The sequence below is a fragment of the Thermophilibacter provencensis genome (assembly GCF_900128445.1).
Classification (GTDB): Bacteria; Actinomycetota; Coriobacteriia; order Coriobacteriales; family Atopobiaceae; genus Thermophilibacter; species Thermophilibacter provencensis.
The window spans coordinates 1,933,201-2,158,045 of record NZ_LT671417.1; the positions used below are offsets into that span (position 1 = coordinate 1,933,201).

Consider the following 224,845-nt stretch of genomic DNA (forward strand, 5'->3'; position numbering starts at 1 on the left):
TGGTATTATACCGCCCCCCACGACGACCCCCCCCCTTCTAGGCGTCAGCGACAGAGGGGTATAAGAGACAGCAGCGCCCCGGTGGCGCCCGCCTCGCCCGCGGCGGGCGACGACCCCTCCCCCGTCGACGAGCTCGTCAGCCTGCTGAGCGAGATCGAGCCCTCGGACGCCGACCTCGACGCGGAGGAGGACGACGCTCTCGAGGCGCCGGAAGAGGGGGACGAGGCGTGCGCCGAGCCCGCGCGCAGGAGGCCGCGGGTGCTCGTAATCAACGGCCCCAACATCAACATGCTCGGCATCCGCGAGCCGGACATCTACGGGCACGACACCTACCAGGCCCTTCTCGGCATCTGCCAGGCGAGCGCGCGCGACGCCGGCTTTGCGGACTGCACCTGCTTCCAGTCCAATCACGAGGGGGACCTCATCGACGCCATCCAGGACGCCTACGGGAGCTACGTCGGCATCGTCATCAACCCCGGCGCCTACACGCACACCTCCATCGCCCTTCTCGACGCCGCCAAGGCGGTGGGGCTGCCCATGGTCGAGGTGCACATCTCCAAGCTCGACGAGCGCGAGGACTTCCGCCAGGTCTCCTACATCCGCGCGGCGTGCTTCGAGACGGTCACGGGGCTCGGACTGGACGGCTATCGCAAGGCGCTGTTCGACCTCGCGGAGCACCTTGGGATCGAGGGGGACGGCCCCGCGTCATAGCCAGCAGACCGCCCGCCGGAGGAGGCCACCATGGGACACGCTCGCGCAAGGCTCGTTCTTCCCGTCATCTACCTGTGCGCCTGGGCAGCGTCCATCCTGGCCATTTGGATGGCGGACACCGTCGGGCTCATGGGCGCCATCATCCTGTGGCTCTATCTCGTCATGCCATCCGTGACGCTCGGCACCTCGGTTGCCGCGGCGCTGCTCAACCCCTATGGGAGGGCCACGTGGCTCTGGGCGCCCGCCTGCGGGGCGGGCCTCATGCTCGTCCCCTACCTCACGACGACGCTCGCCAACACGCTCGCCACCGGCAACGTCCACTCCCCTGACCCCGGCGTCCTCCTCGTCGGGACGGCGATCTCGCTCGTTGGCCTCCTCGTCGGGCGCGCCGCGAGGGCCGTCCGCCGGAGAGGCGGAGGGGAGCGTGCGTGAGGGCGGGAAAGGGGCTTGCCCTCACGCTCTCCTACCTCGTGACGTGGGCGCTCGCCGCCGCCGTGCTGCTCGCCGCCCGCGAGGGCGCGGACGGTCCCTAGCGGCTGCGGCAGCTCCAGACGGCGCCCTCCGTGGCGATGAAGTCGACCGGGATGTCGTGGCCATCCGTCGGGAGCGGGTTGGAGGAGAGCATCGCCGTGCGCGCGAGCCCGATCTTGTCGCCGGGGTAGAATGCGAGGAAGCGGTCATAGTAGCCGCCGCCGTACCCCACGCGGTGTCCGGCGCCGTCGAAGACGAGGCCCGGGACCAGGCACACCGAGCCGACCATCTCGGGCGTGGTCACGACCGGCGCGCCCGCGGCGGGCTCCAGGATGCGCATCGTGCGGGGAACGAGCTCGTCGAGGGAGCCGATCTCGTGGAAGGTCATGTCGTGGGCCTCGAGGTCGACCCTCGGAACGGCGACGCGCCGCCCCCGCGAGAGCAGCGCCTCGATGAGGGGGCGCGTCCCCACCTCCGCATCGCGCGAGACGTACGTCAGCACGAGAGGGGCCTCGGAGAAGAGCGGGAACGCCTCGAGGGCGCCCCGTATGGAGGCGTCGCTCTCGAGGCGCGATCGAGCCGGGATGGTGCGACGGGCGACGAGGTAGTTGCTCCTGAGCGAGCTCTTGTCGGCGTCCGTCCCGTATGAGCTCGCCATGGCCTCTCCCCTCTCGCGTCGCAGTGTGTCCATTCTAACAGTGAATCCCACACGCGCCGGTCTCGCGCCGGGCAATTCGGCCCGTTTTGCCGTACCATAGATGGTCGTGTGAACGCGAACGCGCGAGGGCGCGACGAAGGGGGAAGACATGCCCAACGAGGGAAGCTACGAGGCGGCAAAGCGCCGGAGCGACGAGGTCCACGCCGACCTTCTCGTCCATCCCGAGAACTACACGATGCTCACGGGCGACCGCCCGACGGGCCGGCTGCACCTCGGCCACTACTTCGGCACGCTCGTCGACCGCGTCAGGCTTCAGGACATGGGCGTGCGCACCAACATCATCATCGCCGACTACCAGGTCATCACCGACCGCGACACCACCGAGCACATCCGCGACAACGTCTACAACATGGTCATCGACTACCTGGCCTGCGGCATCGACCCGGCGAGGACCATGATCTTCACGCACTCGTCGGTGCCGGAGCTCAACCAGCTCATGCTCCCCTTCCTCTCCCTCGTGACCGAGGCCGAGATGGAGCGCAACCCCACCGTGAAGGCCGAGCAGGAGGCCTCCGGCCACGCGCTCACGGGGCTTCTGCTCACCTATCCCGTCCACCAGGCCTGCGACATCCTCTTCTGCAAGGGCAACATCGTGCCCGTGGGACGCGACCAGCTCCCCCACATCGAGATCACCTCGAAGATCGCCCGCCGCTTCAACGAGCGCTACGGCAAGGTCTTCCCCGACGTGACGGGCCTTCTCACCTCCACGCCGCTCCTGCCCGGCCTCGACGGCCGCAAGATGAGCAAGTCCTACGGCAACGCGATCTCCATCTCCATGACCGCCGAGGAGACCGCCAGGCTCATCAAGAAGTCCAAGAGCGACTCCGAGCGCATGATCACCTTCGACCCCGAGGGGCGCCCCGAGATCTCCGGCCTGCTCACCACGGCCGGCATCTGCACCGGCCGCGACCCGAGGGAGATCGCAGAGGAGATCGGCATGGGCGGCGCGGGCCAGCTCAAGCGCGTGGTGACCGAGGCCGTCAACGGCTACTTCGCCCCCATCCGCGAGCGCAGGGCAGAGATCGAGAAGGACATGGGCTACGTGGCGGACGTCCTCCACGAGGGCAACCGCCGCGCCCGCGAGATCGCCGCCGCGACCCTCGACGAGGTCCGCGAGGTCATGGGCATGGTGTACTAGCGCGACGCTCTCCTAACAAAGGTGACAGGGCAAACTGTCATGAAAGGGGCGGGCCGAATAGCCCGCCCCTAATTACATGACAGTTTGCCCTGTCACCTTTGTCAGGCGCCCGAGCTACTGCAGCGTGGCCAGCATGACGGCCTTGATCGAGTGCAGGCGGTTCTCGGCCTCCTCGAAGACGCGAGAGCGCGCCCCCTCGAAGACCTCGTCGGTGACCTCGAGCTCGGCCAGGCCGAACTTCTGGTAGACCTCCTCGCCGATGGTGGTCTTGCGGTCGTGGAAGCTCGGCAGGCAGTGCATGAAGATCGCGTCGTCTGCGGCCCTGGACATGAGCTCGTCGTTCACCTGGTACGGCGAGAGCAGGCGTATGCGCTCGCCCCAGAGGTCGGCCGACTCCCCCATGGAGACCCAGATGTCGGTGTAGATGACGCTCGCGCCGCGCGCGCCCTCGTCAACGTCGGCGGTGAGGGTGATCGTGGAGCCGGTCCCCGCCGCAACCTCGCGGCACGCCTCGACAAGCTCGGCAGCGGGCATCTGCTCGGCGGGGCCGCACGCGCAGAAGTCGATCCCCAGCTTGGCGCACACCACCATGAGGGAGTTGCCCACGTTGTTGCCCGCGTCGCCCATGAAGGTCACCTTGCGGCCGGCCATGCCGCCCCGCCCGAACTCCTCCTCCATCGTGAGCACGTCGGCGAGCATCTGCGTGGGGTGGAACTCCGTGGTGAGCCCGTTCCAGACGGGCACGCCCGCGTACGCGGCGAGCTCCTCCACGCGCTCCTGCCCGAAGCCGCGGTACTCGATGCCGTCGAACATGCGGCCGAGCACGCGCGCGGTGTCGGCGATGGACTCCTTCTTCCCGATCTGGCTCGCGGAGGGGTCGAGGTAGACGGCGTGCATGCCGAGGTCCGCCGCGCCCACCTCGAAGGCGCAGCGCGTGCGCGTGGAGGTCTTCTCGAAGACGAGGGCGACGTTTCTGCCCTCGAGGTAGCGGTGCGGCTCATGGGCGCGCTTCTTCGCCTTGAGGTCGGCGGAGAGGTCGAGCAGGTAACGAATCTCGTCAGGGGTGAAGTCGAGGAGCTTGAGGAAGCTCCGCCCAGAGAGGCTCACGGACATGTTCTTCTCCTTCCGGGCGCGGCCCGTCGCGGGTTTGCTGAGAAGTGCATTGTATTCCCTGCCGCTCGCCGGCGGGCGCGGTAGAGCGTGCCGCTTTGCACAACCTTAACGGTCGCAGGGGCGGCGCGGCGGCGCGCAAGCGGTACTATGTGAGAATAGCCGTGAGGTAGGCTCACACCACAACGCCGTTGAAAGGTTCGCGATGAGCAAGGACAAGACGAAAGACGCCGCAGACCAGGATGCCAAGAAGGGCACCAAGACGGCACACCGCGAGAAGGAGCTCGAGAAGGCCGCCGAGAAGTACGCCGGGAAGGCCGCCGGCAGGGACAAGGACGGCAAGCGCGACTTCTCCTACACCCAGAACCGCGAGATCAGCTGGCTGCGCTTCGACGACCGCATCCTCGACGAGGCCTATGACCCCGACGTCCCCGTCTTCGAGCGCCTCAAGTTCTGCGAGATCGTCGAGTCCAACCTCGACGAGTGGTTCATGATCCGCGTGGGCGGCCTCTCCGACCTCGCCTCGCTTAAGAACCAGCCGCGCGACAACAAGTCCAACCAGACCCCGGCCGAGCAGCTCGACAGCATCTTCGAGGCCCTGCCCGCCCTCGTGGAGCGTCACGAGCGCGGCCTCGCGGAGGTCGAGTCGCTCCTCGCCGAGAAGGGCCTCGTGCGCGTCTCCCCCTCCGAGTACACCGACGAGGACCGCTCCGCCGTGCGTCGCCACTTCGAGCGCCGCCTCGCGCCGATCATCTCCCCGCTCATCGTCGACCCGCGCCACCCCTTCCCCAACCTGCGCAACGGCCGCCTCTTCGTCGCCTGCTCGCTCGACGGCGCCGACGAGACGGGCCTTCTCGGCATCATCGAGGTGCCGCGCACCGAGGCGCGCGTCGTCGCGCTGCCCTCCGGGCCCAAGACCTGGCGCTACACCCTGCTCGAGGACGTCCTCGAGACCTCGCTCGACCAGTGCTTCGGCGACTACGTCCCCAAGCGCTCCGCGGTGCTGCGCGTCACGCGCAACGCCGACATCGACCCCGACGGCGAGGGCGTTGAGGAGGAGGAGGACTACCGCCAGCACATGAAGAAGGTCCTCAAGCTCCGCCAGCGCCTCCAGCCCGTCCGCCTGGAGATTCGCGGCAAGCTCGGCAAGAAGCTCGAGGACCTCGTCGCAGGCGAGCTCTCCCTCGAGCCGCGCCGGATCTTCCACCTGGAGCGCCCCATCGACCTCGGCTACGTCTACGGGCTCGAGTCCCACATCCCCGACCACGTGCACACCGCCTGCGTCTACCGCTCCTTCGAGCCGCAGATATCCCCCATGGTCGACCTCTCTCGCCCGATGCGCGGGCAGGTGGAGGACCACGACGTCCTGCTGACGTATCCCTACGAGTCCATGACGCCGCTCCTGCGCCTCGTGCGCGAGGCCTCCTCCGACGACGCGTGCATCTCCATCAAGATCACGCTCTATCGCGTGGCCAAGAGCTCGCACCTCTGCGAGAGCCTCATCAGCGCCGCCGAGGCGGGCAAGGACGTCACCGTCCTCATGGAGCTGCGCGCCCGCTTCGACGAGGCCAACAACATCGCCTGGGCGGAGCGCCTCGAGGACGCCGGCTGCACGGTCATCTACGGCTCCGAGGGCTTCAAGTGCCACTCCAAGATCTGCCAGATCACCTACCACGACCGTGACGGCATCCGCCGCATCACGTGCCTCGGCACCGGCAACTTCAACGAGAAGACCGCGACGCTCTACTCCGACTTCATGCTGCTCACCGCCGACGAGGGCATCGGGGCGGACGGCAACACGTTCTTCCGCAACCTCTCCCTCGGCAACCTCCGCGGCACCTATCGCCAGCTCGGCGTCGCGCCGGTCGGCCTGAAGCCTCTCGTCATGCGCGGGCTCGACCGCGAGATCGCCCGCGCCCGCGAGGGCGCCCCGGCGCGCGTCTTCTTCAAGATGAACTCGCTCACGGACCGCGACGTCATCGACAAGATCTCCGAGGCCTGCGAGGCGGGCGTCAAGGTCGTCATGATCGTGCGCGGCATCTGCTGCATCAAGGCGGGCGTCCCCGGCAAGACGGACGGCCTCGTGGTGCGCCAGATCGCCGGGCGCTTCCTCGAGCACGCGCGCATCTACGCCTTCGGCGAGTACTCGGACACGATCTACCTCTCGAGCGCCGACATGATGACGAGAAACACCGAGCGCCGCGTTGAGATCGCCTATCCCGTGCGCGACCCCGCCTGCTCCGAGATCGTCCGCCACTTTATCGAGCTCCAGCTCGCGGACAACGTCAAGGCGCGCCAGCTCACGGCCGACGGGACCTGGGCGCGCGTCGAGTCCAGCCCCGACGACCCGCGCGTCGTCAGCCAGGAGGTCCTCCTCAGGGAGGCCTACGAGCGCGCCAGGGCGGCCGTCGAGGAGCGCGCGGCCGCCGCGAAGGCCGACCGCTTCGAGCCCGAGCCCGAGGCCGCTCCGGCGCTCACGCCCGTCGAGGACGCCGCGCCCGACGAGGGGCCGGTCGAGCGGCCCGCCGCCGAGGCGACCCCCGTCGCGCAGCCCGCTCCCGCGCCGGAGCCCACCGCCGCCCGGCGGCAGGCGGCGGGCGCGACGGCGCCGGGGCACGGTGCCCGGCGCTCGGAGGGGCGCCGAAGCCCGTGCCTCACACGGCACCACCGCCGAGGAGGGTGCAGGGGGCCGGGCCGGAGGGCGGGGGGGGGCGCCCGACGCGCCCCCTGCGCCCCGCCCCGGCGCGGCGCAGGGGGCGCGTCGGGCGTGCCCTGTCGCTCTTCGGCCAGGCCTTCGGCACCCTCTTTGGCGGAGGTGACGAGTGAGCGAGGAGCTTGAGCTCGCCTGCGAGCGCATGACCTATGGCCCGGACGCCGTCGCCCACGACGGCGACGGCCGGGCCGTCTTCGTCTCCGGGGCCGTCGCGGGCGACCGGGTCCGCGCCGTCGTGGACCGCGAGGAGGACCGCTGGGCCCATGCCCGCGCCACCGAGGTCCTGGAGGCCTCCCCCGACCGCGTCAGGCCCGCGTGCCCGTATGCGAGCGCCTGCGGCGGCTGCCCGTGGGCGGCCCTCTCGCGCGACGCGCAGGTCGCCGCCAAGCGCGCCGGCGTCGTCGACGCGCTCTCGCGCGTGGGGCGCATGGGCGACGGGCGCGCCGAGGCGCTCGTTGCGCCGCTCGAGTCCGCAGGCGATCCCTGGGGGTATCGCAACAAGGTCGAGCTCGCCGTCTCCCGCGATCGCGGCCGCGTCGCGCTCGGCATGCACGCCGCGGGCGGCGAGGGAATCGTGCGCGTCAAGGGCTGCATGCTGCTCGACAAGGCGCATGCCGGCGCCGTCAAGTCCGTCGCCGGGGCGCTCTCCTACCTCTCCAACAGCCACGGCCTCGACCTCGAGCGCGTGGGCATCCGCGTCTCGCGGCGCACGCGCGACGTCGAGGTCGCCCTCTGGGACCGTCCGGGGGCCTTCCCTCGCGCCCAGGCGGCAAAGGTGCTCGAGGACGCCCTCAGGCCCACCTCGGTGGTGCGCGTCATGCAGAAGGGCCCCGCCAAGGCGCGCCGCATCGCGGGCGTTGAGTGCCTCTCCGGCGCGGGCTCCTGGGGGGAGCTCGTCGGCGACGAGCGCATGCGCGTCTCCGCCCCGTCATTCTTCCAAGTGAACACGCGCGGTGCCGAGCGGCTCGTCGAGCTCGTCATGGCCGCCCTCGACCCGAGGGATGACGAGGAGGCCATGGACCTCTACTGCGGCGCCGGCACCTTCACGCTGCCGCTCGCAAGGAGGGCGGGGTTCGTCAGCGCAGTGGAGTCATACGGGCCGGCGGTGCGCGACCTTCGTCGCAACCTCGAGACCGCGGGCCTCGACAACGTGGACCCCATCGGCGGCGACGCCGGCCGCGAGTTCCCGGACACGGACGCCGACGTGATCGTCGTCGACCCGCCCCGCGCGGGCCTCTCCGCGGACGTGGTGCGCCGCCTCTCCGAGCAGCCGGCGCGAGCCATAGCCTACGTCTCCTGCGACCCCGCGACGCTCGCGCGCGACCTCGCCCGCTTCGAGCAGGCCGGGACCTTCGCACCCGTTCGCGTGACGCCGGTTGACCTCTTCCCGCAGACCTACCATGTGGAGACCGTAACCCTGCTCGAGCGCGCGTAGGGAACCCTGGGCTGGCGACATGGCGAGGGGCGGCTTAACACCACCTCTCTGGTAGGAATAAAGCGCAGCTCATGACCGTTGGCCGTCATTTCTGCCAACAGACGACAAACAGTTGCGCGCGCGGCGCGAAACGTGTAAAAACAGAGTGAACCTGGGCGAGGGGCCCAGGCCCAGGCTAGAGAGAGGAATCAACATGAAGGCTACGGTCAACGAGGATTGCATCGGCTGCGGGCTCTGCGAGGGCACCTGCCCCGACGTCTTCTCCATCTCCGACGACGGCGTCGCCGTCGCCATCGAGGAGGACGTCCCCGAGGACGCCGAGGACGCCGCCCAGGAGGCTGCTGACAACTGCCCCGTCTCCGCCATCGTCGTGGAGTAGGCAGCTGCGCCAGGCACTGCCCGCGGGGGCCTTCGGGCCCCCGCTTTTTGTTTGACGCCCCATCCATCCCGCCATCCGCTCAGGCCCTCTCGCGTTTGCTCGTGCAAACGCGGAGGAGAACATGGCGTCCCCCGGAGCCCAACCGGGGAAATGCGCCCGAGCGCGCGGAGTTTGCTCGTGCAAACGCGAGGGCGGCCCTACAATGGGACGCGTAACGTGACACGGACAGGAGGTCGTGCGTGATACTCGCCTCGCAATCGCCCCGCCGCCGCGAGCTGCTGCAGGACGCGGGCTTTGAGCTCACCATCATCCCGGCGCAAATCGATGAGTCTCGCATTCCGGGCGAGACCCCCGTCGAGCTGGTGGGCAGGCTTGCCGCGGAGAAGGCCGAGGCGGTTCGGGCGAGCTTGGGCGCAGGCGTCCGAGACGACCTGCTCGTCGCCGCCGACACCATTGTGTGGATGGGAGACGAGGCGCTGGGGAAGCCCTCTGACGCCTCTGACGCGACGGCTATGCTGCACGAGCTCTCCGGCCGCACGCACCACGTCTCCACGGGCGTCTGCGCGATGAGGCTCGCCCCGGGCGGAGAGCGCATCGCCGAGACCCGCTTCGTCGAGACCACGGACGTCACGTTCTGGGAGCTCACCGAGGCTGAGGTCGCGGCCTATGTCGCCACGGGGGAGCCACTCGACAAGGCGGGTGCCTACGGCATCCAGGGGGCGGGACGAATGCTCGTGAGAAGGGTCGACGGTGACTACCCCAACGTCGTCGGCCTGCCCGTCGCACGCCTGGTGCGCGAGCTCGGCAGACTCATATCAGGCGACGCGGACACCGTCGCGGAATCCATCAGGATGGGAGGGGCCCATGCCTAGCAGCGCACAGATCGCGAGCGTCACGCAAATCCCAGGCGTCTTCGCCGCCCACGCAACCAACGGGGCGGCGGGAACCGGGTGCACCGTCATCATCTGCCCGAGCGGCGCCACGGGGGGCGTCGACGTGCGCGGCGGGGCGCCCGCGACGCGCGAGACGGACCTCCTGCGCCCCGAGGAGACCGTCGACGTGCTTCATTCCGTCGTGCTCTCCGGGGGAAGCGCGTTCGGGCTCGCGGCGGCATGCGGCGTCGCAGACGAGCTCGAGCGCCGCGGAATCGGGCTCGACGTGGGCGTGGCGCGCGTTCCCATCGTGTCAGGGGCCTGCCTGTTCGACCTCGCCTGCGGGGACCCGAGCGTGCGGCCCACGGCAGATGACGGGCGCGCCGCGTGCGCCCGCGCGCTCGACGACCTTGACGCGCCGCTCGCGCGCGGCAACGTCGGGGCGGGAACGGGATGCACCGTCGGAAAGCTCGCCGGACCCGAGCGCGCCATGAAGGGAGGCCTCGGGGAGGACGTCGAGCGCGCTGGCGAGCTTGTCTGCGGCGCGGTCTCCGCCGTCAACGCGTGCGGCGACGTGCGAGACCCCGACACGGGTGAGGCGATCGCCGGGATGCGCGACGCGACGGGCGGGCTCGCGAGGACCCTCGACGTCCTTCTCGGCGGCTCGGCGAGCATGCCACTCGAGCGGACCAACACCACCATCTCCTGCGTGGTCACCAACGCCCGCCTCACCAAGGCACAGGCCACCAAGGTGGCCCAGATGGCGGCAGACGCCTACGCCCACGCCATCTCCCCCACCCACACCACCAACGACGGCGACACCGTCTTCGTCATGGCCACGGGGGCGGTGGAGGCTCCCGTGGACGTGGTGGGCTCGCTCGCCACGCGCGCGCTCGGACGCGCCATCGCCGACGGGGCGCGCCAGGCGGCGACGGCATACGGCTATCCCGCCGCATCCGACCTGTAGCTGGGCGCCCCTCCCCGCCTGCTGCGCGCACTTCTGCATCTGAGTGCCGACCGGCGCGCAGTTCCGCATCTGCGTACACGCACGATCTCTGACAGGCCCGTCGCTGTACGCAGATGCGCAGCTGAGTGCCGATTGCCGCCTCGCGGCGTACACGCTTCCGGATTTGCGCATCGGTCCATACGCAGTTCCGGAAGTGAGTGCCGTCCGATACTCACATCTGCAACTGCGTACCGGCCGCGGAGCTCGGACGCACTCAGTTCCGCTTCTGAGCGCCAATCACAGACCGAGACGCGTTCATATCCGCATCGGAGCATCGTTCGCAGGCCCCGGCGTACTCAGATGCGGAACTGCATACGTACTTGGACGCAAATCCGGAACTGAGCACCGGCCGCGAGCCACGACACACTCACATGAGGAACTGAGCACGGGCCGGCACGCAGCACTGGAACTGAGTACGGCCCCAAAGTCTGACGGCACGCACATCCGAAACTACGTGCCGGTCGCGGGCCCCGGCGTACTCAGAAGCGGAGCTGAGCACCAGACTGTACGCACATCCGGAACTGTGTGCACTGCCCAGGCGCCGCCGGTAGACGGGCCGGGAAGCAGCGCCGGCGCGCTTCGGGAGGGCGACGCCGACCCAGCAGCCCCCGGCGCCGCGAGCGGGACACGCAAGGAGCGCCCCGTCCTTCTCGCCAGCGGACCCGCACGGGCGCGGCAAAGCTGCCGAGAAGGACGGGGCGCTCCCCCACCAGACAAAACGCTAGTTGAACTTAACCAGCTTCTGGGCGGCCTTGTATCCGGCGAGCGTGAGCGAGCGTCCCACGGTGCCGGGGAGGTTCGTCGCCATGCCCACGATGCCGTGGCGCGCGCGGCGGTACATGCGCTTGTCGTAGGCCCTGAGCTCGTCCCAGAGCGACTGAAGCTCGTCCATGGCGTCCTCGCGGTCGCTCTTCTTGGAGAAGACGGAGCAGATGGCCATGATGATCGTGAAGTAGTTCATCATGTAGCTGCGGAGCTTTGCCGAGGAGATGTCGTCGTAGACATGATAGGCATGCATCATGATGCGGGCGACGCGCCAGTAGTGGTCCACGCGGCTCGTGAGGACCTTGTCGTTCACGGACTGGTCCTCGCGTCCGATGAAGTAGCGGTAGACGTCGGCGTCGAGGTAGTAGATGCTGCGGCACTTGGGGAACGGCACGTAGGCGTAGATGTTGTCCACGTAGAAGGTGTGCGGCGGCATCTGGAGGCTGGCCTCGCGCAGGGTGTCCACGCGATAGGTGAGCGCGTGCATGAGCAGGTACTGCCACATCATGAAGTGGCCCATGTCGTTCCAGGTGAAGACCTTCCCGCGCGGCAGCACGTGATGGTAGTCGACGACGTTCTGCGTGTCGTCCTCGACATGCTCGTAGACGTAGTTGGTGATCACGAGGTCGACGTGGTCGCCGAGGCTGATGAAGCGGCGGAGCTGCTTGAGCAGGGCCATGACGGCCTCGCCGTCCACCCAGTCGTCGGAGTCGATGTTCTTGAAGTAGACGCCGTCGGCGTTGGCGACGGCCTTCATCACGGCGACGCCGTGGCCGCCGTTCTCCTGGTGCACCGCCTTGATGAGGGAGGGGTGGCGCGCCGCCCACTCGTCCGCCTTCGCGGGGGTCTCGTCCTTGGTCGAGCCGTCATCGACGATGACGATCTGGACGTCCTCGGCATACCCCGTGCCCTCGAGGATCGACTCGATGCAGTGGTCCATGTACGCGGCCGAGTTGTAGCAGGGGATGCCAAAGGTGATGGTCTTGTTCATCGGGGCCCTTCGGGTCATGGGAGGCGGGCCCTTCCGGCCCGCCGCAGGTACCTCACGGGAGCGGGCCCCGAGGGGCCCGCGGTCCGCGCTAGCTGTGCTGGGATACCAGCTCGTCGGAGAGCTCGAGCGCCGACGCGACGACGCCGTCCATGTCGTAGTAGCGGTACTCGGCGAGCCTGCCCACGCAGTGGAAGTTCACCACGCCGGCGACGCGCTCGCGATAGCGGCGATAGAGCTCGCGGTTGGCGTCCTCGAGGATGGCGTAGTAGGGGGTCTCCCCCGAGCCGGGCGTGTACGCCTTGGAGTACTCCTTCATGATGGTGGTCTTGCCGGGCAGGACCTGGCCGGTCATGTTCTTGAACTCCGTGATGCGGGTGAAGTCCTCGCTCGTGGTGTAGTTGACGGTGCCGACGGGCTGGAACTGGTCCTGGTCGAGCGTCTCGAAGACCATGTCGAGCGTGCGGTACGGCAGCGCTCCGAGGTCGAGGTCAAAGAGCTCGTCGAGCGGGCCGGTGTAGATGACCTCGCCGCCATAGGGCTTGTCGCACACGGAGACGCTCATGTCGGACACCTTGAGGATGTCGCGGGCGTCGACGCCGAGGAAGACCGAGATGAGGTCATGCTCGAGCATGTGCTCGAAGAGCGCGGTGTAGCCCTCCGCCGGCATGCCCTGGAAGGGGGCGCCCGGGAAGTAGCGGTCGTCGTCGCCCACGAAGACGGGGACGCGCCCGGTGATGGACGGGTCGATCTGGTCGGGCGTCTGGCCCCACTGCTTCATCGTGTAGTAGAGGAAGACGTTCTCGAAGACGTAGTCAGCGACCTCGACGAGCTCGGGGTCGTTCTTCTCGCGAAGCTCCATGATGGGGACCTTCTTGTTCTCGCCGAAGGTCGCAACGAGCTTCTGGTAGAGCCGCTCGCCCTTCTCCTCGCCGAAGGCGAGCTTGAGGGAGCGGTGGTTGAAGGGCACCGGCATGAGCGTGCCGTGGATGTTGGCGAGCACCTTGTGCTGGTAGTCGGTCCACTCGGTGAAGCGCGAGAGGAACTGGTTCACGCGCTCGCTCATGGTGTGGTAGATGTGCGGGCCGTACTTGTGCACGAGGACGCCCGCCTCGTCGTAGTAGTCGTACGCGTTGCCGGCGATGTGGTCGCGACGCTCGAGGATGGCGACCTTGAAGCCGCAGGACTCCGCAAGGCGGCGCGCACACACGGCGCCGGCGTATCCCGCGCCGACGACGATGGCGTCATAGCTGTCCGGATTGAAACCAGCGGGCAGACCGTTTTCGATACCCATACACGTCCTCTCAGCCGTCAGATACTCGCGTGCCGCCGCTGCGGCGGGGCGAGCGCGCTCCGCTCACCCAATCGTGCGATAGATTCTAGCACCTCGTCCCTATAATGGTCTCGTGCCCGCCCCCTCCCCGCCGATTCTCACACATTCGAGGGGCGAGCGCGCTAGAATGTGAGCGTTTCGCGGCTATCGAAGGGAAGAACATGAGCGACTTTCTCGCACGGATGAAGACCGCCGCCAAGGCGGACAAGAAGACCATCGTCCTGCCCGAGGGCGAGGACCCGCGCACCCTCGAGGCGGCCCGCAAGGTCGTCGAGGAGGGCCTCGCCGACCTCGTCATCCTTGGCGACCCCGCGACGATCGACGTCGAGGGCGTGACCGTCATCGACCCGAAGAGCCCCACCGCCCCCAAGCACGAGGCCTACGCCCAGAAGTTCGCCGAGCTGCGCGCCAAGAAGGGCGTGACCATCGAGCAGGCCCGCGCGCAGATGATGGACGCCACCTACTACGGCACCATGATGGTCAAGATGGGCGACGCCGACGGCCTGGTCTCCGGCGCCTGCCACTCCACCGCCAACACGCTGCGCCCGGCCCTGCAGATCCTGAAGACGGCCCCGGGCACCAAGCTCGTCTCCGCCTTCATGGTCATGTGCACCAAGACCCCCGAGTTCGGCGCCGACGGCACGCTCGTCTTCGCCGACTGCGGCCTCAACATCGACCCGACCTCCGACGAGCTCTCCGAGATCGCCATCGCCTCCGCGAACTCCTTCAAGACCTTCATGGGCGACGTCGAGCCCAAGGTGGCCATGCTCTCCTACTCCACGATGGGGTCGGCCGGCGGCGACACCGCCAAGAAGGTGCAGGAGGCCACGGCCTTCGCCAAGGAGAAGGCGCCCGAGCTCGCCGTTGACGGCGACCTGCAGCTCGACGCCGCCATCGTGCCCTCCGTGGCGCAGCTCAAGGCCCCCGAGAGCACCGTGGCCGGCCACGCCAACGTGCTCGTCTTCCCCAACCTCGAGACCGGCAACATCGGCTACAAGCTCGTGCAGCGCTTCGGCCAGGCGGACGCCTACGGCCCCATCCTGCAGGGCATCGCCAAGCCGGTAAACGACCTGTCCCGCGGCTGCTCCGCCGATGACATCGTGGGCGTCGTCGCCATCACCGCCGTCCAGGCGCAGATGGCCGAGTAGCGCTCGGGACGCACGGCGAGAAGAACAGGCGAGAAGAACGCGGGGCCCGGCGGCTGATGCCTCCGGGCCCCTTTCATGCCAACGCCTGTCTCAGCACGACGAAAAAGGCGCCGCCCACCCCGGACGGGACGGGCGGCGCCATCTCGGTCCCGAGCAGGACCGTCGCGCATCGAAGGGGTGCTACTTCCCCATGATGGGCTTGGGGCCGGCGGCGCGGACCTCGGGCGCCATCGTGGTGAGGCGCTTCTCGGCGTTGTCGACGAACATCTGGGCGAGCTTCTCGGCCATCTCGTCGTAGGCCGCGCGGTCCTCCCAGGTGTTTCGGGCGTTGAGGAGCTCCGAGGGCACGCCCGGGCAGGTGGTGGGCACGTCGAGGTTGAAGCGCTCGTCATGGACGAACTCGCAGTCGTCGATGATGCCGGACTGGGCGGCCTCGACCATCTTGCGGGTGTAGGCGAGCTTCATGCGCGAGCCGGTGCCGTAGGGGCCGCCGGTCCAGCCGGTGTTGATGAGGTAGACGCGCACGCCGCCCTTGTCGATCTTCTCGCCGAGCATCTGGGCGTAGACGTTGGGGTCAAGCGGCATGAACGGCTCGCCGAAGAGCGAGGAGAACGTGGGCTGGGGCTCCTTGATGCCGCGCTCGGTGCCGGCGACCTTGGAGGTGAAGCCGGTCATGAAGTGGTACATGGCCGCGTTGCGGTCGAGCTTGGCGATCGGGGGCAGCACGCCGAAGGCGTCGGCGGTGAGGAAGATCACGACGTCGGGGGTACGCTTGGCGCGGCCCTTCTTGACGGCGCCGGGGACGAACTCGACCGGGTAGGCCACGCGGCCGTTCTCGGTGAGGGAGGTGTCGAAGTAGTCGGCCTCGCGGGTGTCGGGGTCGATGACCACGTTCTCGCACATGGAGCCGAAGCGGATGGCGTTCCAGATCTGCGGCTCGGTCTCGGGCGTGATGTCGATGGTCTTGGCGTAGCAGCCGCCCTCGATGTTGAACACCTTGTCCTCGGCCCAGCCGTGCTCGTCGTCGCCGATGAGCAGGCGGTCGTCGGCCGCGGAGAGCGTGGTCTTACCGGTGCCGGAGAGGCCGAAGAAGACCGTGGTGCCGTGGGAGCGCGGGTTCATGTTGCAGGAGCAGTGCATGGTGAGCACGTTGTCCTCGACAGGCAGCAGGTAGTTCATGACCGAGAAGATCGACTTCTTGATCTCGCCGGAGTACTGGGTGCCCACGACGAGGATCATGCGCTCCTGGAAGTTGATGAGGACCGCGGCCTCGGAGTGGGTGCCGTAGACCTCGGGGTCGAGCTTGAGCGTGGGGGCGGCCATCACGACGAAGTCTGCCTCGCCGAAGTCGCGCAGCTCGCTCTGCGTGGGACGCACGAGCATCTGGTGCACGAAGAGGGCCTGGCTCGCGAGCTCGCAGATGGCGCAGATCTTGCGGGAGTAGCGGCGGTCGGCGCCGGCGAGGCCGTGCACCACGAAGAGGCGGCGCTCGGAGAGGTGGCCGATGACCTCGGCCTTGATCTTGTTGTAGTTCTCGACGGAGAAGGGCACGTTGACGCTGCCCCACGCGATCTTGTCGTGCACGTCGGGCGTGTCGACGATGAAGCGGTCCTTGGGCGAGCGGCCCGTGTACTGGCCGGTGATGACGGAGAGCGAGCCGGTTCCCGTGAGCTCGCCCTCGCCGCGCTCGACCGCGGTCTCGATGAGGACGGCGGGAGACGCGTCAATGACGGTCTTCTCCTCCGTGTGCGCGATGCCGTATCGCAGAAGCTCCTCGATGATCATGCGTACCTCCTTGGAAAAAAGCGGTCCCCCGACCGCCCCCTTTGACGCAACGTCGCGGCCATCCGCCCGGAACGCGGATGGATTCAGCAGGTGCTATTATGCCACATCGCCCCGCTAGCGGCGCCAACCGCCCCATTCGGCAAGATTCGCGCAACAATTCAGTCAGGAATGGATAAGGTTTTGAGAGATAGGGAACGAAGGGAGAAGAACATGGGCGCCATCACCACCATCTCTGACGGCCACGTCACCGCGAGCGTCGACGCGACAGGGGCCCAGCTCATGAGCCTGCGCACGGACGCGGGAGAGTACCTCTGGCAGGGCGACGAGCGGTTCTGGCCGCGCCGCGCCCCCGTGCTCTTCCCCATCGTCGGCTGCCTGCGCGACAACCGCGCGACGAGCGCCCAGGGCGAGGTCCGCCTCCAGCGCCACGGCATCGCGCGACTCTACGACCACGCCGTCGTCGCCCAGACCCCGTCGAGCGTGACCTACGAGCTCGCCTCCACCGACGAGACGCGCGCGGCCTATCCCTTCGACTTCCGCCTCAACATGACCTATGCCGTCGAGGACGGGACGCTCTCCCAGACCTTCGCGGTCACCAACACCGGAGACGCGCCCCTGCCCTTCACGCTGGGAGGCCACCCCGCCTTCAACGTCCCAGCCCCCGGATGCGAGGGCGAGTCCTTCTCCGACTACGAGCTCGTGTTCCACGAGGCATGGACCGCCGAGGTCCCCACGATCGACGCCGCCGGCCTGCACGACTTCTCCAAGACGCACGAGCTCTTCCGCGACTCCGATCGCCTGCGCCTCTCCCACGACCTCATCGCGAGGCTCCTGACCCTGGTCTTCGTCGAGGTCCCCGGGCGTGGCGTGAGGCTCGTCGGCCCCTCCGGGCACGGCGTTGAGGTCTCCTTCGACGGCTTCGACTACCTCGGCGTGTGGACCTCCTCCGCCGAGGCGCCGTTCGTCGCCATCGAGCCCTGGGTCGGCTGCGCGACGGCCTACGATGAGTCCGACGTCTTCGAGGAGAAGCGCGGCACCATCACGCTCGAGCCCGGGCAGTCGTGCGAGAAGACCTTCTCCATGAGGCCATTCTAGTGACGGGAGCCATTCGACGGGCGACCGAGGGGGACCTCGACGCGGTGATGGGCATCTACGACGCCGCGCGCGCCTTCATGCGCTCGACGGGAAACCTGACTCAGTGGGTCGGGGGCTACCCCTCCCGCGCGCACGCCGAGCGCGACCTCGCGGGCGGCTGGCTCTGGGTGCTCGACGAGGGCAGGGGGGCCGTCGCCTGCATGAGCGTGCTCCCCGGGCCCGACCGCACCTACGCCGCGATTGACGGCGAGCCCTGGCTAAACGACGAGCCCTACCGGGTCATGCATCGGCTCGCCTGCGCCGAGCAGGGGCGAGGCCTCGGCTCGCACATGCTCTCGTGGCTCTGCGCGCGCCACGACAACGTCCGCGCGGACACCCACGAGGACAACGTCCCCATGCAGCGCGCCCTCGAGCGGTGCGGCTTCGTGCGGCGCGGCACCATAATCTGCGACGACGGCACCCCGCGAATCGCCTACCATTTCGTCGCCTAAAAGGGGCCAGACCCCTTTTTAGCAACCATGCAAATCACCTGCCGCGTCGCCTAAAAGGGGCCTGTCCCCTTTTAGGCGACGCGGCAGGCCTCCACGAACGAGCGCCAGAGCGAGAAGTCCGTCGACAGGGACCGCCAGGTGTACTCGGGATGCCACTGCACGCCCACGCAGAAGCGCCTGCCCGGGACCTCGATTCCCTCGGGGACGCCGTCGGTCGCGCGCGCCACGAGCCTGACGCCCTCGCCCAGCCGCTCGACGCAGCAGTGGTGGGCGGAGTTGACCTGCGCGTGCGTGACGCCGCCGAGGGCGCGCGACAGCAGCGAGCCCTCCTCAACGTCGACGGGGTGGCAGACGCCGTTCAGGATACCGGCATGGCGCCACTGGGCCATGCCGTCGGGCGCCCCGAGGCTCGGCACGTCCATGCAGAGCGTCCCGCCGAGCGCGACGTTCAGGAGCTGCGTGCCCCGGCAGGTCGTGAGCAGCGGCAGGTCCGCCGCGAGGGCGCGCCGGACGAGCGGGAACTCGAACGCGTCACGCTGCTCGCAGAGCAGGGCCGGGTCGTAGTCCATGTCGCTCCCCCACCGCCGCGGGCTGACGTCGGGGCCGCCGGGCACGGCGACGCCGTCGGCGATCTCGAGATACGAGTCGATGACCGCCTCGTCGTCCGTGAGCGACATGACGAGCGGGAGGCCCCCGGCGGCGAGGATGGCGTCGACGAAGCAGTCGGCGATGGCCTCCTGGGGGGCGATGCGCTCCGACCCCGCGACGGACTCGGGGACCCACCGGGGCGCCACGAGCACGACCGGTCTTCTCGCCATGCTAGTGCCCCCTGATCGAGTCGAGGAAGTCGCGGGCGCGCTGGGTCGTGGGATGGTCGAAGAACTCGTCGGGCGAGCCCTCCTCGACGATCTGGCCGTCCGCCATGAAGACCACGCGGTCGGCGACGCGACGGGCGAAGCTCATCTCGTGCGTCACCACGACCATCGTCATGCCGCCGCGCGCGAGCTCGACCATGACGTCGAGGACCTCGTTGATCATCTCGGGGTCGAGCGCGCTCGTGGGCTCGTCGAACATCATCGCCTTGGGGCGCATCGCGAGCGAGCGCGCGATGGCCGCGCGCTGCTGCTGGCCGCCCGAGAGCTGCGCGGGGACCTTGTGGGCTTGCTCGCCGACGCCCACGCGCTCGAGGAGCTCCATCGCGTGCTTCTCGGCCTCCTCCTTGCCCTGCCCCAGGACCTCGCGCGGGCCGAGCGTCACGTTGTCGAGGATCGTCATGTGGGCGAAGAGGTTGAACTGCTGGAAGACCATGCCGAGCTCCGCGCGCATGCGCGCGAGCTCGCGCCCCTCCTGCGGGAGCGGCTCGCCCTCGATGAGGATCTCGCCGGAGTCGATCGTCTCGAGCCGGTTGATGGTGCGGCACAGGGTCGACTTGCCGGAGCCGGAGGGCCCGATCACGACGAGCACCTCGCCCCGGGCCACGGTCAGGCTCACGTCGCGCAGGACATGGAGGTCGCCGTAGTGCTTGTCCACATGGCGAAGCTCTATCACCGGCACGTTCTTCTCGGCAGCGCTGTCTTGGCTCATGATGCTTGTCCGTTCCTAGCGAATGATCTTGACGCCCGTGCGGCGGGCAACGTACACGGATGCCTTGTTGATGGCGAAGTTGATGAGGACGTAGATGACGGCGACGACCAGGTACATGGAGAGCAGCGCGTCGTAGTTGGTGATGAGCACGCGCGCGTTCTGCATGAGGTCGGGGTAGCTCACCACGTAGGCCACCGTCGTGTCCTTGACCACGACGACGAGCTGGGCGATGAGCGAGGGAATGACATAGCGGACCGCCTGGGGAAGCACGATTCTCCGCATGGTCTTGGCCGGGCTGAGCCCGATCGAGAGGGCGGCCTCGACCTGGCCCTTGGAAACGGCGTTCACGCCCGCGCGAAAGACCTCGGCGAGCACGCCCGAGGCGGCGAGCGCCACCGGGAGCGTGAGCATCCAGAAGGAGGGCATCTGAATGCCGTACTGCGGGACCACGAGGAAGAAGAAGTAGATCAGAAGCAGGCTCGGCACGCCGCGGAAGAAGTCCGTGACCACGCGGCAGAGGGCCGCGAGCGGGGCGATGCCGCTGGTGCGTCCGAGCATGAGCGCGAGGCCCAGCACGAGCGCGATTGCGCCCGCCGTGAGCGCGACCTCGACGGTGCCCACGAAGCCCTGAAGCAGGAAGCGCCACGTTGGCCACTCGAGCAGGAACGACCAGTAGCGCGGCGCGAGCTGCCCCGTCACGTAGAACTGGCGGACCACGAGCGCGGCGAGCAGGGCGAGAAGGACGGCGGAGACCGCGGTGCCGATCGCGATGCGGCGCCTGGCGCGCGGGCCGGGCGCCTCGTAGAGCGCGGCGCGCACGCTCGGAGCGGTCTTGGTGCGCGTGCTCATCGGAGTATCCTCACCCTCTTGTCGATGCGGTTGCCCACGAACGAGATCGCGAACGCCGTGAGCACGTAGCCGAGCGCCGAGATCAGGAAGGCGAGGATGCCGCCCGTCGCGCGCGTGTTGACGTAGGAGACCACGCCGGTGAGCTCCTGGGGGGAGAGCGGCACCTGGGAGCCGAGCGCGGTCGTGAGCATGACGGCAATGAGGAGGTTCGTCATGGGCAGCACCGTGGTCCGCAGCGCCTGCGGGATCACGATGTGACGCAGGATCTGCATGAACGTGAGCCCGACGGAGCGCGCGGCCTCGATCTGGCCGACGCCGATCGTGTTGATGCCGCTCATGAAGTTCTCCGAGCCGAAGGCCGACCCGAGCAGCACCACGGTCACGATGACGCAGGTCCGCCAGTCGAGGACCACGCGCAGCTGAGGCAGGGCGTAGGCGATGAGGATGAGCAGCGCCACGCCGGGGATATTGCGGAACACCTGGACGTAGAGCTCGCCGAGCCCGCGCAGCGGCGCGACGGGGCTCACCCGCGCGACCGTCACGAGCACGGCGAGCGCCATGACGAAGACGAACGAGACCGCCGTCATCGACCACGTCGCGAGCAGCCCGTCCAGATAGTTCTGGCCGTATGTCCCAAGAAGCTCAGCGAGTCCCATCACACCTCCCCGAAGACACGAAGGGACGCTCCCCTCGCAACGCTACGCACCGATGGCGGGCGGCTCCGGGGCCGACTCAATCCCGGCGCGGTCGCCGATGCAGATCTGCCAGAGCTGCTCCCACACCCCGTCATCCTCGACCTGCCTGAGCCAGGCGTTTACGAACTCGACGCCGTCGGAGTCGAGCGGAAGGCCGATTCCGTACGGGTCGACGGGGCCGAAGGGGTCGCCGGCGAGACGGTAGCGGCCGGGGTTGCGCGTCATCGAGCCCATCTGCATCGCCGTGTCGATCACGTAGGCGTCGACGCGACCCTGGGAGAGCGCCGTGCGGGCCTCCTCGTCGGTCTTGAACTCCTGGACGTTGGCCTCGGGCGCGTACTCCTCCAGGATGCTCGGGCCCGTGGAGCCGGACTGGGCCGCGACGTTCTTGCCCGCGAGGTCCTCGACGGAGTTGATGTCGTCGTTGTCCGCCATCACGAGGATGGACTGCTGGGTGCTGTAGTAGGGGCCTGCGAAGGAGATGATCTCCTTGCGGGCGTCGGTGATGGAGTAGGTGGCAAAGACGACGTCGACCTGGTCGTTCTGGAGGACCGACTCGCGGGTGTCGGAGGTGACCTGGGTGATCTCCTGCTTGGACTCGTCACCGAGGATGTAGCGCGTGAGCAGCTGGGACAGGCCGGCGTCGAAGCCGCGCGTCTTGCCGTCCTGCTCGTTCAGGGACGAGAAGAGCAGCGACGTCTGGACGCCGCCGACGCGCAGGGTGCCGGCGTCGCGGACCTTCGTCGCCCACTCGGAGGCGGCGATGTCCTCGTCGGTGGCGACGGCGCCCTCAGCGAGCAGCGCGTCGTACGCCTCGGCGTCGAGCTTCGCCTCCTCCGCCTGCTCGTCGGCGGAGCCGCCGGACGGGGCGGGGGCCTCCCCCGAGTCGCAGGCAGCGAGACCAAGGGTGGCAAGCGCCGCGGCGCCGAGGCCGAGTGCCTGGCGGCGGCTCATCATCAGGTGATTGAGGGCCATGGTGTATTCCTTTCGGGACGTAGGCCGTTCATAATTTCAAATTGTACCCTTCGGACTAGGATTTCAGACACCACGCCACGCCCTGAAATGCAACGCTAACCTGTTTCCGCGACGGGCGTGCGCTGGGGCATGCTCGGCAGCCACGAGACCGCCAGCGGGAGACAAGCCCGCAGCGCCTGAGCATGCCGTGGAGCACGGTCCCGCCGAGCATGCCGTGACGCACGGAATTGGGCCTGTCGCTTCCGCTTTCGTGCGCAGGGGCATGCTCGGCGGTCATCCCAACGCCGCCAGGCTCCGCCGCCTAAGCCCCGCCGCCCAGACAGAAGAAGGGCCCGACCAAGCGGCCGGGCCCTTCGTGACGCGTTCTGGGGCACGCCGTGCGCGACTAGCCCAGCAGCTCCTCGACGTCGAGGGCGATCATGTACTCCTCGTTGGTGGGAACCACCATGACGGTGATAGCGGAGTCGGGCGTGGAGATCACGCGAGGCTCGTCGGAGCGAATCGCGTTCTTCTCGTCGTCGATCTTGACGCCCATCCAGGCGAGGCGGTTCGCCACGCCGGCGCGCATCTCGGGCGCGTTCTCGCCGATGCCGGCGGTGAAGGCCATGGTGTCGACGCCCTCCATGGAGGCAGCCATCTCGGCGAAGAGCTGGGCGGTGCGGTAGTAGAACATGTCGAGCGCCATCTGGCAGTTCGCGTCGCCCTTGGCCGCGCCGTCCTCGATGTCGCGGGAGTCGGAGGAGACGCCGGAGACGGCAAGGAGGCCGGACTGCTTGTTCATCATGGTGTCGATCTCGTCGATCGAGTAACCGCCGACGCGGTTGAGGTAGAAGACCGTTGCGGGGTCGACGGTGCCGGTGCGGGTGCCCATGATGAGGCCGTCGAGCGGGGTGAGGCCCATGGTGGTGTCCATGCACTGGCCGTCCTCGATGGCGCAGAGGGACGCTCCGGAGCCGAGGTGGCAGCTCACGAGCTTGTGGGTCTTGTCGCCCATGAGCTCGTGGACGGTGCGCCAGATGAAGCGGTGGCTCGTGCCGTGGGCGCCGTACTTGCGCACGTGGTACTTGTCCACCACGTCACGCGGCAGGGCGTAGCGCCAGGCGCGCTCGGGCATGTGATAGTGGAACGCGGTGTCCGGGACGATGACGTTGCCGAGCTCGGGGAACATGTCACGGCAGATCTCGATGACGTCGGCCTCCGCGTAGTTGTGAAGCGGGGCGAGCGGGGCGACCTCGCGGACCTGGGCGAGCGTCTCGTCAGTCACGACGGCGGACTCGGGGAAGTACCACCCTCCCTGGACCACGCGATGGCCGATGCCGCCGATGGGCTTGTCCACGGTCTTGAGGATGTCGAAGACGTACTTGATGGCCGTCTTGTGGTCGGGAAGCGCGACCTCGAGCTTCTGCTTCTCGCCGCCCATCTCCTCGTGGCCGACGAACGAGCCGTCGATGCCGATGCGCTCGCAGTTGCCCTTCGCGTATACCTCGCGCGTGTCGACGTCAAGAAGCTGGTACTTGAGCGACGAGCTGCCGGCGTTGATGACAAGGACGTTCATGACTCTCCTCTCGCGGGGACTCCCCCACCCTCTTGCTGACGAGTAACACCCCCATGATACGCCCCTGCGGCGACGCGCAGGGCGCTCCGCGGAACAAAATCACGCGGGAATCAGGCCCTCGCCGAGGGGCTTGCCGCCGAGGACGTGCATGTGAAGGTGCATCACGGTCTGGCCGGCCGCGGATCCCGTGTTCATGATGCAGCGGAAGCCCGACTCGGCGATGCCGGTCCTCTCGGCGACCGCCTTGACGGCCCGCTCCATCGAGGCGAGCGTCTCCGCGGGGACGTCGTCGACGAAGTTCTCGTGATGCGCCTTGGGGACAACGAGCACGTGGACGGGGGCCTGCGGGTTGAGGTCCCTGAACGCGACGACGCGCTCGTCCTCGTAGAGGAACTCGCTCGGGATCTCCCCGTTGGCAATCTTGCAGAAGATGCAGTCGGACATGGTGCCTCCCATCGGTTCGCGTGAGCTACTCGTTAATATACGCCGTGCTCGGAGCCGACGAGGTGTCGGTCACCGGGGCGTTCTCGTCGGTGGCGTCGAGAAGGACGCGCACCTTCTGCTCCGCGCCTGAGAGCCGCTCGCGCAGGCTCCTCAGGAGCTCCACGCCGCGGCCGTAGCGCTCGAGCGACTCCTCGAGCTCGAGGTCGCCGGACTCGAGCGCGCGCACGATCTGCTCGAGCTCGACGGAGGCCTCCTTGAACGTCATCTCGTCGATGGGGCGATAGGTTGCATCAGCCATGATCTCACACCTTTCCGGGAGGATAGCCAGCTAGTCGTTTACTGCGGTGACCGTCGCATCGAAGGAGCCCGTGCCGAGAAGAACGCGCACGTCGTCGCCGCACGAGAGCGCGGCGGCGTCCTTCACCACGTGCCCCGCGCCGTCGCGCGCGATGGCGTAGCCGCGGGCGAGGACGGAGAGCGGCGAGAGCGCGTCGAGCGAGGCGGCGAGCCGCGCGAGCGTCGACTCCGCAGGGCGGAGCAGGCGCGGGGCGAGCTCGAGAAGGCGCGCCGCGGCGCGCTCGGTCGCCTCGCGGTCGCGCGCGAGGGCGCGCGGGATGGCGTCGTGGAGCCGCTGCTCGGTCTGCATGAGGTCCGCCTCCCGGTCGCGCACCGGGGAGAGCGGGTCGGTGAGGCAGCGCCGAGCGCCCAGCGCCTCCACCGCCATGCGCCGGCGGGAGAGCCCGGCGTCCATCGAGCCCGACATGAGGCGCGCGAGCGCGTCCACGCGCTGCGCGCGGAACTCGAGCGCGGCCGACATCGCCCGGCCGAGGCGCACCTGGCGCTGGAGCATCTGGCGCTCGACCTCGTCGATGGCCGGGGCGACGGACTCGGCGGCGGCCGTCGGCGTCGAGGCGCGACGGTCGGCCACCATGTCGGCGATCGTGGTGTCCGGCTCGTGCCCGATGCCCGTCACCACGGGGACCGGGCATGCCGCGACGGCACGCGCGACCGACTCGTCGTTGAAGCACATGAGGTCCTCGAACGAGCCGCCCCCGCGCACGAGCAGGATGGCGTCGGGGCGGGCGGAGGCAGCCGTCGCGAGCGCGCGGACGATGGTCGCCGGCGCCTCGGAGCCCTGGACCGAGCACCCCACGACGTCGATCTCCACGAGGGGGTTGCGTCGCGCGAGCGTACGCTTGACGTCCTCGATGACGCTCCCCGAGAGGGACGTGACCACGCAGACGCGCGAGCAGAACACCGGGACATGGCGCTTGCGCTCCTGGGCCATGAGCCCCTCGCGCTCGAGGCGACGCGCGAGCTCGGCCACCTGCTGGCGGAGCAGCCCCTCGCCCGCCGCCTCGACCCTGCTCGCGACGAAGGAGAGCTTGCCGGAGGCCTTGTAGACGTCGAACTTGCCCGTGAGCTGGACGGTAAGCCCGTCGCGCAGCTGAAAGCCCATCTTTGCCGCGGTGCCGCGCCACACGATGACGCTCATGGCGGCGCCGTCGTCCTTCACCTCGAAGTAGCAGTGCCCCGAGCGGGCGTTGGGGCCCCGAAAGCCCGAGACCTCCCCCGAGACGACGAGGGTCGGCCAGGCGGAGACGGCGCCCTTGGCCAGGGCGACGGCGTCAGACACCGAGATGGGCGCCGAGGAGGCGCGCGCCTCGTCCGACATCACTCCTCCCCCCTTCCGCCGTAGCGGCCGAGAAGGTAGAGCAGCTGCATGATGGAGGTGAGCGCCGCGGCCACGTACGTGAGCGCGGCGGCCGTGAGGACCTTGCGCGCGCCCTCCTCGTCGAGCCCGCCGCCGTTCTGCGAGAGATAGGCGACCGCGCGACGCGAGGCGTCGATCTCCACGGGCAGCGTGACGAGCTGGAACACGACGGAGACGGCGAAGAGCAAGATGGCGAGCTGCACGAGGTTGAGGGCGTTGAGCATCACCCCGAGCACGAGGACGATGACCCATCCCTGCTGGGCGATGTTGACCGCCGGAACGAGGGCGGAGCGCAGGCGATAGAGCCCGAAGCCCTGGGCGGCCTGGATGGCGTGGCCCGCCTCGTGGCACGCCACGGCGACCGAGGCCACCGAGGCGCCGCGGTAGTTGTCGTCGGAGAGGTGCAGCCGGTTGTCGCGCGGGTCGTAGTGGTCGGTCAGCGAGCCCGCGACGCGCGTGATCCCCACCTCGCCGGCGCCGCCGTCGGCGAGCATGCGGCGCGCGACGTCCGCCCCCGTCCCAAGGATGTTGGCGGGCACCTTCGACCACTTGGCATAGGTGCTCCTGATGTAGGCCTGCGCGATGCCGCCGATGACGAGCGCGACGAGCGCGACGAGGTAGTAGCCCAAATCGATGCCGTAGAAGCCATAGTACAGGGGCATGTGCGGTCTCCAATCGCTCGACTGAGGACCATTCTACCCGGCCGGGCGGACATTAATGCCTCGCGGGGGCGCCCTTCTCGCCCGCGCTAGAGCAGCTCGATGCGCCCCTCCTTGACGGTGAGGCCGACCTCCCCCGCGAGCAGGCGGTCGAGCGTGCGCCCCGCGAGCTCCCCGCGCCAGGAGCGCGAGAGGCGCGAGCGCTCGCGGTCCGAGACGAAGTCGAGAAGGTCGTCACGGGTGGCGATGAGCTGCGTGGCGACGCCGCTGCGCTCGGAGACGAGCCGCAGGACGGCGTACATGAGGTCGATGACGCTCTCCGTCTCGGCGGACGGGCGGGCGTGGCGCGTGACCTTGGGGCACTCGTCCGCCGGGCACGCGAGCCCCCTCCCGACGGCCGCGACGAGCCTCGCCCCCTCGCGCTCGCCGAGCTGGTCGGTCCCCCGGATGCGCCTCAGGCGATCGAGCGAGGTCGGCGTGCGCTTGCAGACCTCGACGGCCACCTCGTCGGAGATGACCCACTTGCGGGGGACGTCCCGCCGCGCGGCCACCTCCTCGCGCCACGCGCACACCTCGCGGGCGACGGCGAGCTGCCGGCGCGTCAGCGAGCCCGAGCGGCGAAGGCGCAGGAAGGCCTCGCGCGGGTCCCGCCGGACGCGGGCCGGGTCCGCGAGCTCGGCCATCTCCGGCTCGACCCACGAGAGGCGGTCGAGCTCGATGAGGCGCGACATCATCGTCTCGTAGATTCCCGGGAGATAGCGCACGTCGTCCTCGGCGTACGCGAGCTGCTCGGGGTCGAGCGGGCGGCGCGACCAGTCAGTGAGCGACTCGGCCTTGGGCAGGTGAACGCCGCAGTAGGCGTCCACGAGCGAGCCGTAGCTCACCTGCTGCCGCATGCCAAGGAACGCGGCGGCGACCTGCGTGTCGAAGATGGGGGCGCACGCGCAGCCAAGGCCGTCGAGAAGGACCTCGATGTCCTGGCTGCAGGCGTGGAAGACCTTGGTGACCGACGGGTCCTCCAGGAGCGCCTTCAGCGGCGCAAGGTCGTCGATGAGGATGGGGTCGACGGCGGCTATCTCGTCGCCCGCGGCGACCTGGACGAGGCAGAGCCTGGGGTAGTAGGTCTTCTCGCGCAGGAACTCGGTGTCAACGGCAAGGACCTTGGATGATGAGGCGCGCTCGCAGAAGCCAGCAAGCTCGGAAGGGGTCGATACGTACACGGCGCTCGATTCTGTGTCATGCGAGGTTTGGGTACCATAGGAAGTGCCGGTCGCCCCCCGCGGGCGGCGGCGCGTTCCATGATACCCAATAGCCCCCGCGTCCCGGGGAGGAGACCGATGCGCACCCTCATCATCCACAACCCGAAGTCCGGCTTCGGGTCGGACGCCGTCTTCCAGTTCGAGCGAGCGCTCGTGCGGGCGGGCGACGAATGCGTCCTCAGGGTCCTCGAGGAGGACTTCGAGGCGAGCGTGACCTGCCGCGACGCCGAGCGCTTCGACGTGGTCGTCGCCTCGGGCGGCGACGGCACCGTCGCGGCCCTCCTCCACGCCCTCGCCGGGACGGACGTCCCGGTCTGCGTCTTCCCCTCGGGGACCGCCAACCTGCTCGCCGCCAACATCGGCAACGCCCCCGAGCCCTCGGCGCTCGCCCGTGCATGCCGCAAGGGGAAGACGGCCGCCGTCGACCTCGGGGAGATCTCCTGGGAGGGCGAGCGCGGCGCGCGCGGGACGCGCGGCTTCGCCCTCATGTCGGGAACGGGCTTCGACGCGCAGCTCATGCAGGCCGCCCTCCCCAACAAGGCGATCATGGGGCAGGCGGCCTACTTCGCGGCCGCGCTCTCCAACCCCCGCCCGACGGTCGAGCGCTTCCGCATCACCGTGGACGGCGAAGTGCACGAGCGCGAGGGGATCACCTGCCTCGTTGCCAACAACGCCATGATCCAGGGGGACATCGAGCTCATCCCCGACTGCCGGATGGACGACGGCCTGCTCGACGTGATCGTGGCGGAGACCTCCGACGCCGCCCAGCTCCTGAAGCCCCTCGCCTTCGGCCTCATGGACCGCACCGGGAAGGTGATGGGCCGCCCGCACCTCGAGAGCTTCCGCGGGAAGGAGATTCGCGTCGAGGTCGACCGACCCGTCGCGCTCGAGGTCGACGGCGACGTGATTCCGGGCCTCGTGACCTCCTACGACGCGCGCGTGCTCCCCGGCACGGCGCGCATCGTCGTCGACGCGATGGGCCCCTACGCGAGCGGGGACGACGGCCCGAGCCGCTTCGGCGGCTCCGACGTCATCGCCTACCCCGACGCGTAGCGCCGTCGAGGGGCCGCCCCTAGCCCAGGCCGAGCGCGGCGAGCGGCGCGTAGGCGACCATGCCGGTGACCGCACACCAGATGAGCGAGCCCGTTCTTCTCGCCACGAGCGCGACGACGGCCGCCGCGAGAAGCGGCGCCGCCCGAAGCGGGGCGGTCGGGTCGAAGAGGTCGTTTGCCACGAGCGCCGCGAACGCGGCGGGCGGGATGAGCGCGAGCGCCTCCGCGGCGCGCGGCGCGAGCGGCCGCCCCTTCAGCGCGAGGAGCGGGAGGCAGCGGCAGGCGAGCATCACGACGAGCACGCACCCGTAGAAGACGAGAAAGTCCGAGCCGCTCACCGCGCGTCCCTCCCCCGCGCGAAGGCGTCGGCGACGAGCCCGGCCGCGACGCCCGCAATCGCCCCGAAGAAGACGGAGAGCGACCCCGCCCCGAGCAGCTTGAGCGCCACGACGGCCGCCGCCGCGACGAGGGCCGCGGCGGCCGTGCGCGCGACCCAGCGCTGACCCGCGAGCAGGCAGACGAAGATGGACGTCATGGCGAACGACATGACGGCGGTGGGGATGGCGAGCGCCGGCCCCACGGCGGCGCCGAGCGCGTTCGCGGCGGCCCAGGACAGCATGCTCATCAGGTTGACGAGCGTCGCCCGAGCCGGCGTCCACGCGTCGTCGGATACGAAGCGGTCGAGGTTGACGCCGAAGCTCTCGTCGGTCACGGTGGCGGCGAAGAGCGCGGCGAGGGGCCGCGGGGCGGACGAGACGTGCGGGGCGAGCGCGGCGGCATAGAGGGTCTGCCGGGCGCTCAGCAGCGAGACGCTCGCCACCATCGCGGCGACGGGGGTCCCCGCCAGAGCGAGCGACGACATCATGAACTGCCCGGCACCCGAGTAGAAGGTCGCAGAGACCACGAAGGCCCAGAGGGGCGAGACGCCGACCTCAGCCTCCATGACGCCGCAGGGGATGCCGATGGTGAGGTAGCCCAGCATGACGGGGAGCGCCACGCTCGCGGCGGCGCGCAGGTCGGAGCGGTCCATCCGTGACGCCCTCAGCGGAGGTCCGCCGGGAAGCGCACGCCGGCCTGACGGCGGACCTCGTCCATCACGGCGAGCGACTCGAGCGTCACGCGCTCGAAGCGCTCCCGCGCCGCGAGCGCCGCCGCGTCGCCGCGAGCCGCGGCCACGAAGTCGGCGAGCTCGCAGACCATGTCGTTCTCGGGCACCTCGACCTCGACGGGGGCCATCTCGGCCTGCTCGACGCGGAAGACCTGGCCCGAGGCGGCGCACTCGTGGAGCCACAGGCGCTCGGGCCCGGAGGTGGGCTCCCAGACGAGCGTGCCGCGCTCGCCCTCGACCTGGGAGGGCAGCATGCCGTCGCTCGCCTTCCCGTACGAGAGGCTCACGACCTTGTCCGCGTACCCGAGGATGACCTCCCCCGCGAGGTCGATCGTCGAGCAGGGGTCCCCCTCGGGGCAGCCTGGGACCGGGGCCGTGACGGAGAGCGCGCGCACCTCGTCGGGCCGCCCGAAGAGCGCGATCGCGGGCTCGACGCAGTAGACGCCGATGTCCATGAGGGCACCCGCCGAGAGCGCGGGGTCGAAGATGTTGACGCGCTCGCCGGCGAGCAGGCGCGGCATGCGCGAGGAGACCTTCGAGAAGCGCAGGGACGCGAGCCGCACGGGGCCGAGCCCCTCGGAGACGATGCGCTCGATGACGCCGAAGCTGGGGGTGTGGAGGTTGCGCGTCGCCTCGAGCGCCACCACGCCGGCGGCGCGGGCGGCGTCGAAGACCTCGCGGGCCTCGCGCTCGTTCGACGCGAGCGACTTCTCGACGAGCACGTGCTTGCCCCCGGCGATGAGCCTGAGCGCCTGTCCCGCGTGCAGCGCGTTGGGGCTCGCGACATAGACGGCGTCGACCTCGGCGCTTTCCGCGAGCGCGTCGAGGTCGTCGAAGAAGAGCCGCGCGCCGCGCGGCCCGCCGAAGGAGCGCGCCCGCTCGAGGTCGCGCGAGTAGGAGCCGACGAGCGCGGCGCCGTCATACGCGGCGAGCGCGTCGCAGAAGCGCGCGCATATGCCGCTCGTCCCTATCGTCGCAATGCGGAGGTCACCCACGTCGCTCCCCTTCCGTCGCGCGTCCCGCGGTACGCAGTCGATTGTACACTCCGACCACGCGCCCGGGTTTCTCGCGCCCCGCGCCCCCGAGGACTGCTAAGGTCTTGTCTCGGACACAAGACAAGGAGGGCAAGGATGTACTCGTTCGAGGGTCGCGTCCGCTACAGCGAGTGCGACGACACGGGGCGCCTCTCGCTCGTCTCGCTCATGAACTACTTCCAGGACTGCTCGACCTTCCAGTCCGAGAGCCTGGGGCTCGGGATCACGCGCCTCGCCGAGGAGCACCTCGCGTGGGTACTCGCCCTCTGGAGGATCGAGATCGACGAGCTCCCGCCCTTCGGCGCCCCGGTCGAGGTCTCGACATGGTGCTACGAGATGACGCGCGCCCACGCCAGGAGAAACTTCGAGCTGCGCTCCCCGGACGGCCGCTCGTTCGCGCGGGCCGACTCGCAGTGGCTCGTGTTCGACGTCGATCGCGGGCGAGCGACGCACGTCCCCGCCGACCAGCTCGTCTACGTCTCGCCCGAGCCCCCGCTCGAGATGGGGCCGCTCGACCGGCATCTCCGCGCCGAGGGCAAGGGCACGCCCTGCGCGCCGATCGTCGTGGGCGCGCGCAGCATCGACACCAACCATCACGTCAACAACGCCCAGTACGTGCTCTTTGCCGAGGACGCCCTCGTCGGGCTCGGCAGGCGCGTCCGCCCGAGGGCGCTCTCGGTGCTCTATCGCGCGCAGGCGCACCTCGGGGACGTCGTCACCCCCGTCGCCCACGAGCGCGCCGACGGCTGGGACGTTGACCTCACCGACGAGGCGGGCGCGAGCTACGCGCTCGTCAGGTTCCAGGAACGCTAGGAGGACCGATGGACGACAAGAACGTTGTGCGCGTCGCGGCAGGCATCATCCACCGAGACGGCCGAATTCTCGCCGCGCACCGCGCGGACGGGACGCTGCCCGGGGGCTGGGAGCTTCCCGGCGGCAAGATCGAGCAGGGCGAGAGCGCGGTCGAGGCGCTCAAGCGCGAGGTCGAGGAGGAGCTCGGGTGCTCGGTGCGCGCGGCGTGGCCCTACGACACCGTGGAGTACGACTACCCGGACTTCCACCTCTCGATGGACTGCCTCGTCTGCACGCTCGAGGAGGGATCGGAGCCGGTCGTTGCCGACGCGTCCCACGACGAGCTGCGCTGGCTCGCGCGCGGCGAGCTGCTCGACGTTGAGTGGCTCCCCGCCGACGTGGCGCTCGCGGGCTCGCTCACGTACTACTGGGACGAGGCCCTCTCGGACCAGATGCTCTGACGCCAGGCCGAGGTTGCCCGCGGGGCTGCTATGATGGGGCGATACGACGAGAGGAGCGCCGTGAACGAACACACCGACGAGACGGGGCTCGTGCCCGAGTCGCCCGTCATCGAGAGCGCGAGCGGGACCACGGACCCCCGCAACTCCGAGTCCGGGCCGACCGCCTACGTCGTGTTCGGCGTGGTCGTCGGCCTGCTCGTCCTTCTCGCCATGAGCATCTCGAGCTGCACCGCGGCGCTGGGCTCCATCGCGAGCAGCTCGTACCTGTGGGAGGACGAGGGGTACGACGACGCCTGGGACGAGGGCTTCGGGACCGAGTGGCCCTGGGCCGAGGAGGACTACGGCATGACCCTCGAGAGCCCCTACGACGCCTAGCGGACGTGGCCAGCAGGACTCAGACCCGCGAGACGGGACGGAAGGGAGCGCCATGAGCAAGGCAGACGAGATCTTCGTCTCCATGTGCTCGGACATCATCGAGCACGGCACCACCACCACCGAGGGCCAGAGGGTCCGTCCGCGCTGGGAGGACGGCTCGCCTGCCTACACGATCAAGCGGTTCGGCGTGTGCAACCGCTACGACCTGCGCGAGGAGTTCCCCGCGCTCACCCTGCGGCGCACGGCGCTCAAGTCCGCGATGGACGAGGTGCTCTGGATCTACCAGCGCAAGTCCAACAACATCCACGACCTCAAGCCCCACATCTGGGACGAGTGGGCGGACGAGACCGGCTCGATCGGCAAGGCGTACGGGTACCAGGTGGGCGTGAAGTCCCACTACCCCGACGGCGACTTCGACCAGATGGACCGCGTCCTCAAGGACCTGCGCGAGAACCCCTACTCGCGCCGCATCATGACGAACCTCTACACCTTCGCCGACCTCTCCGAGATGAACCTCTACCCCTGCGCCTACAACGCGATCTACAACGTGACGCAGGAGCCGGGCGAAGAGCGGCCCACGCTGAACATGGTGCTCGTCCAGCGCAGCCAGGACGTGCTCGCGGCCAACAACTGGAACGTCTGCCAGTACGCGATCCTGCTCATGATGGTGGCCCAGGTCTCGAACATGAATGCGGGCGAGCTCGTCCACATGATCGCCGATGCCCACATCTACGACCGCCACGTGGACGTCGTGCGCGAGCTCATCTCTCGGCCAACGTACCCCGCCCCCACCGTGCGCCTCAACCCTGACGTCACGGACTTCTACGACTTCACGACCGACGACCTGATCGTCGAGAACTACGAGCACGGCCCGCAGGTAAAGAACATCCCGATCGCGGTCTGACCGTCCGGCGGGAGGGGAGAAGGACAATGCCCCGGCGCTCAGACAGCTTGCCGCAGAGGGCGCGGCAAGAACTCGCGGCGGGACAATGTCCTTCTCCCCTCCCGCCTGCGTTTCTCCGAGCTGATGGCCCGGCATGTCGTCCCGCGCGCAGTTCTGCAGCCGGACGTCCTACGCCCGGCGAAGCTGTCTGAGCACGGGGCGACATGCCGGGCCAACCCCTCACAGAAAGGTTTGAAAGATGAGCTGCAAGCTGAGTGCGATCGTGGCGGTATGCGACGACTGGGGCATTGGGCTCGATGGTGGGATGGTCGTGGAGAACCGCGAGGACATGAGGCACTTCGTGGCCTGCACGACGGGACACCCCGTCATCATGGGCCGGCGCACGCTCGAGAGCTTCCCCGGGGGGCGTCCGCTCAAGAACCGACGCAACGTGGTGCTCACGCGCGACGCGTCCTTCTCGACTGCGGGCGTTGAGGTCGTGCACTCAGTCGATGAGGCACTTGATGCCGTCGCCGACGAGGGCGAGGCGTGGGTCATCGGCGGCGGGCAGGTGTACGGGCTGCTCCTCCCCCATTGCTCTGAGGCCGTCGTGACGCGAAATCACTGCGTCCGGCCCAGCGACACGTTCTTCCCCGACCTCGACGCGCGCCCCGACTGGGAGCTCGCCGAGGTGCGCGACGGAGGCGTCACGCCCGACGGCGTCCCGTTCGACTTCGCGACCTACCGCAGGCTCTGATTGTCGGTGTTTTTTGCCCGACCTGCTCCGTAGCGCTCGTTTCGGGGGTTAAGGAGCCCCAGCTAGAGAGCGGGGCGCTTATGCGGCTACTCGCCCGCCTCTTCAAAAATCACCGACAATCGTCAGGACTGCTGCGCTACGAGCCCGGAGAGGACGTCCGAGCCGCCGTAGAGGGCGGAGAAGAACGCGGCGTCGCCAGCGACCTGCGGGATCCAGGCCCCCTCGTTGTCTCTCACGCAGCTCACCTGTACCGTGGTCGTGACGGGGCTCTCGTTGGCGTCGAGGTGCGCGTAGACGCTGTCGACGAGGTGCGAGAAGAGCGCCGCGCGGCCGCCCTGCGCATAGGCCGCCTCGGCGTCGGCGGTCTGCGAGAAGGCGGAAAAGTCTGACCCCGCCGACGAGACGGCAGACGAGAGACTCGCGTTGGTGAGCGTGACGCCGACCGTCGCCGTCCCCGCCGCGGAATCCGCCTGGGCCTCCCCTACCTCATACGTCAGGTTCTTGAGGCAGTGGCGACGCCACTCATCCGCATCGACGCCAAAGCGACCGAGGGCCTCCATCGTGGCGGCGTCACCGTAGTCGGCAGCCGGCCAGGCGGCGTCCTCGGGCTCCTCGCCCTCCTCGTTCGGGACCGGCACGACGTAGGACGCCATGAGCTCGGCGACCGCGTCCTGCGCCCGCTCCGCGTCCGACCTGAAGGCGCCGAGCGACGCGGCGACGCAGACCCCGGCCACCACAAGAGCGACGAGGGCGATGCCGGCCAGGACGAGTCGCTTGTTCCGCATGGGGCTCCTTCCGCGTAACTATCCGCATATCAGCTTAGCCCATGCCAGCGGGGCGCGTCGAGGCGGACGGCCGATTTGTGACGGCAACCGAAAAACCCAGACGTCATCCCCAGCCACAGAGAAGGGCCCGCCAGCCGGAGCTGACGGGCCCGAAGCGGTGCGTGTGACGAGCCGCTAGTCGATGTCGAGCGCGGCGTCGACCTGGCTGCGGAGGAACTCCTCGGCGTCCTTGCGGCCGCGGGAGAGCTCGGCGGCGGCCATGACGGGCACCCAGTAGTGCACCTTCTGCTTGGCGACGTCGGCCTTCTTGGAGAACACGTCGAGGTACTTCTCGGCGTGACCGGCGTGATACATCTTGAAGAGGATGTAGGTCATCGCCGCGTCGGCCTCGGGCAGGCCGCGGGTGACGTGGGTCCAGTCGCAGGCGTAGAGCGTGCCGTCCTCGGTCACGATGACGTTGGAGGGGTTGAAGTCGCAGTGGCAGATGGCACGGCCGGAGCCCATGCGGTCGGCACGCATCTGGAGGTCGTAGCGCACGGACGGGTCGAGCTCCTTGACCTTGCCCACCATGCCGGCGATCTTGGTCTTCTGGTCCTTGAGGAGCTCGGGTGCGGGCGTGTTCTGGATCTCGATCTGGAAGTCCACGAACTGCTCGAGGAGCCTGTCGTACTCGTCGGTGCCCTCGGCCGCGTCCATGAGGGAGCGCATGGTCACGCCCTCCACGTACTCGGTGGCCAGGGCCCAGGAGCCGTCGGCGACCTGGGAGACCTCGAGGATCTTGGGCACGCGCACGCCGGCCTCGATGACGCGGGCGATGTTCAGCGCCTCGTTGAAGATGTCGGAGGCCGGCTTCTCGGCCTTGAACACCTTGATGATGCGGTCGCCGTCAAGGTAGACGGCCTTGTTGTGGCGCTCGACGATGACCTGCTTGCTGTCAGAAAGTTCCATTGCTGCCTCCTTCAGGGCAACGAGAAGAACCGGCTGGGACTAGTCCTCGTAGGAGCTGGGCTCGCGACCGTAGAAGGCGTCGAGGTAGAGCTCCTTGATCTCGGACACGAGCGGGTAGCGCGGGTTGGCGCCGGTGCACTGGTCGTTGAAGGCGTTCTCGGACATCTCGTCGAGCGTGGCGAGGAAGTCCTCCTCGGTCACGCCGAAGCCGGCGATGGTCGTCGGGACGCCGACGTGGGCCTTGAGCTCCTCGATGCGGGCGATGAAGTTCTCGAAGACCTCCTTGTCGTCCTTGCCCTGGATGCCGCAGAAGCGACCGGCCTCGGCGTAGCGCGCGAGGGTCTTGGGGTGGTCGTACTGCGGGAAGGTGCCCATCTTCACCGGGCGCTCGGCGGCGTTGTAGCGCATGACGCGGGTGAGGATGACGGCGTTGGCCAGGCCGTGGGCGATGTGGTGGTAGGCGCCGAGCTTGTGGGCCATGGAGTGGTTCACGCCGAGGAAGGCGTTGGCGAAGGCCATGCCGGCGAGGCAGGACGCGTTGGCCATGTGGTCGCGGGCCTCGACGTCGGTGCCGTCGTCATAGGCGCGCTCGAGGTAGTTGAGCACGAGCTTCATGGCGCGCAGGGCGAGGCCGTCGGTGTAGTCGGACGCCATGATGGAGACGTAGGCCTCGAGGGCGTGCGTGAGGACGTCGACGCCGGAGGCGGCGGTCAGGCCCTTGGGCTGGGTCATCATGTTGTCGGTGTCGACGATGGCCATGTTGGGCAGGAGCTGGTAGTCGGCGATCGGCCACTTGGTGCCGGTGTTGGCGTCGGTGATGATCGAGAACGGCGTCACCTCGGAGCCGGTGCCGGAGGAGGTGGGGATGGCCACGAAGAAGGCCTTCTCGCCCATCTCGGGGAAGGTGTAGATGCGCTTGCGGATGTCCATGAAGTCCATGGCCATGTCCTCGAACTTGGCCTCGGGGTGCTCGTACATCATCCACATGATCTTGCCGGCGTCCATCGCGGAGCCGCCGCCGATGGCGATGATGCAGTCGGGCTCGAAGGCCTTGACCTGCTCGAGGCCGCGCTCGCAGTCCTGGAGCTTCGGGTCAGGGGAGATGGACCAGAAGCTGGAGTAGACGATGCCCTGCTCGTCCAGGGACTCCTCGATCTTCTTGGTGAAGCCGCTCTTGTAGAGGAAGGAGTCGGTGACGATGAAGGCGCGCTTCTTGCCGTAGACCTCGGAGAGCTCGCGCAGGGCCACGGGCATGCAGCCCTTCTTGAAGAAGACCTTCTCGGGGACACGGAACCACAGCATGTTCTCACGCCTCTCTGCGACGGACTTGATGTTGAGCAGGTGCTGGGGGCCGACGTTGCCGGAGACGGAGTTGCCGCCCCAGGAGCCGCAGCCGAGCGTCAGAGACGGGGCCATCTTGAAGTTGTAGATGTCGCCGATGCCGCCCTGGGCAGCCGGGGTGTTGATGAGGATGCGGCAGGTCTTCATGCGCTTGGCGTGCTCTGCCATCTTCTCGGTCTCGCGCGTGTCGATGAACAGCGAGCTCGTGTGGCCGTAGCCGCCGTCGGCGATGAGGCGCTCGGCCTTGGAGAGGGCGTCCTCCCAGTCGGAGGCGCGGTACATGCCGAGGATGGTGGTCAGCTTCTCGTGGGCCCACGGCTCGGAGGGCTCGACGGACTCGACCTCGCCGATGAGGACCTTGGTGCTCTCGGGCACGGTCACGCCGGCGGCCGCGGCGATCTTGGGGGCGGGCTGGCCGACCATCTTGGCGTTGACGCCGCCGTTGACGATGACGGTGTTGCCGACCTTGGCGATCTCGTCGCCCTGGAGGAAGTAGCAGCCGCGCTTCTGGAACTCGGCCTTCACGGCGTCGTAGATGCCGTCGAGGACGATCACGTTCTGCTCGGTGGCGCAGATCATGCCGTTGTCGAAGGTCTTGGAGTGGATGATCGAGTTCACGGAGAGCTCGACGTCGGCGGTGTCGTCGATGATGGCGGGGTTGTTGCCGGGGCCGACGCCGAGGGCGGGCTTGCCGGAGGAGTAGGCGGCGTTGACCATGCCCGGGCCACCGGTGGCGAGGATGATGTCGGCGGAGCGCATGAGCTCGCTCGTCATGTCGAGGGACGGCACGTCGATCCAGTCGATGATGCCCTTGGGGCAGCCGGCGGCCTCGGCGGCGTCGCGCACGATGCGGGCGGCCTCGGCGGTGCACGCCTTGGCGCGCGGGTGCGGCGAGATGAGGATGGCGTTGCGCGTCTTCAGGCAGATGAGCGTCTTGAAGATGGCCGTGGAGGTGGGGTTGGTCGTCGGGATGACGGCCGCCACGAGGCCGATGGGCTCGGCGATCTGCTTGTAGCCGAAGGCCTTGTCGTCGGAGATGACGTCGCAGGTCTTCATGTCCTTGTACTTGTTGTAGATGTACTCGGAGGCGTAGTGGTTCTTGATGACCTTGTCCTCCATGATGCCGTAGCCGGTCTCCTCGACCGCCATCTTGGCCAGCGGGATGCGGGCCTTGTTTGCCGCCATGGCGGCGGCGTAGAAGATCTTGTCCACCTGCTCCTGGGTGAACTTCGCGAACTCGGCCTGCGCGGCACGCATCTCCTTGATGCGGGCTTGCAGCGCCTCGACGCTGTCAATCGTGGTCGTAACGTTGTCTGCCATGCGTTCCTCCTATTCCATCGGACCGCGCGGGCTTCCAGTAACCCGCGCGGTCGTACAGAAGACAAGATACCGCTGCTAGAGATCTAGGCCACTCAGAATATCCTGAAGAGTATATCACGGGCGCGACGAGACCTTACGTCACACGCCGGCCCCGCCGCGCCCCCCCTCCCTCGCTGCCGCTACCTGCGCCCGGAGAGGACGTCCACGACCCAGTCGACGTCGTCGGTGGTCTTCATCCTCTCGAGCACGGACTCGTCCTCGAGGATGCGGCAGATGTTGGCGAGCACCTCGAGGTGCTCCTCGCCCTTGCCGGCGATGCCAAAGACGAGGTAGGCCTTCTCCCCGTCGAAGTCGACGCCGTCGGGGTACTGCTGCAGCACCACGCCGGTCTTCTCGACGGCCTCCTTGGCGTCGTTGGTGCCGTGCGGGATGGCGATCCCCATGCCGATGTACACGCTCGTGAGGCGGTCGCGCTCAACCATGGCGTCGACGTAGGGCTCGCTCACGCAGCCGCGCTGGACGAGCAGGGCGCCGGAGTCCCGTATGCACTGCTCGCGTCCCACCGAGGGGACGCCGAGACGCACGTCGGCGCGCTCGATGGCAAGGCTCGGGCGCTCCTCCTCGGCGGGCGCGGGCGCCGGCGCCGGGGTCGTCTCGATGAGCTCGGCGGCGTGGCTGAGCTGCGTGAGCGAGGCGTAGAGCGCGTCGAGCGCGGGGTCGTCGAGGAAGTTGTCGATCGTCACGATCTGGGCCTGCGGCGCGCTCTTGCGGGCGCGCTCGGAGAGGACGCGCTGGCAGACGACGATGCTGGCGTCAGCGGGCACGGTGTCGACGCTCGAGTGCTCGACCGTGAGGTCGGGGCGCTCGGCCTTGACGCGGTTGCGGAAGCGCGTCGCGCCCATGGCGGAGGAGCCCATGCCGGCGTCGCAGGCGAAGACGATCTTGCCTCCCTGCGTGTCGGAGATGACGGCGGCCTCCGCGGAGCCCTTCATGTCGCGCATCTGCTGGCTCGCCTGGTCGAGGTCGGCGGTCGCCATGGTGCGGACGAGCGGCGTCGCGATGGCGAAGGAGACGCCGGCCGCGATGGCCACGCCGATGATGTTGGTGAGCATGAGGTCCGAGGGGGTCATCGAGAGGAACGCGATGATCGACCCCGGGGACGCCGCGGAGGTGAGGCCCGCGCCGGTGAAGCTGAACCACGCGATGGCGCACATGTTGCCCACGATGGGGGCGATGATGACCTTGGGGTTCATGAGCACGTACGGGAAGTAGATCTCGTGGATGCCGCCGAAGAAGTGGATGATCACCGCGCCCGGGGCGGACTGGCGGGTCTTTGCGTCCTTGCAGAAGAGGCAGTACGCGAGTAGGACTCCCAGGCCGGGGCCGGGGTTGGCCTCGAGCATGTACATGATCGAACGGCCGGTCTCCTCGGCCTGCGCGATGCCGATGGGCGTGAAGATGCCGTGGTTGATCGCGTTGTTGAGGAAGAGCACCTTGGCGGGCTCGATGAAGATCGCGAGCAGAGGCATGAGCCCGTACTGCATGAGGATCTGCACGCCGCCCATGAGGACCGCCAGAATCGCGGTCATGATGGGGCCGATGGCGATGTAGCCGAGCATGGACAGGAACATGCCGATGAGGCCGACGGAGAAGTTGTCGATCAGCATCTCGAAGCCCGCCGGCGTCTTGTCCTCCATGAACCGGTCGAACATCTTGATGACCCATCCGGCGAACGGGCCCATGACCATGGCGCCCATGAGCATGGTGGTGTCGGGGGCGCCGGCGATGCAGCCGATGACCGCGATGGCGCCCGTGATGCGGCCGCGGTCACCGCCGGTGAGGTAGCCGCCCTGGGCCGCGATGAGCACGGGGATCAGATAGCTGAGCATGGGGCTGGCGATGCTTGCGAACCCCTCGTTGGGCAGCCAGCCGGTCTCGATGAACAGTGCCGTCAGAAAGCCCCAGGCGATGAACGCACCGATGTTGGGCATGACCATGCCGCTGAGGAACTTGCCGAACCGAGAGAGACCCTCGCGTACTGACATCGGTCCCTCCTTCCTTGAGGCCCGTCGCAACGGGCCGACGCGTTGAACAGGGTGGGCTTGCGCCCATGACTTTTGTTTCAACGATTCAGATTCTAGACTTTCATTTCAATAATGTACTGAGATTCACCTTAGTACCGCCTAATGGTAGGAAATGAGCGCTAAACGGCTGTTATAACGAAAATACTGCCTTTGTATTGACAACAGCATGAGGATGTCTATGCTGACAATTGACTTTTGTTTCAACAGTATCTGCAGTCGTAGCAACAAAAGAGGAGAGGAGAGCCGCATGATCTACACCGTCACGCTCAACCCCGCGCTCGACAAGACCGCGACGGTCCCGCGATTCGCCCTGGACGCGGTGAACCGCATCACCGACCTGCGCGAGGACCCGGGCGGGAAGGGAATCAACGTCTCGAAGGTCATCGCCAAGCTCGGCGGGAGGAGCCGCGCCCTCGCGCTTCTCGGCGGCTCGGTCGGAGAGAAGATCTCTTCCCTGCTCGCCGCGGGGGGCATCGACGTCTGGGCCTTCGCGGCATCGGGCGAGACCCGCACCAACCTCAAGGTCGTCGACCCCGAGCTCGACACGCACACCGACATCAACGAGCCCGGGCCCGAGGCGACGGTCGCCCAGCTCGACGCGATGCTCGGGGAGCTCACGGGGGCCGTCGAGAGGGGCGACATCGTGGTGCTCTCGGGAAGCCTGCCCAAGGGGGCGCCGGTGGGGACCTACGGCGCCTGGGCGCGGGCATGCTCCGGGGCGGGGGCGAAGGTCTTCCTCGACGCGGACGGCGCGGCCCTCTCCAAGGGCCTCGAGGCTCGCCCCTACCTCGCCAAGCCCAACGACGCCGAGCTCTCCCGAATCTGCGGGCGGGCGCTCGCGGACGAGGGCGAGATAGCCGCCGAGGCCCGCGCGCTCGTCGAGGGCGGCGTGGGGCGCGTCGTCGTCTCCATGGGCGGCGCGGGGGCGCTCATCGCCGACGGCGAGCACGTCCTTCTCGCCCGGTCGCCCAAGGTCCCGGTGGGGTCGACGGTCGGCGCCGGGGACTCCGTGGTCGCGGCGCTCGCCTACGCGGAGGAGCGCGGGATGGGCCTCGAGGACACCGCCCGCCTCGCGATGGCCACGGGCGCGGCCAACGTCATGCAGTCGGGGACCCAGGCGGCCGAGCGCGAGCTCGTCGACTCGCTCCTGGACAAGGTCTCCATCGAGGCGCTCTAGGGCGTCAGAGAACCTGACAGATAACCCTGTCACCAATGTCATGAGAGAAAGGTTGCATCATGAAGGCTAAGGCAGTGCGTCTCCACGCGGCTAACGACCTGCGCATGGACGAGTTCGAGCTCCCCCCGATCAAGGACGACGAGGTCCTCGTCAAGGTCATCTCCGACAGCATCTGCATGTCCACCTACAAGTGCGCCACCCTGGGCGTCAACCACAAGCGCGTCCACGAGGACGTGGCCGAGCACCCCGCGATCATGGGCCACGAGTTCGCCGGCGACATCGTCGAGGTGGGCGCCAAGTGGGCGGACCGCTTCAAGCCCGGCATGAAGTTCACGATCCAGCCCGCCCTCAACTACAAGGGCACCATGTGGAGCCCCGGCTACTCCTACGAGTTCTGCGGCGGCGACGCCACCTACTGCATCCTTCCCGCCGAGGTCATGGAGTGCGACTGCCTGCTCGAGTACACGGGCGAGGCGTACTACCAGGCATCCCTTGCCGAGCCGATGAGCTGCTCCATCGGCGCGTTCCATGCCGCGTACCACACGCAGATGGGCGTCTACACGCACGAGATGGGCATTCGCGAGGGCGGCAAGCTCGCCATCGTGGCCGGCGCGGGCCCCATGGGCCTCGGCGCGCTCACCTACGCCCTGCACTGCGACCGTCGCCCCGCGCTCGTGTGCGTGGCCGACATCAACCAGGACCGCCTGGACCGCGCCGCCGAGCTCTTCCCGCCCGCGGAGGTCAAGGCGGAGACGGGCATCGACCTCGTCTTCATCAACAACGGGGCGTACGACGACCAGGTCGCGGCGCTGCTCGAGGTCTCCGGCGGCACGGGCTTCGACGACGTGCTCTGCTACGCCCCGGTTGCCCCCGTCGTGACGCTCTCCGACGCCATCCTCGGCCGCGACGGCTGCCTCAACTTCTTCGCCGGACCGACCGACAAGAACTTCAAGGCCGAGATGAACTTCTATGAGGTGCACTACGGCTCTCATCACGTGATGGGCACGACGGGCGGCAACACCGACGACATGGTCGAGTCGCTCGAGCTCACCGCGGCGAACCGCGTGGACCCCTCCGTCATGGTGACCCACGTGGGCGGCCTTGACGCCGCCGCCGAGACCACGCTCGGCCTGCCCAAGATCCCGGGCGGCAAGAAGCTCATCTACACGCACATCAGCATGCCCCTGACCGCGCTCGAGGACCTGCGCGCCAAGGCCGACGAGGACGGGCGCTTCGCGGGCCTGGCCGACATCGTCGAGGCCAACCGCGGCCTGTGGTGCCCGGCCGCCGAGCGCTACCTGCTCGAGCACTGGGCCGAGGCGTAGCCCCGCCGCAGCGTCGGGCCTGCCTGACCCTGGTCGCCGGATCGCACGAATGCCCCGCCCCGCCCCTCTCGCCAGCCGGCGTCTCGCGAGAGGGGCGGGGCGCATGTCGTCGAGGCGACGCGCCCGTGCGGGGCGCGTTCGCGCTACCATCTCTTTGAGGCAGGTCAGTCCGAACGAAAGCGAGTCCAGCCATGAGCTCATCGATGAAGGAGCGGCGCGACGGGATCGTGCTCTTCGTCAACTCCAAGGGCAGCGTGACGTTCGGCCAAATTAAGAAGGCGTTTCCCGGTGTCTCCGAGATGACGCTGCGCACGGACCTCAAGGCGCTCGACGAGGCGCGCCTCATCGTGCGCACCCACGGCGGCGCGCGCTCGGTTGAGTACGTGGTGGGCACCGATGACCTCCTGCTCAACCGAAGCACGAGAAACGTCGAGGAGAAGGCCGCGATCGCGCGCAAGGCCAAGGGGCTCGTCCGGCCGGACAGCACGATCTTCCTCGACTCCGGCTCCACCACCACGGCGCTCGCCCGCGAGCTCGACGACGTGCGCACGCTCGCGTTCACCAACAGCCTCACCTGCGCGGCCGAGCTCGCCCGCCTCGAGCGCGTCCGCACCATCATGGTCGGCGGCAGCCTCAACCGCTACAGCATGAGCCTCAACGGCAGCAAGACCATCGAGGACGTGGGGTCGCTGAGCTTTGACCTGCTGTTCCTGGGCGTGACGTCCTTCCAGTCCGCGACCGGGTTCGCCTGCGGGTCCGACGACGAGGCCGCCCTCAAGCGCGCGCTCATCGCGCACGCCGAGAGGACCGTGGTGCTGATGGACTCCTCCAAGCTCGGGCAGAGGAGCACCTTCAAGATCTGCGACCTCGCGGACGTCGACTACGTCGTGTCCGACGGCAACCTCACCGAGCACTTCAAGAAGTACTGCGAGGAGGCCGAGGTCGAGGTCCTGTAGCCCGCCAGGGGCGACCTGACAAAGGTGACAGGGTCAACTGTCATGAATGTTCATGACAGTTGACCCTGTCACCTTTGTCAGGTCGCCTTTGTCAGGTCGGTCCGTTTGTAGTGTGTTTCAGGACGCAATCCGAAAGTACACTGCAAAACGACGCAAGATTTCTACCTGGGACTTTTTGGTAGAAGCGTCTGTAGTGTACATAGAGTGAAGCGCGTGAAATACACTACAAACGCATCTCCAGCTCCATGACCTGCTCGCGAGCGTCGCGGTCGTCGGCCTCCCAGAGGCGCCACTCCCCCGCCGCACGATACGCGACGTAGGGGCCGAAGCCTCCCACGAGCTCGTTCGCGGCGCGCGGGAAGTCGGGGTCTGCCTTGAGGCCGGGATAGCGCACGGCCTCCACGCGCGGGTGGCAGGCGAGGTAGTTGGCCACCACCTGCGCCGCGTCGGAGAGGACCCTCCAGCGCTCCCGCCCCATCCGGGAGGAGAGCGCCTGGAGGGTCGCAAGATCGAGGCTCTTCTCGCCCACCGCGCTGCGCCTAGCGGCGGTCGGCGATCTCCGCCGTGACGTCGGCGATGAACTCGTCAAGCTCGCGCGAGACGGTCTCGTTGGAGCGGTCGCGGACGGAGATGGTGCCGGCCTCGACCTCCTTCTCGCCGATGATGAGCATGTAGGGCGGGCGGTCAATGTTGCGCGCCTCGCGGATCTTGTAGCCGATCTTCTCGTCGCGCTCGTCGAGGACGGCGCGGATGCCGGCAGCCTCGAGCCTCTCGGTCACGGAGCGCGCGTAGTCGCGGCTCTTCTCGGAGACGGGCAGGACCTTCACCTGGCACGGTGCGAGCCACGTGGGGAACTTGCCGGCGAAGTGCTCGATCAGGATGCCGATGAAGCGCTCGATGGAACCGAAGCAGACGCGGTGCAGCATGATCGGGCGCTTCTTCGAGCCGTCGGCGTCCGTGTACTCGAGGTCGAAGTTGATCGGCATCTGGAAGTCCAGCTGGACCGTTCCGCACTGCCAGGTGCGGCCGAGCGAGTCCTCCAGGTGGAAGTCGATCTTGGGGCCATAGAAGGCGCCGTCGCCCTCGTTGACCACGTAGTCCTTGCCGAGCTTCTCAAGCGCGTGGCGCAGCGCGGCCTCGGCGCGCTCCCAGTCCTCGTCGGAGCCCATGGAGTCCTCGGGACGCGTTGAGAGCTCGAGGTGGTAGGTGAAGCCGAACTTCTCGTACACCGAGTCGATGAGGTTCACCACGCCCACGATCTCGTCCGTGAGCTGGTCCGGGCGCACGAAGAGGTGCGCATCGTCCTGGCTGAAGCAGCGGACGCGGAAGAGGCCGTGGAGGGCGCCGCGCATCTCGTGGCGGTGCACGAGGCCGATCTCACCGGCGCGAATGGGCAGCTCGCGGTAGCTGTGCGGCCTGGAGGCGTAGACGAGCACGCCGCCCGGGCAGTTCATCGGCTTGATGCAGTACTCCTCGTCGTCGATGATCGTGGAGTACATGTTGTCCTTGTAGTGGTCCCAGTGGCCGGAGGTCTTCCAGAGCTCCTTGTTCATGATCATGGGCGTGGAGATCTCCACGTAGCCGGCGGCGCGGTGGATCTCGCGCCAGTAGCTGAGGAGCTCGTTCTTGAGGATCATGCCGTTGGGAAGGAAGAACGGGAAGCCGGGGGCCTCGTCGCGCATCATGAAGATGTCCATCTCGCGGCCAATCTTGCGGTGGTCGCGCTTCTTGGCCTCCTCGAGCAGGCGCAGGTGCTCGTCGAGCTCGTCCTTCGTGGCGAAGGCGGTGCCGTTGACGCGGATGAGCATCTTGTTGTCCTTGTCGCCCTTCCAGTAGGCGCCCGAGACGCCCGTGAGCTTGAAGGCCTTGAGCGCCTTGGTGTAGGTGAGGTGCGGGCCCACGCACATGTCGATGTACTCGCCCTGCTGGTAGAAGGTGATTCGCGCGTCCTCGGGCAGGTCGCCGATGTGCTCGACCTTGTACTTCTCGCCACGCTCCTCCATGAGGGCGATCGCCTCGGCGCGCGGAAGCTCGAAGACGGTGAACTTGAGGTTCTCCTTCACGATCTTCCTCATCTCGGCCTCGATGGCCGGGAAGTCCTCCTCGGAGATCTTCTGACCCTCGGGGAGGTCGATGTCGTAGTAGAAGCCATTGTCGGTAGCGGGGCCGTAGGCGAAGTCGGCCTCGGGGTACAGGCGCTTGATGGCCTGGGCCATGATGTGGGCGGCGCTGTGGCGGACGACGTGGGTGACCTCGTCAGCGGGGCACTCGTCGATGTGGCCGTCGTTGTACAGGACCTTCATGGGAAACCTCTCTCTGGATGGTCTGCGAACATGAAAATCGCCCGCACGCCGCCGTCCTGGCAGCGTCGAGCGATATGTGGCGCCTGTCCGGGGCCTGCCGGCCCGGGGAAGGGACAGACGCCTAGATAGTCTGCGTTCGAGCGCTATGTGCAAAGATGCACTGCATCTGGTACACGCCTTTCGTCATTGCCTGACCATAGGTTTACCACAAGTGCGCCGCGTCTATGCACGGGGAAACAGATTCGCAGCATCTGCGCGTGAGCGGCGGGCGCCGGCCCCTCGCCCGAAAGCCGCGGGCCGAGCATGCCCCCATGCACGGAACCAGCCACGTCCCGCCCGGCTTCGTGCGCGGGGGCATGCTCGATGAGCCCGAGTGCGCAGGCTCTTCTCGTCAGGGCGTCCCCTGGGCATGCCTTTGCGCACGGTTTTGCCGAGCATGCCCCCATGCACGGAACCAGCGGCGCATCGGGCAAAACCGTGCGCAGGGGCATACCCGGCGCAGCCGCAAGAAGGCCACGCCAGACGAAAAAGGCCCCGCCGGGGCGGGGCCATGCGTGCCGAGAAGAGCCAGCGCGCCGTTACTGGATGCGCGTGCGGCAGTACGGGCACACCTTCCAGTCGGCGTTGAGCGGGCGGTGGCAGGTGGGGCAGACGTTCCTGACCTGCGTGTTGCAGATCGGGCAGACCACGAAGTCGCGGTCGATGGGGGCGCCGCACTTGGGGCAGATGCCGTAGTGGGAGAGCTGGTGCTCGCGCAGGGCGATGTCGAGGTCCTGCTCCTCGCGGTCGATGAGGTACGAGCTCGGGCGCAGGATGACGTAGGCGAGCAGGCCCACGATGGGGATGACGGAGATGATCGCCCACATCCACCAGGGCTCCGCGCCGCGGCGCTGGGCGTCGCGGATCACGTAGACGATCGAGAGGATGTAGAGCATGACGACGCACACGACCATAAGGTAGAGGACCATGCGGACCTCGGGCGTGATGAGCTGGTCGAAAAGTTCTTGCATGACGGGGACTCCTTCTGCCATCGGAAAACGTCACGGCGCGACGCCACAGACAGCTGAATTGTAACAAAAGCTATCCGAGAAGGGCCGCAAGCTCGCCTGCGAGCGTGATGGAACCACATCCAACGTAGGATTCTCCACACAATGCCGACGTTGCGGCCTCAACCGTGGGATACGTCCCGACCACTTCCGCGCCGGCGCCGGCGAAGAGGGCGGCGAGCTCGGCCGCGGGGAGGGCGCGCGGGCTCGCGGTCTGCGTGACGGCGACGCGCGGGAACGCGCGGGCGAGAAGGGCCACGATGCCCTCCACGTCCTTGTCGGCCAGGACGGCCGCCAGAAGCGTCGGCCGCCCCTCCCGGACGGGCGCCACGGCATCGACGGCGGTCAGGAACGCCGCCACCGACTGCGGGTTGTGGCACGCGTCGATGAGGACGGGCGGCTCCGGTCGCAGGAGCTGGAAGCGGCCGGGCGTGGGGCACTGGACGACGGAGGTGAAGAGCGCCTCGGAGTCGAGCGCGCGGCCGAGGTAGCCCTCCGCGAGCGCCACGGCGCAGGCCACGTTGGCGGCCTGGTAGGCGGGCTTGAGGCAGGCGAGCTCCTCGTAGGTGGCGCGCGGCGTGGCCACCGTGAGCTCGAGGGGCGCCCCGATGCGCGCGGGGCGCCGCACGATCCGGTAGCTCGCGCGCGGGAGGTCGTCGCGCCGGCGCGGGACGCCGGGGTGCATCTCCCCCGCCGCGTCCTCGAGGCGCTCGGGACGCAGCAGCACAGGCGTCACGCCGGCCGCGCGCGCCTGGGCGAGAAACACGTCCTCGACGCTGTCGGGGGTGGCGGTCCCCACCCCGAGCACGCAGGCGCGGCCGGGCTTGATGATGGCGGCCTTCTCGCCGGCGATCTTCTCGAGCGTGTCCCCGAGGACGCGCATGTGGTCGAGCCCGATGCCGGTCACCGCGACGGCGCGGATGGACTTGGCGGCCGAGGTCGCGTCCCAGCGGCCGCCCATGCCGCACTCGAGCACGGCCACGTCGACCCCCGCCTCGGCGAATACGACCATGGCGGCCACCGTGAGGGTGTCGAACTCGGTCACGTCATAGGGGCGAAGGCCCTGGGCGACGCGGCGCTCGTTCACGCGGCAGCCCGCCTCGCGCGCGGCGGAGATGCCGTGCGCGAAGGCCTCCTCGGAGACGGGCGAGCCGCCGACCTCCATGCGCTCGGTGTAGCTCACGAGCTCCGGCGACGTGTAGAGCGCCGTGGAGAGGCCCTCCCCCGCCAGGACGGCGGCCGTGAAGCGGCTCGTGGACGTCTTTCCGTTGGTGCCGGCGACCTGCACGCACTCGAACGCGAGGTCGGGGTCGCCGAGCTCGGCGAGCATGTCCTCAACGGTCTCGAGCAGGGGCTCTATCCCGAAGCGCAGCGCCCCGTGCAGGACGTCGAGCGCCTCGTCGTACGTGATCTCGGGAACCTCGAACGGCAGCTTGTACATGCCATCTCCTGTCACTCGGCCGGGGGCGGGCAGGCGCGCCCCGGCGCCCGGGAAGCTTGCCGCACGGGACGCGGCAAGAGCTCGCGGCGGGGCGTACCTGCCCGCCCGCCGCGAGGCCATCGAGCGAGAACGACGCGCGGCGGGCGAGCGACCGAGCGCTCGCCGAGGGCCGCTACAGCCCGAGGAGGCGAAGGGCCTCCTGACGGGTCTTGAGGTCGCGCAGGCACCCGCGCACCGCCGAGGTGGTGGTGAGGGCGCCCGCCGCGCGGACCCCGCGCATGGTCATGCAGGTGTGCTCCGCCTCCAGCACCACGAGGACGCCGAGCGGGTCGAGCTCGCGCACCATGGCGTCGGCGATCTGCCCGGTGAGCCGCTCCTGCACCTGGAGGCGGCGCGCGTATCCCGAGACGCAGCGCGCGATCTTGGAGAGGCCCGTGATGCGGCCGTCGCGCGGGATGTAGCAGACGTGCGCGCGACCGGTGAAGGGCAGGATGTGATGCTCGCAGAGCGAGGAGAACGGGATGTCCTTGACGATCACCATCTCCTGGTTTCCCGGTTCGTGGAACTGGCGGCGCAGGTGCGCCCCCGGGTCCTCCTGCGTGCCGCCGAGGATCTCCTCGCAGGCGCGCGCCACGCGGTCGGGCGTCCCGACCAGCCCCTCGCGGTCGGGGTCCTCGCCGATGGCGAGCAGGAGCTCGCGGACGGCCGCCTCAACGCGGGGCTTGTCGATGGGGCCGTAGCCCTGGGCGTTCACGTTCTTCTCGCCCGACGTGCTCTTGTCGCTCACGCGCGATCCCTTCCCCTGCCGTACACGAACCAGTAGGATGCGCCCACCAGCACGACGCCGCCCACGAGATTGCCGAGCGTGGCCGCGCTCAGGTTGTGCAGGACGCCCGCAAGGTCGACCGAGCCCGATGCGACGCCCGTCGCCTGCAGCATCATCGCATAGGGCAGGAAGAACATGTTGGCCACGCAGTGCTCGAAGCCCGCCGCCATGAACCCCATGACCGGCAGCAGGGCCGAGAAGAACTTGTCGGTGACCGAGCTGGCGGAGTGGCCGACCCAGACGGCGAGGCAGACGAGCATGTTGCAGAGGACGCCGCGCGCGAAGGCGGTCCCCCAGCCAAGCGCGACCTTGCCCTCCGCCACGGCGATGGCCGCCTCCCCGAGGGCGCCCCCGTTGGCGGACGCGACGCCCGCGGCGAGCATGGCGGCGGACGCCAGGAGGGCGCCCGCGAGGTTGCCCGCGAGCACCACCAGCCAGCTCGAGAGGAGCTTGCCCCACGAGAAGCGCCCGGAGAGCGGGCCCATGACCATGAGGCAGTTCCCGGTGAAGAGCTCCGCGCCCGCCGCGAGGACGAGGAAGAGCCCGAGCGTGAAGGCGAAGCCGCCGAGCAACTGCGTGGCGGCGAAGGGCAGCGTGGCGTCCGACTTCACCACGAGCATGAACGTGGCGCCGAGCGAGATGAACGCCCCCGACATGACGGCGAGCACGAGGGCGCTCGCGAGGTCGGTCCCGGCCTTGGTCTCGGCGACGCGCTCGTTCTTGAGCTCCATCGACGCGGGGGTCATCGCCCCGCTGTAGGACGAGGAGGGCTTCTCGGTTAGCTTCATCGGCAGGTCCTCTCTGCGGCCTCGACGACGTGCCGGGCCAGAATGGCGGTTGTTACGGCACCCACGCCGCCGGGCACGGGCGTGATGGCGGAGACGATGGGCTCGACGGCGTCGAAGTCGACGTCGCCGACGAGGCGGCCCGCGGCGGCGTCCCAGTTGGTGCCGACGTCGACGACGACCTGGCCCGGCCGGACGCAATCCGGGCCGATGGCGGCGGGCGACCCCGCCGCGGCAACGATCACGTCAGCCGCGCGGCAGGCGGCCGCGAGGTCGCGCGTGTGCGTGTGGCAGGTGGTCACCGTGGCGTTTCTCGCCAGCAGGAGGGCGGAGACGGGACGCCCGATCACGAGGGAGCGGCCGACGACGGTCACGTTGGCCCCGTCGAGCGGCACGCCGTAGTGGTCCAGAATCGCGAGCGCGGACTCCGCGGTGCACGGGGCGAAGCCGCCTCCGCGCCCGGAGAGCGTGGCGAGAAGCCCCGCGGGGCCGGCGCAGTCCACGTCCTTCTCGGCGGGGATGCTCGCCGCCGCGGCGGCCGCGTCGTCGAGGGGCGCCGGCAGCGGCCGCAGGAGCAGGATGCCGTGGACGTCGCCCCGGGCGCCGAGCGCGTCGAGCGCGCCCTCGAGCGACGCCTGGTCGACGCCGTCGGCCCCGAGGACGACCCTCTGGAACGCGATGCCGACGGCAAGGCAGCGCCTCTCCGCCGCCCGCTCGTAGGCGAGGTCGTCCTCGCGCTCGCCCACGCGCACGACGGCCAGCCGGGGCTCGACCCCCCGCGCGCGCAGGGCGTCGACGCGGGGGGCGAGGGCCTCCGCGATGGCGCGGGCGACGGGGGCGCCCCTGAGCAGCTCCGCCATCAGCGCGACCCCCTGCGGATGCCCGCAAGGACGCGCTCGGCGAGCCGGTCGGCGCGCGGCACGTACTCCTCGACGAGCTCGTCGCAGGCGGACTCGATGGCCGCCGCCTGCGCGCGGTCCGCGAGCGAGGCGGTGTTCACGTAGACGTTGACGCTCGCCGCACCGAGCGCCGCGCGCACGAGCAACGCTCCGCAGGCCACGTCGGACGCGAGCAGGCGCGAGCAGCGCTCCCCCATGCGCTCGAGGAGGGAGACCGCGCGGCAGCACTCCCCCACCATGGCGAGCGGCGCCATCGCAGCCGCCTCCGTCGCGCGCTCGAGCGCCTCCGCGCGACCGGGGTCATCGCGCGGGATGGCATAGGCCGCGGCGAGGGGCGCGAACCCCTCCGCGTCCTCCTCCACGAGCTCGAGCAGGCGGTAGCGCACGTCCTCGGCCTCGTCCACGAGGGCGCGGACCTCGTCCTCGACTGACGCGTACCGGGGCTTCCCCACGGTGAAGGAGCCCGCCATCGAGCAGAGCGCCGCCCCGAGCGCCCCGACGAGCGCGGCCGCGCCGCCGCCGCCGGGAACGCTCTCGCGCGCCGCGAGCCGGTCGGAGAACTCCTCGCAGCTCAGCTCCGTATACCTCTCGTCCAAGGCGCCCCTTCCTCAAAACCTGACAGACGACACGTCACCTTTGTCACGAACGCCGTCAGAACAGGCCGACGATCTTGCCGTCGGGCGTGACGTCGATCTTCTCGGCGGCCGGGACCTTGGGCAGGCCGGGCATGGTCATGATGTCGCCCGTGAGCGCCACGATGAAGCCCGCGCCGGCGGACACGCGGAGGTTTCGCACCGTGATGCGGAACCCCTCGGGCGCGCCGAGCTTGGTCTGGTCGTCGGTGAAGGAGTACTGGGTCTTGGCCATGCATATGGGCAGGCCGCCATAGCCGAGCTCCTCGAGCTGGGCGAGCTGGCGCCTGGCCGGTCCGGTGAAGTCGACGCCGTCGGCGTGGTAGACCTTGGTCGCGATGGCCTCGACCTTCTCGGCGATGCCGCCCTCTAGCTCGTAGGCGTAGTGGAAGTCGGACGGCTCGTCGCAGAGGCGGACGACCTCGTTGGCGAGCGCCACGCCGCCCTCGCCGCCCTTGGCCCAGACCTCGGAGAGCGCGACGTTGACGCCGAGCTCGTTGCAGCGGCGCTCGACGAGGGCGAGCTCCGCCTCGGTGTCCGTGGGGAAGGCGTTGACTGCCACGACGACGGGCAGGCCCCAGACGTCCTTGATGTTGGAGACGTGGCGCAGCAGGTTGGGCAGGCCGGCCTCGAGCGCCTCGAGGTTCTCCACGGTGAGCTCGGCCTTGGGGACGCCCCCGTTGTACTTGAGCGCGCGCACGGTGGCCACGAGCACCACCGCGGAGGGCGCGAGCCCGGTGGCGCGGCACTTGATGTCGAGGAACTTCTCGGCGCCGAGGTCCGCACCGAAGCCGGCCTCGGTCACCACGTAGTCGGCGAGCTTGAGGGCGGTCGTCGTGGCCTCCACCGAGTTGCAGCCGTGCGCGATGTTGGCGAAGGGGCCGCCGTGGACGAACGCGGGGTTGCCCTCGAGCGTCTGCACGAGGTTGGGCTTGATGGCGTCCTTGAGCAGCGCCGTCATGGCGCCCTCGGCGTGGATGTCGGAGACGGTGACGGGCTTGCGGTCATAGGTGTAGGCGATCACCATGCGCCCGAGGCGCGCCTTGAGGTCGGAGAGGTCCGTGGCGAGGCAGAAGACCGCCATGACCTCGGAGGCCACCGTGATGTCGAAGCCGTCCTGCCGCGGCATGCCGTCCGCGATGCCGCCAAGGCCGTCTACGACGTTTCTGAGCTGGCGGTCGTTCATGTCGACGCAGCGCTTCCAGACGATGCGGCGCGGGTCGATGCCGAGGGCGTTGCCCTGCTTGATGTGGTTGTCGAGCATGGCGGCGCAGAGGTTGTTGGCCGCGCCGATGGCGTGGAAGTCGCCCGTGAAGTGCAGGTTGATGTCCTCCATGGGGACGACCTGCGCGTAGCCGCCGCCCGCCGCGCCGCCCTTGATGCCGAAGACCGGGCCGAGCGAGGGCTCGCGCAGGCAGAGCATCGTCTGGTGCCCCAGGCGGTTCATCGCGTCGGCGAGGCCCACGGACGTGGTGGTCTTGCCCTCGCCCGCCGGGGTGGGGTTGATGGCCGTCACGAGGACGAGCCTGCCCTTGGAGGGGCGGTCCGCCAGCGAGTGGATGTCGACCTTGGCCTTGGTGCGCCCATAGGGCTCGAGCATGTCCTCCGTAAGGCCCGCGCGCGCGGCGACCTCCGCGATGGGCAGCATCCGGGCCTCCTGCGCGATCTCGATGTCCGACTTGTAGTCCGCCATATCCGCTCCCCTCCGTACGAGCCATAGGAACACCTACTATACCGCAGCGGGCGGGCGGCGCCGGGCCCGAGGCCCGCCCGCATCGCGCCGGCGCGCCCGCGTCCGCACGCGACGCGTGAGAGTGACGGGTTTTGGACGGACGCGCGCCCCAAGCGCCCCCCATCCGTCCAAAACCCGTCACCGAGCCCGTGCCGTCGCCCGCCAGACGACGGCCCGCCGAGCGGCCGCGGCGCGCTACACTGGGGCAACAACCGAAAGCGGAGGTGCATCATGATCGAGAGACGCCCCTTTGGGACCACCCCCGGCGGCGCGGAGGCGGCGCGCTTCGTCCTCGAGGCCGGGCGCGTGCGCGCGTCCGTGTCCGACTTCGGCGCCACGCTGCTCGCCCTCGAGCTGCCCGACCGTGACGGCGCCGTGGCGGACGTCCTTCTCGGCTTCGACTCGGTCGAGGGCTACGCCGGGGAGAACCCCGCGTTCTTCGGCGGGACCGTGGGCCCCGTCGCGAACCGCACCGACCGCGCCGAGGTCCCGCTGTCGGGCGCCACCTACCGCCTTCCCGGAAACGACGGGCCCGACGGGCGGAACAACAACCACACGAGCTCGGAGCGCGGCCTCCACAAGCGGCTCTGGGACGCGGAGGCCGACGAGGCGGCGAACGCCGTCCGCCTGACCTGCCGCCTCGCCGACGGCGAGCTCGGCCTGCCGGGCAACCGCACCTTCCGCGCCACCTACGCGCTCGGCGAGAAGGACGGTGCCGTCGAGCTGCGCGTGTCGTACCGGTGCGAGACCGATGCCCCCACGTACGTGAACATGACCAACCACTCCTACTTCAACCTCGCGGGGAACGGGTCGGGAGACGTCCTCGACCAGGTGGTCCAGGTGGACGCCGAGCGCTTCCTCCCGGTCCGCGAGGACTCGGTGCCCACCGGCGAGGTCGCGGACGTGGCGGGGACGCCGTTCGACTTCCGCCGGCCCAAGGCGCTCGGCGCCGACATCGACGCGGACGACGAGCAGCTCCGGCGCGGCCGAGGCTACGACCACTGCCTCTGCGTGCGAGGCTACGTCCCGGGGGGCCTTCCCCGCCGCGCCCTCCTCGCCTGCGACCCCGCGAGCGGCCGCGTGCTCGAGGTGCTTCTCACCACGCCGGCCGCGCACCTCTACACCGGCAACTGGCTGGGCGACAAGGGGGCCAAGGGCGGCTTTGACTACGCGCCGCGGTCCGGGTTCGCCTTTGAGCCCGAGTTCTACCCCGACGCAATCCACCACCCCGAGTGGCCGCAGCCCGTCTGCGATCCCGAAAGCCCCTGGGAGTCCGAGATCGTCTACCGCTTCTCGGCGACCTGACAAAGGTGACAGGGTCATCTGTCAGGTCGTGCGGGGCGCGGTCATAACCTGGCCCGCCGCCTCGCCGAGCGCCGCCTAGTCGTAGCGCTCGTCGAAGACGCGACGGGTCTTCTTCTCGCTCCTGGGCAGCACCCCGAGCTCGACGACCTTCACGAGCGGCGTGAAGCCGATGCGGCGCTTGACCTCGTGCGCGACGGCGTCCGCAGTGTCGAGGAAGTCCTGGGTGCCGTCCGTCTCCACGTAGATGCGCATGGTGTCGCGGCCCTCGAGGTGCGAGAGGCGGATCTGGTACTCGCTCGAGAGGGCCGGGAACGTCTGGAGGATCTCCTCGATCTGGCGCGGGAAGACGTTGACGCCGTGAATCTTGACCATGTCGTCCGAGCGGCCCTGGAGCGCGTCGATGCGCGGGAAGGGGCATCCGCAGGGGCAGTCGCCGGGGATGATGCGGCTGAGGTCGTGCGTTCGGAAGCGGATGAGGGGCGCGCCCTCCTTGACGAGGGTGGTGATGACGATCTCGCCCCACTCCCCGTCAGGCAGCGGCTCGCCCGTCGCGGGGTCGACGATCTCAAGGTAGATGAAGTCGTCCCAGTAGTGCATGCCGTCCTCGGCGTCGCAGGAGATGCCGATGCCCGGGCCGTAGACCTCCGTGAGGCCGTAGATGTCGTAGACGTCGATGCCAAGCCCCGCCTTCACGCGCTCGCGCATCCTCTCGCCCCAGCGCTCGGAGCCGATGACGCCCTTGGCGAGGGCGATCTGGTCGCGCATGCCGCGCTTCTCGACCTCTTCGGCAAGAAGCAGCGCGTAGCTCGACGTGGCGCCGATGACCGTCGTCTGGAGGTCCACCATGAACTGCAGCTGCTTCTCGGTGTTGCCGGGGCCCATGGGGACGACCATGGCGCCGAGCTTCTCCGCGCCCGCCTGGAATCCGATGCCCGCGGTCCAGAGGCCGTAGCCGGGCGTGATCTGGATGCGGTCGTCCGCCGTGATGCCGGCGAGCTCGTAGCAGCGGCGGAACTGCTCCGCCCAGTCCTCGACGTCCTTGGCGGTGTAGGGGATGATGACCGGCGTGCCCGTGGTGCCGGAGCTCGAGTGGATGCGCACGATCTCGCGCTCGTCCACGGCCGAGACGCCGAGCGGGTAGCAGTTGCGCAGGTCCTCCTTCTCGGAGAAGGGCAGCGCGAGGAAGTCCTCCTCGGTGAGGACCTCGGTGACGCCCGCCTCCTCGAGACGCCGGCCAAAGTAGTTGCCCGACGCCACGAGGCGCTGGACCTGGTCGTTCACGAGCTTGAGCTGGGATTCGCTGATCTTCATGCTGGGCTCCTTCGTGCAAAGGGGACAGTCACTTTTGCACGCATGCCCGTGCAAAAGTGACTGTCCCCTTTGCACGGCGCAGGGCGCGCAGGTCGAGGTCGATGAAGCGGGGGCTCACGACGGCCCGCACCGCGTCCGCGAGGTCCTCCACGGTGACGGGGCCGAGCGCCCCCGCGCGGGCGGCGGCGCCGAGAAGGACCACGTTCAGCGCCTTCGCCGTGCCGAGCTCCGCCTCTGCAGCTACGGCGTCCACGACCACGAGGTTCTTCTCCCCCACGCGATCGCGCAGGTAGGACATGATGGTCGCGAGGTCGTAGGCCGGGCCCCCGGTTGCCGCGGAGACGGGAACCACCGGGGCGTCGCTTGTCACGAGCGTGCCGCCCGCGCGGAGGAACGGCAGCTGCCGCGCCGCCTCGGCCGGCTCGAAGGCCACGATCGCGTCCGCGCGCCCGCGGCCGACGAGCGGGGATGCGGCGCCCTCGCCCAGCCTCACGTGGCTGAAGACCGATCCCCCGCGCTGCGCCATGCCGATGGTCTCGGCTGTCTTGACGCTGAGGCCGCGGCCCATCGCGGCGCGGGCGAGCAGCTTGGATGCCAGGACGGCGCCCTGGCCGCCCACGCCGCACAGGACGATGCTGGTGCTCACGGGCGCTCACCTCCCTTGATCGCGTGCGTGGGGCAGACCTGCTCGCAGAGGGTGCAGCCCGTGCACTGGGCGGGGTCTATTCTCACCTTGCCGGTCGCGGCGTCGGGCACGAGCGCCGGGCAGCCGAGCTCGCGCACGCAGCGCCGGCAGCCCACGCACCTCTCGACGTCCACCGCGCTCACGGCCTCCGGGCGCGCGAGCACCACGCACGGGGAGCGGAAGACGATCGCCTTGACGCCCGGCTCGTCCGCCACGCGGCGGACGGTCTCGACGGACGCCTCGAGGTCGAGCGGGTCCACGGTCTCAACCACCGTGAGCCCAATCGCGCGCAGGACGCGCTCGATCGAGACCTTCTCCACGACCTGCCCCATCATCGTGCGACCGGTGCCCGGGTGCGGCTGGTGGCCGGTCATGGCGGTGGTCGAGTTGTCCAGCACGACGAGCGTCATGTCCGCCTGGTTGTAGAAGGCGTTGACCGCGCCCGTGATGCCCGAGGCGAAAAACGTCGAGTCCCCCACGAAGGCGAAGGCCTTGGTGCCCGGCTCCACGCGCGTCACGCCCTGCGCTATGTTGATGCCCGCCCCCATGCACAGGCACGTGTCAACCATGTCGAGCGGCGCGGCGTTGCCGAGCGTGTAGCACCCGATGTCACCGCAGAAGATCACCTTGCGCCCGCGCATGGCACGCTTGACGGCGTAGAAGCTCGCCCGGTGCGGGCAGCCCGCGCAGAGGACCGGCGGGCGGACCGGCAGCGTGGGGACGGCCTCGTCGGCCCCGGGGGACGCGGCGGAGGGGCGGCCGAGAAACGCGTCGAGCGCGCGGCCGACGCTCTCCACGGTGTTCTCGCCCGAGGGCTGCGCGTCGCCCGTCAGCTTGCCGCGGATCCTGACGCCGAGCCCGCGGCGGCCGCAGGTGGCGATAAGGGCGCGCTCGATCACGGGGTCGAGCTCCTCCACGCAGAGGACCTCGTCGAGCCCCTCCAGGAAGCGCACCGCCAGGTCCTCGGGGAAGGGGTACGGCGTCGCCACGCGGAGCACGCGCACGCCGTCCCTCTCGCCCAGGTTCTCCGCCACGTAGGTGGCGCTGATGCCGTGCGTGGCCACGCCGAGGCGCGGCGAGGCGACGGGCGGCTCGGAGATGACGTTGCGAGCGTAGCCGGAGAGCCGGCGCGAGAGCTCGGCGTCACGCGCCTCTATGGCGGCGTGGGCGCGCACCGAGAGCGCCGGGAAGATGACCCAGCGCGACGGGTCGCGCACGAAGCCCTCGGGCTCGTGGCGCTCCCACTCCCCCGGGTCCGCCACCTCGACGTCCTCGTACCCGTGGTCCACGCGCGTGGTGGGGCGAACGATCACCGGGCAGCCCAGCTCCTCGGAGAGCGCGAAGGCATCCGCCATCATCTCGTAGGCCTCGCTCGGGCTGGAGGGGTCGAGGACCGGCAGCTTGGCGTAGGCGGCGAAGGTCCTCGTGTCCTGCTCGGTCTGGGAGGATATGGGGCCCGGGTCATCGGCCACGAGCACCACCATGCCGCCCTTGACGCCGATGTAGGAGAGGCTCATGAGCGGGTCGGACGCCACGTTGAGGCCCACCTGCTTCATGGTCACGAGCGCCCGCGCCCCGGCGTAGGCCGCCCCGGCGGCAACCTCGAGCGCCGCCTTCTCGTTGACGGACCACTCCACGTACACGCCCTCCGGCCGGCGGCGGGCCACGGCCTCCAGGACCTCCGTGGACGGGGTGCCCGGGTACCCCGCCACCACGTTCACGCCGGCGGCGAGCGCGCCCACGGCCATCGCCTCGTTGCCCATCAGGAACTCTCTGTGCATGGCACCTCCTTCGTCTCGCAGCACTCTATCAAAGTAAAGCGCCTCCCGGCGGAGCCGTCGCAAACCGGAAACCTGCACCTTGGGGACGCGTTATTTCTCACAGAGATTTTGGGACAGGTCTGTTGCGGCGAGGGCCAGACCTGTCCCAAAATCTCTGGGAGAAAAAACGCGTCCTCAAGGTGCAGGAGGCAACGTGGTGGAGACGGCGACGGACAGGCTGAGGCTCATCCTCGGAGACGAGGGGCTCGCGCGGCTCGCGGAGGCGCGCGTGGCCGTGATCGGCCTCGGCGGCGTGGGATCCTCCTGCGCGGAGGCGCTCGCGCGCGGCGGCGTGGGGCGCCTCGTGCTCCTGGACCGCGACGTGGTGGCCCCGAGCAACATCAACCGCCAGGCGCTCGCCTTCCAGAGCACGATAGGCCGCCCCAAGGCCGAGGTCATGGGCCAGATGGTGCTCGACATCAACCCCGCAGCCACCGTTGAGGCGCACGTGGCCTTCCTGGACAAGGACGCGCTCCCCGAGCAGATGGACGCCCTCGGACGCCTCGACTACGTGGTCGACGCCATCGACACCGTGGCGCAGAAGCTCCGCCTGGCGCAGTGGTGCCAGGAGCGCGGCGTGCCCGAGCTCTCCGCGATGGGCGGGGCCAACAAGCTCGACCCGTGCCGCCTGCGCTTCGCGCGCATCGAGGACACCGTCAACTGCCCGCTCGCGCGCGTCATGCGGAAAGAGTGCCGCCGCCGCGGCATCCGGGGCCTGCGCGTGCTCTTCTCTGACGAGAAGCCCGTTCGCATGGAGCGCATCTCCGACGAGCGCTGGCGCGAGGAGGGGTCGCTCCTGGGCACGATGAGCTACCTGCCGCCCATCATGGGCCAGATGATCGCGAGCCGCGTGATCCGCGACCTTCTGGGCTGGGCGTAGCGCGGCGCGCGAGGTCGCCCGCGCCCGCGGGCCCTACTCGGCCGGATAGACCGTCCGGCCGAACTCGTATGCCTCCTCGAGGTGTGCGGTCTTATCGATCTGGGGGCCGCCGTCGGTGTCACCGCAGCCGCCGGCGAGTAGCATGCCCCTGTCGCGGTAGCCGATGTAGTTGACGACGCACTGGCGATAGTAGCCAACGGCCAGCTCAAACGTCCAGAAGAAGTCGTCCGCGGCGGTCATGAGCAGGGCGCAGTCGCGCACGTCGTACTTCTCGTATCGGCCGTGCGGCGGGTTGGGGTCGGGCTGTGCCAGGCAGTAGAAGCGCTCGATGAACGCCTTCATGCGCGCCGGGAGGGTCCAGTAGTAGAGCGGCGACGCAAGCACCAGCAGGTCCGCGGCGAGCACCTTGGGCGCGATGTCGTTGAAGGCGTCCCTCTGCACGCACGGCTTGCCGTAGCGGCACGCGTTGCAGCCCAGGCAGCCGCGGACCTCGTTCTTGACGAGCGAGACCACCTCGACCGCATGGCCCGCGTCGCGCGCGCCTGCGCAGAAGCGCTCCACGAGCTGGGAGGTGTTGCCGCGCGGGCGGCCGCCTCCCTGAATGACCAGGATGTTCTTCATATCCGACGCCTCTCCCGCAATCTGCCGCACGTTCTTCTCGCCCCATGATACACAGCGCCATGCGGGCGGGATGCAGACGCTCTGGGATGCAGACGCTCTGGCGAGAAGGACCGTCCGCGAGCCGCCCTCGCACCGGATGTGGGCAGCTCGCGGTCGCTTTCCCGCCCGAGTTCATCCGGAACCCGCACCTATGTCAGGATGACGTGACGGCCAGAAGAGAGGAGCCCCCATGTCCGACGCCACAATCCGCCTCGTGACCGACCGTACGCCCGAGCTCGTGTCGCAGCTCGCCCGGGTGTGGGAGCGCGCCGTGCGCTCCACGCACGCGTTTCTCACCGAGGAGGGCATCGCAGAGATCAGGCCCTTCGTCCCGCAGGCGATCCAGGGCGTGGGCGCGCTCGCCGTTGCCGAGAGGGACGGCGCTCCCATAGGCTTCATGGGCGTGGAGGACGGGCGCCTGGAAATGCTCTTCCTCGACCCGGACGCGCGCGGGCAGGGGCTCGGCCGCGCGCTTCTCTCCCACGGCATCGAGCGCCTGGGCGTCACCGAGCTCACCGTCAACGAGCAGAACCCCCAGGCCGTGGGCTTCTACGAACACATGGGCTTCTCGACCTGCCACCGGACGGAGACCGACGAGGAGGGCTGCCCCTACCCGCTGCTCTACATGCGACTCGGGAGGTAGGACAGAGGGCGCAAGGCGACGCCGATGGCGGACGGCGAGCGCAACCCCTCCCTGACGACGAGCTCCAGCACGTCCGGCCGGGCGTAGTGCCCCACCGCGTCGTGCTCCATCTTGCACGCGGCCGGCAGGCTCATGTCCAGATCGGCGTAGGCGATCGTCTCCTCGTCCCAGACGGGCTCCGTCACGTAGTGCCCATAGGGGTCGATCACGCAGCTGCCCCCGCGGCACACCGTCTCTGGCAGCCGGGAGATCGCGTCCTCCTCGTGGAGGCCCGAGGGGTAGGAGGAGCGCCGGACGATCATGTCCGCGTTGATCACGTAGCACTTTCCCTCGATCGCGATGTGCTGGACGGTTGCCTGCCACTCGGGGTTGTCGTTGGTGTTGGGCGCCAGATAGATGGTGACGCCTCTCTGATAGAGCGCGACCCGGGCGAGGGGCATGTAGCTCTCCCAGCAGATCAGACCGCCCATGGGGCCCCACGGCGTCTCCGAGATGGGAAAGTAGCCGCGGTTGGCGTCTCCCCAGACGGTCCGCTCGGAGCCGGTGGGCTTCAGCTTGCGGTGGACCTTGTGGGAGCCGTCCGGCTCGAAGACCACGTTGCTGTTGTAGAGCGTCCCGCTGACCGCGTCGCGCTCGGAGAACCCCAGGCTGATGTAGGCGCCGGTCCTTTTCGCCCGCTCGGCGAGCGCGTCGAACTCCGGCCCTCCCTCGATGACGGAGGCGTCGTAGTAGCGCTTCCAGTCCCTCCTCCCGTCCTCCGTCCGCTTGCCCATGCTGAAGCCGAAGCTCATCCCAATTGGGTAGCCGGGGATGAAGAGCTCGGGGAAGACGATGAGGTCCGGGCGCCGGGGCGCCGCCTCGTCGATGAGCCGCAGCGCCTTGGCGAGCGAGGCCTTCTTGTCGAACATGACCGGCTCCGCCTGCACCAGGGCGACCTTGCACGCTTCCTTGACGTCCTTCATGGGGAATCCCTTCGACGTGGCTTCACCGCATTGTATGCCACCACGTCCTCGGGCGCAGAAGGGCCAGAAATCGGCGAGAAGAACCTCCGCCTGCCCGCTTGACACGACACAAAGAGCGCTCATAATGGGGGCAGAAAATCCAAGCGGATTTTTCCGGATGCCGCCATCATCTTTTCGCCGCTCACCTGCCTCGGGCAGATGGGCGGTTTTTCTATATTGGCGGGTCCGGCGGGAGAAGGGACATGGCATGGCAAGCGACCTCATCGACCTCATCAAGACGCGCAGGAGCGTGCGCAGCTACAAGGCGGACCCCGTCCCCCAGGAGCTGCTCGATACCGTACTTGAGGCGGGCACCTACGCGCCCACGGGCGGCGGGCACCAGTCTCCGGTGATCGTTGCGGTGACGAGCCCCGAGACCCGCGAGCGCCTGCGCGCACTCAACGCCGCCGTCATGGGCAAGGACACCGACCCGTACTACGGCGCGCCGGCCATCGTGGTGGTGCTCGCCGACGGCGAGCGCGGCACCTTCGTGGAGGACGGCTCCTGCGTGCTCGAGAACCTCATGCTCGCGGCGCACGCCGTGGGCCTCTCTAGCTGCTGGATCCACCGCGAGCGCGAGATCTTCGACGGCGCTGAGGGCAAGGCGCTCCTCAGGGAGTGGGGCCTGCCCGAGACGCTGCGCGGCGTGGGAGCCATCGCGCTGGGCTACGCCGACGGCCCCGAGCCCGCCGCCGCCCCGCGCAAGGACGGCTACGTGCTGCGCGTGTAGCTCAAACGATTCACACGTTCCGGAAAGGGGCGCTTTGCCGGCAGCATCGATGCTCCCAGCAAAGCGTCCCCTGTCCGCCTGCGTCGCTAAAGACGAGTCCTCACGCTGCTCACGCCGTGGAGCATCTTCACAAACGCCGGATCGTCGTGGTTCACGATCTCGCTGTGGTCAAGGGTGAGCTCGGCAATCTGCGCCATGTCATCTGCGGTAAGCTCGAAGTCCCACACGTCGATGTTCTGCTCCATGCGGTCGCGGTGCACGGACTTGGGGATGACCACCACGCCGCGCTGGATGTTCCACCGCAGGGCCACCTGCGCCGCAGTCTTGCCGTACTTCTCGCCGATCGCGATGAGGACAGGGTGCGTGAAGATGCCGTGGTTGCCCTCGGCGAAGGGGCCCCACGCCTCGGGCACCACGCCGTACTCGCGCATCGTGGCAAGCGCCGCCTCCTGCGAGAAGAACGGGTGCAGCTCCACCTGGTTCACGGCAGGCGTCACCTCGACGGTCTCGCAGAAGTCCGCCAGGCGCGCCGGGTAGAAGTTGCACACGCCGATGGCGCGGACGGTGCCGGCACGATACGCCTCCTCCATGGCGCGCCAGGCTCCCACATAGTCGCCGAGCGGCTGGTGGATGAGATAGAGGTCCAGGTAGTCAAGACCGAGCTTGTCGAGCGAGATCTGGAGCGCCGCCTTGGCGCCCTCGTAGCTTGCGTCCTGCACCCAGAGCTTGGTGGTGACAAAGAGCTCCTCGCGCGCCACGCCGCTCTCGCGGATGGCGGCGCCCACCGCCTCCTCATTCATGTAGGCGGCCGCCGTGTCGATGAGGCGATAGCCGCAGTCGATGGCGTCGAGCACCGCCCGCTTGCATACCGCAGGGTTGGGTACCTGGAACACCCCGAAGCCCTCGCACGGCATCTCGATACCGTTGTTGAGCGTCACGGTCTGAACGTTTGCCATGGTAGATTCCCTTCTCGCCTAATCGCACCGTCCTTTGACCCCACCATCATGCTGCGAAAAGCGAATGCCGCGCCCTACGCATTCGAGCAGTTAGCATGCATAACGTGCATACTGAGAAGGACACACCAGAACACGGGAGACGCCCATGACCATCGAGCAGCTCGAGCACATAGCCTGCGTCGCGCGAACGGGATCCATCTCCCGCGCCGCTGCGGAGCTCCATATGTCCCAGCCGGCGCTCAGCCGCTCCGTACGACGGCTCGAGGAGGAGCTCGGTTGCGACCTGTTGCGCCGCACCGCGAACAGCTCGGCACTCACCGAGGCAGGCCGCATCGCGGCGGACTACGCCGACGACCTGCTCCGCACCTATCGCCGCATGCGCGACGAGCTGTCCTCGCTCGAGAAGCGCCGCCGCACGCTGCGCGTTGGCACCTGCGCGCCCGCGCCGCTCTGGCGCGTCACGCAGCTCGTGGTGGAGACCTTGCCCGGCACCATCGTCGCCTCGGAGTCGCTCGACGCGCAGCATTTGGAACGCACCCTCATGGAGGGCACGCTCGACGCCGCCATCATGCTGCGACCGCTCGCGCTTCCCGGCTTCATCTCGCAGCCCATCATGACCGAGAGCCTCTCGGTGCTCCTGCCGCGCACGCACCCCCTTGCAACGAAGCGGGCGCTGCGGTTCAGGGACATAGACGGTGAGGCGTTCCTTGTATACGCCAACATCGGCTTCTGGCGCGACGTCGTCGAGCGCGAGCTGCCGCACGCCACGTTCCTCTGGCAGGACGACCGCTCGATGTTCGAGATGCTGCTCCCGACGAGCGACGCGCTCGCGTTCAGCACGGATGCCTCGGGGCCGTATACGGCGCACGAGTCCGACGGACTCGACAACCGCGTCACGGTCCCGCTCGTCGACGCCGGCGCCCGCGCCACGTTCTACCTCGTGTACCGCACGAACGAGCATGGCCGAGGGCCGGAGTTCATCGAACGCATGCTGCCGCGACTTTCTCACTGAGCCGCACGGCGCCGGCCGCTCGGGGCAGGCGCCGGATTATGCCCTCGAAATAACGTACATTTCAGCTAGGCGTTCTTCTCGCCAACTGCGAATACAATTATCGTAACCTTTCAAATGTATGTTATTTTGCCGGCGCCCCATACATGTACGCGAAGATATCGCACCGAAGCGACGCATCCTGGACTGCATATGACGTGCCGAGGGCGTACGCCCGACCAAAGCCTCGCAGCCAAAAGAACGGCGCGCACCTTACCGATTTCTCCAGCTCTTCTCGACGTCCTGCCAGTTGGCGTTGCGCAAACTTATAGCCTGCAGGTAAACGGCTATGTCAAGGACTCTTGACACGCGACTCTTGTCGCCCGGCAAACTTTGACCGGACCTATTGATGGTACGATGCGGCGCGACATGTCATGGTCTGAGCCGTAGGGGTCGCATCGAAATGGGACGAGAGGAGCGACGGGCATGGAGGCTGGCTCGCGCATACGCAAGCTGCGCCAAGAGGCGAGCATGTCGCCGGACGACCTTGCGGCGCGCGTGTACGTGAGCCGCCAGATAATCAGCTCCTGGGAGAACAACAAGACCTGCCCGGACGTCCAGAGCCTGCTTCCGCTCTCCGAGATCTTCGATGCGACCGTGGACTCCCTCATTAAAGGAGATGTGGATGCCATGACCACGACCGCTGACAACGACATCAAGACCATGAAGCTCCTGAGCTACACGATACTCGGATTCCCGCTGCATTGGGTGCGCGCTCGGATTCGTTGGGGCCTGACGCCACAACCTGCAACGAGTGGCGTTTCCTAAACGGCCATCTACCTGCGGAGATGCAGATATCCGCAGGTAGATGGCCTATTTTCGGTGCTTAGAAAAACGAGGTTGTTGCAGGGCGACAGGGCGAGAAGGACCGTCCTACCGGCACTCGGTCAGGATCTGGAACACCTCGTCGCGGCTCAGCTGCTTGGCGCAGCCGGGCGTGAGAACGCACGTGTCCGCCACGGCGCGCAGCGTCTCGTCGGAGGCGTCTCCGCCGAGCTCGGCAAACGTGGTGGGCAGTCCCATCTCCGCCGTGAACGCGGCGAGCGCGTCGATGCCCGCCATGGCCGCGGCAAGGTCGTCCTTCTCGGCCACGTTCCAGACTTCGCGCGCCCAGCGGGCAAACTGCGCGGGCGCCTCGGGCGCCAGGTGGCGGTAGAGCGCCGGGTGGATCACCGCGAGGCCCATGCCGTGGTTGGTGTGGGTGTAGGCACCGTACTGGTGCTGGATCATGTGCGCCTGGAAGTCCGTGACCTTGCCCACCTTGAGCACGCCGTTCTCGGCCATCGCGGAGTCGTAGACAAGCTCGCTGCGCGCCGCGAGGTCTTGGTCGTCCTCGGCCACGGCACGCATGCTGCGGATGACGTTCCTCTGGATGGCAAGGTTGATGTCGTCGGTGACGTTGGCCTCGCGCGGGGTGCCGAAGTAGCTCTCCATGCAGTGCGAGAGCGTGTCGTAGGCTCCGCTCATGAACTGCATGTGCGGCACGGTGAGCGTGAGCGCCGGGTCGAGGGCTGCCCAACGGGGCAGCGCACCCGCGAAGGGACCCTTCACGTGCGTCTCCTCGTTGGTGATGACGGCGCCGTCGTTCTGCTCGGCGCCGGTGCCGGAAAGCGTCACGATGCAGGCCATGGGGATGAACTCGGTGGGCATACGGCCGTCTGCGTGCTCGTACTTCTCGATGTCCTCATCGAGGCACGCCTGGGCGGAGACCACCTTGCAGCAGTCAAAGACCGAGCCGCCGCCCACCGCCAGGATGAAGTCAACCTGCTCGGCGCGGGCGAGCGCGGCGCCCTCCTGGCACTTCTCGTAGGTGGGATTGGACATGATGCCGCCAAAGTCCACGATGCGCTTGCCGGCCACACGAAGCTTCTCGACCACGTGGTCGTACACGCCGGTCCGCTTGACCGAGCCGCCGCCGTAGGCGAGAAGGACGGTCTCTCCCATAACGTCGAGCTCGACGTCGAGCGCCCGGTCAACGGCACCCTCGCCGAAGTAGTTCCTCACGGGGTAGTCATAGGTGAATGCGTTCATGCTGCTTCCTTTCTGGGATCTACTGCCAACTTGGGCTTGATGTTCCGGGTACGTACACCCCGTCTCCGGGTACGCACACTGTTGCGTAATTCATGCGGTACCACGCAATCGAATATCCCCAGGTAGGCTGCCTTGCGATAAGAACATCAAACATAGAAATATGTACGTACCCGCGCGGGAAGTGTACGTACCCGGACCATGGCGCATGGCGCCCGCGCAAGACGCCCCCTCCGCAGGCGACGGCGCTACGCGCTGCGGGAGAGGCCGGCTATCATCTCGACGATGGCCGGGTCATGATGGTCGAAGAACGTGCTGCGGCCGGTGTCGAGCATGCGGATCTGGTCCATCTCGGCGTCGCTGAGCGTGAAGTCGAAGACGTCGAAGTTCTGCTCCATGCGCTCGCGGCGCACGCTCTTGGGGATGCAGACGATGCCGCGCTGCAGCTGCCAGCGCAGAACCACCTGCGCCACGCTCTTGCCGTGCGCCGCGCCGATCTGCGCCAGCACGGGGTTGTGGAAGAGGTCGTTGTGTCCCTCGGCGAAGGGCGCCCAGCCCTCCATGGCCACGCTGCGGCTCTCAAGGTAGGCCTGGTCTGCCGTGCGCTGGAAGAAGACGTTGCACTCGATCTGGTCCACGGCGGGCGCCACGTTGGTGAAGGCCATGAGGTTGGCCAGGTGGTCAGGGTAGAAGTTGGCCACGCCGATGGCGCGCACCACGCCCTGCTCGTAGAGCTCCTCCATCGCGCGCCACGCGCCGAAGATGTCACCGAAGGGCTGGTGGAAGAGGTAGAGGTCGATGTAGTCGAGCCCCAGGCGCGTGAGCGAGGCGTCAAACCCGCACTTGGCGCCCTCGTAGCTCATGTCGGACACCCAGAGCTTGGATGTGACGAACGCCTCGTCGCGCGCCACGCCGCTCGCCCTGAGTGCCGCGCCCACCGCCTCCTCGTTGCCGTAGCTCGCGGCGGTGTCGATGAGCCGGTAGCCCACCGAGAGCGCGTCCTCCACCGCACGCTGGCACTCGGCCGCATCCGGGATCTGGTACACGCCAAAGCCGAGCTGCGGCATCTCCACGCCGTTGTTCAGGGTGATGTGGTCCATTGTCTCCCCTTTCTCGGAGATCTGTCGACCAAACCCTACGGCGCCCCGGGCACTCCCAGAAGTCTCCGTTGGTGTGCGGGTTATAACCACGGGGTAGCAAACCCATTGGTTATAAGGCGCGCGCCAACCGGAGGTTCCCCTCCGCCCGCTCGCTCGGTACGCTCAACCCGGAAGAGGGTGGCAGCGATGCGCGAACAGGGCACGACAGGGGTCGAGAAGAACGCCGGCATGGGCGGGATGCTTGTCGCCATCATCATGGGCGCGCTCATGCCGGGGTGCGACACCACGATCGTGGCCATAGGCATCCCCGCGCTCATGGACGCCTTTGGGATCGACACGGTGGCCGTCCAGTGGGTCTCTACAGGCTACCTACTCGCGCTTGCCATTGGGATTCCGGTGGCGGGCTGGCTCGAGCGCGCCCGCGACGGGCGCTTTGCGTGGCTGCTGGGGCTCTAGGCCTTTCTCGCCGGCTCGGTGTGCTGCATCGCCTCGCCCACGTTGCCCGTCCTCGTGGCGTCGCGCGTGGTCCAGGGCTTTGCGGCGGGCATGCTCATCATGCTCATGACCACGCTGCCCGTCGAGATGGCGCACGCCCGCGGCCTGATCAACGTGAGCTCCATCATGTCCACCATCATTGCTGCCGCTCTCCTGCGGCCCCATCTTCGGGCCCGTCATCGGTGGCGTCATCCTCAACTTCCTGAGCTGGCACTGGTTCTTCATCATCAACGTCCCCATCGTGGTCGCGGCCCTCTTTCTGGGCGAGAAGCACGTGGAGGGCGTACCTCGGCCCGCGGCGCAGGCCCGCCCCTTCGACCCGGTGGGCTTTGTCCTCGTGGCTGCGGGCATCCCCCTTCTGATCTTTGGGTTCACGGAGGCGAGCCAGGGAGGCGACCTTGCCCGGACGACGGTCACCCTGCCTCTGCTGGGCGGGGTGACCGCGCTCGCGCTCTTCGTGGCATGGCCGCCCCGCCCGCGACCCGCGCCGCTCGTTCGTGGACGTGACGCTCATGCGCCACCGCTCGGTTCCCACGGCGTCCGCCGCCATATTCATGGCGGGCGTGACGCTCTACTCGGCCCAGTTCCTGCTGTCGCTCTACTATCAGGAGCTCCTGGGCACGGACGCGCTCGGCGCCGCCCTCATGCTGCTTCCCCAGGGCGTGGGGGCGCTGCTCTCCCGCTCGCTCGCAGGGCGTCTGACGGACCGCTACGGCGGGCGGGTTGTCGCGGCGGGAGAGTTTGCCGCCACGGCGCTCACCACGGCACCGTTCCTGCTGCTTGACCCACACGCCCCGAGCCTGCTCACGGGGACCCTCCTCTTTGTGCGCGGGCTTGCCGTGGGCATGCTCATCGTGCCCATCACCACGGGCTCCTATGTGAGCGTGCCGGACGACGCCATCCCGGACACCGCTGTCATCGTGCGCATGTTCCAACAGGTGGGCGGCTCGTTCGGCACGGCCGCCGTGGCCGCTATGCTCGCGACGGCGGGCAGCCTTCCCGTGGCGTTTGCCGTCGTGGTGCTTGCCTCTGCGCTCGGCGCCGCGGCGGCGCTCACGATGACGCACAAGCGGGCGAGAAGGACGTCATAAGTCTGGGATGACCTCTACTCGGAGGACGAGAAGGACACCGACCCCACGCTCGCCGACACGGGCCTCTTCCGCTTTGCTGCCAAGGGGGCGCCGCAGGGCGAGCGTGCGCCCTTCGCCGTGGTCTCAGCGGGCGGCGGCTTTGCCTACGTGGCGGCGATGCATGACTCGTTCCCGCACTGCCTGCACCTGGCACGCGCGGGGCTCAACGGCTTCGCGGTCATCTACCGGCCCGACGCCCAGCTCGCCTGCGAGGACCTTGCCCGCGCCGTCTCCTTCATCTTCGCGCATGCCGAGGAGCTGGAGGTGGATACGGCAGGCTACTCGCTCTGGGGAGGGTCCGCCGGCGCCCGTATGGCCGCCTACGTGGGCGGCTACGGGCCCGCGGCGTTCGGCGGGGACGAGGTGCCCCAGCCCGCGGCAGTGGTCATGCAGTACACGGGGCACCGGGATCTCTCGGGCGCCGACCCCGCCACCTACGCCTGCGTGGGAGACCGCGACGGCATCGCCAACTGGCGCACCATGCAGGCGCGCATAGACGAGTTCACGGCGAGCGGCGTGCCCACCGAGTTCCACGTGTACGAGGGGCTCGGCCACGGCTTCGGGCTCGGACTCGACACCGTGGCGGAGGGCTGAATCGACGACGCCATCGACTTCTGGTTGGAGCAACGATGAACATGACGAGACGGACGTTCTTCTCGGCAGCGGCACTGGGAATCTCGACATTGGCCGCAGCCTGCTCGCGCGGCACGGACAAGCATCCCGCCGAAGAGAGCACGGGCGACGGGGTACGCGAGCTCGTAGCCCTGCCCGTCGACGAGGAGGGCCTCGCCCAGCTGGCGACGGGCCACGTGAGCCCCGACCCCTCCACGGTGACAGGCACGATACTCACGGCGGAGGTGAAACCCCGCACCCCGCAGCGCCTGTTCCTCTGGGGGGAGGGGCGCATGCCGGCGGTCACGGAGCCATCCGCGAGCGGCTACGACCCGGCGGGCTTCCGCCCCGCCGTTACCTCGGTTCCCGTTCCGGAGGGCACCCCGGTGAAGGGCGCCGTCCTGCTCTGCGCGGGTGGCGCGTTCCTGGTGCGTGCGGACAATGCGGACTGCTACCCCACGGCCGAGGAGCTCGCCCGCCGAGGCTATCAGTGCTTCGTGGTGGACTACCGCGTGCGGCCCTATACCCAGGCCGAGGACGCCGCAATGGCGTCGCTCGCGCCCGAGGAGCAGGCGCTGCTCGTAGGGCTGCACGAGCGCTTCACCGAGCGACTGTCGGAGCTGATGGAGCGGGAGCCGCGGGCTACCGTAGCGAGGAGAGATGACCCATGGAACTCTACGAGGCAGTCTACCAGCGGCGGACGGTGCGCGAGTTTCTAGACAAGGCCGTCGACTTCGAGGTCCTGCGCCGCATCCTCGAGGCCGGCAACGCCGCCCCCACCTGGAACCACGACCGCAACTGGAGCTACATCGTCCTGCGTACGCCCGAGGAGAAGGAGTTCGCCTTCCCCGAGGCCAAGAAGATTGCGGAGAAGTTCGACGCCGAGGCCTACCTCAACAGGCCGAAGCCCTACCCCACCACGCTCGGGCAGTACATGTACGCCCACGCCATGCCCCGGCAGTACTCGATGCTCGCCACCGCGCCTTACATGGTGATCCCGGTCTTCAAGTGCAAGCAGCTGAACGGCGAGTGGGTCTCCAGGCTCAACCCCTTCGCCACCATCTGGTGCGTCATCGAGAACATCTTCCTCGCGGCAACGGCCGAGGGACTCGCCCGCTCCATGCGCATCCCCTTGAGCGAGGAGCACGACGCCGTGAAGAAGCGCCTCAAGGTGCCGCCGACGTACATGATTCCGGCGTTCATCGGCATCGGCTACGCCGACCCGGCCGAGCACCAGCTCGAGCAGGCCAAGGCGGACCTGGACAAGCAGCTTCACTTCGGCCGCTGGAGGTAGGACGCAAGGGGTGATCCGTCGGCTTCAAGCAACCACTGCCATGCGGGTATTTGGACGATGTACTTGCCATCTCGTTCGAGCATCTCCGACGTCCTATTGCCGACGATAAGCACGCCCGTATCTTGCCTGCTCTGGTCAAGTGCTTCCCAGAGCGCATCTTCTGGTCATACGTGTTAGCAGAGTAAAACCGCCAATATTTGAATAAGTGGCAGTATTGCCCTGACAGCAGTCATGGATATAATCTCGCCGAACTTTTATGGCGATTGAGAAAAGTTCGGTGATTCCAGCCCTGTCGCTTTCATTCGTGACCAAGTTCATCGTTCGCTCAGCACGTCTTACGGGCTTTGAGCGCGTGCATGGCAATCGCCCCCAACAGGGCAGAGAGAGCAGCCACGACACCGTGCTGCGCAAGATAAATCGGAAGCGGTGCTTCGGCGGGCAGCACGAAGGGAGCTCGAAGCGTTATGTAGTCCCAAAGGTGAAGAGACGCAAATTCACAAACGCCAGCGAGAGCGATAACCGCCCAGATGACAAGCCCGACGATGCGCACGGGAGAGCGCTTGCCTGCACGAGAAGCGCCGCTTGCCCTAAGGAACGGCGCCGCATGCATCCCCGCATGGAACGGGAAGACCAGAAGCGCAAGGTACGAGGAGCTCAGATGCGCCGCACGAGCCGCAGTATCAAAGGGCTGCAGCGCGGGGAACAGCCCTGAGAGGACGAGGCCGCTCAAAGCGAGCGACGGCATGAGGAGCAGCGATGCGCAGGCCATGACGGCAAAGGCGGCGCGCGCTGCGGTCATGCGTCCGCGCCCGAGTGAGCGCAACCACGCTCCGTTGATGGCGAGATGAGCACCGGCAACGATGACCAGAGCAGCGCCCAGCACCGCATGCAGGTCTTCCGGCATCAGCTGGTAGCCCATCTGGGCGAGAAGGAGACAGGCGAGGGCAACGTCGAGGACGCGACGTACGCACCGCCGGCGCTGCGCCCTCTCAGTTAGGAGAAAAACCATCGCATGATCTCCTCGTCGTGGGCGAAGAGGTAGCCGCCGGCACCGTGCTGACCGACGTCCTCGGAGAAGCCGTGCTCCGCGAAGTAGCTCGTCGGCTTGACATCGAGCACTACGAGCTCGTCGATTCGGTCCTCGGAGAGCCCCCGCGCGCGGTACGCGTCGCAGATGCGGGCGTACGCCTCGCGGGCGGGCTCGGGCCCGTAGTAGTCGTCCTTCTCGCCAATGGCCATGTAGACGGGGACCTCTGCCTGCACGAGCGCCTCGATGTTGCCGTCCCAGCACGAGATGGTGTGGAGCGCCCGGCGGTAGAGCTCCGGGCGCGTGCCCAGCACGATCGAGATGGTCTCCCCGCCGCCCGAGCAGCCGGAGAGGTAGACCCGCTCGGGGTCCACGCTGTAGGCGCCGAGGAGCCACTCGGTGAGCTCGATCACGTCCGCCGCGGACCGCTCGCCCCAGTCGTCGAGCTGCAGCGAGGCCACGATCATGTCCGGCACGTAGCCGTTGGCCACGAAGGGATAGTCCTCCTGCAAGTTGGCGCCCACGCCCTGGAAGTAGAGCCCTTCCCAGCCAGGGCAGGCCACGTAGAGGGCGTAGGGCGCGGACCCGTCGTAGGCGTCCGGCACGTGGAGCGAGAAGTGCAGCGTGCGCCCGGACGGCGTCTGCAGGGCGTCGTCAACGACGAAGCCGCGGTCTGTCTGCGACCCCTCCGTGAGGACGTAGCCGTCAAGCTCACGGACATCCGCGGCCTCCCCGGGGCCTGAATCGCCACCTCTCGACGCCACCGAATCCTCCACTGCAGAGCATCCGGTAAGAGCAAGGGGCGCAGAGGTGGCGAGTGCAAGGAAAGTCCTTCTCGTGACATTCACGCCCCAACCTCCACGAGCCGGTAACCGCGGCTGCCCAGCCCGATCTTCTCGGCGTGCTCGAGCACGTGCTCGCCGCCCAGGCTCTCGATGCGCCCGATGAGGTCGGCCGAGTCGTCGTCCGAGCTGTAGACGAGGTCGACACAGGCCTGATCGAGTGCCACCGGGTCGGCGCTCGCCAGAATCCCGATGTCGGCCATCTTGGCGGGCGCGGGGCTGGAGTCGCAGTCGCAGTCCACGCTCAGGTGGTTCATCGCGTTCACGAAGAGGATGTTGCCGCCCACGGCGTCCACCACGGACTTGGCCGCCTCCGCCATGCACTCCTGGAAGGCCGCCGTCTCGCCGCCCCAGGGGCTGTCGTGGCTCCGGCCGTCCGTGTGGATGAGGCACTTGCCCTCGCGCGATGCCATGCCGATGGAGATGTTCTTGAGCGCCCCGCCAAAGCCCGCCATCGCGTGCCCCTTGAAGTGCGAGAGGACGAGAAACCCGTCGTACTCGGGAAAGTGCGCGCCCACGAGGTTCTCCGTGAGGTGCTCGCCTCCCTCGACGGGGATGGAGGCGGAGCCGTCCTCGTCCATGATCTGGACGTCGGCGATGCCGGTGTAGCCGTGCTCGGCCGCCACCTCCAGGTGGTGCGCGGTCTCTCCGCGCTCGCCGCCATAGGCCGTGTTGCACTCCACGATGGTCCCGTCCACGGCGCGCACGAGGCCGGAGATGAGCTCCGGGTCGAGCGGGTTGCTCCCGGGCTCGCCCGTGGAGAGCTTCACGCCCGTGCGCGCGCCCGAGAACGAGGTCCCCAGCGCGTCGAAGACGGCCTGCATCGCCTCGGGGCTCACGTCCCGGACGAGGTAGACCGCGGGCTCCGTGCCGCCGGGCTCCGCGGCGCGGCCCTCGTGGGCGGCGTCGTCGACCTCGCCCTGCGGCATGGCGCCGTTTGAGCAGGCGGCAAGCCCCGTCGCGGCGAGCGCCGCCATGCTCACGAACGCCCGGCGCGTAAGGTGGTTCTCTCGTGCCATCAAAGGCCTCCTCGTCGCTGCTTCCTATAGGCCAAGGCCAGACGCCCAGTCGCGGACCTCGGACTCGTCCGCGCCGGACGAGAAGCGCTGGCCCTCCTGCCACTCCCCCGTGCCCGCCGCCTGGGCCAGGAGCTCGCCGGAGCGGCCGAGGCCCGAGGACGCGGAGGTGCAGAACGGGATCGCCGTCTTGCCCTCCCAGTCGTTTCCGGTGACGAAGCCGCCCACCGGCCACGCCGCGATACCCCACCAGATGGGGTAGCCCACGAACACAGTGTCGTAGTCCTCCCAGCCCTCGGGCGTGACCCGCTCGAGCGGCACGTCGCGCAGGCTCTCGTCGTCGTGCTCGCGGCTCACGCGGCTGTCGGGGTTGTTCCAGTTGAGGTCGTCGTCCGTGTAGGGCTCCGTCGGCGCGATCTCAAAGAGGTCTGCGCCGAGCTCGTCGGCGATGGTCTGTGCCACGGACTCGGTGTGGCCCTGCGCGGAGTAGTAGGCAACGAGGACGCTGCCGCCCGCAGCGCCGCCTGCCGGTGCGTCCTCGACGGCGGCCGGCTCATCGGCGGCCTCGGCGTCATCCTGCCAACCGCCGTCACAAGCGGTGAGCAGCGCGGCGAGCGGTACTGCGGCCACGGCCGCCCTCAGGAAGTTGCGACGCGTCATGATGCTCATGAGAATCCCCTCTCTGTCCCTAGTCCTGGGCGTCAAAGTTGGGGCGCGTCGCCAGATAGCCCAGGAGCTGCGCCTTGTTGGCCTTGTAGTACTGCTTGGTGCCGTCAAGCCGGGCAATCTCGGCCATCTCCCCGTCGGTGAGGGCAAAGTCGAAGATGTCCGCGTTGTCCGCGATGTGCGCGGGGTTCTTGGAGCCCGGGATCACCGAGGTGCCCATCTGCGTGTGCCAGCGCAGGATGACCTGCGCGGCGGACTTGCCGTACTTCTCGGCCAGGCGCTGGAAGACGCCCTCCTGCTGCAGACCGGCGTCGCCGTGGCCGAGCGGGTACCATGCCTCGATCACGGTGCCGTAGGGCTCGAGGTACGCGCGCAGGTCGCGCTGCTGGTGGTAGGGGTGGCACTCCACGGTCACCAGCTGCGGCGCCACCTCCGCGCGCTCGATGACCTCGGCGATCTTGTCCTGGGGGAAGTTTGAGAGGCCGAGCGCGCGGACCTTGCCGGCGCGGTAGGCGCGCTCCATCGTCTCCCAGGCGGCAAGGTAGTCCCCGACGGGCTGGTGGAGGATGAGCATGTCAACGTAGTCGAGCCCCAGGCGCGCCAAGGTGGAGTCCACGGCGGCGTCCCCCGCCTTGTAGACGCTCGGCCACAGCTTGGTGGACACGAAGATCTTCTCGCGCGCGATGCCGCTCTTGGCGATGGCGCGGCCCACGGCCCGCTCGTTCATGTAGGCGTTGGCGGTGTCGATGTGCTCGTAGCCCGCGGCCAGCGCCGCCGTCGCCGCTGCCTCGGCCTCCGCCGGACTCATGAGGAAGGTCCCCAGGCCCATCACGGGCATCCGCACGTCGTTGCTGAGCTTCAGGTACTCCATGTTTGCTCCCTTCGTTTGGCTCTTCTCGACACTGACTCTACGGGGCCGGGCGCCGCACGAGAAGTTCACGTTGGAATGGGGGATATAACCCCTGGGTATATACTGACGAGAAGAACCCGAGGGACGGGAGCGCCCATGTACAACCCGCAGCTCGACACCTTCATCCGCGTGGCCGAGGCCGGCAGCTTCTCCAAGGCGGCGCAGGACGCCTTCATCACGCCCACCGCCGTGATCAAGCAGATGAACCTCTTGGAGTCGCGCCTGGGGCTCACGCTGTTCCGCCGCTCCCACCAGGGCCTCTCGCTCACCAAGGCCGGCGAGAGCCTGCTCAAGGACGCGCGCCACATCGTGCGGTACTCGCAGGAGTCCGTCGCCCGCGCCCGCATGGCGGAGCGCGCCGAGAAGCGCGTAATCCGCGTGGGCGTCTCGCTCATGACGCCGTCGACGCCGCTCGCGAGGCTATGGCCCCGCGTGAAGGAGCGCTGTCCCGGGATGAGCCTGCAGGTCGTGACCTTTGAGAACGGGCCCGAGGCCGCACGCGGCCTCGCCGACCTAGGGCGGGACATGGACGTCGTGGTGGGCGTCTTCGACGACAACTTCCTCGCCGAGCACGGCTGCGCCGGGCTCGAGCTCTCCCGCGAGCCACTGTGGTGCGCGGTGCCCGTGGGAGGCGAGCTGGGCGCGCTCGACATGGTGACGCTGGACGCGCTGCGCGGCCACGACCTCCTGCTCATCCGGCGCGGCTGGAACGCGGACATCGACGCCCTGCGCGACCGCATCCACGCCGACTGCCCGGACGTCCGCGTTGAGGACTTCCCGCAGTACCGCGCCGAGGTCTTCAACCGGGCGGCAAACGAGGACCTGGCCCTGGCCACGCTGCCCGTCTGGCGCGACGTGCACCCGCTGCTGCGCACGGTCCCCACCGACTGGGGCGTCACCGTGAGCTACGGCGTGCTGCACGCGCCCGAGCCGGCTCCGCACGTCGCGGAGTTCCTGGACGCGGTGCGGGCGGTGGCATAGCCGGCACGCATCGGACGCGCAAGACGACGCCACCGAAAATTAATCCGCCCTGAATTAATTGCGATTCACATAATCCCAGTTGGTAGAGAAGCCATCGTGCCAGAGGGCGGATTAATAATCCCGATCCGCCCGAGCCGTTCTCATCTGCGCGGCATGTGCTCCGCGCCCCAGACGCAGAGGCCGTCGAGCACCACCATGAGCGAGTCCCCCAACGACGTGAGCGAGTACTCCACGCGCGGGGGGATCTGCGGGTACTCGCGGCGCGCCACGAGCCCGTCGCGCTCGAGCTCCTTGAGGTTGGCCGAGAGCGTCTTGTCGGCAATGCCACCCAGGTAGCGCCGCATCTCGTTGAAGCGCACCGGCTCGTACTCCATGAGGCAGTAGGGGATCGCCATCTTGTGCTTGCCCTGGATGAGCGAAAGCGTGTAGCTGTAGGCGGTGTCCTGAAACCGCGCTTCGGTGATGTCGCCCGCGGCCGCCGCGTTCTTCTCGCCCATGCGCGCTCCGACCGGTCAAAAGGGACAGGCACTTTTGACCACTTTATCACGTCACACATCATCAGAAATCAGATATAAACCCCTCTGCTATATCCGATTTCGGATGATTTGGAGGGATAGGCCGTGACGTCAACGGATGAGCTTCACGTCGCCTACAACTGCACCAGCAAGGAGCTCGAGCAGCTCTATCACGCCTACGCGCGACGCGCGGGCGTCTCTGATGCCGCTCTGTGGCTCCTGTACGTGATTCGCCTCGGCGGGAGCAGCCTCACCCAGGCGGCCATCTGCGCGGACTGGCACTATCCCCCGCAGACCATCAACTCTGCGCTCAAGCGACTCGAGGCACAGGGGCTCGTCGCGCTTGCGCCCGCAGCCGGCAGCAGGCGCGACAAGACCGCGCGGCTTACTCCCGAGGGCTGCTGCATCGCGGAAAGCATTATCGACCCCCTTATCGATGCAGAGCGTTCCGCCCTTGCCGACCTGTCGCCCGAAGACCGCTCAGCACTCATCTCGCTCAGCCGTCGTTACCTCGACCTCCTGGGCGAGCGCCTTGGCGCGCTCGAGGGGGGCGCTCTTCGCCGGGGCGCCCCTCATCATGTCGCTCATGGGCGCCACGGGCGAGCTCGCGGAGCTCGCCGTAAGCTACCTGCGCGTCTATGCGCTCTGGTCCCCTCTCACGACGCTCTTCTATGCCATGGACAACTACATGCGCATCTCGGGCTACCTCAAGGCCAACATGGCGCTCTGCGTGCTCATGTCCGTGCTCGCGCTCGTGTTCGAGGTGCTCTTCCTCGGCGTGCTGGGCTGGGGCATCTGGGCGGCCGGGCTCGCCTGCAGCCTTGCCATCCTGTTCTGCCTCGTCCCGGAGCTCGTCCCCTTCGTCGCGCGACGCGCCACCCTCGCCTTCTGCCGGCCGCGCTTCTCGCTCGCGCTGGTGCGCCGCATCTTCGCCCGCGGCAGCCCCACCTTCCTCAACAACGTGACGCAGCGCATAGCCTCAATCGTCATCAACGCCGTCCTCGTGCGCCTGGGCGGCGAGGCCGCGGTCTCCGCCTACGGCGTGCTCATGTTCGTGGACGGCTTCGTGCAGCCGCTCTTCTACGGAACCTGCGATGCGCTGCAGCCCGCCGTGAGCTAAAACTGGGGCGCCCGTCGCTACAGCCGCGTCCGCGCCCTCGAGAAGCGCTGCTTCCTCGCCGCGGCGGCCATCGGCGCCACGGCCGTGACGGTGGTCGCGCTCTTCCCGGGCGCGCTCATCGCCCTCTTCATGCCCGACGCCGCAGGCAAGGTGCTCGCCCTCTCGCGCGGCGCGCTCGGCCTCTTCACCATCACGTACCTCTTCCGCTGGCTCTCCTTCGCCACGCAGAGCTACATGAACGCCATCGCCAAGCCGCTGCCGGCATCGGTCATCTCCGTGAGCGCGGCGCTCGTCTTCCTGCTCGTGCTCCTCGTGGTCCTGAGCCCACTTGGGCTCAAGGGCATCTGGCTCAACTTCCCCGGCACGGCCGCGCTCTGCGCGCTGCTCTCGGCAGGCGTGCTCAAGGCAGCGAGCGCCGAGACGCTCCGACCGGACGGAACGAGGGAGGGCCTTGGGGCGAGCAAGGCCCGCTGATGCCGAACCCCCCAGAGAAAGCCAGCAACGAGACGCGCGCCAGCTCCCTGGGCGTCACCGGCACGCTGACGCGCTCTCGATGGCGTTTGAGGAGAACAGCGCGGGGTTTACCGCAGGGCGCGGGCGAGAAGGACCACGAGCAGCGCGGCGCACGCGAGCGCGGGAGCCGTGCCCAGAAGCGACGCCAGCCCCACGACAACGAGCGTAAGCACGGAGAACGCAAAACCGGTCACGAGCACCGATCCCAGCCGCACGGGCGCCGCAGGATCGTCGAGCCCACACGACAGGGCAAGAAGGACGTCGAGCGCGCAGCAAAGAAGGACCACGGCTGCCGGGTCAGCCCCCACCGCGGCCGCCGCGACCCCGCTGACAGCCCCGCTCGCCGCGAGCGTCACCACGAGCGCGGGCAGCGCGTCGAGCACCAGCAGCTCAAGACGGCCAAACGGCAGCAGGGAGCGCACGAGGCGATTTCGACAGTCCTCCCGGAAGACATGCCCGAGCTCGAGAGGCTCGCGCAGGGAGAGACACGCACAGACGAGCCAGCAGAGCGTCACGCCCGCGCCGGGTCGCAGCGTCATGACGAGCGCACCCATGGGCACCAGGAGACCGCCCACCGAGAACAGCCCCAGGAGCGCCGAGGGGCGCCGCGCGAGCGACGCGAGCGCGTGGGAGACAGGTGCCAGGCGTCCTGGCCGGAAGCGCCAGGTCCTTCTCGGCCGGCGGTGCCTCTGCGCGCGGCGACGCCGGCACGCCTCCTTGTAGGCGTTGGAATCCGCGAGCGCGAGGAAGCGCATCGAACGACGCGCGGCGTAGAGCTCGTTGTCATCGATGACGAAGGCCATATCGGCGTAGCAGGACTTGTTGCCGGCCATGCCCAGAAGCAGCAGGTCAACAAGAAGGACAACGACCACGGAGTAGACGCCGAGGGACAGTGCCCGGGGCAGCAGCGCGGCGAGCGGCGCGGCTGCGAGCAGAAGCGCCAGGCCCGAGGCCGCCACGATCACGTAAGCCACGACGGTGGCCGCACGGCGACGGCGCGGCTCGGCAACCGAGCGGGGCAGCGCGGTGTCGAGCGCAAAGAGCCGCGCGGCCAGCATGAGGGCGGCACACATGGCGGCCCAGAGACCCAGGTGGGCGGAGGCAATCTCGCCGAGCAGGGCCCCGCCGAACGCGGAGACCAGCGCGATGACCGGCAGGTCGCGCAGGAGCCGCACGACGAAGAGCTCCTCGGGGCGCACGACGCGCGCGAGCCAGGTGATGTCCGGAGCGGCCAGGCGCAGCGGGGTCTCGCGCAGGTCGGAGACGCCCCACGCCACGAGGCCAGCCGTGGGCGCGAGCACGAGCACGAGGTGCGCCATCTGCGAGGAGACCGTAACGCCCAGGCCCTCGCGCAGCTGCCCCGCCAGGTCAAGGACCTGCGCGAACGAGAGCGCGAGCGACACGGCAACGAAAATCAGCAGGTAGAGCTGGTAGGCGCGGTCGAGAAGGTCGCGCTCCTCGTCTATGTCCGTCCCGGCGGCAAAGAGCAGGAAGCGAGCGTTCGCACGCACGTGGCGCCGCTCCAGGCGGACGAGCGTGCGCAGGCCGCCGCTGCGGGCACCGCCGCCCACCTCAGGACTCCCTCGTGAGCGCACCGTCACGCAGCGCGAACGAGACGTCCGGCACGAGCCCCGGCACGTCGTGATGGCAGCTCAGGAGCACCGCCGTGCCCATGTGCGCCGCGGCGGCAAGCTCCTGGGAGAGCGCGAGCGAGGCCTCGCGGTCGAGCGGGCCGTGCGGCTCGTCGAGCAGCAGCACCCGCGGGCGCAGCATGAGGGCGAGCACCAGGGCAAGCTTCTCGCGCATGCCGCGGGAGTATGCTGAGGGCGGCAGGCGCTCCTGGCCGGAGAGGCCAAAGCGCTCGATCAGGCGTTCCGCGCGCGGGCGGGCGTCATCGGCACGGTTGGCGGCGAGCACGAGCTCAACGTGCTCGATGGCCGTAAGGTCGTCGTAGAAGGCAGGGACGTCGGGCACGAAGGAGAGCGTCCCGGGCGTAAGGCGCGTGCGCCCCGTGAAGGGCTCGCCGGCCACCAGAATCTCCCCCGCGTCCGGCTCGAGCCAGCCCGCCAGGCAGCGGAAGAGCGTGGACTTGCCCGCCCCGTTGGGCCCGGCCAGAAACGCCACCTGCCCGGCCGCCAGCGAGAAGGACACGCCCTCCCACACCGGCACGTCACCGTACCCAAAGCAGAGGTCCCGCACCTGAAGCGCCGCGTCCTCCACGTGAGCCCCCTCTCGTCAGATGCGGAGATGATACTCCCTCGCCACCCGACGTCAAGCCGGCGCGCCCCCAGCGTCATCCCCTCGGTCCGAGCGAGAGCCGGCATGCGTCGACCCCAGGCTCTTCTCCCCCAGCGACTTCTGCGCGCGGCGCAGTGAGCTGGGGAGAAGAGCCTGGGGTCGCCCCGGCGCACGAGGGCCTACGCGAAGTCCGCGATCTGGGCCTTGAGCTGCTCGATCGTGGCCGTGAGCTCGGCGGCCTGCGCGCGCTTCTTCTCGATGACCGCGGGCGCCGCCTTGGCGACGAAGCCCTCGTTGGCGAGGGTCCGCTCCACGCCCGCGAGGTCCTTCTCGGCCTTGGCGAGCTCCTTGGCGAGGCGCGCGGACTCGGCGGCCAGGTCCACGAGGTCGCCCACGTGGACGAAGATCTCCAGCCCGCCGTCGGCCACGGAGACGCAGCCCGCGGGCTTCTCGGCGCCGTCCCCGGCCGCGAACGCGCCCACGTGGCCCACGGAGCGCACGAAGCCCTCCTGGCCGGCGAGCACCGCGGCCTCGTCGGCGCCGCAGCGCACGGTGACGTCGAGCTCGGCGCGGGGCGACAGGCGGTAGCGGGCGCGCGTGGAGCGCACGCAGGAGATGACGCGCTTGGCGAGCTCGAAGTCCTTCTCGGCGCGCTCGTTCACGAACTCGGCGAAGCGCTCGGGCTCAGGCCAGGCGGCAACCATGAGGAACTCGGCGGAGTGGTCGTCGAGGCCGCTCGCGGGGAGGGCGTCCCACACGCTCTCGGTCACGAACGGCATGACCGGGTGGAGCAGCCTCATGCAGGTGTCCAGCACGAAGACGAGGTTGCGCTGGACCTGGAGGCGCTCCTCGGGCGCGCCGTCGAGCAGGCGGCTCTTGCAGAGCTCGATGTACCAGTCGCAGACGTCGCCCCAGAAGAAGCTCTGGATCTCGCGCGCGTAGTCGCCGAAGGCGTAGGTCTCCAGCTGCTCGGTGGCATGCGCGACGGCGCGCGCGAGGCGACTGAGCATCCAGGCGTCCTCGGGCGTGACGGCCGCCGGCGCACCCGGAGCGTAGCCCTCGAGGTTCATCTGCACGAAGCGGCTCGCGTTCCAGATCTTGGTCACGAAGCCGCGGGCCTGCTCGGTGCGCGGGCTGTCGATGAGCTTGTGCGTCTTCTTGTCGATGTTGGCGTCGAACTTGACGTCCTGGTTGTTGGTGATGAGCGTGAGGAGGTTGTAGCGCATGGCGTCGGCGCCGTACTTCTCCATGAGCTCCATCGGGTCCACGCCGTTGCCCTTGGACTTGGACATGCGGCTGCCGTCCTTGGCCAGGATCGTGGCGTAGATGTAGACGTCGTGGAAGGGCACCTCGTCGGTGAAGTAGAGCGAGCTCATGATCATGCGCGCCACCCAGAGGGCGATGATGTCGCGCGCGGTCACGAGGACCTTGGTGGGGTGGTGGCCCTCCATCTCTTCCGGGTGGTCCGGCCAGCCCTGCGTGGCGAAGGTCCACAGCTGGCTCGAGAACCAGGTGTCGAGCACGTCCTCGTCCTGGCGCACGTGGCGGCCACCGCACTTGGGGCAGACGTCGGCGTCCTCCATGAGGGCGTCCTCCCAGCCGCAGTCCTCGCAGTAGAAGACCGGGATGCGGTGGCCCCACCAGAGCTGGCGGCTGATGCACCAGTCCTTGAGGTTGTCCATCCAGGTGAGGTAGGTCTGGGTCCAGCGCTCGGGGTGGAACTTGACCTCGCCGTCGCGCACGACCTGCGTGGCACGCTCCTTGAGCTTGTCCACGGCGACGAACCACTGCTCGGAGAGCCAGGGCTCGAGCGCGGTGTTGCAGCGGTAGCAGTGCATGACGGAGTGGTCGAGCTCCTCGACCTTCTCGAGGAGGCCGTGCTCCTCGAACCACGACACCACGGCCTCGCGGCACTGGTCGCGGCTCATCCCGGAGAACTCGCCGTAGCCGTCCACCACGACGGCGTGCTCGTCGAAGATGTTGATCTGCTCGAGGTCGTGGGCCTGGCCCATCGCGTAGTCGTTGGGGTCGTGCGCGGGCGTGACCTTGACGAAGCCCGTGCCAAAGCCGGCGTCGACGTGCCAGTCGGAGAAGATCGGGATCTCTCGGTCCACGATGGGCAGGCGCACCATCTTGCCCACGAGCTTGGCCTTCTCGGGGTCCTGCGGGGAGACGGCCACGCCCGTGTCGCCGAGCATGGTCTCGGGACGCGTGGTGGCCACCGTGATGTGGTCGATGCCGTCGACGGGCTCCACAAGCGGGTACTGGAGGTACCACAGGTGGCCCTTCTCGTCCTGGTACTCCGCCTCGTCGTCCGAGATGGCGGTGCAGCAGGAGGGGCACCAGTTGACGATGCGCTTGCCGCGGTAGATCAGGCCGTCGTGGTACCAGTCGCAGAAGACCTTGCGCACGGCGCGGGAGAACTCGGGGCTCATCGTGAACTTCTCGTCGGAGAAGTCGATCGAGCAGCCCATGCGCTTGATCTGGGAGACGATCGTGCCGCCGTACTCGCGCGTCCAGTCCCAGCAGGCATCGAGGAACTTCTCGCGCCCGATCTCAAGGCGCGAGACGCCCTCGCTCTTGAGCTTCTTGTCCACCTTGGTCTGCGTGGCGATGCCCGCGTGGTCGGTGCCCAGGATCCAGCGCGTGGAGCGGCCGCGCATGCGAGCGTAGCGCACGTAGGCGTCCTGGATGGAGTCGTCCATCGCGTGGCCCATGTGCAGGATGCCCGTCACGTTGGGCGGCGGGATGACGACGGTGCAGTCCCCCACTCCCTTGGAGCGCTGGTAGCAGCCGGCGCTCATCCAGCGCTCGATGAGCTCGGGTTCGGCGGTCTGGGGGTCGTAATTCTTGGGCATCTCTTCCACGGGGCATCCTCTCCCGGTCGCGTGCGTATCAGTCCAACAGGATAGCACGCGGGGGTTTGGGAGGGCGGTGGCGACCGCCCTGCGCTGCGGCGACGCCCGGAGGCCCGGCATCGTCGGCCGCCCGCGCCCCGCCTCGTTGCCCGCGCCCCGTCACGCCCGGCGCTTGCACGAGCAAGCGCGGGAGGTATCATCGCGGGGAGGAGGCTCGCATGTGGATTGACGCGCACTGCCATCTGGGATGGTTTTCCGACCCCGCCGCCGTGGCGCGCGAGGCGGCGGAGAAGGGCCTCGGCCTTCTTGCCGTCACGGTGACGCCCGACGAGTTCCGCGCCCTCCGCGCCGCGTTCGGGGGCGAGAAGAACGTGGCGCTCGCGGCCGGGCTCCACCCGTGGTGGGTGCACGACGCCTCGGACGCCGACGCGCTCTGCGAGCTGCTGCCCGGGGTCCGCTGGGTCGGCGAGGTGGGGCTCGACGCCGCACCGCGCCGTGCGGCGACCTGGGAGGCGCAGCTCGACGCCTTCGAGCGCATCTGCCGCGCCTGCGCTGAGACGAGCCCACCCGAGGCCCCCAAGGTCCTCTCGGTGCACGCGGTCCGCTCCGCCGGGGCGGCCCTGGACGTTCTCGAGAGAACGGGCGCTGCTGAGAGCTGCCGCTGCGTGCTGCACTGGTTCTCCGGCTCATCGGATGAGCTCTGGCGCGCGGTTCGTCTGGGCTGCCTCTTCTCGCTCGGCGAACGCGCGCTCGCGACGCGGCGCGGGCGCGAGTACGCGCGGGTCCTGCCCGAGGAGTGCCTGCTGACGGAGACGGACCTCCCGCCCTTCGAGGGCTCGGCCGGGGGCGCCGCCGACATCGTGGCCTCGCTCGGGCTCTCCGTCGACGCCATGTCCTCGGCTCGCGGTATGGACCCTCGCGAGCTGAGCGCCCTTATCGCCGCCAATGGCGCCGCCCTGGGCGCGTCGCGCGAGTCCTGACAAACGACCCCGTCCCCCATGCCAGGTCATGGTAGAGTTGACGGAGCGAATTAGCCGACCTGACGGGAAGGCCCATGAGACCACTCCGCAAGACGACGCGCGTGAGAAACCCGCACGTCAAGAACCCCATTTCCTCGACCATGCTTGCGAGCACGTCGGGGGACCTCGACCTGCCGCTGACCGACGTCGTCATCGTCTTCGCCTGCAGCGAGAACTTTGTCCCCTACCTCTCCGTCGCGGCACAGTCGATCATCGAGAACGCGAGCCCGGAGCGCCGCTACGACATCGTGGTGCTCACGCGAAACATCTCCCCGGCCAGCATGATCACCCTCACGCGCCAGGCGACCTCGGAGAACGTGGGCATCGGCTTCCTTGACGTCGACGCCGCGCTTGGCGACATCAAGCTTCCCCATCACGGACACTTCAGGCCCGAGACCTACTTCCGCCTGCTCGCCCCGCAGCTTCTCCCCAACGTGGACAAGGCCATCTATCTGGACTCAGACCTCATCGTCGACGACGACGTCGCCAGGCTCTTCGACGTCGACGTCACCGGCTACCCGCTCGCCGCGACGCGCGACGCGGACACGATCGGCCAGATCGAGGGCTACGACCCATCCGTCGGCCCCTATCTCAAGAACGAGCTCGGGATGGACGACCCGCACGACTACTTCCAGGCGGGCGTCATCCTCATGAACCTCGCCGAGCTGCGCCGCACCGTCTCCCCCGAGCGCTTCCTCGCCCTCTCGACCGAGCGCATGTGGCGCTGGCTCGACCAGGACGTCCTCAACAAGGTGGTGAACGGCAACTACGTGCGCGTGCACATGCGCTGGAACTACCTCATGGACTGGCAGCACCTGCGCCGCACCCACATCGTGGCGAACGCACCCGCCGACGTGCGCGCCGAGTACGAGGAGGCCGCGTCGGACCCCTCGATCGTCCACTTCGCGGGACCCGACAACCGCCCCTGGCTCTACCCGGACGCGGACGGCGCCGACCTCTTCTGGCGCTACGCGATGCACTCCCCCTACCTTGACGAGATACGCGGGCAGCTTGAGGAGTCACGCGCCTCGGCGGCGGGACTTGCCAAGCGCCTGCAGGTCATCGTGCTCTACAAGGGCATCATGCCGGCCTTCGACAAGGCCTGCCCCGCCGGGACCAAGCGACGCGGCGCCGTCATCAAGACGTACATGCGCCTCGGCGGCGCCAACCTGTAGCCTGAAAGTTGGGGACAGTCCCCAATTTGCACATATTATTTATATCAATATTATGTGTTAATTGGGGACTGTCCCCGATTAGCAGAACGGGCCCGGAGCGTGGTCTCGCTCCGGGCCCGTCGCATGCTACGCGATGCGGTGCTTGCCGTGCGCGGTGGTCACGATCCTCGGTGACTCCCCGCCGCCGACGGACTCCTTGGTGACGATAACCTTGGTGATGTCGAGGTCGCTCGGCAGGTCGAACATCGTGTCCTGGAGCGTCGCCTCGCAGATGGCGCGCAGGCCGCGGGCGCCCGTGCCGCGGGCGATGGCCTGGCGGGCGATCTCCTCAAGCGCGTCGTCCTCAAAGACCAGCTCGACGCCCTCGAGCTCGAACATGCGGCGATACTGCTTGACGAGGGCGTTTCTCGGCTGCGTGAGGATGCTCACGAGGTCGGACTCGGTGAGCTCGCGCGTGGCGGTGATCACGGGGATGCGGCCGAGGAACTCGGGGATCATGCCGAACTTGTGCAGGTCCTGCGGCATGACCTGCTCCATGAGGTAGTCCTCGTCCTTCTCGGCGTTGCGGCCGACCTCGGCGGCGAAGCCGATGCCCTTCTTGCCGATGCGGTCGGCGACGATCTTGTCCAGGCCGACGAAGGCGCCGCCGCAGATGAAGAGGATGTTCGTGGTGTCGATGCGGATGAGCTCCTGCTGGGGATGCTTGCGGCCGCCCTGCGGGGGCACGCTCGCCTCGGTTCCCTCGAGGATCTTGAGGAGCGCCTGCTGCACGCCCTCGCCGGAGACGTCGCGCGTGATGGAGAGGTTCTCCGCCTTGCGGGCGATCTTGTCGATCTCGTCCACGTAGACGATGCCCACCTGCGCGCGCTCGACGTCGCCGTCGGCGGCGGTGATGAGCTTGAGCAGGATGTTCTCCACGTCCTCGCCCACGTAGCCGGCCTCGGTGAGGGTGGTGGCGTCAGCGATGGCGAAGGGCACCTCGAGGAAGCGAGCGAGCGTCTGCGCGAGGAGCGTCTTGCCGGTGCCGGTGGGACCCAGAAGCAAGATGTTGCTCTTGGCGATCTCGACCTCCTCCTCGCCCTCGGAGACCTCGTCGTTTCCGGAGAGGATGCGGCGATAGTGGTTGTAGACCGCAACGCTCATGGCGCGCTTGGCCTGCTCCTGGCCCATGACGTACTGGGAGAGCTCGTCGTAGATCTCGTGCGGCGTGGGGAGGTTCTTGATCGGCGCCTCCTCGGGCGCCTCCTCGACGGCCTCGGCGGCATCGACGTCCGCCTCGTCGATCATGTCGGTGCAGGCGTGCACGCACTCGTCGCAGATGAAGACGCCGCCCGGGCCGGCGATGAGCTTGCTCACCTGGCTGCGGCTCTTGCCGCAGAACGAGCAGTGCATCTCGTTGGAGAAGCCGGGGCCTCCCTGATCAAAGCTAGGCATCAAGCTACTCCTGGGTCTGGTCGGCGCGGGACGAGATGACCTTGTCAACGAGACCGTAGGCGCACGCCTCGGAGGCGCGCATGTAGTTGTCGCGCTCCGTGTCGGCGTTGACCTTCTCGATGGGCTGGCCCGTCGCCTCCGAGAGGATCTCGTTCAGGCGCTGGCGGATCCAGCGGGTCTCGTCGGCGACGATCTGGATGTCGGTCTGCTGGCCGGAGACGCCCGAGCTCGGCTGGTGGATGAGGACCATCGAGTTGGGGAGCGCCAGGCGCTTGCCCTTGGCGCCGCAGGCGAGGATGGCGGCGCCCATGGAGGCGGCCATGCCCACGCAGATGGTGGAGACGTCGGGCTTGATGAAGTTCATCGTGTCGATGATGCCGAGGCCGGCATAGACGTCGCCGCCCGGGGAGTCGATGTAGAGCGCGATGTCCTTGTCGGGGTCCTGGCTCTCGAGGTGCAGGAGCTGGGCGATGACGAGGTTCGCCGAGTCGCGCGTGACCTCCTCGCCGAGAAACACGATGCGGTCGTTGAGCAGGCGCGAGTAGATGTCGTAGCTGCGCTCGCCGCGCGGGGTCTGCTCGACCACGTACGGGATGAGCGGGATGTTGGTCGGCTGGTGCATGTGGTCTCCGTTTCTTGTAGAAGGCCCCGGACGAGGCCTGCTCGCCCGGGGCGCTTCGATGCCTGATGAGCGGGGTTTACTCGGCGTCGGCAGCCTCGTCGTCCTTCTCGCCCTCCGAGGCGCGCTCGGCGACCTCATCCACGACGTTCACCTTGGCGTTCTCGACGAGCCAGTCGAGGGCCTTGGTGCGGCGGATGGAGTCGCGGATGGCCGGCAGGCGACCCTCCTCGCGCCACTGCTTGACGGAGGCGTCGACGTCCTCCACGCCCGCGCGCTCGAACTCGGCGCGGACGTCGTCCTCGGTGGCCTCGAGGCCGAGCTTGGCGGCAACGGCGTCGAGGGCGAGCGACTGGCGGGCGCGCTCCTCGGCCTGGACGCGCAGGTCGGCGATGAAGTCGTCGGACTTCAGGCCGCGGGCGCGCAGGAACATGTCGAGGGAGACGTTCTGGCGCTGGAGCTGGGCGAGGAACTCAGAGGCGAGCTCGTTGAAGATCTCGTTCTGATAGGCCTCGGGCACGGTCTCGAGCTTGAGCACCTTGCCCATGGCCTCGACGACGCGGTCCTCCTTGAGGTTGGGGATCGTGGTCTTCTTGTCGCCCTCGATCTCCTCCTTGACGGCGGCGCGGAACGCGGCGACGTCGTCGAAGCCGAACTTCTTGGCGACCTCGTCGTCGAGCTCGGGGGTGACGGCCTTCTTGATGCCGTTGAGCGTCACCTTGACGGAGAAGGTGTGGGAGTGCTCCTCTCCCTCGTGGACGTGGGTGTGCGTCCACTCGATGGCCTTCTCCTCGCCCTTCTTCATCCCGACGATGCCCTCCTGGAGCTGCTCGGGGACCTGCTGCCCGTCGAGCGCGAGCAGGCGGTTCTTGCCCGCGAGGTGCCCCGCGCCCTCGACGTTCTCGACGTCGACGGAGACGACGTCGCCCGGCTCGGCGGCGCGGTCCTCCTCGACGTCCTCGTAGGTCACCTGATAGGTGAGGAGCTGGTTGATCTGCCAGTCGATCTCGGCCTCGGTGGCCTCCTCGGGCGGGAGGTTGATCTCGGGGGCGTCATAGCTCTCGAGCTCGCAGGTCGGGCGCACGCCGATGGTAGCGGAGACGACGTAGTCGGTGCCCTGGGCGGCGAGCTCGGGGTCGGCGCCCTCCGGGCCAAAGCTCACGCGGCCGACAGGGGTGACGTCGAGCTCCTCGAGCATCATGGGCTCGACGGCGTTCAGCAGGTCGTTGGTGGCCTGGGCGAGCACGGACTCGCGGCCGATGATGCCGTCGATCACCGGGCGCGGGGCGTGGCCGCGGCGGAAGCCCTGGAAGTTGTACTTCTTGGCGATGTCCTTGTAGGTCTTGGCGATGGCCTTGTCGACATCGGCGGCCGGGACGGTGACCGTGGCGGCCACCTTGTCGTCGATCGGCTTCTCAGCGGTGACGGTGATCTTCAACGTTCCTCCAGTGTCTCGTGCGGGCGGGCTTGCCCCGCCGTGCGTGCCGTTTGTGCTGGTGCGGGCGAAAGGACTCGAACCTTCACGGGGTCTCCCCCACTGGAACCTAAATCCAGCGTGTCTACCAGTTCCACCACGCCCGCAGCTTGCACAGCCTTATGAATATACCAAACTTCTAGAGGATACCCACGTCTTGGCAGATATTTCACGGCCGGGCGGAAGCCGGCGGCGGGTCCGCCCCAGCGGCTGGCCCGGCCGGGCAAGAACAGTTCGACGAATGTCGAACCGTATGATATCCGTCGAACAATGGGGGGTATACTCCGCCGTAAGAGGTCAGCGGACGAGGGGAGGCGAGATGGTCGGCGACGGGTTCAAGGCGCTCTCTGACCCCACGCGCCGCCGCATCCTCGAGCTCCTCGGCGAGCGGGACATGACGGCGGGAGAGATCGGCGAGCACTTCCCCCAGAACAAGGCGACGCTCTCGCACCACCTCGAGGTCCTGCGCGAGGCGGGCCTCGTGGAGGCGGAGCGCCGGGGCAGGAACGTCCTCTACCGGCTGGACACCACCGTCCTGCAGGGCCTCATCTCATGGTTCCTCGGGCTCACGGAAACGGAGGCTTCGGATGAGGGTTGAGCTTGGGCGCGGGGAGCGCGCCTTCTGGATAGTCCTCTTCGCGGCGGTGGTCGCCCACTTGGCGGCGTACGCGCTGCTGGCCTACCCCGCCATGCCCCAGACGGTGCCCACGCACTGGAGCGCCGACGGTGCGGTCGACGGCTGGGGCGACAAGGCGGGGACGCTCATCATGGCAGCCATGCCGCTCGTCCTCGCGCTCGTCATGCTCGCCGTGCCGCGCCTCGACCCCAAGGGGCGCAACTTCGAGCGCTTCCGTGGCGTCTACCCGGGCATGAGCGCCGCGCTCACTCTGTTCATGGTCGCCGTCGCGTGGATGACGCCGCTCACCGCCTTCGGCCTCGTGCCCGAAGGCGGATCGTTCGTCTCCGCTGCCATACTCTTCGCGCTCGGCGCCTCTATGATCGCGCTCGGCAACTACTTGCCGCGCGTCAAGCCCAACTACACCTTCGGCATCCGCACGCCCTGGACGCTCGCGAGCGAGGACAACTGGCGCCGCACGCACCGCTTCGCCGGACCCGTCTTCATGGTCGCAGGCGCGGCTATGCTCGTTGCCGCGCTGCTCTCGGCCGTGGCGCCCGAGGCGTCCTTCTGGGTCGGCATGGCGGCGGTCCTGGTCGCAACCCTCGTCGTGGCCGTCTACAGCTTCCTCGTCTGGCAGCGCGAGGGCCGCTAGGGAGAGCGTCGGAGGGGAGGCTGCGATGGGCGAGAAGAACGTGCGGCCGGAGCGGATGTTCCCCGGCAGGACCGACCCGTGGTTCATCGCCGTCATGGCAATCGTCGCGGGAGGCCTCTCCGTCAGGTGCGTCGCGTGCTTCGCGGGCTCGGGCCCCTCGTCCCCGTGGGGCTGGCTCGCGCTCCTGCCCGTCCCGGCCTTCGTGGCTCTGGCCGCCCTGCCTATCCGCAGCAACCGCGTCGAGCTCTACGGCGACCGCCTCGTCGTCGTGTACGCCGGGACGCGCTCGTCGATACCCTACGCCCGCGTGCGGGGCGTCAGCCGCACCAGGACGCTCTGGGCGGGCACGGCCAACTCGCTCGACCGCGTCTACATAGAGGCGCCCCAAGACGGCGACGCCATCGTCTCGGTGACCGACAACGACGCCCTCGTGGCCGAGCTCGAGCGCAGGTGTGGCCTTGGGCCCGGAGCCTGACGCACCGAAAGGAGGAGAAGAGGATGGACGTCCCGCATTGGCCCTACTGGAAGAAGAACTCCCTCGGCGGCACGCAGGTCTGGTACGCAGACTGGGGCGACTGCCCCTTCGACATGCCCGACATGGGCGAGAAGGACGAGGAGGCCGTACGCGAGCTCAAGAGGCTAGCCGAGAGGTACGACGCTGGCGAGAAGGACACGAATCGCGATTCGCGCGCCTAGGAGACGACCGATCCGTTGTAGCGCCTGATGGCGAGGAGAATGACCAGCGCCGGGAGCGCTATCCCCACGACCCCGATGATCGCCTGGGCCCCACTGGCCGCGTCGCCCGCGAAGGCGGCGAGGTAGGCCGAGGCGGCGAACGAGGAGCCGGCCACCAGGAGCGCCGGCCCGCACACGAGGGAGAGCCTTCGCTCGGCCTCCGGCGTGAGGTTGCGCCGGTGGACGGCCTTGAGCGGGGAGCACGTTCTTCTCGCGATCATCTTGGCCCCCGCGAGGAGGGTCATGACGCTCGCCAGCGCGAGCACGACGGCGGAGATCACCTCTGCTCCCTCCCCTTCCCGCTCGCGTCACCCGTCCTGGACGGCACCTCGCCGGCGAGCCGCCTCAGGTCGGCCACGGCCCTGCCGACGTCCTCGTCGAGCGTGTCGAAGCAGCCCTCGCCCTCAGGGATGTTCGTGAACCACACCTCGGATCCCCCGTACGAGTGCTCCCGCAGGCACGGGCGGTGCGGGTCGCTCCTGCTGTAGCCCATCTTCCCTCCATATCGCACGAGCATCCCCGGGCGCAATCGCCCACGCTCGGCCAGATTATGCCAGATAGACCTTGCACCAGTGACGCGGCTAGGGCGCGGCGGGGGCCTCCGGGGCCGCAGGGGCCTCGGGCGCGGCGACGCCGGAGGTGTCGACCTCACCCAGCTCGGCGAGCTGCCCGACGAGGGGGAGCCCCGTCGGGTCGTCCACCTCGACGCCTCCGAGGATGACGGTGTCGTCGCGCAGATCGAGCTGCGTGGTAAATACTGCGGGGTTCAAGCCTGAGGCGATAAATCCGATGCCCGCGAGGACGACGCCCGCGGCCACGAGCCCTCCCGCCACGGCAAGGTAGATCTTCTTCGCGCTGGTCATGATGCTCGCTCCTTCCTATGCCGCGAGGTGCGCGGCCACGTCGTTCTTCTCGCCCCTGCCCTTCCAGAAGGGTGAGACGGCCTTTTTCGCCCACAGCGCCGAGAGGCGCGCGATCTGCTTGGAGACCTCCCAGGCGCCCGCGCCCATGAGGAGCGCCACGCCGAGGAGGCCGAGGCCCATGCCCGCAGAGGCCAGGATGTACGGGATGTGCCCGATGGTGATGCCGCCCACGGCGAACAGGAGCTCCACGACGCCCATGCCGCCGAAGGCCGCAGCAACGATCCACACGCAGAACGCGAGTACCCAGATGCAGATGTAGATCGTGACGGCCACGGCGGCGAAGGCGATGAGCAGCGGCACCCACACCGGAGAGCCCACGATGGCGAGCACCCACAGGAGCGCGGTGCTGCGGCGGCGCGTCCGGGCGATCGCGCGCGGCACGGCGGGCAGGTCGTCGAGCGTGGCCTCCGCCACCTCGCCGGGCGAGCCCATGGCGGCCACGGCCTCCTCCTCGCTCATGCCGTCCTCCATGCGGTCGGCGATGGCCTCCGCGTAGAACGCCTTGGTCTCCTCAACCTGGTCTGCCGGCAGGCAGGCCAAGAGCTCGCCCAGCCGGTCCAGGAACTCATCGCGCGTCATGGTGCGCCCCCTCAACGTATGCGTAGATCTCCTGCACGGACGGCCACTCGGCCAGGAACTCCTCGATGCGCGCCCGCCCGGCGTCCGTGATGCGGTAGTAGCGGCGCAGCCGCCCGTTGTGCTCGGCGGAGCGCGCCGTGATGCACCCCGCCCTCTCCAGGCGCTTGAGCAGCGGGTAGAGCGTCGACTCCGTGAGCCCCATGCTCGTCGGAACGTCCTTCACGATCTGGTAGCCGTAGGACTCCTCGCCCGAGACGGCCGCGAGCACGCAGGCCTCCAGGAAGCCGCGCTTCATCTGGGCCTCCATCCGCACACCTCCTCTCGTCCTATACTGTGTAATACACACTATACGACGCATGGTATCTGACGTCAATGGGTGTTCTGCCATTCGGCCCGCTTTTCAGATGTGCGTGTACTTCAATGTCCCGATACAGGGCCCTTCTCGGCGATCGCGCGGCTGGTCCTCGGCCGAAGCGCTGGGGCGGCGCCCCCCTTCTCCGGGTACGTACGAGGTTGCTGACTTGATGTGCTTCTCGCCGAGGCATCTACCTGGGCGAATAATATTGCATGGTACCGCACTAGTTCTGCAACTTCGTACGTACCCGGAGAAGGGACAACGAGAAGGGCGAGCCGCACGGACGGCCCGCCCCTCCTGCAGCACGCTGTTATCGCAGCCCTACGCGGCGTTCACGGGGATCTCCACGTCGCCCACGGTCACGCTCACGATGTCGCCCGCGGCCACGATGCGGTCGTAGGTGGCCTTCTTGTTGACGGCGCTCGTGCCGTCGTCTCGCTCCTGCGCGTACGTGTTGGCGTTGGTCGCGTCGAACGTCATGCCGTCCGCGAAGGTCACGGTGACGGGCAGGCCGATGACCGCGTCCTGCCGGGCCAGCGCCTCGTCGCTCAGCTGGCCCGAGGGGCCGAGGTCGCCCATCTGCCGCCCGATCGTGTAGTCAACCGTGACGCCGACCGAGGACACCGCCACGGCGTCGATTGTGACGCCCGCGCCCTGCCAGGTGGTCTTCTGGCCGGCCGGGAGGTCGACGGTGGTGTCGACGTAGTTCATCTCGAACTTGAGGTCCCAGTCGCCGGTCACCAGGGTCGCGTATCCACCCTCGGCATCGTAGGCCCTGATCCCGCTCATCGAGAAGCGCATGGTGCGCCCGACGATGCCCGCGCCGTTCCAGGTGGTGAATCCCATGGTCTCGGCGTACTGGATGGTGTCGTCACCCGGGTCGGCGTCGTAGAACCAGGCGCCGCCGCCCCCGGCCATGACGCCGTCGATATGGCGGTCGGTGTCGGCCACGAGCGGCAGCGTGCCGTCCTCACCGGGCTCGATCCCCTCGAGTACGGAGGGGTCATCGAACCGGACGTCGTACACGACGGTGTAGTTCGACCGGTCGCCGGCAACGGCCGCGGCCGTCACGGTGACGCCGTTCGAGGTCGCGCTCGCGCCGATCGGCCGGCCCACCTCATTCAGGAGCTCGGTCTCAGCCGGGGCGCCGCCGAAGACGTCGGAGAGCACGTCGGCCGGGTTGGGCAGCACGCCCGCCGCCACGGCGACGGTGCCTCCCCCGCCCAGCACCAGCGCGAGGGTGAGCCCGGCGGCGACGCTCAGCCAGCGGCGCGACCGACGCGCCGGACGTGCCGCCGGCATGCTCAGCACCTCGGCGGAGCGGGCCTGCCGCTCGCTGGCGACGGCGCGCAGGCCGTCGACCATGCGGGCCTTGGCCTCGTCGGAAAAGCGGAGCTCGTCGAGGGACGAGGTGTAGGAATCAAGCGGGGAACTCATCGTAGTCTCCCTTCAGGGTCTCCCTGAGCTGCGCCCTGGCGCGGCTCAGGCGCTGGTGGACGGCGTTCTCGCTCACGCCCGCCAGCTCGGCGATGGCGCGGGCCCCATAGCCCGCGTAGTAGTGCAGGAACACGGCCTCGCGCTGCGGCAGCGGGAGCGCCATGACGGCATCGAGCACACACCCGTCGCGCCGTCGGAGCGCGCCCTCGCCGGGCGCGTCGCCGGAGGCGGGCTCCGGCACGTCGTCGAGGCTCACCTCCGCGTGCGCGGCGCGGTTCCGCAGCAGGTTCTTGCAGGCGTTTGCCGCCACGCGCACCACCCAGGCGCGCTCGTGGTCGAGACTGCGGAACGGCTCCTCGCGGCACACCAGCTTGATGAGGGTGTCCTGGCAGACGTCCTCGGCGTCGGCCGTCGAGCGCAGGTAGGTGTAGCACACGCGCAGCACGAGGTCCGCGTAGGCGCGCACGAGCCGCTCGGGGTCTCGGTCCGGCACAGCGGGCACAGTGGTCACGGCCCACCTCCTCTTCTCGTCGTCGGATATGGCCGGCGGGGCGCAACCGGTGTTGCCCCGTCACCTATACCACACGAGGGCCAGCAGAACCTGACGGCTTTTCTCGCGAAGCCCGACACGTCCGGCACTCCGTGCCGACAGCCCGGCGGCCATCCGCCCGCACATAAGCCGCCCCCTCCGGCACTGATGAGTGCCGGCGCGTCGGACACGTCAAGCCGGCACTTCTCGGCAGATGTCGAGAAGAACCCGGCACTTCTCGTCGCCTCACGTCAATTCTGCCGGCACTCCCTGCAGGCACGTATAGGTGCCGCCTACCAGTTGCAGTACCTCTGGTACACCTCTTCGAGCCTCTGGACCACAGGCGTCCCGAAGGCCTCGTGATACGGCGTCCCTCCGACCGTGAAGTAGGAAAATCCGGCGACGACAGACACCTCAATCGTGCCCCTCGTCGTGGTCTCGACGATAAAGACGGGCTCGGTGCCGGACATGTCCTGCAGCCGCCCGTCAAGGCGCGTGCCCGTCAGGTCAGAGATCAGGCCGACGACGTGCTCGCGGTCTTCGTTGCCAAGCATGACGTCGGTGAGGCCGTGGTTATCCGTGAGGCGCACGGACGCCACCTCGTCGACGCGGAGGTCCTTGAGCGGACGGCGGACCGGAGACGCGACGTACCAGACAAGGCACATGAGCGCGGCCAGCCCGCAGAGCGCGGCAACGACCACCCGGCGACGGCTCTTCGTCAGCTCCATGACGGTCACCCCCAAGGCCCCTCTCGGCGGCCCAAGCCGACCGCCCCGAGAAGATTATCGCACACGCCGCGCCGCCCGGCTGGCGACGCACGGGCCCGGGGCCGCATCCGCCGGACGCGCCGCCCTTCTCGTCAGCGCCGCCCTTCTCGTCAGCGCCGCCCTCCGCCCTCGTTCAACTGGTTGTAGTATTTATTACATTCAAAATCATGTAGCAACAGGCCCCCAAGGGGCGATTCTGCCCATTTGGCCCCGATTGCTACATGGTTTTCCATGTAATAAAAATTGATGCGAGGGCGCCGCCCCTCCGCAATGCTTTGCGCTAGCGGCAAGCGCTACAACGGAAGGCTGACCTCGGCGGCAAAGATGCCTGGCTCGTTGGCGAGGTTGAGGAAGCCCTCGTACTTGTCCACCACCGCGGCCACGCGCTTCATGCCCAGACCGTGGTTGCCGCGCTTCTCGGTGATGTAGTTGCGCGCGTTGAAGCTGGGGTCCTCCACGGCGGAGTTCTGAATGGACGCGTAGAGCTGGCTGCCGCGCGCGGCCACGTAGACGCGCAGCCACCGGCCGTCCGCAGGCAGCGCCGCGCAGGCCTCGATCGCGTTGTCGAGCAGGTTGCCCAGGATCACGCAGAGGTCCACGTCGTCCACCGTGAGCGCATCGGGCACGCGCGCCTTGCAGGTCACGGCCACGCCGTCGCGCTCGGCGAGGCTGAGCTTGGAGTTCAGGATGGCGTCCACCATGAGGTTGCCGGACTTGACGTAGGTGTCCACGCGGTCGAGGTCGCGCTCGAGCTCGTCGAGGTAGGCGGAGAGCTCCGCGAGCTGCGCGGCGGCGAGCTCGGCCTTCATGACCTGCAGGTGGTTGTGGTAGTCGTGGCGCCAGCCGCGCATGTCCAGGTAGATGGCGCGGATCTCGTCGTACTGGCGGGAGAGGACCTCCTGCTGGAAGCGCTCCGTCGAGGTCTCGAAGCCGCGGCGCAGGCGCTCGAAGCCGCCCATGAGCAGCAGGTAGACGAGGAGCTCCACCGCGAGCGCGCCCGCGGCGACCGTGGGCTCCCCCAGGGCGACGGCCGCCGAGCAGAGCGCGAGCACGCAGGCAAGAAGGACCGTCTCGCGGCGGCCCCCGCTCCCCCGCCGGCGCATGGCGAGCGCGAACATCAGGCAGAGCGGCGCGCCGACAAGCGCCGCCGTCACGCCCAGGGGCGCCGCTCCCCCGCCGAGCGCCGCGGCGCAGGCGAGAAGGGCGCAGGACAGCGCGCCCGGCGCCGCCACGGGCGCCCACATGAGCGCCAGGGGCTCCTCGTCGAAGAAGGCGTCCAGGAGCGTGAGCGCGAGGGTCGCCACGGCCCACGCCGCGGCGACGCCCCAGCCCGCGCCGGCGGCGAGCGGGTCGGCCCACGCGCCCGTGAGCGCCCAGGACGCGAGCGCCGCGCCGAACCACCCGCAGGCGAGCGCCGCCGCGCAGACGAGAAGCGCGGTCGCCCACGCGCCGCGGGAGGCGCGCAGGCGCCCGAGCGAGCGCACGTACGCCGCGTACGCGACGAGCAGCGCCGCCTGTGCCGCCAGCGCGATCATGCGAGCGTCCCCCGGCACCACGCGAGCCACGCGCGGTTGAGCCCCTCCCAGCGGCCGCGCGCGATGGGGACCACGTCCCCCGTGTCCATCTCCACGTCGCGCCGCGTGATGCGCCGCACGTGCGGGAGGCTCACGAGGTAGGAGCGATGCACCTTCACGAAGAGCCCGGAGGCCCGGGCGAGCTCGGCCTCTAGCTGCGCGATGCCGCGCGTGGAGACGAGCCTCGTGCCGTCCGCGAGCGTGACCAGCGTGTCATGGCCGCGCGCCTCCAGAAGGCAGATGCGCGTGAGGGGCACGCGGCTCGTCTCGCCAGCGCCCTCCACCACGAGCACGGGCTCCTCCCTGCCCGCGCGATCCAGTGCCCGGTCGAGCGCCGCGTCGAGCTTCTCGGCGCGCACGGGCTTGAGGAGGTAGGAGACCGCGTCCACGTCATAGCCGTCGAGCACGTGGTCGATGACGCCCGTCACAAAGACGATCTGCGCGCGCTCGCCGCGGGAGCGCAGCTCGCGCGCGAGGGCCATGCCGTCGAGGCCGGGCATCTCGATGTCAAGGAGCGCGACGTCGCAGGGTGCGTCGTCGAGCGAGAAGAGCAGCTGCTCGGCGGAGGCGAAGGTCACGACCTCGGCCTCGACACCCCGGCGGCGCGCCCAGTCGCGGGCGAGCGATCCATAGAGCTCCCGAGCCGCCTCCTCGTCATCGACCACCGCAATCCTCAGCATGACCCTCCTCCCGTCTCCCTCTACCGTAGCAGAGGCTGAGACGGAGGTGATGCTGACAGGGGTGCCGGGGGAGTTTGTCATGAAATCGTTCATGACAAACTCCCCCGGCACCTTTGTCAGCATGACAAACTCCCCCGGCACCTTTGTCATGTCACGCGTAGTAGCTCGCCTGGGCCTCCCAGAGCCGGGCGTAGAGGCCGCCCGCCGCGAGCAGCTCCTCGTGGCTGCCCTGCTCCACGATGCGCCCGCCGTCGAAGACCGCGATCTTGTCGCAGAAGCGGCAGCTGCTCATCCGGTGCGAGATGTAGACCGCCGTGCGTCCCGTGACCATGCGGTCGAAGCGCTTGTAGACCTCGGCCTCCGAGATGGGGTCGAGCGCCGCCGTGGGCTCGTCCAAGATCACGAGCGGCGCGTCCTTGTAGAGGGCGCGCGCCAGCGCGAGCTTCTGCGCCTCGCCGCCGGAGACCATGACGCCGTCTCCGAGGTCCTTGTAGAGCCGGGTCTCCAGCCCCTCCGGCCATGACCTCACGAGACCGTCTGCGCCCGCCTGGGCGAGCGCCCGCCACATCCGGGCGTCGTCGCGCGCGTAGCCCGCCGCCAGGTTCTCCCACACGGGGAGCGCGAAGAGCTTGAAGTCCTGGAAGACCACGCCGAAGAGGTCGCGGTACTCGTCCTCGTCGTACTTGCGGATGTCCACGCCGTTCAGGGTGATCCGCCCCTCCGTGGGGTCGTAGAGCCGGCAGAGCAGCTTGATGAACGTGGTCTTGCCCGCGCCGTTGGGGCCCACCACGGCGAGCTTGCCGAGCGTGTCCAGCCTGAAGCTCACGTCGCGCAGCACCCATTCGCTCGTGCCGGGATAGCGAAAGCTCACGTGCTCGAAGGCGATCTCGAACTGCCCGTCGTCGCGCTTCTCCACCGGGATGGAGCCTGCAGGGCGCGGGTCTTCCATGTCCATGAAGTCGAGGAACTCCTGAAGGTAGCCGCAGCACTGGCGCAGGTCGCCGTTGTTGGAGACGAGCTGGGAGTAGGCAGCCCCAAACTGCGCGAGCGCGCCGGCGTACTGGGTGAACGCGCCCACCGTGATGGCGCCCGCCAGCACCTTCACCGCCACGAGGGCGTAGGAGGCCACCGTGAAGGCGGCGTTGACGGCGCTCGTGCCCACGTCAATGCGACGCTCGCCCGATATCCAGCGATCGAAGTAGCTCATCGAGGCGCGCTGGTTCTTCTCGATGTTTCTCATGAGCATGTCGCCCATGTCGTAAATGCGTGACACCTTGGGAACGCGCCGGTCAAAGAGCACGAGGTTGAGGAGGTAGATGAGGCGGTTCTCGACGGAGGAGTGCGTGCTCGTGACCCAGGCCATGAGCCGGGTTCGGGCGCGGCCCACGAGCGTGTTCCCGCCCACCGCAGCAAGGAGCACGAGCACCAGCAGCCCCGCCGAGACTGCGGGAGAGGCCACGACGCCGAGCCAGCCCGCGGCCACCGGCCGCGAGAAGGCGAGCGCCACCACGAGCGAGACGCAGGTGAGCATGTTAGCCGCGGCGGAGAGGAGGTCGCGGTAGTAGCGCGGCACGGTGCCGATGTTGCCGTGCATCTGCGCGGTGCGCTCGATGTAGGCCAGGCGCTCGGCGAGCTTGGGGTCCTCGGCGGTCTCGTAGGAGAGCGAGAGCGCCTTCTCGCGCAGCATCGCGCTGAAGCGCCAGGCGCAGCGCATGCCGCCGACGGTCGCGCGACGCTTGCAGAACGCGCAGACGCAGGCGCTCGCGCACGAGGTCACCGCCACGCCCGCCGCAAAGACCACCGCGCGGCGCGCCTCGAGCGCCACGAGCGCGTCCACGAGCCCCGCTGTGAGCGCGAGGCCCACGTAGACGCCCGCCACCTGCGCGAGCGCGTAGACGAGGTTCACCGGCAGGAGCGTCGGGTCAATCTTTCGCACCACGCCGAGCAGGCGCAGGCCCGTCCGGTGGAACGCCAGCGAGGAGCGCAGGCTACTCAGCATCGTCATCGCCTCCCTCGTGACCCAATTGGGGACAGGACACTTTTGGCCCATCGGGCCCATGGGCCAAAAGTGTCCTGTCCCCAATTGGGTCATCCTCGTAGTAGCGGGCCTGCGTCTCGAACATGCGGGCGTAGCCGCCGCCCGCGGCCATGAGCTCGTCGTGGGTGCCCTGCTCGGTCACGCGGCCGCCCTCCAGAAAGAGAATCCGCTCGCAGAAGCGCGTGGACGAGAGCCTATGCGAGATGAAGACGCTTGTCCTGCCGTGCGTGAGCTCGTCGTAGCGCTCGTACATCTGGCGCTCCGCAAGCGGGTCCAGGGCGGCCGTGGGCTCGTCGAGAAGGACCACCGGCGCGCCCTTGTAGAGCGCGCGGGCGAGCATCAGCCGCTGGGTCTCGCCGCCGGAGAGCGAGACGCCCTCGGGGTCCACGTCCTGCCCGAGGTAGGTGTCCGCGCCGTGCGGCAGGGACGCCACTTTCTCGGCGAGGTCCGCCTGCGCGAGGCACGCGGCGAGGCGCGCGGCGTCCACGTCCTTCTCGCCCGCCGCGCAGGTCACGTTGTCCGCCACGTTGAACGAGAACGGGAAGCAGTCCTGGAAGACCACCGAGAACTCGCGCCACAGGCTCGTGGGGTCTATGCTTGCCATGTCGACTCCGTCGAGGTAGACGGTGCCGGACGTGGGCCGGTAGAGCCCGCAGAGGAGCTTCACGAGCGTGGTCTTGCCCGCGCCGTTGACGCCCACGAGGGCGATCTTCTCGCCGGGGCGGATGGTGAGCGTGAGGTCGCAGAGCGCGTCCGCGCGCCCGTCGTAGGAGAAGGACACGTGGTCGAGGCAGATCTCGTGCGCGTGCCCGGGGTTGGGCGCCGGCGCAGTGCCGCGCGCCGTGGGCCGGCAGTCCTCGTGCACGTCGCGGTACGTGCTCACGTGGCGCAGCTGGATCGTGAGCTCCGAGAGGCTGTCAAAGGCGGTCTGCATCCACGTGCCAAAGCCCGAGACCATGCCCGCGAGCAGCAGAAACGCCGGCAGGTCGATGGCACCCGCAAAGAGGAGCGCAATGAGCGCGGCATACGAGACGCCGTCGCGCACGAGCGCGCAGGCCGCCGCCACGTACTCCGCGCGCTCGAAGGCACCGTACTCCACGTTTCTGAGCACGACGTTCTTCTCGATGACCTGCGCGAAGGCGCGGCGGAACCACGCGGCCATGCGGTAGAGGCGGATGTCCTTGCCGTTTGCGGGATCGAGCGCCTGGCGCCTGAGGTACTCGAAGGCCTCGCTCGCGGCGAACTCGTCGTCCATGACCGCATAGCCCTTCTCGTTGGCCCGGCGGTTGGCGGCAATGGACGCCGCGGTGAGAAGGACGAGCGGCACGAGCAGCCACGTCACGCGCACGCCGATGGTCACCGCGTAGGCGACCATGCCGAGGGCGCCCGTAAGCGCCGCGAAGAGGCGCCGCAGCGCCTCCTCGACACCCATGGAGTTGTCGTTGAAGAACGCGCGCGTGGCGAGGTCCAGCTTCTTGTGCGCCTCGTCGCCCTCTATGTAGCGGTAGTCCGCGGCGAGGGCATCCCGACAGAGGTCAAACCCGCCCCAGACGCGCGTGAGCATGTAGTTCCAGTTGGACTTGGCGCCCGCCCACGTCTTGAGCACCACGAGCGCCTGGAGCAGAGCCGCCGCGCCCGCCACGAGCGCGAGCGCCGCGAGCGGCTCCGCGCCGGACGTGAGCGCGGCCACCACCACGCTGGGCAGCGCCGCCGCGAGGAAGGGCTGCGCCACGCCCACGACGACGTCGAGCACGCTCACGGCGAGCGCGCGCGGCCCGCAGATGCGCGCCATCCAGCGCAGGAGGAGGGCCACGTTGTCCCCCAGCCCGTAGCGGCGCTGCGCCACCCCGGCGGCTTCCGATTCCCTCATGTCGATCACATCCTTTCGACTCCAGTATGTGATACGACGCGCGCGGCGGGCGCGGGGCAACGCCGCACGAGTTGCGCGATTTTCCGCGCGAGCTGCACGGGGGCGGCTTTTTCGGCGCAGCGCTACTCGAAGAAGCCCTTCTCGCTCATCGAGGACCAGGTGAGATACATCTCACGGTAGTTCTCCTTGATGAACCTCTGTATGATGCGAAGCTCGCGATCGGTGAGGGAGCCGCGATTCTGCAAAACCGAGTCACCATTGCTCCTGACAAAAAACTTCGCCGAGCCGCCTTCCGTGAGTCTTGAGTCGCTCGCATGCACGTGCATGCACTCAACGATGCAATGGGCAGTGAAGTAGAGATAATACCCGCACACCTTAAAGTTGAAGTACATAGGCATGGGAGGCCTCAAGCGCGTCGGCGTTGCGGCGGAGATAGTCGCTCACGATATGCAGCTCGATGTCATCCATGCTCGTCTCGAGCATCTCGCCCTCCGACGAGAAGACCGCGGCACACGCGGGTGAATTGAGGTTCAGAACCCTCACGACATCGCCAGCAATTGTGAAGGCGTAGCCGTTCACGATCATGTCGGCGAAATCGGCTATCTCTTTGAGCTGAGTCTCGCTCATGCAACCAGCACCTCCCTGATGGGACCCAGAAAGGCCTGGGGATCGTAGTACAGGTCCTGAAGAATGGGAACGAGGTCGATGTATTCCTCGACTGGGGCTGCTGCGCCATCGTATTCTGCGGTCACCACGAGATACCCCTTGTCCCACTCTTTGACCTCGATATACCTGAGAAGGGCGCGTGATGTGCGGAACCGAATGGTTCGGTCGCCAAACGTGAAGCTCGTGTACCGACCGTCACAGGCCAGCGTCGCACGATACTTCCCCTCGTCTTCCATGGCCCCTCCATCCGCCCGCATCTCCTTGATGGGAAAGTATACCCACCGCCCAGCCTCGGACGACAGGCCCGCAAGGAAAGCAATAGCAAGGGCCGCGGCAATCACGCCCCACACCCAGACATACTCCACGACACACCCCCGATGACGCCTCGACAGGGTAGCCCCGCCTCTGACTCCTGGTACCCAATCGAATGGTCCGTCACCCTTGTCAGGTTTGCGGCCCGTCGCACACCCCGACATTTTTGAGGATATTTCCCTCATTTTGTCGGGGTATGCGTGGCCGCCCGCTCTACAGGTCGCGCCGCAGCATGACGAACTCGTCGCTGCGCCACTCCTCGGCAAAGCCGTGCCGCAGGAAGAGACCTATGGCGGGGTTGTCCAGGGCGACGTTGTCGCGCAGGGTGGCGACGCCGCGCCCGCGGGCCGCGTCGCAGAGAAGCTCGAGGCCCGCGCCGCCGTACCCGCGCCCGCGATAGCGCGCGTGCACGATCACGTCCGCGATGAAGCTCTCGTACTCAGGGTCCCAGCGGTAGGCGACCTCGCCCACGAACTCGCCGGTGTCCGCGTCACGCAGGTAGCGGTAGGAGCGTCGCCCCTCCCCCTCGCGCTCGACCCAGGCCGCGTGCCAGCGGCCCCAGAGCTCCTCGGGGAAGTCCACGGTCCCTCCCCAGGCGCGGTTGTAGGACATGGTGGCCTCGTCGGCCAGAAGATCGCGCTTGAACCAGAGGTCGCGCACGGCGGGACGATAGAGCTCAAGGTTCATGAGTGCGCCTCCTTCTTGAGTTCGGTTCGTGAAAACGCCAGGTTAATCGCGCCGAGAAGAACCATCGAGGTCGCAAGCAGCGCCACCATGGCAAGCCGCATGTCCAGCCATCCCGAGAGCCAGCCGAAGAGCGGCTGCGACGCGGCGGAGAGCAGCGACACAGCGAGCGAGGCGAACGAGAGCGCCGTCACGCGGAAGCGCGCGTCCAGCGCGACGTTGAGCACCTTCGTCCGGACCGGGTTCGCGAGGCGAAACGACGCGAGCCCGGCCATGTAGAGCGCAACGGCCGCCCGCGGGTCGGTGCAGAGCGAGAACGCCAGGAAGAGCGCCACCGTGACGAGCGGCCCCAGCCGCGCCACGCGAGCGTCCCCCAGGCGCCGCGCGAGCCGCGCGCTCCCCAGCCCCACCAGGCTCGTGACCGCAAACTGCGCCGCCACGACCGTGCCCACCACGGGCAGGGGAATCCCGAAGTAGCCGTTGAGATAGTTGTTGTAGAAGTCGTCCACGGGCACCATCGACCACGCGACGGCACCCTCCACCAGCACGTAGTAGAGCACGGGCCGGCAGCCGGCCACGTAGCGCGCGGCCTCGAGCGGACCGACCGGGGCCGCCGGCGAGCCGTCCCTCTCGCCCGCGCGCTCGTCACGCATGAGGAGCACACAGACGAGCGCGCCTGCGAGCGATGCGAGGGAGAGCCCAAACACGAGCTCGTAGCTCACGTCCGCGAGCAGCCCCGCCGCGAGCGCGGAGAGCCCGTAGCAGCAGTAGAAGACGCTGCCCGAGACCGCGCTCACGCGGGTGAACTCGTCCTCGCGGCCGCGGGCGATGAGGTAGTCGGCCACGAGGGCCGTGGCACAGCCCGTGGTGAGCGTGTACGCCGCGGCGAGAAGGACCATCACGCCGAGCATCGCCGGGAGGCCCCGCACCGCGAGCATGAGTGCGTAGCCCGCCATCTCGAGCGCGACGGCGGCAACGAGGCTCGCGCGGCTGCCGAAGCGGTCGGCGACATATCCCGTGGGCACCTCGAGCAGGGTCTTGCCCAGCTGCAGCGCGCCGAACAGCACGCCGATGCCCGCGAGCGAGAAGCCCACGTGCTCGAGGTAGAGGCCCATGACTGTGGAGACCATGGACAGGTTTGAGAACGCCACGAAGGCGTAGTAGAGCGGTATCACGTTGGGTGTTGCCTTTCACGAAGGGTCGACCGTGCAAAGGGGACCGTCACCTTTGCACGCCTGCGGTCGGATCCCTCGGGGAGGCTGCGTCGACACGGCAGGACCCGCCCGTCCGCGCGGGCGTCATCGGGTCACGCTGGGAACGAGCCTCCCTAGCGGAGGGTCTCCTCGTTCGTCTGCCTCATCGCTGCCCCCTTCTGTTCGACGGAAAGGCCATGGCTAGGATAACACAAGCAAGCCGACGTTCTTCTCGCCCTGCCGCGCGCCTCCCCTCACATATTTTCAGTATTTATTACATGGAGAAGCACGTAACAACTGACTTCCAAAGGGCCGTTCTGTCCATTTATCCCCCGTCGGCATAAAGTTTCTGTTGGTTTGAGCTGGGGGCGGGCCTCCCTTACCCTTCGAGTTGCTTCGGATTCGGAGGAAGAGGAGGCCCGCAAGTGAATCTTAGCATCGTGCCCGGGGCGGCGGCCGCCCTGGAGGCGGCGCTTTCGGAGCTGATGGCGTCGTCGCCCGCCGGCTTCGCGCGGCTCGAGGAGGCCGCGAGGCGGATGGCGCCGGCGAGCTGCGCGGAGGCGCTCTCCCGCGCCCTGGAGGCCCGCGACCGCGAGCTGCTCGCGTCCAGGCCGTCGGGGTCGAGGGTCCGCTCGAGGCGCCCGCGGACGCTCGCGACGACGATGGGCGACGTCACGTTCCGAAGGACGCTGCTGCTGGACGCCGCGGGGAACACGCTCTGCCCGCTGGACGAGGGCTGGGGCTGCCCCTCGGCGACCGAGTCAGCCCGGCGGCCCGGGAGTTCCTCGTGACCTGCGGCGCCGACGTCCCCTTCGCGCGCACGGCGCGGCTGCTCGAGATGGCGGGCGGCGCGGCGGTGTCGGCCACGACGGTGATGAACTCGCCGCGCCGCGCCGGCGAGGCCGTCGCCGAGATGGAGCGCTCGGCCGCGAGGGACCTCTACCGCGACGGCGCGCCGCCCGAGGCCGACTCCGTCGCCGAGGAGGTGCTCGTGGAGGCCGACGGCACCTACGTGCGCATGCGGGACGGGTCCACCGCCGAGGTGAAGGCCGTGGTCGCCTACGCGGGCAAGGAGCGGGAGGGCGGGAGGGCCCGCCGGGTGTCCCCGGTGCGCCTCGGCTGCGTCGGCGAGGCGCCCGGGGACTTCTGGGGGCAGGCCGTGGCGCAGGCCGGCCGGGCTGCGTCGGCGAGGCGCCCGGGGACTTCTGGGGGCAGGCCGTGGCGCAGGCCGGCCGCCGCTTCGACCTGGCGCGCGTGAGGAGGGTCCACCTCGGCACCGACGGCGAGGCCCAGTACGTCAACGGCATCTCCAGGCTGCGCTTCCCGGACGCAGCCGGGCACATCGACCCGTTCCACGTCGCCCGCGCGGTCGCCTCGTGCGCGGTCGACAGGGCGTCTGGCGGGGCGGCGCTCGCCGACGCGGTCCGCTCGCTCGGCCCGGAGGCCTGCGCCGACCTCATCGACGACATGCTCGAGGACGGGACGGCGCGCGAGGGCGCCGAGGCCGTGGCCGCCTGCCTGCGCCGCCACGCGGCCGAGATCGGGGGCGGGCCCTCGATGGGCACGATGGAGGCGGAGCAGCAGCACATGTACAAGGCGCGCATGGGGTCGTTCCCGTGCGCGTGGTCCGCGGCGGGCGCCGACGCGATGGCGAGGGTCAGGAGCTGGGTCTACTCCGGGTTCGCGCTGCCGAAGCGCGCTCGCGAGGGGTCGCGCTCGCGACGCCGCGCGGCCCGCAGGGACGAGAGGCTCGCGGGCTTCGTGGCGCCCAGGCCGGGGACCAGGCTAAAATCCGAGGGGAAGGGATGGGAGTACCCCGTCTCCGCCTCCCTTGCCGGGATGGGCTCCGACGTGCGCTTCAGGTCCAGCTGAGAGGGCGCCTGCCAACAACAGCTTTACGCCGACCGAGTGCGGGCAGACAAAAGCCCTTCTCGCCCGCCACGTGCTACAATCCCCCCAGCAACCGGCTGATGCAAAGGAGGCCGCAATGAGGCAGACGAACGAGGAGACCCGCTAGGGAGACCCGTTTTCCGAGGTAGTGCCGCCGCCCGCATGACGGACGGGTTTTTGTCATGCGCCTCGAAGCTGCCGCATCACGCCCGCGTAGCCGCCGAACGCCTCTCCCCCGCGAGTCCACGCAGACCCGCACGCCTCTAGGGAAAGGCACCCTCTCTTGCATGTCGACATCCGCCGCCAGACGCGGCTCTACTACGCCTACGTGGCGCTCTCCAACCTGTCCATGATCTCCGTGGTCATGAATCTCTACCTCGCCCACCTGGGCTTCTCGCTCTATCAGATAGGCATCCTGCTGGGAGTCCTGCAGGTGGGAAACACCGTCCTCGAGATCCCGACCGGCTTTGTGGCCGACCGCTTCGGCAACCGGGCGAGCCTGATCTTTGCCCTCGCGCTGCAGATGGCGGCCTACGCGCTCATGCCGCTTGCGGGGGCGCTGCCCGCCATGGCGGCCGTGATGGTGCTGCTCGCGCTCGCCAACACGCTCACCACGGGGTGCGCCTCGGCCATCGTCACCAACGCGCTTCTCGCCGAGGGGCGCTCCGACCAGCTCACCGACCTCTCCGCGCGCTCCGGCGTCATCTTCTACCTCTGCTACGGCGTGGCCGCGCTGGCCTCGGGCTGGCTCAGCGAGCAGAGCTACGAGCTCGTGATCGCCCTCAGCGTGGGCTTCCTCGAGGGGGCGCTCGCGGCCGTGGCGCTCATGCGAGAAGTACGGGCCGGGGGCGAGAAGGACGGCGGAGACCGACCGATTCGCGTCCGCGAGGCCGCGCGCTACGTGGTCTCCAACCGGCCGGCGCTCTACTATGCGCTCGTGGAGGGCGCCGTGGCGTGGTCGATGGTCCCGGCGGACGACTTCTACAACAACTACCTGCACGACTTCCTGGGCATCCCGCTACCGCTCGTGGGCGTGGTCGTGGCCGCGCAGTTTGTGGCGGCGAGCCTCGCCGGGCTTGCGAGCTCGCGGCTTGCGCGCCATGTGCCCGAGGGGCTCGTCGCGCGCGTGGGGCCGGCGGCCACGGTGGCGGTCTTCCTGTGCTTTGCCCTCGTCCCGGACCCGCGCGCGGCCATCGCGCTCTACCTGCTGGGACTTGCGACGTTTCGGCTCACCAACCCGGTGCGCTCCAAGCTGCTGAGCCTCGGGGTCGACGCGCGCTTCCGCGTGACCGTGGCCTCGTTCAGCTCCATCGCGATCTCGCTTCTGTCCGCGGTCTCGCAGCCGATCTTCGGCTGGCTCTCGGGAGCGCTCGACATGCGCGCCGCGATGGTGGTCCTCATGGCGATCACGCTGGCTCTTCTCGCCGCGATCAACCTCGCGTTTCCGGACGCGACGTCCGCGGACGCGGTCGAAGGGGGCAACTGACATGCGCGCTGATCCGCAGCACATCAGCTGGGACCAGACCTCAACATACATACCGCAAGAGAAGGGCGTGAACATGCTTCAGATACGAGAAATGCGGGGGCACGATATTCCCGAGAAGGCCGTCGTCCATGCGCAGACGTGGCGGGAAACCTATGCGGGAATGCTCCCCGACGAGCTTAACGCGCACATTACGCCGCAGTTCGCCGAGCGCCTCGCACATGAGCAGGCCGATTGGCTCACGACGCTCGTGGCGCTCTGGGACGGCCACATCGTAGGATACGCAAGCTTCTCCGCGGCACGAGAGCAGCTTGGGCGGACCGACGCGACAGAGCTCTGCAACCTCTATGTGCTTCGCTCGCATCAGGGGCTCGGCGTAGGCAGGGCACTTGTCGATGCGGTCCGGGAGCGCATTGGCGAGAGCGACCTCGTGCTCACCGTGTTTGCAAGAAACGAGCAAGCGCAGGGGTTCTACCAGCACGTTGGTTTCAGGCTGACGGGACGGATGTTCCACGATGACGAGGCGGGCGACGAGCTCGAGATGCTGCTCGCTCAGTCGCCCGCGCGACCCTAGGCGAGCCGACGCGCGCGGGCGAGTCCAATCTCGGGACGCACTTGAGGCAGGCGCTCGAGAAGTGCGGTCCTTACGCACCCCTCGCGCCCGCACTTCTCGCCAAAGCACGAGCGGGCGCCCGCACTCCCGGCCCCGCACGCCCGCAATCGCCCGCACTCGATGCCCGCACTCGCGAGTGCGGGCCAGCGGGCGCCGCGGCGGCCTACCCAGCGGGCACAAGGCGCACGTAGGCCACGCACCCCAGGCGCTCTGCGCGCGAGAAGCCGAGCGACTCGTAGAACGCGCAGGTCCCGGGAGCGTCGTCGGCGAGAAGCTCCGTCTGGTAGACGCCGCCGAAGCGCTCGAGCACCGCGCGCACGAGGGCCCCTCCGATGCCGCGGCGGTGAAGCTCGGGCGCCACGACCACGTCCTGGAGAAAGACGATCGAGGCCCCGTCGCCCACGACGCGCGCGAACCCCACGAGCCTCTCGCCCGCAAAGGCGCCCCACACCGCGAGCGAGCCGGCAAGCGCGGCGCGGACCATCTCCGGGCGGCTCGTGTAGTTGACCCAGCCGACGGCCTGGTAGAGGTCGAGGATCTCGGCGATGCGCGCCTCGCGCTCGGCGGTCCCGAGCTCGCGAACCTCATACGTCATGACAGCCCCCTCCGCGCCGCGGCACTACAATGGCAGCATAGCGGAGAAGGGAGTCGCCATGTGGCACGCTGACAGCCGCCCCCTGCCGGAGGACCGGCACGTGTGCGTCATCTACCTCTCGCGCGCGGGCAAGGCGCTCGACGACGAGGGTCACCTCATGGAGGCGGAGCCCTCCCCCGCCTCGGAGGCCGCGAAGGCGCTCGAGCGGCTGCTCTGCGAGCGGCTCTTCTCGCATCGCGCTGACGCACCGCACGGGCAGAGCCTCGTTATGGTCAACGAGGTGGTCGAGAAGGACGGCGCGCTCGTCATCCAGCCCCACCTGCCGAGCATCCTCGAGCGCTACGAGACCATCGTCGTCTGCGCGCCCGTCCGGGACGGGCATCTCGCCCAGCCGGTCGAGGACGCGCTCGCGCAGCGCGGCCCCCACGACTTCACCGGCCACGCCGTCCGGCCCGTCTGCACGCTCGCAGACAGCATGGGAACGGCTGCGGACATGGCACGCGACCTGCGGCGCGTTTGCCCGGGAGCCACCGTGGGCGAGCCGCTGGCCCTTCTCGGCGAGAAGGGCGCGGACCTCGAGCCCCAGCTCGCGGCGCACCTCGACGACTGGCTCCGCTGACGCCGTCGCTCGCCGCGCGCCGTCGTACCGTGCAAAAGTGCCTGTCCCTTTTGCACGCTAGTTGCTGACCGTGAAGAGGGAGTAGAAGTATCCGCGGGCCGCCATGAGCTCGTCGAAGGTCCCGCGCTCCACCACGCGCCCATCGCGCAGGGCAACGACCTCGTCGTAGCGCTCGAGCAGCGGCGCCTCCAGACGGTGCGTCACCACCACGCGCGTGAGCCCCTCGAGCCCCAAGATCTCCTCGCCCACCGCGCGAGCCGTCTGGTTGTCGAGCGCCGCCGTGGCCTCGTCAACCAGCAGCACCGGCGTGCGCCGCAGGAGAGCCCGCGCGATCGAGACGCGCTGCCGCTCGCCGCCGGAGAGCGCGGAGCCGTTCTCGCCGCAGCGGAAGCCCTCGCCCTTCTCGGCCACCAGAGCCGCCAGGCCGGCACGGCGCACGGCGTCGTCCACCGCCTCGTCGGGGAAGTCGCGAAACATCGTCACGTTGGCGCGGATCGTGCCGTCGAAGAGGAAGACGCTCTGGTCGATGAGGCTCACCAGGTCGTAGAGGCTGCCGGCCTCCACGTCGCGCAGCTCGTGGCCGTCCAGCGTAATAGAGCCCTCGTAGCCGTCGTAGCCGCCCATGAGGAGGTTGAGCAGCGTGGACTTGCCGGAACCGGAGGCGCCCACCACCGCGTAGCTGCGCCCGGCCGCAAGCTCGAGCGAGACGTCGCGCAGCACCGGCGCGCCCGGCTCGTAGCCAAAGCTCACGCCCGAGACCTCGATGCCGCGCTCGAGCCGCGGATCGATCCTCTCGCCGGCGCGCTCCGCGTTCTCGCGCGTGGCCGCGGCGAGCTTCTCCACCAGGCCCGCGGCGGCCCGTCGGCTCGCCCAGTACTGCGGCACGATGCTAATCGGCTGCATGAGGTAGTTGCACAGGTTCACAAAGATGAGCACCGTGCCGGCCGTGATCTGCCCGTCGATGGCGAGCCACGCCCCAATGAAGAACACGCCAAACTGAAGCAGCACCGAGCACAGGTCGCCGGAAACCGCGGTGATCAGGCAGTCCCACCAGTAGCGGGCGCGCTTTGCCTCCTCGGCCGCCCCGCTCGCCGCGTCGAAGAGGCCGCGCGCCTGCGCCTCGGCCTTGAAGCTCTTGATGACGGAGAAGCCGGCCAAGAGGTCGCGCAGCTCGGAGACGAAGGCCTCGTTGCGGTCGGACACGGCGCGCTCGCGGACGGCGAGCTCGCGGCCCATGAGCACGGAGGCCGCAAGCGGCAGCAGCGAGAGCGCCACAGCGGCCAGCGTCAGCGGCACGCTGTAGAAGAGCATCATCGCGAGCGTGCCCACGAAGAGCAGCGCGTGATAGACGAGCAGGAACGACCGCTTGAGGTAGCCCTCCTCGACTGAGGCCACGTCGTTGGTGAGCAGGCTGAGGTAGCTGCCCGTGTTCTCGCGCGAGAAGGCGCGGATGCTCTTCTCGGAGAGGCGCCTGAACGCCAGCGACTTGTAGCTCACCAGCGCGCGGAACACGAAGTCCGACTTGGCGCGGTACATCCCCACGCTAATCGCAAACGACGCCACCATGAAGACGGCGCAGAGGGCGAGAAGAGCCTGGAGCCGCCCGAGGTCGCCGGCGGCGATGACGTCGATGATCTCCCCGAGCAGCCAGGAGCCGATGAGGGCCGACGGGATGTCGAGCACCGTGAGCGCGAGCGCCGCCGCGAAGCGGGCACGGTTGTGGTCGAAGAAGGCACGGAAGTACTCCCGCGCGGCAGGCGTGATAGATGTCATGTCTCTCCCCTGTTCAAACGAAACCAGTATGTCAGGAGAGACCTAGAGCATGACGACCTTTCGCCGGGAACAGGACGACTCCATCATAGGGCGCGGGCGCCGCGCGGACCCACAGCTTTCGGCGAGCGGCGCCGACCGACCGCGCCGTGCAAAAGTGACTGTCCCCTTTGCACGCTACAGCGGCAGGCTGACCTCAGCGGCAAAGACGCCCGGCTCGTTGGCGAGGTTCAGGAAGCCCTCGTACTTCTCGACCACCGCGGCCACGCGCTTCATGCCCAGGCCGTGGTTGCCGCGCTTCTCGCTGATGTAGTTGCGCTGGTTGAAGCTCGGGTCCTCCACGGCTGAGTTCTGGATGGACGCGTAGAGCTGGCTGCCGCGCGCGGCCACGTAGACGCGCAGCCACCGGCCGTCCGCGGGCAGCGCCGCGGAGGCGGGCGGCCCCGCGGCCGTGAGCGTCCCGAGCGCGGCCATGACGCAGGCGAGAAGGGCCACGTCGCGGCGAGAGAGCGTGCCGCGGCGCCGCATGGCGAGCACGAACGCGAGCGCGAGCGGCGCCACTGTGAGCGCGGCGACGACCCGCCCGGGCGCGCCCCCCGAACGCGACGCACGCCAGGCCCACGAGGGCCGCCTTGCTGCGCAGGCACGTCCCGTCCGCCAGGTGCACGAGCGCGTCGTGGCCCGAGCCCTCCGCGTAGCAGACGCGCGAGACTGCGACGCGGCTCGTCTCGCCCGCGGACTCCACCACGAGCACGGGCTCGGCGCGCCCCAGGCGCTCCCACGCGCGGTCGAGCGCCGAGAAGAGCCTGTCGGCGCGCACCGGCTTGAGCAGGTAGGAGACCGCGTCCACGTCATAGCCGTCGAAGACGTGGTCGATGATGCCGGTCACGAAGACGACCTGCGTGCGCTCGCCGCGCTCGCGCAGGAGCCGAGCGAGCTCCATGCCGCTCGCGCCGGGCATCTCTATGTCGAGCAGCGCAACGTCCGGGGCGCCGTCGTCGAGCGAGAAGAACAGCGCGTCGGCGGAGGCGAACGTGTCCACGCGCGCCTCGACGCCGCGCCCGCGCGCCCAGTCGCGCGCGAGGCCCGCGATGAGGTCCGCGGCGGCCCGCTCGTCGTCGCACACGGCTATCTGCAGCACGCCCTTCTCGCCCCCTCTCTCCGACCTAGCCATGATTGCGCTCGAAGCGTCGGGGGACGCGACGGGGGGTCGCGCAATCCCCGCGTAAGAGAACGCACAGACTTACGTAAGCCGCCGGCACGGCGAGGTCAGCGAGACGTAATGAAGCGTCAGCATTTCGAAAGCGCGGGTCGAACGGGCGACACGGCGCGGCAAGCGTCCCATAGACTCACGCCGTGAGCAAGCCGTGCGACTGGCGCGCGGCTGACCGTTTCCCATGGCACGACCCGAAGGGAGCACCTGTGAAGAAGAGCACCACCCACCTCGTCGGCATGCGCGCGCTCTCGCGCCGCAACTTCCTCGGTATGGTCGGCATGGCCAGCCTCGCCTGCGCCGCAGGCCTCGGCCTCACCGGCTGCGATGACGGCGGCTCGGCACAGCCGTCCGTGGACTACAACTCGATGAGCCTCGAGGACCTCGTCGCCCAGGCGCAGGAGGAGGGCGAGATCGCCTCCGTCGGCATGCCGGACACCTGGGCCAACTGGGTCGAGACCTGGGAGGACATCGAGGCCGAGTACGGCATCACGCACGCCGACCAGGACATGTCCTCCTCCGAGGAGCTGGCGATGTTCCGCGAGGAGGGCGTCGACGGCACCAAGGACATCGGCGACGTGGGCCAGTCCTGGGGCCCCACTGCCGAGGAGCAGGAGCTCACGCTCAAGTACAAGACGAGCTACTGGGACGAGATCCCTGACTGGGCCAAGGACGACGACGGCGACTGGGTCGTGGGCTACTACGGCACCATCTCCCTCATGTCCAACGACTCCACCGTGCCCAGCGCTCCGACGAGCTTCCAGGACCTCCTCGACGGCGACTACAACGTCTGCGTGGGCGACGTCACGGCGGCGGCCGTGGCGCAGTACGCGGTGCTCGCCGCGGCCTACGCGCTCGGCGGCGGCATCGACGACATGCAGCCCGGCTACGACTTCCTGAAGCAGCTCGCCGAGCAGGGCCGCCTCGACGTCTCCGACGCCTCGCTCGCGCGCATCGAGTCCGGCGAGATCGACGTCTGCATCAACTGGGACTACAACTCCCTCAACTACCGCGACCAGATCCTCGAGAACAACCCCAACGCGCAGTTCTCGGTCAGCATCCCGTCGGACGCCTCCGTCCAGTCCGGCTACTGCACGATCATCAACAAGAACGCGCCGCACCCGGCGGCCGCCTGCCTCGCCCGCGAGTTCATCCTCTCCGACGAGGGCCAGATCAACCTCGCGCGCGGCTACGCCACCCCGATCCGCGACGTTGAGCTGCCCGAGGACGTGGCGACACTGCGCCTGCCCGACGAGCAGTACGGCGACCACGTCCAGACCGTCGACGAGTCCGTCTGGAGCGGCGTGTGCCAGGACATGATCACCTGGTACCAGGAGAACATCATCCCGATCCTCGGCTAGTCACAAGAAGGAGGCAGGGCCGGGTGCCGCGCGCGCCCGGCCCGCGCGTATGGAAAACACCGTCACCATCGGCGAGAAGGACGCGGGCGCCCGGGGTGCGACCGCCGCGTCGGGCTCCGGGACCGGGACCCGCGCGCAGGGCCGCGCAGGGTCCCGCAGGCGCCTCGGCTGGGTCGCCATCGTCCCGTTCTTCGCCATCGTCGCGCTCTTCGAGATCATGCCGCTCCTGCAGCTGGCGCTCAACAGCGTCATCGGGCGCGACTCCGAGACGCTCGGCCTCGAGAACTACGTCCGCGTCTTCACCACCCCGCTCTACCAGCAGTCCATCTGGAACAGCGTCTGGATCAGCCTGCTTTCCGCCGTGGTCGGCATCGTCGTGGCGTTTCTCGCCGCGCGCTTCGCCCACGAGGCGAGCCCTCGCGTGCGCAACGCCTTCACGATGATCCTCAACATGATGTCGAACTTCTCCGGCGTGCCCCTGGCCTTCGCCTTCATGATCCTCATGGGCAACGCCGGCGTGCTCACGCTCATCGGCCAGCGCTTCGGCATCCCGCTTCTCGCCAACTTCGACCTCTACGGGGCCGACGGCCTCGTGATCATGTACATCTACTTCCAGATCCCGCTGGCCACGCTGCTGCTCATCCCCGCCTTCGCGGGCATCCGCAAGTCCTGGCGCGAGGCCGCCACGATCCTGCAGGCGTCGGCCTTCGACTACTGGTTCAGGATCGTCATCCCCAACCTCATGCCGTCGATTCTCGGCACCCTCTCGGTGCTCTTCTCCAACGCGCTCGCGGCCTACGCCACCGCCTACGCGCTCGTGATGAACAACTATGCGCTTCTCGCCCTGCAGATCACCTCGCGCTTCAAGGGCGACGTCCAGACCGACGCGGCCACCGGCGGCGCGCTGGCCGTGGTGCTCATCGCGCTCATGGTCGTGTGCACGCTCGTGAACAACTACTTCACGCGCCGCGCCGCCAAGGGAAGGGAGCTCGTCTAATGGCCGAGAAGAACCTGCGCGCCACGCACGCGCCCGCCCAGAAGACCTCGCTCGCCGGCAAGATCTTCCTCGGCGTCGTTGCCGCCTACCTGCTCGTCCCCTTCCTGGCGACGCTCGTGTACTCGCTGTTCGTGGAGTGGACCGACATCCTTCCGTCCGGCTTCACCCTGCGCAACTACCAGGAGCTCTTCACCAACACCGTGTTCTGGGCCTCCATCGGGCGCACGCTCGTCCTGTGCCTGGTGAGCGTCGCCATCACGATCGTGCTCATCCTGCTCGCGATGTACGTCGTCGTGGCCGTCAACCGCAAGGTCGCGCCGGTGATGCAGTTCCTCTGCATGATCCCGTACGCCCTGCAGGGCGTGATCCTCTCGATCGGCATCATCTCGCTCTACACCGGGACGGGCACGATCCTCTCCAACCGCATGTTCATGCTCTTCGGCGCCTACACGATCCTGGTGCTCCCCTACATCTACCAGGGCATCCGCAACGCGCTCAACTCCATCGACGCGGGCATGCTCATCCAGGCGGCCGAGATGCTCGGGTGCGGGCGCTTCCGCGCCTACGTGCAGGTCGTCCTGCCCAACATCCTCTCCGGCATCCTCGTCTCGAGCCTGCTCGCCGAGAGCATCATCTTCGGCGACTTCGTGCTCGCCAACAACATCGCCGGCACCAACTACCAGAACATCCAGGTGTTCCTCCAGGCGAACATGGACGTCTCGAGCGGTCTTTCGAGCGCCGTCGTCGTCGTCATCTTCGTGGTGGTCGCGCTCGTGACCGCGCTCGTCCTGAAGCTTCAGGGCGCCGCCCAGAACAACGCTAAGGAGCAGGCATAACATGGCTTACATCGAGTTTAGGGACGTCGTTAAGCGCTTCGGCGACAACACCGTCCTCGACCACATCAACTTCGGCATCCAGCAGGGCGACCTCGTGACGCTGCTCGGCCCCTCCGGCTGCGGCAAGTCCACGCTGCTGCGCTGCCTCTCGGGCCTCGAGAGCGTCAGCGAGGGCCAGATCGTGCTCGACGGCCGCGACGTCACCAACGTGCCCGCGTCCAAGCGCAACATCGGCATGGTCTTCCAGCAGTACAGCCTCTTCCCCAACATGACCGTCGAGCAGAACGTCGCCTTCGGCCTCAAGATGAAGAAGGTGCCGAAGGACCAGATCGAGAAGAAGGTCGCGGACGCCATCGAGATGGTCGAGCTCAAGGGCAAGGAGCGCGCCTACCCGGCCAACCTCTCCGGCGGCCAGCAGCAGCGCGCGGCCCTCGCCCGCTCCATCGTGACCGAGCCCTCGGTGCTCCTGCTCGACGAGCCCCTCTCGGCCATCGACGCCAAGCTCCGCAAGGCGCTGCAGTCCCGCATCCGCGAGATCCACAAGGAGCTCGGCCTCACCACCATCTTCGTCACGCACGACCAGGACGAGGCCATGGTCATGTCCGACGTGATCCAGCTCTTCCACTCCGGCCGCATCGAGCAGGCCGGCAGCCCCGTCGAGGTCTACACGAGCCCCGTCTCGGAGTTCGCCGCGAGCTTCATCGGGAGCTACAACCAGCTCAGTGCCGGCGAGTTCTCCCGCCTGACCGGCGTTGCCGTCCCGGCCGGCAACGTGGTCGCCGTGCGCCCCGAGACCATCGGCATCTCCCTCGAGAGGCCTGAGGCTGCCGAGGGCGCCTACGTGGTGCGCGGAACCGTCATCGACAGCACCCCGCGCGGCAACGTCTTGCGCTACACCGTCAACGTGGGCGAGACCACGCTGCGCGTCGACGTCCTCTTCCGCAGCTTCCACATGTTCGACGACCTCGACACCGTCTGGCTCACCCTCCCCGAGCACGACTGCCTCTGCATCCCCGCCGAGAGCGCCGCGTAACGGGGGCGCCGGCGAGAGGGACGTCAGCCCGCCCGCCGGCGTGCAAAGGGGACGGGCACTTTTGCACGGCCGGAGGCAGCGTGCAAAAGTGCCTGTCCCCTTTGCACGCCTCCCCTTCGCCCCACCGACAGCAAGGAGCGCACCATGCCCTTCTCAGACCAGGTCTTCCTCGCCCCCGGCGGCAGCCGCTACAAGGGTAACCTGCACAGCCACACCACCAACTCCGACGGCCGCCTCACCCCCGCGGAGTCCGTCGCGGCCTTCCGCGCGCACGGCTACGACTTCCTGTGCCTCTCCGAGCACGACCTCTACACCGACTACTCGGACGCCTTCGACGACGAGGGCTTCGTCATCCTCCCCGGCCTCGAGGCCTCGGCCTACCTGTACGCAGATGAGTCCGAGTCCGTGCGCCTGCGCTGCCATCACATGCACGGCATCCTCGGGACCGACGAGATGGTCGGCGCGGCGCCGCGGCTCTTCTCGCACATGGAGCGCCTCGAGCCGATCCGCTGCCACGGGAGCTGGGACGGCGAGGCCGTGGCCGGCGAGCTGGCGCGGAGCCTTGCCGAGCGCGGCTGCGTCGTGACGTACAACCACCCCATCTGGAGCCGCGTGGAACCAGACGAGTTCTGCGGGGCTGAGGGGTACTTCGCGCTCGAGATCTTCAACTACGACACGGTGAACGAGTCCGGGACCGGCTATGACGTCACCTACTGGGACCTCATGCTGCGCCGCGGGCGTCGCGTGCTCGGCTTTGCCTCCGACGACAACCATAACGAGGGCCTGTTCGACGACGCCTTCGGCGGCTGGGTCGTCGTGCGAGCTCCCGAGCTCTCGAGGGACGCTATCGTCCGCGCGCTTCTCGCAGGCGACTACTACTCCTCGAGCGGCCCCGAGCTCCTCTCCTGGGGAGTCGAGGCCGGGCGGGTGTGGGTCGAGTGCTCGCCGTGCGAGCGCGTGAACCTCGTGGCGGGAGGCCCCGTCAACGCGGGCGGCACCGTCATCGCGCAGGCCGGCACCGAGGGCCTCACGCACGCGGAGTTCGAGCTGCGCGGCGGCGAGACCTACCTTCGCGTCGAGTGCGTCGACGCGCGCGGGCGGACGGCCTGGTCAAACCCCGCCTTCGCGGACGAGGTATAGGCGGACGCACGTCCTTCTCGCCCGGCGGCGAGCACATGGCCCACGCGAAAGGCACGCCCCAGCCTACGGAGCGTGCCTTTTGCCTAAATCGGGGGTACGACGAGAAGGGCGGCCGCCCCGGCGCCCTACCGCAGCGGCATGGACTCCCAGGAGCCGTCCGCGCGCGGGACCTCGGCCGTGCGGTAGCCCACCTCCCAGGCGTGCGCGTAGGCGGCGCGGATCCCGTCGCATATGTCTTCCGGCCGGTGGCCGTCCGAGCCAACGGTGATGGGCACCCCCGCGCGTCGGAAGCGCTCGAGCAGGCCGCGGGCGGGGTAGTAGTCCCCCACCCCCTTGCGCCAGCCGGCCGTGGAGAGCTCCACGCGCCGCCCCGTGTCGCGCGCACAGGACGCCATCTGGTCCCAGAGGGGCACGAGGTCGATCGTGGGGGCGAAGCCCGCGTTCGCGAAGCGCATGGCGAGGTCGGGGTGCGCCATCGTGGAGAAGGGAAGCGGGCTCTCGCAGGCGCGGCACCACGTGGCGGCGTAGCGGCGCCACACCTCGTCGGGGCCGAGCTCGCGCCAGATGCGCTGGTCGGAGGGGTCGTCGATCCAGGCCCCGTCGTCCTGCTCGCCCAGCCAGTGGACACTTCCCAGGAGAACCTGTGCGTCGGCCGCCCAGCGCTCGACGTTGCCCTCGCAGCCGGGGTACCAGTCGCACTCGAACCCGTAGATCATCTCGAGGCCGGGGTGGGCGTCGCGGGCGGCCTCCCACGCGGCGCGGTGCTCGGGGAGATCGGCCTCCGCGACCTGCGCCTCCCCTGCCGGGTCCATGACGGCAGGCAGCGTGAGGTGGTCCGTCGAGACGAGCACGCGGCAGTCGGCGGCCTCCGCGGCGCGCGCGTTCTCCTCGAAGGTCCCCGCCCCGTCCGAGAAGTGCGTGTGGGTGTGGGTGTCAACGATAGATCCGGGAGCGAGCGGACGTGCCACGGGGTTCTCCTTGCTTCTGCGGGCTGCACTCACACCGATGATATCCCAGCCCCGTTCGCGTCGTGTAAGCGGCCCATAAGGCGGGCCGCCGGGCGTGAAGCCCGACGGCCCGCCGCACGGGGGTCGAAAGCGTGCGGAAGCGTGCAAAAGTGCCTGTCCCTTTTACACGCTTTTACAGGTCCTGGAGGGCGTAGACGGAGAGCGGCCCCTCGCGCAGCGCCGCGATGGCCTGGACGAGCGCCACCGCGCCGGACATGGTCGTGGCCATGTCGATGCCCCGGCTCACGGCCTCGCTCCTCATCTTGGTGCCGTCTCCGCGGGAGCTGTGGCCCTTCGGGGTGTTGATGAGGAAGGAGATCTTGCCGTCCGCCATGAGGTCGAGGACGTTGGGCGAGCCCTCGGAGATGGTCTTCACGACCTCGCACGGGATGCCGGCAGCGCGCAGCGTCTTGGCGGTGCCGCGCGTGGCCAAGAGGTCATAGCCCAGGTTGCGCAGCGACAGCGCCACGGGCGCCACGGAGCGCTTGTCGCGGTCGCAGACCGAGATGAAGACGCTGCCGGACTGTGGCACGTCGTACTCGATGGCCTCGCGGGTCTTGGCGTACGCCTTGGGGAAGGTGACGTCGAGGCCCATGACCTCGCCCGTGGACTTCATCTCGGGGCCGAGCGTGACGTCGGCGCCCGGGAAGCGGCTCCAGGGCATGACGGCCTCCTTGACCGCGTAGTAGCCGAGGTCGCGCCCCTCCGGCGGAAGGCCGAGGTCGCAGATCTTCTCGCCGCTCATGATGCGCGCGGCGCACTTGGCGAGCGGAACGCCGGTTGCCTTGGACGAGAAGGGCACGGTGCGGCTCGCGCGCGGGTTGAGCTCGATCACGAAGACCTGCTCGTCGCGGACGGCGTACTGCACGTTGAGGAGGCCCCTGATGTGGCAGGAGAGCGCCAGGCGCCTCGTGGTCTCGCGGACCTTCTCGACCAGGCGGTCGGAGAGCGAGAAGGGCGGGAAGCAGCAGGCGGAGTCGCCGGAGTGGATGCCGCACTCCTCGATGTGCTCGAGGACCGCGCCCACGTAGCACTCCTCGGTGTCGCAGAGGGCGTCCACGTCGAGCTCGATGGCGTCCTCGAGGAAGGCGTCCAGGTAGACGGGGTGGTCCGGGGAGACCTTGGTGGCCTCCTCCATGTAGCTCACGAGGTCCTCGTCATCGTAGACGATGCCCATGCCGCGGCCGCCGAGCACGTAGCTCGGGCGAACGAGCAGCGGGTAGCCCACGCGACGCGCCACGGACTTGGCCTCGTCGACGGTCTCGGCCGTGCTCGAGGGCGGGTAGGCGATCTCGAGGCGGTCGAGCAGGCTCGCGAAGCGGTCGCGGTCCTCGGCGAGGTCGATGGCCTCGGGCTGGGTGCCCATGATGGGGACGCCGGCGGCCTTGAGGCGCTTGGCGAGGTTGATCGGGGTCTGTCCGCCGAGCGTGACGATCACGCCCACCGGCTTCTCTACCTCGATGACGTTCATGACGTCCTCGAAGGTGAGCGGCTCGAAGTAGAGGCGGTCGGAGGTGTCGTAGTCCGTGGAGACGGTCTCGGGGTTGCAGTTGACCATGACGGTCTCGTAGCCCTTGGCCGCGAGCGCGTAGGCCGCGTGGACGCAGCAGTAGTCGAACTCGATGCCCTGGCCGATGCGGTTGGGGCCGGCGGAGAGGATGACCACGCGGGGCTTCTCGGCCTCGTGGAACTCGGTCACGCCGCCCTTCTCGTAGGCGAGGTAGTGGTAGCTCGTGCGGGCCGCGAACTCTCCGGCGCAGGTGTCGACGGTCTTGATGCACGGGCGCACGCCGAGGACCTCGCGCACCGCACGCACGGTGTCCTCACGCTGACCGGTGAGGTGGGCGAGCTGCGCGTCGGAGAAGCCCAGCTGCTTGGCGGCCATCATCGTGTCCGCGTCGAGGCCCGCGAGGCCCTTCTCGGCGATGACGCCCTCCGCGGTCACGATGTCCTTGATGCGGTTCAGGAACCAGCGGTCGATCTTGGTGAGGTCGAAGACGCGCTCGACGGTCCAGCCGCGGCGCAGCGCCTCGGTCACGTAGAGGATGCGGTCCGGCGTGGGCGTTGCCACGCGGTGCTCGAACTCCTCCTCGGAAACGCCGTCGAAGTCGTCGTTGCCGTCCGCGCCAAGCCCGGCGTGCCCCTGCTCGAGGGAGCGCATGGCCTTCTGCATGGCCTCCTCGAAGGTGGCGCCGATGGACATGACCTCGCCCACGGCCTTCATGCGCGTGGTGAGCGTGTCGTCGGTGCCCTTGAACTTCTCGAAGGCGAAGCGCGGGACCTTGACCACGCAGTAGTCGATGGAGGGCTCGAAGCATGCCGGCGTCTCGCGCGTGATGTCGTTCTCGATCTCGTCGAGGGTGTAGCCCACGGAGAGCAGTGCCGCCATCTTGGCGATCGGGAAGCCGGTGGCCTTGGAGGCGAGGGCCGAGGAGCGCGAGACGCGCGGGTTCATCTCGATGACGATGACGCGGCCGTCGTCAGGGTTCACGGCAAACTGCACGTTGGAGCCGCCGCAGGCGACGCCCACGCGCTCGAGGATGGCGAGCGAGTAGTCGCGCAGGCGCTGGAGCTCGAAGTCGTTCAGCGTCTGGCAGGGGGCCACGGTGATGGAGTCGCCGGTGTGGACGCCCATCGGGTCGAGGTTCTCGATGGAGCAGATGACGACGCCGTTGCCCGCGGAGTCGCGCATCACCTCCATCTCGATCTCCTTCCAGCCCTCGACGGACTGCTCGACGAGCACCTCGCTCTCGGGCGAGAGCGCGAGGCCCTGCTCGGCGATGTGCACGAGGTCGTCATGGTCGTAGGCCATGCCGCCGCCCGCGCCGCCGAGCGTGAAGGCAGGGCGCAGGACCACGGGGTAGCCGAGCTCGTCGGCGATCTTCTCGCACTCCTCGACGGTGTGCGCGATGCCGGACTTGGCGACCTCGAGGCCGATGTCGCGCATGGCGTTGGCGAAGAGCTCGCGGTCCTCGCCGGTCTCGATGGAGTCGACGTCGCAGCCGATGACCTCGACGCCGTACTTCTCGAGGACGCCGGCCTTGCCGAGGGCAACGGCGCAGTTGAGGCCCGTCTGACCGCCCATGTTGGGCAGAAGAGCGTCGGGGCGCTCCTTCTCGATGACCTTGGTCACGGACTCGACGGTGATGGGCTCGATGTAGGTGCGGTCGGCGGTCTCCGGGTCGGTCATGATGGTGGCCGGGTTGGAGTTCACGAGCACGACCTCGTAGCCCTCCGAGCGCAGGGCCTTGCAGGCCTGGGTGCCGGAGTAGTCGAACTCGCAGGCCTGGCCGATGACGATGGGGCCGGAGCCGATGATAAGGATCTTCTTGATGTCGGTGCGCTTGGGCATCTAGAAGCGCCTCCCCTCGCGGACGTCGATGGCGAGGTAGTCGTCCTCGCCGCGCATGAGCTTGGCAAACGCCGAGAAGGCGTAGGTGGAGTCGTTGGGGCCGGGCTTGGCCTCGGGGTGGTACTGCATGGAGAAGGCGGGGATGTCCAGGAACTGGATGCCCTCGGGCGTGCCGTCGTTGAGGTTGACGTGCGTGAGGCGCACGCGGCCGTACGCCTTGGTCTGGACGACGGGCGCCACGTGGGCGCGGGACCAGAAGCGCAGGTCCTCGTCGGCGGGGTGCTCGGCCACGCCGCCCGAGAGCTCGGGAACGAGCGGGCCGAAGGACGAGAAGACCGGGCCGTAGTTGTGGTTCTGCGCGGTGATCTCCACCTTGCCGGTGAGCAGGTTCATCACGGGCTCGTTGCCGCCGTGGTGGCCATACGGAAGCTTCTCAATCTGAGCGCCGGCCGCCATGGAGATGACCTGGTTGCCGAGGCAGATGCCAAAGACCGGGAGCTTGCCCAGGCAGGCACGCACGGCGTCGACCACGGGCGGCACAGAGACCGGGTCGCCAGGGCCATTGGAGAAGAACACGCCATCGGGGTTCATCTCGAGGACCTTCTCGGCGGGCGTGTCCCACGGCACGACCGTGACCTCGCAGCCGACGGCGGAGAGGCGCTTGCCGATGCCCTTCTTCTCGCCGCAGTCGTAGGCCACCACGTGCAGGCGCGGCTGGCCGTCGGAGTCCTGGCCGGGCACGACGTAGGACTCCTTCGTGGAGACGTCGGCGACGTAGTTGTGGTCGGCGATGGCGGGGGACGCCTTGACGCGCGCGACGAGGCTCTCTGGGTCGAGGTCCGTGGTGGAGATGGCCGCCCTCATGGCGCCGCCCTCGCGGATGGCGATGGTGAGGGCGCGCGTGTCCACGTCCTCGATGGCGACGACGCCGTTCTGCGCGAGGAAGTTCGGGAAGCTCTCCACGGACTGCCAGTTGCTCGGGGTGTAGCACATGTCGTGAACCACGAGGCCGGCAAGGTGGAGCGGGTCGCCCTGCATGTCCTTCTCGTTGATCCCGTAGTTGCCGATCTGGGGGTACGTGAGCGTGACGATCTGGCCCGCGTAGGACGGGTCGCTCACGATCTCCTGGTAGCCGACCATCGAGGTATTGAACACGATCTCTCCGAAGGTCTCTCCCTCGGCGCCGGCAGAGCGCCCAAAGAAGTGCATCCCGTTCTCGAGCGCGAGAAGCGCCTTAGGATGCCTGCCGTCGTCAACCAGTAGGTTCACAGCAACACCGCCCTTTCGTCGTGCGCCCAGGGGCAAACTCGCAGCTACAAAAAACGGAGCACCCGCCGCGGGGCGGAGACTCCGAATAAGGCAGCTGCGATTAGGTTGTGGACGCCTTTTCGGTCTCTCGTACCGTCTTAAAGGTCTTTGACAGTATAGCCGGAAACGCGTTCACCGTGTTGCGGCATAACGCATTCGCAAAAAACGCGGGAGGGCGGGCGGAAAGTGGGCGCAGGCCGGCTCGGGTCCCGCGGAGGCGCGTTTGTAGTGCACCTCACGGGGGAGACCCCGAGTACACTACAAACGATCCCATAGATAATCCGCTGGTAGGGTGCTTGCGTCATTTGTAGTGTATCTGCCACTGCCGCCTCAAAGCGCACTACAAAGTGGGCGAGACCGCCAAGAGCCGCCGCCGGCCCCATCCGCGGGCCCCACGCGCTGCCCGGAGGGCTTACTCGTCCAGCGCCGCGAGGGCCTCCGGGAAGGGCGTGAGGCTGCGACGCAGGATGCCGTGCATGTGGGCGATGGCCACGCCGTAGTTGGTCAGGGGGACGCCCTGGTCCGCGGCCTGGGACTGGCGGCGGCGCATTTCGCGCGCGGTGAGCGTGCAGCCCCCGCAGTGGATGACGGCCGCGTAAGGGGTGAGGTCGTCAGGGAAGTCCGCGCCGCTCGTGAACGAGAGCCCGAGCTCGGCGCCGGTGTGCGCGGCGAGCCATGCGGGCATCTTGACGGTCCCGATGTCCTCGCACTGGCGGTGGTGCGTGCAGCCCTCGCTGATGAGGACGCGGTCGCCGTCACGCAGGCGGTCGAGGGCGGCCGCGCCCGCGACGGCAAGCGCGAGGTCGGCCTTGTAGCGCAGCATGAGTATCGAGAATGACGTGAGCGGGACCGCGTCGGGCACGACGCGCGAGACGGGCCCGAACGCCTGGGAGTCCGTGACCACCAGGGCCGGGGGCGCGACGAGCGAGGCGAGCGAGCGCGCGAGCTCCGTCTCGCGGCAGACCACCGGCACGCACCCCGCATCGAGCAGGTCGCGGATCGCCATCTGCTGCGGCAGGATGAGGCGGCCCTTGGGCGCGGAGGCGTCGATCGGGCAGACGAGGACCACGACGCTCCCCGGCCGCACGAGGTCCGCGACGACGCGGCGCCCTCGGCCCTCGGGCCGGGCCAGGCGCGCGAGGCGCTCCTTGAGCTCGTCGACGCCCTCCCCCGTCAGGGCGCTCACGCCGACCGCGCGCTCCGCGAGGTCGGGGTCCTTCTCGCCGAGCGCGCGCAGGCCGGCCCGGGCGGAGGCGAGGTCGCACTTGTTCCAGGCGACGGCGTAGGGAATCCCACGCGCCCCGAACCGACGCACGAGCTCGCGGTCCGCGGGGGCGAGCCCGCGCTCCCCGTCCACCACGAGCACCGCCGCGTCGCAGCTCGCGAGCATTCGCAGCGAGCGATCCACGCGCTTTGCCCCGAGCGCGCCCTCATCGTCGACCCCCGGCGTGTCCACGATCACCACGGGACCCAGGGGCAGGAGCTCCATGGCCTTCCTGACCGGGTCCGTGGTGGTGCCGCGCACGTCTGAGACCACGGAGAGCTCCTGGCCCAAAACGGCGTTCACAACGCTCGACTTCCCCGCATTGCGCACCCCGAAGAAGGCGATGTGCGCCCGCTCGCCCGACGACGTCTCGCTAAGTCCCATGCCACCTCCGTCTGCGAATTGGGGACAGTCCCCAACTTGCACATAGGTTTGATATCAAGAACATGTGTAAATTGGAGACTGTCCCCAATTTACCGATTGACAGCTAGAAGCGAAAGTCGCGGCGGCTGGACGCGCGGATGTCGGCCACGTGCTCGGTCGCGAGCGAGCGAGCGCGCTCGTTGGGGATGCGCCCCAGCTCGCGCTCGATGAGCGGCCAGCCCACCCCCGCCGTGGCGGGCGAGGCGTAGTCCACGAGGTACTCCGCGAGGGTCATGAGCGCGTTGGGGTGGCAGCAGTTGAGGATCTGGCCGCTCTTGCACAGGCTCATGAAGCGGTCCCCCGTGCGGCCCTCGCGATAGCACGCCGTGCAGAACGAGGGGATGTGGTCGAGCTGCATGAGCCAGCGGACCACCTCGTCGAGCGAGCGCTGGTCCGAGACGTCGAACTGCTCGGAGTCGTGAGGGCGCACCTCCTCGCCATAGCCGCCCACGCTCGTGCGCGATCCCCCGGAGATCTGCGAGATGCCCAGCTCGAGCGCCCGCCCGCGCACGGCCTCGTTCTCGCGCGTGGAGACGATCATGCCCGTGTAGGGCACGGCGATGCGGATGCACGCGATGATCTTGGCGAAGGTGTCGTCGTCGATGCCGTTGTCAAACTGGTCGGGGTCGATGTCGTCGGCGCGCTTCAGGCGCGGCACCGAGATGGTGTGCGGCCCCACGCCGTGCACGGCCTCGAGGTGCTCGGCGTGGCAGAGCAGGCCCGCGAACTCGTAGCGGTACTTCTCGAGGCCAAAGAGCACGCCTAGGCCCACGTCATCGATGCCCCCGTCCATGGCGCGGTCCATGGCCTCGGTGTGGTAGTCGTAGTCATGCTTGGGCCCCGTGGGGTGAAGCTCGAGGTAGCTCTTCTTGTCGTAGGTCTCCTGAAAGAGGATGTAGGTCCCGATTCCCGCGTCCTTGAGCATGCGGTACTCCTCCACCGTAGTGGCGGCGATGTTCACGTTCACGCGGCGGATGGCACCGTTCTTGTGCTTGATCGAGTAGATCGTCTGGATGCACTCGAGGATGTACTCGATCGGATTCATCCGCGGGTCCTCGCCCGCCTCGATCGCCAGGCGCTTGTGCCCCATGTCCTGCAGGGCGATCACCTCGCGGCGAACCTCGTCCTGCGTGAGCTTCTTGCGCGCGATGTGCCTGTTCTTGGCGTGGTACGGGCAGTACGTGCAGCCGTTGACGCAGTAGTTGGAGAGATAGAGCGGGGCAAAGAGCACGATGCGGTTGCCGTAGTAGGCGAGCTTGATCTCTCGCGCCAGCTGAAAGATCTTCTCGTTGAGCTCGGGGACCTCGCAGGCGAGAAGGACGCTCGCCTCGCGGTGCGTGAGGCCCGCGCAGTGGCAGCCGTTGCCCAGGGGGCGGGGCCGGGCCTTCTCGAGCAGGGACTCGATCAACGGCACGTCGCGCGCGTGCGCCGCGGCATAGTCGAGGGTCTCGCGAATCTCCTCGTCGTTGATGAAGTCCTCGGCGTAGCGGGACCTCGGGTCATACGTCGCCATATGCTCCTCCCCTTCGCGGTCAGGCCCCGGGACTCCCTGGGCCTTCCCCCTCAGCGCTTCGCGCGGCGGGCTTGGCGAAAAGCCCGCGCGCCCTGACGCGCGGGACCCCTCCCGCGCTAGCGGCGCCTCGCGTCGCCCCGGTCGACCACCACGCGGCAGCCGACCGACTCCATGCGTCGCCTCAGCTCGGCCAGCCCCTCGGCTGCCTCGCTCCCGGCGTGCGCCTTATTATCATAGAGCTCGTACTTCTCGCGCGCGTCCATCGGCGAAAGGTTGGGCATGGCCACGTTGGCGCCGGCGAGCATGCCGCGCTCGCATCCGCGCGGGTCAAGCGTGGCGAGCGCCGTCGTCGCAGGCAGGAGCAGGCACGGGTCGATCAGCCTCAGGAGGGAGAGCAGGTAGCACGTGAGCTCGACCGAGCCCGCGGGCTCCTCGGCGAACGGCGTCGCGTGATGCGGCACGAAGGGCCCGATGCCGCACATCTCCGGCCGAAGCTCCTCGACGAGCCTGAGGTCCTCCGCGAGCGTGGCGCTCGTCTGGCCGGGCGATCCCACCATGAAGCCGCAGCCCACCTGATAGCCGATCTCCCGCAGGTCGCGCAGGCACGCGAGGCGGCGCTCGAGCGTGAGCTCCGGCGGGTGCAGGCGCGCGTAGTGGGCGGCGTCGGCCGTCTCGTGCCGCAGGAGGTAGCGGTCCGCCCCCGCGTCGCGGAGCGCCTGATAGCTCGCCCGGCTCCGCTCGCCCAGCGAGAGCGTCACGACGCAGTCGGGATGCGCGGCCTTGATGCGGGAGACCATGTCGCACACGACGGCGTCCGTGAGCGCCGGGTCCTCCCCGCCCTGCAGCACGAAGGTCCTGAAGCCCAGGTCATAGCCCGTGTCACAGCAGGAAAGGACCTCCTCGGGCGCAAGGCGGTAGCGCTCGGCGGAGCGGTTGGAGCGCCGCAGGCCGCAGTAGCGGCAGTCGTTTCTGCAGTGGCTGCTGACCTCGATGAGCCCGCGGACGAAGACCTCGTCGCCGTAGACCTCCCGACGGGCCGCCACGGCGCGCTCCGCCGCGTAGGCCGCGAGCGCGGGCGAGAAGGACCTCACAAGCTCCTCGTACTTCTCGACCGGAAGCGCGTGCTCGGCGGCCAGGCGGTCTACGAGCCCGCGGGCGTCAGCCACACGCGTCCTCCTCGGCCATGACGTTGGAGTAGAGCGTCTTAACGCTCACGCCCGGGAGCGCCCCCACCTTGCCGGCGAGCGCCGACGTCACGTCCTGCGGCGCGTCGAGCGCGACCGAGATCACGCTCACGCCCCGCCGGCGGTACGGCACGCCCATGCGGCCGAAGATGTGGTCGCGGTACTCGTGCAGAAGCTCGTTCAGCGCCTCCACGGACGTCGGGTCCTCGACGATGACCCCCATGATGGCAACGCGCGTCATCCCACTCCCTCCCACGTGCAAAAGGGACAGTCACTTTTGCACATCATACCTTCAAATCCCCGCCGGCACTCATGAGTGCCGGCACGCCGCGGGTCTCAATCCCGCACTTCTCGTCAGACACCGAGAAGGAGCGGGCACTCCTCGCCATTGCCCGCTGGCGCCGCGAGCTCTCATGATGAAATGGGGCAGTCCCCTTTCATCATGCGCGCGAGGGCGACGGCCGAGAAGAGCGTCGACCACGCCATGAGAAAGACCGCTCCGAAGAGCCACCCGTGCACGGTGTCCACAAGGGACGACTCGTCGACCACCGTGTTGCTCCAGAGCACAAACGTCAGGCAGAGCGCAATGAAGAAGTAGCTCGCGGCAACGAGGCCCAGCGTCCGCGCCGAGGGGCGGGAACCCACGGCGGCGATCACGGGCAGCACGAGCGCGGGCGCGCCAAGCGCGAGGGCGAGAAACACGGGTCCACCTTTCCACGTTGCGGGAACCGACGTCACCACTCTAGCCCATCGCTGCGGCATGGCGTCCGCCGGCAGCGGGCGTGTCCAATGCGCCGCAGCTCGCGGCTCTGGCAAAGCCCTTTGTCACGCCGCTCGCCGGCCCATCTGCGCCCTGCGCGCGGCACATGGATACACTGGCATCAGGGAGGGCAGCATGGACGAGAGCCGGACATCCGCGCAGCAGATCATCGGGGCGCGCATCCGCGAGCTCCGCAAAGCGGCGGGGATCTCCCAGGCCGAGCTGGCGCGCCGCGTCTACGTCTCACGCCAGACGGTCGGGAACTGGGAGGCCGGGCGCACCCTGGCGGACGCGCAGAGCCTCGTCCTTCTCGCCCAGGTCTTTGAGACCACGGTGGACGACCTGATCGGCGAGAAGGGATCGCGCGCCGTGAGGTCCACCGCCGAGGACCGGCACGCGCTCGCGCGGCTTCTCGCGTCGGCAGGGACCCTGCTGGCGCTCGGCCTCCTGCTCGTGATGGCGGCGTACCTGCTCACTCCGCTGCGCGGTAGCAGCCCCGGGGCGGATGCGCTGAGAATCGCCCTGCTCGTCATCGCCCTTGCGTGCGAGCTGGCGCTCGGCTTTCGTGCGCTGCCGCGCCTCCGCTCCTTCATGCGCAACCACGACCTCGAGAACGCGATAGCCGCCGCGGCATACCTCGAAGGGCGCGACCCGGCCGAGCCGCCTCCGGGCGACTTTCTCTTTCGCTGGTTCATCCCCTACTGGAAGGCGTGGCTCGTCGCCCTTGCCGCCGCCGCATTTCTCGCTGCCGCGCTCTACCTAGGCGCCCTAGCATAAAACCCAGCAGGAGCGACCCTGCATGCGGAAGGCCCCCGACTTCCTCAGCAGAATCTTCCGCGAAGCGTGGTCCTGCGTGGAAGTCGGGGGCCTCCCCCAACGCGTATCAGGTCAGGCGACTAGCACACGCCCTGGGCCATCATGGCCTCGGCGACCTTGAGGAAGCCGGCGATGTTGGCGCCCATCACGAAGTTGCCCTCGTGGCCGTACTCGCGGGCGGTGTCGTCCACGTTGTGGAACATGCCGCGCATGAGGCTCTCGAGCTTGCCGTCGACCTCCTCGAACGTCCAGGAGAGGTGCTCGGCGTTCTGGCTCATCTCAAGGCCAGAAACGAGCACGCCGCCGGCGTTGGCCGCCTTGCCGGGCATGAAGGCAACACCGTTCTCCATGAGGTAGGTGGTGGCGTCGGGCGTGGTGGGCATGTTCGCGCCCTCGCCGACGACCTTGCAGCCACCCGCCACGAGCGCCTGGGCGTCCTCGAGGGTGAGGGTGTTCTCGCGGGCGCAGGGCAGCGCGATGTCACAGGGGAGCTGCCAGACGCCACGGCCGTCGCCCTCGTGCCAGACAGCGTTGGGGCGCTCGTCGACGTACATCGCGAGGCTCACGCCAGCGTCGTGGCCGGAGCGCTTCTTGTTGTAGATGTGCTCGAGCACCTGGTAGTCGATGCCCTCGGGGTCCTCGACCCAACCCTTGGTGTCGGAGCAGGCGATGACGGTGCCGCCGAGCTGGGCGACCTTCTGAATGGCGTAGATGGCCACGTTGCCGGAGCCGTGGACGACGACCTTCTTGCCCTCGAAGGAGTCGCCGGTGCTCTTGAGGTACTCGTCGACGAAGTAGACCAGGCCGTAGCCGGTGGCCTCGGTGCGGGCGAGCGAGCCGCCGAAGGTGAGGCCCTTGCCCGTGAGGACGCCGGTCCACTCGTTCTTGAGGCGCTTGTACTGGCCGAACATGTAGGCCACCTCGCGGCCGCCCACGCCCAGGTCCCCGGCGGGGACGTCGGTGTTGGGGCCGATGTGGCGGAAGAGCTCGGTCATGAACGACTGGCAGAAGGCCATGACCTCGCGGTTGGACTTGCCCTTGGGGTCGAAGTCGGAGCCGCCCTTGCCACCGCCCATCGGCAGCGTGGTCAGGCTGTTCTTGAAGATCTGCTCGAAGCCGAGGAACTTGAGCATGCCCACGGTGACCGTGGGGTTGAAGCGCAGGCCGCCCTTGTAGGGGCCGATGGCGGAGTTGAACTCGACGCGATAGCCGCGGTTGACCTGGACCTTGCCCTCGTCGTCGACCCACGGCACGCGGAACATGATCACGCGCTCGGGCTCGACGATGCGCTCGAGAAGCGCGTTCTCCTCGTACTCGGGGTGAGCGTCGAGGGCGGGCTGCAGGGTCTCGAGGACCTCCTTGGCCGCCTGAATGAACTCGAGCTGCTCGGGATAGCGGGCCTCAAGCTCGGCAATGACTCTCTCGGAATACGTCATGGGATTCTCCCCTCTCCTGCGGCCGCGGCCGCGACGAAAGTTCCGGAAGAGAGGATACGTTGACGAAACGTGGCGGCACAAATCTGCGCGAGAAGTGTAACGGCATCGAACCTCGTGCGAAATCTCCCGTACACACGAAACACAGGCGCAATCCACACGCGCGCTTTCTGTTAATTGGGGACAGTCCCCAATTTGCAGAAAGCCCGGGCACGAGGCCCGGGCTCTTCAAGATCTGGAGCGGGTGACGGGAATCGAACCCGCGTCATCAGCTTGGAAGGCTGAGGTTCTACCATTGAACCACACCCGCGTTGCGTGGTCGGGGCGACTGGATTCGAACCAGCGACCCTCTGCTCCCAAAGCAGATGCGCTACCAAGCTGCGCCACGCCCCGGTCGCAAGTGCCCAGTATAGGCGAGCGCTCCCGTTCAGGCAATCTGCAAATTGGGGACAGTCCCCAATTTACATATCCGTCGTCCTTCTCGCCCGCTTGGCGGCGTGGGGCAGGAGGTCGCTTTCGCCGCAGTCTGGCGTACAATCGGGGCGAGAAGAACCTCGAGAAGGACGTCTTATGGCCCACTCCCCGCTCGGACGAACGCTGCTGATTGCCAACCCCGCCGCCCACAGCGGCAAGGGCGCCGCCGGCGCCGACTTTGCCCGCCACTTCCTGGGAAGCTACGCCACCGCCACGAGCGGCTACGAGGTGCGCCTCACCACGGGCCCCGGAGACGCCGTGGGGATCGCCGCGGGGGCCGTCGGCTTTGATACGGTGCTCGCGCTCGGCGGCGACGGCGTCATCCATGAGGTCGTGAACGGCCTCATGAGGCTTCCGGGGTCCGCGCGGCCGCAGCTCGGCGTGATACCCCTCGGCTCCGGAAACGACTACGCCCGAACGCTCGGAATGGCGAGAAATGACGTCGAGGGCGCCTTCGCGCAGCTCGTGCGCGGCACCGTGCGCGAACTCGAGGTCGGTCGGGTCAACGGCGTTCACTTCATGCAGACCCTCTCGTTTGGCCTCGACGCGGCGATTGCGCTGGACACGACGGACCGTCGCGCGGCCAACACCTCGCAGGAGGGCGAGGCGCTCTTCGTCACCTCAGGGCTCAAGATCCTCTCGCGGGCGAAGGGCGGCTTTCCCTGCACGGCGCGCTTTGACGGCGAGGGGCCGGTCGAGCTCAAGACGCTCATCTTCGCCGTGCAGGTGGGCCCAACTTACGGCGGCGGCTTCAGAATCTGCCCGGACGCCGATCCCGGAGACGGCCTTCTCGACGTCTGCTACAACGTCAAGAAACCGCTGCTCCCCCATCTGCTGGCACTCTTCGGGCTGGCGCGGGGCGGACGTCACGCGCGGTCGAGCGTCGTGAGCCTGCGCCATATCCGACATGCCGTTCTCGACTTTGCCGAGGAGCCGCCCTGCCAGGTCGACGGAGAGCGCATGCGCGGCGCCCACTTTGAGATCGACGTCATCCCCTCCGCCCTTCGCGTTGTCTGCTAATTGGGGACAGTCCCCAATTAACGCAGCTTTTTGATGCAGGGCCTTCTCGATCGCGTAGCGACCGAGTCCCGTAAGCCTCCCGATCTGCCTGACGGAGAGGCCCGCCTCGCCGAGCCTGCGCAGATGGCTCGCCCTTGCCTCGGGGGACATCGCCTTCAGCCCGTCGAGCCGCTCGGGCCAGATCGCGGCCGCTGCCGCCTCTATGGCCTCCTCGTCGGGGACCCTCGCCGAGGTCCGCGGATAGTACGGTGCCGCTGCGGCATCGTTAACGTACTCGCAGAAGCCGGCAACGCCTCCGAGCAGGTCGAGAACCATTCCCGTCTCGCAGATCCCCGCGTCGCCGACATACTCCGAGTAGCTGCTCCACGCATATTCCTGCGGCGCCGCCATCCTGGCGCGGGACGGATTCTGGTGAATGTACCTCATCGTCGCAAGCAGCTGCTCGTCGGAGCCGATCGCGACGCTCGTGAAGCGCGAGGAGAAGACGTGCCCGACGTGCCCCCACCGCTCGTTGAAGTGGCGGGCATACGTGGTCGACACCAGGTGCGCGAACCCGCTCAGCTCCCCCTTGGCATCGTCGACGAGCAGGTGCACGTGGTTGCTCATGAGGCACCACGCCATCACGCTCAGCGAGAACCTCTCGAGCGCCCGCCGCAGCATCTGAAGGAACGCCTCGTAGTCTCGCCCGTCCTCAAACAGCACCTGCTTGCCCGCGCCCCGCATGATGACGTGATAGAGCCCCTGCTCCGACAGCTCCCTTGGTCCCCTCGGCATGTCTCCCCCAATCGACGGCGTGCGAGGAAACATACCCGTCGTAAAAATCAAAATAAGATGCCGCCCGCCAGCGGTTCGGCGGACGGCATCAAAGGTTTGTGCAAATTGGGGACTGTCCCCAATTTGCAGACTAGCGGGCGGCGGCCTGGAGCATGGCCTTGACCTCGGCGGCGGTCTTGAGCTTCATGACCTTCTCGGTGAGGGCGTCGGCGTCGGCCTTGGTCCACTCGGAGATGATGCGACGCGTGCGCAGGATCGACGGCGCGGACACGGAGAACTCGTTCAGGCCGAAGGAGAGCAGCACCGGGATGAGCAGCGGGTCAGCCGCGGCCTCGCCGCACATACCGACCATGATGCCGGCCTTGCGGCCCTCCTCGATGATGCGCTTGAGCGAGCGCAGCACGGCGGGCTGGTAGACGTCGTAGAGATAGCCCACGCGGTCGTTGCCGCGGTCGGCGCACATGGTGTAGCCGATGAGGTCGTTGGTGCCGATGGAGAAGAAGTCGCACTCGGCGGCGAGGTCGTCGGCGATCAGCGACGCGGCGGGCGTCTCGATCATGGTGCCGACCTCGATGTCCTTGTTATAGGACACGCCGCGGGCGTCGAGCTCGGCCTTGCACTCCTCGACGAGGGCCTTCACCTGGCGAATCTCGTCAATGTTGGTGACGAGCGGGATCATGATCTTGATGTCGCCGAAGGCGGAGGCGCGCAGCAGCGCCGTGAGCTGGACCTTGTACTGGTCAGGGTTGTTGAGGCAGTAGCGCACCGCACGGTACCCCATGAAGGGGTTCTCCTCCTTCTGGAGGTTCATGTACGGGATCTCCTTGTCGCCGCCCACGTCGAGCGTGCGGATGATGACCGGCTGGTCCTTCATGCGCAGGGCGACCTTCTGGTACGCGGCGAACTGCTCGTCCTCGCTCGGGAGCTCCTTGGCGTCCATGAACAGGAACTCGGAGCGGAACAGGCCCACGCCCTCGCAGTCGTGCTCGGAGGCGACGTTGGCGTCATCGGGGTTGCCGATGTTGGCGACGAGAAGGACCTTCTCGCCGTCGCCGGTCACGGTCTCCTTGCCGCGATAGGCCTCGAGCGCGAGCTTCTCCTCGGCATACTGCTTGGCCTTGGCACGATAGTGCGTAAGGTCGTTGTCGTCCGGGTTCACGATAACGCGGCCGCGCGAGCCGTCGACGATGACCATGTCGCCGCTCTTGATGTTCTTGGTGACGTCGGCGACGGAGAGGACGGCCGGGATCTCCAGCGCGCGGGCGATGATGGCGGAGTGGGACGTGCGGCCGCCGGTCTCGGTGACGATGGCGGCGACGTTGTCCTTGTCGATGTCCGCGGTCATGGACGGCGTGAGCTCGTGCACCACGACGACGGAGTTCTCGGGCAGCGTGGAGAGGTCGACGACCTCCTTGCCCAGAAGGTCGGCGAGAAGCCCGGTCTTGACGTCGGCCACGTCGGCCGCACGCTCGCGGAACAGCTCGTCCTCCATGTTGGCGAACATGTTGTAGTACATGTCATAGGCCTCGGAGACGGCCTGCTCGGCACACATGCCGCTCTCGATGGACGCGTTGACCATGTCCTTGATGCCGTCGTCCTCCGCGAACTCGATGTGGGCGCCCATGATGGCGGCGGCCTCCTCGCCAACCGTCACCTTCATGCGCTCGATCTGGGCGTTGGTCTGCTCGATGAACTTGACGACGGCGGCGGCATAGCGCTGCTTCTCGTCGCCGGCATCCTCGGGCTTGTGCGGCGTGAAGCTCAGGTCGGGCTCCACGGCGACGCGCGCGACGCCGATGCCGATGCCATCCGATGCGTTGACTCCCTCGTACATCTCTTCCCCCTACTTCCTGGCCGCTGACGCGGCCACTTCCCAGTATGGCCACGTCCCTCGTGGGACGGGAACACCAAGGAGCGGGCCGGATGGCCCGCGAGAGGCTACTTCTCGGCCTTCTCGGCCGCCTCGCGCTCGGCCTCGCGGGCCTTGTTGGCCTCCATGTCGCGCGCGATGGAGCCGGGAATGGCGCGGCCCATCTTCTTGTAGAGCGCGCCGACGACGCGGTCGATCGTCGAGCGCTTTGCGATGCCCTTGCTGGCCGCGGTCGCGGTGCCGCAGGCGGAGGCGAAGATGAGCGCGGTCTCGTAGTCCACGCCGCGCGTGACCTGGGCGAGGAAGCCGCCGACCATGGAGTCGCCGGCGCCGGTGGCGTTGACCAGGCGAATCTTGGCGGTGGGGACAACGTGCTCGGCGCCGTTCTCGTCAAGCAGCAGCGAGCCGTGGCCGCCGCAGGAGATGATGACGTTGCGCGCGCCCGCATCCTGGAGCTTGTGGGCGTACGGCATGCACTCGTCGGGCTCCTCGATCTCAGCGCCGAAGATGCGGCCGACCTCATGGTTGTTGGGCTTGATGAGGAACGGGTGCGCCTCGAGGGACTCCATCAGGAGCTGGCCGGGGGCGTCCACGACGAACTGGATGCCTCGCCCGCCGAGGCGGCGCATGATCTGCATGTACATGTCCTCGGGCAGGGAGTTGGGGATCGAGCCCGTGAGGACGAGCGTGTCATCGGAGCCGACGATGTCCATGCGCTCGAGCAGCTCGTTGACCTTCTTCTCGGGGATCTTGGGGCCCATGCCGTTGACCATCGTCATGACGATGCCGTTGAGCTTGACGTTGATGCGGGTGTAGCCGCGGTCGAGGATGACGAAGTTGCTCGCGACGCCCTTCTCCTGCAGGCACCTGAGGAGGTAGTCGCCGGTGAAGCCGGCGGCGATGCCCATCGCGATGCTGGGGACGTCGAGCTCGTTGAGCAGGGTCGAGATGTTGATGCCGTTGCCGCCGCAGTGCAGCTCCTCGTTCGAGGACCTGTTGGTAAAGCCCATGTCCAGCGTCAGCGGGTGCATGACGTAGTCAAGGGCGGGGTTCAACGTCATTGTGTAAATCAACGCGCGCTCCTTCCAACGGGCAGACTCACGGACTCAAGTATGCCGCATAACGCCCCCGCAACAAACCGTAAATCGCCTATACGGCGTAAGGATTTCCGCCAAAGGGCCGTCCCGGCCCCCGCGGGCGCGCCGGGGGCGGGGAACCATCTCATATATCAGTAGCTGCTGCAGTCGTGCCGCCCGAGACAAGGGCTGGCGAGAAGAACGGGCCGGGCACCGCAGGGGTGGCCCGGCCCGAGGCTCTCGTGGTGCGCCCTGAGGGATTCGAACCCCCGACCTTCGGATTAGAAGTCCGCGGCTCTATCCAACTGAGCTAAGGGCGCGTTTCGCGACATGCCGCGTGGTCATTCTATAGCAACCCGTAGGCCCGCGCCGCGAGAATGCCGGTCACGGTCTTGGCGTCGTCGATGAGGCCGCGGCGAATGGCCTCCACGGCGTCCTCGACGCCCACCCACAGGACGTTCAGAAACTCCCCCTCGTCAGGCGCCGCCTCCCCCTGCGTGAGGCCGTGGGCGAAGTACACCGAGGTGTGCTCGTTCGTAAAGCCGGGGGCGCCGTAGGACTCGGCGAGGAGCTCCAGGCGGTCGGCCACGAGCCCCGTCTCCTCGGTGAGCTCGCGGGCGGCACAGACGTCTCGCGGCTCGTCCGGGTCCACCTTGCCGGCAGGGATCTCGAGCGTCATCCGCCCCAGCGCCACGCGATACTGGCGCACCAGGCACACGCGCCCGTCGCGCACCGCCACCACGCCGGCGCCGCCGTGGTGGCGCACCACCTCGCGCCAGTCGAGGGAGCCGTCGGAGAGCCCCACCCGCAGGTGCTCCACGGAGAAGATGCGTCCCTCCCACTCGACGTTCTTCTCGACCACCCGTTCGATCAGGGTCTCATCCGGCTCGAGCGCGGCCTCGATGGCGTCAAGTCCCTCTGACATGCCCCCTCACTCCCCCGCGGCGGAGAATCGCCCCGTCGCGTAGTCGATGTCGTAGCCGGCAACGGCGTTGTAGACCTCGACCTCGAGGTCGAGCTCGCCGTCCGAGCTGCGCACGTCCACGATGACGCTCCGCGGCAGGAGCTCGTCGCCCTCGTAGACGGGGGTCGCGGAGTAGTAGACGGTCCCGCCGTTGTGGCGCAGCCAGTCGCGCGCGAGGCCCTCGGCGTAGGCCATGCCGCCGTTCTGGCCCGTGTTGTCGCCGACGTTCTGCGTGCGCGTGCCCGTGACCAGATTGTAGTCCGCGTCGTCCCCTCCGAGGGACTTGGCGAGCAGGTGGCTGCGGTTGAAGATCGCGCCGTGGTAGGTGGAGCCGTCGGGGTTCACGATGTCCACCTCGCGGTTGTGCCCCCACCCGGCGGGGTGGATGTCGTGGATGTCCTCGCGCTCGCGGTCCGCGCCCTCGCGCGACATCTCGGGCGTGACGAGCGCGACCACGCGACCCGTGCGCCCGAGCGAGTCGAGCCCCTCGTAGCGAGCCTCACCCGGGTCCAGGTCAACGTCGACGACGGCCGTCCCGACCACGCGGTAGTAGTCCGGGCTCTCGCCGGGGTCCCACTCGGTGTAGCCGGCCTGCCGCTCGGAGATGCGCGGAGGCTCCTGCGCCGCCCGCAGCCCGGGGGCGCCGGGGAGCGCGCCCGCAGCGCCGAGCGCCAGCAGCGCAACGAAGACAATCGCAACGATGAGCGCGGGCCTGCTCTGGGGGCGCCGCGCGCCGAACGTCCTTCTCGCCATGTGCCCCTCCCTTCCCGCATCGCAGGATACCATGCGGCCCGGACGGAATCGGCGGCCCGCCGCGGCTTGCGCCGCGATTGAGGGGGAGGCTCGCGAGCGTGCCCCGGCGCACGGAATCCCCGTCCGGAGCCACCGTTCCGTGCGCGGGGGCATGCTCGGGCGGACCCGCCTCAGCCCCGCCCGAGACACGGCAAAACGGCCGGGCACCCGAAGGCGCCCGGCCGAATCTATCGTGGTGGATCGTCAGGGGTTCGAACCCTGGACCTTGGGATTAAGAGTCCCCTGCTCTACCAGCTGAGCTAACGATCCAAAAAGTGGTGGATCGTCAGGGGTTCGAACCCTGGACCTTGGGATTAAGAGTCCCCTGCTCTACCAGCTGAGCTAACGATCCGTATTCGATTAAATGGGGTGGGCGAAGGGTCTCGAACCCTCGACCTACGGAGCCACAGTCCGTCGCTCTGCCAACTGAGCTACACCCACCATTTTTGGCCACCTCTTCAAGCAGCTCGATTATTATGCAAAACCCCGCCGTCCGATGCAAGGACTTTTTTGGGGAGTCCACATCTTCACATCACAAGGGCGAGAAGGACGACCGCAAGCAGGGCGAGAAGCACGAGCGCACACCCGCAGCCTCCGCAGCCTCCCCTCTCGGCGCCACCTCGCACGAGCGGGTCCACTCCGTAGTGCGTGAGCGCGCGCTCCGGCGTGGACCAGCGGCCGTCCCGATTGAAGTCGAAGGGGTTTCCCGCCATGCCTAGTCGATAATCCCCTCCCACGTGAGCAGCGTCTCGTTGCGGAGGAACCGGCGGAACGGGCTGAGGTCGCCCTCGAGGTGGAAGACGTCGAGCCCCGCGTGATACGCCCCGTGGTCCTGCGCGCGGATCACGATGGGAGGCATCCCCATGGCGAGGAGCACCCCGTTCATGAGCAGCCGGGCGGTGCGGCCGTTGCCGTCCGCGAAGGGGTGGATCTCGGAGAGGCGGGCGTGAAGGTAGGCGGCGATGGTGAGATGGCGCCCTCCCGCCTCGAGCTCCGTGTTGACGTCGTCCGCGAGGACGCCCACCGCGTGCGGGACCTCGACCGCGGGGATGCCGACGCGCGCCGGGCCGCCGACGTAGTTGTCCAGCTTGAAGGCGCCCGGGCGCTCGCCCGCGAGCAGGAGCTTCTCCTTGTACGTCCCCATGGTCACGAGCCCCTGGGCCTCCTGGATGAGCTCCTCGGAGAGGCAGGGGTCCTCGGCGAGCTTGATGCGGGCGAGGTCCCAGGAGACCTTGAGGTTGCGCGCCTCGACGAGCACCTGGACGTCGCCGGTGTAGCCCTCGACGGCGTCGCCCTTGACGATCTGGCTCACGGTGGCAAACGTGAGCTCCTCGTTCTCTATCTTCTCGGAGTTGTAGACGTAGTCGACGACAAAGTCGGCGAGCAGCTTCTCCCGGCGCTCCTCCGGAAGCGCCACCCACGTGGCGACCAGCGCGTCGTAGCGATCCTTCAGCAGGTTAGCCATGGTGCACCTCCCATCGGACTGGTTGGTAGCATTCTACCGGCCGCCCTGGGCGAGAAGGGCGCTCGACTCTGCCAGAGGCCGCGCCCCCTCGGCGGAGGGCGCCGTGCAAAGGGGACAGGCACTTTTGCACGCCAGAGAAGCGTGCAAAAGTGCCTGTCCCCTTATCCGGAGGCAACTTAACGATGCCACACACCAGTTTTAAGAAAGGACATCAATCCCAGCCGTCCTCCTCTTGGAGCGACTCTAGAACAATCCCGTAGCCCCTCTTGTACGAGTGGGTAACAATGGGGACGTACTGGACGTTGAGCCCGCTTAGGGCAATCGCCTTGGCACCCTCCCTCATTTCGTGCTTCTTTTCCTCGCAGTCCTCGTCTTTGCTTATCTCGGCGACATCGAAATATGTAACCTTATTAGGTCTCGCTGTAATGTCGACATTAGAAAAGAAGGCTGCCCTGAACGTTAGGAGCCACCAGAGGTCCAGCTCCGAGAAGGAAAGCCCCAGCCCAAGTATCGCAATATCAGAGTTGAAGAACAGAATCGGCCACTGCATTTCTGAAACTGCTACCGTCCCATTTAGTATTCGGGCGATGCGAGGACTGTCTAATTCGCATTCGTCCTTCGATCCCTTCACTAATAGGGACCTCATATGCTGGACATAGCCCATGTAATGCTCATAACCTATGCAAATCGAGGACGCAAGATTGCACACCCCATGGCAATGGAAGAAGTTCCTGCCCCCAACGACGCCCGTGGACTCAAACAGATATTTCTGCTGGGAGTTCCACCTCCGGGCATCGTTAGGGTCCCAGCGCCCAGAAGCCTCCTCAAGAACAAAGTCGTAATTTGTGGTAATAATATTGTCAGTTTTAGTTTTATACACTGCGTGATGTAGAGGCCCAAAGTCGTATGGCGTCTCATCGAACAGACCCTTGATCTTGTTTTTTAGTTTCAGATACGAATCTTTGCCGCGACGAGAAGAGCGCTCGTTCTCCCTGGCCCCAATCATTTCAAACTGAATTGGCTGCGGAATGGCATCATTCTTGTCGTTTGTCTGAATCCGCAAGTCATCGGGGCATATTTCCTGGAGCAAGGCATCCCAGCTGCGACCTCCAGCCGCCAGGTTGAGGCCGTTACCAATCAGCAGGGTCTTTTCCATTACTCTCTCACCAACTCCAGCAGCTTCTCGTAGCTATCGACAACATCGTACTCAACGTTGGCGCCGCCCATGCTGGCAAACAGCTTCCTCGCACACGCGATCTTCGCCTGCTCGATGGGACGCAGGTCCAACGTGCTCATCGATCCCTTCGTCTCCGCGACAAAGAACACGTGCTTCACGCTCCCTTGCTTGAAGGCAATCGCCCAGTCGGGGGCGTAGTTGCCGACCGGCGTCGGTATCTGGAATGAGCGCGGGAGTTTGGCGTAGACGACCACCTCGTCAGCCGCGTCCAGGTCCTCGGCAAACCGTCGCTCCACGGACTTCACCGCCGTCCCGTCCGGGAACACGTAGTCCTGCACGTTCTTCTTGGAACGGTAGGCACGCGCCATGCTCTCCGGCATGGTCTCCGTGAAGATAGCTGCGTCGTAGCGCTCCTCGAGCCGGTTGTAGCTGATGTGTTCTACGATCATCGTCGCCTTTTCGTCGACGATGGCATCCCCCACCTTGGCGATGAACTCCTCGGGGTTCTCCTTGAAGAGCGCGAACTTCACAGGGCTCATCTCGGAGAGAATCCTCGCCGCGCTGCGACGGGTGATCTTCGCCCGCCTTGCGACCTCGCCCACCAGGTCATATTTGACGTGGATGGGAGACACGTCAGAAAGGTTGTGCGTCTCGGTATGACTCACCTCGAAGTGGCTCTTCGAGTCAAGCTGCTCGGTGCTCCCCTCCTCGGCCTGCCCTCCCGTGACGATGCGATACGTCACCTTGGAGACCATCAGGTTGCGGTCGATATTGTCCACCGCCTTGCGCCGCAGCTCGTCACCGTCAAAGTGAACGGTATAGGCCTGCTTGAAGTTGATCTTGTTCCAGAGCTCCTGGAACTCCCTCTTTCCGAAGTTCTCGTTAAGGGGATTGGAGAGAACCTTCGCCTCGAGTCCGTTGCTCACCATATCATCGAGCGCCGAGCTGTCAAAGACGCTCGTCAGAACCGTCTCGATAAGCGGAAGCTTCTGCTCGATCACCGTACGCGCGGCAACGGGGAGTGTCTCGATCTCCTCGCGCCTGATGCCCTCAGTCTTGAACTTGTCGGTGACGCTGCCGTCGAGGCCAACGTACTCGAGCTTCACCAGCACGTTGTGCACGAGCTCGGCCTGCTCGCCGTCCAGCTCGAGCTTCACGCCGCCCGAGCCAACAAAGTGGAAGTCCCGGAGGAACTCCTTCGTGACCTTCTTCGGTCGCTCGCGCAGCTCGGCTCTAATGTCCTTCTGCAGGTCATTCACGAAGCTCGAGTAGCTCTCGGACGCGATAACCGTAAGCAGGTTCACCTTCTGGACCATGTCCTCGCCGAGCGCTCCAACGTCCTGACGGTCGCCCTCCTGGTTCACGCACAGGCGCATGCCGCGCCCGACCTCCTGTCGCTTGCTCGTCTCGGATCCAGACTCCTTGAGCGTGCAGATCTGGAAGACGTTGGGGTTGTCCCATCCCTCGCGAAGCGCCGAGTGGGAGAAGATGAAACGAGTGGGCTCGTCGAAGGAAAGCAGGCGCTCCTTGTTCTTGAGTATGAGGTCGTAGGCGCTCTCATCGTCGGAGTATTCCGACCCGCGCTTCGTGGCGCTATCGACCGCACGACCCTTCTTGTCTATCGAGAAGTACCCCTTGTGCACCTGGTTTGGCTCAAACTGCTTGAGATACGAGGCATAGGAGCCAGGCGCGTCGTCCCCAATGCGGGATGAGTCGAGGCGCTCTGCCACAGCGGCAGCGTACTCCTCCTCGAATACCTTGCCATAGCCGACCGTCAGCTCCTCACCGTCATCCGAGTAGACCCGATACTTCGCAACCTCATCGATGAAGAAGAGCGAGAGGCACTTGATGCCCCGCGAGAAAAGCTGCTCCTCCTTCTGAAGGTGACTCTTTATGGTCTCGCGAATCTGTACGCGACGGATGTCCTCGCCCGCGGAGTCGCCAACAACCTCGCCGCAACGCAGCTCCTCACCATTGCGGAAGCGCACGTAGCCAAGGGTGCCATCCTGATCAGCGCGAATCTCAGAGACGACGAAGTCGTTGCGATATGCCTCGAGCTCGCCCGAGGCAACGTAGATGTCGTCACCCTCGTTGAACGAGCCGATGACCTTCTTCACGCTGCCGTTGGCCATGAGCTTCTTGAACTCAATGCGCGCGACAGGAGCGGCCTTGCTCACCTTGATCTCCTGCAGGCAGAGGTAACCGTCTGTGCCGCGCATGCCGCGCACCTCGAAGCCCTTGACCTCGATCCGCTTCACGAGACGCATGTTGTAGGCATCGAGCGCGTCAAGCGCATAGACCTCGTTATGGTGCTCCGTGTGCGTGGCCGAGTAGTTGAGCGAGAAGAGCGGGTGGAACTGCTGCATCGCCTTGCGCGTGGCGCTGTTCTTCTTCCCCATTTTCTGAGGCTCATCGAGGATGAGGATGGGGTTGGTGGCTGCAAGAACGTCAATGGGGCGCCGGCTGCCAAAGTCGTCGCGTTCGGAGAACATGATGCGGGCGGTCTTGTCTCCCCCGCGCCCCTCCTTGCTCTTGGACTCGTCAAAGGCGTTGAACGCTTGCATGTTGATGACCATGACGGAGATGTCGCTTCTGCTGGCAAAAGCATCGAGCTCGTTCAGGCGCGAGCTGTTGTAGACAAACCACCAGATGCGCTTCCCGTAACGGTCGGCGAAGTGCCGCTCGGTGATGGCAAGCGACTTAGCCACGCCCTCACGAATGGCGACGCTCGGCACCACGATGATGAACTTGGACCACCCGTAGCGCTTGTTGAGCTCAAAGATGGTCTCGGTATAGACGTAGGTCTTACCGGTGCCCGTCTCCATCTCAACGTCCAGCTCGCAGGCGCCAAGCGCGTGGCTGAGCTTGCCCGAACGCTCGATGCCGTTGCGGTCCTGGACCTTCTTGATGTTGTCGAGAAGAACGTCGGAGCCCATCGTTAACGGAGCGTTCTTGTAGCCATCCGAGTCCGCATAAACCAAATCAAGGCTCACAGTTCCGCCGACCCCGCGATTCGAACCCAGGTCACGAACGAACTGCTGCCCCTCAATCTTGGGCTGACCATCAAAGACGTCAGAGACAGCCTTAGCCGCCAAAGTCTGATACTGCTGGACCTTGAACTTGAACTCCATAGCCTAGATCACCTCGACCTCGGTAATGGAGCTGTAGTTCTTGAAGATCTCGGCAAAGTTCGAGACGGCGTCGTCACCGGTGAAGGAGGCGTCACGCATGACCGCGTAGTCGGGCTCCATCTTGGCCATTGCCGTCATAACCTCGACGGAGACGTCTCTGTCGAAGCAGGCGATCAGGCGGCCTCCGTCGACCGAGAAGACCGTGCAGCCGTCAACGTCGAGCTTCTCGATGGACGCTGAGAGCTCAATTTGCTTCTTGAGCATCACCTGAATGATGAGGTCATCGGGAGTTCGGTCGAGCTTGAGGTTGTCGGCGTACCTGAGCACTGCGTCCTGGGAAAACTCACCCGGCTCCACGGAAACGTCCTCGAAGTTAGAGGAGTCGATCTTGAGCACGCGGAAGCCGATGTCCGGGACCCCCTTCGGCTCCTCGCCAAGCTTGAGCTGGCGGTTGGACTCCTCCACCTCAGCAGCAATCTTCTTGCCCGCTCGGCGGATGCGCTCTTTACCTATCTCGCAGATGTTCTTGTAGCCCGCCTTGGCCGCCTCGGACTTCTCGTCGCAGACCTCTGGCAGCTGCACCATGATGAACTTACGGTTACCGCCGTCCTCGGCGTTGAGCTGCATGACGGCGTGAGCGGTCGTAGCGGAGCCAGAGAAGAAGTCGAGGACGATAGAATCGCCAGCCAGATTAGCAAAGCGCTGTAGCATCCTCAGCAACGACGTGGGCTTTGGGCTAGAAAAGAGGTTCTTCCCCTCGAAGAGTCCTTTAACTTCCTCCACGGCGCGATGATTATCGCCACCCTCCTTATAGGAAATGATGGTCGTAGGAACCACTCCATCATCTCCAAGAGAAGTCAGATAAGTTTTTCTCGATGGAACTGCATCCCCATTTTTACCAAACCATATCTCTCCACTCTCATCTAACTCCCTTAATTTGGCAACCGAATAACGTGGGTATGTGCCAGACGGAGGGCTCCAAACATAACCATTCGAAAAGGTGTATTGAAAAACGCCCCCTGCTTTCCCGCTTCGAGCATGGAGCGGGGTTGCTTTCCACGGTCCCCTTGGATCGTTATCTGGATTCTTGTATGCGCGATTCATCTCCTCTGACCGCGGCAACTTGCCAATTACACATCTGTCAGAACTTCTGGAATAGCAGAGAATGAAGTCATGGTTGGCAGAGAAGAATTTTGCATCGTTTGCGCGCGTATACTTCTTTTGCCAAATCAAATTTGCAATGTGATTCTGCATTCCGAAACATTCATTACAAATCTTTGCTATATCTGTTTGTTCAACATCATCAATTGATATGAACAGAACTCCGTCCTCGCTCAACAGATCCCTCGCGAGCAGCAGGCGCGGGTACATCATGCTGCACCAGTCGGAGTGGAAGCGGCCGTTGGACTCGGGGTTGGCAACGAGGCGTCCGCCCTCCTCATCGTAGTCGCCGCTCTCCGCGTCGTAGTCGGCCTTCGAGCGTGCAAAGTCGTCGTCGTAGATGAAGTCGTGCCCCGTGTTGTAGGGTGGGTCGATGTAGATCATTTTGACCTTGCCGGCGTAGGTGTTGCGCAGGAGCTTGAGCGCGTCGAGGTTGTCGCCCTCGATGTAGAGGTTCTGGGTCGTGTCCCAGTTCACGCTCTCCTCAGGGCACGGGCGCAGGCACTTGTCGATCTGGCGGTAAGCCTCCTGCTTGGCCTCGCGCTTGCCCGGCCAGGTGAACTGGTAGCGCTCCCTCTGGCCCTCGGCGACGTCGCCCACGCGCTCCTTCAGCGCGTCGACGTCGATGGTGTGGCGGAGGCTCCCGTCGGGCTCGCGGACCTCGGTCACGACCTCGGGGAAGAGCGCGGCAAGCCTCTCGACGTTCTCACCGATGATGCTCTCGGTGGCGTGGGACAGCTTCTCCATCAGGACTCCCCCTCCAGACGGGACAGCTCCACCTCGATCGCGCGCTTGCGATCGAAGAGAGCGTTCCTCTTGGCAATTTGCTTTTCTGATCTGCGCTTTCTTTCCACCTGCTCGAGCTCGAGCCGCAGCGCCTCGCTCCGCCTCTTGCGCTCGAGGCGTCCGGCAAGGTCCACAGAGTTGGTGTCACCGAAAACGACCTGAGACACGATGGAATCCCAGAGCTCTCTTAAAGTCGATCCTGCCAACTCGAGCCTGGTGTCATCGGTCGACATCCACTCCGTCTCATAGAGGCGGTCTCGTCTGACAAGCAGCTTGCAGGACTCGTCCGATAGACAAACGAAGAGCAGCTTATTGGGTATCGAGCGGGCAACCAACTCGATTGCCTCGTAGGGAACATCGGCACCCCTGAGGTAGAGCGCGAGAACGTCTATCTCCGCCACGTCCTTGTCGCCAGGGATGTGGATGCTGGCCTCCTTGACGGAGGCGACCATCTCGATGCGCTCGATCTGCTGGACGAACTGCTCCTTGATGGCAGCCGTCGTCTTAAGGTGCTCGTAGAACGCCTTCTTGGGCATCACACGGTTGACGAGCACCGTGCTCGGCAGGTTAAGCACGAGGCCTCACCACCAGGAAGCAGACGAGCTCGAAGTCATCGAGGCCCGCCACGTCGTTCTCGAGGAAGCTTGTGGTGCCGCCGGAGAAGAAGCTGTCGAGGTCGGCCTCGGCCTTCTCCTCCACGATCGACTCGATGGCGCTGCGCAACAGGCCCGATGCGGCGCGCATGTCTCGCCCGTTCTTCGTAGCCTTGTTGTAGGCGCGGCAAAGTGCTGCGTCAGGCTCGGGCTTTCCCTTGCACAGGCGTCTCATGGCGTCGAGAGACTCCTTGGGATCGAGGTAGCCATGAACGACCTCGCCCTCGTCGCTCACATATACCAAGTAGAACGGGTGAATCTGGTTGCGCGTCTTGGCGTCAAGCTCCTGGTTCACGTTGCGGAGCACAAAGATGATGCCTGGCGCGTCACCCTCCACCACGGCATCGATGCCCGTGGGAACGCTGTCGATGTTCGGGTTCTCCTGGTAGTAGGAGACCAGGTCCATACGGAAGTCGTTGAGGCCAAGGTCGGTGATGGAGACGCCGCCCGAGACGTCCTCGAGGTCCACGACCTCGTGCTTCATCTGCTCGAGCTGCTGCTTGCGATATTCGAGGTCACCCTTCTCTTCCTCGTTGATGTAGTCGTCATCGCCGGTCGAAGTCATGACGACGGCGTGCATGCGGTTCTCGACGCGCGCCTTTAGGTTGATGTAGTGATCAAGGTCTTCATCCGGCCAGAAGTTGACGAGCTGAATCACGTCGTTCTTGGAACCGATGCGGTCAACACGGCCGAAGCGCTGGACGATGCGCACCGGGTTCCAATGGATGTCGTAGTTCACAAGATAGTCGCAGTCCTGGAGGTTCTGGCCCTCGGAGATGCAGTCCGTGGCGATGAGGATGTCGATGTCCTTGCCGCGCAGACGCGGGTAGACCTTGTCGCGGTCCTTGGAGACGGGTGAGAAGCAGGTGAGGATCTCGGAGAGGTCACCGCGAACCCCGTCAACGTTGGTCTTTCCGCCACCCGATCCCGTGACCTCTGCGACTCCCAGCCCCAGCTCGCGAGATGCAAACTCGGAAACATGCTCATAGAGGTAGTTCGCGGTGTCAGCGAAGGCGGTGAAGACGATGACCTTCTTGTTGCCCGGGTTAATGGGGTTCTCGACCTTCTCGGCAATGAGCCGCTCAAGACGCAGGAGCTTGTCGTCATGCTCGGCATCGATGCCGCAAATCATCTCGAGCAGGCCCTCGATGGTCTGGGCATCATCACGAACGTCCTTCTCCCAGCTCTTCCAGTCAAGGTCACGAAGGTCGAACTGCGTCTTGCCGCCCACGGAGAAGTCCATGAAGTCGGCATCCTCGTAGTCAAGGTCAAAGTCTTTGCCATAAGAGGACGCATCGATACTCTTGGAGACAGCGCCCTCGGCCTTGAACACCTCGATGGTGTTGAGGCACTGATTCATTACGGAGAAGACGCGCTCGAGTGTGAGCCTGAACGACGAGACGGAGCTCTCGAGGCGCTTGAGCAGGTTGGCTGCCATGAGCTTGCGGACACCCGTCTCGCGACCGCTTGTGGTGAGGTTGCCGTTCTTGTCCTCGTACTTGCCCCGAACCGAAGGCAGCAGATAGTGCGAAGGGATGTAGACCGCAAGCTTGAGCAGGTCAAGCGAGTTTGCAATCTCGCTGTACGTAGTGCTGTTGGGCAGCGTGGACAGTTTGGGATAGATGGAGATGGGGTCGTTGCGACGCGGGAACGGGCCGATGGCGCTCACGTCGTAGTAGCGCTGGATATGCTTGCGCGAGCGTGCAACCGTCACCTGATCGAGAACCTTGAAGAAGTCGAAGTCGAGCGAGTCGGTGAGCGCCTCGGTGCTGCGCTCCTCGGCGGGAAGCTTGGACCAGACCGTGAAGGCGCCCTGGGCGCTCTTGAACACGTCCTCGATGTTGGAAGAGAGCCCCAGCTTCTCCGACCACCCAGCCGGATCTCCCTGATAGGCAAGCCTCAGCTGGTTGCGCAGGTCCCGGAAACGGTTGTTGACGGGAGTAGCGGAGAGCATGAGCACCTTGGTAGGGACTCCACCGCGAATGACGTGGTTGATCAGACGCTGATAGCGGTTCTCGGTACCACCGGTCCCGTCGTCCTTTGCCGCGGTTGCCGTGTCCTCACCGTTGCGGAAGTTGTGAGACTCATCGATGACGACGAGGTCATATCCTCCCCAGTTGATTGTCTCCAAGTCCATGCCCGTGACGGTCTTGCCCCGCTTGCGTGAGAGGTCGGTGTGATAGAGCACGTCATAGCGGAGGCGATCGCTGACTATGGGATTGTTGACCTGGTTGTTGCGGTACATCGTCCAGTTATCCGAAAGCTTCTTGGGACAAAGGACGAGCACGTTGCGGTTGAGCGACTCGTAGTACTTGATGACAGCAAGCGCCGTGAACGTCTTGCCAAGGCCCACGCTGTCGGCGAGGATGCAGCCGTCATAGGTCTGGAGCTTGTTGATGATGGCAAGAACCGCGTCTCTTTGGAAGTCATAGAGGAGGTTCCAGATGGCGCTTTCGCGGAATCCCGTTCCCTCCTTGGGAAGGTTGTCCACCGATACGTCGTCGAGGAACTCGTGGAAGATTCGATAAAGCGCCGCATAGTAGATGAGCTCGGGCGCATTCTCCCGATACATTGCCTGAATGTTGTCCACAACTGTATCCGTGACGTCCTCCAGCCCTCCGTTTTCCCATGCCTGATTGAACATGGCGAGGAACTGTCGAGACGTCGAGGTGTCGAGACGTGACACGCCCGTCACGGTTGGATGGTCGCCCACCCCAAGCTCCCCTACCGTAAAGCGCTGGAAGGGCATATAGGTAGAGGCGTCTTCCTTTCCGCTCACAGTCAGAGCGGGCGCCACGGGTGCCTGACCGGCTGTTGCGGACCTGAAGCGAGCCTTCTCTCTAATCCAGCTCGCACATTCAGACGCAACGGCCTTCTGCGTGAGCTCGTTGCGAAGCTTGATTTCAAACTCTGTGCCGTAGAGCCCCTGCTCACGCGAAAGGCGCGGGATGTAGAACTCGCGCTGCTCCTTCTTGGCGCGTTCTTTGGCAAAGGTCGGCTCGGTATAGATGAACCGAAACTCGTCTAGCGACTCAAGCTGCTCACGAAGCTCGTTGAAGGCATACATCGAGAATACCGAGGCCGCAACGGAGACGGTATCTCCTTCTTTTATTACCTTGACGAGGTCATCTTTGAGAACGCTGGTCTTGTTGTCAAAAAAGGCGTTGTCCATTCGCTACGCCACCCCCTCGGAGCGGCATAGCGGGACATGCGGGACTAGACTGGCGCTCCTACTCGGAGAACCCCCCCCCCGAACGTTTTTCTCGACCGTAAGCAGGATCATCTGTTAGCTCCCATACCGCACAGCGTTGCCGGAACCCTGAAAACTACGTATCGGGACCGGACAGCAATTGTCAACGTTATCCATCATAACGAGAACGCGAGCGGTTGCGCACGCTCTCCTCCGCGGACGGTCCCGCCGTGCAAAGGGGACAGGCACTTTTGCACGGGCATGCGTGCAAAAGTGCCTGTCCCCTTTGCACAGCCCCTCAGTCCTCGACCTCGATCTCCCCCACGATGCGCCGGATGCGCGCCGGCAGCGTGTCGTAGCGCTGCCCGTAGAGCTCGAGCAGCCTCTCCACGCGCCTTCGGTCCACCGGCGCGCGCCGGCTCTCGCGCAGCAGCGCCTCAGCCTCGCTGGCGAGCTCCTCCTCCGCGAGGCTCCCCCACGCGGCCCAGCCGGGCATGCCAGCGCTCATCGAGCCTCCGTTCTTCTCGCCTCGCAACAGTCAACACGAGTCAATCCTATATTCCCGAGGCATTCTCGAACCCCCGTCAGCGGCAAACTCGAGAGCAAGGTTCGAGGCCGACGAGATGACCTCCTCAATGTGAGCGAGCCCCTCCCCGAGAAGCCGGACCGACCGTCCCCCCAGAGCTATTCGCCGCATTCCGCGCACACCCCGACGGAGGGACTGCGCCAGATTATACTGTGGGTCACGGTCGGAAGCGACGGCCCTCGCTGGCCCGACACGCCGTCGCCCGACGTGGAAAAGCGTGCAAAAGTGACTGTCCCTTTTGCACATGGCGGAAGGATACGCATGGACGTCAGCAACGACGAGCTCGTGGCGCTTCTCGGCGCGCTCTCCAACGCGAAGGCGCCATCCGGCTTCGAGGACGAGGCGCTCGCCGTGGCGCGCGCGTTCTGCGAGGGCTGGGCGAGCTTCGAGGAGAACACGCTGCGCGACGGCCTCATCACGCCGCGCAACTTCACCGGGGAGAAGCCCGTCCTCATGCTGGACGCCCACGGGGACGAGGTGGGCGGCATGGTCAAGGCCGTGCTCTCCAACGGCACGATGAGCTTTGTCGAGCTGGGCCGCTTCACGCCAGGGACGCTCGCCGGCCAGGGCGTGTGGGTGCGCGCGACCGACGGCTCCTGGGTGCGCGGCGTGGTGGGCGTGAAGCCGCCGCACTTCCTGAGCGAGGCCGAGCGCGCCTCGGGAAGGACCGCCCTCATCCTGGACGTTGGCGCGCGCTCGTACGAGGACGCGGTCAACGCGTTCCACATGGGCATGGGCGAGCCGATCGTGCCGGACACGACGTTTGCCTACGACGCGGCGCGCGGGGTGGCCTTTGGCAAGGCGTTCGACTGCCGCGCGGGCGTGTGCGCGATGCTGCTCGCCCTGCGCGAGCTCTCACGCCGCGACGACCTGCCCGTCGACGTGGTGGCCTCGATCTCCGCGCAGGAGGAGGTCGGCGAGCGCGGGGTGGCCGCGGCCGCGCGGCGCTTCTCGCCCGCCGCGGCGTTCCTCTTCGAGGGCTGCCCCGCGGACGACACGTTCTGCCCGCCCGACGAGGTGCAGGCCGCACTGGGCCGAGGCCCGATGTTTCGCTACTTCGACCGCTACATGATCACGCACCCGCGCTACCAGCGCTTCGTTCTTGGCGTGGCGTCCGAGGTGGGGATTGCCGCGCAGACCTCCGTACGCGAGGGCGGCGGCACCGATGGCGGGCCCGTGCACCAGCTCGACGTCCCCTGCGTGGTGGCGGGCGTGCCGTGTCGCTACGTGCACGCCGGGACGGCGATCTGCCGCGTCGACGACGTGCGCGCCGCGGCCGAGGTGGCCGTCGCCGTGGCGGATCGCCTCACGTCCGAGGTGCTGGCGGGGTTCTAGCGGGCGGTCCTTCTCGCCGCGCGTCCTTCTCGCCGCGCGTCCTTCTGCCGCGCGTCCTTCTCGCCACGCGTCCCAGCTCCCCTCCTTCCTTAGGTGAGCACAAATCTTGAACCAACACTGCTCACCTAAGGGGTCTGGGCCCCGAGAACCTGGGAAAACGTGACTCACCTAAGCAAAGAGGGGGTCGGAAGTTAGATCAATTTGCTCACCTAAGCCGAAGGGGCGACAGGGGCGACAGGGACAACAGGGGTGACAGGGGCAACGGAGGTGGCAGGGGCGAAAGGGCGCCAGGAAGCTGAAGGGGGACCGGCGAGTGACCGCGCGCCCCTACAGCACGCCGTCCAGGTCGCCGCGGTCGCGGGCCATCTCCAGCAGGCGCCCGAACACCTGGCTGCCGTGCACGCCGTCGTGCTCGAACTCGTTGGTCACCCAGGCGTGGCTCGCGCCCACGCGCGAGAGCGTGTCCAGCTGCAGGCCCGCATCCACGTAGAGGTCGTCGTAGTAGACGGCGGCCTGGAGCGGCGTCTCGTTGGCGAGAAGGACCTCCGGGTCGTAGAGCCGCCCGAACGAGGTCTCCCCCATGAGGGCGCCCATCGCGCCCGCGAAGGGGCGAAGCTCCGGCATCTCCTCGAACATCCACGGGAAGCACGCCTCTCCGGTGAGCATGAGCGGGCGGGCGTCGGGCGAGAACTCCGGGCGACCCCGCAGGGCGCGCTCCGCGGCCCACGCGACCGGCCGCTCGAGCTCGCCGTCCGCGTAGATGAGCTCCTGAAGCACCCAGTAGAGCGGGTTCGCCACGACGTTGGTCGCGGACCAGACGCCCGCGAGGAACGCCGGCGACACCTCAACGCGCGCGGGGTCCCCGCCCGCCGCGTCGAGCGCGGCCGCAGCGCTGCCATCTCCTGCGGCAAACGCGAGGTCAAGCAGGTTGTGCAGCCGCTCGTGGCCGGGCTTCATCCCCAGCCCCTGGCCGAGCGACTGGAGTCGCCTGACCGTGAGCGGGGAGCCGTCGGGCAGCGTGAGGTCACCTGCGGCGGCGCGATCGGCAAGCAGCGAGAGGCGCTCCTCGTCCTGCGGGTAGCGCTCGTAGAGGAGGCGCGTCTTGGCGGCCATGCGCGGGAAGGTGCGCGCGTAGACCTCGTCCGCGCTCGCGGGCACGTGCGGGATGCCGCCGCAGACGAAGCTCGCCCGCGCCGCGCCGGGGAAGGCCGAGAGGTACGCGAGGGTGAGAAAGCCGCCGTAGCTCTGGCCGAGCGTCACCCAGCGCGCGCCGCCGAGCTCGCGCACCCGCAGGTGCTCGAGGTCGCGCACGATCGAGTCGGCGAGAAAGCAGCGCAGGAACGCCGCCTGCGCGCGGGCGTCGCCCTCGCGCGCGACGACGGAGCCGTCAACGCGCCCGGAGCGGCCGGTGCCGCGCTGGTCGGGAAGGATCACGCGAAAGTGGCGGACGGCCTCCTCGACCCAGCCGTCGCTCGTCGGCGAGGTGGGCCGCGGGCACGCCCCGCCGGGCCCGCCCTGGAGGAACACGAGATATGGAAGGTCGCGGCCCGCGTTCTCGGGCGAGCAGAGCACGCGGTAGAAGAGGCTGGTCGAGCGGCCGGGGAAGCGACGGCCCGACCAGTCGAGCGGGACCTCGCAGGAGCGGTCCTCCACGACGAGCCCGGGCAGGTGATAGCGTGCGAGAAGCGCCATGGCGAGACCTCCCTCAGAAGCGCGCCCACGCGGCGCGCCCGTGCGGCGGGGCGAGAAGGACGCGCCGCGGAAGCCGCCCGTCCTTCTCGCCCCGCGCGTTATTCTCCCCTGCTAGACCAGGTACTCCGCAATCTGAACGGCGTTCGTGGCCGCGCCCTTGCGAATCTGGTCGCCGCAGCACCAGAACGTGAGCGCGCTTGCGCCCTCGGGCGCGGAGAGGTCGCGGCGGATGCGGCCGACGTAGATGAGGTCCTGGTCGGAGGTCTCAAGCGGCATGGGGTAGCGGCTCGACGCGGGGTCGTCCACGACCTTCACACCCGGGGCCGCCTCGAGCGCGGCGCGCGCCTCCTCCACGGAGAGCGGCCGCTCGAACTCGGCCGTGATGGACTCGGAGTGCGAGCGCACCACCGGCACGCGGACGCAGGTGCAGTTCACGCGCAGCTCGGGGAGGTGCATGATCTTGCGGCCCTCGTTGAGCATCTTGAGCTCCTCGGAGGTGTAGCCCTCGTCCTTGAAGCCGCCGATCTGCGGGATGAGGTTCTCAGCGAGCTGGTACTGGAAGGGCGCGGTCTCCCCCACGGGCTCGCCGGCCGCCACGCAGCCGATCTCGCGCACGAGCTCGTCGAGGCCGGGCTTGCCGGCGCCAGACGCCGCCTGGTAGGTGGACACGATGAGCCGCGTCACGCCCGCGAGCTGGTGGAGCGGCCACACGGGCACGAGGCCGATGATCGTGGCGCAGTTGGGGTTGGCGATGATGCCGTGGTGGGCCGCGATGTCGGCGGCGTTGATCTCGGGCACGACGAGCGGCACGTCAGCGTCCATGCGGAAGGCGTGGGAGTTGTCCACGCACACGGCACCGCGGCGGACGGCCTCCGGCAGGAGCGCGCGGGCCGTGGCGTCATCGGCCGCGCCGAGGACGATGTCAACGCCCTCGAAGGCGTCAGGCTCGGCCAGGCGCACGGGCACGTCCTCGCCGGCAAAGCGCACGGTCTTGCCCGCGTCAACGGAGCGCTGGCTCGCCAGCGGCACGAGCTTGCCCACAGGGAAGCTGCGCTCCTCGAGGCACTGGAGCATCTGCTGGCCCACCACGCCGGTGGCGCCGAGGATGGCAACGGTCTTCTCGCTCATAGCGGTTCCTTTCTGCCGAGTGGGCGTGCGGGGCGTGCAAGGGGGACCGTGCACGCTAGCTGGTGGTGACCATCTCGTCGCGGACGAAGCGGTCGTAGATCACCTGGACGGCACGGTCGAAGTCCTCGTTGTTGACGCCCATGATGATGGAGATCTCCTGCGAGCTCTGCGTGATCATGCGAATGTTGACGCCCGCCTCGCCGAGCGCGCCGAAGATCTTGCCCGAGGTGCCGGAGCGCTTGGACATGTTGCGGCCCACGACGGAGAGCAGCGCGAGCTTGTCGACCATCGTGATGTCGTCCGGCTCGAGCTCGCGGCGGATGTCGGTCACGATGGAGTAGATCGAGTCCTTGACGTCGGCGCCGTTCACCACCACGGAGAACGAGTCGACGCCGGTGGGGATGTGCTCCACCGAGATGCCGTAGCGCTCGAAGATCGAGAGCGCCCGACGGACGAACCCCACCTCGCCGGACATGTGCGCCTTCTTCACGTGCACGGAGATGAAGTCGCGCTTGCCGGCGATGCCGGTGATGAGGTGCTCGTCCTCGCCGATGCGCGCCTTCTCGCGGATGATGGTGCCCTCGTCCTGCGGCCGGTTGGTGTTCTTGATCTGGATGGGGATGTTCACCTCGCGCACCGGGAAGATGGCCTCCTCCTGCAGGACCGAGGCGCCCATGTAGGAGAGCTCGCGCATCTCGTCGAAGGTGATGCGGCGGATGGAGCGCGGATGGTCGACGATGCGCGGGTCGGCGGAGAGGAAGCCAGAGACGTCGGTCCAGTTCTCGTAGAGGCCCGCGTCGATGCAGCGCGCGAGGATTGCCCCCGTGATGTCGCCGCCGCCGCGCTGGAAGAGCTTGATCTGCCCGTCCACCGTGGCGCCGTAGAAGCCGGGCAGCACGAAGCAGCCCTTGCGCACCATGACGTCCTTGAGGCGGGCGGCGGTGCGCTCCATGTCAACGTTGCCGTCGTGGTGGAAGACCACGACGTCGGCCGCGTCGACGAAGGGCAGGTCCAGGTACTCCGCCATGAGGTGCGCCGTGAACCACTCGCCGCGCGCCACGATGTACTCGGGCGAGTGCTTCTTGATGTTCCTGGCGAACGTCTCGAACTTCTCGTGCACCGGCCACTTGAGCCCCAGCTCGTCGGCGATCTCCACGAAGCGCTGCTCGATGTCGGCGAGAAGCGCGGTGCAGTCCACGTGGTACTGGATGTGCGCGTTCACGAGGAGCAGGAGGTCGGTGATCTTGTTGTCGCCGTCGAAGCGCTTGCCGGCGGCGGAGACCACCACGAAGCGGCGGTCAGGGTCCGCCTCGACGATGGCCTTGACCTTGCGGAACTGCTCGGCGGACGCGACGGAGGACCCGCCGAACTTGGCGATCTTTATCATGCTGAGAAACCTGCCTTCCTAGGCAACCTGACAAATTGCCCTGGCACCTTTGTCAACATCGGGGTCAGGCGAGGGCGGCCATGAACGTGGTGGGGTCGGCCTCGAGCGCGGCGTCGAGAAGGGCGCGGGCCTCCGCGGCGGTGACGTCGCGGGCGACCACGGCGCCGGGCGCGAAGGGCTCGGAGCCGGGGATCGTGGCCTCGGTGCGGAACACGTGGTCGGAGCGGAGCAGCTCCGGGTCCCACGCGAGGCCGCGCGAGAAGTCGTAGGCGGGCCGGCGGACGCCGCGCACGCAGTCGAGCACGTCCTGGACGATGGCGTTGCCCGTGGGGAGGCTGCCGGCGCCCTGGCCATAGAAGCGCAGCTCCCCCACCGTGGTGGCGTCAAGGGTCACGAGGTTGAAGTTCGAGGGCACGCTCGCCTCGAGCGAGTCGAGCGAGACGGCGACCGGCTCCACCGCCGCGGCGTAGCGCCCGTCGCGGCAGACGCCGCGCCCGAGGAGCTTGGCCGTGCGGCCGCACCCGGCCAAAAGGTCGAGGTCCGACTTCCTGAGGTTGCGGATGCCCGTCACCGGGAGGTCCTTCTCGCATGCCACGTCAAAGGCCACGGAGGCCGAGATGATGGTCTTGTTGGCCACGTCGATGCCGTCGATGTCGGCGGAGGGGTCGCGCTCGGCGTAGCCGAGTCGCTGCGCCTCGGCCAGGACCTCGAAGAAGTCCGCCCCCTCGCGGCGCATGGCGTCCACGATGTAGTTGGTCGTCCCGTTCATGATGCCGGAGAACGACGTGACCTCGTCGATGCGCCGAACCTTCTCGACGCTCGCGATCCAGGGGATGCCGCCGCCGACGGACGCCTCGATGTAGAGGCCCGCCCCCGAGGCCGCCGACGCCGCGGCGAACTCCGCGAAGTGGGCCGCCACGACGGCCTTGTTGGAGGTCACGACGTGCTTGCCCGCCTCGAGCGCCGCCATGATGTAGGTGCGGGCGGGCTCGACGCCGCCCATGCACTCCACCACGAGCCCGATCTCTGGGTCGGCGACGATGTCGTCATAGCTGGAGGTCATCCGAGGGTCGGTGAGGCGATCGGGCAGCTCGAGGATGCGCGCGACCTCAACGTCGGGCACGCGCTCGGAGATGATCTGGTCAACGCCGCGGCCGACCGTGCCAAAGCCGAGGAGGGCGATCTTCATGCGTCTCGTCCAATCTTTCGAATGTGTATCCAACGCGCGGCGGGAGCGCGCACCGCGGCTATGATACTTGCAGGCAAGGCACGGGTACCTCGGACGCAAGGAGCCACAGTGACCCCGTTCTACCACAGCACGCGCTCGGGCGCGCAATCCGTAACAAGCAAGCAAGCAATCCTCGCGGGCATCGCGCCCGACGGCGGCCTCTACGTCTCCGACGGGCTCGGCGAGAAGAGCGTGGGCCTGGACGTCGTCTGCGGCCAGGGCTTCCGCGAGACCGCCCGCCTCGTCCTGGGGACGCTCCTACCAGACTATACGGCCGACGAGCTCACCGGCTGCGTGGAGGCCGCCTACGGCGCGCAGTGGGACGCGCCCGACGTCTGCCCCGTCACGCCGCTCGGCGCCGACTGGCTGCTCGAGCTCTACCACGGGCCCACCTGCGCCTTCAAGGACGTGGCGCTGCAGATGCTCCCGCAGCTCATGAGCGTCGCGCGCGCGGACGACGGGCGGAAGATCATGGTGGTCACCGCCACCTCGGGCGACACTGGAAAGGCCGCGCTCGACGGCTTCGCTGGCGTCGACGGCACGGGCGTGACGGTCTTCTACCCGCACGGCAAGGTGTCCGACATCCAGCGCCTCCAGATGGTGACGCAGCTCGGCGGCAACGTTGCGGTCTGCGCCGTGCGCGGCACCTTCGACGACTGCCAGGGCGAGGTCAAGCGCATCTTCGCAGACCGCGAGCTCGCGGCGCGCCTCGCCGAGGGCGGCGTCGTGCTCTCGAGCGCCAACTCCATCAACGTGGGACGCCTGGCGCCGCAGGTCACCTACTACTTCGACTCCTATGCGCAGCTCGTGCGCGCCGGCGCCGTGACTCCGGGCGACGAGGTCACGTTCTGCGTGCCCACCGGCAACTTCGGTGACGTCCTCGCCGGCTACTACGCCAGGCGCCTCGGCCTGCCCGTGCGCCGCCTCATCGTGGCGTCCAACGCCAACGACGTCCTCACGGACTTCCTCACCACCGGCACCTACGACCGCCGCCGCACGTTCCACAAGACCATCTCGCCCTCGATGGACATCCTCGTGTCCTCCAACCTGGAGCGCCTGCTGTACTTCGCCTCCGACGGCGACTGCGAGCTCGTGTCCTCCCTCATGGGCGACCTCGCGGAGAAGGGCGTCTACACCGTGCCCGACCGCGTCATGGACGAGATTCGCTCCGTGTTCTGCTGCGGCCGCGCCGACGACGCCGACACGCGCGAGACGATCCGCTCGACCTGGGACGAGCTCGGCGTCCTCATTGACCCGCACACCGCAGTGGCAAAGCACGTGCTCGACGCCACGCCCGACGACGGCTCTGCGCGCGTCTGCCTCTCCACGGCGAGCCCGTACAAGTTCTGCGCGGACGTCCTCTCCGCCCTCGGCGAGGTCACCGACGGCATGAACGGGTTCGCCTGCATGGACGCCCTCGAGCGCCTCACGGACACCGTTGCGCCGGCACAGCTCTCCGGCCTGCGGGCTGACCCCATCCTGCACGATGACGTCTGCGACCGCGAGCGCATGGGCGCCTTCGTCGAGTCCGCCTGCGCGCGGGTGTTCCTGTGATCGGTGCCGACGGCCGCGAGCGGCCCATGGTCATCGTCCGCGTGCCGGCCACCTCGGCCAACGTTGGCGTGGGCTTTGACTGCCTCGGGCTCGCGCTCGACCTCACGGCGACGTTTCTCATGACGCCCTCCGAGCGGCTCGAGGTCGTGGGGTGCGAGGAGCGCTTCCGCGGCGAGGACAACCTCGTCTGGCAGAGCTACCTCGACGCGTGCGGGCGGCTCGGAACGGACGCCGTGCCCCTGCACATAACGATCCTCTCGCCGATCCCGCTCTCGGGCGGCCTTGGCTCAAGCTCCGCCTGCGTGATCGCCGGCGTCGGGGCGGCCATGGCCCTCTCGGGCGGGGGCTTCTCGCGCGAGAGGGCCCTCGAGCTCGCCGTCGCCATGGAGGGCCACCCCGACAACGTTGCCCCGGCGCTCCTCGGCGGGCTCGTGAGCTCCTTCGTCGACGGGGACCTGACCACCTCGACGCGGATGGACGTTGCCGGTAACCTGCGCTTCGTTGCCATTGCGCCCCCGTACGAGGTCCGCACCGCCGACGCGCGTCGCGTCCTGCCCGAGGAGGTCTCGCGCGAGACGGCCGTCTGGCAGATGGGCCGCTGCGTAGCCATGGTGGGGGCGCTCGAGCTCGGCGCCGCCGGCCTTCTCCCCCCCGCCTGCCACGACCGCCTGCACGAGCCGTACCGCGCAAAGCTGATCCCCGACTACGAGACCCTGCGCTCCGCCGCGCTCGAGGCGGGCGCGTGCGCGTTTTTCATCTCCGGCTCGGGGTCAACGATGATAGCCGTCGCGGACGGGGACGCCGCGGCGGCGAGGGTGGCGTCCGCCTTTGCCGACGCCTGTCCCGGCTACTGGCTGCAGACCCTTCCCGCCAACACCCTCGGCACCACCGTCGAGGTCCACTAGCGCACGCGAGAAGAACCGCGCCATGGGAAAGGCGGCGGACCCGGGAGGGTGGTCCGCCGCCTGAGACGAGGGCGGCAAAAGGCCGCCGCCCAGGTACACGATGTTGTCAGCCGCCGAGATAGGCCTTGCGGACGTCGTCGTCGACGAGCAGCTCGGCACCGGTTCCGGTCTTCTTGATCGTGCCGATCTCCAGGACGTACGCACGGTCGGCAACAGAGAGCGCCATGTTGGCGTTCTGCTCGACGAGCAGAATCGTGGTCCCCGCCTCGTTCAGCTGCTTGACGATGGCAAAGATCTCCTGCACGAGGATGGGAGCGAGGCCCATGGAGGGCTCGTCGAGCATGAGCAGGCGGGGCTTGCTCATGAGCGCACGGCCCATGGCGAGCATCTGCTGCTCGCCGCCGGAGAGCGTGCCGGCCACCTGGCCGCGACGCTCCTTGAGGCGCGGGAAGTGATCGTAGACCTTCTCGAGCGTCTCCCTGTTCTCCGCATCCGTGCGGGTGTAGCCGCCCATCTCGAGGTTCTCGGCGACCGTCATCTGCGTGAACACGCGCCGCCCCTCGGGGCAGAGCGCGAGCCCCCGCTCGACGATCCTGTGGGCGCGCAGGCCAAGGAGGGTCTCCCCCTCGAAGTCCACGGAGCCCGAGTCAGGCTTGATGAGACCGGCCACGGTGTTGAGCGTGGTGGACTTGCCGGCCCCGTTGGCGCCGATGAGGGTCACAATCTCGCCCTCATCGATATCGAAGGAGATGCCGCGGACCGCCTTGATCGCGCCGTAGGAGACGTGCAGGTCCTTGACTGAAAGAAGGGCCATCTACTTCACCTCCTGCTTGCCGAGGTAGGCCTCGATGACGCGCGGGTCGTTCTGGATCTGCTCGGGGGTGCCCTTGGCGATGATCTTGCCGTAGTCGAGCACGCCCACGACCTCGCACACGCCCATGACGAGCGACATGTCGTGCTCGATCAGGAGAATGGCGATCTGGAACTCGTCGCGGATCTTGAGGATGTTCTCCATCAGCTCCTCGGTCTCGGCGGGGTTCATGCCCGCCGCGGGCTCGTCGAGGAGCAGGACCTTCGGGCCGGTGGCGAGGGCGCGGAGAATCTCCAGGCGGCGCTGGGCGCCGTACGGGAGGTTGCCCGCCTGAGTGTCTGCATACTTCCTCATGTCGAAGATGTCGAGCAGCTCAAGGGCCTTCTCGCGGTACTCGGCCTCCTGGCGCCAGTGGCCGGGGAGGCGGAGCATGTCCGTGATGAGGTTCGTCCTCATGGCGTTGCCGTAGCCCACGAGCACGTTCTCGAGCACGCTCATCTGCGAGAAGAGCCTGATGTTCTGGAACGTGCGGGCGACGCCCATGCGGTTGACCTCCGCAACGGACTTGCTCGCGGTGTCGTATCCGTCAACGAGGACGGTGCCGCGCGTGGGCTTGTAGACGCTCGTAAGCAGGTTGAAGATCGTGGTCTTGCCGGCGCCGTTGGGACCGATGAGCCCGGAGATCTCCGTGCGGCCCATGGCGATGTTGAAGTCATCCACGGCGGTGAGGCCGCCGAAGTCGATGCCGAGGTGCTCCGCCTGGAGCACGGGGATGGAGCCGAGGTCACGCTCGGGAATGAGGTTCGGCGTCTCCATCTGCACGAGGACGGGGCGACGCTTCTTCTTGTCGCTAGGCATCGTGGCTCGCCTCCTTTCCGTCATCTGCGCCCGCGGGCGCGGCGCTCTTCCTCGACCACGGGAAGTCGCGGTTCATGACGCGCTCGATGATGCGGGAGAGCGAGAAGTCATACGAGCCGAGCAGGCCCTGCGGGCGGAAGATCATCACAAGAACGAGCACGACGGCGTAGGCGATCATGCGATACTCGGAGAACGCGCGAAGCGCCTCGGGCAGAATCGTGAGGACAGTTGCGGAGAGGGCGGAACCGAGCATGGAACCCATGCCGCCGAGGACCACCATGACGAGAATCTCGATCGATTTCATAAAGCCGAAGACCGCTGGCTGCAGGACGCCGACGCACCCGGCATAGAGGCCGCCGGCCACGCCCGCGAAGAACGCGGAGGCGACGAAGGCGAGCGTCTTGTAGTAGGTGGTGTTGACGCCCGTGGCCTCTGCCGCGATCTCGTTGTCGCGGATGGCGAGGATCGCGCGGCCATGACGGGATTTCATCATCGTGTGGATGAGGAAGCACACCACCGCGACGCAGCCAAAGACGAGCAGGAAGCTCGTATAGCCGGGAATGCCCGTGAGGCCCGCCGCACCGCCCGTGAGCTCGAAGCCGAGCACGCTGTCGATGTTGAGCATCACAACACGGATGATCTCGGCGAAGGCGAGCGTGATGATGGCGAGGTAGTCGCCCTTGAGGCGCAGCGCGGGAATGCCGATGATGATGCCGGCAACCGCGGCGCACAGTCCGCCCACGACGAGGCCGCCCAGAACGAGCAGGAACGTCATCGGCGAGCCTGTTACAAAGTCACGCGCTCCGATGCCCAGAACCTCGCTCATGCGAATGATGAAGATCGAGCAGCCGTAGGCTCCCATTGACATGAAACCCGCGTGGCCGAGTGGCAGCTGGCCGAGATAGCCGGTGGCGATATTGAGCGAGACTGCCAAGATGATGTAAATGCCCACCTGCTCGAGCACCGTGGACTGGTAGCGGTTGATGGCACCTCCATCAATCATAAGCTCGCCCAAGATGAGAATTACGAGCACTAGAACAGCGTTGATTGCGTACCTCGCAGGCATCGACAGGCTGCGTCGCTTGCCGGCGGCCGGCTGAGGGCCACCCGTCGAAATGATGGGGCGCTTCTCGGTCATGACCTCTTCTTCCATGCGTGCACCCCCTAGACCTTCTCGTTCATCGTGCGACCGAAGATGCCGGTGGGCCGCACCACGAGGACGATGATGAGCAGCAGGAACACCACCGCGTCCTTCCAGACGGAGAGACCGAGCGCGGTGACGATAACCTCGGCGAAGCCGACGAGCAGGCCACCCACGACAGCGCCCGGAATCGATCCGATGCCGCCCAGGACCGCCGCGACGAAGGCCTTGGTGCCGAGCATCATGCCCATGGTTGGGCTAGCCTGCGTGTAGGCCATCGCATAGAGCACGGCTCCTATGCCAGCGAGCGCGGACCCCACGGCAAAGGTAAACGAGATCGTGGAGTTGACATTGATGCCCATGAGGCGCGCGGCGCCCATGTCCTCGGACACGGCACGCATGGCCTTGCCGAGCTTGGTCTTCTGAACCACGAGGGTGAGCGCGACCGTGGCAACGATGGTAACGATGACCGTGAGCACTGAGGGGAACGAGAGCGCTAGGTCGCCCACCTGGATGGTCTGCAGATCGGTGTAGGCGGGGACCACCTTGGCATCGGCGCCGAAGACGAGCTGGGCGCCGTTCTCGAGGAAGTACGAGACGCCGATGGCGGTGATGAGAATCGAGAGCCTCGGCGCGTTTCTCAGCGGGGCATACGCGACCTTGTCGATGAGCACGCCCATGAGCGTGCATGCGGCCACGGAGAGTATGACGGCGAGGACGGGGTTGAGCCCCAGCTGGGCCATGACCAGCCACGACACGTACGCGCCGACCATGATGATGTCGCCGTGCGCGAAGTTGAGCAGCAGGATGATGCCGTACACCATCGTGTAGCCCAGGGCGACGAGCGCGTAAATGCTGCCGAGCTGCAGGCCATTGAGCACCTGCGTAATAAACAAGGCGAGCTCCTCTCATGAGGGGCGCGGCACAGCCGCGCGCGAGCAAAGCGGGGCACCGGGCACAGCTTGCCCAGTGCCCCGTAAGGGGCGAGAAGGACGATGGGCCACTAGGCCTCAAGGACCTGGAAGGTCTCCTCGGCGCCGTCCTCGGCGAACGTGATGATGAGCGAAGACTTGACCGGGTCACCGGTACCCTCGTAGGAGATGGAGCCCGTGACGCCCTCGACAGTGCCAGAGGCGACGCCGTCGATCACGGCCTGCTTGTACTCATCGGAACCCGCCTCGAGACCGGCCTCCTCGGCTGCGGTAAGGCCTGCGGCAAGAACCATGGCTGCGTCATAGCCGAGGGCACAGAAGTTGGTGGGTGCCTCACCGTACTCGGCCTCGTAGTCAGAGACGAACTTCGTGGCGGTCTCGGACTCGTTGGAGGAGCTGAACGCGCAGCAGTAGTAGCAGTCGTGAAGGTTGGCGGCGTCAGCGTAGTTCTCGGAGCCTCCGTAGATGCCCGACCAACCGTCGACGCCCAGGAAGACCTTATCGTAGCCCTGGGTGCGCGCCTGGTTCACGATCATGCCGTCGTCCTGGTAGTAGTTGGGGACGAGAATGGCGTCAGGGTTGGTTGCAATGATGTTGGTGAGCTGCGCCTTGAAGTCGACGTCGCCGTCGGCATAGGACTGCTGGGTGGTAATCGTGATGCCCAAGGACTCCGCCTCATCGCAGAAGGCGGCGTTGACGCCCTCAGAGTAGTCGGAGCCGGAGAGATAGAGCGTGGCAACGTTCTTGTACCCCTGCTCAGAGGCAAAGTGGGCCATGACACGGCCCTGCTCCGGGTCAGTCACGCAGGCGCGGAAATAGTTGGAGCCATAGGTGACGACGTCAGCCGCCGTGGCGGACGGAGTCACGCAGGGCATGTTGTCTGCCACGGAGGCCTGTGCAACGGCGATGGTGGGGCCGGTGAGAACGGAGCCGACGATACCCGTCACGCCGTCCTCCTGGACGAGGCGGTTGTAGGCGTTGACGGCCTCGGTGGCGTCGCCCTTGGTGTCGTAAACGACGGCCTCGATCTGCTTGCCGTTGACGCCACCGTCAGCGTTGAGCTGCTTGAAGTAGAGCTGCGCACCGTTCAGGCACGCGAGGCCGTAGGACGAGTTGTCGCCGGTGTGCGGGCCCATGATGCCCACCTTGATGCTAGACGCGCCGTCGCCGCCCTCGCCGCCGCCGTTGCCGCCGCAGCCCACGAGGCCGAGGCCCATTATCGCCGCCGCGGAGCCGGTCACGAACTGGCGCCTGGAAACGTTCTCGAACATGTCTTTCTCCTCCCGTCGCTTCTTACGTAAAGCGTGCTGCTACCGTACGCCCGCCCCAAGCGCGGCAGCAGCGATGTGGAGGAATTGTTAACCGAGCTGTGACCATGCTAACAGCATCGAAACAATCACCGCGCACGCGACCTTGCGAGCTGACGCGAGAGGGCCCAGGAGAGCGCGGCGCCCGCGACGACCCCGGCGAGGTCGATGCAGACGTCGACCGGGCTCCCCGAGCGCCCGGGGACGAAGAGCTGGATCGACTCGTCGATGGCGGGGACGAGCGCGACGAGAAGACCCGCAGGCAGCGCAGGCCTGCCGGATTCGGCGCGTCGGGCGACGAGGAGCCCGCGAGATATCGCGCCGAGGACGGCGTACTCGGAGAAGTGGGCGCACTTGCGAACGACAAGCGACATGACGTCGGTGTCCGCCACCCCGACCGCCTCGAAGAGCGGCCTCAGCAGCCCCACGACGGCTCCGCTCTCAGCCGAGGACTGAGGCCCCTGGACAAGCGAGTGCCCCCAGATAAAGGCTATCCACAGAGCGAGCGCGACGGCCCATGGGAGAGCGGGCCGCCGCGCCGAGTCGCCATGCACGCGCGTCATGCCTCGACAGCCACCGTGCTCGAGAAGTGCCGGGGCGTGTGCGCCGGACGGGCGGACGGAGACCCCGCGAGGTGCGCCGAGCGCTGCGTCCCCCCTTCGATGACCTGCAGGAACCGCCTCGAGGTGCGGCGGACGGCATTGGAGGAGCTCTTGGAGAACTCATCCTTGATGAGGTAGTCGACGTAGGACTCCGTGTCCACGACCTCGGGATGGCCGGCCGGCGGACGGAAGGGGATGAACGCGGTGTCCGGCTCGAGGTTGTCAGGCTCGTCGAGGGTGTCCGCGCCGCCCACCGAATCGATGAACACGATGGGGTCGCGCTTCGGGAGCTCGGCGGCGACCAGCTCGTCGAGCGAGCGCAGTGCCGCCGCCCAGTCGTCGTCCGCGGTGAGCTCCTCGACCGTGCGGCGCTCGGGGTACGCGCCCTCGTCGACGAAGGCCACGCGCCCGGAGATGCTCGCATGGGACGCCTCGCCGCCCGCCGGCGGGACGTCGAAGCCGCGGGAGAGCCCCGCGTCAAGCCTGCGGCCCATGCCGGAGAAGTCGGCGGGAATGGCGAGCGGGTCGTCCTCGGCGGCAATCCCGAAGGACGATGGGATGGAGTCGGCGCCGACGGATGCCGTCCACCAGCTCGTTCCCACGTCGCCCACCGTTCCGTCGGCGCGCTCGATGACGGGGACGCCCGCCATCCTGCCCGCGTCCATGCGCGCCCTGAGCGTCGCGGCGACGCCCTCCGCACGGCGCGCCATCCGCTCGCGGAAGGTCAGGCGGCTGACGTAGTTCTCGGCGACGTCCTCGTAGTCGCGCGCGGCGTGGCTCGGCCCACGGCGCTCGGAGTCGGTCGACGGCTCCGCGCCGGCCCGGGGCACGACGGCGGAAGGCGGCTCCTCGATGGGCGTCGGCGCGGCGGGGACGCTCCCGGCTGCAGGCTCCCCGTCGACCGGGCGCATGTGACGAGGACGATACGCGGGGACATCGTCGGGCACGGCGACGGAGGCCGAGGTCCGCTCGGAAGGCGTCGGCACCGGGCGTCGCGCGGCGGCACGCCGGGACAGCGCCCGCACGAGTGCCGCCACGCCGAGCACGGCGCCCACGGCGACGACGCCGCCCGCGAAGCCAGCGGCAAAAGATGCCCCCGGGGAGGAAAGGGCCTCGCCGACCACGTCCTCAAGCGAAAGGGCCGTCGCGGGCGCCGGCAGCGCCAGCGCGAGCGGCCCGCCTATCCCCGCAAGGACGGCCGGATTCCTACCCACTCTCATGCTCTCCCGCTCCTCCCAGAGACGGAAGACGAGACGAACTTCAAACCACGGGTTCCCACCAACGAACGCGAGGTGGAAGGGGGCGTCTACGGTTTGGGCTTCGTTTCATCTTCGTGTTACCGCGACGACGCGCACATGCGCTTTCAAGCAACTATACCCATTCGTCAACGTGGCGCGCAAGGGGTTTCGACCCATAGATTAGGACCCCCTCCCCCATTGGCGGAATTTGCGCCGTGGGAGGCCCCACAAGCCCGACGTCCTTCTCGCCAGACTAGACGGACAAAAACAGGCGCGCGTCCCGATCGGCTGGGGCGCGCGCCCGCGAGGACGGCAGGAGGGGGCTGTCGCGACCTAGGCCACGTAGCCGGTCTGGTTTGCCTTCTTGGCGCTCTTGATTAGGAACTCCTCGTTGGAGTCGGTCTCCTTGAGGCCGCGCACGAGCGCGTTGGCGGCGCGCTCCACGTTGTTCATGTTGGCGAGCACGCGGCGGATGCCCCAGACGAATGGCTGGTAGGCGGGGTCGATCAGCAGGTCTTCGTTGCGCGTGCCGGACGCCACCGGGTCGATGGCGGGGAAGATGCGCTTGTCGGCGAGGTCTCGGTCGAGCTTGAGCTCCATGTTGCCGGTGCCCTTGAACTCCTCGAAGATGACCTCATCCATCTTGGAGCCGGTGTCCACGAGCGCGGAGGCGATGATGGTGAGCGACCCGCCATCCTCGATGTTGCGCGCGGCGCCGAGGAACTTCTTGGGCGGGTAGAGCGCGGCGGAGTCAACGCCGCCGGAGAGGATGCGGCCGCTCGCGGGCTGTGCGAGGTTGTAGGCGCGCGCGAGGCGGGTGATGGAGTCAAGCACCACCACGACGTCCTCCCCCATCTCGACGAGGCGCTTGGCGTGCTCGATCACGAGCTCGGAGACATGGGTGTGGTTCTCGGCCGGCATGTCAAAGGTTGAGGCCACGACCTCGCCCCTGATGGAGCGCTCCATGTCCGTGACCTCCTCGGGGCGCTCGTCCACGAGCAGGCAGAAGAGATGCACCTCGGGGTTGTTGGCGGCAATGGACTGGCAGATCTTCTTGAGGACCGTGGTCTTACCCGCCTTGGGCGGGGAGACGATGAGGCCGCGCTGGCCCTTTCCGATGGGCGAGACCAGGTCGATGGCGCGGCCGGTGATGGAGTCCTTTCCGCACTCCATGGCCAGGCGCTCGTTGGGGTAGACCGGCGTGAGGTCGCGGAATCGGGGGCGCGCCTTGAGGTTCTCGGGGGCTCGCCCGTTCACCGCCGAGACGCGAATGAGGGGCGGGTACTTGCTGTTGGAGCGGCCGGGGCCGACGGTGCCCGACACGCGGTCGCCGGCGCGCAGGCCGAGCGAGCGGATCATCTGCTGGTGGACGAACGCGTCGTCGTCGCCCTCCATGTAGTTGCCCGTGCGGATCCAGCCGTAGCCCTCGTTGCCGATCTCGAGGATGCCCTCGACGGGCCGGAAGCCCTCCGCGCGGGCGGCGGCCTCGTAGATGGCCTCCACGAGCGCCGGCTTGCGCACGCCCACGTAGTCGATCCCCAGCTCCGCGGCCTTCGCGCGCAGCTCGGCGACCTTCATCTCGGAAAGCTCCTCGCGGGTGAGCGAGGGCTCGGCGGCCTCCTGCTGGCGACGGTTGCGGCGGCGGCCCTGACCGTTCTGGCGACGGCCCTGGCCGGCAAAGCCGCCCGCGGAACCCTGGCTGGCGCCCCCGCCAGAGGCGTCGCGGTCGCCCTTGTGGCGACGCTTGCGGCCCTGGCGCGACGCCTGATCGGATGCGTCCTGCTGAGGCTGCTCGGCCGGGGCGGCATCCTTCCCGGAAGCGCCCTCGTCGAGGGTCTGCGCGGGCATGGGGGTGGGCTCTGAGCTCGCGTGCGTCAGCACCTCCGCCGCCCGTCCCGTCTCGTCGGGCTGGGGGTCGGCAGGGGACGGCGCCTGCGCGCTCGCGGGCGCCTCGGAAGCCTCCGCCGCCTTTTCGGCCTTGCGGGGCCTCCCGCGGCGGCGCTTGGGGGCCGGGGCCGCCTCATCGGCCTGCTGGGAGGTAGCCTCTCCCCCGTCGCTCACCTGCGCTGCCGTCGCCTCCTGCTCGGCAGCCTGCTCGGTCTTGCGGGGCCTGCCGCGGCGGCGCTTGGGGGCGACGGGCTCGCCTGCGGCCTCGGCCTCCTCGCGCGCCTTTGCCTCCGCGGCCCGCGCGGCCTCCATCTCCGCCTTGGTCCGGCGACGCCGACGCGGCTTGGTTTGCGGCGCCTCGGGCGCGGCGGTCACGGAATCGGCCTGGTCAGGCACGGAAACAGGCGTCTCGGCGTCCGACATAAAACAACCTCTCTTGTTGCGGCCCCACATGCGTCACGGCACGGTCGCCTGGCAAGGCCCGGGTGCAATGCGAGCTCTCATGTGGGTTCGGGGAACGCATCCCCATAAAACGGATGAAGGCGGCCGCGCACCTTGCGTGCGGGACCACCTTCAAACTATAGCACGTATCATGCGACGACGCAGCAAAAACGCTGCATTACGCCACGCTTTCCTCGGCCTCGGCCGCCTTGCGGCTGCCGCGGAGCTTGCGACGCACGACGACGCCCTCGATGCTCTCGACGAGCGACTTCGCGACGCGGACGCCCTCCTCGGTGAGGCTCACGCTCGTGGTGTGCGCGCCGGCGGCATCGTGGGAGCGCGTCGCGAGGCCGCGCTCGACGAGCGAGGAGACCGACATCGAGACCGTCGGCTGCAGAAGGCCGAGCGCGTCGACGATCTGCATGATGGTGAGCGAGTCACTCTCGGAGGCGTAGAGGCCAAGCAGCACGAGGTCACCGGCCTTGCAGAAGAGCGACCCCATGGCGTCGGCGTACTTCCTGATGCGCTCCGCCGACGTCCGCGAGAGCGCGCGGCCCGTGGGGATCTGCGCGCGGGTGAGGTCGGAGAGCTCCTCCACGCGGGCACGGCCGCGCTCTGAGATGGAGCAGACCACGTTCCTGCGGTCCTCCGCCCCCTCGGCGCGCTCGATGAGCCCGAGCGCCGCGAGGTGATTCGTGCGATGGGTCATCGTGGGCCTGAGCGCGCCCTGGTACTCGGCGATCGCCGAGGTCTTCATCGGCTCGTCGGCGATCTCGAGCCGGCAGAGGATCGCGAACTCCTCGAAGGTGAGACGCTCCTCCGAGGAGCCCGCCTGCCTGACGATGTTGTACGCCCTTCTGACGGACATGAATTCCTTGAGGTCCACAGCCCCACCTCTCACACACCTTCGCTAGTGCGAAGGACTTCCTGCAAAGCAGCTGATAAAAACTGCCTCCTTGATAGGGGGCAGTATACATAATTTTGAGAGCATTAACCATTGTTAACGCTCTCAAGCAATAAAAATCCTAGATAACAATTCGTTTATTCGCAATCCTTACACAAATGGGACGGCCCCGACGCCGTCATGGCGCCGGGGCCCAAGGCAGGGGCCGAGTGGCCCTACATGCTCTGCGGGGCGTGGACGCCGACGAGCGTCAGCACGAGGGCGAGGACGCGGCGCGTGGCGTCGCACGCGGCGAGGCGCGCGCGGGAGAGCTCCTCGTCCATCGGCCTCCCCTTGCCCGGGAGCACCTGGCAGGCGGCGTAGAACGAGTGGAACTCTCCGGCGAGCTCCTCGGCATAGTGCGTGAGGCGGAACGGGGCGCGGTCGCGCGCGCAGCTCTCGACGAGGCTCGGAAGCTCGCCGATCTTGCGCGCGAGGGCGGCCTCGGAGGCGTCCGAGAGAAGGCCTAGGTCGTAGGACTCCCCCACCGCGCGGCGCGCGACCTCGTCCATGCCGAGATCGGCCGCCTCCTCTACGGTGACGCCCGCGCCGCGGCGCAGGATGGAGCAGATGCGCGCATGGGCATACTGCACGTAGTAGACCGGGTTGGTGTTGTCCTGGCGCTTCACGCGCTCGATGTCGAAGTCGATCATCTGGTTGGAGGACTTGGAGATGAGCGTGTAGCGCGTGGCGTCGGCGCCCACCTCGGCAAGCAGCTCGTCGAAGGTGACCATCGTTCCCTTGCGCTTGGACATGCGCACGGGGGTACCGTCGCGCAGCAGGTTCACGAGCTGGCCGAGAAGGACCTCGAACTGGGTGGGATAGCCGAGGGCCTCGCAGGCGGACTGAACGCGCTGGATGTAGCCGTGGTGGTCGGCCCCCCAGATGTCGATCACGTGGTCGACGCGCTGGAACTTGTTCCAGTGATAGGCCACGTCGGAGGCGAAGTAGGTGTACTCGCCGTTGGTCTTGATGAGGACGCGGTCCTTGTCGTCGCCAAAGGTAGTGGAGCGGAACCACAGGGCGCCCGCCTCGTCGCGATAGAGGTGGCCCATCTCGTCCAGCGCTGCCAGGGCGCGGTCGACGGCGGAGGAGCCGTCCTCGCCCTTCACGTAGAGGCTGCGCTCGGAGAACCAGACGTCAAAGTCGCAGCGCGCCTCGTGGCAGGTGCCGCGGATGGAGTCGAGCATCCAGAGGTAGGCGCGCTCGCGGAACTCAGCCATGCGCTCGTCCTCGGGGGTCGCGAGCCACTTGTCCCCGTCCTCGGTCACGAAGCGCGCTGCGATGTCGACGATGTAGTCGCCGCCGTAGGCGTTGCCGCCCAGCGCCTCGTTGAAGGCGTCCGTGAGCGGGTGGGTCTCGGGGCGCTCGTCTCCCTCGTCCGCCACGAACGCCTCGCGGTCGGCGAGAAGCACCTCGCGGGCGTCTTCGAGGGAGGCGCCGCGCTCCCCCATCACGGAAAGCAGCTGCTGGTAGCGCATCGAGATGGAGTGACCGAAGACGTCCATCTGCGAGCCGTGGTCGTTGACGTAGTACTCGCGCTCCACGTCATAGCCCACGTGCTCCAGCACGCGGCAGAGCGAGTCGCCGATGGCGACCCAGCGGCCGTGGCCGATGTGGAGCGGCCCCACGGGGTTCGCGGAGACGAACTCCACCTGGACCTTGGTCCCCGCCCCCATGCTGGAGCGCGCGTAGTCGGCGCCCTGCTCGCGCACCGTGCGGAACACCTCGTTGGCCGAGGCGGTGGCGAGGTAGAAGTTGATGAAGCCGGGTCCGGCAACCTCGACGCGATCGACGGAGGGGTCCTCGGGAAGGCGGGAGACAATGGAGTCCGCGATCTGGCGCGGGGCGCGGCGGGCGAGCTTGGCCGAGCGCATGGCCACAGTCGAGCTCCAGTCGCCGTTTGAGGGGTCCGCCGGCCGCTCGAAGCCGAGGTCGCCGACCTCGAACTCAGGCAGTTCGCCGGCCTCCTGCGCGGCGGAGATGGCGGCTCGTACGAGCTCCTCGATCTTCTCGGGCATGAATTCTCCTCTTGCTTGCATCGTGGCCGCGCTCGCCTGGGACGGCGGCGGCGCGGCGACTCAGTTGTGCGGGTAACTGTGTGATTGTAGCAAAGCGACTGCCCCCACGAGCCGGATGGGCGCCCCGCGGCGCCCGTCTCGTGGGAACTTCCATCATTTATTACATGGTAAAGAAGGGGGCAACGAGGCTCGGTGGCCCGATTTGGGGCGTCAGGGCCCTGTTGTCCCCTTCATTTCCATGTGATGAATGGTTGAACCGTTTGGAGGGGCGCGGCGCGAGAGGGATATCGGGCGAGGGGGCGCGGGGCGAGAAGTACATTGGACCAGGGGGACTCGGCGCGAGAGGGACCGCGGGGAGGGGCGCGACGCGGGAGGGCGGAAGGCCCCGACGCTCTCGCGGAGACGTCGGGGCCTCGTCCTTCTCGGCGCTTATCGCCCGTCTATGCCGTGGGGCGGCCGGACTCCGCGCGCTCCTCGAGGGCGAGGCGGCTGCGCAGGTCGGCAAGCCCGAGCTCAAGTCCGACGGGATAGGTCTGGGGGTTGAGGAATCGGGCGACCGCCGGGTCGAGCCGCATGAGGGCCTCGCGACAGCGCTCGCGAGCGACCTCGATGCCCTCGGGGCCTCCCGTGCGCCTGCCGTGCTCGACGAGCTTGACGAGCAGCTCCTCGGGCTCGCCCGAGAGGCGGTGCGTCAGGTACGGGTCGAGGATGTCGACCATCTCGCGCGGCGTCCCCTCGCGTGCCACGTCGTCGACGACGAGCATGTCGGCCGTGGGGCGGCCCGCCTGGTCGTAGTAGCGCAGGACGTGCTGGACGCCCGGAACGGTGCGCTTGTAGGACTGCTCGGAGAGCTTGATCACGGGCGTCCACGGCTCGCTCTTGTCGCGACGGACGGCGGAGAGCTTGTATACGCCGCCGAGCGAGGGCTGCGGGTCGCACGTGGCGAGCTTGGTCCCCACGCCGAAGGAGTCGATCGGGGCGCCCTGGGCGAAGAGCGACTGGATGGTGTACTCGTCGAGGTCGTTGGAGACCGAGATCTTGACGTAGGGCAGGCCGGCCTCGTCGAAGGCGGAGCGGGCCTCCTTGGAGAGGCGGGCGAGGTCGCCCGAGTCGAGGCGCACGGCGGAGAGGCGCTCGCCGATGCCCTCCATCTCCTTAGCCACGGTGATGGCGTTTCTGATGCCCTGGTGCACGTCATAGGTGTCGAGCAGGAGCACGCAGTTCTTGGGGCTCGACTTGGCAAAGGCGCGGAACGCCTCGAGCTCGTTCGGGAAGGCCATGACCCAGGAGTGGGCGTGCGTGCCAAAGACGGGGATGCCGTAGATCTTGCCGGCGAGGACGTTCGACGTGGACGAGGCCCCGGCGATGTAGGAGGCACGCGCCACGGCGAGGCCGCCGTCCGGGCCCTGGGCGCGGCGCAGGCCGAAGTCGGAGACCGGGTGGCCCTCCGCCGCTCGCACCACGCGAGCGGTCTTGGTGGCCACGAGCGTCTGGAAGTTCACGAGGTTGAGAAGCGCCGTCTCGATGAGCTGGCAGTCGATGACCGGGCCCTCCACCCGCACCATGGGCTCGCGCCCAAAGACGATCTGGCCCTCGGGGACGGCGTGGATCGTGATGTCGAGGCGATGGTCGCGCAGGTACTCGAGAAACGCGGGCTTGAACATGGGACCGCCGCCCGGCGCCTGAATGCCGGCGAGGTAGGCGATGTCGTCATCCTCGAAGACGAAGTTCTCAACGAGGTCGGCGATCTGGCCGGTGCCGCAGCACACGGCGTAGCCGCCGTCGAAGGGACAGTCGCGGAAGAAGGCGTTGAAGCAGGCCTCCCCGTCGGCAAGCCCCGCCTCCCAGAACCCCTGGGCCATCGTGAGCTCGTAGAGGTCCGTGTTGAGGCAGACGTCGGTGGGCTTGGTGCGGTCGGTGAGAGACATGGCTCCTCCTATCCAAGGACCGTGGCCGCGAGCCAGACGATGGCGACGCCCACCACGGCGAGAATGACGACCTTCTGGCCGAGCGGCATCCTGAGGTCATCGTCATCGGGCTCCATGAGGGCACGGCCGCGCTCGCGGGCCTCGGCGTCGCGCTCAAGGGAGGCCCTCATGGCCTCGTCCTCGGCCTTCTGCCTGCGCAGGCGGTCGAGCTCGGCGCGCTCGGCGGCGGCGCGCTCGGCCTGCTCGCGCGCGGCCTTCTCGGCCCTGAGCTGCTCGAGCTCCGCGCGCTCCTCGTCGGTGAGACCGGTCCTGTCCGCCATGCGACCTCCGTCAGTCGTGCCCCTGCAGTGACAACAGTTTATACCTCAGGGGCCGCGCCCGCCGCGCCGAGCTCGGGGCCCTCCACGCCCGTGGCGTCGAAGGCGGGCACGAAGCTCTCCGAGACCGTCCCGCCCTCCTGCCACCAGATCCTCTCGAAGCCCAGGTCGTCGGCATGGCAGAGCACGAGCTCGTACTCCTCGTCGGTGACGCCGCGCGCCAGCGCGCCGCCCGCGCGGCGGCATGCCTCGTTGGGGGTGTACTGGTTCATCACGGAGAGGTCCACGTCGTTGCCCGCTATGTCCCAGACGCGGTCGAGCACGGCGCAGGAGTCGTCGACGTGCTCCGGGAGCACGAGGTGACGGACGACCACGCCGCGCCGCATGGCGCCGTCGGGCGCGCAGGCTCGCCCACCCGCCGCGCGCACGGCGTCTACCATGACGGCGAGCGAGGCGGCGGCGAGCGAGGGGTAGTCCCGGGCGCGGGAGAGCTCGGCGGCGAGCGCGGGGCTCGCGTACTTGAAGTCGGTGAGCCAGACGTCGACGACGTCCGCAAGTGCGCGGACCACCTCGGGCAGCTCGTAGCCGGAGGTGTTGCAGACCACCGGCACCTCGAGCCCGGCGCCCCGGGCGAGAAGGACCGCCTCGCGGACGTGCGGGGCAAAGTGGAGCGGGGTCACGAGGTTGACGTTGAGCGCGCCCTGCGCCTGGAGCTCGAGCATCATCTCCGCGAGGCGCGGCGCCGTCACCGGCAGGCCGAACCCGCCGCTCGAGATCTCGTGGTTCTGGCAGAAGACGCAGCGAAGCGGGCAGCCCGAGAAGAAGATGGCGCCGGAGCCCGCCTCGCCGGAGATGGGCGGCTCCTCCCAGAAGTGCAGGGCGCTTCTCGCCACCATCAGGGTCGAGGTCATTCCGCACATCCCGGGACGGCCCTCCAGGCGGGCGGCCCCGCAGCGCCTCGGGCAGAGCTCGCAGCGCCCGTAGGCCTCGTGGCCGAGCTCCGGGGCGGCGCCCTTCTCGCCAGCCACGCTAGTCGTCCCTCCTGCGCCGGTGGAGGTTCCGCTTCTCCTCCTCGAAGGCGGCGTCCCCCGGCGCGACGAGCTCGTCCGCCCCGGTCTTGGGGTTGTAGTGGTGCAGCAGGACCGGCTCGAAGAGGTGGAGATGGCGGGCGAATGCCATCGAGACCACCAGCAGCGCGCAGAAGATGGCGATGCGTGGCACGGTGTCGACCTGCGTCATTACGAGCGACCCCACGCACATGAGGCCCGTCCATCCGTACATGAGCAGCACGGCCTGGCGCTGGTCGAAGCCCTCGTCAATGAGGCGGTGGTGGATGTGACCGCGGTCGGCGTGCCCGATGCCGGTGTGCCCGCGCAGGCGCCGCACGATGGCCGAGAACGTGTCGATGATGGGCACGGCGGCGATCACGAGCGGCACGATGATGGTGGTGAGGCCCGCGAAGCGCGTGACGGAGAGCAGGGACACCGTCCCGAGGGCAAAGCCGAGCGTGAGGGCGCCCGAGTCTCCCATGAAGATGGATGCCGGGTGGAAGTTGAACCGGAGGAAGCCGAGCGACGAGCCAGCCACGGCAACGGAGAGCGCGGCGGCGTCGAGCCGGCCCGCCCAGACGGAGAGCACGAACATGGTGAAGCTCGCGATGGCCGAGATGCCGGCGGCAAGCCCGTCAAGGCCGTCGATGAGGTTGATGATGTTGGTGTAGGCGACGAGGTAGACCACGGTCACCGGGTAGGCGAGCCACCCCAGGTGGACGAACCCACCGGGGACGAAGGGGTTGGAGATGTCCCCGATGACGAGGCCTCCCGCCACGGCGATGACGGCGGCGAGCGCCTGGCCGAAGAGCTTCTGGCGCGGCGAGAGCGAAAAGCGGTCGTCGAGCAGTCCGGTGAAGAAGATGACGAGAAACGCGAGGACGAGCAGCCAGTAGTTGACCTCGAGGCGCGGCGACGGGACCAGGACCACGGGCCAGCCCCAGAAGGTGGTCCCCAGGTACTGGACGACGAAGGCGGCGACGATGCCGAGGAAGATGGCGACGCCCCCCATGCGCGGGATGGGCTTCTTGTTGATCCTGCGGGCGTTGGGGTAGTCCACGGCGCCGCACCACACGGCAATCCTGCGCGCGAGCGGCGTCGATGCGAGCGAGACGAGGAAGGATGCCGCGAGAAGGCACAGATATGGCACCAGACCTGAATCCACCTCGTCCCCTCCCCGGCACACGCTCCTAGCAGCTGCCCTGCCATGATAGCGGAAACGGGTCACATATGAGCTGAAGGGGAGCTTGAGCTGCGGCATAACCGCGCGATGCACACGTTCCCCCTAACTGTTGCCGAGAAGAACCACCGTGTCAAGACTGGTATCCCCCGCGAGAACCCCTATAGTAGGTGGTGTCGTCCCCCTGCGGTCAAACTGGGTGAACCGACAAGCGTTACGAGGGAGTCCGATATCTCGTGTTCAGTACGGGTATTCCCCGTTGATGGGAAAGCCGGAACGCGCGATGGGGACACCCACCTTTGAGAGGTGGGTTCATTATCGAGCCGCAGGGGGCGTCTTTGTGTCCGGACGAAGTCCCTCTCGTCCGCCGATGGCGCGGCGAGGCCGACGTGTCCCGTGGAAGGCAATTCCCGATTGGTGCTTGACATCATCGGTGCGCCCTGCCACAATAGCCAACGCGCGAAGCGCCTGGGGACGTAGCTCAGCTGGGAGAGCGCTGCCTTCGCAAGGCAGAGGCCGGGGGTTCGAATCCCCTCGTCTCCACCAGGAAACATCAGGCGGGTGCCCGATATGGGTGCCCGCCTTTTTGTGCGGCACCGGAAGCGAGCTCGAGCGCAGGACGGTCGAGAAGGGAGGCTACTCCCCGTACACACCGCGCAGCGAGTACCAGCCGCCAGACTCCCCCACCATGAGCGGCACGCCGAAGAGCTCGCTCATGACCTCGCTCGTGAGCAGGCGCTCCTTGGGGCCGTCGGCAAAGACCTCGGCCTCCTTGACGAGAAGGACGCGGCGGATATCCGGGATGATGTCCTCGGGATAGTGCGTCACGAGCACCACCGAGCGGCCCTCGGCGGCGAGCGTGCGCATGGTCTGGCGCACATGGTACATGCCCTCGGGATCGAGCCCGGTGCAGGGCTCGTCGAAGATGAGGACCTGCGGGTCGCGCACAAGCTCGCGCGCCACGAGCACGCGGCGCACCTGCCCCGTGGAGAGCGTCATCACGTCGCGCCCGGCGAGCTCGGCGATGCCAAGCCGCTCGAGCGCGTCCATCGCGAGCGAGCGGTCCCGGGCGCTCACGTCCCCACGCAGCGGGGCGCCGAGCGTGCCGAACAGGCCCCCCACCACGATGTCGATCACCGGCAGGTGCACGCGCACCTGGTCGTGCATCGTGGAGCTCACAATGCCAAGGGTCCGCTTGATGTCAGCGAGCTGGGGTCGAGCGGCGCCGCGGAAGCGCACCGGGGGCTCCTCGCGCCAGAGCGGGAAGACCTCGCGCGTGAGCAGCTGGATGAAGGTGGACTTTCCCGCGCCGTTGGGACCGAGAAGGGCGACGTGCTCGCCGTCGACAAGCGAGAAGTCCGAGACGTGCAGGATCGTCTTGCCGCCGCGCACCACGCTCGCGTCATGAATCTGAAAGAGCGGAGCGACGTCGTTCTTCTCGCCCGCGGCGTCCTGATCGATGGTTTCCATTTGATGCCCCCTTGCGTCGCGCCGGGACGGGCCCGCCCCGGCAGGACTACTATAGGCAGACCGCAACCGTGCCCGCGCGCCGGCCGGCGCGCCGTCACCAACTGGCAAAGGAGTCCCGCCATGGCAGAGATGCTCACGCTCGAGGCCTTCGAGGAGGCGTCCGAGAAGGTCCGCGAGGTCACGCTCGAGACCAAGCTCGTGGAGAGCCCGCATTTCTCCGCGCAGACGGGCAACCGCGTCTGGCTCAAGCCGGAGAACATGCAGCGCACGGGCGCCTACAAGGTGCGGGGCGCGTACTACAAGATCTCCACCCTCTCACCCGACGAGCTGGGACGCGGTATCATCACCGCGAGCGCCGGCAACCACGCGCAGGGCGTCGCCTTTGCCGCCACGCGCGCCGGGGCGCGCTCCGTCGTGGTGATGCCCGAGACCACGCCGCTCATCAAGGTCGAGCGCACCAAGCACTACGGCGCCGAGGTCGTGCTCCACGGCGACGTCTATGACGAGGCGTGCGACCACGCCCTCGAGCTCGCAGAGCGCGAGGGCTACACCTTCATCCACCCGTTCAACGACCCGTGCGTCTCCACCGGCCAGGGCACGATCGCCATGGAGGTCGTGCAGGAGCTGCCGCTCGTGGACACGATCCTCGTGCCGGTGGGCGGGGGCGGCCTTGCCTGCGGCGTGGCCACCTTTGCAAAGCTCTACAACCCCAAGATCCGCGTCATCGGCGTGGAGCCGGAGGGCGCCCCCTCGCTCACGGCGGCGCTCGAGGCCGGGCATCCCGTCAAGCTTCCTAGCGCCAACACCATCGCCGACGGCACCGCCGTGCTCGAGGTGGGCGACAAGGTCTTCCCGTATCTGCGCGACAACCTCGACGACGTCATGACCGTGCCGGACGACGAGCTCGTGGTGGCCTTCCTCGACATGGTCGAGAACCACAAGATGATCGTGGAGAACTCCGGCCTGCTCACGGTGGCCGCGCTCAAGCACCTCCCCGCGGAGAACAAGCGCGTGGTCTCCATCCTCTCCGGCGGCAACATGGACGTCATCACGATGAGCTCGGTGGTGCAGCATGGCCTCATCATGCGCGACCGCATCTTCACCGTGAGCGTGCTCCTGCCCGACCGCCCCGGCATGCTCGTGCGCGTGGCGCAGGTCATCGCCGAGCAGAACGGGAACGTCATCAAGCTCGAGCACAACCAGTTCGTCTCGACTAACCGCAACGCCGCCGTAGAGCTGCGCGTCACGATCGAGGCGTTCGGGACCGACCACAAGGAGCAGATCTTCGACGCTCTCAAGGACGCCGGCTTCACCCCCACCCTCGCCCAGACCTCGCTGTAGGCCATCTCAGCTTCAGACGAGGCCTGCCCGAGTTTGTAGTGTGTTTTCCGATCGAGTCACTAAGTACACTACCAACTCAGTGGAAACAAAACAGCAGGTAGATGAGTTGTCCCTTTTGTAGTGTACCTAGGGGGAAGCTCGGGGAACACACTACAAACTGGCTCAGGCCGCTTGTAGGCTCTCCCCGGGACACCCTTCTAACCGTCAAGAGCCGCTCACGGAGGAAATGACACCGTTCACGGACGGTCACGGGGCGGAAACACGAGCCGCGTAGAGTGCACCCTACGAGTAAATGCGACGACAGGGCCAGTACGGGCCGCATCCGTCCCACAGCGAGCGGGCAGCGTGAGAACCCGCGCCGGACGGCCCCGAAGACTCCCTCGAGCAGCTCGCGAGAACCTCTGCGCGGTCGGCGGCCACCCCCGACGTCCCGCCGAGAAGTACCGCGCGCCGGCGGCCACCGTGACGGCTTCGAGGCCACGCCTCGCATTTCTCACAGACGACGAGAGAAAGCGAGGGGAAGCGTGGAACTGAGAAGCGACGCCATCAAGCGGGGCCTGGCACGCGCGCCACACCGCAGCCTACTCAAGGCTGACGGCCTTACCGACGAGGAGCTCGACCGGCCGCTCGTGGCCGTAGTCTCCGCCCAGAACGAGGTCATCCCTGGGCACCTTCACCTCCAGCAGATCGCCGACGCCGTCAAGGCCGGCGTGCGCATGGCGGGCGGCACCCCGCTGCAGGTCAACACCATCGGCGTGTGCGACGGCATCGCCATGAACCACGAGGGCATGCACTACAGCCTCACCAGCCGCGAGGTCATCGCGGACTCCGTTGAGTGCGCGGTCCAGGGCCACCAGTTCGACGCGATGGTCCTCATCCCCTCCTGCGACAAGATCGTCCCCGGCATGCTCATCGCCGCGGCGCGCCTCGACATCCCCACGATGCTCGTCTCCGGCGGCCCCATGCTCGCCGGCCGCGGGCGCAACGGCAGCCAGACCGACCTCAACTCCCTCTTCGACGCCGTGGGCCAGGTCACCGCCGGCACCATGACCGAGGAGGAGTGCCACTGGCTCGAGGGCACGGCCTGCCCCACCTGCGGCAGCTGCTCCGGCATGTTCACCGCCAACTCCATCTGCTGCCTCGCCGAGGCCCTCGGCACCGCGCTTCCCGGCAACGGTACCGTCCCCGCCGTCTACTCGGAGCGCGTCCGCCTGGCCAAGCGGGCCGGCATGAAGGTCATGGAGCTCGTCGAGAAGAACGTGACCGCCCGCCAGATCATCACCTCCTCCGCCATCCACAACGGCATGGTGCTCGACATGGCCTTCGGCGGCTCCACCAACACGATGCTCCACCTCACGGCCATCGCCCAGGCCGCCGGCTGCCCCGTCACGATGGACGACTGGGACCGCGCCAGCGCCGAGACGCCCAACATCGTGCGCATCGCGCCGGCAGGACCGCTCCACATCCAGGACCTCAACGACGTGGGCGGCGTCTCCGCCATCATCGGCGAGCTCGGCCGCACCGGGCACCTCGACCTCTCCGCCCTCACCTGCCACGGCACCATGGCCGAATGGGTCGATGCGTGCCCACCCGTCGACGGCGAGGTCGTCCGCAGCGTGGACAACGCCTACTCCCCCGACGGCGGCCTCAAGGTCATGCGCGGGAGCCTCGCGCCGGACTGCGGCGTCGTCAAGAAGAGCGCCGTCGATCCGGGCATGTGGCAGCACTCCGGCCCCGCCCGCGTCTTCGACTCCGAGGAGGAGGCCTGCAAGGCCATCTTCGGCGGGGCGATAAACCCGGGCGACGTGGTGGTCATTCGCTACGAGGGCCCCTCGGGCGGTCCTGGCATGCGCGAGATGCTCACCCCAACCTCCGCCATCTGCGGCATGGGCCTTGCGAGCTCGGTCGCCCTCATCACCGACGGGCGCTTCTCTGGCGCCTCCAAGGGCCCGTGCATCGGCCACGTCTCCCCCGAGGCGGCCGCCGGCGGACCAATCGCGCTCGTCCAGGAGGGCGACGTCATCGACATCGACATCCAGGCCGGCACGCTCGAGCTGCGCGTCCCCGAGGAGGTTCTCGCCGAGCGGCGCGCCGCGTGGCAGCCGCCGGCGCCCAAGTACACCACGGGGGTCCTCTCCCGTTACGCAAGGCTGGTCACGAGCGCAGACAAGGGGGCATACCTCTCATGATCACCACCGAGGAGAAGATCGCCCGGCGGCAGCGCGCCATCGAGGGGCGCCCGTTCGGGCCAGGAAGCAAGACGGAGCACGAGGGCAAGACCATGACCGGGGCTCAGGCCATCATCGCCAGCCTCGAGGCCGAGGGCGTGGACACCATCTTCGGCTACCCCGGCGGCCAGGCCATCAAGATCTACGACGCCCTCTATGACTCTAAGAAGATCCACCACGTGCTCGCTCGCCACGAGCAGGGCGCCACGCACATGGCAGACGGCTACGCGCGCGCCACGGGCAAGGTGGGCGTGGTGCTGGTCACGTCCGGCCCGGGCGCCACCAACACCGTGACGGGCATCGCCACGGCCTACATGGACTCCGTCCCGCTCGTCGTCATAACGGGTCAGGTCACGCGCGGCGTCATCGGCACCGACGCCTTCCAGGAGTCGGACATCGTGGGCATCACGATGCCCATCGTCAAGCACAGCTTCCTGCTTCAGTCCACCGACGAGCTCACCAAGACCTTCCGCGAGGCGTTCTATATCGCCTCGACCGGCCGCCCGGGCCCCGTCCTCATTGACATCCCGAGCGACCTCTCCGGCTCCGAGATGGTCTTCCACTACCCGGACACCGTGAACATCCCGAGCTACCGCCCCACCTACAAGGGCAACGCCAAGCAGGTCAAGCAGGCCGCCGAGCTCATCTGCCAGGCAGAGCGCCCGCTCATCATGGCCGGCGGCGGCATCGTGGCGTCACACGCCTGCCCCGAGCTCGTAGAGCTCGCGGAGCGGATGCAGATCCCCGTGGTGACCACCCTCATGGGCAAGGCGGCCATCCCCTGCTCCAACCCGCTCAACCTCGGTCCCGTTGGCATGCACGGCTCCAAGTACGCCAACATGGCCGTCACGGAGTCCGACCTCATCATCGCCTGCGGCGCGCGCTTCTCCGACCGCGTGACCGGCAAGGTCTCCGAGTTCGCGCCGCACGCCAAGATCATCCACATCGACATCGACCCGGCCGAGATCGGCAAGATCATCAACCCCAACGTGCCCATCGTCGGCGACGTCAAGGTGGTCCTCGCCGCCGTGAACGAGCGCCTGGAGAAGATGGGCGCCCAGCCCGCGTGCGAGGCCTGGCGTGACGAGGTCTTCAGCTGGCGCGAGCGCTGGCCGTTCTACACCCCGGACTTCGCCGACTACGAGGGCAAGATCGCGCCCGAGGTCCTTCTCGAGACCCTCTCCGAGAAGCTCGACCCGCACGCATCCATCGTGACCACGGAGGTCGGTCAGCACCAGATGTGGGCGCTGCAGAACATCCATCGCGAGCACGCGCGGACGTTCCTCTCCTCCGGAGGCCTCGGGACGATGGGCTTCGGCTTCCCCGCCGCCATCGGCGCCAAGATCGGCTGCCCGGACGAGCAGGTCGTCTGCATCGCCGGCGACGGCTCCTTCCAGATGAACAGCCAGGAGATGGCCACGGCAAAGATCAACAACGTGCCGGTCAAGGTCCTCATCATCGACAACCGCGCCCTCGGCATGGTCCACCAGTGGCAGCACCTCTTCTACAACGACCGCTTCTCGTTCACAGAGCTTGCCGACAACCCCGACTTCGTGAAGCTCGCCGACGCCTACGGCTGGCGCGCCCGCCGCATCGAGAAGCCCGAGGAGATCGACGCCGCACTCGACGAGATGCTCGCCTCCGACGAGCCCTACCTGCTCGACGTGATGATCCCCGCCCAGCAGACCGTCTACCCGATGGTCGCGCCCGGCGCCCCGATCGACGACATCATCGGCGCCCTCGACGTCACGCTCGGCGGCGTGCGCGTCAGCGAGAAGGGCTTCGGCGAGGCGGGCCGTCCCCGCGTCAAGCCGTCCCACGAAGGAGTTGATGAGTGATGAACTACCTGCTTTCCGTTCTCGTTGAGAACAAGCCGGGCGTGCTCTCCCGCGTGACGGGCCTCATCAGCCGCCGCGGCTTCAACATCGAGTCGCTCACCGTGGCCCCCACGGAGGACGAGAGCCTCTCGCGCATGACCATCATCGTGGAGGCGGACGAGGTCGGCTTCGAGCAGATCACCAAGCAGCTGCACAAGCTCGTCTCGGTCTACAAGATCTCCGACCTCACCTACGAGGAGGCCGTCGAGCGCGAGCTCGTGCTCTTTAAGGTCCAGGCAGCTCCCGAGCGTCGGCACGAGGTCATCGAGATCGCCAACGTCTTCCGCGCCAAGGTGGTGGACGTGGGCAGGAACACGCTCACGATCGAGGCCACCGGCACCGCGAGCAAGCTCGACGCGATGGAGGACCTCTTCCGCAGCTACGGGATCAAGCAGCTCACGCGCACCGGCAAGATAGCGATGTCCCGCGGCGCGCAGTAGGCAAGGTGTCACATGAGACAATGGGGACAGGTTCATTTGTCTCATCTCACATAGGAACGTACCGTCACGAGAACGTGCGTGATGAGACAAATGAACCTGTCCCCATTGTCTCATCACAGCAAAGGAGAAGAACATGGCCGTCGACATCTACTACGAGAAGGACGTGGACCCGAGCGTCATCCAGGGCAAGAAGGTCGCCATCATCGGCTACGGCTCCCAGGGCCACGCCCACGCGCTGAATCTTCTGGACTCCGGCGTTGACGTCCGCGTTGGCCTGCGTGAGGGCTCCAAGTCCGCCCAGGCCGCCCAAGAGGCCGGCCTCAAGGTCATGAGCATGGACGACGCGGCGGAGGAGGCCGACGTCATCATGATGCTCGTCCCCGACGAGACCCAGCCCAAGGTCTACGAGGAGCACGTCGCGCCTCACCTCAAGGCCGGCGACACCCTCGCCTTCGCCCACGGCTTCAACATCCACTACGGCTACATCAAGGCCCCCGAGGACGTCAACGTCATCATGTGCGCCCCCAAGGGGCCGGGCCACATCGTGCGCCGCCAGTACACCGAGGGCTCCGGCGTGCCCGACCTCGCCTGCGTCTACCAGGACGCCACCGGCGACGCCTGGGACATCGTCCTCTCCTACTGCTGGGGCGTCGGCGGCGCCCGCTCCGGCATCATCAAGGCCACCTTCAAGGAGGAGACCGAGGAGGACCTCTTCGGCGAGCAGGCGGTGCTCTGCGGTGGCCTCGTTGAGCTCGTGAAGGCCGGCTTCGAGACCCTGACCGAGGCGGGCTACCCCGAGGAGCTGGCCTACTTCGAGGTCTACCACGAGATGAAGATGATCGTCGACCTCATGTACGAGTCCGGCATCCACTTCATGAACTACTCGATCTCCAACACCGCCGAGTACGGCGAGTACTACGCCGGACCGCAGGTCATCAACGCCGAGTCGCGCGAGGCCATGAAGCGCATCCTGGCCCGCATCCAGGACGGCTCCTTCGCGCAGGAGTTCGTCGACGACTGCAACAACGGCCACAAGTGGCTGCTCGAGAAGCGCGAGGAGATCAACTCCCACCCCATCGAGAAGACCGGCGAGAAGATCCGCTCCATGTTCAGCTGGATCAAGAAGGACTAGCGATAAGACCGTTCTTCTCGGCACGCCCTTGGGGCCCAGCGCCAGACGGTGCCGGGCCCTTTTTGGTCTCCACCGCCGTGGCCGCGCGCGACGCCATGGTGCACGAGTGCGGGTGCTGACAAAGGTGCCGGGGGGTTATAGGACAAAATGTGTGTCTCGGCGGAACGCCTGTCCTAGTCCAGCCAGAAGGTATACGGGTCCTTGTGGTGGAGCTCCTCCCAGACTACCCGGTCGCCCCACTCCGGGCCCCCGTCGTCGCGCTTGGGTGATGCCGAGTAGGTCCTGTAGAGCAGGTCGATGTCGTCGTCCGTTGGCATGGAGGCGAGGATTCCGCGCGCGTCCCTCGGGCTCTCTGTGTGCAGGTAGCACCACCAGAAGACCGCCTTCACGCGCCGCATGGTCGACATGCCGCGATGGTTCCTGAGCATGTCCCGGAGCTGCGCGTTGACCCCTCCCTCGATCGCGTTGTTGGTGCGCGGCAGCGGCCCCTCCGCCGTCAGTGCGGGGTCCAGGTAGGTGAAGAGGGTCCCCCGCGAGACGAGCCGCGAGAGCGAGGAGCGGGCCTTCCTGAGCCTCTCGTGGGTGAACTGGCGCCTCCCGTCGACGTACGAGACGTCCTCGAGGAAGTCGGCCCAGAACTCGCACCACTGCAGGTAGCGCTCAACCCACCAGTCGGCCTGGCGGAGCGTCTCGAGGTGCATCAGCTCGAGCGCGAGCGCGTAGAGCTCCCTGCCCGCCTGGAGCCTCGGGCGCGAGGTGGTGTAGCGCCTCACCTGGCAGAACGCGTGGAAGAGGCACCTCTGCACGCGCGTCCTCGGCCACGCGCGGCGCCTGGCCCTCTCGAAGCCCGTCCCGCCGTCGCACACCACCACGTCCGGGGCCGGGATCGGCGCCATCAGGGCCTCCCACGCCCTCGAGGTCTCCGACTGCGCCATGTACCACGACACGACGAAGCTCCCGTCGTGCGCGATCAGGACCACGAGGTCGCGGGCGAGCCATATCCCGTCGACGAAGAGCACCCTGCGGACCTCCCCGGTCGGCTCGGGCATGGGCCACACCCGCCAGAACCCGGCGGTCCTCCTCCTGAACGTGCGCCCCTGGCCGGGCATCGAGAGCTGGGTGTCCTTCGAGGTCAGCCACGCCAGGAACTCACCGAGCCTCGCGGCCGTGTCGTCGTAGGAGAGCGTCGTGGAGGCGCCGCAGGAGCCACACCTCCACCTCTGCGCGCCTGCGCTCGTCTTCCCGTTCCTCTTCATCGCCGCCCCGCAGGAGGGGCACCTGACCGCCTTCATCCGCGAACCTCGATTCCGCCGGGTTTAACGGTCGGATTTTCCGTCATCGACCTGCGGAAACGAGTTGCGAACGGACACACTTTCTGTCCGAGTGGTTAAATTCGCCACATGGATTTAAGGCCGAGAAAAAGGGGCATCGACCTGCGTCGATGCCCCTGAAACGGACACACATTTTGTCCTATATCCCGTGCCGGGGGCGTTTGTCACGTTTATCATGACAAACGCCCTCGGCACCTTTGTCACGTTTGTCAGTACCCTTGCCTCTGGCACAAAACAGGGGCGGCGCCCCATTGCGCCGCCCCGCCTCATTACGTATTAGGGTGGAATCACCTGTCTCAGGAGTTAGTGGGCTGACAAGGCAATTCAATGTCTGGACCCGCTCCTGGCGCTTCTTTCAACGGCCTAAATCCGATGCTAATGTCGGAGAATGTCGGCGAGTGCGCTCGCCCAAAGTCTAACGGGCCTCGGTCGCGCGGAGGGCGGGTCCAAACCCTGCTATCTCTTCTGTGTTCACTGGACTCGCCTCCTCTGACGGTCGCTTTGTGGGTAGCGACAATGTTCTTTGTTACTGCTCTTGTTCCCTCCAGGCGGCACCTTACTCAGTCGTGACAGAGTCATCCGCGGACGGTCGTGTTTTTCCGGCGGACGGCACGCGCCCCACGTCCCGGGCGAGAAGGTCGGTGAGCTCGCGGCTGCTGTGCACCCCCAGAAGCTCGTAGCCCTGCGCTCGATAGGCGTTCACGGTGCCGCGCGCCACGTGCAGGGACTCGCAGATCTCCGGCGTGGTTCGACCGAGGGCAATCTCCGTGAGCACGTGGGCCTGGAGCTCCCCCGCCCCGCGGCCGCGAAGGTAGAGCGCGCAGCGTTCCTCGTCGAGTGACGTGGTCACGCGCTCGCGCGGCCAGAGGAGGTAGGGCGCGAGCGCCGCCACCGCACAGGCGTTGCCGAGGACGCCAAGCGCATTGAGGCTGATAAACCCGCCGGGCACCTGAACCTCGAGCCCGTACCATCCGCCTCCGGCAAGCAGCCCAAAGAGGGCAAGCGCGAGCAGCACGAGGCAAAGCCGGGAGGTGGTCCAGCGCAGGCGCACCCGCATCCCGCGCAGGCGCGCGTAGACAAGGAGCGCGGCCCAGGGCACGGCCAGGAGGGCAGGAACGAGGATGAGCCCGAGCGCCTGGTCCCACGTGCTGCCGCTCGTCAGCGTCACACGCGAGAGCAGGCGCAGGGAGAGGCCGACGCAGAGCGCCATCGCCATGAGCGCGGGCGCGCCGGGCGAGGTCACGTCAAAGGCCGCGGGCACGGCGCCCGCGCCCCGCACGACCGGTCGCAGCTCGTCGAGCGAGGACACGCCGAGCTTCTCGCACGCGCGCGAGCGATACGTCATGACGGTGGACGCGCTCAGCCCCAGCGCGGCGGCCACCTGCGCGACGGAGCTTCCCGTGGCGAGCGCCTCCGCAATCGCACGCTCGCGCTCGCTGAGCGCCTCGGCCCCGTCGAGCCCATCGAGCGGTGAGGTCGAGGTCGTGGAGGACGTCGCGGCGCGAAGCGACCACACGGGAAGCGCCGCGCCCCAGAGGGCCCACGACCCCCAGCGCAGGATGCGCTCGGCCCAGCCGAGGGCGCGCACGAGACCGCCCGCCCCCACGGGTAACCACAGGTAGTACGCCGCCGCAACCAACGCGTAGGCGAGAAGAACCGCAAGCCCGGCGCCCGTCAGAGCGCGTCGCCGGCACTCGAGGCGATCACGGAGCGCCCACGCAACGGCCGCCGTCACCGCAGAGAGCGGAATCGCCGACGTCCAGAGAAAGTAGCTCAGCGGCAGCCCGTAGCCCTCCCAGCCGGAGGATAGCTGCACGTTGTACCTATACGCCTGATAGGCCGCCGGCAGCAGCAGGAGCGCCAGACCCCATGCCGCCCACAGCACCGTCCGCGCCACCGTCCGTGACCGCTCGCCCATGGGAACCCCTTTCCGTCCCTCTCGCCTGACTACCAAATCGTATGCCCCAAGCAGGTCGGATGTCATGTCGTAAAGGTTATGCGAGTGGCGTGACACGGCCTCGCCGGCCAAAAAAAAGCGCCCCGGGCGAGAAACCCGGGGCGCGCGATGCGAGGGGACGGTCCCCTTGCCTCATCTACTCCGCGTCAGCGAGGGCCTTCTTGGCGACCTCGGCGATGTCGGCGAAGGTCTGCTCGTCACTGTAGGCGATCTCGGCGAGGACCTTGCGGTCGAGCTCGACGCCGGCGAGCTTGAGGCCGTGCATCAGCTTGCTGTAGGACAGGCCGTTGATGCGGGCGGCGGCGTTGATGCGCTGAATCCACAGGGCGCGGAACTCGCGCTTCTTGTTGCGACGGTCGCGGTAGGCGTACTGGCCGGAGTGCTGGGCCTGCTCCTTCATGCCGCGGAAGGTGCGGGAGCGGACTCCGTAGTAGCCCTTGGTGCGCTCGACGAGCGTCTGACGCTTCTTACGGCCGGCGACGGCGCGCTTGACTCGTGCCATATCTGATCAACTCCTTGGTGAGACTGAATCGAGGACGCTCGCGCGCCTAGTTGGAACCCATGCGCTGGGAGACGGTCTTGACGTCCGCGGGGGAGATGACGGTCTCCTGGCGGAAGCCACGAATGCGCTTGGGCGACTTCTTGGTCAGGATGTGGCTCTTGAACGCCTTGGCGCGCATGATCTTGCCAGAGCCGGTGCGGCGGAAGCGCTTGGCCGTACCCTTGTGCGTCTTCATCTTGGGCATGCTAGTTCTCCTTCTCCGTGGTGACATCGCCGTCCCCATCAGCCTTCTTCTCGAAGGCGCCCTTGATCGGGACGATCGTCATGTGCATGTTGCGACCCTCCATGAGAGGCTTCTGCTCGACCGTGGCCACGTCCTTGAGGTCCTCGGCGAGACGATCGAGCACCATGCGACCCTGCTCGGGGTGGGCCATCTCACGACCGCGGAACATGATCGTGATCTTGACGCGGGCGCCCTTCTTGAGGAAGCGGATGACGTGACCCTTCTTGGTCTCGTAGTCGCCCACGTCGATCTTGGGGCGGAACTTCATCTCCTTGACCTCGACCCGTGCCTGGTTCTTGCGGGCGGCCTTGGCCTTGCGGTCCTGCTCGTACTTGAACTTGCGGTAGTCGAGCATCTTGCAGACCGGGGGCTCCGCGTTCGGCGCGATCTCGACGAGGTCGAGACCCTGGTCGCGCGCAATGCGCAGAGCGTCGCGCACGCCGAACAGACCAAGCTGCGAGCCGTCGATGCCAATCAGGCGGCACGTGCGGGAAGTGATCTCCTCATTGATGCGAGGACCGTCGTTCCTGGCTATCGTTCACACCTTCCTCTCGTTGCGGCTCTCGCCGCATAGAAAAAACTCCCGACGCCATGCAGCATCCGGGAGACGACACACGCCCCCGAGGGGGACGAGAAAGCTACGTTGTCTGACCAGACAGCTGCCCGCAGGCGCCGTGTAGGTGGGGACCGAAGTCCCGCTTCGCAAAAAGCACACTAGGGAAGAATAGCACGCGAGCGATTCGGAGGCAATGGGTTTTTCTCGCCAGACAACCTCCACAACCTGACAATGGTGACAGGGCCATCTGTCATGATGACAAACGACCCTGTCACCTTTGTCATGACTAGAGCTTGAGGGAGGCAGACTGCACGTAGGTGCGGGCCTGGTACTCGCGGTCGAGGTCGTAGAGGCCCTTCGGGTCGCAGCCAAAGAGCTTCATGTTGGTGATCATGTCGCGGGCGTTGGTCTCCTCCTCGCCCTGCTCCTCCACGAACCAGTCGAGGAACTTCATCGTGCGGACGTCGTGCTCGGCGTGCGCGACCTCGTAGCAGTGGTGGATGAGGCTCGTGACGTACTCCTCGTGCTCGAGGCCAGCCTCGAGGGGGGCGAGGTCGTCGTCGAACGCCTTGTCAGGCTTGGCTATGGCCTCCATCGTGGGCTTGAAGTCGTTGTCCAGCAGGTAGCGGCGGATGGCCAGCGCGTGGTCCATCTCCTCCTTGGCCTGGATCTCATACCAGTTGGCGAAGCCCTTGAGACCGCGGTCGTCGTAGTAGTCGGCGAAGGTGAGGTAGAGATAGCTGGAGTAGAGCTCCTTGTTGATCTGCTCGTTCAGGACGGCGGTGACCTCGTTGGAAAGCGCCATGGGAGTTCCTCTCTCTTGTGGGATGTTCAACTACGCTAACTATATACCCCACTGGCGACAAAAACGCGCCGTCTGCTATAGTTCTTCTCGCGCACACCACGCGCCCTCAGGCCCGAGTGGCGGAATTGGCAGACGCGACGGTCTCAAAAACCGTTGGGGAAACTCGTGCGGGTTCGAGCCCCGCCTCGGGCACCTTCCTTGCCCATCCCTTGCGTTGACGCCTTCCGCCCAAGCGCGGGCACCCCTCGGGCATGGGCTCCTCCCGCATGGTCCGAACCGCGCCGCCCTCTTTGGCGGGCACTTTGTTCGAGCCGTCGCCGCTCACCCGGAGATGGGGCAAGGGGAGAGTCGGGGGCACGAGGCCCCTTACAGCAGGAACGGGTTCTGCGCGAGCTCGCGCGCCATCGTCGTGGCGGGGCCGTGGCCGCAGAGCAGCGTGGTCGCGGGCGGGATCTCCAGCGCCATCCGGTGCAACGACGCCATGATCTGCCCCTCGTCGCCGCCCGCAAGGTCCGTTCGGCCATGGCTTCCCGGGAAGAGCGTGTCGCCTACGAAGGCCACGCCCTCGGCCGTGCCGCCGCCCACGAGCACCACGCCGCCCGGCGTGTGGCCCGGCGTCTCCATGACGGTGAACGTGGCGGTCCCCACGCGCAGGACGACGCCCTCGGCGAGAAGGACGTCCGGCGCCGGCGCGTTCTCGTCGTAGCTCCTGCCGACCTCGCTCATCTCCCCGGCGTGGGCCGCAAGCCCGGCATCCGCCGCATGGATGGCGAAGGGGGCGCCCGTCGCGCGGACGAGCGCCGCCACGCCGCCGACGTGGTCGCCGTGACCATGCGTGGCCGCCACGCAGGCCACGTGGACGTCAGCCAGGTGCCCTGCGACCTGGGCTCCGGAGCCGCCGGGGTCCACCACGAGGCACTCCCCCGCGCTCACGTACGCGTAGCAGTTGGTCTGCAGCGGCGTCACCACGAACTGCCGCAGCTCATCGTTCTTCTCGGCCATCAGCCCTCCTCCCGGCGCGGAAAGGCGTGCAAAAGTGCCTGTCCCCTTTGCACGCTACTTCACGCGCTGCTTCATCTGGTTGGCGCCCTCGCCGGGCATTATGCGGCGGGCGTCGTAGACCGAGGGCACGCGGCTCACGGCGGCCAGCAGCACGTCGAGCAGGCTCGCGTCGGATATGGCCACGAGGAAGCGCAGGCGAGCCACGCCCTGCGCCGTGGTCTGCGTGGCGGCGGAGAGGATGTTGGCCCCGGCGTCCCCGATGGCGACGGTGATGTCCTTCAGCAGCCCCATGCGGTCGGTTGCCTCCACGACTATCTCCACGCGGAACTCGGTGGCGCCCGAGGTGTCCCAGGCGACCTCGATCATCCGCTCGGGGTTGCGCCTGAGATCAGCCACGTTGGGGCAGTTCGCGCGATGGACGGAGACGCCGCGGCCGCGCGTGATGAAGCCCACGATCTCGTCTCCCGCCACGGGGTTGCAGCAGTGGGCGAGGTGCACGAGGAGGTCGGCGTCGCCCTTGACCACCACGCCGCAGTTGCTCTTGCGGCGCTTGCCGCGCGTGGCCTGCGTGAGCGCATAGGACTTCATGACCGGCGCGCCCGAGGACATGGCCCGCTCGTGGGCGGCGTGGCGCTCCGCCTCGGCGGCGGCAGCGGCCAGCTGCTCGGGCGAGCCCTCCTCGAGGATCTCCTCGATGCGGTTGGCCGCCTGCTTGACCGAGACCTTGCCGGTGTGGACGCAGGCGAAGAGGTCCTCCGGGCTCCTCAGCTCGAAGTGCTCGCAGACGCGCTCGATGGCCTTGACCGTGCGGCGCGTGGAGATGCCGTATCCGCGCTTGCGCAACTCGTGGGCGAGCTCAGTCCTGCCCTGCTCGGCGTCGTCGTTCTTGGTCTGGGTGGAGAAGTACTTGCGGATCTTGGCGCGGCTCGACGGCATGGCCACGAGCTGCATCCAGTCGCGCGACGGCTTGGCGTTCTTGTTGGTGAGGATCTCCACGCGGTCGCCCATGTTGAGCTTGTAGGAGAGCGGCACCACCGAGCCGTTGACCTTGGCGCCCACGCAGTGGTTGCCCACCTCGGTGTGGACGGCGTAGGCGAAGTCGAGCGGCGTGGCGTCACGCCTCAGGCTCATGACCTCGCCCTTGGGCGTGAAGACGAAGATCTCGTGCTCGAAAAGGTCCACGCGCAGGTTGTCGAGGAACTCGTGCGGGTCGTCGATGTCGTCCTCGGCGGCCCAGTCGAGGGTCTTGCGGATCCAGTTGATCGTGGAGTCTATGGCGCGGTCCTCAGCGCTCATGCGGCCGCGCGAGTTGCCCTCCTTCTTGTAGAGCCAGTGGGCGGCGATGCCGTACTCGGAGGCCTCGTGCATCTCCACGGTGCGGATCTGGATCTCTATGGGCTTTCCGTCGGGGCCCACGACCGTGGTGTGCAGGCTCTGGTAGAGGTTCGCCTTGGGCGTGGCGATGTAGTCCTTGAAGCGGCCGGGCATCGGGTTCCACAGGGAGTGCACCGCGCCGAGCGCCGAGTAGCAGTCCCCCACCGTCTGGGTGATCACGCGCAGGGCGATGAGGTCGTAGATGTCGGAGAACTCGCGGCCCTTGCGGGTCATCTTCTGGTAGATGCTCCAGAGGTGCTTCGGCCGTCCCGTGATCTGGTAGTTCCTGAGGCCGGCCGCCTTGAGCTCGTCGTCGAGCGTCTTGATGGCGGCCTCGGTGTCGTCCTCGCGCTGCGCGCGGCTGTCCTGGACCATGCGGGCCACGCGCTGGTACTCCTCCGGCTCGAGCCAGAAGAACGCCAGGTCCTCGAGCTCCCACTTCACCGACGAGATGCCGAGCCGGTCGGCGAGCGGGGCGTAGACGTCCATGGTCTCGCGCGCCTTGAACTGGCGGCGGTCGGGCGGCAGGGCCGCGAGCGTGCGCATGTTGTGCAGGCGGTCGGCGAGCTTGATGATGACCACGCGGATGTCGCGGCTCATGGCGAGGAACATCTTGCGGAGGTTCCAGGCCTGCTTCTCGTCCATCGAGGAGACCTGGATGGAGGTGAGCTTGGTCACGCCGTCCACGAGGTCGGCGACGGTCGCCCCGAAGAGCTCGGCGAGCTCGTCCTTGGTCGCGGGGGTGTCCTCGACCGTGTCGTGGAGAAGCGCCGCGCAGATGGTGTCCTCGTCCATGCGCAGGTCGTGCGCCAGGATGAGCGCCACCTCGACGGGGTGGTTGATGTAGGGCTCGCCGGAGCGGCGGCGCTGGTCGCGGTGGTACTCGGCGGCGAAGCGATAGGCCCGCTCGACCTTCTCGCTCCCCTCCTCGTCGAGATACGCCGCGCACGCCGCCTGGAGCAGCCGATAGTTCGCCGCGTCGGGAACCCCCCTCTTGGGGTCTCGCGCCGCCGTGGGGGCGGCCGTGTACTCGTTGGCGCTCATGGCTCCCCTCCTTCCCCTCACACGATGATACCGAAGTCGGGCGTGATGGGCCGGCTCACGCGGGCGAGAAGCTCGTCCGGGGTCGCCTCGAGCGCCCAGGCGCAGAACTCGGAGAAGGCCCGCTGGGCGCGCAGCCCCTCCGCGTAGCACGCGGACTGGGAGAGCTCCATGCGCTCCGGCGAGGCGGCCATGGAGACCCGGCGGGCGTCGCCCCATCCCGCGACGGAGGCGAAGCCGAGCTCCGAGAATACCGCGAGCCCGGAGGCGACCTCAGGGGCGTCGAGCGCGACGCGCGGCTCGAGCGCGCGCGCCTCGCGGGCGATGCCCTCGTCGTCGAGGGAGATGGGGCCGCCGGAGCGATAGAGCGACGAGAGGGCGCGATAGAGCGCCACGAGCTGCGGGCGCGCCGGCGCGGCCGCGGAGAGGATGCGCTCGCCGGCGTAGACGTCACGCGAGCCAAAGAGCACGTGCACCGTGGCGGGCGCGCCGTCCCGCCCGGCCCGGCCGCTCATCTGGTTGAACTCGACCTCGCCGAGCGGCAGGCCGAAGAGCACCACGTGGCGGACGCCCGGGAGGTTGACCCCCTCGCCGAAGGCGCTCGTGGAGACGATGCACGCCAGCTCGTCGGACCTAAACGCGCGCTCGACGCGGCCGCGGGCGTCGCGAGAGAGCCCGGCATGGTAGAAGGCCACGCGATGGGCGAGCTCGGGCACGCGGTGGCGCAGGGCGCGCACGAGCGACACCGCCTGGTCGCGCGTGCTCGCGTAGACGATGGTCTTCTCGCCGAGCGCCACGATCGAGGCGAGGGCTGCGTCACGGTCCCTGATCTCGCGGCAGTCGTCGATCGCGAGGTTGGGCCGAGACGCGCCGTCGACCACCACGTCGCCGCGGCCGATGGAGAGCAGCTCGCAGATGCGCGCCGCGACGCCCGGCGCCGCCGTTGCCGTCACGGCGAGCGCCGCGGGCCGGCCGAGCTCCGCGAGCACCGCGGGCAGCTCGAGGTAGGCGTCACGGTCGCCGGGCCTGGCGAGCCCGGCGTGGTGTGCCTCGTCCACGACGACGAAGCCGACGCGACGCGACTCGGCGAAGGACGCGCGGTGGATGGCGAGAAACTCGGGCGTGGTCAGCACGACGTCGACGGAGCCCGACGCGAGCCCGGCGAGCACGCGGGCGCGCTCGGGCGCGGGCGTCTCGCCGGTGAGCACCTCCGCCGAGACGCCGTCAGCCGCAAGGCCCTCGCGCAGGTGGAAGGCCTGGTCGGCGACGAGCGCGCGAAGCGGGTAGACGAAGACGCTCGCCCTGTCGCGCGAGATGGCCTCGCGCGCGGCGTGGAGCTGGAACACGAGCGACTTGCCCCGCCCCGTCGCCATGACGGCGAGGCAGGAGCGACCGGCGGCGAGCCGGTCGAGCGCGGCGCGCTGAGCGGGGAGCAGCGGCGCGTCGCCGATGAGCGAGCGGCGCAGGGCATCCGTGAGGCCGTCGTAGGGGAGGCGCGCGAGCTCCGCGCGACGGCCCTCCGCGGGCGTCACGGCGTCGTCGCCCGGCACCGGGGGCGCCTCGAGCTCGCCGTCGGGGACCACGGGCCGCAAGGGGGCGTCGGGCAGGCGGTACAGGATGTCCCTCACCATGAGCTTGGGCTTGGTCCTGCCCTGCCAGGTCTCGTTGACCGCCTCGTAGACGAGGTCGACGACGCCCTCCCAGGAGCTGGCGCGCTCGGCGTCGGGCGCGCGGAACATGATCGCGGGGACGCAGCTCGCGCCGTCGGTGGCCACGAAGCGCACGTGCGCGCCGTCGGCCCCGACGCGGGCGCGGTTCCTCATGCTCACGCCAACGGAGGCGAGCAGCGGCTTCTTGTTGCCCTGGCCGAAGGGCTGGAGGAGCTCGAGCGAGGCGATGCTCTCGACGGAGAGCTCCCCGAGCCGCACGATGGCCGTGACCTCGCCCGTGTCCTCGAACTGCTCGTCGGGGAGCTCCTCGAGCGCGCGGCACAGACGCTCGCGGAACTCGTCGACGCGGGCCGCCTCGCAGGTCACGCCCACCGCGCCGGCATGCCCCCCGAAGCGCACGAGCACGTCCGAGCACTGCTCTACGGCATGGAAGAGGTCCACGGAGCCCACGGAGCGCCCCGACCCCCGCGCGACGCCGTCCGTCACGGAGAAGACGATGGCGGGGACGTGATAGCGGTTGACGAGGCGCGAAGCCACGATGCCCTTGACGCCCTCGTGCCAGCCCTCCCCCGCCACGACGACGGCCCGGCCGCCGCGATAGGTGCGCTCCGCCTCGGCGAAGGCCTCCTCGGAGAGGGCGGACTCGGTCTCCTTCCGCTCGGCGTTAATCGCCTCGAGCCTCCCGGCCAGGATCGTCGCCTCGGAGACGTCGTCGGTGAGGAGCAGCTCGAGCGCCACGTCGGTGGAGCCCATGCGCCCCGCCGCGTTGAGGCGCGGGATGACGGAGAACGGCAGGCCGTCCGCCGAGACCTGCGCGAGGTCGACCCCCGCCGTGGCCGCGAGGGCCACGAGGCCGGGGCGCGTGGCCTCCCGCATGCGCGAGATCCCCTCCGCCACGAGCGCGCGGTTCTCGCCCGCGAGCGGCATCATGTCCGAGAGGGTGCCGAGCGCGGCGACGTCGATGAAGTCGAGCCAGAGGTCGGGCGCCCCGCGCCTCCGGCCGAGCTCGCAGACGAGCTTGAGGGCAACGCCGGCGCCCGCGAGGTCGCGAGAGGGGCAGCCCTCGTCGAGCTTGGGGTCGGTGACGGGAACGCCCTCGGGGACGAGGTCGGCGGGCTCGTGGTGGTCGGTTACCACAACGTCGACCCCCTCGCCCACGAGCCAGGAGACCTCGCGGGCGGCGGCGATTCCGTTGTCGACGGTCACCACGAGGTCCGGGCTGCATGCCGCGCGGACCCGGGCGAGCGCCTCGCGAGAGAGGCCGTACCCCTCGCCGAAGCGATGCGGGATGAAGGGGTGGACGTCGGCCCCGAGACGCCGGAGCGCGAGCGTGAGCAGGCAGGTCGAGCTCATGCCGTCGACGTCGAAGTCCCCGAAGACGGCGATCGCCTCGTGTGCGTCGAGCGCGCGCTCGACCCGCGAGACCGCGGCGTCCATCCCCGGGATGAGCAGCGGGTCCGCCCAGTCGCGCTCGAGCGAGGGCGTAAGGAACGCGCGCGCCTCGGCGACGTCGGTCACGCCGCGAGCCGCGAGGACGCGCGCCACGAGCGCGCTGACGCCAAGGCCGTCCGCGAGCGCGCGCTCGGCGGCCGGGTCATGGGCGAGCACCGCCCATCGGCGGCTGTTCGCGAGGCCGGACATCTAGCGGTCGCCCTCGTCGCGCGGCGCCACGCCCCACGCGTCGGGGTTTGCGCGCATGGCGCGGGAGAAGGCCCTCGTGAGCGGCAGGCAGACCAGCAGCAGCGTGAGGGCGCCGGCGACGGCCGCGACGGGCCAGACGAGGCCCGCGGGGTTGGAGGCGAGCCCGCCCTCGGAGACGAGGAGGAAGAGCGCCAGGCCGCCCGCGACGAACGCCACCGCGATGACGGCGAGCTCCCGCGCGTGGCGGCGCAGCGCGACGCTGCCGGCGTCGCGCGGGTCGGTGCCGCCGCGCACGCACGAGCGGACGCGCCAGAGGACGCGGAGGAGCTCGAGGAAGGTCGCGCACACGACGATGGCTGCCACGACGTAGGCCGCGCCGGTGGGCACGAAGAGCCCGGCGCGAGAGAGCGCGGCGAGGCCGCCCACCTCGAGCACGGCGACGCTGACCAGGCCGGCGTACGCGACGAGGCCGAGCAGGCGCATGGTCGCGAGCAGCGCCACGAGCGCCGCGAGCGCCGCGACGCCCGCGACGACGAGCGCCCGGAGGAGGCCCGTCCCGGAGACGGCGGGGGCAAGCGGCGCGGCGGTGCCCTCGCCGAGCTCGACCGGCAGCACGCCGGTCCTGACCGCGGCCTGCATGCCCGCGGCGTCCGTGAGCGAGAGGCCCGCGGAGACGGTGACCACGCCGTCGGTGATGGGGTCGCTCACCCCGGGGGCCGCGACCACGGTGCCGTCAAAGACGACCGCGACCTGCCCGCCCACGGGGGCGAGCTCGGACGTCACCTCGGCGAAGGCCTCGGCTCCCTCGGAGGTGAAGGCGATCTGTATGCCGTAGAGGTCGGAGGATGCGGAGAGCCTCACCGGGTCGATGGAGGCGATCGAGGAGTTATCGAGAAACGCCTCGTAGCTACCCTCGGCGAGGACGACGCCGGACGCGCCCGCCTGCACCCGCGCCAGCGCGTCGGCGTCCGAGATGGCATCGAGGCGGACGAGCTCGACCCTACCCGGCCTCGTGGCGACCGCGACGGCGTCGGCGGCGTCCTGACCGGCGGGGACCTCGACGGTCACCCCCTCCCCCGAGCTGACGCGCGCGCCGCGCACGCCGAGCGCGGAGAGCCGAGACCTGACGGCGGCGGCGGTCGCCGCGGAGTCCGCGGCGCCGTCAGCGAGCGCGTATGAATATGAGGTCCCCCCGGCGAAGTCGACGCCCCAGCCGAGGACCTCGGCCGGGGGCAGGGCGAGAAGGACGGAGGCGACGAGCAGGGCGAGGGCGGCGAGGAGCGCGGCTATCTGGGACCGCGCGTCGGAGGGGACCCCGCGGCCCGCCCGCCCGGCCCGGCCCCTCGGCGCGGGCCCCGCCGTCGCTCCCCAGCGCCTGACGCCCGTGGCGCCCTTCCCGTTCTTCTCGTCTCTCATGGCATGCCTCTTCGGTTGGGTGGCGCTTCAGCGCCCTGTCAATCCGAACAATCATACCGCAACGAGCGGGGGGTCCCGAAGGCCGGACGCTCGGGCGGGGGCCCTTCCCCGCGCCTACCAGTCCTGCGCCGCCGCGGACGCCATCCAGTCCTCGACGAAGGCGGCATAGGTCCCCGCCATGATGGCCTCGCGCGCGCGGCGCATGAGGTCGAGCAGGTAGTAGACGTTGTGCTGGGAGATGAGGATCGAGCCGAGCATCTCCTTCTGGCGCACGAGGTGGTGCAGGTAGGCGCGCGAGAAGCCCCCCGTGCAGGTGGGGCAGGAGCACGCCGGGTCGAGCGGGCCGTGGTCGTGGGTGAAGCGGGCGTGTCGGAAGTTCAGGCGACCCTCGCTCGAGAACGCTGAGCCGGTGCGTGCCGTGCGCGTGGGCAGCACGCAGTCGAACATGTCCACGCCGCAGGCGACGCCGCGCACGAGGGTGGTGGGGTTGCCGACGCCCATGAGGTAGCGAGGCTTGTTGCGCGGCATGTGCTCGGAGACGAGCGGGGCCAGGGACTCGAACATCGTCTCGTGGTCCTCCCCCACCGAGTAGCCGCCGATGCCGTAGCCGGGGAAGTCGCCGATCTCCTCAAGGTGGCGCAGGGAGCGGAGGCGCAGGTCGAGGTGCATGCCCCCCTGGACGATGCCAAAGAGGGCCTGATCGGGGCGAGCGTGCGCCGCGTAGCAGCGCTCCGCCCACAGGCTTGAGAGCTCGACGGAGCGCTCCACCTTGGAGCGCGGCGCGGGATAGCCAACGCACTGGTCGAGCTGCATCACGATGTCGGCGCCGAGCTTCTGGGCGATCGCCATGTTCTCCTCGGGCGACCACTCGACCCAGCGCCCGTCGTAGTCCACGGCGCGGAAGCGCACCCCGTCGCGCGAGAGCCTGAAGAACTCCTCGTGGGAGAAGACCTGGAATCCGCCCGAGTCGGTGAGGATCGGACGGTCCCAGCACATGAAGTCGTGGAGGCCCCCCATCTCGGCGACGAGGTCGGCGCCCGGGCGCATGGAGAGGTGATAGGTGTTGGCGAGCAGGATCTTGGTGCCCAGCTGCTCGAGCGTGGACGGGAGCAGCCCCTTCACCGTGGCCTTGGTCCCCACCGGCATGAAGATCGGCGTGGGGACGTCGCCGTGGGGGGTGTGCAGGACGCCCGCGCGCGCGTGCGTCCCCGGGTCCTCGGCGAGGACTTCGTACTTGAACAGGCTCGTATCCACGGCTTCCTCCGCTCGCGTGGGGAGGTCGCCGAGAAGAACCGTGTGACCCGACGCTCGGACAGCTTCGCCGCAAAGAGCGCGGCTGCAGAACTCGCGGCGGGTCACACGGTTCTTCTCGGCGACCTCGCGGTCGCAACTTGGCGTGCCCATCCTACACAAAAGGACCCGGCGTCGCAGTGACGCCGGGTCGAACCATCGAGAAAAGGTGATGGGGTGTCGCCGATCGACTACTCGCCGAAGCCGGAGTCGATGAGGGCGATCAGGGCGTCCAGGGCCTCCTGCTCGTCGGCGCCGTCGCAGGCGACCTCGACCTTGGTGCCGGTGCCGAGGCCGGCGGCCAGGATCATCATGATGGACTTGGCGTTGACAGGAGCGGAGTCCTTGTCGACGTTCTTGATGGTGACGTTGCACTGGTACTTCTTGGCCTCGGTCACGAAGACGGACGCGGGACGGGCGTGAAGGCCGGTGGCGTTGATGATGCTCGTCTGCTTAGAAACCATGTTGCGGACTCCCTTTCCAAATACTCCAGAACAATCGGGGACGTCTGCATCCCCTCTGAGAAACACATAGCACATCCTAGCAAACAAGAGACGCGTTGACGCCAAACTTCTGGCCAAGGGTGCAATCTCTGGGGATAAGCGGAATCAGGGCGGGCGGCGGGCGGTCGTGCGAGACAATGTCGATGGCGGCATCGCCGTCGCACGAGACAGCGCGCCGCGAGCGCTCGCGGCTGAGAGGAGCGGACCCATGGCACACGAACCCGAGGAGCGGAAGAACGCCAAGGAGACGGACGCGCCGGCCGACGCGCCGACGACCGGCCTTGCCGCCTCCCCCGAGGCTGACGCCGCCGAGGGGCACGGCTCGCCGAAGGCGCTCGACGCCGCGCTCGGGGCGGCGCGGGACGCCGCGGGGACGGCCGCCACGGCCTTCATGAACGGGCTGTCCGCCGTCAAGGACGTCCGCGAGGCCGCGCGGCGGCACGGGTCCGCACGCGCGCGGCTCCGCGAGCTGCGCGAGACGCTCGAGGCCGACGAGGCGGAGCTCGCCCACCGCGAGGAGGTGGAGGCCCGCTACGAGGACATCCTCCGCGAGCAGGGCGCCATCGTGTCGGAGGCCAACGAGGCGCTCGTGGCCGAGCAGGGCAAGGTCGAGCGGCTCGAGGAGGAGGCGAAGGCCCTCGAGGACCGGCTCGCGCGCACGAGGCGTGACCACGAGCAGGAGCTGCGGCCCTACAAGCGGCTCGCGGACTCGGCCCGGGAGCGCCACGACGAGGCGAGCCGCGTCGTGGCCGAGGCCAAGCGCGCCGTGAAGACCGCGGAGGGGCAGCTGAAGAGCGCGACCGACCGCAGGGAGCAGGGCATCGCCGCGGCAAACCGCGCGGTGGACAGCTCCCAGGCACGACTGCGCAAGGTGCAGGAGGAGCTCAGGCGCGCGCAGGAGGCCGACCCCTCCTCCAATGCCGTGACCCAGCTCAAGAACGAGATCGTGACCGAGCTCGCCCACGTGGAGGCCGCCCGCTCCGACGTCGACGCCACCACGCACGACGCCCAGGAGGCGGTCGACGCGGCGAGCACGCACCTCTGGACCCAGAAGCAGTCCCTCGAGAGCGCCCAGCGCGAGGCGGACGACGCCCGCAGGGAGTACGAGGAGAAGAAGGGCGAGTACGACGGGCTCCAGGCCAAGGCCAGGGCCGAGGAGAAGGCGCTCGAGGAGCAGATCTCCGCCGCGCGCGAAGGCGCGGAGGAGGCCAAGGCCGCCTACGACGAGGCCGCCGAGCGGCACGACGGAGCGCAGGCGCTCATCGACGAGGCGGAGGAGATCCACGCGACGCCCGAGGTGACCGCCGAGCTCCGCGAGAGCATCGAGGGGCTCCGCGCCCAGATCTCCGACCAGGAGACCGTCGTCGAGGGGCTCTCGGAGGCCGAGCGCGGCCTCCGGGCGCGCACGCGCCGCGAGCGCGTCGCGTTCGGCGCCGTCATCATCGCCGTCGCGCTGGTCCTTGTCCTGATCGTCGTCCTTATCGTTCTGTAGCGAGGCCCCGGGGCGCCCTACTCGATCAGCATCGCGTCGCCGAAGGAGAGGAAGCGGTAGCGCTCATCGATGGCGGCGTTGTAGGCGGCCATGATCTGGTCGCGCGTGGCGAAGGCCGAGACGAGCATCATGAGCGTGGAGCGCGGCACGTGGAAGTTCGTGATCATGGCGTCCACCACATGGAAGTGCGAGCCCGGCATGAGGTAGAGGTTGGTGGTGGCGTTCTCGCGCGCGACGATGTCGCCGACGCCGGCAGCCCCCTCGAAGCGACGCGCCGCCACGGGCGGCTCGCTCGGCGCGGCGCCCGGCTCCCAGGCGCTCTCCAGCGAGCGCACGGACGTGGTCCCAACCGCGATCACGCGATGGCCCGCCGCCTTGGCGGCATGCACGGCGTCGACGACCTCCTGGGGCACGTGGTAGCGCTCGGTGTGCATCACGTGCTGGGTTGGGTCATCCTCCGTGACCAGGCGGAAGGTGTCGATGCCCACCTCGAGCTCGACCGTCGCCCAGCCCACGCCCTTCTCGCGAATCCGCTCGATGAGCTCGGGCGTGAAGTGGAGGCCGGCCGTCGGCGCCGCGGCGGAGTGCTCCTCGCTCATGGCGTAGACGGTCTGGTACTTCTCGGGGTCGCCCTCGTACTGGGTGATGTAGGGAGGAAGCGGCACGTGTCCGGCAGCGTGGATCGCCTCGTCCAGGGTGCGCGGCGTGCCGTCGTCCTTCTCGCCCGCCGGCGAGAAGCGCACGAGGCGGCCGCCCTTGCTGCCCTCGACGAAGTCGACGATCTCCCCCGTGAGCACGACCGGCGCGGACTCCGGGGCGTGCAGGCCGCCGGCGCGGTACTCGATCACGATGCCCGGCTGGCGGAGGCGCTTGCCGGGGTTGACCAGGCACTCCCAGACGCCGCCGAGCGGGTCCACGTCCTCGCGGCGCTTGAGCAACAGCGTCTCGCAGACGCCGCCCGTGCCGCGCTTGCGGCCCACGAGGCGCGCCGGCATGACGCGCGTGCGGTTGGCCACGAGCAGGTCACCGGGCTCGAGGTAGTCGACGATGTCCGTGAAGCGACGGTGCTCGACGGAGCCGTCCTCGCGGTGCAGCACGAGCAGGCGGCAGGAGTCGCGCGGCTCGGCCGGGGCCTGGGCGATGAGCTCGTCGGGGAGCGGGTAGTCGAAGTCATCGGTGCGCATGGGTTCCTCCTTGGTCCAGCGCACTACGATAGCACGCGCGGGCCGCCCGGCGTGAGGGTACGGCGCTCAGACAGCTTCGCGCGCACAGAACGCGCGCTGCAGAACTCGCGGCGGACCCTCACGCCGGGCGCCGTGCCCGCCGCCGCAATCCCAGGCGGACTGGACGGGGCGCTCTCAATGTGGGGGGCACTCCCGGAGGGCACTCGATGCGCCCGAGGCATCTACCTGCAAATTTGAAGAGCGCACGCGCGAGTGCTCCCAGCGAGTGCGGCCCGCATGGGAAACGCCGCTAGTGCCAGAGGCCCTTGCGGTTGAAGATCCAGGCGGCAACGAGGCAGCCGACCACGGCGATCAGAAGCGGGAACGCCCAGTTGTCGAGCAGCGCGACGCCCTCGAAGGGCAGCTCCACGTTCATGCCGTAGAAGCCGAAGATGATGTTGGGGATGGCCATGACGATCGTGATGACCGAGAGCACCTTCATCACGATGTTGAGGTTGTTCGAGATGATGCTCGCGAAGGCGTCCATCGTGCCGGAGAGGGTGCCGGAGTAGATGTTGGCCATCTCGATGGCCTGGTGCACCTCAACGAGCACGTCCTCGAGAAGGTCCTGGTCGTCCTCGTAGAGCGGGATGATGCGACCCTGGGCGATCTTGTTGAGCGTCACCTCGTCCGACTTGAGCGACGTCGAGAAGTACACGAGCGACTTCTCGAGGTTGAGCATCTGGATGAGCTCCTCATTTCGCACCGAGGCGTGCAGGCGCGCCTCGGTGCTGGAGGAAAGGCGGTCGATGCGGCGCAGGTAGACGAGGTAGAGCTGCGAGATGTGCAGCAGCATCTGCAGCAGGAAGCGCGTGCGGTAGCGCGTGTCAACGTTGCGGACGCGGCCGCTCTTGAGGTCGTCCACGACCTCGTTCTCCAGAATGGAGATGGTGGCGAACATGCCCTTCTCGGGAAGGAAGATCATCGTGAGGGGCATGGTGTCGTACGTGAGCGGGAGTGAGGTGCGCACCGTGGTGCCGTCCTCGTCCACGACCGGGTAGTCCACGATGACGAAGATCTGGCGCGCGTCCTCGTCGTAGTCGATGCGCGAGGTCTCCTCCTCGTCGAGGGCGGAGCGCACGAACTCCGGCAGGACGCCGATCTCGTGCTCAAGCCACGCAAGCTCCTCCTCCGACGGAGCCACGGCGTTGATCCAGCACCCCGGACACGGGGCCTCCACTCTCGTAATGGTTCCGTTTGCGCCGGTCATCAGGCACTCGATCATTTTTCCACCGTCCTTCTCGCGAGTCGGGTCCAAAATGCCCTCCCACGTTAGCCCAAAAGGCTCAGCGGGACGAGAAGGAACGGTCGACCTTGTTAAATCCTTACACGGAGGGCGGATCCCACCGGCAATCAGGCCCGCCGAGCGGCCTTGGCGCGCTTGCGGGCGTCGCGCGCCTCGTGGCGCTCGATGGCGGCCTCGGCGGCGGAGAAGCGGCAGCCGCAGTAGTTCTGGCGGTACATACCCAGCTCGCGGGACTCGCGCGTGGCCTCGGGGTAGTGCGGGCGGAAGTCGCGCCAGACGGGCGTGAGGCCGTAGCGGGGCGCCAGCGTGGCGAGGATCTCCCCGCAGGCCTCGAAGAGCTGGTAGGGGGAGACCACGAGCGTCGTGGACACGTACTCGAAGCCCCGATCGCGCGCGACGCGGCAGGCCTCGGCAAGGCGCAGCGCGTAGCAGGCCCGACAGCGCCGCGCGCGGTCGAAGCCCGCCGGAGTCGCGGCGGCCTCCCACGCGCCGCGGTCGTCGCCGGCGACGATCACGCCCACGTGCGCCACCCCGTCAGCCCAGGTGCGAAGCGTGTCCAGCCGGCGCTGCCACTCGGAGACGGGCTGGATGTTGGGGTTGGTCCAGCAGATAGTGGGCTCGAAGCCTTCCGCGCGCAGCAGCCTCACCGGCTCGAGCGAGCACGGCCCGCAGCAGGCGTGGAGCAGAAGCGGCGTCATGTCGGTACCCCCATCCCGTCAAGAGGGCCATCCGGGTCGGCCCGGGGCGTCTTTTCGCCGCCTGAGGCCGCGAAATCTCGTCCTCGGCCGCGCGGCTTCGTTTGCAGTGTACTTTTTAGACGACCCCATGAGTATACCTGCGAAACTGGCGCGTAAATCCCCAGCTAGATAAATGTTATCATTTTAGTAGTACTTACGACGCCCTCAAATAAATGCACCACAAACGAGGCGGACGGTCAGCGACTCCCGTCTCGCGGGCAAAAGAGCAGGTCGATCCCCGTCTCCGTGTCGCGAACGTGCGTGCATCGCGGCTCGCGCAGCGAGGCGGCGGCCATGATGAGGTCCCCGGCGCACCCGGAGAGATGGATCCCCGCCAGCAGGACCGCCAGCACAGGGCTGCCCGCCACGAGCGAGGCCGCGAGGACGCAGCCGGTCACGAGCAGCGCCGGCGCCACCAGCACGGCAACCATCCTCCCGCGGGTGGCAACCACGCCGTCGGTCCGCGTGTAGAGGAACGCGCCCTGAACGCCGAACGAGACGCGGCAGCCCGGGCAGAGCAGCTTGAAGCACGCGGCGTGAACGAGCTCGTGGACGGGGAGCGGAACGAGGCAGCCGGCCGCAAGGCCCAGCCACCACCAGGGCCAGGTGACCTCGCCGAGGCCGCAGATCAGCGCCACGAGCACGGCGGCGACGGCGGTCGTGCCCATGAGGGCGAGCGAGAGGGCCATGATGCGCGCCTGGAGGGCCTCGTCGCCCAGGACGTCTATGACGGCTATCTTTTGCATGTGGCCATGGTACCCCATGCGAAGAAGTGCCAAAATGAGAAGGCTGCACCCAGACACGAAGGAGCACCCATGCCCGAGACCTCCTCTCGCCCGAGCTTCCCCCGCCGCGCGGTCATCACCGGCGGCATGCCCTACGGCAACAAGAATCTGCACTTCGGTCACATCGGCGGCGTCTTTGTCCCCGCCGACTTCTTCGCGCGGTTCCTCCGCGACCGCATCGGCGCGGAGAACGTGATCTTTGTCTCCGGCACGGACTGCTACGGCTCCCCCATCGCCGAGGGCTACCGCAAGAAGGTCGAGAACGAGGGCTACGCCGGCACCATCGAGGACTACGTCCGCGTGAACCACGACGCCCAGAAGGCCGCGCTCGACGCCTACGGCATCTCGCTCGACCTCTTCGCCGGCTCCGGGCTCGAGCCCGCGCGCGACGTCCACGCCCGCCTCACCGACGAGCTCATCCGCCGCCTCCACGAGCGCGGCTACCTGCACCGCCGCACCACGCGCCAGTTCTTTGACGTGGAGGCCGGCACCTTCCTCAACGGCCGCCAAGTCCAGGGCCGCTGCCCCGTGCGCGGCTGCAAGTCCGAGAAGGCCTACGCCGACGAGTGCGACCTCGGCCACCAGTTCGACCCCGAGGAGCTGATCGCCCCCGTCTCTCAGCTCACCGGCACCACGCCAGAGCTCCGCCCGGTGGACAACTGGTACTTCGACCTGCCTGCCTTCCGCGAGGAGCTCGAGCGCCTCATGGACGAGTGGGACGTCGACCCGCAGGTGCGCGCCGTGGTCACCAAGACCGTGCGCGAGAGCCTCGTCGACCCCGTGATCTACGTCCAGACCAAGTTCCGCGAGGCCTACGACGCCGTCGCCGCGGAGCTTCCCGAGCACACGCTCGCGGAGGCCGAGAAGGGCCAGCAGTCCTTCTCGCTCACCTTCTCCGGCTGGGAGGCGCGCGACGAGGCGCGCGAGAAGCTCGACGCCGCGGGCGTGCGCTTCCGAACGGGCAAGTGTCTGCTGCCGCTGCGCATCACCGGCAACATCGAGTGGGGCGTGCCCGCGCCGGACCTCGAAGGCAGCTCCGGGCTCACCGTGTGGGTGTGGCCCGAGAGCCTGTGGGCGCCCATCTCCTTCACGCAGACGGCGCTCGGCCTCGCCGAGGACGGCCGCTACTCCAGCCGCGACTGGCGCGACTGGTGGTGCTCCGAGGACGCGCGCGTCTACCAGTTCATCGGGCAGGACAACATCTACTTCTACTGCGTGGCGCAGCCCGCGCTCTGGGAGGCGCTGGGCTGGGGTCTCACGCAGGACGTCCCCGTGGCCAACTACCACATCCTGTTCATGAACAAGAAGGCCTCGAGCTCCGGCAAGATCACCCCTCCCATGGCGGCCGAGCTGCTGGAGCACTACACCCCCGAGCAGCTGCGCGCGCACTGGCTCTCCCTCGGGCTGGACCAGAAGGCCGTCTCCTTCAACCCCAAGGCCTTCGACACCTCCGTCAGCCACAAGGACAAGGCGACCGGCGAGGACGTGCTCGTGCGCGACGACCCGCGCGTGGTTGACCCCGCCCTCAAGGAGAGCGCCTTCCTGACCAACATCTTCAACCGTCTGGCGCGCAGCTGCTTCTACGGCGCCGCCAACGTGTGCGACGCGCACCTGCCCGCGGCGACGCCGTCCGCCGAGGCCGCCGAGGCCGCCCGCGAGGCGACGCTGGAGTTCGAGCGCCGCGCCTACGAGTTCGACGCCCATGGTGCGCTGGCGGTGGCCGAGGAGTTCTGCCGCGCCGCGAACAAGCGCTGGGACGAGGCCTCCAAGGCCGCGCGCGGCGACGACGCCGCCTACGAGGCTGCGCTCGCCGATGCCTTCGTCGCCCTGCGCACGACGGCGCTGCTCATGCACGCGTGCGTGCCCGCGGGCTGCGAGAGGATCTGCGGGCACATGGGCTTCTCTCCCGAGCTGTTCTTCTCCTGGGAGCACGCGTTCGAGGGGCCCTCGGAGCTGGCCGCCGCGCTCGGCGAGACGCCCGCGGAGCATGCCATCGTACCCCTGCCCCCGCGCTTTGACTTCTTCGAGAAGCACCCCTCGCAGGTCAAGGGCAGGTAGCGAGAAGGACGTCACCGCACCGCACCGCCAGAAACCGTCGCGACGCCCCCGCAGAGCGAAGTTGCGGGGGCGTCGCGACGTTTTTCCCACCACTTCTGTCGCAATACCCCCGCAGCGCAGCTCTGCGGGGGCGTCGCGACGTCTGGCGCGGCCTGGGTGTCGCGAGTCCCCGGCACCCAGGCCAAGCGGAGGGCTCGCGACGTTTTTCGTCGGGCCGCGGCCAGACGGAAGCAGCCCCCGGTCTATCATGGTCAGAGACCAACGTGAGAAGGAGCCCCCATGCCCGTCGAGTTTCCGCCCGTGCACGTCCCGCGCCCGTACGCGCTTCCCGCCACCGCGCTCGCGGCGCGCGTCGAGGTCCCGACGGAGGACGGCGCCGCCATCGTTGCCTGGACGTACGCACCTGAGGGCGTGGTAGACGCGCCGGGCACGCCCTTCGGCATAGACCTCTCCGCGCCGCCCGTGCTGATGCTCCACGGCAACGGGGAGGAGCACGGCATCTTTGGCCCCGTGATCGACGCCGTGTGCGCCTCCGGCCGCGCGGTCATCGCCCTGGACTCCCGCGCGCAGGGCCAGAGCACGCGCGGAACGGCCCCGCTCTCCTACGAGCTCATGGCCGCCGACGCTATCGAGGCGTGCGCCCGCCTCGGCGTGCCCGAGGTCCACGTGCTCGGCTTCTCCGACGGCGGCATCCTGGGGCTCCTCCTCGCACGGGACTGGGGCGCGCACGTGCTCTCCGTGACCGCGCTCGGCGCCAACCTCACCCCGGCCGGGCTACCGAAGGAGGACACCGACTGGATGGCGTACGCGGCCGCGGAGAACCGCCGCTGGGCGGCCGAAGGCGAGGAGGGCGCGACCCTCGAGGACGGCACGCCCGTGCCCTCCCCCGCCGAGTCCGCGCAGATCGCGGAGCTCCTGCAGCTCATGGTGGAGAACCCTCAGATAGACGCGGCGTCGCTCGCCTCCGTGAGCTGCCCTGTCACCGTGATGGTCGGTGAGTTCGACGAGATCCTCCCCGAGGAGACCGACCGCATCGTGGCGGCCATCGCCGGCGCCCGCAAGGTCGTGGAGCCCGGGATCGACCACAACCTGCCCAAGATGGCTCCCGCCGCCGTCGCGCGCGAGCTTCTGGCCACGGTCCAGAAGAACGATGTGCGGCACCCCCGCCGCGCCATCGAGCTGCCCGATGGCCTCGCCATCTGCCGCATCCCCGTCTCGGGCCGCTGGGCCGAGAAGCTTGACGGACTCTACCGCCGCGTGGACGCCGAGCCCGGGACCTCAGGCTGGGTGCAGGACGTGTGGCCGCCCGTCGGGATGGCGGCAGAGCTCCTGGCGACAGGCGCCTACTGGGGCGCCTTCGACGCCGCGGACGTGCGCGACGGCAGGCCGACGGACGACGCTGTCCTTCTCGGCGCGGTGGCCGTGGACCACGATGCGGACATGGGTGACGGCAGCGCCCCCGGGCACGGCTCCGGCCTCGGCGGCCCCTCATGGGCGAGGCGGGCCGAGAAGGACGTGGCGTGCTGGCACCTCCTCGCGGCAGACCCCGCCGCCCGCGGCCGTCACGTGGCCGACGCCCTTCTCGCCGCCGGCGTGCGCGGCGCGCGGGAGATCGGCGCCCGCACGGTGCGCCTCAACACGAGCGTGGCCAACGTGCCCGCAAACGCGCTCTACGCCAGCCGCGGGTTCATGCGGCACCGCCCGCTCTGGCTCCCCTACCCGGGGCTGCCCCTGCCCGGATGGACCAGCCTCTGGGAGCTGGAGCTGTAGCGCGTCCGGGGGGCCCCGCCTCTCGCGGCCCCGGCGCCTCCATATCAAATCTGGCCGCGGATTTCTGGCACTTTGGGACCCGTTTTGAGCCCGGAAAGTGCCGGAAATCCGCGGCCAGATTTGATATTCGCTCCCCAGCGGGAGCGCGTGGCGAGAAGGACGCGCAGCGCGCCTATGAGTTCACCAGCGTCTCCCACGCCAGATCAAACGCTGACTGACCCCGCACGAGCATGTCGTGACCCCAGTCAACGTTGCGCCAACGATCGCCGCTCTTAAGTTCGATCCACATGCCATCTCGATAGGAAGGCATCTCGAGGGAGTCGGTAAGGTACGCTTCGCGTAGGTCGACCGCGCCGTCATCGCCATCCCATTCAAAGATGACGACCCACCATGTGTCGCCGTCCTTCTCACCCACCTCGACCGACGCTGCACGGTCAAAGTAGCCGAACATCGTCGTCAGCTCTTCCGATTTCGACGCATCGAAGAGGTCGCACGTCATCGTCTCCATGATGCTCTCGTCGGCCTCTATCGGCTGCTCGTGCTCTTCGTCATCTTTCGGCACTTCAGCCTCGTCGGATACTGTCGGCTCCTCTGAGCTCACGTTGTCTTCAGCAATTGGCTCGTTTGCGCTGTCGTCCGTGGGCTGCGTTCCTGCCCCGCCGGAAGCGCAGCCCGCCAGCGCAAGGGACACGGCAAAGATGCCGCAGACAATACTCAGTTTCAAACGCATGGTCATTGCTCTTCGCCTTCCCACTTACCAGCTAAACATCGCAACATTAGTGCAGACAATCATTTTTCCCGAGGTACTCGTAAACCTGAAGCTATAGCTGCCCGGCCCTACACCAGTCCATTCCGCTCGCACAAAGCCACTGGCATTAAGCGTCGCAGAACCCCTAGATCGCGAGCCTTGATAGAGTGTCACGACAAAAGAGACTCCCGAGGCAGAAGACACTGTTGCGTTGAGTTCAATACCTATATTATTTCCATCAAAATAGTAGTTACCTGTCTCAAAGATGCTTTCAAACTGAAAGGAAGATGCATACCAAGATCTTTCCGCAGAAATCTCGGATGACATCTCATATGAAACTGTTGGAACGACCTCTTCCATTGCCTGTGCAAGCGCCCTCTGGGGATGTGCAAGAACTCCAAGCGCCGTCAGCCCGATTGACGCCAAAAAGCTCCGTCGAGACAGTGCAGCGCCCATTGTCAACCTCACTCCCATTGCCAGACCTTCATTTATGGGGACATTAGGATAGGACACGCACCCCGTCTGTCATTTCTAGCGTTGCATCCATGCAGCAAGGTGCCATTTATCTCCATTTCTTCAAATCGGAAAGGGTGTCGAGACCCAAAACTTTACACGCGCGCGATCGATAAGCTCTTACTGTACCAGGGGCCAAATAGAGCGTGGAAGCAATTTCATCACTTGTCTTGCCCTCCAAAGTCAGCACAACAACTTTGGCCTGCAGCTCGCTCAACCCTTTGGACAGAAGAAAGGCTTCCTGGACATGGCCGTCACAAATCCTGCCCTCATCTCCATCCTTATAATGAAAAACTCGAACTCCCACCAACACCAATAGAACAGCTATAAATATCCGGGGAGTCAGCCAACATAGCTCCGTGAAGCGTTCCGTAAGTAATACATCCAGTGAGTACACACTCCTCTCAAGTGTAAAAAGATGTAATCCCACCCCAACAAGCGCAACATGATAAGGACGCCTCAAGAACAGCTCATCTACCCCCTTTAGAAAAAGCCTCGGCACCGACTTCAAGCCTCCGAGATCCCGACAAGAGCCACCGCAAAACGCACCGAGCGCAACAATCGCGCATATCATTCCCAGCATGGCCCAGCCACGCCACACCATCCAATCGAAAAGCAAGATAGGAATCTCGAACCCGGAAAAGGGCCAGAGCCATGCCATGGACACCACCCAGCCAGCCGCCAAGAAGCCCAATGCCGTAAAAACCACTCGCAGCATCTCGTCCTTATCGCGTGGCGTGCCGTCTGTAGCATCGAAACACAATCCCTCCCGCTGAACCCACGTCCAACGAGCAATGCCGCCCACCAAGAATATACTGCCCACAAGATAGGGGGCAATCTCTCCTACCTCCATTCCGTAAGGCGGAAAACTGAGCGACACATAATTCGGCGGTATATATGCCAGCAGAACAATTATGATGAGGTAGGCTACGATGCGAGCCCGCTTCGACAGACATATCTCCTGCCCATCAACCTCAGGAGACGCCACCTCGTCATCAACTGGTTTTTTGTTGCAACAGGACGCCCGCGCCACCAGTTCGATGAGCTCTCTCTTCTTTGATACGCCGAGCTTTCCGTATGCACGGTGACGATACGTCCCCACCGTAGATGCCGACAAATCATGTTTCTCGGCAATCTGCTGCAATGTCAGGCCATTAAGTGTATCTTCAACCACCTCTTGCTCACGGCTGGTAAGGCGATCTGCGCCTGAAAAACCCGTTAACGCAATCCGCGCGCGCTCTCGATTTAAGCTATGTCCTCTTGTGCCCGTAGCGGAGCGTGGCAGGACTGCTGACGCACACCAGAGCAGCGCGCATCCTACTCCAGTCAAAACTAAATACCCCCCTACAAGTAGAAATTCGACAGGAGGGAAGACCCCGGAAAACGTCACGAGGAAGGGGTTGGCCACCTCTGCCGCAGCTCTGAAGACAACAACACCCGTAAAAAGGGCGACCAAATCCATGAGACGAATACCGATCTTTGCCATTCGGGCACACGTTGCACAAAGCAAAATCCCAGATGCCAAGCACATCAGAACTCCCCAAGAATCGGGTGCGTATGCGGAGAACAGGTCTGGGACAGAAATAGCAATTCCAGTCAACATAGCTACGCAAGGCCAGAGTGCGGCTCCCAAAAATAATGCTGGAATGCGAACGGCGGGAATATTCTCCCTGACTGGGTTTTTCCACAACGTAACCAAAGCCCATCCCGTAAGAGCAAACGACTCGCTCGGCGTACGAAGCATCCCCCTGAAATTGAAGCATGTCACGCGCATCTGCCCAGGGAGCTGCATGCCAAAATGGAGGTAGACGAAATCGGCCAAAATCAGCGCTGCCCACGCAAGGGTCGCCGCTACGCCAAGCGCAACCGCCAAGCGCCGAGGCCATGCTTTCTGAGAAAGGGAGTAATGGCCTTCGCCAGTGGCAGCAACCAGTAAGAGCGCCACCAGAACCAGACAGACTGAAGTCACGTTCGAGGGCCCCGGAATAACGGGACCGAACCAACTTGTCTCGAAGAACCCGGGCATGGCACCTAAAATAAACGTCCAAATCATCCAAAGCAAGTCGCCCATGGCTCTCCCATCCTCCAGCAGAGCATCAATTAGCGAAAAGATATATCATGAGTTCATGGTAAGGGGCATCTCCAAGTTATTTATCCGTTCTTTTTTGATAGCTTCATCCAAGAGTCACGCCTACCAAATCATACAAAGTTGACTCCGCACATTAGCTTCACGCACCCCTTGCCTAGTTGAAATCCATGGCTACGTTACTAAATCATTTGCAGAGGAGCCTGCGCGACTGAACAGGCTCCTCCGCAAGTTTCATCTCTATCAAAGCGCACCATAGAAAGGTCTAGTTATGGGTCATTCCGATGAGCTCTTTCAAGGCTTACTCTGTGCGAGAAATGCTCTCAGCGGGAATTGTCACCGTCCTATAGGCGATGAGTTCCGGCCAATCAGTCCATCCTGAGTAGGTGACCCTTATGGCACTCGAAGGTATTCCGATGCAAATGGCGGCGGTCGACATCACGCTTCCGACTGTCAGATTATTTCCGCCCCCGTAGCGTGCCCCGTCAGTACTTCCGTATGGCGTTGTAAGGCTTGCGCTTCCACCATAATCGTAATTGCTGCTCTTATATACAGTCGTTCTGACCCAAAGCCAGTAGGACCCATCATACAGCCCCCGTCGCAGTTCAGTCAGACAATGCGAACTTGATATAGACGACAAGGTCCGAGACCCCGCCATGGAGACAGAGTGAGGGTCGATGGACCTCCCCGGTGTCGCCGCGTACTGCTCATCAGCCAACGCAACGGAAGGGGTTGATATGAGAAGCATTCCCGCTCCCAGTGCCGCCCCTATGAAAGCCCTTCTTGTGATGCATTCGTTGCTCATGTCATACTTCCTTTCATCAATCACCTTGCGATCGGGTTCAAATACCTCCTTTCACTTTCATGTAAGAGACTGAATATCGCTTAAAGCTCATGCTATTCATCCTCATCCGTTAAGAAGCTTGTCAGTCACTCTTCTGCAGCAACAGTGTTGCAGCGTGTCGCGTTTTACAAAGGAACGTAATACCTCACACCTCTTCTTATAAGTTTCTTTGACATTCCCACAGCATCAAATCTGGCCGCGGATTTCTGGCACTTTGGGGCCCGTTTTGAGCCCGGAAAGTGCCGGAAATCCGCGGCCAGATTTGATATCCCCTCCCCAGCGGGAGCGCGTGGCGAGAAGGACGCGCCTACTGCCTGGGGAACGTCACCGTGATCGTGGTGCCCTTTCCGACCGTGCTGTCGAGCCGGATGTCCGCACCGTGGTAGGTGGCGGCGTGCTTGACGATGGCCAGGCCCAGGCCCGTTCCGCCCATGTCGCGGCTCCGCCCCTTGTCCACGCGGTAGAAGCGCTCGAAAACCTTGTCCTGCGCCTCGGGCGGGATGCCGATCCCGGTGTCGCTCACGCGCAGGCAGGGGCGGCCACCCTGCGGCAGCACCCACACGAAGACGCGCCCGCCCGGGTGGTTGTAGCGGATGGCGTTCTCGATGAGGTTGCTCACGAGCTCGTCGAGCAGGCGCGCGTTGCCCATGATGGGCGTGGAGACGCCGGAGAGCGAGATCGTGACCTCGTACTTGCGCTGCGCCCTGCCCCGCAGGCGCTCGACCGCGTCGGACGCGACGGAGAGGAGGTCCACGCGCTCCGCAGCCCCGAAGACCTCGCGGTCGCCCGAGCGCTCCGACTCGTCGAGACGGGAGAGCGTGAGGATGTCGCTCACGAGCACGGACAGGCGATGGGCGTCCTTGTAGATCCGCCCGGCGAACCCCTGGACGTCCTCGGGCCGGGCGATGCCGTCGCGAATGAGCTCGGCCGCGCCCTGGACGGAGGCGATGGGCGTCTTGAGCTCGTGCGTCACGTTGGCGGTGAAGTCGCGCCGCATGTCGGCGGCGTCCTGGATGGCGTTCATGCGCTGCACCAGCTCCTTGTGCTGCTCGTTGAGGCGGCTCACGAGCGGGTCGAGCTCCTCGTAGGGCGCAACGCCGTCGCCGGACGCCGGGTCGATCTCAAGGATCGGCCGCACGAAGCGCCGGGAGAGCCGGCGGGAGACCACCCAGCTCGCCCCCACGAGCAGGACGGCCAGGCCGCAGAGCATCGCCAGGTCCTGGAAGAGGAAGGCGACGACCCCCGCGCGGTCGACGGACAGGCGGACCACCTCGCCCGACTCGAGCCGCACGGCCTCGTAGAGGCTCATGTACCCGACGGTGTCGCTCGATCGCTCGGAGGAGCCCGTGCCCTCGGCGAGCGCGGCGGCCACCTCGGGACGGTCGGCATGGTTGGGCAGCTCGACCGCGTCCGCCCCCGAGTCGTAGGTGACGGTGCCGTCGGGGCTGACGAGGGTCACGCGGATGTCGCCCATGTCCAGCTCGCCGAGGACGGTCGCGTCGTCCTCGGCGAGGTCAAGCAGCGAGGCGATGGTGCGGCACTCGCTCGCGAGCTGCTCGTGCTCGTCGGAGAGGAAGGCGGACTGGTAGATGAGGGAGGCCGCCGCGGTAACCGCGACGGCCACGAGGGCGCACGCCACGACGAGCGCCACGAACATGCGATGCGAGAGCGATCCTTTTGCACCGGGCTCCCGAGTCACGGCACCCCTCCTCAGATCATGACAAACGACCCGGACACCTTTGTCAGGCTATCACCCGCGGGCGCGGTATCCCACGCCGCGGACGGTCTCGATGAGGTCGGACGAGTCGCCGAGCTTGGCGCGGATCTGCTGCACGTGGACGTCCACGGTGCGCGACCCCCCGTCGAAGTCCCAGCCCCAGACGCGCTGGAGGAGCGTCTCGCGGGAGAACACCACGCCGGGAGAGTGCATGAGGAACTCAAGCAGGTCGAACTCGCGCATGGTGAGCTGGACCTCCTGGCCGCCGACCGCCACCTCGCGACGGTCGGGCCAGAGGGTGACGTCGCCAATCGAGAGCGCGGCGGGCTCCTCCCGCACCGCCTGCTCGCGGGCTGCACGACGCAGGAGGGCGCGCGTGCGGCTCACCATCTCCATCATGCCGAAGGGCTTGGAGAGGTAGTCGTCCGCGCCGGAGTCGAGCGCCCTCACGGCATCGAGCTCGGTGTCCTTGGCGGTGAGCATCATGACCGGAACATGGGAGAGGCCGGGGGTCCGGCGCAGGCGCGCCAGGATCTGGAGGCCGTCGGTGTCCGGCAGCATGATGTCGAGAAGGACGGCGTCGGGCGTGCGCTCGGCGCAGGCGCGGCGGAACTCGGCGTCATCGGCGCACCCGCGCGCCTCGATGCCGCCCTGGCCCAGCGCATAGACCGTGAGCTCACGGATGTTCTTGTCGTCCTCGACGTAGTAGACCACGCTGCACGCCTTTCCCTTCGCGTCCTCGACTCTCGATTCTACTGCTCCGCGGGAGTCTGCTGCTGGCTCGCCTTCTCGGCGACGGTGTGCTCCCCCGTCACGCGGAAGACCGCCCAGGCGGCGATGCGCTTGGCGAGGTCGCCCATCCGCTCGAAGTACTTTGCCACCATGAGCAGCTCGGGCAGGTACTGGGCGGACGACTTGCCGTCGCGGATGAGGCCCACGAGCTTCTCCTCCGCCTCGGCATAGAGGTCGTTCACGGCCGTGTCGGCCTCCATGACCTGCTGGGCCTTCTCCACGTCGGAGGTGCAGAAGGCGTCGACGGCCTTGTCCACCATGTTGGCCGCGTAGGCGGAGAGCGTCGTGAACTCCTTCTCGAGCTTCTTCGTGGCCTTGGCGGGGATGTCCTCGGCCAGAAAGACCGCGTCGCGCGTCATGGAGTCAATGTGAGAGAGGTCGCTCACCATGCGGAAGGACCCCGAGACGAAGCGCAGGTCGACGCCGATGAGCGGCTGCTGGAGCAGCATGATGTCGAGGCAGGTGTTCTCGATCGCGGAGCGCAGGCGGTCCTCCGCCTTGCGGCCCTCCATGACGCCCTCCGCGGCGCCCTTGTCCCCCGTCACGGCGAGGCCGGCGGCGCGTACGTCCGCTACGGTCTTCTCGCTGAAGCGGCGGATGAGGACCTCGACCTCGTTGAGCTGGTCGGTGAACTTGGTGCGAGTGCTGATGACCATTAGCTGAACCTCCCTGAGAGATACTCTTGCGTGCGCTGCTCCCTGGGGTTGCCGAAGAGCTCGCGCGTGGGGCCCTCCTCGATGAGCTCGCCCAGATAGAAGAAGGCGGTCTTGTCGGCCACGCGTGCGGCCTGCTGCATGTTGTGGGTGACGACGACCACGGTGTGATCGGTGGCGAGCTCGCTCATGAGCTGCTCGACCATGCTCGTGGAGATGGGGTCGAGGGCGGAGGTGGGCTCGTCCATGAGCAGGATGTCCGGGTCGGTGGCGAGCGCGCGGGCGATGCAGAGGCGCTGCTGCTGGCCGCCGGAGAGGCCGAGGCCGCTCTTGTTGAGATCGTCCTTGACCTCGTCCCAGAGGGCGGCGCGCGTGAGGCAGCGCTCGCAGATCTCGTCGCCCTCGGACTTGGAGATGCGGCGCTGGCGCTTAGGCCCGTAGAGGATGTTCTCGCGGATGCTCATGGGGAACGGGTTGGGGTGCTGGAAGACCATGCCCACGTAGACGCGCAGGGCGTTGGAGTCCATCTGGAAGATGTCCCGGCCGCCGAACTCGATCGTGCCCTCGGTGCGCACGGACTCGACGAAGTCGCACATGCGGTTGAAGGTGCGCAGCAGCGTGGACTTGCCGCAGCCGGAGGGCCCGATGAAGGCCGTGGCGCGGTTCTTGGGAATCTCGAGACTGACGCCCTTGAGCGCCTGGAAGTCGCCGTACCAGAGGTTGAAGTCTCGGATGCTGATGGCCGTCTCCACGCCCTCGATGCCGCGCTGGGCGTTCTGGGTGTTATCTGTGTCCATGATGCCTCCCATCAGCCGAAGCGGCCCGTAAGGTAGTCGACCAGGCGCTGGTCGTGCGGATCGGAGAAGATCTGCTGCGTGGTGCCCGTCTCCACCATGTCCCCCACGTAGAAGAAGGCGGTGCGGTCGGAGACGCGCGTGGCCTGCTCCATGTTGTGCGTGACGATGATCTCGCAGATGCCCGTGGAGGCGATGTCGCGGATGGTCTCCTCTATGGAGAAGGTGGAGATCGGGTCGAGCGCCGAGCAGGGCTCGTCGAAGAGAACGACGTCGGGCTTCATCGCGAGCGTGCGGGCGATGCACAGGCGCTGCTGCTGGCCGCCGGAGAGGGCGTGGGCCGACTGCTTGAGCTTGTCCTTGACCTCGTCCCAGAGCGCGGCCTGCCTGAGGGACGTCTCCACGAGCTCGTCCTCCTCGGCCTTGGTCCTCACGCGGCCGTGCTTCTTTGGCGCGAAGAGGATGTTCTCGCGGATGGACTTGCGGAAGGGCGTGGGCTGCTGGAAGACCATGCCGATGGACTTGCGCAGCTCGAAGAGGTTCTCCTTGGGCGTGTTGATGTCATGCCCGTGATAGAGGATCTCGCCGCCGATCGAGCACTTGGGGATCTCGCGGTTCATGAGGTTGAGGCAGCGCAGGAACGTGGACTTGCCGCAGCCCGAGGGCCCGATGAGCGCCGTGACCTGGCCGGCCTCGAAGGTGAGCGAGGTCTTGTGCAGGGCCTCGTGCGTGAGGTCGTAGGTGACGGTCACGTCCTTGGTGCGCAGCAGCGGCCCGTTCTTCTCGCCTGCCGGAGCTGCCGGGGTGATGATGTCGGTCATTCTGCGGTCAGCCTCCTCGAGAGGAGCTTGCCGAGCAGGCGGGCAAGCAGGTTGAACAGGAGCACGCAGGCGAGCAGGATGGTCGCCGTGCCCCAGACGATCTCCGTGGAACCGGCCGTGGGCTCGGAGGTGAGTCGCCAGATGTAGACGGCGAGCGAGCAGGCCGGGCGGAAGATGTTGAAGGGGTTGGTGGGGCTCAGGAAGTTGAGCGAGCCGAAGTTCAGGCGCGCGGGGGCGGACCCGGCGGTGAAGATCAGGGCCGCCGCCTCGCCGAAGACGCGGCCGGCGGAGAGCACGATGCCGGTCACGATCGCGGGCATGGCCGCGGGGAGAAGGACGTTGATCGTGGTCTCCCAGCGGGTGAGGCCCATGGCGAGGGCCGCGTCGCGCTGGCTGCGCGGGACGTCCTCGAGCGCCTGCTGTATGGTGCGCACCAGGATGGGGATGTTGAACATCGTGAGGGCGCAGGCGCCGGCGAGGATCGAGATGCCCCAGCCGAGGGTCACCACGAAGAAGAGGGACCCGAACATGCCGACCACGATCGAGGGCAGCGAGGAAAGCGTCTCGATGGCGGTCTTGGCGGCGGAGGTGACCCAGTTGTCGGGCGCGTACTCGACGAGGAAGATGGCCGCGCCGAGCGAGATGGGCACCGAGATGACGAGGGTCACGATCAGCATGTAGAAGGAGTCCCACAGCTGGTAGAGGATGCCGGGAGCCACGTCGTCGTTGTACGGGTTGGTGAGGAAGCCCGGGGTGAGCGCGCGACCGGCGCCGCGGGCGAGGATGTAGACGATGATGGCCACGACGAGCAGCATGACCAGGCCCACGATGACGGTGAGGATGCCGGTCGCGACCTTGTCCTGGGAGTTGATGCGCTTGACGTGGGCGTCCAGGGAGAGCGCGCGGCTGTTCTCGCTAGCCATTGGCCTTGGCCCCCTTCCTGCCGATGAGGTGGATGATCAGGATGAAGACGAGCGACATGGCGAGGAGGATCAGGCCGAGCGACCAGAGGGCGTGATAGTAGACCGAGCCCGAGGTCGCGTTGGAGAGGCCCGCCGTGAGCGCCGCCGTGAGCGTGGACGCCGGGTCGAGCAGGCCCATGGGCATGGAGCGCTCGACGCCGCCGATGACCATCTGGACGGCGAGCGTCTCGCCGAAGGCGCGCGTCATGCCGAGGATGACCGCGGTCATGAGGGAGGGCATGGCGCTCTTGAGCACGACGTGCCAGGTGGTCTGCCAGCGGGTGCAGCCGAGCGCGTAGGAGCCCTCGCGGTACTGGTTGGGCACGGCGCGCAGGGCGTCCATCGAGAGCGTGGTGATGGTCGGGAGGATCATGATGGCCAGCACGAGCGAGCCGGACAGGATGCCCGCCCCGGTGGGCGCGGCGTCGCCGAAGATGGCCTTCACGAGCGAGTTGATCACGTAGAGGCCGAGGACGCCGTAGACGACCGACGGGATGCCCACGAGCAGCTCGATGAAGGGCTGGAAGACGCGGCGGCCGAAGGACGGGGCGACCTCCACGACGAAGATCGCTGAGCCGATGGCCACGGGGAGCGCGAAGGCGGTGGAGAGCAGCGTGACGGCGAAGGAGCCCACGATCATGGGGAGCGCCCCGTAGCGCTCCTGCTCGGGGATCCAGTTCTGCCCGAAGAAGAAGTCGATCGGGTTGATGCCGTCAACGAAGAACGTGGTGAGGCCCTGCTGCGCCACCATGAAGATGAGCGTGACCACGACGAGCGCCACGAGCGCGACGCAGAAGCCCGTGATTCCCAGGCCAATGTTCTCGAGCCTCCGCTTGGGCATGAGGTTTGCCATGGAGGAGCCTTTCTCGTCAAGGAAGCGGCGGCGCCCCGGAAGGACGCCGCCGCAGGGAGGGTGGGTCAGGGCTAGGCAGCGGTGATGTTGCCCTCAGCGTCCTTCTTGACCTGCATGTCGGCCATGGGGATGAAGCCCTCCTCCACGACGGTGGAGGCGAAGTCGTCGGACATGATGAACTCGATGAAGGCCTGGGTCACGGCAGCCGTGGACTCGTCCTCGTCCTCGCGGGTGTACATGTGCTCGTACGCCCAGATGGTGAAGTCGCCGGACTCGACGTTGGCCTGCGTGGGCTCCACGCCGCCCACCGTGAGGGCCTTGATGCCGTCGCCCTCCATGTAGTTGAACGCGACGTAGGAGATGGAGCCCTCGGTGGCGGCAACCTGCTCGACGACGGTGCCCGAGGAGTCGACCTCGGCGACCGGGCGGAAGCTGTCCGGCGCGGTCTCGCCGCCGAGGACCGCCGCCTCGAAGGTGGCGCGGGTGCCCGAGCCGGCCTCGCGCTGGATGACCTGGATGGTGCCGTCGCTGCCGCCGACCTCGGACCAGTTGGTGATCTGGCCGAGGAAGATGCCCTTGAGCTGGTCGAGCGTGAGGTCGTCGACGTCGACGCCGGCGTTCACGATCGGGCCCATGCCCACGATGCAGACCTGGTTGTCGACGAGGCCCTCGCACTGGTCGGCCTCGAGCTTCTCCTCGGCGTAGACGTCGGAGCGGCCGATCTGGACGGAGCCCTCGGCGATCTGGGAGAGGCCCTGGCCGGAGCCGCCGGCCGCGATGGCGATGGAGACGTCGGGGTTGGCATCCATGAAGGCGTCGGCGGCCTTCTCCACGAGCGGCTGGAACGAGGTGGCGCCGGAGCAGGAGATGGAGCCGGAGAGCGTGGAGGCGGCGTCGCCGGTGGAGTCGGCGGCGGTGTCGCCGGTGCCACCGCAGCCCACGAGACCGAGGCCGGCCACGGCAGCGACGACGCCGGAGAGGCCGAGGAACTGACGACGAGAGATATCAGACATGGTTCTCCTTCCCAAGGATGTAGGCCTGGGGTCCCCGACCCCCGGCCGTGTCAAGTGCATCCTAGGGCGGCGCGTTCCGCCCGCCGCCCTGATCGGTCATCTCTTACGGGCGGCTGACGGCGGCTTACATTTGACTTACAAACGCTGGCACGTTTGTAAACTCGCGCCGAGGCAAGCTTACAATTGCCGCCGAGCTGGGGTTTTTCCTTGGATGGGCCTTACATTTGGCGACGGGCGTGCAAAAGGGACAGGCACCTTTGCACGGTTAGCTGTGCAAAGGTGCCTGTCCCTTTTGCACGCCCCCCTCCGCACGCCTGCCCCTCTGCGCGGTTTGAAGGTACCGTGCGAATATTCTCACGGTACCTTGAAATGTTCTGTGGCGCGTCGCACAATTGCTCTCTGTGTCGAAAGGAGTCATATGAAGAAAAAGAAGGAAGGGCAGGGGCTCACCGGCCGCGAGGTCATAGGCACCCTCAAGGGGAGCATCCGCGAGTTCAAGGGAGCCTCGATCGCCACGCCGATCATCGTCTCCGGCGAGGTCGTGATGGAGGTCGCCATCCCCTTCGTGACCGCCCAGCTCATCAACTCAATCCAGGCGGGGGCCACCCTGGGGGAGATGCTCCCCTACGCGGGCGTCCTCGTGGCGATGGCGCTCGCGTCCCTCTGCTTTGGCATCGGCGCCGGCGTCACCTGCAGCCAGGCGAGCTGCGGCCTGGCCATGAACCTGCGCCACGACGTCTTTGCCGCGGTGCAGCGCTTCAGCTTCGCCAACATCGACCAGTTCTCGTCGAGCTCGCTCGTGACGCGCCTCACCACGGACATCACCAACGTGCAGCTCGCCTACATGATGATTATCCGCACGGCCATCCGCTGCCCGCTCCTTCTGATCGCAGGCATCGTCATGGCGTTCATCATGGCCGGCCCGCTGGCGCTCGTCTTCGTGATCATCGTGCCCATCCTGGGCTTTGGCCTCTACAAGGTCGTGCGCACCGTGCACCCGATCTTCCGCTCGGTCTTCCACAAGTACGACGCCCTCAACGAGTCCATCGAGGAGAACGTCACCGGCATGCGCGACGTCAAGAGCTACGTGCGCCAGGACTATGAGAAGGAGAAGTTCGGGCGCGCCGCCCAGGACGTCTGCGCCGACTTCACCCGCGCCGAGAAGATCCTCGCGCTCAACACGCCGATGATGAACTTCGCCGTGTACACCGTCTTCGCCGTGACGCTGCAGTTCGGCAGCTACCTCATCATCTCGAGCCAGGGCACGCTGCTGAACGTCGGCCAGCTCTCGGCGCTCACCACCTACGGCTTCATGATCCTCATGGCGCTCATGATGGTCTCGATGGTCTTCGCCATGATCACGATGGCGCAGGAGAGCGCCGAGCGCATCTGCGAGGTGCTGCGCACCGAGCCCACGATCAAGAACCCCGCCCACCCCGAGACCGAGATGCGCGACGGCTCCATCGACTTCGACAACGTGACCTTCAAGTACTCTGAGAAGGCCGAGCACCGCGCCCTCGCGGAGATCGACCTGCACATCAAGAGCGGCGAGACCATCGGCGTCATGGGCGGAACCGGATCTGCCAAGACGTCGCTCGTGAACCTCATCAGCCGCCTCTACGACGTCACCGAGGGCTCCGTGAAGGTGGGCGGCGTGGACGTACGCGACTACGACCTCGAGTTCCTGCGCAACAACGTGGCCGTGGTCCTGCAGAAGAACGTGCTCTTCTCGGGCACCATCAAGGAGAACCTGCGCTGGGGCAACCCGGACGCCACCTACGACGAGCTCGTCGAGGTCTGCAGGCTCGCCCAGGCAGACGAGTTCATCCAGCAGCTGCCCAAGAAGTACGACTACTACATCGAGCAGGGCGGCACCAACGTCTCCGGCGGCCAGAAGCAGCGCCTGTGCATCGCGCGCGCCCTGCTGAAGCACCCCAAGGTGCTGATCCTGGACGACTCCACCTCCGCCGTCGACACCAAGACCGACGCGCTCATCCGCGAGGGCCTCAAGTCCTACCTCCCCGAGGCCACCAAGATCATCATCGCCCAGCGCGTGAGCTCGGTGCAGGACGCCGACCGCATCCTCGTGCTCGACAACGGCCACGTGGCCGGCCTCGGCACGCACGAGGAGCTGCTCGAGAGCTGCCCGTTCTACCGCGACACCTACCTCGCGCAGAACCGCACGAGCCAGGAGGCCGAGAAGGACGACGATGCCGCCGCGGACGTCGCGCCCACGAAGGGAGGTGAGGCGGATGGCCGCTAACAACAACTCCGCCGAGAACATCCTCAAGAACGTGACCGGCTCCAACCAGCCCACCGAGCCCGAGCGCGAGCCGGAGCGCCAGAACGTCGCCGGCCGCCAGGTCGCCCGACCGCAGAGGCGCGGGGGCCGCGGCAGGACGCTCGGCCGCCTCATCAAGATGCTCTTCTCGTTCTATCCCAGGATGCTCCCGCTCGTGATCCTGTGCATCGTGGTTTCGGCCGTGCTCTCGGCCCTGCCCGCCACGTTCATGCAGCGCACGCTCGAGATCGTAACCGCCCACTGGGAGGGCGGCGACTGGGAGGCCGTCGCCGGCCAGATCGGCTCGCTCGTG

General features: G+C 67.7%; 203 protein-coding genes, 9 tRNA genes and 5 pseudogenes (1 of these 217 cut by a window edge). 69 read left to right on the forward strand and 148 right to left on the reverse strand.

Features of this window, described 5'->3' with window-relative positions; all coding sequences use genetic code 11:
• Positions 1-81: 81 nt before the first annotated feature.
• Positions 82-711: a type II 3-dehydroquinate dehydratase gene (locus tag BQ7391_RS12195; RefSeq protein ID WP_235858653.1), complete on the forward strand. Its 630-nt coding sequence runs from the start codon at positions 82-84 to the stop codon at positions 709-711.
• Between the two features lie 30 nt (positions 712-741).
• A complete protein-coding gene (locus tag BQ7391_RS08675; protein WP_075280235.1) occupies positions 742-1,143 on the forward strand; it encodes a hypothetical protein in 402 nt (133 codons plus the stop codon).
• Between the two features lie 97 nt (positions 1,144-1,240).
• Here BQ7391_RS08675 and BQ7391_RS08680 read toward each other — a convergent pair whose 3' ends face one another.
• Positions 1,241-1,840: a 5-formyltetrahydrofolate cyclo-ligase gene (locus BQ7391_RS08680; protein WP_075280236.1), complete on the reverse strand. Its 600-nt coding sequence runs from the start codon at positions 1,838-1,840 to the stop codon at positions 1,241-1,243.
• A gap of 148 nt (positions 1,841-1,988) precedes the next feature.
• Here BQ7391_RS08680 and trpS point away from each other — a divergent pair, with 148 nt between their 5' ends.
• Positions 1,989-3,038, forward strand: a complete 1,050-nt coding sequence (trpS, locus tag BQ7391_RS08685) for a tryptophan--tRNA ligase (protein ID WP_075280237.1) — start codon at positions 1,989-1,991, stop codon at positions 3,036-3,038.
• Positions 3,039-3,152: 114 nt separating this feature from the next.
• Here trpS and argF read toward each other — a convergent pair whose 3' ends face one another.
• Complete coding sequence (gene argF, locus BQ7391_RS08690; RefSeq protein WP_075280238.1) at positions 3,153-4,151, reverse strand: ornithine carbamoyltransferase; 999 nt, start codon at positions 4,149-4,151, stop codon at positions 3,153-3,155.
• Positions 4,152-4,353: 202 nt separating this feature from the next.
• Here argF and ppk1 point away from each other — a divergent pair, with 202 nt between their 5' ends.
• From ppk1 to BQ7391_RS08715, 5 genes are all read left to right on the forward strand, one after another.
• Positions 4,354-6,987 (forward strand): polyphosphate kinase 1, encoded by a 2,634-nt coding sequence (ppk1, locus tag BQ7391_RS08695; RefSeq protein ID WP_075280239.1) that lies wholly within the window; start codon positions 4,354-4,356, stop codon positions 6,985-6,987.
• Between the two features lie 16 nt (positions 6,988-7,003).
• Positions 7,004-8,296, forward strand: a complete 1,293-nt coding sequence (rlmD, locus tag BQ7391_RS08700; RefSeq protein ID WP_075280949.1) for a 23S rRNA (uracil(1939)-C(5))-methyltransferase RlmD — start codon at positions 7,004-7,006, stop codon at positions 8,294-8,296.
• 193 nt (positions 8,297-8,489) lie between these two features.
• Positions 8,490-8,675: a ferredoxin gene (locus BQ7391_RS08705; RefSeq protein ID WP_075280240.1), complete on the forward strand. Its 186-nt coding sequence runs from the start codon at positions 8,490-8,492 to the stop codon at positions 8,673-8,675.
• A 239-nt stretch (positions 8,676-8,914) separates the two neighbouring features.
• Entirely contained in the window at positions 8,915-9,547 is a 633-nt protein-coding gene (locus tag BQ7391_RS08710; protein WP_075280241.1) for a Maf family protein, read from the forward strand.
• Positions 9,540-10,514 carry a P1 family peptidase gene (locus BQ7391_RS08715; protein ID WP_075280242.1) on the forward strand — a complete coding sequence of 325 codons (975 nt, stop codon included), beginning with the start codon at positions 9,540-9,542 and terminating at the stop codon, positions 10,512-10,514. The genes BQ7391_RS08710 and BQ7391_RS08715 overlap by 8 nt, the downstream gene beginning before the upstream one ends.
• Positions 10,515-11,274: 760 nt before the next feature.
• Here the strand turns inward: BQ7391_RS08715 and BQ7391_RS08720 are convergent.
• Together BQ7391_RS08720 and glf are read right to left on the reverse strand one after the other, a co-directional pair.
• A complete protein-coding gene (locus BQ7391_RS08720) occupies positions 11,275-12,309 on the reverse strand; it encodes a glycosyltransferase family 2 protein (protein WP_075280243.1) in 1,035 nt (344 codons plus the stop codon).
• 88 nt (positions 12,310-12,397) lie between these two features.
• Positions 12,398-13,600 carry a UDP-galactopyranose mutase gene (gene glf, locus BQ7391_RS08725; RefSeq protein ID WP_075280244.1) on the reverse strand — a complete coding sequence of 401 codons (1,203 nt, stop codon included), beginning with the start codon at positions 13,598-13,600 and terminating at the stop codon, positions 12,398-12,400.
• A 200-nt stretch (positions 13,601-13,800) separates the two neighbouring features.
• On the opposite strand from glf, the gene pta reads away from it, so the two are divergent.
• Positions 13,801-14,787 carry a phosphate acetyltransferase gene (gene pta, locus BQ7391_RS08730; RefSeq protein WP_075280245.1) on the forward strand — a complete coding sequence of 329 codons (987 nt, stop codon included), beginning with the start codon at positions 13,801-13,803 and terminating at the stop codon, positions 14,785-14,787.
• Between the two features lie 180 nt (positions 14,788-14,967).
• On the opposite strand, the gene pckA is transcribed toward pta, so the two are convergent.
• Positions 14,968-16,572 carry a phosphoenolpyruvate carboxykinase (ATP) gene (gene pckA / locus BQ7391_RS08735; RefSeq protein WP_129583946.1) on the reverse strand — a complete coding sequence of 535 codons (1,605 nt, stop codon included), beginning with the start codon at positions 16,570-16,572 and terminating at the stop codon, positions 14,968-14,970.
• A 210-nt stretch (positions 16,573-16,782) separates the two neighbouring features.
• Here pckA and BQ7391_RS08740 point away from each other — a divergent pair, with 210 nt between their 5' ends.
• Both BQ7391_RS08740 and BQ7391_RS08745 read left to right on the forward strand, forming a co-directional pair.
• On the forward strand, positions 16,783-17,667 hold the full coding sequence (locus tag BQ7391_RS08740; protein ID WP_075280246.1) for an aldose 1-epimerase family protein: 885 nt from the start codon (positions 16,783-16,785) through the stop codon (positions 17,665-17,667).
• Complete coding sequence (locus tag BQ7391_RS08745; protein WP_083662169.1) at positions 17,667-18,158, forward strand: GNAT family N-acetyltransferase; 492 nt, start codon at positions 17,667-17,669, stop codon at positions 18,156-18,158. The genes BQ7391_RS08740 and BQ7391_RS08745 overlap by 1 nt, the downstream gene beginning before the upstream one ends.
• A 71-nt stretch (positions 18,159-18,229) precedes the next feature.
• Here BQ7391_RS08745 and BQ7391_RS08750 read toward each other — a convergent pair whose 3' ends face one another.
• From BQ7391_RS08750 to rnd, 11 genes are all read right to left on the reverse strand, one after another.
• Positions 18,230-18,976, reverse strand: coding sequence for a gamma-glutamyl-gamma-aminobutyrate hydrolase family protein (locus BQ7391_RS08750; RefSeq protein WP_075280247.1), 747 nt, complete (start codon positions 18,974-18,976; stop codon positions 18,230-18,232).
• A 1-nt stretch (position 18,977) separates the two neighbouring features.
• Positions 18,978-19,742, reverse strand: coding sequence for an amino acid ABC transporter ATP-binding protein (locus tag BQ7391_RS08755; RefSeq protein ID WP_075280248.1), 765 nt, complete (start codon positions 19,740-19,742; stop codon positions 18,978-18,980).
• Between the two features lie 15 nt (positions 19,743-19,757).
• Positions 19,758-20,591 (reverse strand): amino acid ABC transporter permease, encoded by an 834-nt coding sequence (locus tag BQ7391_RS08760; RefSeq protein ID WP_075280249.1) that lies wholly within the window; start codon positions 20,589-20,591, stop codon positions 19,758-19,760.
• Complete coding sequence (locus BQ7391_RS08765) at positions 20,588-21,247, reverse strand: amino acid ABC transporter permease (RefSeq protein WP_075280250.1); 660 nt, start codon at positions 21,245-21,247, stop codon at positions 20,588-20,590. Before BQ7391_RS08765 ends, BQ7391_RS08760 begins: the two co-directional genes overlap by 4 nt.
• Before the next feature lie 42 nt (positions 21,248-21,289).
• Positions 21,290-22,261, reverse strand: a complete 972-nt coding sequence (locus tag BQ7391_RS08770; protein ID WP_075280251.1) for a glutamate ABC transporter substrate-binding protein — start codon at positions 22,259-22,261, stop codon at positions 21,290-21,292.
• Positions 22,262-22,646: 385 nt separating this feature from the next.
• Positions 22,647-23,816, reverse strand: a complete 1,170-nt coding sequence (locus tag BQ7391_RS08775) for an acetate/propionate family kinase (protein ID WP_075280252.1) — start codon at positions 23,814-23,816, stop codon at positions 22,647-22,649.
• A gap of 99 nt (positions 23,817-23,915) precedes the next feature.
• Positions 23,916-24,260, reverse strand: coding sequence for a histidine triad nucleotide-binding protein (locus BQ7391_RS08780; protein ID WP_075280253.1), 345 nt, complete (start codon positions 24,258-24,260; stop codon positions 23,916-23,918).
• A gap of 25 nt (positions 24,261-24,285) precedes the next feature.
• Complete coding sequence (xseB, locus tag BQ7391_RS08785; protein ID WP_075280254.1) at positions 24,286-24,558, reverse strand: exodeoxyribonuclease VII small subunit; 273 nt, start codon at positions 24,556-24,558, stop codon at positions 24,286-24,288.
• A gap of 30 nt (positions 24,559-24,588) precedes the next feature.
• On the reverse strand, positions 24,589-25,935 hold the full coding sequence (gene xseA / locus BQ7391_RS08790; RefSeq protein WP_075280255.1) for an exodeoxyribonuclease VII large subunit: 1,347 nt from the start codon (positions 25,933-25,935) through the stop codon (positions 24,589-24,591).
• Entirely contained in the window at positions 25,935-26,636 is a 702-nt protein-coding gene (locus BQ7391_RS08795) for a zinc metallopeptidase (RefSeq protein ID WP_075280256.1), read from the reverse strand. The genes xseA and BQ7391_RS08795 overlap by 1 nt, the downstream gene beginning before the upstream one ends.
• 86 nt (positions 26,637-26,722) lie before the next feature.
• Complete coding sequence (gene rnd / locus BQ7391_RS08800) at positions 26,723-27,853, reverse strand: ribonuclease D (protein ID WP_075280257.1); 1,131 nt, start codon at positions 27,851-27,853, stop codon at positions 26,723-26,725.
• Positions 27,854-27,970: 117 nt separating this feature from the next.
• Here rnd and BQ7391_RS08805 point away from each other — a divergent pair, with 117 nt between their 5' ends.
• Complete coding sequence (locus BQ7391_RS08805) at positions 27,971-28,945, forward strand: diacylglycerol/lipid kinase family protein (protein WP_075280258.1); 975 nt, start codon at positions 27,971-27,973, stop codon at positions 28,943-28,945.
• Positions 28,946-28,964: 19 nt separating this feature from the next.
• Here BQ7391_RS08805 and BQ7391_RS08810 read toward each other — a convergent pair whose 3' ends face one another.
• The 3 genes from BQ7391_RS08810 to BQ7391_RS08820 are packed head-to-tail and all read right to left on the reverse strand — an operon-like array spanning position 28,965 to position 31,047.
• Positions 28,965-29,282, reverse strand: coding sequence for an AzlD domain-containing protein (locus BQ7391_RS08810; protein ID WP_200799598.1), 318 nt, complete (start codon positions 29,280-29,282; stop codon positions 28,965-28,967).
• Complete coding sequence (locus BQ7391_RS08815) at positions 29,279-29,974, reverse strand: AzlC family ABC transporter permease (RefSeq protein ID WP_075280259.1); 696 nt, start codon at positions 29,972-29,974, stop codon at positions 29,279-29,281. The genes BQ7391_RS08810 and BQ7391_RS08815 overlap by 4 nt, the downstream gene beginning before the upstream one ends.
• 11 nt (positions 29,975-29,985) lie before the next feature.
• Positions 29,986-31,047, reverse strand: a complete 1,062-nt coding sequence (locus BQ7391_RS08820; protein ID WP_075280260.1) for a Gfo/Idh/MocA family protein — start codon at positions 31,045-31,047, stop codon at positions 29,986-29,988.
• Between the two features lie 135 nt (positions 31,048-31,182).
• On the opposite strand from BQ7391_RS08820, the gene BQ7391_RS08825 reads away from it, so the two are divergent.
• The 5 genes from BQ7391_RS08825 to BQ7391_RS08845 all read left to right on the forward strand — a co-directional run bounded on the left by BQ7391_RS08825 (position 31,183) and on the right by BQ7391_RS08845 (position 34,354).
• On the forward strand, positions 31,183-31,899 hold the full coding sequence (locus BQ7391_RS08825) for an acyl-[acyl-carrier-protein] thioesterase (RefSeq protein ID WP_075280261.1): 717 nt from the start codon (positions 31,183-31,185) through the stop codon (positions 31,897-31,899).
• 8 nt (positions 31,900-31,907) lie between these two features.
• The gene (locus BQ7391_RS08830; protein ID WP_075280262.1) at positions 31,908-32,339 is read left to right on the forward strand and encodes a (deoxy)nucleoside triphosphate pyrophosphohydrolase; all 432 of its coding nucleotides are present in this window, start codon (positions 31,908-31,910) and stop codon (positions 32,337-32,339) included.
• Between the two features lie 60 nt (positions 32,340-32,399).
• Positions 32,400-32,714, forward strand: a complete 315-nt coding sequence (locus tag BQ7391_RS08835; RefSeq protein WP_129583947.1) for a hypothetical protein — start codon at positions 32,400-32,402, stop codon at positions 32,712-32,714.
• 52 nt (positions 32,715-32,766) lie between these two features.
• Positions 32,767-33,618 (forward strand): thymidylate synthase, encoded by an 852-nt coding sequence (thyA, locus tag BQ7391_RS08840; protein ID WP_075280264.1) that lies wholly within the window; start codon positions 32,767-32,769, stop codon positions 33,616-33,618.
• Positions 33,619-33,856: 238 nt separating this feature from the next.
• The gene (locus BQ7391_RS08845; protein ID WP_200799599.1) at positions 33,857-34,354 is read left to right on the forward strand and encodes a dihydrofolate reductase; all 498 of its coding nucleotides are present in this window, start codon (positions 33,857-33,859) and stop codon (positions 34,352-34,354) included.
• A gap of 122 nt (positions 34,355-34,476) precedes the next feature.
• Here the strand turns inward: BQ7391_RS08845 and BQ7391_RS08850 are convergent, their stop codons facing one another.
• From BQ7391_RS08850 to BQ7391_RS08865, 4 genes are all read right to left on the reverse strand, one after another.
• Positions 34,477-35,139, reverse strand: a complete 663-nt coding sequence (locus BQ7391_RS08850; protein WP_075280265.1) for a hypothetical protein — start codon at positions 35,137-35,139, stop codon at positions 34,477-34,479.
• Between the two features lie 174 nt (positions 35,140-35,313).
• Positions 35,314-36,087: an aminoglycoside phosphotransferase family protein gene (locus BQ7391_RS08855; RefSeq protein ID WP_075280266.1), complete on the reverse strand. Its 774-nt coding sequence runs from the start codon at positions 36,085-36,087 to the stop codon at positions 35,314-35,316.
• 39 nt (positions 36,088-36,126) lie between these two features.
• Positions 36,127-38,748 carry a bifunctional acetaldehyde-CoA/alcohol dehydrogenase gene (gene adhE, locus BQ7391_RS08860; protein ID WP_075280267.1) on the reverse strand — a complete coding sequence of 874 codons (2,622 nt, stop codon included), beginning with the start codon at positions 38,746-38,748 and terminating at the stop codon, positions 36,127-36,129.
• A gap of 179 nt (positions 38,749-38,927) precedes the next feature.
• Positions 38,928-40,793: a PTS mannitol transporter subunit IICBA gene (locus BQ7391_RS08865; RefSeq protein ID WP_075280268.1), complete on the reverse strand. Its 1,866-nt coding sequence runs from the start codon at positions 40,791-40,793 to the stop codon at positions 38,928-38,930.
• 286 nt (positions 40,794-41,079) lie between these two features.
• Between BQ7391_RS08865 and pfkB the strand changes: the two genes are divergently transcribed.
• From pfkB to BQ7391_RS08880, 3 genes are all read left to right on the forward strand, one after another.
• On the forward strand, positions 41,080-42,009 hold the full coding sequence (gene pfkB / locus BQ7391_RS08870; protein ID WP_075280269.1) for a 1-phosphofructokinase: 930 nt from the start codon (positions 41,080-41,082) through the stop codon (positions 42,007-42,009).
• Positions 42,010-42,068: 59 nt separating this feature from the next.
• Entirely contained in the window at positions 42,069-43,334 is a 1,266-nt protein-coding gene (locus BQ7391_RS08875) for a zinc-binding dehydrogenase (RefSeq protein ID WP_075280270.1), read from the forward strand.
• Between the two features lie 191 nt (positions 43,335-43,525).
• Positions 43,526-44,290, forward strand: a complete 765-nt coding sequence (locus BQ7391_RS08880) for a DeoR/GlpR family DNA-binding transcription regulator (RefSeq protein ID WP_200799600.1) — start codon at positions 43,526-43,528, stop codon at positions 44,288-44,290.
• A 223-nt stretch (positions 44,291-44,513) separates the two neighbouring features.
• On the opposite strand, the gene BQ7391_RS08885 is transcribed toward BQ7391_RS08880, so the two are convergent.
• The 9 genes from BQ7391_RS08885 to BQ7391_RS08925 form a co-directional block, all read right to left on the reverse strand.
• Complete coding sequence (locus BQ7391_RS08885; protein WP_075280272.1) at positions 44,514-44,819, reverse strand: PLP-dependent transferase; 306 nt, start codon at positions 44,817-44,819, stop codon at positions 44,514-44,516.
• Positions 44,820-44,829: 10 nt separating this feature from the next.
• Positions 44,830-46,593: a threonine--tRNA ligase gene (gene thrS, locus BQ7391_RS08890; protein WP_075280273.1), complete on the reverse strand. Its 1,764-nt coding sequence runs from the start codon at positions 46,591-46,593 to the stop codon at positions 44,830-44,832.
• Positions 46,594-47,171: 578 nt separating this feature from the next.
• On the reverse strand, positions 47,172-47,603 hold the full coding sequence (locus BQ7391_RS08895) for a zinc ribbon domain-containing protein (protein ID WP_075280274.1): 432 nt from the start codon (positions 47,601-47,603) through the stop codon (positions 47,172-47,174).
• Between the two features lie 70 nt (positions 47,604-47,673).
• On the reverse strand, positions 47,674-49,080 hold the full coding sequence (locus BQ7391_RS08900) for a bifunctional folylpolyglutamate synthase/dihydrofolate synthase (protein WP_075280275.1): 1,407 nt from the start codon (positions 49,078-49,080) through the stop codon (positions 47,674-47,676).
• Positions 49,081-49,252: 172 nt separating this feature from the next.
• Positions 49,253-49,867: a GTP cyclohydrolase I FolE gene (gene folE, locus BQ7391_RS08905; RefSeq protein ID WP_200799601.1), complete on the reverse strand. Its 615-nt coding sequence runs from the start codon at positions 49,865-49,867 to the stop codon at positions 49,253-49,255.
• Positions 49,864-50,694, reverse strand: coding sequence for a formate/nitrite transporter family protein (locus tag BQ7391_RS08910; RefSeq protein WP_075280276.1), 831 nt, complete (start codon positions 50,692-50,694; stop codon positions 49,864-49,866). The genes folE and BQ7391_RS08910 overlap by 4 nt, the downstream gene beginning before the upstream one ends.
• Positions 50,691-51,551, reverse strand: coding sequence for a bifunctional 5,10-methylenetetrahydrofolate dehydrogenase/5,10-methenyltetrahydrofolate cyclohydrolase (locus BQ7391_RS08915; protein WP_075280277.1), 861 nt, complete (start codon positions 51,549-51,551; stop codon positions 50,691-50,693). The genes BQ7391_RS08910 and BQ7391_RS08915 overlap by 4 nt, the downstream gene beginning before the upstream one ends.
• Positions 51,551-52,186 (reverse strand): cyclodeaminase/cyclohydrolase family protein, encoded by a 636-nt coding sequence (locus BQ7391_RS08920; protein WP_075280278.1) that lies wholly within the window; start codon positions 52,184-52,186, stop codon positions 51,551-51,553. Before BQ7391_RS08920 ends, BQ7391_RS08915 begins: the two co-directional genes overlap by 1 nt.
• A 55-nt stretch (positions 52,187-52,241) precedes the next feature.
• A complete protein-coding gene (locus BQ7391_RS08925) occupies positions 52,242-53,915 on the reverse strand; it encodes a formate--tetrahydrofolate ligase (RefSeq protein ID WP_075280279.1) in 1,674 nt (557 codons plus the stop codon).
• Between the two features lie 270 nt (positions 53,916-54,185).
• On the opposite strand from BQ7391_RS08925, the gene BQ7391_RS08930 reads away from it, so the two are divergent.
• The gene (locus BQ7391_RS08930) at positions 54,186-55,259 is read left to right on the forward strand and encodes an aldose epimerase family protein (RefSeq protein ID WP_075280280.1); all 1,074 of its coding nucleotides are present in this window, start codon (positions 54,186-54,188) and stop codon (positions 55,257-55,259) included.
• Between the two features lie 75 nt (positions 55,260-55,334).
• On the opposite strand, the gene BQ7391_RS08935 is transcribed toward BQ7391_RS08930, so the two are convergent.
• From BQ7391_RS08935 to iorA, 3 genes are read right to left on the reverse strand one after another with little or no spacing between them, the layout of a single operon-like run.
• Positions 55,335-56,570, reverse strand: a complete 1,236-nt coding sequence (locus BQ7391_RS08935) for a phenylacetate--CoA ligase family protein (RefSeq protein ID WP_075280281.1) — start codon at positions 56,568-56,570, stop codon at positions 55,335-55,337.
• A gap of 28 nt (positions 56,571-56,598) precedes the next feature.
• Positions 56,599-57,216 carry an indolepyruvate oxidoreductase subunit beta gene (locus BQ7391_RS08940; RefSeq protein ID WP_075280282.1) on the reverse strand — a complete coding sequence of 206 codons (618 nt, stop codon included), beginning with the start codon at positions 57,214-57,216 and terminating at the stop codon, positions 56,599-56,601.
• Positions 57,213-59,036, reverse strand: a complete 1,824-nt coding sequence (iorA, locus tag BQ7391_RS08945; protein WP_075280283.1) for an indolepyruvate ferredoxin oxidoreductase subunit alpha — start codon at positions 59,034-59,036, stop codon at positions 57,213-57,215. The genes BQ7391_RS08940 and iorA overlap by 4 nt, the downstream gene beginning before the upstream one ends.
• 193 nt (positions 59,037-59,229) lie before the next feature.
• Between iorA and BQ7391_RS08950 the strand changes: the two genes are divergently transcribed.
• On the forward strand, positions 59,230-59,955 hold the full coding sequence (locus tag BQ7391_RS08950; protein WP_075280284.1) for a tRNA threonylcarbamoyladenosine dehydratase: 726 nt from the start codon (positions 59,230-59,232) through the stop codon (positions 59,953-59,955).
• A 33-nt stretch (positions 59,956-59,988) separates the two neighbouring features.
• Here BQ7391_RS08950 and BQ7391_RS08955 read toward each other — a convergent pair whose 3' ends face one another.
• A complete protein-coding gene (locus BQ7391_RS08955) occupies positions 59,989-60,576 on the reverse strand; it encodes a flavodoxin family protein (RefSeq protein WP_075280285.1) in 588 nt (195 codons plus the stop codon).
• A 229-nt stretch (positions 60,577-60,805) separates the two neighbouring features.
• On the opposite strand from BQ7391_RS08955, the gene BQ7391_RS08960 reads away from it, so the two are divergent.
• A complete protein-coding gene (locus tag BQ7391_RS08960) occupies positions 60,806-61,258 on the forward strand; it encodes a GNAT family N-acetyltransferase (protein ID WP_075280286.1) in 453 nt (150 codons plus the stop codon).
• On the opposite strand, the gene BQ7391_RS08965 is transcribed toward BQ7391_RS08960, so the two are convergent.
• Positions 61,237-62,220 carry a carbon-nitrogen hydrolase family protein gene (locus BQ7391_RS08965; RefSeq protein WP_083662170.1) on the reverse strand — a complete coding sequence of 328 codons (984 nt, stop codon included), beginning with the start codon at positions 62,218-62,220 and terminating at the stop codon, positions 61,237-61,239. The two genes, BQ7391_RS08960 and BQ7391_RS08965, sit on opposite strands and share 22 nt — an antisense overlap.
• Before the next feature lie 247 nt (positions 62,221-62,467).
• Here BQ7391_RS08965 and BQ7391_RS08970 point away from each other — a divergent pair, with 247 nt between their 5' ends.
• A complete protein-coding gene (locus tag BQ7391_RS08970; protein WP_075280287.1) occupies positions 62,468-62,989 on the forward strand; it encodes a nitroreductase in 522 nt (173 codons plus the stop codon).
• Between the two features lie 86 nt (positions 62,990-63,075).
• On the opposite strand, the gene BQ7391_RS08975 is transcribed toward BQ7391_RS08970, so the two are convergent.
• On the reverse strand, positions 63,076-63,945 hold the full coding sequence (locus BQ7391_RS08975) for an aldo/keto reductase (protein ID WP_075280288.1): 870 nt from the start codon (positions 63,943-63,945) through the stop codon (positions 63,076-63,078).
• Positions 63,946-64,090: 145 nt separating this feature from the next.
• Here BQ7391_RS08975 and BQ7391_RS08980 point away from each other — a divergent pair, with 145 nt between their 5' ends.
• A complete protein-coding gene (locus BQ7391_RS08980) occupies positions 64,091-64,957 on the forward strand; it encodes a LysR family transcriptional regulator (RefSeq protein ID WP_075280289.1) in 867 nt (288 codons plus the stop codon).
• Positions 64,958-65,419: 462 nt separating this feature from the next.
• The gene (locus tag BQ7391_RS08985; protein ID WP_083662171.1) at positions 65,420-65,761 is read left to right on the forward strand and encodes a helix-turn-helix transcriptional regulator; all 342 of its coding nucleotides are present in this window, start codon (positions 65,420-65,422) and stop codon (positions 65,759-65,761) included.
• Between the two features lie 105 nt (positions 65,762-65,866).
• On the opposite strand, the gene BQ7391_RS08990 is transcribed toward BQ7391_RS08985, so the two are convergent.
• Positions 65,867-67,024: an iron-containing alcohol dehydrogenase gene (locus BQ7391_RS08990; protein WP_075280290.1), complete on the reverse strand. Its 1,158-nt coding sequence runs from the start codon at positions 67,022-67,024 to the stop codon at positions 65,867-65,869.
• Between the two features lie 245 nt (positions 67,025-67,269).
• Positions 67,270-68,121 (reverse strand): aldo/keto reductase, encoded by an 852-nt coding sequence (locus tag BQ7391_RS08995; protein ID WP_075280291.1) that lies wholly within the window; start codon positions 68,119-68,121, stop codon positions 67,270-67,272.
• Between the two features lie 186 nt (positions 68,122-68,307).
• Here BQ7391_RS08995 and BQ7391_RS12010 point away from each other — a divergent pair, with 186 nt between their 5' ends.
• Positions 68,308-68,577, forward strand: a complete 270-nt coding sequence (locus BQ7391_RS12010; RefSeq protein WP_083662172.1) for a hypothetical protein — start codon at positions 68,308-68,310, stop codon at positions 68,575-68,577.
• On the opposite strand, the gene BQ7391_RS12015 is transcribed toward BQ7391_RS12010, so the two are convergent.
• Positions 68,574-68,756 (reverse strand): hypothetical protein, encoded by a 183-nt coding sequence (locus tag BQ7391_RS12015; protein ID WP_083662173.1) that lies wholly within the window; start codon positions 68,754-68,756, stop codon positions 68,574-68,576. The two genes, BQ7391_RS12010 and BQ7391_RS12015, sit on opposite strands and share 4 nt — an antisense overlap.
• Positions 68,757-69,080: 324 nt before the next feature.
• Here BQ7391_RS12015 and BQ7391_RS12020 point away from each other — a divergent pair.
• The 4 genes and pseudogenes from BQ7391_RS12020 to BQ7391_RS09015 all read left to right on the forward strand — a co-directional run.
• Positions 69,081-69,707 (forward strand): annotated as a pseudogene (locus BQ7391_RS12020) (MFS transporter); the annotation flags it as partial.
• Between the two features lie 117 nt (positions 69,708-69,824).
• Positions 69,825-70,340 (forward strand): alpha/beta hydrolase, encoded by a 516-nt coding sequence (locus BQ7391_RS09005; protein WP_075280292.1) that lies wholly within the window; start codon positions 69,825-69,827, stop codon positions 70,338-70,340.
• A gap of 35 nt (positions 70,341-70,375) precedes the next feature.
• Positions 70,376-71,077 carry an alpha/beta hydrolase family protein gene (locus BQ7391_RS09010; RefSeq protein ID WP_075280293.1) on the forward strand — a complete coding sequence of 234 codons (702 nt, stop codon included), beginning with the start codon at positions 70,376-70,378 and terminating at the stop codon, positions 71,075-71,077.
• Positions 71,026-71,652 carry a nitroreductase family protein gene (locus BQ7391_RS09015; RefSeq protein ID WP_075280294.1) on the forward strand — a complete coding sequence of 209 codons (627 nt, stop codon included), beginning with the start codon at positions 71,026-71,028 and terminating at the stop codon, positions 71,650-71,652. The genes BQ7391_RS09010 and BQ7391_RS09015 overlap by 52 nt, the downstream gene beginning before the upstream one ends.
• A gap of 325 nt (positions 71,653-71,977) precedes the next feature.
• On the opposite strand, the gene BQ7391_RS09020 is transcribed toward BQ7391_RS09015, so the two are convergent.
• The 5 genes from BQ7391_RS09020 to BQ7391_RS09040 form a co-directional block, all read right to left on the reverse strand.
• On the reverse strand, positions 71,978-72,661 hold the full coding sequence (locus tag BQ7391_RS09020; RefSeq protein ID WP_075280295.1) for a hypothetical protein: 684 nt from the start codon (positions 72,659-72,661) through the stop codon (positions 71,978-71,980).
• On the reverse strand, positions 72,646-73,443 hold the full coding sequence (locus tag BQ7391_RS09025) for a prolyl oligopeptidase family serine peptidase (protein WP_200799602.1): 798 nt from the start codon (positions 73,441-73,443) through the stop codon (positions 72,646-72,648). The genes BQ7391_RS09020 and BQ7391_RS09025 overlap by 16 nt, the downstream gene beginning before the upstream one ends.
• Positions 73,444-73,523: 80 nt before the next feature.
• Positions 73,524-74,540, reverse strand: a complete 1,017-nt coding sequence (locus BQ7391_RS09030) for a DUF362 domain-containing protein (RefSeq protein ID WP_075280296.1) — start codon at positions 74,538-74,540, stop codon at positions 73,524-73,526.
• Between the two features lie 24 nt (positions 74,541-74,564).
• Positions 74,565-75,206, reverse strand: coding sequence for a flavodoxin (locus tag BQ7391_RS09035; RefSeq protein WP_083662175.1), 642 nt, complete (start codon positions 75,204-75,206; stop codon positions 74,565-74,567).
• Positions 75,207-75,225: 19 nt separating this feature from the next.
• A complete protein-coding gene (locus BQ7391_RS09040) occupies positions 75,226-76,074 on the reverse strand; it encodes an aldo/keto reductase (protein WP_075280297.1) in 849 nt (282 codons plus the stop codon).
• Between the two features lie 135 nt (positions 76,075-76,209).
• Between BQ7391_RS09040 and BQ7391_RS09045 the strand changes: the two genes are divergently transcribed.
• The gene (locus BQ7391_RS09045) at positions 76,210-77,094 is read left to right on the forward strand and encodes a LysR family transcriptional regulator (RefSeq protein WP_075280298.1); all 885 of its coding nucleotides are present in this window, start codon (positions 76,210-76,212) and stop codon (positions 77,092-77,094) included.
• A gap of 140 nt (positions 77,095-77,234) precedes the next feature.
• Here BQ7391_RS09045 and BQ7391_RS09050 read toward each other — a convergent pair whose 3' ends face one another.
• Entirely contained in the window at positions 77,235-77,591 is a 357-nt protein-coding gene (locus BQ7391_RS09050; RefSeq protein WP_075280299.1) for a winged helix-turn-helix transcriptional regulator, read from the reverse strand.
• A 123-nt stretch (positions 77,592-77,714) separates the two neighbouring features.
• Here BQ7391_RS09050 and BQ7391_RS12790 point away from each other — a divergent pair.
• The 3 genes and pseudogenes from BQ7391_RS12790 to BQ7391_RS12210 all read left to right on the forward strand — a co-directional run.
• A pseudogene (locus tag BQ7391_RS12790) lies at positions 77,715-77,966 on the forward strand (MarR family transcriptional regulator); the annotation flags it as partial.
• A gap of 79 nt (positions 77,967-78,045) precedes the next feature.
• Complete coding sequence (locus BQ7391_RS12205; protein WP_075280300.1) at positions 78,046-78,729, forward strand: MATE family efflux transporter; 684 nt, start codon at positions 78,046-78,048, stop codon at positions 78,727-78,729.
• Between the two features lie 12 nt (positions 78,730-78,741).
• Positions 78,742-79,203, forward strand: a pseudogene (locus BQ7391_RS12210) (hypothetical protein); the annotation flags it as partial.
• A 107-nt stretch (positions 79,204-79,310) separates the two neighbouring features.
• Here BQ7391_RS12210 and BQ7391_RS12215 read toward each other — a convergent pair.
• The 3 genes from BQ7391_RS12215 to BQ7391_RS09080 form a co-directional block, all read right to left on the reverse strand.
• Positions 79,311-80,813: a hypothetical protein gene (locus tag BQ7391_RS12215; protein WP_075280302.1), complete on the reverse strand. Its 1,503-nt coding sequence runs from the start codon at positions 80,811-80,813 to the stop codon at positions 79,311-79,313.
• 1 nt (position 80,814) lies between these two features.
• Positions 80,815-81,462, reverse strand: coding sequence for an ABC transporter ATP-binding protein (locus BQ7391_RS09075; protein ID WP_075280303.1), 648 nt, complete (start codon positions 81,460-81,462; stop codon positions 80,815-80,817).
• A gap of 197 nt (positions 81,463-81,659) precedes the next feature.
• Complete coding sequence (locus BQ7391_RS09080) at positions 81,660-84,347, reverse strand: valine--tRNA ligase (RefSeq protein WP_075280304.1); 2,688 nt, start codon at positions 84,345-84,347, stop codon at positions 81,660-81,662.
• Between the two features lie 209 nt (positions 84,348-84,556).
• Here BQ7391_RS09080 and BQ7391_RS09085 point away from each other — a divergent pair, with 209 nt between their 5' ends.
• Positions 84,557-85,318, forward strand: a complete 762-nt coding sequence (locus BQ7391_RS09085; RefSeq protein WP_075280305.1) for a TatD family hydrolase — start codon at positions 84,557-84,559, stop codon at positions 85,316-85,318.
• Positions 85,319-85,392: 74 nt separating this feature from the next.
• Entirely contained in the window at positions 85,393-86,532 is a 1,140-nt protein-coding gene (locus BQ7391_RS09090; protein WP_235858654.1) for a glycosyltransferase family 8 protein, read from the forward strand.
• 126 nt (positions 86,533-86,658) lie between these two features.
• Here the strand turns inward: BQ7391_RS09090 and clpX are convergent, their stop codons facing one another.
• The 4 genes from clpX to BQ7391_RS09110 all read right to left on the reverse strand — a co-directional run bounded on the left by clpX (position 86,659) and on the right by BQ7391_RS09110 (position 90,166).
• The gene (gene clpX / locus BQ7391_RS09095) at positions 86,659-87,966 is read right to left on the reverse strand and encodes an ATP-dependent Clp protease ATP-binding subunit ClpX (protein ID WP_075280306.1); all 1,308 of its coding nucleotides are present in this window, start codon (positions 87,964-87,966) and stop codon (positions 86,659-86,661) included.
• 4 nt (positions 87,967-87,970) lie between these two features.
• Positions 87,971-88,588 (reverse strand): ATP-dependent Clp protease proteolytic subunit, encoded by a 618-nt coding sequence (locus tag BQ7391_RS09100; protein WP_075280307.1) that lies wholly within the window; start codon positions 88,586-88,588, stop codon positions 87,971-87,973.
• A gap of 76 nt (positions 88,589-88,664) precedes the next feature.
• Positions 88,665-90,023 (reverse strand): trigger factor, encoded by a 1,359-nt coding sequence (gene tig / locus BQ7391_RS09105; RefSeq protein WP_129583948.1) that lies wholly within the window; start codon positions 90,021-90,023, stop codon positions 88,665-88,667.
• A gap of 56 nt (positions 90,024-90,079) precedes the next feature.
• A tRNA-Leu gene (locus tag BQ7391_RS09110) sits at positions 90,080-90,166 on the reverse strand.
• Between the two features lie 212 nt (positions 90,167-90,378).
• On the opposite strand from BQ7391_RS09110, the gene BQ7391_RS09115 reads away from it, so the two are divergent.
• From BQ7391_RS09115 to BQ7391_RS09130, 4 genes are read left to right on the forward strand one after another with little or no spacing between them, the layout of a single operon-like run.
• Positions 90,379-90,657, forward strand: a complete 279-nt coding sequence (locus BQ7391_RS09115; RefSeq protein ID WP_075280308.1) for an autorepressor SdpR family transcription factor — start codon at positions 90,379-90,381, stop codon at positions 90,655-90,657.
• Entirely contained in the window at positions 90,647-91,330 is a 684-nt protein-coding gene (locus tag BQ7391_RS09120) for an SdpI family protein (protein ID WP_075280309.1), read from the forward strand. Before BQ7391_RS09115 ends, BQ7391_RS09120 begins: the two co-directional genes overlap by 11 nt.
• A 25-nt stretch (positions 91,331-91,355) precedes the next feature.
• Positions 91,356-91,805: a PH domain-containing protein gene (locus BQ7391_RS09125; RefSeq protein WP_075280310.1), complete on the forward strand. Its 450-nt coding sequence runs from the start codon at positions 91,356-91,358 to the stop codon at positions 91,803-91,805.
• 23 nt (positions 91,806-91,828) lie between these two features.
• The gene (locus BQ7391_RS09130) at positions 91,829-92,026 is read left to right on the forward strand and encodes a hypothetical protein (RefSeq protein WP_075280311.1); all 198 of its coding nucleotides are present in this window, start codon (positions 91,829-91,831) and stop codon (positions 92,024-92,026) included.
• Here BQ7391_RS09130 and BQ7391_RS09135 read toward each other — a convergent pair.
• The 17 genes from BQ7391_RS09135 to BQ7391_RS09215 all read right to left on the reverse strand — a co-directional run bounded on the left by BQ7391_RS09135 (position 92,023) and on the right by BQ7391_RS09215 (position 105,654).
• On the reverse strand, positions 92,023-92,346 hold the full coding sequence (locus BQ7391_RS09135) for a hypothetical protein (RefSeq protein ID WP_075280312.1): 324 nt from the start codon (positions 92,344-92,346) through the stop codon (positions 92,023-92,025). The genes BQ7391_RS09130 and BQ7391_RS09135 overlap by 4 nt on opposite strands.
• Positions 92,343-92,558 (reverse strand): hypothetical protein, encoded by a 216-nt coding sequence (locus tag BQ7391_RS09140; protein WP_075280313.1) that lies wholly within the window; start codon positions 92,556-92,558, stop codon positions 92,343-92,345. Before BQ7391_RS09140 ends, BQ7391_RS09135 begins: the two co-directional genes overlap by 4 nt.
• Before the next feature lie 88 nt (positions 92,559-92,646).
• Positions 92,647-92,928, reverse strand: coding sequence for a hypothetical protein (locus BQ7391_RS09145; RefSeq protein WP_075280314.1), 282 nt, complete (start codon positions 92,926-92,928; stop codon positions 92,647-92,649).
• 15 nt (positions 92,929-92,943) lie between these two features.
• Positions 92,944-93,567, reverse strand: coding sequence for a DUF1700 domain-containing protein (locus tag BQ7391_RS09150; protein ID WP_075280315.1), 624 nt, complete (start codon positions 93,565-93,567; stop codon positions 92,944-92,946).
• Entirely contained in the window at positions 93,554-93,874 is a 321-nt protein-coding gene (locus BQ7391_RS09155; RefSeq protein WP_200799603.1) for a PadR family transcriptional regulator, read from the reverse strand. The genes BQ7391_RS09150 and BQ7391_RS09155 overlap by 14 nt, the downstream gene beginning before the upstream one ends.
• Positions 93,875-94,243: 369 nt before the next feature.
• Positions 94,244-95,359, reverse strand: coding sequence for a DUF4179 domain-containing protein (locus BQ7391_RS09160; RefSeq protein ID WP_075280316.1), 1,116 nt, complete (start codon positions 95,357-95,359; stop codon positions 94,244-94,246).
• A complete protein-coding gene (locus BQ7391_RS09165) occupies positions 95,343-95,870 on the reverse strand; it encodes an RNA polymerase sigma factor (RefSeq protein ID WP_200799604.1) in 528 nt (175 codons plus the stop codon). Before BQ7391_RS09165 ends, BQ7391_RS09160 begins: the two co-directional genes overlap by 17 nt.
• A 311-nt stretch (positions 95,871-96,181) precedes the next feature.
• The gene (locus BQ7391_RS09170; protein WP_129583949.1) at positions 96,182-96,616 is read right to left on the reverse strand and encodes a hypothetical protein; all 435 of its coding nucleotides are present in this window, start codon (positions 96,614-96,616) and stop codon (positions 96,182-96,184) included.
• A 332-nt stretch (positions 96,617-96,948) separates the two neighbouring features.
• Entirely contained in the window at positions 96,949-98,190 is a 1,242-nt protein-coding gene (locus tag BQ7391_RS12030; protein ID WP_129583950.1) for a sensor histidine kinase, read from the reverse strand.
• Positions 98,187-99,002 carry a LytR/AlgR family response regulator transcription factor gene (locus BQ7391_RS09180; protein WP_159437361.1) on the reverse strand — a complete coding sequence of 272 codons (816 nt, stop codon included), beginning with the start codon at positions 99,000-99,002 and terminating at the stop codon, positions 98,187-98,189. The genes BQ7391_RS12030 and BQ7391_RS09180 overlap by 4 nt, the downstream gene beginning before the upstream one ends.
• Before the next feature lie 58 nt (positions 99,003-99,060).
• Complete coding sequence (locus tag BQ7391_RS09185; protein ID WP_129583951.1) at positions 99,061-100,908, reverse strand: ABC transporter ATP-binding protein; 1,848 nt, start codon at positions 100,906-100,908, stop codon at positions 99,061-99,063.
• Positions 100,898-102,817, reverse strand: coding sequence for an ABC transporter ATP-binding protein (locus BQ7391_RS09190; protein WP_129583952.1), 1,920 nt, complete (start codon positions 102,815-102,817; stop codon positions 100,898-100,900). The genes BQ7391_RS09185 and BQ7391_RS09190 overlap by 11 nt, the downstream gene beginning before the upstream one ends.
• A gap of 122 nt (positions 102,818-102,939) precedes the next feature.
• Positions 102,940-103,215, reverse strand: coding sequence for a DUF4160 domain-containing protein (locus BQ7391_RS09195; RefSeq protein ID WP_075280321.1), 276 nt, complete (start codon positions 103,213-103,215; stop codon positions 102,940-102,942).
• Entirely contained in the window at positions 103,193-103,444 is a 252-nt protein-coding gene (locus tag BQ7391_RS09200) for a DUF7723 family protein (RefSeq protein ID WP_075280322.1), read from the reverse strand. The genes BQ7391_RS09195 and BQ7391_RS09200 overlap by 23 nt, the downstream gene beginning before the upstream one ends.
• Positions 103,441-103,719: a DUF7724 family protein gene (locus tag BQ7391_RS09205; RefSeq protein WP_075280962.1), complete on the reverse strand. Its 279-nt coding sequence runs from the start codon at positions 103,717-103,719 to the stop codon at positions 103,441-103,443. The genes BQ7391_RS09200 and BQ7391_RS09205 overlap by 4 nt, the downstream gene beginning before the upstream one ends.
• Before the next feature lie 289 nt (positions 103,720-104,008).
• Positions 104,009-104,482, reverse strand: coding sequence for a GNAT family N-acetyltransferase (locus BQ7391_RS09210; RefSeq protein ID WP_075280323.1), 474 nt, complete (start codon positions 104,480-104,482; stop codon positions 104,009-104,011).
• The gene (locus tag BQ7391_RS09215; protein ID WP_075280324.1) at positions 104,479-105,654 is read right to left on the reverse strand and encodes an MFS transporter; all 1,176 of its coding nucleotides are present in this window, start codon (positions 105,652-105,654) and stop codon (positions 104,479-104,481) included. The genes BQ7391_RS09210 and BQ7391_RS09215 overlap by 4 nt, the downstream gene beginning before the upstream one ends.
• Positions 105,655-106,097: 443 nt before the next feature.
• Here BQ7391_RS09215 and BQ7391_RS09220 point away from each other — a divergent pair, with 443 nt between their 5' ends.
• The 5 genes from BQ7391_RS09220 (at position 106,098) to BQ7391_RS09240 (ending at position 109,619) form a co-directional block, all read left to right on the forward strand.
• A complete protein-coding gene (locus BQ7391_RS09220) occupies positions 106,098-106,463 on the forward strand; it encodes a hypothetical protein (RefSeq protein ID WP_075280325.1) in 366 nt (121 codons plus the stop codon).
• A complete protein-coding gene (locus BQ7391_RS09225) occupies positions 106,460-106,930 on the forward strand; it encodes a hypothetical protein (RefSeq protein ID WP_075280326.1) in 471 nt (156 codons plus the stop codon). Before BQ7391_RS09220 ends, BQ7391_RS09225 begins: the two co-directional genes overlap by 4 nt.
• Positions 106,891-107,544, forward strand: coding sequence for a hypothetical protein (locus BQ7391_RS09230; protein ID WP_075280327.1), 654 nt, complete (start codon positions 106,891-106,893; stop codon positions 107,542-107,544). Before BQ7391_RS09225 ends, BQ7391_RS09230 begins: the two co-directional genes overlap by 40 nt.
• 301 nt (positions 107,545-107,845) lie before the next feature.
• On the forward strand, positions 107,846-109,048 hold the full coding sequence (locus tag BQ7391_RS09235) for an MFS transporter (protein ID WP_075280328.1): 1,203 nt from the start codon (positions 107,846-107,848) through the stop codon (positions 109,046-109,048).
• 73 nt (positions 109,049-109,121) lie between these two features.
• A complete protein-coding gene (locus BQ7391_RS09240; protein ID WP_075280963.1) occupies positions 109,122-109,619 on the forward strand; it encodes a GNAT family N-acetyltransferase in 498 nt (165 codons plus the stop codon).
• Between the two features lie 202 nt (positions 109,620-109,821).
• Here the strand turns inward: BQ7391_RS09240 and BQ7391_RS09245 are convergent, their stop codons facing one another.
• Positions 109,822-110,253: a GNAT family N-acetyltransferase gene (locus BQ7391_RS09245; RefSeq protein WP_075280329.1), complete on the reverse strand. Its 432-nt coding sequence runs from the start codon at positions 110,251-110,253 to the stop codon at positions 109,822-109,824.
• 58 nt (positions 110,254-110,311) lie between these two features.
• Here BQ7391_RS09245 and BQ7391_RS09250 point away from each other — a divergent pair, with 58 nt between their 5' ends.
• Positions 110,312-110,872, forward strand: coding sequence for a hypothetical protein (locus BQ7391_RS09250; protein WP_075280330.1), 561 nt, complete (start codon positions 110,312-110,314; stop codon positions 110,870-110,872).
• Positions 110,873-110,929: 57 nt separating this feature from the next.
• On the opposite strand, the gene BQ7391_RS09255 is transcribed toward BQ7391_RS09250, so the two are convergent.
• The 3 genes and pseudogenes from BQ7391_RS09255 to BQ7391_RS12795 all read right to left on the reverse strand — a co-directional run.
• Positions 110,930-112,645 carry an ABC transporter ATP-binding protein gene (locus tag BQ7391_RS09255; RefSeq protein WP_075280331.1) on the reverse strand — a complete coding sequence of 572 codons (1,716 nt, stop codon included), beginning with the start codon at positions 112,643-112,645 and terminating at the stop codon, positions 110,930-110,932.
• A 174-nt stretch (positions 112,646-112,819) separates the two neighbouring features.
• Positions 112,820-113,203: a GHKL domain-containing protein gene (locus BQ7391_RS12650; RefSeq protein ID WP_075280332.1), complete on the reverse strand. Its 384-nt coding sequence runs from the start codon at positions 113,201-113,203 to the stop codon at positions 112,820-112,822.
• A 241-nt stretch (positions 113,204-113,444) separates the two neighbouring features.
• Positions 113,445-113,816 (reverse strand): annotated as a pseudogene (locus BQ7391_RS12795) (LytR/AlgR family response regulator transcription factor); the annotation flags it as partial.
• Positions 113,817-114,064: 248 nt separating this feature from the next.
• Between BQ7391_RS12795 and BQ7391_RS09270 the strand changes: the two are divergent.
• The 5 genes from BQ7391_RS09270 to BQ7391_RS09290 all read left to right on the forward strand — a co-directional run bounded on the left by BQ7391_RS09270 (position 114,065) and on the right by BQ7391_RS09290 (position 119,222).
• Positions 114,065-115,216 carry an ABC transporter substrate-binding protein gene (locus BQ7391_RS09270; RefSeq protein ID WP_235858655.1) on the forward strand — a complete coding sequence of 384 codons (1,152 nt, stop codon included), beginning with the start codon at positions 114,065-114,067 and terminating at the stop codon, positions 115,214-115,216.
• 49 nt (positions 115,217-115,265) lie between these two features.
• Positions 115,266-116,213 carry an ABC transporter permease gene (locus tag BQ7391_RS09275; protein ID WP_083662180.1) on the forward strand — a complete coding sequence of 316 codons (948 nt, stop codon included), beginning with the start codon at positions 115,266-115,268 and terminating at the stop codon, positions 116,211-116,213.
• Positions 116,213-117,049 carry an ABC transporter permease gene (locus BQ7391_RS09280; protein ID WP_075280333.1) on the forward strand — a complete coding sequence of 279 codons (837 nt, stop codon included), beginning with the start codon at positions 116,213-116,215 and terminating at the stop codon, positions 117,047-117,049. The genes BQ7391_RS09275 and BQ7391_RS09280 overlap by 1 nt, the downstream gene beginning before the upstream one ends.
• A 1-nt stretch (position 117,050) precedes the next feature.
• Complete coding sequence (locus BQ7391_RS09285; RefSeq protein WP_075280334.1) at positions 117,051-118,082, forward strand: ABC transporter ATP-binding protein; 1,032 nt, start codon at positions 117,051-117,053, stop codon at positions 118,080-118,082.
• Positions 118,083-118,226: 144 nt separating this feature from the next.
• Complete coding sequence (locus BQ7391_RS09290; protein WP_075280335.1) at positions 118,227-119,222, forward strand: CehA/McbA family metallohydrolase domain-containing protein; 996 nt, start codon at positions 118,227-118,229, stop codon at positions 119,220-119,222.
• A 125-nt stretch (positions 119,223-119,347) separates the two neighbouring features.
• Here BQ7391_RS09290 and BQ7391_RS09295 read toward each other — a convergent pair whose 3' ends face one another.
• The 8 genes from BQ7391_RS09295 to BQ7391_RS09330 form a co-directional block, all read right to left on the reverse strand.
• The gene (locus BQ7391_RS09295) at positions 119,348-120,190 is read right to left on the reverse strand and encodes a PHP domain-containing protein (RefSeq protein WP_235858656.1); all 843 of its coding nucleotides are present in this window, start codon (positions 120,188-120,190) and stop codon (positions 119,348-119,350) included.
• Positions 120,191-120,362: 172 nt separating this feature from the next.
• The gene (carB, locus tag BQ7391_RS09300) at positions 120,363-123,581 is read right to left on the reverse strand and encodes a carbamoyl-phosphate synthase large subunit (RefSeq protein ID WP_075280336.1); all 3,219 of its coding nucleotides are present in this window, start codon (positions 123,579-123,581) and stop codon (positions 120,363-120,365) included.
• Positions 123,582-124,850: a glutamine-hydrolyzing carbamoyl-phosphate synthase small subunit gene (gene carA / locus BQ7391_RS09305; protein WP_075280337.1), complete on the reverse strand. Its 1,269-nt coding sequence runs from the start codon at positions 124,848-124,850 to the stop codon at positions 123,582-123,584.
• 451 nt (positions 124,851-125,301) lie between these two features.
• Positions 125,302-126,537 carry a [FeFe] hydrogenase H-cluster maturation GTPase HydF gene (gene hydF / locus BQ7391_RS09310; RefSeq protein ID WP_075280338.1) on the reverse strand — a complete coding sequence of 412 codons (1,236 nt, stop codon included), beginning with the start codon at positions 126,535-126,537 and terminating at the stop codon, positions 125,302-125,304.
• Positions 126,538-126,640: 103 nt separating this feature from the next.
• Complete coding sequence (gene hydG / locus BQ7391_RS09315) at positions 126,641-128,089, reverse strand: [FeFe] hydrogenase H-cluster radical SAM maturase HydG (protein WP_075280339.1); 1,449 nt, start codon at positions 128,087-128,089, stop codon at positions 126,641-126,643.
• A gap of 116 nt (positions 128,090-128,205) precedes the next feature.
• Positions 128,206-129,255 carry a [FeFe] hydrogenase H-cluster radical SAM maturase HydE gene (gene hydE, locus BQ7391_RS09320; RefSeq protein WP_075280340.1) on the reverse strand — a complete coding sequence of 350 codons (1,050 nt, stop codon included), beginning with the start codon at positions 129,253-129,255 and terminating at the stop codon, positions 128,206-128,208.
• On the reverse strand, positions 129,248-129,514 hold the full coding sequence (locus tag BQ7391_RS09325; RefSeq protein WP_075280341.1) for a TM1266 family iron-only hydrogenase system putative regulator: 267 nt from the start codon (positions 129,512-129,514) through the stop codon (positions 129,248-129,250). The genes hydE and BQ7391_RS09325 overlap by 8 nt, the downstream gene beginning before the upstream one ends.
• A gap of 170 nt (positions 129,515-129,684) precedes the next feature.
• Positions 129,685-129,975, reverse strand: a complete 291-nt coding sequence (locus BQ7391_RS09330) for a hypothetical protein (RefSeq protein WP_075280342.1) — start codon at positions 129,973-129,975, stop codon at positions 129,685-129,687.
• A gap of 193 nt (positions 129,976-130,168) precedes the next feature.
• On the opposite strand from BQ7391_RS09330, the gene BQ7391_RS12515 reads away from it, so the two are divergent.
• On the forward strand, positions 130,169-130,810 hold the full coding sequence (locus tag BQ7391_RS12515; protein ID WP_075280343.1) for a helix-turn-helix domain-containing protein: 642 nt from the start codon (positions 130,169-130,171) through the stop codon (positions 130,808-130,810).
• A 119-nt stretch (positions 130,811-130,929) separates the two neighbouring features.
• Here the strand turns inward: BQ7391_RS12515 and gdhA are convergent, their stop codons facing one another.
• The 3 genes from gdhA to BQ7391_RS09350 form a co-directional block, all read right to left on the reverse strand.
• Positions 130,930-132,285: an NADP-specific glutamate dehydrogenase gene (gdhA, locus tag BQ7391_RS09340; RefSeq protein ID WP_075280344.1), complete on the reverse strand. Its 1,356-nt coding sequence runs from the start codon at positions 132,283-132,285 to the stop codon at positions 130,930-130,932.
• A gap of 233 nt (positions 132,286-132,518) precedes the next feature.
• Positions 132,519-132,592 (reverse strand) — tRNA-Gly (locus BQ7391_RS09345).
• A 6-nt stretch (positions 132,593-132,598) separates the two neighbouring features.
• Positions 132,599-132,675 (reverse strand) — tRNA-Pro (locus BQ7391_RS09350).
• Between the two features lie 177 nt (positions 132,676-132,852).
• Here BQ7391_RS09350 and BQ7391_RS09355 point away from each other — a divergent pair.
• Positions 132,853-133,776, forward strand: coding sequence for a diacylglycerol/lipid kinase family protein (locus BQ7391_RS09355; protein ID WP_075280345.1), 924 nt, complete (start codon positions 132,853-132,855; stop codon positions 133,774-133,776).
• A 465-nt stretch (positions 133,777-134,241) separates the two neighbouring features.
• Here BQ7391_RS09355 and BQ7391_RS12800 read toward each other — a convergent pair.
• From BQ7391_RS12800 to BQ7391_RS09440, 17 genes and pseudogenes are all read right to left on the reverse strand, one after another.
• Positions 134,242-134,583: pseudogene (locus BQ7391_RS12800) on the reverse strand (transposase); the annotation flags it as partial.
• Between the two features lie 97 nt (positions 134,584-134,680).
• Positions 134,681-136,384 carry a phosphoenolpyruvate--protein phosphotransferase gene (gene ptsP / locus BQ7391_RS09365; RefSeq protein WP_075280347.1) on the reverse strand — a complete coding sequence of 568 codons (1,704 nt, stop codon included), beginning with the start codon at positions 136,382-136,384 and terminating at the stop codon, positions 134,681-134,683.
• 104 nt (positions 136,385-136,488) lie between these two features.
• Entirely contained in the window at positions 136,489-137,493 is a 1,005-nt protein-coding gene (locus BQ7391_RS09370; protein WP_075280348.1) for a 1-phosphofructokinase family hexose kinase, read from the reverse strand.
• A 246-nt stretch (positions 137,494-137,739) separates the two neighbouring features.
• A tRNA-Arg gene (locus BQ7391_RS09375) sits at positions 137,740-137,816 on the reverse strand.
• A 26-nt stretch (positions 137,817-137,842) separates the two neighbouring features.
• Positions 137,843-138,421, reverse strand: a complete 579-nt coding sequence (locus tag BQ7391_RS09380; RefSeq protein WP_075280349.1) for an NUDIX hydrolase — start codon at positions 138,419-138,421, stop codon at positions 137,843-137,845.
• Between the two features lie 6 nt (positions 138,422-138,427).
• Positions 138,428-139,213, reverse strand: a complete 786-nt coding sequence (locus BQ7391_RS09385; RefSeq protein ID WP_235858657.1) for a DNA/RNA non-specific endonuclease — start codon at positions 139,211-139,213, stop codon at positions 138,428-138,430.
• A gap of 233 nt (positions 139,214-139,446) precedes the next feature.
• A tRNA-Lys gene (locus BQ7391_RS09390) sits at positions 139,447-139,522 on the reverse strand.
• Positions 139,523-139,528: 6 nt separating this feature from the next.
• Positions 139,529-139,604 (reverse strand) — tRNA-Lys (locus BQ7391_RS09395).
• Positions 139,605-139,617: 13 nt separating this feature from the next.
• Positions 139,618-139,693, reverse strand: a tRNA-His gene (locus BQ7391_RS09400).
• Between the two features lie 86 nt (positions 139,694-139,779).
• Positions 139,780-139,965, reverse strand: coding sequence for a hypothetical protein (locus BQ7391_RS09405; RefSeq protein WP_075280350.1), 186 nt, complete (start codon positions 139,963-139,965; stop codon positions 139,780-139,782).
• Positions 139,966-139,967: 2 nt separating this feature from the next.
• Entirely contained in the window at positions 139,968-140,717 is a 750-nt protein-coding gene (locus BQ7391_RS09410) for a Fic family protein (protein WP_075280351.1), read from the reverse strand.
• 211 nt (positions 140,718-140,928) lie between these two features.
• A complete protein-coding gene (locus tag BQ7391_RS09415) occupies positions 140,929-141,873 on the reverse strand; it encodes an SIR2 family protein (protein WP_075280352.1) in 945 nt (314 codons plus the stop codon).
• A complete protein-coding gene (locus tag BQ7391_RS12525; protein ID WP_075280353.1) occupies positions 141,873-145,025 on the reverse strand; it encodes a type III restriction-modification system endonuclease in 3,153 nt (1,050 codons plus the stop codon). The genes BQ7391_RS09415 and BQ7391_RS12525 overlap by 1 nt, the downstream gene beginning before the upstream one ends.
• A 3-nt stretch (positions 145,026-145,028) precedes the next feature.
• Positions 145,029-146,933 carry a site-specific DNA-methyltransferase gene (locus BQ7391_RS12530; RefSeq protein ID WP_075280354.1) on the reverse strand — a complete coding sequence of 635 codons (1,905 nt, stop codon included), beginning with the start codon at positions 146,931-146,933 and terminating at the stop codon, positions 145,029-145,031.
• The gene (locus BQ7391_RS09430; protein ID WP_075280355.1) at positions 146,933-147,547 is read right to left on the reverse strand and encodes a DUF4391 domain-containing protein; all 615 of its coding nucleotides are present in this window, start codon (positions 147,545-147,547) and stop codon (positions 146,933-146,935) included. The genes BQ7391_RS12530 and BQ7391_RS09430 overlap by 1 nt, the downstream gene beginning before the upstream one ends.
• Complete coding sequence (locus BQ7391_RS09435) at positions 147,540-150,797, reverse strand: helicase-related protein (RefSeq protein WP_075280356.1); 3,258 nt, start codon at positions 150,795-150,797, stop codon at positions 147,540-147,542. The genes BQ7391_RS09430 and BQ7391_RS09435 overlap by 8 nt, the downstream gene beginning before the upstream one ends.
• 316 nt (positions 150,798-151,113) lie before the next feature.
• Positions 151,114-151,323, reverse strand: a complete 210-nt coding sequence (locus BQ7391_RS09440) for a hypothetical protein (RefSeq protein ID WP_075280357.1) — start codon at positions 151,321-151,323, stop codon at positions 151,114-151,116.
• Positions 151,324-151,662: 339 nt separating this feature from the next.
• Here BQ7391_RS09440 and BQ7391_RS09445 point away from each other — a divergent pair, with 339 nt between their 5' ends.
• Positions 151,663-152,736: a M42 family metallopeptidase gene (locus tag BQ7391_RS09445; RefSeq protein WP_075280358.1), complete on the forward strand. Its 1,074-nt coding sequence runs from the start codon at positions 151,663-151,665 to the stop codon at positions 152,734-152,736.
• A 327-nt stretch (positions 152,737-153,063) separates the two neighbouring features.
• Here BQ7391_RS09445 and BQ7391_RS09450 read toward each other — a convergent pair whose 3' ends face one another.
• From BQ7391_RS09450 to BQ7391_RS09465, 4 genes are all read right to left on the reverse strand, one after another.
• Positions 153,064-154,428 (reverse strand): alpha/beta fold hydrolase, encoded by a 1,365-nt coding sequence (locus BQ7391_RS09450; RefSeq protein ID WP_075280359.1) that lies wholly within the window; start codon positions 154,426-154,428, stop codon positions 153,064-153,066.
• A gap of 111 nt (positions 154,429-154,539) precedes the next feature.
• Positions 154,540-155,556, reverse strand: a complete 1,017-nt coding sequence (locus BQ7391_RS09455; RefSeq protein WP_075280360.1) for an aspartate-semialdehyde dehydrogenase — start codon at positions 155,554-155,556, stop codon at positions 154,540-154,542.
• Between the two features lie 55 nt (positions 155,557-155,611).
• Positions 155,612-156,943: an aspartate kinase gene (locus tag BQ7391_RS09460; protein ID WP_075280361.1), complete on the reverse strand. Its 1,332-nt coding sequence runs from the start codon at positions 156,941-156,943 to the stop codon at positions 155,612-155,614.
• A gap of 64 nt (positions 156,944-157,007) precedes the next feature.
• Positions 157,008-158,132 (reverse strand): homoserine dehydrogenase, encoded by a 1,125-nt coding sequence (locus tag BQ7391_RS09465; protein ID WP_075280362.1) that lies wholly within the window; start codon positions 158,130-158,132, stop codon positions 157,008-157,010.
• A 108-nt stretch (positions 158,133-158,240) separates the two neighbouring features.
• On the opposite strand from BQ7391_RS09465, the gene thrC reads away from it, so the two are divergent.
• A complete protein-coding gene (gene thrC / locus BQ7391_RS09470; protein WP_129583954.1) occupies positions 158,241-159,725 on the forward strand; it encodes a threonine synthase in 1,485 nt (494 codons plus the stop codon).
• Positions 159,722-160,630, forward strand: coding sequence for a homoserine kinase (gene thrB, locus BQ7391_RS09475; RefSeq protein WP_235858658.1), 909 nt, complete (start codon positions 159,722-159,724; stop codon positions 160,628-160,630). Before thrC ends, thrB begins: the two co-directional genes overlap by 4 nt.
• A gap of 106 nt (positions 160,631-160,736) precedes the next feature.
• Here thrB and BQ7391_RS09480 read toward each other — a convergent pair whose 3' ends face one another.
• The 14 genes from BQ7391_RS09480 to BQ7391_RS09545 form a co-directional block, all read right to left on the reverse strand.
• Entirely contained in the window at positions 160,737-161,444 is a 708-nt protein-coding gene (locus tag BQ7391_RS09480; protein WP_075280364.1) for an ABC transporter ATP-binding protein, read from the reverse strand.
• Complete coding sequence (locus tag BQ7391_RS09485) at positions 161,445-162,299, reverse strand: ABC transporter ATP-binding protein (protein ID WP_075280365.1); 855 nt, start codon at positions 162,297-162,299, stop codon at positions 161,445-161,447. It lies immediately after the preceding gene.
• A complete protein-coding gene (locus tag BQ7391_RS09490; RefSeq protein ID WP_075280366.1) occupies positions 162,292-163,452 on the reverse strand; it encodes a branched-chain amino acid ABC transporter permease in 1,161 nt (386 codons plus the stop codon). The genes BQ7391_RS09485 and BQ7391_RS09490 overlap by 8 nt, the downstream gene beginning before the upstream one ends.
• Positions 163,453-163,463: 11 nt before the next feature.
• On the reverse strand, positions 163,464-164,336 hold the full coding sequence (locus BQ7391_RS09495; protein ID WP_075280367.1) for a branched-chain amino acid ABC transporter permease: 873 nt from the start codon (positions 164,334-164,336) through the stop codon (positions 163,464-163,466).
• A gap of 107 nt (positions 164,337-164,443) precedes the next feature.
• Positions 164,444-165,643 (reverse strand): ABC transporter substrate-binding protein, encoded by a 1,200-nt coding sequence (locus tag BQ7391_RS09500; protein WP_075280368.1) that lies wholly within the window; start codon positions 165,641-165,643, stop codon positions 164,444-164,446.
• A gap of 125 nt (positions 165,644-165,768) precedes the next feature.
• The gene (locus tag BQ7391_RS09505) at positions 165,769-166,242 is read right to left on the reverse strand and encodes a VanZ family protein (protein WP_075280369.1); all 474 of its coding nucleotides are present in this window, start codon (positions 166,240-166,242) and stop codon (positions 165,769-165,771) included.
• Positions 166,239-167,501 (reverse strand): hypothetical protein, encoded by a 1,263-nt coding sequence (locus BQ7391_RS09510; RefSeq protein WP_075280370.1) that lies wholly within the window; start codon positions 167,499-167,501, stop codon positions 166,239-166,241. Before BQ7391_RS09510 ends, BQ7391_RS09505 begins: the two co-directional genes overlap by 4 nt.
• A gap of 351 nt (positions 167,502-167,852) precedes the next feature.
• Entirely contained in the window at positions 167,853-169,829 is a 1,977-nt protein-coding gene (rho, locus tag BQ7391_RS09515; protein ID WP_083662183.1) for a transcription termination factor Rho, read from the reverse strand.
• A gap of 196 nt (positions 169,830-170,025) precedes the next feature.
• Positions 170,026-170,733: a MarR family transcriptional regulator gene (locus tag BQ7391_RS09520; protein WP_075280371.1), complete on the reverse strand. Its 708-nt coding sequence runs from the start codon at positions 170,731-170,733 to the stop codon at positions 170,026-170,028.
• Positions 170,734-170,966: 233 nt separating this feature from the next.
• Entirely contained in the window at positions 170,967-172,811 is a 1,845-nt protein-coding gene (locus BQ7391_RS09525; protein WP_075280372.1) for an arginine--tRNA ligase, read from the reverse strand.
• A 440-nt stretch (positions 172,812-173,251) separates the two neighbouring features.
• A complete protein-coding gene (locus BQ7391_RS09530) occupies positions 173,252-174,739 on the reverse strand; it encodes a nicotinate phosphoribosyltransferase (protein WP_075280373.1) in 1,488 nt (495 codons plus the stop codon).
• A gap of 8 nt (positions 174,740-174,747) precedes the next feature.
• Positions 174,748-175,059, reverse strand: a complete 312-nt coding sequence (locus BQ7391_RS09535; RefSeq protein ID WP_075280374.1) for a hypothetical protein — start codon at positions 175,057-175,059, stop codon at positions 174,748-174,750.
• A 38-nt stretch (positions 175,060-175,097) separates the two neighbouring features.
• Positions 175,098-176,084: a radical SAM protein gene (locus BQ7391_RS09540; RefSeq protein ID WP_075280375.1), complete on the reverse strand. Its 987-nt coding sequence runs from the start codon at positions 176,082-176,084 to the stop codon at positions 175,098-175,100.
• A gap of 1 nt (position 176,085) precedes the next feature.
• A complete protein-coding gene (locus BQ7391_RS09545) occupies positions 176,086-177,270 on the reverse strand; it encodes a glycosyltransferase family 4 protein (RefSeq protein ID WP_075280376.1) in 1,185 nt (394 codons plus the stop codon).
• Positions 177,271-177,755: 485 nt separating this feature from the next.
• Here BQ7391_RS09545 and BQ7391_RS09550 point away from each other — a divergent pair.
• A tRNA-Ala gene (locus BQ7391_RS09550) sits at positions 177,756-177,831 on the forward strand.
• 90 nt (positions 177,832-177,921) lie between these two features.
• Here BQ7391_RS09550 and BQ7391_RS09555 read toward each other — a convergent pair.
• Positions 177,922-178,755 carry an ABC transporter ATP-binding protein gene (locus tag BQ7391_RS09555; protein WP_075280377.1) on the reverse strand — a complete coding sequence of 278 codons (834 nt, stop codon included), beginning with the start codon at positions 178,753-178,755 and terminating at the stop codon, positions 177,922-177,924.
• Positions 178,756-178,875: 120 nt separating this feature from the next.
• On the opposite strand from BQ7391_RS09555, the gene ilvA reads away from it, so the two are divergent.
• The 5 genes from ilvA to ilvC all read left to right on the forward strand — a co-directional run bounded on the left by ilvA (position 178,876) and on the right by ilvC (position 185,773).
• Entirely contained in the window at positions 178,876-180,096 is a 1,221-nt protein-coding gene (ilvA, locus tag BQ7391_RS09560; protein ID WP_075280378.1) for a threonine ammonia-lyase, read from the forward strand.
• A gap of 524 nt (positions 180,097-180,620) precedes the next feature.
• Positions 180,621-182,285, forward strand: coding sequence for a dihydroxy-acid dehydratase (gene ilvD, locus BQ7391_RS09565; RefSeq protein ID WP_075280379.1), 1,665 nt, complete (start codon positions 180,621-180,623; stop codon positions 182,283-182,285).
• Positions 182,282-184,162: a biosynthetic-type acetolactate synthase large subunit gene (gene ilvB, locus BQ7391_RS09570; protein ID WP_075280380.1), complete on the forward strand. Its 1,881-nt coding sequence runs from the start codon at positions 182,282-182,284 to the stop codon at positions 184,160-184,162. Before ilvD ends, ilvB begins: the two co-directional genes overlap by 4 nt.
• The gene (gene ilvN / locus BQ7391_RS09575; RefSeq protein WP_075280381.1) at positions 184,162-184,641 is read left to right on the forward strand and encodes an acetolactate synthase small subunit; all 480 of its coding nucleotides are present in this window, start codon (positions 184,162-184,164) and stop codon (positions 184,639-184,641) included. The genes ilvB and ilvN overlap by 1 nt, the downstream gene beginning before the upstream one ends.
• Before the next feature lie 133 nt (positions 184,642-184,774).
• A complete protein-coding gene (gene ilvC / locus BQ7391_RS09580) occupies positions 184,775-185,773 on the forward strand; it encodes a ketol-acid reductoisomerase (protein ID WP_075280382.1) in 999 nt (332 codons plus the stop codon).
• A gap of 173 nt (positions 185,774-185,946) precedes the next feature.
• Here the strand turns inward: ilvC and BQ7391_RS09585 are convergent, their stop codons facing one another.
• From BQ7391_RS09585 to BQ7391_RS09610, 6 genes are all read right to left on the reverse strand, one after another.
• Complete coding sequence (locus tag BQ7391_RS09585) at positions 185,947-187,065, reverse strand: IS1249 family transposase (RefSeq protein ID WP_075279029.1); 1,119 nt, start codon at positions 187,063-187,065, stop codon at positions 185,947-185,949.
• Positions 187,066-187,660: 595 nt separating this feature from the next.
• Positions 187,661-189,022 carry a LuxR C-terminal-related transcriptional regulator gene (locus BQ7391_RS09590; RefSeq protein WP_075280383.1) on the reverse strand — a complete coding sequence of 454 codons (1,362 nt, stop codon included), beginning with the start codon at positions 189,020-189,022 and terminating at the stop codon, positions 187,661-187,663.
• 175 nt (positions 189,023-189,197) lie between these two features.
• The gene (rplT, locus tag BQ7391_RS09595) at positions 189,198-189,563 is read right to left on the reverse strand and encodes a 50S ribosomal protein L20 (RefSeq protein WP_075280384.1); all 366 of its coding nucleotides are present in this window, start codon (positions 189,561-189,563) and stop codon (positions 189,198-189,200) included.
• Positions 189,564-189,609: 46 nt separating this feature from the next.
• The gene (rpmI, locus tag BQ7391_RS09600) at positions 189,610-189,807 is read right to left on the reverse strand and encodes a 50S ribosomal protein L35 (protein WP_075280385.1); all 198 of its coding nucleotides are present in this window, start codon (positions 189,805-189,807) and stop codon (positions 189,610-189,612) included.
• 1 nt (position 189,808) lies between these two features.
• Positions 189,809-190,381, reverse strand: coding sequence for a translation initiation factor IF-3 (infC, locus tag BQ7391_RS09605; protein ID WP_075280386.1), 573 nt, complete (start codon positions 190,379-190,381; stop codon positions 189,809-189,811).
• A 307-nt stretch (positions 190,382-190,688) separates the two neighbouring features.
• Complete coding sequence (locus BQ7391_RS09610; protein ID WP_075280387.1) at positions 190,689-191,207, reverse strand: ferritin; 519 nt, start codon at positions 191,205-191,207, stop codon at positions 190,689-190,691.
• 110 nt (positions 191,208-191,317) lie between these two features.
• Here BQ7391_RS09610 and BQ7391_RS09615 point away from each other — a divergent pair.
• Positions 191,318-191,399, forward strand: a tRNA-Leu gene (locus BQ7391_RS09615).
• A 174-nt stretch (positions 191,400-191,573) separates the two neighbouring features.
• On the opposite strand, the gene BQ7391_RS09620 is transcribed toward BQ7391_RS09615, so the two are convergent.
• The 6 genes from BQ7391_RS09620 to BQ7391_RS09645 form a co-directional block, all read right to left on the reverse strand.
• Entirely contained in the window at positions 191,574-192,209 is a 636-nt protein-coding gene (locus tag BQ7391_RS09620) for an MBL fold metallo-hydrolase (RefSeq protein WP_075280388.1), read from the reverse strand.
• A gap of 54 nt (positions 192,210-192,263) precedes the next feature.
• Positions 192,264-194,627 carry a RelA/SpoT family protein gene (locus BQ7391_RS09625; protein WP_075280389.1) on the reverse strand — a complete coding sequence of 788 codons (2,364 nt, stop codon included), beginning with the start codon at positions 194,625-194,627 and terminating at the stop codon, positions 192,264-192,266.
• A gap of 17 nt (positions 194,628-194,644) precedes the next feature.
• Entirely contained in the window at positions 194,645-197,935 is a 3,291-nt protein-coding gene (recJ, locus tag BQ7391_RS09630) for a single-stranded-DNA-specific exonuclease RecJ (protein WP_075280390.1), read from the reverse strand.
• Positions 197,936-199,351 carry a SecDF P1 head subdomain-containing protein gene (locus BQ7391_RS09635; RefSeq protein ID WP_075280391.1) on the reverse strand — a complete coding sequence of 472 codons (1,416 nt, stop codon included), beginning with the start codon at positions 199,349-199,351 and terminating at the stop codon, positions 197,936-197,938.
• 114 nt (positions 199,352-199,465) lie between these two features.
• The gene (tgt, locus tag BQ7391_RS09640; protein ID WP_075280392.1) at positions 199,466-200,605 is read right to left on the reverse strand and encodes a tRNA guanosine(34) transglycosylase Tgt; all 1,140 of its coding nucleotides are present in this window, start codon (positions 200,603-200,605) and stop codon (positions 199,466-199,468) included.
• Positions 200,606-200,832: 227 nt separating this feature from the next.
• The gene (locus BQ7391_RS09645) at positions 200,833-201,105 is read right to left on the reverse strand and encodes an HPr family phosphocarrier protein (protein ID WP_075280393.1); all 273 of its coding nucleotides are present in this window, start codon (positions 201,103-201,105) and stop codon (positions 200,833-200,835) included.
• A 247-nt stretch (positions 201,106-201,352) separates the two neighbouring features.
• Here BQ7391_RS09645 and BQ7391_RS12390 point away from each other — a divergent pair, with 247 nt between their 5' ends.
• The gene (locus BQ7391_RS12390; RefSeq protein ID WP_075280394.1) at positions 201,353-202,636 is read left to right on the forward strand and encodes a coiled-coil domain-containing protein; all 1,284 of its coding nucleotides are present in this window, start codon (positions 201,353-201,355) and stop codon (positions 202,634-202,636) included.
• Positions 202,637-202,653: 17 nt separating this feature from the next.
• Here BQ7391_RS12390 and queA read toward each other — a convergent pair whose 3' ends face one another.
• The 4 genes from queA to BQ7391_RS09670 form a co-directional block, all read right to left on the reverse strand.
• The gene (gene queA / locus BQ7391_RS09655; RefSeq protein WP_075280395.1) at positions 202,654-203,820 is read right to left on the reverse strand and encodes a tRNA preQ1(34) S-adenosylmethionine ribosyltransferase-isomerase QueA; all 1,167 of its coding nucleotides are present in this window, start codon (positions 203,818-203,820) and stop codon (positions 202,654-202,656) included.
• Positions 203,821-204,109: 289 nt separating this feature from the next.
• The gene (locus BQ7391_RS09660; protein ID WP_075280396.1) at positions 204,110-205,084 is read right to left on the reverse strand and encodes a magnesium transporter CorA family protein; all 975 of its coding nucleotides are present in this window, start codon (positions 205,082-205,084) and stop codon (positions 204,110-204,112) included.
• Positions 205,085-205,212: 128 nt separating this feature from the next.
• Entirely contained in the window at positions 205,213-205,803 is a 591-nt protein-coding gene (locus tag BQ7391_RS09665; RefSeq protein ID WP_075280397.1) for an epoxyqueuosine reductase QueH, read from the reverse strand.
• 236 nt (positions 205,804-206,039) lie between these two features.
• The gene (locus BQ7391_RS09670; protein ID WP_075280398.1) at positions 206,040-206,588 is read right to left on the reverse strand and encodes a DUF3267 domain-containing protein; all 549 of its coding nucleotides are present in this window, start codon (positions 206,586-206,588) and stop codon (positions 206,040-206,042) included.
• 69 nt (positions 206,589-206,657) lie between these two features.
• Here BQ7391_RS09670 and BQ7391_RS09675 point away from each other — a divergent pair, with 69 nt between their 5' ends.
• Positions 206,658-208,685 (forward strand): class I tRNA ligase family protein, encoded by a 2,028-nt coding sequence (locus tag BQ7391_RS09675; RefSeq protein ID WP_075280399.1) that lies wholly within the window; start codon positions 206,658-206,660, stop codon positions 208,683-208,685.
• A 279-nt stretch (positions 208,686-208,964) separates the two neighbouring features.
• On the forward strand, positions 208,965-210,455 hold the full coding sequence (locus BQ7391_RS12395) for a bifunctional alpha/beta hydrolase/GNAT family N-acetyltransferase (RefSeq protein ID WP_075280400.1): 1,491 nt from the start codon (positions 208,965-208,967) through the stop codon (positions 210,453-210,455).
• 172 nt (positions 210,456-210,627) lie between these two features.
• Here the strand turns inward: BQ7391_RS12395 and BQ7391_RS09685 are convergent, their stop codons facing one another.
• From BQ7391_RS09685 to BQ7391_RS09730, 10 genes are all read right to left on the reverse strand, one after another.
• The gene (locus tag BQ7391_RS09685) at positions 210,628-211,191 is read right to left on the reverse strand and encodes a hypothetical protein (protein ID WP_075280401.1); all 564 of its coding nucleotides are present in this window, start codon (positions 211,189-211,191) and stop codon (positions 210,628-210,630) included.
• A gap of 574 nt (positions 211,192-211,765) precedes the next feature.
• On the reverse strand, positions 211,766-213,787 hold the full coding sequence (locus BQ7391_RS12040) for a helix-turn-helix transcriptional regulator (protein WP_083662187.1): 2,022 nt from the start codon (positions 213,785-213,787) through the stop codon (positions 211,766-211,768).
• 1,166 nt (positions 213,788-214,953) lie between these two features.
• The gene (locus BQ7391_RS09695) at positions 214,954-216,345 is read right to left on the reverse strand and encodes a sensor histidine kinase (protein WP_129583956.1); all 1,392 of its coding nucleotides are present in this window, start codon (positions 216,343-216,345) and stop codon (positions 214,954-214,956) included.
• 51 nt (positions 216,346-216,396) lie between these two features.
• Positions 216,397-217,077: a response regulator transcription factor gene (locus tag BQ7391_RS09700; RefSeq protein WP_075280404.1), complete on the reverse strand. Its 681-nt coding sequence runs from the start codon at positions 217,075-217,077 to the stop codon at positions 216,397-216,399.
• A gap of 38 nt (positions 217,078-217,115) precedes the next feature.
• Positions 217,116-217,811, reverse strand: coding sequence for a phosphate signaling complex PhoU family protein (locus BQ7391_RS09705; protein WP_075280405.1), 696 nt, complete (start codon positions 217,809-217,811; stop codon positions 217,116-217,118).
• Positions 217,811-218,605, reverse strand: a complete 795-nt coding sequence (gene pstB, locus BQ7391_RS09710; RefSeq protein ID WP_075280406.1) for a phosphate ABC transporter ATP-binding protein PstB — start codon at positions 218,603-218,605, stop codon at positions 217,811-217,813. The genes BQ7391_RS09705 and pstB overlap by 1 nt, the downstream gene beginning before the upstream one ends.
• An 11-nt stretch (positions 218,606-218,616) precedes the next feature.
• Positions 218,617-219,423: a phosphate ABC transporter ATP-binding protein gene (locus BQ7391_RS09715; protein ID WP_075280407.1), complete on the reverse strand. Its 807-nt coding sequence runs from the start codon at positions 219,421-219,423 to the stop codon at positions 218,617-218,619.
• Positions 219,420-220,346 (reverse strand): phosphate ABC transporter permease PstA, encoded by a 927-nt coding sequence (pstA, locus tag BQ7391_RS09720; RefSeq protein WP_075280408.1) that lies wholly within the window; start codon positions 220,344-220,346, stop codon positions 219,420-219,422. The genes BQ7391_RS09715 and pstA overlap by 4 nt, the downstream gene beginning before the upstream one ends.
• A complete protein-coding gene (gene pstC, locus BQ7391_RS09725; RefSeq protein ID WP_075280409.1) occupies positions 220,339-221,238 on the reverse strand; it encodes a phosphate ABC transporter permease subunit PstC in 900 nt (299 codons plus the stop codon). The genes pstA and pstC overlap by 8 nt, the downstream gene beginning before the upstream one ends.
• 71 nt (positions 221,239-221,309) lie before the next feature.
• Positions 221,310-222,251 (reverse strand): phosphate ABC transporter substrate-binding protein PstS family protein, encoded by a 942-nt coding sequence (locus tag BQ7391_RS09730; RefSeq protein WP_075280410.1) that lies wholly within the window; start codon positions 222,249-222,251, stop codon positions 221,310-221,312.
• A 418-nt stretch (positions 222,252-222,669) separates the two neighbouring features.
• On the opposite strand from BQ7391_RS09730, the gene BQ7391_RS09735 reads away from it, so the two are divergent.
• Positions 222,670-224,514: an ABC transporter ATP-binding protein gene (locus BQ7391_RS09735; RefSeq protein WP_075280411.1), complete on the forward strand. Its 1,845-nt coding sequence runs from the start codon at positions 222,670-222,672 to the stop codon at positions 224,512-224,514.
• Positions 224,504-224,845 carry the 5' portion of an ABC transporter ATP-binding protein gene (locus tag BQ7391_RS09740; RefSeq protein WP_083662188.1) on the forward strand. The gene runs 1,683 nt beyond the window's last position, so only the first 342 of its 2,025 coding nucleotides appear in the window; the start codon lies at positions 224,504-224,506; the stop codon falls past the right edge of the window. Before BQ7391_RS09735 ends, BQ7391_RS09740 begins: the two co-directional genes overlap by 11 nt.

What these genes read in the sequence shown, in the direction of transcription:
- BQ7391_RS08675 (WP_075280235.1), top strand. Translation starts at nt 742, where the DNA reads ATGGGACACGCTCGCGCAAGGCTCGTTCTTCCCGTCATCTACCTGTGC.
- BQ7391_RS08680 (WP_075280236.1), bottom strand. Translation starts at nt 1,840, where the DNA reads ATGGCGAGCTCATACGGGACGGACGCCGACAAGAGCTCGCTCAGGAGC.
- trpS (WP_075280237.1), top strand. Translation starts at nt 1,989, where the DNA reads ATGCCCAACGAGGGAAGCTACGAGGCGGCAAAGCGCCGGAGCGACGAG.
- argF (WP_075280238.1), bottom strand. Translation starts at nt 4,151, where the DNA reads ATGTCCGTGAGCCTCTCTGGGCGGAGCTTCCTCAAGCTCCTCGACTTC.
- ppk1 (WP_075280239.1), top strand. Translation starts at nt 4,354, where the DNA reads ATGAGCAAGGACAAGACGAAAGACGCCGCAGACCAGGATGCCAAGAAG.
- rlmD (WP_075280949.1), top strand. Translation starts at nt 7,004, where the DNA reads ATGACCTATGGCCCGGACGCCGTCGCCCACGACGGCGACGGCCGGGCC.
- BQ7391_RS08705 (WP_075280240.1), top strand. Translation starts at nt 8,490, where the DNA reads ATGAAGGCTACGGTCAACGAGGATTGCATCGGCTGCGGGCTCTGCGAG.
- BQ7391_RS08715 (WP_075280242.1), top strand. Translation starts at nt 9,540, where the DNA reads ATGCCTAGCAGCGCACAGATCGCGAGCGTCACGCAAATCCCAGGCGTC.
- BQ7391_RS08720 (WP_075280243.1), bottom strand. Translation starts at nt 12,309, where the DNA reads ATGAACAAGACCATCACCTTTGGCATCCCCTGCTACAACTCGGCCGCG.
- glf (WP_075280244.1), bottom strand. Translation starts at nt 13,600, where the DNA reads ATGGGTATCGAAAACGGTCTGCCCGCTGGTTTCAATCCGGACAGCTAT.
- pta (WP_075280245.1), top strand. Translation starts at nt 13,801, where the DNA reads ATGAGCGACTTTCTCGCACGGATGAAGACCGCCGCCAAGGCGGACAAG.
- pckA (WP_129583946.1), bottom strand. Translation starts at nt 16,572, where the DNA reads ATGATCATCGAGGAGCTTCTGCGATACGGCATCGCGCACACGGAGGAG.
- BQ7391_RS08740 (WP_075280246.1), top strand. Translation starts at nt 16,783, where the DNA reads ATGGGCGCCATCACCACCATCTCTGACGGCCACGTCACCGCGAGCGTC.
- BQ7391_RS08750 (WP_075280247.1), bottom strand. Translation starts at nt 18,976, where the DNA reads ATGGCGAGAAGACCGGTCGTGCTCGTGGCGCCCCGGTGGGTCCCCGAG.
- BQ7391_RS08755 (WP_075280248.1), bottom strand. Translation starts at nt 19,742, where the DNA reads ATGAGCCAAGACAGCGCTGCCGAGAAGAACGTGCCGGTGATAGAGCTT.
- BQ7391_RS08760 (WP_075280249.1), bottom strand. Translation starts at nt 20,591, where the DNA reads ATGAGCACGCGCACCAAGACCGCTCCGAGCGTGCGCGCCGCGCTCTAC.
- BQ7391_RS08765 (WP_075280250.1), bottom strand. Translation starts at nt 21,247, where the DNA reads ATGGGACTCGCTGAGCTTCTTGGGACATACGGCCAGAACTATCTGGAC.
- BQ7391_RS08770 (WP_075280251.1), bottom strand. Translation starts at nt 22,261, where the DNA reads ATGGCCCTCAATCACCTGATGATGAGCCGCCGCCAGGCACTCGGCCTC.
- BQ7391_RS08775 (WP_075280252.1), bottom strand. Translation starts at nt 23,816, where the DNA reads ATGAACGTCCTTGTCATCAACGCCGGCAGCTCGTCGCTCAAGTACCAG.
- BQ7391_RS08780 (WP_075280253.1), bottom strand. Translation starts at nt 24,260, where the DNA reads ATGTCCGACTGCATCTTCTGCAAGATTGCCAACGGGGAGATCCCGAGC.
- xseB (WP_075280254.1), bottom strand. Translation starts at nt 24,558, where the DNA reads ATGGCTGATGCAACCTATCGCCCCATCGACGAGATGACGTTCAAGGAG.
- xseA (WP_075280255.1), bottom strand. Translation starts at nt 25,935, where the DNA reads ATGTCGGACGAGGCGCGCGCCTCCTCGGCGCCCATCTCGGTGTCTGAC.
- BQ7391_RS08795 (WP_075280256.1), bottom strand. Translation starts at nt 26,636, where the DNA reads ATGCCCCTGTACTATGGCTTCTACGGCATCGATTTGGGCTACTACCTC.
- BQ7391_RS08805 (WP_075280258.1), top strand. Translation starts at nt 27,971, where the DNA reads ATGCGCACCCTCATCATCCACAACCCGAAGTCCGGCTTCGGGTCGGAC.
- BQ7391_RS08815 (WP_075280259.1), bottom strand. Translation starts at nt 29,974, where the DNA reads ATGGACCGCTCCGACCTGCGCGCCGCCGCGAGCGTGGCGCTCCCCGTC.
- BQ7391_RS08825 (WP_075280261.1), top strand. Translation starts at nt 31,183, where the DNA reads ATGTACTCGTTCGAGGGTCGCGTCCGCTACAGCGAGTGCGACGACACG.
- BQ7391_RS08830 (WP_075280262.1), top strand. Translation starts at nt 31,908, where the DNA reads ATGGACGACAAGAACGTTGTGCGCGTCGCGGCAGGCATCATCCACCGA.
- thyA (WP_075280264.1), top strand. Translation starts at nt 32,767, where the DNA reads ATGAGCAAGGCAGACGAGATCTTCGTCTCCATGTGCTCGGACATCATC.
- BQ7391_RS08845 (WP_200799599.1), top strand. Translation starts at nt 33,857, where the DNA reads ATGAGCTGCAAGCTGAGTGCGATCGTGGCGGTATGCGACGACTGGGGC.
- BQ7391_RS08850 (WP_075280265.1), bottom strand. Translation starts at nt 35,139, where the DNA reads ATGCGGAACAAGCGACTCGTCCTGGCCGGCATCGCCCTCGTCGCTCTT.
- BQ7391_RS08855 (WP_075280266.1), bottom strand. Translation starts at nt 36,087, where the DNA reads ATGGAACTTTCTGACAGCAAGCAGGTCATCGTCGAGCGCCACAACAAG.
- adhE (WP_075280267.1), bottom strand. Translation starts at nt 38,748, where the DNA reads ATGGCAGACAACGTTACGACCACGATTGACAGCGTCGAGGCGCTGCAA.
- BQ7391_RS08865 (WP_075280268.1), bottom strand. Translation starts at nt 40,793, where the DNA reads ATGTCAGTACGCGAGGGTCTCTCTCGGTTCGGCAAGTTCCTCAGCGGC.
- pfkB (WP_075280269.1), top strand. Translation starts at nt 41,080, where the DNA reads ATGATCTACACCGTCACGCTCAACCCCGCGCTCGACAAGACCGCGACG.
- BQ7391_RS08875 (WP_075280270.1), top strand. Translation starts at nt 42,069, where the DNA reads ATGAAGGCTAAGGCAGTGCGTCTCCACGCGGCTAACGACCTGCGCATG.
- BQ7391_RS08880 (WP_200799600.1), top strand. Translation starts at nt 43,526, where the DNA reads ATGAGCTCATCGATGAAGGAGCGGCGCGACGGGATCGTGCTCTTCGTC.
- thrS (WP_075280273.1), bottom strand. Translation starts at nt 46,593, where the DNA reads ATGAAGGTCCTGTACAACGACGGCCACATCGACGAGTGCCCCGCTGAC.
- BQ7391_RS08895 (WP_075280274.1), bottom strand. Translation starts at nt 47,603, where the DNA reads ATGCAAGAACTTTTCGACCAGCTCATCACGCCCGAGGTCCGCATGGTC.
- BQ7391_RS08900 (WP_075280275.1), bottom strand. Translation starts at nt 49,080, where the DNA reads ATGTACAAGCTGCCGTTCGAGGTTCCCGAGATCACGTACGACGAGGCG.
- BQ7391_RS08910 (WP_075280276.1), bottom strand. Translation starts at nt 50,694, where the DNA reads ATGAAGCTAACCGAGAAGCCCTCCTCGTCCTACAGCGGGGCGATGACC.
- BQ7391_RS08915 (WP_075280277.1), bottom strand. Translation starts at nt 51,551, where the DNA reads ATGGCGGAGCTGCTCAGGGGCGCCCCCGTCGCCCGCGCCATCGCGGAG.
- BQ7391_RS08925 (WP_075280279.1), bottom strand. Translation starts at nt 53,915, where the DNA reads ATGGCGGACTACAAGTCGGACATCGAGATCGCGCAGGAGGCCCGGATG.
- BQ7391_RS08930 (WP_075280280.1), top strand. Translation starts at nt 54,186, where the DNA reads ATGATCGAGAGACGCCCCTTTGGGACCACCCCCGGCGGCGCGGAGGCG.
- BQ7391_RS08935 (WP_075280281.1), bottom strand. Translation starts at nt 56,570, where the DNA reads ATGAAGATCAGCGAATCCCAGCTCAAGCTCGTGAACGACCAGGTCCAG.
- iorA (WP_075280283.1), bottom strand. Translation starts at nt 59,036, where the DNA reads ATGCACAGAGAGTTCCTGATGGGCAACGAGGCGATGGCCGTGGGCGCG.
- BQ7391_RS08955 (WP_075280285.1), bottom strand. Translation starts at nt 60,576, where the DNA reads ATGAAGAACATCCTGGTCATTCAGGGAGGCGGCCGCCCGCGCGGCAAC.
- BQ7391_RS08960 (WP_075280286.1), top strand. Translation starts at nt 60,806, where the DNA reads ATGTCCGACGCCACAATCCGCCTCGTGACCGACCGTACGCCCGAGCTC.
- BQ7391_RS08965 (WP_083662170.1), bottom strand. Translation starts at nt 62,220, where the DNA reads ATGAAGGACGTCAAGGAAGCGTGCAAGGTCGCCCTGGTGCAGGCGGAG.
- BQ7391_RS08970 (WP_075280287.1), top strand. Translation starts at nt 62,468, where the DNA reads ATGGCAAGCGACCTCATCGACCTCATCAAGACGCGCAGGAGCGTGCGC.
- BQ7391_RS08975 (WP_075280288.1), bottom strand. Translation starts at nt 63,945, where the DNA reads ATGGCAAACGTTCAGACCGTGACGCTCAACAACGGTATCGAGATGCCG.
- BQ7391_RS08980 (WP_075280289.1), top strand. Translation starts at nt 64,091, where the DNA reads ATGACCATCGAGCAGCTCGAGCACATAGCCTGCGTCGCGCGAACGGGA.
- BQ7391_RS08985 (WP_083662171.1), top strand. Translation starts at nt 65,420, where the DNA reads ATGGAGGCTGGCTCGCGCATACGCAAGCTGCGCCAAGAGGCGAGCATG.
- BQ7391_RS08990 (WP_075280290.1), bottom strand. Translation starts at nt 67,024, where the DNA reads ATGAACGCATTCACCTATGACTACCCCGTGAGGAACTACTTCGGCGAG.
- BQ7391_RS08995 (WP_075280291.1), bottom strand. Translation starts at nt 68,121, where the DNA reads ATGGACCACATCACCCTGAACAACGGCGTGGAGATGCCGCAGCTCGGC.
- BQ7391_RS12010 (WP_083662172.1), top strand. Translation starts at nt 68,308, where the DNA reads ATGCGCGAACAGGGCACGACAGGGGTCGAGAAGAACGCCGGCATGGGC.
- BQ7391_RS12015 (WP_083662173.1), bottom strand. Translation starts at nt 68,756, where the DNA reads ATGATGGTGGACATGATGGAGCTCACGTTGATCAGGCCGCGGGCGTGC.
- BQ7391_RS09010 (WP_075280293.1), top strand. Translation starts at nt 70,376, where the DNA reads ATGAACATGACGAGACGGACGTTCTTCTCGGCAGCGGCACTGGGAATC.
- BQ7391_RS09015 (WP_075280294.1), top strand. Translation starts at nt 71,026, where the DNA reads ATGGAACTCTACGAGGCAGTCTACCAGCGGCGGACGGTGCGCGAGTTT.
- BQ7391_RS09020 (WP_075280295.1), bottom strand. Translation starts at nt 72,661, where the DNA reads ATGGTTTTTCTCCTAACTGAGAGGGCGCAGCGCCGGCGGTGCGTACGT.
- BQ7391_RS09030 (WP_075280296.1), bottom strand. Translation starts at nt 74,540, where the DNA reads ATGGCACGAGAGAACCACCTTACGCGCCGGGCGTTCGTGAGCATGGCG.
- BQ7391_RS09035 (WP_083662175.1), bottom strand. Translation starts at nt 75,206, where the DNA reads ATGAGCATCATGACGCGTCGCAACTTCCTGAGGGCGGCCGTGGCCGCA.
- BQ7391_RS09040 (WP_075280297.1), bottom strand. Translation starts at nt 76,074, where the DNA reads ATGGAGTACCTGAAGCTCAGCAACGACGTGCGGATGCCCGTGATGGGC.
- BQ7391_RS09045 (WP_075280298.1), top strand. Translation starts at nt 76,210, where the DNA reads ATGTACAACCCGCAGCTCGACACCTTCATCCGCGTGGCCGAGGCCGGC.
- BQ7391_RS09050 (WP_075280299.1), bottom strand. Translation starts at nt 77,591, where the DNA reads ATGGGCGAGAAGAACGCGGCGGCCGCGGGCGACATCACCGAAGCGCGG.
- BQ7391_RS12205 (WP_075280300.1), top strand. Translation starts at nt 78,046, where the DNA reads ATGCAGAGCGTTCCGCCCTTGCCGACCTGTCGCCCGAAGACCGCTCAG.
- BQ7391_RS09085 (WP_075280305.1), top strand. Translation starts at nt 84,557, where the DNA reads ATGTGGATTGACGCGCACTGCCATCTGGGATGGTTTTCCGACCCCGCC.
- BQ7391_RS09090 (WP_235858654.1), top strand. Translation starts at nt 85,393, where the DNA reads ATGAGACCACTCCGCAAGACGACGCGCGTGAGAAACCCGCACGTCAAG.
- clpX (WP_075280306.1), bottom strand. Translation starts at nt 87,966, where the DNA reads ATGCCTAGCTTTGATCAGGGAGGCCCCGGCTTCTCCAACGAGATGCAC.
- BQ7391_RS09100 (WP_075280307.1), bottom strand. Translation starts at nt 88,588, where the DNA reads ATGCACCAGCCGACCAACATCCCGCTCATCCCGTACGTGGTCGAGCAG.
- BQ7391_RS09115 (WP_075280308.1), top strand. Translation starts at nt 90,379, where the DNA reads ATGGTCGGCGACGGGTTCAAGGCGCTCTCTGACCCCACGCGCCGCCGC.
- BQ7391_RS09120 (WP_075280309.1), top strand. Translation starts at nt 90,647, where the DNA reads ATGAGGGTTGAGCTTGGGCGCGGGGAGCGCGCCTTCTGGATAGTCCTC.
- BQ7391_RS09125 (WP_075280310.1), top strand. Translation starts at nt 91,356, where the DNA reads ATGGGCGAGAAGAACGTGCGGCCGGAGCGGATGTTCCCCGGCAGGACC.
- BQ7391_RS09130 (WP_075280311.1), top strand. Translation starts at nt 91,829, where the DNA reads ATGGACGTCCCGCATTGGCCCTACTGGAAGAAGAACTCCCTCGGCGGC.
- BQ7391_RS09140 (WP_075280313.1), bottom strand. Translation starts at nt 92,558, where the DNA reads ATGGGCTACAGCAGGAGCGACCCGCACCGCCCGTGCCTGCGGGAGCAC.
- BQ7391_RS09145 (WP_075280314.1), bottom strand. Translation starts at nt 92,928, where the DNA reads ATGACCAGCGCGAAGAAGATCTACCTTGCCGTGGCGGGAGGGCTCGTG.
- BQ7391_RS09150 (WP_075280315.1), bottom strand. Translation starts at nt 93,567, where the DNA reads ATGACGCGCGATGAGTTCCTGGACCGGCTGGGCGAGCTCTTGGCCTGC.
- BQ7391_RS09155 (WP_200799603.1), bottom strand. Translation starts at nt 93,874, where the DNA reads ATGGAGGCCCAGATGAAGCGCGGCTTCCTGGAGGCCTGCGTGCTCGCG.
- BQ7391_RS09160 (WP_075280316.1), bottom strand. Translation starts at nt 95,359, where the DNA reads ATGAGTTCCCCGCTTGATTCCTACACCTCGTCCCTCGACGAGCTCCGC.
- BQ7391_RS09170 (WP_129583949.1), bottom strand. Translation starts at nt 96,616, where the DNA reads ATGGAGCTGACGAAGAGCCGTCGCCGGGTGGTCGTTGCCGCGCTCTGC.
- BQ7391_RS12030 (WP_129583950.1), bottom strand. Translation starts at nt 98,190, where the DNA reads ATGATCGCGCTGGCGGCACAGGCGGCGCTGCTCGTCGCGTACGCGGCG.
- BQ7391_RS09180 (WP_159437361.1), bottom strand. Translation starts at nt 99,002, where the DNA reads ATGAACGATTTCATGACAAACTCCCCCGGCACCCCTGTCAGCATCACC.
- BQ7391_RS09185 (WP_129583951.1), bottom strand. Translation starts at nt 100,908, where the DNA reads ATGCTGAGTAGCCTGCGCTCCTCGCTGGCGTTCCACCGGACGGGCCTG.
- BQ7391_RS09190 (WP_129583952.1), bottom strand. Translation starts at nt 102,817, where the DNA reads ATGAGGGAATCGGAAGCCGCCGGGGTGGCGCAGCGCCGCTACGGGCTG.
- BQ7391_RS09195 (WP_075280321.1), bottom strand. Translation starts at nt 103,215, where the DNA reads ATGCCTATGTACTTCAACTTTAAGGTGTGCGGGTATTATCTCTACTTC.
- BQ7391_RS09200 (WP_075280322.1), bottom strand. Translation starts at nt 103,444, where the DNA reads ATGAGCGAGACTCAGCTCAAAGAGATAGCCGATTTCGCCGACATGATC.
- BQ7391_RS09205 (WP_075280962.1), bottom strand. Translation starts at nt 103,719, where the DNA reads ATGGAAGACGAGGGGAAGTATCGTGCGACGCTGGCCTGTGACGGTCGG.
- BQ7391_RS09210 (WP_075280323.1), bottom strand. Translation starts at nt 104,482, where the DNA reads ATGAACCTTGAGCTCTATCGTCCCGCCGTGCGCGACCTCTGGTTCAAG.
- BQ7391_RS09240 (WP_075280963.1), top strand. Translation starts at nt 109,122, where the DNA reads ATGCTTCAGATACGAGAAATGCGGGGGCACGATATTCCCGAGAAGGCC.
- BQ7391_RS09245 (WP_075280329.1), bottom strand. Translation starts at nt 110,253, where the DNA reads ATGACGTATGAGGTTCGCGAGCTCGGGACCGCCGAGCGCGAGGCGCGC.
- BQ7391_RS09250 (WP_075280330.1), top strand. Translation starts at nt 110,312, where the DNA reads ATGTGGCACGCTGACAGCCGCCCCCTGCCGGAGGACCGGCACGTGTGC.
- BQ7391_RS09255 (WP_075280331.1), bottom strand. Translation starts at nt 112,645, where the DNA reads ATGACATCTATCACGCCTGCCGCGCGGGAGTACTTCCGTGCCTTCTTC.
- BQ7391_RS09275 (WP_083662180.1), top strand. Translation starts at nt 115,266, where the DNA reads ATGGAAAACACCGTCACCATCGGCGAGAAGGACGCGGGCGCCCGGGGT.
- BQ7391_RS09280 (WP_075280333.1), top strand. Translation starts at nt 116,213, where the DNA reads ATGGCCGAGAAGAACCTGCGCGCCACGCACGCGCCCGCCCAGAAGACC.
- BQ7391_RS09285 (WP_075280334.1), top strand. Translation starts at nt 117,051, where the DNA reads ATGGCTTACATCGAGTTTAGGGACGTCGTTAAGCGCTTCGGCGACAAC.
- BQ7391_RS09290 (WP_075280335.1), top strand. Translation starts at nt 118,227, where the DNA reads ATGCCCTTCTCAGACCAGGTCTTCCTCGCCCCCGGCGGCAGCCGCTAC.
- carB (WP_075280336.1), bottom strand. Translation starts at nt 123,581, where the DNA reads ATGCCCAAGCGCACCGACATCAAGAAGATCCTTATCATCGGCTCCGGC.
- hydF (WP_075280338.1), bottom strand. Translation starts at nt 126,537, where the DNA reads ATGGGACTTAGCGAGACGTCGTCGGGCGAGCGGGCGCACATCGCCTTC.
- hydG (WP_075280339.1), bottom strand. Translation starts at nt 128,089, where the DNA reads ATGGCGACGTATGACCCGAGGTCCCGCTACGCCGAGGACTTCATCAAC.
- BQ7391_RS09325 (WP_075280341.1), bottom strand. Translation starts at nt 129,514, where the DNA reads ATGACGCGCGTTGCCATCATGGGGGTCATCGTCGAGGACCCGACGTCC.
- BQ7391_RS12515 (WP_075280343.1), top strand. Translation starts at nt 130,169, where the DNA reads ATGGACGAGAGCCGGACATCCGCGCAGCAGATCATCGGGGCGCGCATC.
- gdhA (WP_075280344.1), bottom strand. Translation starts at nt 132,285, where the DNA reads ATGACGTATTCCGAGAGAGTCATTGCCGAGCTTGAGGCCCGCTATCCC.
- BQ7391_RS09355 (WP_075280345.1), top strand. Translation starts at nt 132,853, where the DNA reads ATGGCCCACTCCCCGCTCGGACGAACGCTGCTGATTGCCAACCCCGCC.
- ptsP (WP_075280347.1), bottom strand. Translation starts at nt 136,384, where the DNA reads ATGTACGAGGGAGTCAACGCATCGGATGGCATCGGCATCGGCGTCGCG.
- BQ7391_RS09380 (WP_075280349.1), bottom strand. Translation starts at nt 138,421, where the DNA reads ATGTCAGAGGGACTTGACGCCATCGAGGCCGCGCTCGAGCCGGATGAG.
- BQ7391_RS09385 (WP_235858657.1), bottom strand. Translation starts at nt 139,213, where the DNA reads ATGGCGAGAAGGACGTTCGGCGCGCGGCGCCCCCAGAGCAGGCCCGCG.
- BQ7391_RS09405 (WP_075280350.1), bottom strand. Translation starts at nt 139,965, where the DNA reads ATGGCGGGAAACCCCTTCGACTTCAATCGGGACGGCCGCTGGTCCACG.
- BQ7391_RS09410 (WP_075280351.1), bottom strand. Translation starts at nt 140,717, where the DNA reads ATGGCTAACCTGCTGAAGGATCGCTACGACGCGCTGGTCGCCACGTGG.
- BQ7391_RS09415 (WP_075280352.1), bottom strand. Translation starts at nt 141,873, where the DNA reads ATGGAAAAGACCCTGCTGATTGGTAACGGCCTCAACCTGGCGGCTGGA.
- BQ7391_RS12525 (WP_075280353.1), bottom strand. Translation starts at nt 145,025, where the DNA reads ATGGAGTTCAAGTTCAAGGTCCAGCAGTATCAGACTTTGGCGGCTAAG.
- BQ7391_RS12530 (WP_075280354.1), bottom strand. Translation starts at nt 146,933, where the DNA reads ATGGAGAAGCTGTCCCACGCCACCGAGAGCATCATCGGTGAGAACGTC.
- BQ7391_RS09435 (WP_075280356.1), bottom strand. Translation starts at nt 150,797, where the DNA reads ATGGACAACGCCTTTTTTGACAACAAGACCAGCGTTCTCAAAGATGAC.
- BQ7391_RS09440 (WP_075280357.1), bottom strand. Translation starts at nt 151,323, where the DNA reads ATGAGCGCTGGCATGCCCGGCTGGGCCGCGTGGGGGAGCCTCGCGGAG.
- BQ7391_RS09445 (WP_075280358.1), top strand. Translation starts at nt 151,663, where the DNA reads ATGGACGTCAGCAACGACGAGCTCGTGGCGCTTCTCGGCGCGCTCTCC.
- BQ7391_RS09450 (WP_075280359.1), bottom strand. Translation starts at nt 154,428, where the DNA reads ATGGCGCTTCTCGCACGCTATCACCTGCCCGGGCTCGTCGTGGAGGAC.
- BQ7391_RS09455 (WP_075280360.1), bottom strand. Translation starts at nt 155,556, where the DNA reads ATGAGCGAGAAGACCGTTGCCATCCTCGGCGCCACCGGCGTGGTGGGC.
- BQ7391_RS09460 (WP_075280361.1), bottom strand. Translation starts at nt 156,943, where the DNA reads ATGATAAAGATCGCCAAGTTCGGCGGGTCCTCCGTCGCGTCCGCCGAG.
- BQ7391_RS09465 (WP_075280362.1), bottom strand. Translation starts at nt 158,132, where the DNA reads ATGAAGATCGCCCTCCTCGGCTTTGGCACGGTCGGCCGCGGCGTTGAC.
- BQ7391_RS09480 (WP_075280364.1), bottom strand. Translation starts at nt 161,444, where the DNA reads ATGGCCCTTCTTTCAGTCAAGGACCTGCACGTCTCCTACGGCGCGATC.
- BQ7391_RS09485 (WP_075280365.1), bottom strand. Translation starts at nt 162,299, where the DNA reads ATGCCTAGCGACAAGAAGAAGCGTCGCCCCGTCCTCGTGCAGATGGAG.
- BQ7391_RS09490 (WP_075280366.1), bottom strand. Translation starts at nt 163,452, where the DNA reads ATGGAAGAAGAGGTCATGACCGAGAAGCGCCCCATCATTTCGACGGGT.
- BQ7391_RS09500 (WP_075280368.1), bottom strand. Translation starts at nt 165,643, where the DNA reads ATGTTCGAGAACGTTTCCAGGCGCCAGTTCGTGACCGGCTCCGCGGCG.
- BQ7391_RS09505 (WP_075280369.1), bottom strand. Translation starts at nt 166,242, where the DNA reads ATGACGCGCGTGCATGGCGACTCGGCGCGGCGGCCCGCTCTCCCATGG.
- BQ7391_RS09510 (WP_075280370.1), bottom strand. Translation starts at nt 167,501, where the DNA reads ATGAGAGTGGGTAGGAATCCGGCCGTCCTTGCGGGGATAGGCGGGCCG.
- rho (WP_083662183.1), bottom strand. Translation starts at nt 169,829, where the DNA reads ATGTCGGACGCCGAGACGCCTGTTTCCGTGCCTGACCAGGCCGATTCC.
- BQ7391_RS09525 (WP_075280372.1), bottom strand. Translation starts at nt 172,811, where the DNA reads ATGCCCGAGAAGATCGAGGAGCTCGTACGAGCCGCCATCTCCGCCGCG.
- BQ7391_RS09530 (WP_075280373.1), bottom strand. Translation starts at nt 174,739, where the DNA reads ATGTCTCTCACCGACCGCACCAAGCCCACCGACGTCTGCCTCAACACG.
- BQ7391_RS09535 (WP_075280374.1), bottom strand. Translation starts at nt 175,059, where the DNA reads ATGGCGGACAGGACCGGTCTCACCGACGAGGAGCGCGCGGAGCTCGAG.
- BQ7391_RS09555 (WP_075280377.1), bottom strand. Translation starts at nt 178,755, where the DNA reads ATGGAAACCATCGATCAGGACGCCGCGGGCGAGAAGAACGACGTCGCT.
- ilvA (WP_075280378.1), top strand. Translation starts at nt 178,876, where the DNA reads ATGGCAGAGATGCTCACGCTCGAGGCCTTCGAGGAGGCGTCCGAGAAG.
- ilvB (WP_075280380.1), top strand. Translation starts at nt 182,282, where the DNA reads ATGATCACCACCGAGGAGAAGATCGCCCGGCGGCAGCGCGCCATCGAG.
- ilvN (WP_075280381.1), top strand. Translation starts at nt 184,162, where the DNA reads ATGAACTACCTGCTTTCCGTTCTCGTTGAGAACAAGCCGGGCGTGCTC.
- ilvC (WP_075280382.1), top strand. Translation starts at nt 184,775, where the DNA reads ATGGCCGTCGACATCTACTACGAGAAGGACGTGGACCCGAGCGTCATC.
- BQ7391_RS09585 (WP_075279029.1), bottom strand. Translation starts at nt 187,065, where the DNA reads ATGAAGGCGGTCAGGTGCCCCTCCTGCGGGGCGGCGATGAAGAGGAAC.
- BQ7391_RS09590 (WP_075280383.1), bottom strand. Translation starts at nt 189,022, where the DNA reads ATGGGCGAGCGGTCACGGACGGTGGCGCGGACGGTGCTGTGGGCGGCA.
- rplT (WP_075280384.1), bottom strand. Translation starts at nt 189,563, where the DNA reads ATGGCACGAGTCAAGCGCGCCGTCGCCGGCCGTAAGAAGCGTCAGACG.
- rpmI (WP_075280385.1), bottom strand. Translation starts at nt 189,807, where the DNA reads ATGCCCAAGATGAAGACGCACAAGGGTACGGCCAAGCGCTTCCGCCGC.
- BQ7391_RS09610 (WP_075280387.1), bottom strand. Translation starts at nt 191,207, where the DNA reads ATGGCGCTTTCCAACGAGGTCACCGCCGTCCTGAACGAGCAGATCAAC.
- BQ7391_RS09620 (WP_075280388.1), bottom strand. Translation starts at nt 192,209, where the DNA reads ATGGCCGAGAAGAACGATGAGCTGCGGCAGTTCGTGGTGACGCCGCTG.
- BQ7391_RS09625 (WP_075280389.1), bottom strand. Translation starts at nt 194,627, where the DNA reads ATGAGCGCCAACGAGTACACGGCCGCCCCCACGGCGGCGCGAGACCCC.
- recJ (WP_075280390.1), bottom strand. Translation starts at nt 197,935, where the DNA reads ATGTCCGGCCTCGCGAACAGCCGCCGATGGGCGGTGCTCGCCCATGAC.
- BQ7391_RS09635 (WP_075280391.1), bottom strand. Translation starts at nt 199,351, where the DNA reads ATGAGAGACGAGAAGAACGGGAAGGGCGCCACGGGCGTCAGGCGCTGG.
- BQ7391_RS09645 (WP_075280393.1), bottom strand. Translation starts at nt 201,105, where the DNA reads ATGGTTTCTAAGCAGACGAGCATCATCAACGCCACCGGCCTTCACGCC.
- BQ7391_RS12390 (WP_075280394.1), top strand. Translation starts at nt 201,353, where the DNA reads ATGGCACACGAACCCGAGGAGCGGAAGAACGCCAAGGAGACGGACGCG.
- queA (WP_075280395.1), bottom strand. Translation starts at nt 203,820, where the DNA reads ATGCGCACCGATGACTTCGACTACCCGCTCCCCGACGAGCTCATCGCC.
- BQ7391_RS09660 (WP_075280396.1), bottom strand. Translation starts at nt 205,084, where the DNA reads ATGATCGAGTGCCTGATGACCGGCGCAAACGGAACCATTACGAGAGTG.
- BQ7391_RS09665 (WP_075280397.1), bottom strand. Translation starts at nt 205,803, where the DNA reads ATGACGCCGCTTCTGCTCCACGCCTGCTGCGGGCCGTGCTCGCTCGAG.
- BQ7391_RS09670 (WP_075280398.1), bottom strand. Translation starts at nt 206,588, where the DNA reads ATGCAAAAGATAGCCGTCATAGACGTCCTGGGCGACGAGGCCCTCCAG.
- BQ7391_RS09675 (WP_075280399.1), top strand. Translation starts at nt 206,658, where the DNA reads ATGCCCGAGACCTCCTCTCGCCCGAGCTTCCCCCGCCGCGCGGTCATC.
- BQ7391_RS12395 (WP_075280400.1), top strand. Translation starts at nt 208,965, where the DNA reads ATGCCCGTCGAGTTTCCGCCCGTGCACGTCCCGCGCCCGTACGCGCTT.
- BQ7391_RS09685 (WP_075280401.1), bottom strand. Translation starts at nt 211,191, where the DNA reads ATGACCATGCGTTTGAAACTGAGTATTGTCTGCGGCATCTTTGCCGTG.
- BQ7391_RS12040 (WP_083662187.1), bottom strand. Translation starts at nt 213,787, where the DNA reads ATGGGCGACTTGCTTTGGATGATTTGGACGTTTATTTTAGGTGCCATG.
- BQ7391_RS09705 (WP_075280405.1), bottom strand. Translation starts at nt 217,811, where the DNA reads ATGGTCATCAGCACTCGCACCAAGTTCACCGACCAGCTCAACGAGGTC.
- pstB (WP_075280406.1), bottom strand. Translation starts at nt 218,605, where the DNA reads ATGGACACAGATAACACCCAGAACGCCCAGCGCGGCATCGAGGGCGTG.
- BQ7391_RS09715 (WP_075280407.1), bottom strand. Translation starts at nt 219,423, where the DNA reads ATGACCGACATCATCACCCCGGCAGCTCCGGCAGGCGAGAAGAACGGG.
- pstA (WP_075280408.1), bottom strand. Translation starts at nt 220,346, where the DNA reads ATGGCTAGCGAGAACAGCCGCGCGCTCTCCCTGGACGCCCACGTCAAG.
- pstC (WP_075280409.1), bottom strand. Translation starts at nt 221,238, where the DNA reads ATGGCAAACCTCATGCCCAAGCGGAGGCTCGAGAACATTGGCCTGGGA.
- BQ7391_RS09730 (WP_075280410.1), bottom strand. Translation starts at nt 222,251, where the DNA reads ATGTCTGATATCTCTCGTCGTCAGTTCCTCGGCCTCTCCGGCGTCGTC.
- BQ7391_RS09735 (WP_075280411.1), top strand. Translation starts at nt 222,670, where the DNA reads ATGAAGAAAAAGAAGGAAGGGCAGGGGCTCACCGGCCGCGAGGTCATA.